The sequence below is a fragment of the Streptomyces sp. NPDC085946 genome (assembly GCF_044540485.1).
Taxonomy (GTDB): Bacteria; Actinomycetota; Actinomycetes; order Streptomycetales; family Streptomycetaceae; genus Streptomyces.
Genome location: NZ_JBITSF010000004.1, coordinates 230,596 through 455,593 on the forward strand (window position 1 = coordinate 230,596; position 224,998 = coordinate 455,593).

Annotated in this window: 204 protein-coding genes, 4 pseudogenes and 1 riboswitch (1 of these 209 cut by a window edge); of the genes and pseudogenes, 119 read left to right on the forward strand and 89 right to left on the reverse strand. The window is 74.8% G+C overall.

Going from position 1 to position 224,998, the window contains the following annotated elements:
- Nucleotides 1–318 precede the first annotated feature (318 nt).
- Nucleotides 319–924 carry a hypothetical protein gene (locus ACIF8T_RS11110; protein WP_400033505.1) on the forward strand — a complete coding sequence of 202 codons (606 nt, stop codon included), beginning with the start codon at nt 319–321 and terminating at the stop codon, nt 922–924.
- A 225-nt stretch (nt 925–1,149) separates the two neighbouring features.
- Nucleotides 1,150–3,594: a right-handed parallel beta-helix repeat-containing protein gene (locus ACIF8T_RS11115; RefSeq protein ID WP_400033507.1), complete on the forward strand. Its 2,445-nt coding sequence runs from the start codon at nt 1,150–1,152 to the stop codon at nt 3,592–3,594.
- Here the strand turns inward: ACIF8T_RS11115 and ACIF8T_RS11120 are convergent.
- On the reverse strand, nt 3,564–5,981 hold the full coding sequence (locus ACIF8T_RS11120; protein ID WP_400033509.1) for a hypothetical protein: 2,418 nt from the start codon (nt 5,979–5,981) through the stop codon (nt 3,564–3,566). The genes ACIF8T_RS11115 and ACIF8T_RS11120 overlap by 31 nt on opposite strands.
- Before the next feature lie 290 nt (nt 5,982–6,271).
- On the opposite strand from ACIF8T_RS11120, the gene ACIF8T_RS11125 reads away from it, so the two are divergent.
- Nucleotides 6,272–7,093 carry a DeoR/GlpR family DNA-binding transcription regulator gene (locus ACIF8T_RS11125; RefSeq protein WP_400033511.1) on the forward strand — a complete coding sequence of 274 codons (822 nt, stop codon included), beginning with the start codon at nt 6,272–6,274 and terminating at the stop codon, nt 7,091–7,093.
- 138 nt (nt 7,094–7,231) lie between these two features.
- Here the strand turns inward: ACIF8T_RS11125 and ACIF8T_RS11130 are convergent, their stop codons facing one another.
- On the reverse strand, nt 7,232–8,356 hold the full coding sequence (locus ACIF8T_RS11130; RefSeq protein ID WP_400033513.1) for a PLP-dependent cysteine synthase family protein: 1,125 nt from the start codon (nt 8,354–8,356) through the stop codon (nt 7,232–7,234).
- Nucleotides 8,357–8,700: 344 nt separating this feature from the next.
- Here ACIF8T_RS11130 and ACIF8T_RS11135 point away from each other — a divergent pair, with 344 nt between their 5' ends.
- From ACIF8T_RS11135 to ACIF8T_RS11155, 5 genes are all read left to right on the forward strand, one after another.
- Nucleotides 8,701–9,024, forward strand: coding sequence for a hypothetical protein (locus ACIF8T_RS11135; protein WP_400033515.1), 324 nt, complete (start codon nt 8,701–8,703; stop codon nt 9,022–9,024).
- 183 nt (nt 9,025–9,207) lie between these two features.
- Entirely contained in the window at nt 9,208–9,750 is a 543-nt protein-coding gene (locus ACIF8T_RS11140; protein WP_400033517.1) for an ATP-binding protein, read from the forward strand.
- A gap of 1,190 nt (nt 9,751–10,940) precedes the next feature.
- Nucleotides 10,941–11,513: a TetR/AcrR family transcriptional regulator gene (locus tag ACIF8T_RS11145; RefSeq protein ID WP_400033519.1), complete on the forward strand. Its 573-nt coding sequence runs from the start codon at nt 10,941–10,943 to the stop codon at nt 11,511–11,513.
- Between the two features lie 33 nt (nt 11,514–11,546).
- A complete protein-coding gene (locus ACIF8T_RS11150; protein ID WP_400033521.1) occupies nt 11,547–12,131 on the forward strand; it encodes a DUF4865 family protein in 585 nt (194 codons plus the stop codon).
- Nucleotides 12,128–13,036: a phosphotriesterase gene (locus tag ACIF8T_RS11155; RefSeq protein WP_400033925.1), complete on the forward strand. Its 909-nt coding sequence runs from the start codon at nt 12,128–12,130 to the stop codon at nt 13,034–13,036. Before ACIF8T_RS11150 ends, ACIF8T_RS11155 begins: the two co-directional genes overlap by 4 nt.
- 52 nt (nt 13,037–13,088) lie before the next feature.
- Here ACIF8T_RS11155 and ACIF8T_RS11160 read toward each other — a convergent pair whose 3' ends face one another.
- The 3 genes from ACIF8T_RS11160 to ACIF8T_RS11170 all read right to left on the reverse strand — a co-directional run bounded on the left by ACIF8T_RS11160 (nt 13,089) and on the right by ACIF8T_RS11170 (nt 15,516).
- Nucleotides 13,089–13,511 (reverse strand): PPOX class F420-dependent oxidoreductase, encoded by a 423-nt coding sequence (locus ACIF8T_RS11160; RefSeq protein WP_400033523.1) that lies wholly within the window; start codon nt 13,509–13,511, stop codon nt 13,089–13,091.
- A gap of 82 nt (nt 13,512–13,593) precedes the next feature.
- Nucleotides 13,594–14,832, reverse strand: a complete 1,239-nt coding sequence (locus tag ACIF8T_RS11165) for an ROK family protein (protein ID WP_400033525.1) — start codon at nt 14,830–14,832, stop codon at nt 13,594–13,596.
- Nucleotides 14,833–14,868: 36 nt separating this feature from the next.
- Nucleotides 14,869–15,516 (reverse strand): alpha-ketoglutarate-dependent dioxygenase AlkB family protein, encoded by a 648-nt coding sequence (locus tag ACIF8T_RS11170; RefSeq protein WP_400033527.1) that lies wholly within the window; start codon nt 15,514–15,516, stop codon nt 14,869–14,871.
- Between the two features lie 68 nt (nt 15,517–15,584).
- Between ACIF8T_RS11170 and ACIF8T_RS11175 the strand changes: the two genes are divergently transcribed.
- Nucleotides 15,585–16,760 (forward strand): methyltransferase, encoded by a 1,176-nt coding sequence (locus ACIF8T_RS11175; protein WP_400033927.1) that lies wholly within the window; start codon nt 15,585–15,587, stop codon nt 16,758–16,760.
- On the opposite strand, the gene ACIF8T_RS11180 is transcribed toward ACIF8T_RS11175, so the two are convergent.
- Together ACIF8T_RS11180 and ACIF8T_RS11185 are read right to left on the reverse strand one after the other, a co-directional pair.
- Nucleotides 16,750–17,634 (reverse strand): ketose-bisphosphate aldolase, encoded by an 885-nt coding sequence (locus ACIF8T_RS11180; protein WP_400033529.1) that lies wholly within the window; start codon nt 17,632–17,634, stop codon nt 16,750–16,752. The two genes, ACIF8T_RS11175 and ACIF8T_RS11180, sit on opposite strands and share 11 nt — an antisense overlap.
- Before the next feature lie 122 nt (nt 17,635–17,756).
- Nucleotides 17,757–18,638: an SIS domain-containing protein gene (locus ACIF8T_RS11185; protein WP_400033531.1), complete on the reverse strand. Its 882-nt coding sequence runs from the start codon at nt 18,636–18,638 to the stop codon at nt 17,757–17,759.
- A gap of 133 nt (nt 18,639–18,771) precedes the next feature.
- On the opposite strand from ACIF8T_RS11185, the gene ACIF8T_RS11190 reads away from it, so the two are divergent.
- Nucleotides 18,772–19,551, forward strand: a complete 780-nt coding sequence (locus tag ACIF8T_RS11190; RefSeq protein ID WP_400033533.1) for a DeoR/GlpR family DNA-binding transcription regulator — start codon at nt 18,772–18,774, stop codon at nt 19,549–19,551.
- A 112-nt stretch (nt 19,552–19,663) separates the two neighbouring features.
- Nucleotides 19,664–21,508 (forward strand): annotated as a pseudogene (locus tag ACIF8T_RS11195) (glycoside hydrolase family 15 protein).
- An 8-nt stretch (nt 21,509–21,516) separates the two neighbouring features.
- On the opposite strand, the gene ACIF8T_RS11200 reads toward ACIF8T_RS11195, so the two are convergent.
- Nucleotides 21,517–22,503: a hypothetical protein gene (locus ACIF8T_RS11200; protein ID WP_400033535.1), complete on the reverse strand. Its 987-nt coding sequence runs from the start codon at nt 22,501–22,503 to the stop codon at nt 21,517–21,519.
- A 200-nt stretch (nt 22,504–22,703) separates the two neighbouring features.
- Here ACIF8T_RS11200 and ACIF8T_RS11205 point away from each other — a divergent pair, with 200 nt between their 5' ends.
- Both ACIF8T_RS11205 and ACIF8T_RS11210 read left to right on the forward strand, forming a co-directional pair.
- A complete protein-coding gene (locus ACIF8T_RS11205; RefSeq protein ID WP_400033537.1) occupies nt 22,704–22,916 on the forward strand; it encodes a heavy-metal-associated domain-containing protein in 213 nt (70 codons plus the stop codon).
- A gap of 28 nt (nt 22,917–22,944) precedes the next feature.
- A complete protein-coding gene (locus tag ACIF8T_RS11210; protein WP_400033539.1) occupies nt 22,945–25,215 on the forward strand; it encodes a heavy metal translocating P-type ATPase in 2,271 nt (756 codons plus the stop codon).
- Between the two features lie 40 nt (nt 25,216–25,255).
- On the opposite strand, the gene ACIF8T_RS11215 is transcribed toward ACIF8T_RS11210, so the two are convergent.
- Nucleotides 25,256–25,912 carry a class I SAM-dependent methyltransferase gene (locus ACIF8T_RS11215; RefSeq protein ID WP_400033540.1) on the reverse strand — a complete coding sequence of 219 codons (657 nt, stop codon included), beginning with the start codon at nt 25,910–25,912 and terminating at the stop codon, nt 25,256–25,258.
- Between the two features lie 368 nt (nt 25,913–26,280).
- Here ACIF8T_RS11215 and ACIF8T_RS11220 point away from each other — a divergent pair, with 368 nt between their 5' ends.
- Complete coding sequence (locus ACIF8T_RS11220) at nt 26,281–26,976, forward strand: phosphatase PAP2 family protein (protein WP_400033541.1); 696 nt, start codon at nt 26,281–26,283, stop codon at nt 26,974–26,976.
- Between the two features lie 50 nt (nt 26,977–27,026).
- Here ACIF8T_RS11220 and ACIF8T_RS11225 read toward each other — a convergent pair whose 3' ends face one another.
- The 7 genes from ACIF8T_RS11225 to ACIF8T_RS11255 all read right to left on the reverse strand — a co-directional run bounded on the left by ACIF8T_RS11225 (nt 27,027) and on the right by ACIF8T_RS11255 (nt 35,352).
- Nucleotides 27,027–27,479, reverse strand: a complete 453-nt coding sequence (locus ACIF8T_RS11225) for a phospholipase (RefSeq protein WP_400033543.1) — start codon at nt 27,477–27,479, stop codon at nt 27,027–27,029.
- Nucleotides 27,480–27,763: 284 nt separating this feature from the next.
- Nucleotides 27,764–28,702 carry a PmoA family protein gene (locus tag ACIF8T_RS11230; RefSeq protein WP_400033545.1) on the reverse strand — a complete coding sequence of 313 codons (939 nt, stop codon included), beginning with the start codon at nt 28,700–28,702 and terminating at the stop codon, nt 27,764–27,766.
- A complete protein-coding gene (locus tag ACIF8T_RS11235) occupies nt 28,699–29,814 on the reverse strand; it encodes a Gfo/Idh/MocA family protein (protein ID WP_400033547.1) in 1,116 nt (371 codons plus the stop codon). Before ACIF8T_RS11235 ends, ACIF8T_RS11230 begins: the two co-directional genes overlap by 4 nt.
- Nucleotides 29,815–29,986: 172 nt before the next feature.
- Nucleotides 29,987–31,084 (reverse strand): hypothetical protein, encoded by a 1,098-nt coding sequence (locus ACIF8T_RS11240; RefSeq protein WP_400033929.1) that lies wholly within the window; start codon nt 31,082–31,084, stop codon nt 29,987–29,989.
- A 297-nt stretch (nt 31,085–31,381) separates the two neighbouring features.
- A complete protein-coding gene (htpG, locus tag ACIF8T_RS11245) occupies nt 31,382–33,289 on the reverse strand; it encodes a molecular chaperone HtpG (protein WP_400033549.1) in 1,908 nt (635 codons plus the stop codon).
- Between the two features lie 155 nt (nt 33,290–33,444).
- Nucleotides 33,445–34,176 (reverse strand): class F sortase, encoded by a 732-nt coding sequence (locus ACIF8T_RS11250; protein ID WP_400033551.1) that lies wholly within the window; start codon nt 34,174–34,176, stop codon nt 33,445–33,447.
- A gap of 120 nt (nt 34,177–34,296) precedes the next feature.
- Nucleotides 34,297–35,352, reverse strand: a complete 1,056-nt coding sequence (locus tag ACIF8T_RS11255) for a hypothetical protein (RefSeq protein ID WP_400033553.1) — start codon at nt 35,350–35,352, stop codon at nt 34,297–34,299.
- Nucleotides 35,353–35,628: 276 nt separating this feature from the next.
- On the opposite strand from ACIF8T_RS11255, the gene ACIF8T_RS11260 reads away from it, so the two are divergent.
- Nucleotides 35,629–36,135, forward strand: coding sequence for a hypothetical protein (locus ACIF8T_RS11260; RefSeq protein ID WP_400033555.1), 507 nt, complete (start codon nt 35,629–35,631; stop codon nt 36,133–36,135).
- Nucleotides 36,136–36,240: 105 nt separating this feature from the next.
- Nucleotides 36,241–37,686: a glyceraldehyde-3-phosphate dehydrogenase gene (locus tag ACIF8T_RS11265; protein ID WP_400033557.1), complete on the forward strand. Its 1,446-nt coding sequence runs from the start codon at nt 36,241–36,243 to the stop codon at nt 37,684–37,686.
- Between the two features lie 101 nt (nt 37,687–37,787).
- Here ACIF8T_RS11265 and ACIF8T_RS11270 read toward each other — a convergent pair whose 3' ends face one another.
- Genes ACIF8T_RS11270 through ACIF8T_RS11290 form a run of 5 tightly spaced genes read right to left on the reverse strand, consistent with a single transcriptional unit; the run spans nt 37,788 to nt 42,244 of the window.
- Nucleotides 37,788–38,771, reverse strand: coding sequence for an ABC transporter substrate-binding protein (locus ACIF8T_RS11270; protein ID WP_400033559.1), 984 nt, complete (start codon nt 38,769–38,771; stop codon nt 37,788–37,790).
- Nucleotides 38,772–38,811: 40 nt separating this feature from the next.
- Nucleotides 38,812–39,576 (reverse strand): amino acid ABC transporter ATP-binding protein, encoded by a 765-nt coding sequence (locus ACIF8T_RS11275; protein ID WP_400033561.1) that lies wholly within the window; start codon nt 39,574–39,576, stop codon nt 38,812–38,814.
- Nucleotides 39,573–40,592 carry an amino acid ABC transporter permease gene (locus ACIF8T_RS11280; RefSeq protein ID WP_400033563.1) on the reverse strand — a complete coding sequence of 340 codons (1,020 nt, stop codon included), beginning with the start codon at nt 40,590–40,592 and terminating at the stop codon, nt 39,573–39,575. Before ACIF8T_RS11280 ends, ACIF8T_RS11275 begins: the two co-directional genes overlap by 4 nt.
- A 12-nt stretch (nt 40,593–40,604) precedes the next feature.
- A complete protein-coding gene (locus tag ACIF8T_RS11285) occupies nt 40,605–41,126 on the reverse strand; it encodes a GNAT family N-acetyltransferase (protein WP_400033565.1) in 522 nt (173 codons plus the stop codon).
- Nucleotides 41,123–42,244, reverse strand: a complete 1,122-nt coding sequence (locus tag ACIF8T_RS11290) for an LLM class flavin-dependent oxidoreductase (RefSeq protein ID WP_400033567.1) — start codon at nt 42,242–42,244, stop codon at nt 41,123–41,125. The genes ACIF8T_RS11285 and ACIF8T_RS11290 overlap by 4 nt, the downstream gene beginning before the upstream one ends.
- A gap of 598 nt (nt 42,245–42,842) precedes the next feature.
- Here ACIF8T_RS11290 and ACIF8T_RS11295 point away from each other — a divergent pair.
- The 3 genes from ACIF8T_RS11295 (at nt 42,843) to ACIF8T_RS11305 (ending at nt 45,910) form a co-directional block, all read left to right on the forward strand.
- A complete protein-coding gene (locus tag ACIF8T_RS11295) occupies nt 42,843–44,015 on the forward strand; it encodes an MFS transporter (RefSeq protein ID WP_400033931.1) in 1,173 nt (390 codons plus the stop codon).
- Nucleotides 44,016–44,206: 191 nt separating this feature from the next.
- A complete protein-coding gene (locus tag ACIF8T_RS11300; RefSeq protein ID WP_400033569.1) occupies nt 44,207–45,088 on the forward strand; it encodes an SDR family oxidoreductase in 882 nt (293 codons plus the stop codon).
- A gap of 81 nt (nt 45,089–45,169) precedes the next feature.
- Nucleotides 45,170–45,910 carry a maleylpyruvate isomerase family mycothiol-dependent enzyme gene (locus tag ACIF8T_RS11305; protein ID WP_400033571.1) on the forward strand — a complete coding sequence of 247 codons (741 nt, stop codon included), beginning with the start codon at nt 45,170–45,172 and terminating at the stop codon, nt 45,908–45,910.
- A gap of 115 nt (nt 45,911–46,025) precedes the next feature.
- On the opposite strand, the gene ACIF8T_RS11310 is transcribed toward ACIF8T_RS11305, so the two are convergent.
- The gene (locus ACIF8T_RS11310) at nt 46,026–46,415 is read right to left on the reverse strand and encodes a MarR family transcriptional regulator (protein ID WP_400033573.1); all 390 of its coding nucleotides are present in this window, start codon (nt 46,413–46,415) and stop codon (nt 46,026–46,028) included.
- Nucleotides 46,416–46,500: 85 nt separating this feature from the next.
- Between ACIF8T_RS11310 and ACIF8T_RS11315 the strand changes: the two genes are divergently transcribed.
- On the forward strand, nt 46,501–47,991 hold the full coding sequence (locus ACIF8T_RS11315) for an MFS transporter (protein ID WP_400033575.1): 1,491 nt from the start codon (nt 46,501–46,503) through the stop codon (nt 47,989–47,991).
- A 71-nt stretch (nt 47,992–48,062) separates the two neighbouring features.
- Nucleotides 48,063–48,356 carry a DUF6332 family protein gene (locus ACIF8T_RS11320; protein WP_400033577.1) on the forward strand — a complete coding sequence of 98 codons (294 nt, stop codon included), beginning with the start codon at nt 48,063–48,065 and terminating at the stop codon, nt 48,354–48,356.
- Between the two features lie 239 nt (nt 48,357–48,595).
- On the opposite strand, the pseudogene ACIF8T_RS11325 reads toward ACIF8T_RS11320, so the two are convergent.
- Nucleotides 48,596–48,870: pseudogene (locus ACIF8T_RS11325) on the reverse strand (DNA-binding response regulator); the annotation flags it as partial.
- A gap of 173 nt (nt 48,871–49,043) precedes the next feature.
- On the opposite strand from ACIF8T_RS11325, the gene ACIF8T_RS11330 reads away from it, so the two are divergent.
- On the forward strand, nt 49,044–49,505 hold the full coding sequence (locus ACIF8T_RS11330) for a nitroreductase family deazaflavin-dependent oxidoreductase (protein WP_400033579.1): 462 nt from the start codon (nt 49,044–49,046) through the stop codon (nt 49,503–49,505).
- Nucleotides 49,506–49,516: 11 nt separating this feature from the next.
- On the opposite strand, the gene ACIF8T_RS11335 is transcribed toward ACIF8T_RS11330, so the two are convergent.
- The gene (locus ACIF8T_RS11335) at nt 49,517–50,749 is read right to left on the reverse strand and encodes a geranylgeranyl reductase family protein (RefSeq protein ID WP_400033581.1); all 1,233 of its coding nucleotides are present in this window, start codon (nt 50,747–50,749) and stop codon (nt 49,517–49,519) included.
- 191 nt (nt 50,750–50,940) lie between these two features.
- Between ACIF8T_RS11335 and ACIF8T_RS11340 the strand changes: the two genes are divergently transcribed.
- Together ACIF8T_RS11340 and ACIF8T_RS11345 are read left to right on the forward strand one after the other, a co-directional pair.
- A complete protein-coding gene (locus ACIF8T_RS11340; RefSeq protein WP_400033583.1) occupies nt 50,941–52,296 on the forward strand; it encodes a dipeptidase in 1,356 nt (451 codons plus the stop codon).
- A 233-nt stretch (nt 52,297–52,529) separates the two neighbouring features.
- A pseudogene (locus ACIF8T_RS11345) lies at nt 52,530–53,071 on the forward strand (MBL fold metallo-hydrolase).
- A gap of 30 nt (nt 53,072–53,101) precedes the next feature.
- On the opposite strand, the gene ACIF8T_RS11350 reads toward ACIF8T_RS11345, so the two are convergent.
- From ACIF8T_RS11350 to ACIF8T_RS11360, 3 genes are all read right to left on the reverse strand, one after another.
- The gene (locus ACIF8T_RS11350; protein WP_400033585.1) at nt 53,102–54,145 is read right to left on the reverse strand and encodes an NUDIX domain-containing protein; all 1,044 of its coding nucleotides are present in this window, start codon (nt 54,143–54,145) and stop codon (nt 53,102–53,104) included.
- A gap of 145 nt (nt 54,146–54,290) precedes the next feature.
- Entirely contained in the window at nt 54,291–54,515 is a 225-nt protein-coding gene (locus ACIF8T_RS11355) for a hypothetical protein (RefSeq protein WP_400033587.1), read from the reverse strand.
- A gap of 494 nt (nt 54,516–55,009) precedes the next feature.
- Nucleotides 55,010–55,957, reverse strand: coding sequence for an ROK family protein (locus tag ACIF8T_RS11360; RefSeq protein ID WP_400033589.1), 948 nt, complete (start codon nt 55,955–55,957; stop codon nt 55,010–55,012).
- A 283-nt stretch (nt 55,958–56,240) separates the two neighbouring features.
- Between ACIF8T_RS11360 and ACIF8T_RS11365 the strand changes: the two genes are divergently transcribed.
- Entirely contained in the window at nt 56,241–57,290 is a 1,050-nt protein-coding gene (locus tag ACIF8T_RS11365) for a LacI family DNA-binding transcriptional regulator (protein ID WP_400033591.1), read from the forward strand.
- 104 nt (nt 57,291–57,394) lie between these two features.
- On the opposite strand, the gene ACIF8T_RS11370 is transcribed toward ACIF8T_RS11365, so the two are convergent.
- Nucleotides 57,395–58,690: a DUF6986 family protein gene (locus tag ACIF8T_RS11370; protein ID WP_400033593.1), complete on the reverse strand. Its 1,296-nt coding sequence runs from the start codon at nt 58,688–58,690 to the stop codon at nt 57,395–57,397.
- A 495-nt stretch (nt 58,691–59,185) separates the two neighbouring features.
- Here ACIF8T_RS11370 and ACIF8T_RS11375 point away from each other — a divergent pair, with 495 nt between their 5' ends.
- Nucleotides 59,186–59,374: a hypothetical protein gene (locus tag ACIF8T_RS11375; RefSeq protein WP_400033595.1), complete on the forward strand. Its 189-nt coding sequence runs from the start codon at nt 59,186–59,188 to the stop codon at nt 59,372–59,374.
- Nucleotides 59,375–59,525: 151 nt separating this feature from the next.
- Here the strand turns inward: ACIF8T_RS11375 and ACIF8T_RS11380 are convergent, their stop codons facing one another.
- The 4 genes from ACIF8T_RS11380 to ACIF8T_RS11395 form a co-directional block, all read right to left on the reverse strand.
- The gene (locus ACIF8T_RS11380; protein WP_400033597.1) at nt 59,526–60,488 is read right to left on the reverse strand and encodes an electron transfer flavoprotein subunit alpha/FixB family protein; all 963 of its coding nucleotides are present in this window, start codon (nt 60,486–60,488) and stop codon (nt 59,526–59,528) included.
- A 75-nt stretch (nt 60,489–60,563) separates the two neighbouring features.
- Nucleotides 60,564–61,352 carry an electron transfer flavoprotein subunit beta/FixA family protein gene (locus ACIF8T_RS11385; protein ID WP_400033599.1) on the reverse strand — a complete coding sequence of 263 codons (789 nt, stop codon included), beginning with the start codon at nt 61,350–61,352 and terminating at the stop codon, nt 60,564–60,566.
- A 216-nt stretch (nt 61,353–61,568) separates the two neighbouring features.
- Nucleotides 61,569–62,078 (reverse strand): flavin reductase family protein, encoded by a 510-nt coding sequence (locus tag ACIF8T_RS11390; RefSeq protein WP_400033601.1) that lies wholly within the window; start codon nt 62,076–62,078, stop codon nt 61,569–61,571.
- A 121-nt stretch (nt 62,079–62,199) separates the two neighbouring features.
- Nucleotides 62,200–62,622, reverse strand: coding sequence for a thioredoxin family protein (locus ACIF8T_RS11395; RefSeq protein ID WP_400033603.1), 423 nt, complete (start codon nt 62,620–62,622; stop codon nt 62,200–62,202).
- Between the two features lie 541 nt (nt 62,623–63,163).
- On the opposite strand from ACIF8T_RS11395, the gene ACIF8T_RS11400 reads away from it, so the two are divergent.
- Entirely contained in the window at nt 63,164–63,892 is a 729-nt protein-coding gene (locus ACIF8T_RS11400; RefSeq protein ID WP_400033605.1) for a lysophospholipid acyltransferase family protein, read from the forward strand.
- Nucleotides 63,893–63,955: 63 nt separating this feature from the next.
- On the opposite strand, the gene ACIF8T_RS11405 is transcribed toward ACIF8T_RS11400, so the two are convergent.
- The 4 genes from ACIF8T_RS11405 to ACIF8T_RS11420 form a co-directional block, all read right to left on the reverse strand.
- Complete coding sequence (locus ACIF8T_RS11405; protein WP_400033607.1) at nt 63,956–64,528, reverse strand: transglutaminase domain-containing protein; 573 nt, start codon at nt 64,526–64,528, stop codon at nt 63,956–63,958.
- Between the two features lie 140 nt (nt 64,529–64,668).
- The gene (locus ACIF8T_RS11410; RefSeq protein WP_400033609.1) at nt 64,669–65,739 is read right to left on the reverse strand and encodes a threonine aldolase family protein; all 1,071 of its coding nucleotides are present in this window, start codon (nt 65,737–65,739) and stop codon (nt 64,669–64,671) included.
- A complete protein-coding gene (locus ACIF8T_RS11415; RefSeq protein ID WP_400033933.1) occupies nt 65,736–66,485 on the reverse strand; it encodes an SDR family NAD(P)-dependent oxidoreductase in 750 nt (249 codons plus the stop codon). Before ACIF8T_RS11415 ends, ACIF8T_RS11410 begins: the two co-directional genes overlap by 4 nt.
- Nucleotides 66,486–66,520: 35 nt before the next feature.
- Nucleotides 66,521–67,918 (reverse strand): DUF6421 family protein, encoded by a 1,398-nt coding sequence (locus ACIF8T_RS11420; protein ID WP_400033611.1) that lies wholly within the window; start codon nt 67,916–67,918, stop codon nt 66,521–66,523.
- 255 nt (nt 67,919–68,173) lie between these two features.
- Between ACIF8T_RS11420 and ACIF8T_RS11425 the strand changes: the two genes are divergently transcribed.
- Complete coding sequence (locus tag ACIF8T_RS11425; RefSeq protein WP_400033613.1) at nt 68,174–68,857, forward strand: glycerophosphodiester phosphodiesterase; 684 nt, start codon at nt 68,174–68,176, stop codon at nt 68,855–68,857.
- Between the two features lie 31 nt (nt 68,858–68,888).
- On the opposite strand, the gene ACIF8T_RS11430 is transcribed toward ACIF8T_RS11425, so the two are convergent.
- Complete coding sequence (locus ACIF8T_RS11430) at nt 68,889–69,437, reverse strand: GNAT family N-acetyltransferase (RefSeq protein ID WP_400033615.1); 549 nt, start codon at nt 69,435–69,437, stop codon at nt 68,889–68,891.
- A gap of 72 nt (nt 69,438–69,509) precedes the next feature.
- Between ACIF8T_RS11430 and ACIF8T_RS11435 the strand changes: the two genes are divergently transcribed.
- The 3 genes from ACIF8T_RS11435 to ACIF8T_RS11445 all read left to right on the forward strand — a co-directional run bounded on the left by ACIF8T_RS11435 (nt 69,510) and on the right by ACIF8T_RS11445 (nt 72,357).
- Nucleotides 69,510–69,902, forward strand: coding sequence for a VOC family protein (locus ACIF8T_RS11435; protein WP_400033617.1), 393 nt, complete (start codon nt 69,510–69,512; stop codon nt 69,900–69,902).
- A gap of 529 nt (nt 69,903–70,431) precedes the next feature.
- Nucleotides 70,432–71,196, forward strand: coding sequence for a VOC family protein (locus tag ACIF8T_RS11440; RefSeq protein WP_400033619.1), 765 nt, complete (start codon nt 70,432–70,434; stop codon nt 71,194–71,196).
- 114 nt (nt 71,197–71,310) lie between these two features.
- A complete protein-coding gene (locus ACIF8T_RS11445; protein WP_400033621.1) occupies nt 71,311–72,357 on the forward strand; it encodes an aldo/keto reductase in 1,047 nt (348 codons plus the stop codon).
- A gap of 21 nt (nt 72,358–72,378) precedes the next feature.
- Here the strand turns inward: ACIF8T_RS11445 and ACIF8T_RS11450 are convergent, their stop codons facing one another.
- On the reverse strand, nt 72,379–72,936 hold the full coding sequence (locus tag ACIF8T_RS11450) for a MarR family winged helix-turn-helix transcriptional regulator (protein WP_400033623.1): 558 nt from the start codon (nt 72,934–72,936) through the stop codon (nt 72,379–72,381).
- Nucleotides 72,933–74,666, reverse strand: coding sequence for an FUSC family protein (locus ACIF8T_RS11455; protein ID WP_400033625.1), 1,734 nt, complete (start codon nt 74,664–74,666; stop codon nt 72,933–72,935). Before ACIF8T_RS11455 ends, ACIF8T_RS11450 begins: the two co-directional genes overlap by 4 nt.
- A gap of 156 nt (nt 74,667–74,822) precedes the next feature.
- On the opposite strand from ACIF8T_RS11455, the gene ACIF8T_RS11460 reads away from it, so the two are divergent.
- From ACIF8T_RS11460 to ACIF8T_RS11480, 5 genes are all read left to right on the forward strand, one after another.
- A complete protein-coding gene (locus ACIF8T_RS11460; protein WP_400033627.1) occupies nt 74,823–75,389 on the forward strand; it encodes a DUF5134 domain-containing protein in 567 nt (188 codons plus the stop codon).
- A 289-nt stretch (nt 75,390–75,678) separates the two neighbouring features.
- A complete protein-coding gene (locus ACIF8T_RS11465) occupies nt 75,679–76,350 on the forward strand; it encodes a phosphatase PAP2 family protein (protein ID WP_400033629.1) in 672 nt (223 codons plus the stop codon).
- A complete protein-coding gene (locus ACIF8T_RS11470) occupies nt 76,347–76,898 on the forward strand; it encodes a hypothetical protein (RefSeq protein ID WP_400033631.1) in 552 nt (183 codons plus the stop codon). The genes ACIF8T_RS11465 and ACIF8T_RS11470 overlap by 4 nt, the downstream gene beginning before the upstream one ends.
- Before the next feature lie 10 nt (nt 76,899–76,908).
- Nucleotides 76,909–77,598, forward strand: coding sequence for an HAD family hydrolase (locus ACIF8T_RS11475; RefSeq protein WP_400033633.1), 690 nt, complete (start codon nt 76,909–76,911; stop codon nt 77,596–77,598).
- Between the two features lie 139 nt (nt 77,599–77,737).
- The gene (locus ACIF8T_RS11480; RefSeq protein WP_400033635.1) at nt 77,738–78,424 is read left to right on the forward strand and encodes a TetR/AcrR family transcriptional regulator; all 687 of its coding nucleotides are present in this window, start codon (nt 77,738–77,740) and stop codon (nt 78,422–78,424) included.
- On the opposite strand, the gene ACIF8T_RS11485 is transcribed toward ACIF8T_RS11480, so the two are convergent.
- Nucleotides 78,412–79,914, reverse strand: coding sequence for an LVIVD repeat-containing protein (locus tag ACIF8T_RS11485; RefSeq protein ID WP_400033637.1), 1,503 nt, complete (start codon nt 79,912–79,914; stop codon nt 78,412–78,414). The genes ACIF8T_RS11480 and ACIF8T_RS11485 overlap by 13 nt on opposite strands.
- Before the next feature lie 192 nt (nt 79,915–80,106).
- On the opposite strand from ACIF8T_RS11485, the gene ACIF8T_RS11490 reads away from it, so the two are divergent.
- A complete protein-coding gene (locus tag ACIF8T_RS11490; RefSeq protein WP_400033639.1) occupies nt 80,107–80,766 on the forward strand; it encodes a DUF305 domain-containing protein in 660 nt (219 codons plus the stop codon).
- Nucleotides 80,767–80,952: 186 nt separating this feature from the next.
- On the opposite strand, the gene ACIF8T_RS11495 is transcribed toward ACIF8T_RS11490, so the two are convergent.
- Nucleotides 80,953–81,411 (reverse strand): DUF6214 family protein, encoded by a 459-nt coding sequence (locus ACIF8T_RS11495; protein WP_400033935.1) that lies wholly within the window; start codon nt 81,409–81,411, stop codon nt 80,953–80,955.
- 211 nt (nt 81,412–81,622) lie between these two features.
- On the opposite strand from ACIF8T_RS11495, the gene ACIF8T_RS11500 reads away from it, so the two are divergent.
- On the forward strand, nt 81,623–83,005 hold the full coding sequence (locus ACIF8T_RS11500; RefSeq protein WP_400033641.1) for an FAD-dependent oxidoreductase: 1,383 nt from the start codon (nt 81,623–81,625) through the stop codon (nt 83,003–83,005).
- A gap of 125 nt (nt 83,006–83,130) precedes the next feature.
- Nucleotides 83,131–84,519 carry a nucleobase:cation symporter-2 family protein gene (locus tag ACIF8T_RS11505; protein ID WP_400033643.1) on the forward strand — a complete coding sequence of 463 codons (1,389 nt, stop codon included), beginning with the start codon at nt 83,131–83,133 and terminating at the stop codon, nt 84,517–84,519.
- On the opposite strand, the gene ACIF8T_RS11510 is transcribed toward ACIF8T_RS11505, so the two are convergent.
- Complete coding sequence (locus ACIF8T_RS11510; protein ID WP_400033645.1) at nt 84,439–84,795, reverse strand: ArsR/SmtB family transcription factor; 357 nt, start codon at nt 84,793–84,795, stop codon at nt 84,439–84,441. The genes ACIF8T_RS11505 and ACIF8T_RS11510 overlap by 81 nt on opposite strands.
- A 142-nt stretch (nt 84,796–84,937) precedes the next feature.
- Here ACIF8T_RS11510 and ACIF8T_RS11515 point away from each other — a divergent pair, with 142 nt between their 5' ends.
- On the forward strand, nt 84,938–86,017 hold the full coding sequence (locus ACIF8T_RS11515; protein ID WP_400033647.1) for an NADH:flavin oxidoreductase/NADH oxidase: 1,080 nt from the start codon (nt 84,938–84,940) through the stop codon (nt 86,015–86,017).
- 20 nt (nt 86,018–86,037) lie between these two features.
- On the opposite strand, the gene ACIF8T_RS11520 is transcribed toward ACIF8T_RS11515, so the two are convergent.
- Nucleotides 86,038–87,315: a PHB depolymerase family esterase gene (locus ACIF8T_RS11520; RefSeq protein WP_400033937.1), complete on the reverse strand. Its 1,278-nt coding sequence runs from the start codon at nt 87,313–87,315 to the stop codon at nt 86,038–86,040.
- A 382-nt stretch (nt 87,316–87,697) separates the two neighbouring features.
- On the opposite strand from ACIF8T_RS11520, the gene ACIF8T_RS11525 reads away from it, so the two are divergent.
- From ACIF8T_RS11525 to ACIF8T_RS11545, 5 genes are all read left to right on the forward strand, one after another.
- Nucleotides 87,698–88,501: a pectate lyase gene (locus ACIF8T_RS11525; RefSeq protein ID WP_400033649.1), complete on the forward strand. Its 804-nt coding sequence runs from the start codon at nt 87,698–87,700 to the stop codon at nt 88,499–88,501.
- Between the two features lie 1,294 nt (nt 88,502–89,795).
- The gene (locus tag ACIF8T_RS11530) at nt 89,796–90,953 is read left to right on the forward strand and encodes a WD40/YVTN/BNR-like repeat-containing protein (protein ID WP_400033651.1); all 1,158 of its coding nucleotides are present in this window, start codon (nt 89,796–89,798) and stop codon (nt 90,951–90,953) included.
- A gap of 109 nt (nt 90,954–91,062) precedes the next feature.
- Complete coding sequence (locus ACIF8T_RS11535) at nt 91,063–91,740, forward strand: uracil-DNA glycosylase (RefSeq protein ID WP_400033653.1); 678 nt, start codon at nt 91,063–91,065, stop codon at nt 91,738–91,740.
- Nucleotides 91,737–92,729 (forward strand): N-acetylglucosamine kinase, encoded by a 993-nt coding sequence (locus ACIF8T_RS11540; RefSeq protein ID WP_400033655.1) that lies wholly within the window; start codon nt 91,737–91,739, stop codon nt 92,727–92,729. Before ACIF8T_RS11535 ends, ACIF8T_RS11540 begins: the two co-directional genes overlap by 4 nt.
- Nucleotides 92,730–92,931: 202 nt before the next feature.
- Nucleotides 92,932–93,855 (forward strand): sirohydrochlorin chelatase, encoded by a 924-nt coding sequence (locus tag ACIF8T_RS11545; protein ID WP_400033657.1) that lies wholly within the window; start codon nt 92,932–92,934, stop codon nt 93,853–93,855.
- Between the two features lie 383 nt (nt 93,856–94,238).
- Here ACIF8T_RS11545 and ACIF8T_RS11550 read toward each other — a convergent pair whose 3' ends face one another.
- The gene (locus ACIF8T_RS11550) at nt 94,239–95,267 is read right to left on the reverse strand and encodes a lactonase family protein (RefSeq protein ID WP_400033659.1); all 1,029 of its coding nucleotides are present in this window, start codon (nt 95,265–95,267) and stop codon (nt 94,239–94,241) included.
- A gap of 100 nt (nt 95,268–95,367) precedes the next feature.
- Nucleotides 95,368–96,864, reverse strand: a complete 1,497-nt coding sequence (locus tag ACIF8T_RS11555; protein ID WP_400033661.1) for an FUSC family protein — start codon at nt 96,862–96,864, stop codon at nt 95,368–95,370.
- A 259-nt stretch (nt 96,865–97,123) separates the two neighbouring features.
- Here ACIF8T_RS11555 and ACIF8T_RS11560 point away from each other — a divergent pair, with 259 nt between their 5' ends.
- Together ACIF8T_RS11560 and ACIF8T_RS11565 are read left to right on the forward strand one after the other, a co-directional pair.
- Nucleotides 97,124–97,600, forward strand: coding sequence for an Lrp/AsnC family transcriptional regulator (locus ACIF8T_RS11560; protein ID WP_400033663.1), 477 nt, complete (start codon nt 97,124–97,126; stop codon nt 97,598–97,600).
- Between the two features lie 43 nt (nt 97,601–97,643).
- Nucleotides 97,644–98,342 (forward strand): HAD family hydrolase, encoded by a 699-nt coding sequence (locus ACIF8T_RS11565; RefSeq protein WP_400033665.1) that lies wholly within the window; start codon nt 97,644–97,646, stop codon nt 98,340–98,342.
- Nucleotides 98,343–98,538: 196 nt separating this feature from the next.
- Here the strand turns inward: ACIF8T_RS11565 and ACIF8T_RS11570 are convergent, their stop codons facing one another.
- The gene (locus ACIF8T_RS11570; protein ID WP_400033667.1) at nt 98,539–99,165 is read right to left on the reverse strand and encodes a TetR/AcrR family transcriptional regulator; all 627 of its coding nucleotides are present in this window, start codon (nt 99,163–99,165) and stop codon (nt 98,539–98,541) included.
- 74 nt (nt 99,166–99,239) lie between these two features.
- On the opposite strand from ACIF8T_RS11570, the gene ACIF8T_RS11575 reads away from it, so the two are divergent.
- The 3 genes from ACIF8T_RS11575 to ACIF8T_RS11585 all read left to right on the forward strand — a co-directional run bounded on the left by ACIF8T_RS11575 (nt 99,240) and on the right by ACIF8T_RS11585 (nt 106,290).
- Complete coding sequence (locus ACIF8T_RS11575; RefSeq protein WP_400033669.1) at nt 99,240–102,404, forward strand: carboxyl transferase domain-containing protein; 3,165 nt, start codon at nt 99,240–99,242, stop codon at nt 102,402–102,404.
- Nucleotides 102,405–102,609: 205 nt separating this feature from the next.
- Nucleotides 102,610–105,423, forward strand: coding sequence for a beta-L-arabinofuranosidase domain-containing protein (locus ACIF8T_RS11580; protein WP_400033671.1), 2,814 nt, complete (start codon nt 102,610–102,612; stop codon nt 105,421–105,423).
- Between the two features lie 105 nt (nt 105,424–105,528).
- Nucleotides 105,529–106,290, forward strand: a complete 762-nt coding sequence (locus tag ACIF8T_RS11585; RefSeq protein ID WP_400033673.1) for a DUF4142 domain-containing protein — start codon at nt 105,529–105,531, stop codon at nt 106,288–106,290.
- 46 nt (nt 106,291–106,336) lie between these two features.
- Here ACIF8T_RS11585 and ACIF8T_RS11590 read toward each other — a convergent pair whose 3' ends face one another.
- Nucleotides 106,337–107,083, reverse strand: a complete 747-nt coding sequence (locus ACIF8T_RS11590) for a LysR family substrate-binding domain-containing protein (RefSeq protein ID WP_400033675.1) — start codon at nt 107,081–107,083, stop codon at nt 106,337–106,339.
- A gap of 57 nt (nt 107,084–107,140) precedes the next feature.
- Between ACIF8T_RS11590 and ACIF8T_RS11595 the strand changes: the two genes are divergently transcribed.
- From ACIF8T_RS11595 to ACIF8T_RS11650, 12 genes are all read left to right on the forward strand, one after another.
- Nucleotides 107,141–107,533 (forward strand): DUF5997 family protein, encoded by a 393-nt coding sequence (locus ACIF8T_RS11595; RefSeq protein WP_400033677.1) that lies wholly within the window; start codon nt 107,141–107,143, stop codon nt 107,531–107,533.
- A gap of 105 nt (nt 107,534–107,638) precedes the next feature.
- The gene (locus ACIF8T_RS11600) at nt 107,639–107,941 is read left to right on the forward strand and encodes a hypothetical protein (RefSeq protein ID WP_400033679.1); all 303 of its coding nucleotides are present in this window, start codon (nt 107,639–107,641) and stop codon (nt 107,939–107,941) included.
- 204 nt (nt 107,942–108,145) lie between these two features.
- The gene (locus ACIF8T_RS11605) at nt 108,146–108,631 is read left to right on the forward strand and encodes a hypothetical protein (RefSeq protein WP_400033681.1); all 486 of its coding nucleotides are present in this window, start codon (nt 108,146–108,148) and stop codon (nt 108,629–108,631) included.
- Nucleotides 108,632–109,417: 786 nt separating this feature from the next.
- The gene (locus ACIF8T_RS11610) at nt 109,418–110,647 is read left to right on the forward strand and encodes a GAF domain-containing protein (protein ID WP_400033683.1); all 1,230 of its coding nucleotides are present in this window, start codon (nt 109,418–109,420) and stop codon (nt 110,645–110,647) included.
- A 110-nt stretch (nt 110,648–110,757) separates the two neighbouring features.
- Nucleotides 110,758–112,275 carry an aldehyde dehydrogenase gene (gene adh / locus ACIF8T_RS11615; protein WP_400033685.1) on the forward strand — a complete coding sequence of 506 codons (1,518 nt, stop codon included), beginning with the start codon at nt 110,758–110,760 and terminating at the stop codon, nt 112,273–112,275.
- The gene (locus ACIF8T_RS11620) at nt 112,275–112,679 is read left to right on the forward strand and encodes a DUF779 domain-containing protein (RefSeq protein ID WP_400033687.1); all 405 of its coding nucleotides are present in this window, start codon (nt 112,275–112,277) and stop codon (nt 112,677–112,679) included. The genes adh and ACIF8T_RS11620 overlap by 1 nt, the downstream gene beginning before the upstream one ends.
- A gap of 38 nt (nt 112,680–112,717) precedes the next feature.
- Entirely contained in the window at nt 112,718–113,191 is a 474-nt protein-coding gene (locus tag ACIF8T_RS11625) for an SRPBCC domain-containing protein (RefSeq protein ID WP_400033689.1), read from the forward strand.
- 309 nt (nt 113,192–113,500) lie between these two features.
- Nucleotides 113,501–114,907, forward strand: coding sequence for a cytochrome P450 (locus ACIF8T_RS11630; protein ID WP_400033691.1), 1,407 nt, complete (start codon nt 113,501–113,503; stop codon nt 114,905–114,907).
- A 27-nt stretch (nt 114,908–114,934) separates the two neighbouring features.
- Nucleotides 114,935–115,960, forward strand: a complete 1,026-nt coding sequence (locus tag ACIF8T_RS11635; protein ID WP_400033693.1) for a (-)-alpha-amorphene synthase — start codon at nt 114,935–114,937, stop codon at nt 115,958–115,960.
- 186 nt (nt 115,961–116,146) lie between these two features.
- Nucleotides 116,147–119,056, forward strand: a complete 2,910-nt coding sequence (locus ACIF8T_RS11640) for an ATP-binding protein (RefSeq protein WP_400033695.1) — start codon at nt 116,147–116,149, stop codon at nt 119,054–119,056.
- A 180-nt stretch (nt 119,057–119,236) separates the two neighbouring features.
- Nucleotides 119,237–120,322 (forward strand): GDSL-type esterase/lipase family protein, encoded by a 1,086-nt coding sequence (locus ACIF8T_RS11645; protein ID WP_400033697.1) that lies wholly within the window; start codon nt 119,237–119,239, stop codon nt 120,320–120,322.
- Nucleotides 120,323–120,345: 23 nt separating this feature from the next.
- Nucleotides 120,346–121,980, forward strand: coding sequence for a cellulase family glycosylhydrolase (locus tag ACIF8T_RS11650; RefSeq protein WP_400033699.1), 1,635 nt, complete (start codon nt 120,346–120,348; stop codon nt 121,978–121,980).
- A 53-nt stretch (nt 121,981–122,033) separates the two neighbouring features.
- On the opposite strand, the gene ACIF8T_RS11655 is transcribed toward ACIF8T_RS11650, so the two are convergent.
- The 3 genes from ACIF8T_RS11655 to ACIF8T_RS11665 form a co-directional block, all read right to left on the reverse strand.
- The gene (locus tag ACIF8T_RS11655) at nt 122,034–123,587 is read right to left on the reverse strand and encodes an MFS transporter (RefSeq protein ID WP_400033701.1); all 1,554 of its coding nucleotides are present in this window, start codon (nt 123,585–123,587) and stop codon (nt 122,034–122,036) included.
- A 121-nt stretch (nt 123,588–123,708) separates the two neighbouring features.
- A complete protein-coding gene (locus ACIF8T_RS11660; RefSeq protein WP_400033939.1) occupies nt 123,709–125,070 on the reverse strand; it encodes a cytochrome in 1,362 nt (453 codons plus the stop codon).
- Between the two features lie 211 nt (nt 125,071–125,281).
- Nucleotides 125,282–125,704 (reverse strand): YjbQ family protein, encoded by a 423-nt coding sequence (locus ACIF8T_RS11665; protein WP_400033703.1) that lies wholly within the window; start codon nt 125,702–125,704, stop codon nt 125,282–125,284.
- Between the two features lie 738 nt (nt 125,705–126,442).
- Between ACIF8T_RS11665 and ACIF8T_RS11670 the strand changes: the two genes are divergently transcribed.
- Nucleotides 126,443–127,519 (forward strand): NAD(P)-binding domain-containing protein, encoded by a 1,077-nt coding sequence (locus ACIF8T_RS11670; RefSeq protein WP_400033705.1) that lies wholly within the window; start codon nt 126,443–126,445, stop codon nt 127,517–127,519.
- Nucleotides 127,520–127,592: 73 nt separating this feature from the next.
- Here the strand turns inward: ACIF8T_RS11670 and mltG are convergent, their stop codons facing one another.
- The gene (gene mltG, locus ACIF8T_RS11675; protein WP_400033707.1) at nt 127,593–128,441 is read right to left on the reverse strand and encodes an endolytic transglycosylase MltG; all 849 of its coding nucleotides are present in this window, start codon (nt 128,439–128,441) and stop codon (nt 127,593–127,595) included.
- Between the two features lie 43 nt (nt 128,442–128,484).
- A complete protein-coding gene (locus ACIF8T_RS11680) occupies nt 128,485–130,362 on the reverse strand; it encodes an ABC transporter ATP-binding protein (RefSeq protein WP_400033709.1) in 1,878 nt (625 codons plus the stop codon).
- A gap of 115 nt (nt 130,363–130,477) precedes the next feature.
- Here ACIF8T_RS11680 and ACIF8T_RS11685 point away from each other — a divergent pair, with 115 nt between their 5' ends.
- Nucleotides 130,478–130,927 (forward strand): MarR family winged helix-turn-helix transcriptional regulator, encoded by a 450-nt coding sequence (locus ACIF8T_RS11685; RefSeq protein ID WP_400033711.1) that lies wholly within the window; start codon nt 130,478–130,480, stop codon nt 130,925–130,927.
- Between the two features lie 232 nt (nt 130,928–131,159).
- On the opposite strand, the gene ACIF8T_RS11690 is transcribed toward ACIF8T_RS11685, so the two are convergent.
- Nucleotides 131,160–131,507, reverse strand: a complete 348-nt coding sequence (locus tag ACIF8T_RS11690; protein WP_400033713.1) for a hypothetical protein — start codon at nt 131,505–131,507, stop codon at nt 131,160–131,162.
- A 322-nt stretch (nt 131,508–131,829) separates the two neighbouring features.
- Here ACIF8T_RS11690 and ACIF8T_RS11695 point away from each other — a divergent pair, with 322 nt between their 5' ends.
- From ACIF8T_RS11695 to ACIF8T_RS11710, 4 genes are all read left to right on the forward strand, one after another.
- The gene (locus tag ACIF8T_RS11695) at nt 131,830–133,635 is read left to right on the forward strand and encodes an ABC transporter ATP-binding protein (protein WP_400033715.1); all 1,806 of its coding nucleotides are present in this window, start codon (nt 131,830–131,832) and stop codon (nt 133,633–133,635) included.
- Nucleotides 133,632–135,419, forward strand: coding sequence for an ABC transporter ATP-binding protein (locus ACIF8T_RS11700; RefSeq protein ID WP_400033717.1), 1,788 nt, complete (start codon nt 133,632–133,634; stop codon nt 135,417–135,419). Before ACIF8T_RS11695 ends, ACIF8T_RS11700 begins: the two co-directional genes overlap by 4 nt.
- Before the next feature lie 266 nt (nt 135,420–135,685).
- Nucleotides 135,686–136,156 carry a DUF5709 domain-containing protein gene (locus ACIF8T_RS11705; protein WP_400033719.1) on the forward strand — a complete coding sequence of 157 codons (471 nt, stop codon included), beginning with the start codon at nt 135,686–135,688 and terminating at the stop codon, nt 136,154–136,156.
- Nucleotides 136,157–136,243: 87 nt separating this feature from the next.
- Nucleotides 136,244–136,510: a type B 50S ribosomal protein L31 gene (locus tag ACIF8T_RS11710; RefSeq protein ID WP_400033721.1), complete on the forward strand. Its 267-nt coding sequence runs from the start codon at nt 136,244–136,246 to the stop codon at nt 136,508–136,510.
- Between the two features lie 14 nt (nt 136,511–136,524).
- Here ACIF8T_RS11710 and ACIF8T_RS11715 read toward each other — a convergent pair whose 3' ends face one another.
- Nucleotides 136,525–137,319 carry a metal-dependent hydrolase gene (locus ACIF8T_RS11715; RefSeq protein ID WP_400033723.1) on the reverse strand — a complete coding sequence of 265 codons (795 nt, stop codon included), beginning with the start codon at nt 137,317–137,319 and terminating at the stop codon, nt 136,525–136,527.
- A gap of 145 nt (nt 137,320–137,464) precedes the next feature.
- On the opposite strand from ACIF8T_RS11715, the gene ACIF8T_RS11720 reads away from it, so the two are divergent.
- On the forward strand, nt 137,465–139,978 hold the full coding sequence (locus ACIF8T_RS11720) for a DEAD/DEAH box helicase (protein ID WP_400033725.1): 2,514 nt from the start codon (nt 137,465–137,467) through the stop codon (nt 139,976–139,978).
- A 37-nt stretch (nt 139,979–140,015) separates the two neighbouring features.
- Entirely contained in the window at nt 140,016–140,882 is an 867-nt protein-coding gene (locus ACIF8T_RS11725) for an acyl-CoA thioesterase (RefSeq protein WP_400033727.1), read from the forward strand.
- A gap of 37 nt (nt 140,883–140,919) precedes the next feature.
- Here ACIF8T_RS11725 and ACIF8T_RS11730 read toward each other — a convergent pair.
- Together ACIF8T_RS11730 and ACIF8T_RS11735 are read right to left on the reverse strand one after the other, a co-directional pair.
- A pseudogene (locus tag ACIF8T_RS11730) lies at nt 140,920–141,306 on the reverse strand (DUF6397 family protein); the annotation flags it as partial.
- A gap of 127 nt (nt 141,307–141,433) precedes the next feature.
- Nucleotides 141,434–141,847 (reverse strand): roadblock/LC7 domain-containing protein, encoded by a 414-nt coding sequence (locus ACIF8T_RS11735; RefSeq protein ID WP_400033729.1) that lies wholly within the window; start codon nt 141,845–141,847, stop codon nt 141,434–141,436.
- A 124-nt stretch (nt 141,848–141,971) separates the two neighbouring features.
- On the opposite strand from ACIF8T_RS11735, the gene ACIF8T_RS11740 reads away from it, so the two are divergent.
- Nucleotides 141,972–142,400 (forward strand): PPOX class F420-dependent oxidoreductase, encoded by a 429-nt coding sequence (locus ACIF8T_RS11740; RefSeq protein ID WP_400033731.1) that lies wholly within the window; start codon nt 141,972–141,974, stop codon nt 142,398–142,400.
- 349 nt (nt 142,401–142,749) lie between these two features.
- The gene (locus tag ACIF8T_RS11745; protein WP_400033733.1) at nt 142,750–143,349 is read left to right on the forward strand and encodes a class I SAM-dependent methyltransferase; all 600 of its coding nucleotides are present in this window, start codon (nt 142,750–142,752) and stop codon (nt 143,347–143,349) included.
- Between the two features lie 109 nt (nt 143,350–143,458).
- On the opposite strand, the gene ACIF8T_RS11750 is transcribed toward ACIF8T_RS11745, so the two are convergent.
- Nucleotides 143,459–144,355 carry an oxygenase MpaB family protein gene (locus tag ACIF8T_RS11750; RefSeq protein ID WP_400033735.1) on the reverse strand — a complete coding sequence of 299 codons (897 nt, stop codon included), beginning with the start codon at nt 144,353–144,355 and terminating at the stop codon, nt 143,459–143,461.
- A gap of 97 nt (nt 144,356–144,452) precedes the next feature.
- Between ACIF8T_RS11750 and ACIF8T_RS11755 the strand changes: the two genes are divergently transcribed.
- The 3 genes from ACIF8T_RS11755 to ACIF8T_RS11765 all read left to right on the forward strand — a co-directional run bounded on the left by ACIF8T_RS11755 (nt 144,453) and on the right by ACIF8T_RS11765 (nt 147,260).
- A complete protein-coding gene (locus ACIF8T_RS11755; RefSeq protein ID WP_400033737.1) occupies nt 144,453–144,749 on the forward strand; it encodes a hypothetical protein in 297 nt (98 codons plus the stop codon).
- A 136-nt stretch (nt 144,750–144,885) separates the two neighbouring features.
- On the forward strand, nt 144,886–145,704 hold the full coding sequence (locus ACIF8T_RS11760) for a hypothetical protein (RefSeq protein ID WP_400033739.1): 819 nt from the start codon (nt 144,886–144,888) through the stop codon (nt 145,702–145,704).
- 170 nt (nt 145,705–145,874) lie between these two features.
- Nucleotides 145,875–147,260 carry a tannase/feruloyl esterase family alpha/beta hydrolase gene (locus ACIF8T_RS11765; RefSeq protein ID WP_400033741.1) on the forward strand — a complete coding sequence of 462 codons (1,386 nt, stop codon included), beginning with the start codon at nt 145,875–145,877 and terminating at the stop codon, nt 147,258–147,260.
- Nucleotides 147,261–147,264: 4 nt separating this feature from the next.
- Here ACIF8T_RS11765 and ACIF8T_RS11770 read toward each other — a convergent pair whose 3' ends face one another.
- Nucleotides 147,265–147,447 carry a hypothetical protein gene (locus ACIF8T_RS11770; RefSeq protein WP_400033743.1) on the reverse strand — a complete coding sequence of 61 codons (183 nt, stop codon included), beginning with the start codon at nt 147,445–147,447 and terminating at the stop codon, nt 147,265–147,267.
- 372 nt (nt 147,448–147,819) lie between these two features.
- On the opposite strand from ACIF8T_RS11770, the gene ACIF8T_RS11775 reads away from it, so the two are divergent.
- Both ACIF8T_RS11775 and ACIF8T_RS11780 read left to right on the forward strand, forming a co-directional pair.
- Entirely contained in the window at nt 147,820–150,660 is a 2,841-nt protein-coding gene (locus ACIF8T_RS11775) for an SNF2-related protein (RefSeq protein WP_400033745.1), read from the forward strand.
- Nucleotides 150,660–151,934 carry an SWF or SNF family helicase gene (locus ACIF8T_RS11780; RefSeq protein ID WP_400033747.1) on the forward strand — a complete coding sequence of 425 codons (1,275 nt, stop codon included), beginning with the start codon at nt 150,660–150,662 and terminating at the stop codon, nt 151,932–151,934. The genes ACIF8T_RS11775 and ACIF8T_RS11780 overlap by 1 nt, the downstream gene beginning before the upstream one ends.
- A 627-nt stretch (nt 151,935–152,561) precedes the next feature.
- Here ACIF8T_RS11780 and xylA read toward each other — a convergent pair.
- Nucleotides 152,562–153,728 (reverse strand): xylose isomerase, encoded by a 1,167-nt coding sequence (gene xylA, locus ACIF8T_RS11785; RefSeq protein WP_400033749.1) that lies wholly within the window; start codon nt 153,726–153,728, stop codon nt 152,562–152,564.
- A 141-nt stretch (nt 153,729–153,869) separates the two neighbouring features.
- On the opposite strand from xylA, the gene xylB reads away from it, so the two are divergent.
- The 4 genes from xylB to ACIF8T_RS11805 all read left to right on the forward strand — a co-directional run bounded on the left by xylB (nt 153,870) and on the right by ACIF8T_RS11805 (nt 158,622).
- Nucleotides 153,870–155,318, forward strand: coding sequence for a xylulokinase (xylB, locus tag ACIF8T_RS11790; protein WP_400033751.1), 1,449 nt, complete (start codon nt 153,870–153,872; stop codon nt 155,316–155,318).
- A 99-nt stretch (nt 155,319–155,417) separates the two neighbouring features.
- Nucleotides 155,418–156,626 carry an ROK family protein gene (locus ACIF8T_RS11795; RefSeq protein ID WP_400033753.1) on the forward strand — a complete coding sequence of 403 codons (1,209 nt, stop codon included), beginning with the start codon at nt 155,418–155,420 and terminating at the stop codon, nt 156,624–156,626.
- Between the two features lie 175 nt (nt 156,627–156,801).
- Nucleotides 156,802–157,197: a luciferase family protein gene (locus ACIF8T_RS11800; RefSeq protein ID WP_400033755.1), complete on the forward strand. Its 396-nt coding sequence runs from the start codon at nt 156,802–156,804 to the stop codon at nt 157,195–157,197.
- Between the two features lie 243 nt (nt 157,198–157,440).
- Nucleotides 157,441–158,622, forward strand: a complete 1,182-nt coding sequence (locus ACIF8T_RS11805) for a phosphodiester glycosidase family protein (protein WP_400033757.1) — start codon at nt 157,441–157,443, stop codon at nt 158,620–158,622.
- Nucleotides 158,623–158,624: 2 nt separating this feature from the next.
- On the opposite strand, the gene ACIF8T_RS11810 is transcribed toward ACIF8T_RS11805, so the two are convergent.
- From ACIF8T_RS11810 to ACIF8T_RS11835, 6 genes are all read right to left on the reverse strand, one after another.
- Nucleotides 158,625–158,819 carry a hypothetical protein gene (locus ACIF8T_RS11810; RefSeq protein WP_400033759.1) on the reverse strand — a complete coding sequence of 65 codons (195 nt, stop codon included), beginning with the start codon at nt 158,817–158,819 and terminating at the stop codon, nt 158,625–158,627.
- 112 nt (nt 158,820–158,931) lie between these two features.
- The gene (locus ACIF8T_RS11815) at nt 158,932–159,795 is read right to left on the reverse strand and encodes a phosphatidylinositol-specific phospholipase C/glycerophosphodiester phosphodiesterase family protein (protein ID WP_400033761.1); all 864 of its coding nucleotides are present in this window, start codon (nt 159,793–159,795) and stop codon (nt 158,932–158,934) included.
- A gap of 178 nt (nt 159,796–159,973) precedes the next feature.
- Entirely contained in the window at nt 159,974–161,059 is a 1,086-nt protein-coding gene (locus tag ACIF8T_RS11820) for an acyl-CoA dehydrogenase family protein (RefSeq protein WP_400033763.1), read from the reverse strand.
- On the reverse strand, nt 161,056–162,237 hold the full coding sequence (locus ACIF8T_RS11825) for an acyl-CoA dehydrogenase (RefSeq protein WP_400033765.1): 1,182 nt from the start codon (nt 162,235–162,237) through the stop codon (nt 161,056–161,058). Before ACIF8T_RS11825 ends, ACIF8T_RS11820 begins: the two co-directional genes overlap by 4 nt.
- Complete coding sequence (locus ACIF8T_RS11830; RefSeq protein ID WP_400033767.1) at nt 162,234–163,199, reverse strand: NADPH:quinone oxidoreductase family protein; 966 nt, start codon at nt 163,197–163,199, stop codon at nt 162,234–162,236. Before ACIF8T_RS11830 ends, ACIF8T_RS11825 begins: the two co-directional genes overlap by 4 nt.
- A 103-nt stretch (nt 163,200–163,302) precedes the next feature.
- Nucleotides 163,303–163,875, reverse strand: coding sequence for a helix-turn-helix domain-containing protein (locus ACIF8T_RS11835; RefSeq protein ID WP_400033769.1), 573 nt, complete (start codon nt 163,873–163,875; stop codon nt 163,303–163,305).
- 92 nt (nt 163,876–163,967) lie between these two features.
- On the opposite strand from ACIF8T_RS11835, the gene ACIF8T_RS11840 reads away from it, so the two are divergent.
- The 5 genes from ACIF8T_RS11840 (at nt 163,968) to ACIF8T_RS11860 (ending at nt 168,687) form a co-directional block, all read left to right on the forward strand.
- Nucleotides 163,968–164,909: an NAD(P)/FAD-dependent oxidoreductase gene (locus tag ACIF8T_RS11840; RefSeq protein WP_400033771.1), complete on the forward strand. Its 942-nt coding sequence runs from the start codon at nt 163,968–163,970 to the stop codon at nt 164,907–164,909.
- Nucleotides 164,910–164,938: 29 nt separating this feature from the next.
- Nucleotides 164,939–166,477: an ATP-dependent DNA ligase gene (locus tag ACIF8T_RS11845; RefSeq protein ID WP_400033773.1), complete on the forward strand. Its 1,539-nt coding sequence runs from the start codon at nt 164,939–164,941 to the stop codon at nt 166,475–166,477.
- Between the two features lie 21 nt (nt 166,478–166,498).
- Nucleotides 166,499–166,963, forward strand: coding sequence for an NUDIX domain-containing protein (locus ACIF8T_RS11850; RefSeq protein WP_400033775.1), 465 nt, complete (start codon nt 166,499–166,501; stop codon nt 166,961–166,963).
- A gap of 76 nt (nt 166,964–167,039) precedes the next feature.
- The gene (locus tag ACIF8T_RS11855) at nt 167,040–168,425 is read left to right on the forward strand and encodes an NADP-dependent succinic semialdehyde dehydrogenase (RefSeq protein ID WP_400033777.1); all 1,386 of its coding nucleotides are present in this window, start codon (nt 167,040–167,042) and stop codon (nt 168,423–168,425) included.
- A gap of 25 nt (nt 168,426–168,450) precedes the next feature.
- The gene (locus ACIF8T_RS11860; RefSeq protein ID WP_400033779.1) at nt 168,451–168,687 is read left to right on the forward strand and encodes a DUF6213 family protein; all 237 of its coding nucleotides are present in this window, start codon (nt 168,451–168,453) and stop codon (nt 168,685–168,687) included.
- Between the two features lie 136 nt (nt 168,688–168,823).
- On the opposite strand, the gene ACIF8T_RS11865 is transcribed toward ACIF8T_RS11860, so the two are convergent.
- Both ACIF8T_RS11865 and ACIF8T_RS11870 read right to left on the reverse strand, forming a co-directional pair.
- Entirely contained in the window at nt 168,824–169,492 is a 669-nt protein-coding gene (locus ACIF8T_RS11865) for a transcriptional regulator (protein WP_400033781.1), read from the reverse strand.
- A gap of 42 nt (nt 169,493–169,534) precedes the next feature.
- Complete coding sequence (locus tag ACIF8T_RS11870) at nt 169,535–170,761, reverse strand: acyl-CoA dehydrogenase family protein (protein WP_400033783.1); 1,227 nt, start codon at nt 170,759–170,761, stop codon at nt 169,535–169,537.
- Nucleotides 170,762–170,934: 173 nt separating this feature from the next.
- Between ACIF8T_RS11870 and ACIF8T_RS11875 the strand changes: the two genes are divergently transcribed.
- Nucleotides 170,935–171,576 carry a TetR family transcriptional regulator gene (locus ACIF8T_RS11875; protein WP_400033785.1) on the forward strand — a complete coding sequence of 214 codons (642 nt, stop codon included), beginning with the start codon at nt 170,935–170,937 and terminating at the stop codon, nt 171,574–171,576.
- Nucleotides 171,577–171,664: 88 nt separating this feature from the next.
- Here the strand turns inward: ACIF8T_RS11875 and def are convergent, their stop codons facing one another.
- Complete coding sequence (def, locus tag ACIF8T_RS11880) at nt 171,665–172,210, reverse strand: peptide deformylase (RefSeq protein WP_400033787.1); 546 nt, start codon at nt 172,208–172,210, stop codon at nt 171,665–171,667.
- Nucleotides 172,211–172,363: 153 nt separating this feature from the next.
- Here def and ACIF8T_RS11885 point away from each other — a divergent pair, with 153 nt between their 5' ends.
- From ACIF8T_RS11885 to ACIF8T_RS11905, 5 genes are all read left to right on the forward strand, one after another.
- Nucleotides 172,364–173,602, forward strand: a complete 1,239-nt coding sequence (locus ACIF8T_RS11885; RefSeq protein ID WP_400033789.1) for a MurT ligase domain-containing protein — start codon at nt 172,364–172,366, stop codon at nt 173,600–173,602.
- 20 nt (nt 173,603–173,622) lie between these two features.
- Entirely contained in the window at nt 173,623–174,351 is a 729-nt protein-coding gene (locus ACIF8T_RS11890; protein ID WP_400033791.1) for a type 1 glutamine amidotransferase, read from the forward strand.
- Nucleotides 174,352–174,598: 247 nt separating this feature from the next.
- On the forward strand, nt 174,599–175,624 hold the full coding sequence (locus tag ACIF8T_RS11895) for a 6-phosphofructokinase (protein ID WP_400033793.1): 1,026 nt from the start codon (nt 174,599–174,601) through the stop codon (nt 175,622–175,624).
- A 189-nt stretch (nt 175,625–175,813) separates the two neighbouring features.
- Nucleotides 175,814–176,764 (forward strand): cytochrome c oxidase assembly protein, encoded by a 951-nt coding sequence (locus ACIF8T_RS11900; protein ID WP_400033795.1) that lies wholly within the window; start codon nt 175,814–175,816, stop codon nt 176,762–176,764.
- Between the two features lie 248 nt (nt 176,765–177,012).
- Nucleotides 177,013–177,180 carry a hypothetical protein gene (locus tag ACIF8T_RS11905; protein WP_400033797.1) on the forward strand — a complete coding sequence of 56 codons (168 nt, stop codon included), beginning with the start codon at nt 177,013–177,015 and terminating at the stop codon, nt 177,178–177,180.
- Nucleotides 177,181–177,183: 3 nt separating this feature from the next.
- On the opposite strand, the gene ACIF8T_RS11910 is transcribed toward ACIF8T_RS11905, so the two are convergent.
- Genes ACIF8T_RS11910 through ACIF8T_RS11925 form a run of 4 tightly spaced genes read right to left on the reverse strand, consistent with a single transcriptional unit; the run spans nt 177,184 to nt 181,312 of the window.
- Nucleotides 177,184–178,389 carry a sensor histidine kinase gene (locus tag ACIF8T_RS11910; protein WP_400033799.1) on the reverse strand — a complete coding sequence of 402 codons (1,206 nt, stop codon included), beginning with the start codon at nt 178,387–178,389 and terminating at the stop codon, nt 177,184–177,186.
- A complete protein-coding gene (locus ACIF8T_RS11915) occupies nt 178,386–180,098 on the reverse strand; it encodes a cation acetate symporter (RefSeq protein ID WP_400033801.1) in 1,713 nt (570 codons plus the stop codon). The genes ACIF8T_RS11910 and ACIF8T_RS11915 overlap by 4 nt, the downstream gene beginning before the upstream one ends.
- 28 nt (nt 180,099–180,126) lie before the next feature.
- Entirely contained in the window at nt 180,127–180,486 is a 360-nt protein-coding gene (locus ACIF8T_RS11920; protein ID WP_400033803.1) for a hypothetical protein, read from the reverse strand.
- Between the two features lie 49 nt (nt 180,487–180,535).
- Nucleotides 180,536–181,312 (reverse strand): LytR/AlgR family response regulator transcription factor, encoded by a 777-nt coding sequence (locus ACIF8T_RS11925; protein ID WP_400033805.1) that lies wholly within the window; start codon nt 181,310–181,312, stop codon nt 180,536–180,538.
- Between the two features lie 123 nt (nt 181,313–181,435).
- On the opposite strand from ACIF8T_RS11925, the gene ACIF8T_RS11930 reads away from it, so the two are divergent.
- The 5 genes from ACIF8T_RS11930 (at nt 181,436) to ACIF8T_RS11950 (ending at nt 188,008) form a co-directional block, all read left to right on the forward strand.
- Entirely contained in the window at nt 181,436–181,939 is a 504-nt protein-coding gene (locus ACIF8T_RS11930) for an Lrp/AsnC family transcriptional regulator (RefSeq protein WP_400033807.1), read from the forward strand.
- 84 nt (nt 181,940–182,023) lie between these two features.
- The gene (ddaH, locus tag ACIF8T_RS11935) at nt 182,024–182,905 is read left to right on the forward strand and encodes a dimethylargininase (RefSeq protein WP_400033941.1); all 882 of its coding nucleotides are present in this window, start codon (nt 182,024–182,026) and stop codon (nt 182,903–182,905) included.
- Complete coding sequence (rocD, locus tag ACIF8T_RS11940) at nt 182,902–184,128, forward strand: ornithine--oxo-acid transaminase (protein WP_400033809.1); 1,227 nt, start codon at nt 182,902–182,904, stop codon at nt 184,126–184,128. Before ddaH ends, rocD begins: the two co-directional genes overlap by 4 nt.
- A 177-nt stretch (nt 184,129–184,305) precedes the next feature.
- Nucleotides 184,306–186,768, forward strand: coding sequence for a SpoIIE family protein phosphatase (locus tag ACIF8T_RS11945; protein ID WP_400033811.1), 2,463 nt, complete (start codon nt 184,306–184,308; stop codon nt 186,766–186,768).
- Between the two features lie 10 nt (nt 186,769–186,778).
- On the forward strand, nt 186,779–188,008 hold the full coding sequence (locus tag ACIF8T_RS11950) for a PP2C family protein-serine/threonine phosphatase (protein WP_400033813.1): 1,230 nt from the start codon (nt 186,779–186,781) through the stop codon (nt 188,006–188,008).
- Between the two features lie 15 nt (nt 188,009–188,023).
- Here ACIF8T_RS11950 and ACIF8T_RS11955 read toward each other — a convergent pair whose 3' ends face one another.
- A complete protein-coding gene (locus tag ACIF8T_RS11955) occupies nt 188,024–188,467 on the reverse strand; it encodes an RpiB/LacA/LacB family sugar-phosphate isomerase (RefSeq protein WP_400033815.1) in 444 nt (147 codons plus the stop codon).
- 265 nt (nt 188,468–188,732) lie between these two features.
- On the opposite strand from ACIF8T_RS11955, the gene ACIF8T_RS11960 reads away from it, so the two are divergent.
- Nucleotides 188,733–189,458: a lysophospholipid acyltransferase family protein gene (locus ACIF8T_RS11960; RefSeq protein WP_400033817.1), complete on the forward strand. Its 726-nt coding sequence runs from the start codon at nt 188,733–188,735 to the stop codon at nt 189,456–189,458.
- Nucleotides 189,459–189,534: 76 nt separating this feature from the next.
- Nucleotides 189,535–190,557, forward strand: coding sequence for an NAD-dependent epimerase/dehydratase family protein (locus tag ACIF8T_RS11965; RefSeq protein ID WP_400033819.1), 1,023 nt, complete (start codon nt 189,535–189,537; stop codon nt 190,555–190,557).
- Nucleotides 190,558–190,600: 43 nt separating this feature from the next.
- On the opposite strand, the gene ACIF8T_RS11970 is transcribed toward ACIF8T_RS11965, so the two are convergent.
- From ACIF8T_RS11970 to ACIF8T_RS12005, 8 genes are all read right to left on the reverse strand, one after another.
- Nucleotides 190,601–192,202 (reverse strand): alpha/beta hydrolase, encoded by a 1,602-nt coding sequence (locus ACIF8T_RS11970; protein WP_400033821.1) that lies wholly within the window; start codon nt 192,200–192,202, stop codon nt 190,601–190,603.
- Nucleotides 192,203–192,546: 344 nt separating this feature from the next.
- On the reverse strand, nt 192,547–193,317 hold the full coding sequence (locus tag ACIF8T_RS11975; RefSeq protein WP_400033823.1) for an urease accessory protein UreD: 771 nt from the start codon (nt 193,315–193,317) through the stop codon (nt 192,547–192,549).
- On the reverse strand, nt 193,305–193,982 hold the full coding sequence (gene ureG / locus ACIF8T_RS11980) for an urease accessory protein UreG (RefSeq protein ID WP_400033825.1): 678 nt from the start codon (nt 193,980–193,982) through the stop codon (nt 193,305–193,307). Before ureG ends, ACIF8T_RS11975 begins: the two co-directional genes overlap by 13 nt.
- Nucleotides 193,983–194,009: 27 nt before the next feature.
- Nucleotides 194,010–194,684, reverse strand: a complete 675-nt coding sequence (locus tag ACIF8T_RS11985) for an urease accessory protein UreF (RefSeq protein ID WP_400033827.1) — start codon at nt 194,682–194,684, stop codon at nt 194,010–194,012.
- A gap of 10 nt (nt 194,685–194,694) precedes the next feature.
- Entirely contained in the window at nt 194,695–196,416 is a 1,722-nt protein-coding gene (locus tag ACIF8T_RS11990) for an urease subunit alpha (protein ID WP_400033829.1), read from the reverse strand.
- A complete protein-coding gene (locus ACIF8T_RS11995) occupies nt 196,409–196,720 on the reverse strand; it encodes an urease subunit beta (RefSeq protein ID WP_400033831.1) in 312 nt (103 codons plus the stop codon). The genes ACIF8T_RS11990 and ACIF8T_RS11995 overlap by 8 nt, the downstream gene beginning before the upstream one ends.
- Before the next feature lie 17 nt (nt 196,721–196,737).
- Nucleotides 196,738–197,040 carry an urease subunit gamma gene (locus tag ACIF8T_RS12000; RefSeq protein ID WP_400033833.1) on the reverse strand — a complete coding sequence of 101 codons (303 nt, stop codon included), beginning with the start codon at nt 197,038–197,040 and terminating at the stop codon, nt 196,738–196,740.
- A gap of 166 nt (nt 197,041–197,206) precedes the next feature.
- Entirely contained in the window at nt 197,207–197,485 is a 279-nt protein-coding gene (locus ACIF8T_RS12005; protein ID WP_400033835.1) for a type II toxin-antitoxin system Phd/YefM family antitoxin, read from the reverse strand.
- Nucleotides 197,486–197,575: 90 nt separating this feature from the next.
- On the opposite strand from ACIF8T_RS12005, the gene ACIF8T_RS12010 reads away from it, so the two are divergent.
- The 3 genes from ACIF8T_RS12010 to ACIF8T_RS12020 all read left to right on the forward strand — a co-directional run bounded on the left by ACIF8T_RS12010 (nt 197,576) and on the right by ACIF8T_RS12020 (nt 199,509).
- Nucleotides 197,576–198,178, forward strand: coding sequence for an ATP-dependent Clp protease proteolytic subunit (locus ACIF8T_RS12010; RefSeq protein ID WP_400033837.1), 603 nt, complete (start codon nt 197,576–197,578; stop codon nt 198,176–198,178).
- Between the two features lie 28 nt (nt 198,179–198,206).
- Nucleotides 198,207–198,491 (forward strand): hypothetical protein, encoded by a 285-nt coding sequence (locus tag ACIF8T_RS12015; RefSeq protein ID WP_400033943.1) that lies wholly within the window; start codon nt 198,207–198,209, stop codon nt 198,489–198,491.
- A 334-nt stretch (nt 198,492–198,825) separates the two neighbouring features.
- Nucleotides 198,826–199,032: riboswitch (cyclic di-AMP (ydaO/yuaA leader) on the forward strand.
- 3 nt (nt 199,033–199,035) lie between these two features.
- The gene (locus tag ACIF8T_RS12020; protein WP_400033839.1) at nt 199,036–199,509 is read left to right on the forward strand and encodes a C40 family peptidase; all 474 of its coding nucleotides are present in this window, start codon (nt 199,036–199,038) and stop codon (nt 199,507–199,509) included.
- A gap of 665 nt (nt 199,510–200,174) precedes the next feature.
- Here the strand turns inward: ACIF8T_RS12020 and ACIF8T_RS12025 are convergent.
- Nucleotides 200,175–200,633 (reverse strand): ATP-binding protein, encoded by a 459-nt coding sequence (locus tag ACIF8T_RS12025; RefSeq protein ID WP_400033840.1) that lies wholly within the window; start codon nt 200,631–200,633, stop codon nt 200,175–200,177.
- A gap of 213 nt (nt 200,634–200,846) precedes the next feature.
- Between ACIF8T_RS12025 and ACIF8T_RS12030 the strand changes: the two genes are divergently transcribed.
- Together ACIF8T_RS12030 and ACIF8T_RS12035 are read left to right on the forward strand one after the other, a co-directional pair.
- Nucleotides 200,847–201,707 carry a helix-turn-helix domain-containing protein gene (locus ACIF8T_RS12030; protein WP_400033842.1) on the forward strand — a complete coding sequence of 287 codons (861 nt, stop codon included), beginning with the start codon at nt 200,847–200,849 and terminating at the stop codon, nt 201,705–201,707.
- Nucleotides 201,708–201,716: 9 nt separating this feature from the next.
- A complete protein-coding gene (locus tag ACIF8T_RS12035) occupies nt 201,717–201,941 on the forward strand; it encodes a DUF397 domain-containing protein (RefSeq protein WP_400033844.1) in 225 nt (74 codons plus the stop codon).
- A 110-nt stretch (nt 201,942–202,051) separates the two neighbouring features.
- On the opposite strand, the gene ACIF8T_RS12040 is transcribed toward ACIF8T_RS12035, so the two are convergent.
- The gene (locus ACIF8T_RS12040; protein ID WP_400033846.1) at nt 202,052–203,179 is read right to left on the reverse strand and encodes an 8-amino-7-oxononanoate synthase; all 1,128 of its coding nucleotides are present in this window, start codon (nt 203,177–203,179) and stop codon (nt 202,052–202,054) included.
- Between the two features lie 146 nt (nt 203,180–203,325).
- Between ACIF8T_RS12040 and bioB the strand changes: the two genes are divergently transcribed.
- The 4 genes from bioB to ACIF8T_RS12060 all read left to right on the forward strand — a co-directional run bounded on the left by bioB (nt 203,326) and on the right by ACIF8T_RS12060 (nt 208,221).
- Entirely contained in the window at nt 203,326–204,549 is a 1,224-nt protein-coding gene (bioB, locus tag ACIF8T_RS12045) for a biotin synthase BioB (RefSeq protein ID WP_400033848.1), read from the forward strand.
- Nucleotides 204,542–205,822 (forward strand): adenosylmethionine--8-amino-7-oxononanoate transaminase, encoded by a 1,281-nt coding sequence (locus ACIF8T_RS12050; protein WP_400033850.1) that lies wholly within the window; start codon nt 204,542–204,544, stop codon nt 205,820–205,822. The genes bioB and ACIF8T_RS12050 overlap by 8 nt, the downstream gene beginning before the upstream one ends.
- A 1-nt stretch (nt 205,823) precedes the next feature.
- Nucleotides 205,824–206,540: a dethiobiotin synthase gene (gene bioD / locus ACIF8T_RS12055; RefSeq protein ID WP_400033852.1), complete on the forward strand. Its 717-nt coding sequence runs from the start codon at nt 205,824–205,826 to the stop codon at nt 206,538–206,540.
- A 952-nt stretch (nt 206,541–207,492) separates the two neighbouring features.
- The gene (locus tag ACIF8T_RS12060; RefSeq protein WP_400033854.1) at nt 207,493–208,221 is read left to right on the forward strand and encodes a class I SAM-dependent methyltransferase; all 729 of its coding nucleotides are present in this window, start codon (nt 207,493–207,495) and stop codon (nt 208,219–208,221) included.
- Here ACIF8T_RS12060 and ACIF8T_RS12065 read toward each other — a convergent pair.
- Nucleotides 208,190–208,564 (reverse strand): fic family toxin-antitoxin system, toxin component, encoded by a 375-nt coding sequence (locus tag ACIF8T_RS12065; RefSeq protein WP_400033856.1) that lies wholly within the window; start codon nt 208,562–208,564, stop codon nt 208,190–208,192. The genes ACIF8T_RS12060 and ACIF8T_RS12065 overlap by 32 nt on opposite strands.
- Before the next feature lie 4 nt (nt 208,565–208,568).
- On the reverse strand, nt 208,569–208,805 hold the full coding sequence (locus ACIF8T_RS12070; protein ID WP_400033858.1) for a toxin-antitoxin system HicB family antitoxin: 237 nt from the start codon (nt 208,803–208,805) through the stop codon (nt 208,569–208,571).
- 180 nt (nt 208,806–208,985) lie between these two features.
- On the opposite strand from ACIF8T_RS12070, the gene ACIF8T_RS12075 reads away from it, so the two are divergent.
- From ACIF8T_RS12075 to ACIF8T_RS12110, 8 genes are all read left to right on the forward strand, one after another.
- A complete protein-coding gene (locus tag ACIF8T_RS12075; protein WP_400033860.1) occupies nt 208,986–209,879 on the forward strand; it encodes an ABC transporter ATP-binding protein in 894 nt (297 codons plus the stop codon).
- Complete coding sequence (locus ACIF8T_RS12080) at nt 209,873–212,440, forward strand: ABC transporter permease (protein ID WP_400033862.1); 2,568 nt, start codon at nt 209,873–209,875, stop codon at nt 212,438–212,440. Before ACIF8T_RS12075 ends, ACIF8T_RS12080 begins: the two co-directional genes overlap by 7 nt.
- A 96-nt stretch (nt 212,441–212,536) precedes the next feature.
- Nucleotides 212,537–212,962, forward strand: a complete 426-nt coding sequence (locus tag ACIF8T_RS12085; protein WP_400033864.1) for a GNAT family N-acetyltransferase — start codon at nt 212,537–212,539, stop codon at nt 212,960–212,962.
- Between the two features lie 149 nt (nt 212,963–213,111).
- Entirely contained in the window at nt 213,112–214,452 is a 1,341-nt protein-coding gene (locus tag ACIF8T_RS12090; protein ID WP_400033866.1) for a hemolysin family protein, read from the forward strand.
- On the forward strand, nt 214,449–215,462 hold the full coding sequence (locus ACIF8T_RS12095) for a hemolysin family protein (RefSeq protein WP_400033868.1): 1,014 nt from the start codon (nt 214,449–214,451) through the stop codon (nt 215,460–215,462). The genes ACIF8T_RS12090 and ACIF8T_RS12095 overlap by 4 nt, the downstream gene beginning before the upstream one ends.
- A gap of 70 nt (nt 215,463–215,532) precedes the next feature.
- Nucleotides 215,533–216,306, forward strand: a complete 774-nt coding sequence (locus tag ACIF8T_RS12100) for an SGNH/GDSL hydrolase family protein (RefSeq protein ID WP_400033870.1) — start codon at nt 215,533–215,535, stop codon at nt 216,304–216,306.
- 120 nt (nt 216,307–216,426) lie between these two features.
- Nucleotides 216,427–217,491, forward strand: a complete 1,065-nt coding sequence (locus tag ACIF8T_RS12105; protein ID WP_400033871.1) for a nitrous oxide reductase family maturation protein NosD — start codon at nt 216,427–216,429, stop codon at nt 217,489–217,491.
- A 43-nt stretch (nt 217,492–217,534) separates the two neighbouring features.
- Complete coding sequence (locus ACIF8T_RS12110; protein WP_400033873.1) at nt 217,535–218,563, forward strand: methyltransferase; 1,029 nt, start codon at nt 217,535–217,537, stop codon at nt 218,561–218,563.
- Nucleotides 218,564–218,617: 54 nt separating this feature from the next.
- Here ACIF8T_RS12110 and ACIF8T_RS12115 read toward each other — a convergent pair whose 3' ends face one another.
- Complete coding sequence (locus ACIF8T_RS12115; protein WP_400033875.1) at nt 218,618–219,757, reverse strand: SchA/CurD-like domain-containing protein; 1,140 nt, start codon at nt 219,755–219,757, stop codon at nt 218,618–218,620.
- 227 nt (nt 219,758–219,984) lie between these two features.
- Between ACIF8T_RS12115 and purB the strand changes: the two genes are divergently transcribed.
- Complete coding sequence (gene purB, locus ACIF8T_RS12120; RefSeq protein ID WP_400033877.1) at nt 219,985–221,427, forward strand: adenylosuccinate lyase; 1,443 nt, start codon at nt 219,985–219,987, stop codon at nt 221,425–221,427.
- Nucleotides 221,428–221,440: 13 nt separating this feature from the next.
- Nucleotides 221,441–221,986, forward strand: coding sequence for a G/U mismatch-specific DNA glycosylase (gene mug / locus ACIF8T_RS12125; RefSeq protein ID WP_400033879.1), 546 nt, complete (start codon nt 221,441–221,443; stop codon nt 221,984–221,986).
- Between the two features lie 93 nt (nt 221,987–222,079).
- On the opposite strand, the gene ACIF8T_RS12130 is transcribed toward mug, so the two are convergent.
- Genes ACIF8T_RS12130 through ACIF8T_RS12140 form a run of 3 tightly spaced genes read right to left on the reverse strand, consistent with a single transcriptional unit; the run spans nt 222,080 to nt 224,210 of the window.
- Nucleotides 222,080–222,502: a hypothetical protein gene (locus ACIF8T_RS12130; protein ID WP_400033881.1), complete on the reverse strand. Its 423-nt coding sequence runs from the start codon at nt 222,500–222,502 to the stop codon at nt 222,080–222,082.
- 56 nt (nt 222,503–222,558) lie between these two features.
- Nucleotides 222,559–223,284, reverse strand: a complete 726-nt coding sequence (locus ACIF8T_RS12135) for an ABC transporter permease (RefSeq protein WP_400033882.1) — start codon at nt 223,282–223,284, stop codon at nt 222,559–222,561.
- A 2-nt stretch (nt 223,285–223,286) separates the two neighbouring features.
- Complete coding sequence (locus ACIF8T_RS12140) at nt 223,287–224,210, reverse strand: ATP-binding cassette domain-containing protein (protein WP_400033884.1); 924 nt, start codon at nt 224,208–224,210, stop codon at nt 223,287–223,289.
- A gap of 107 nt (nt 224,211–224,317) precedes the next feature.
- Here ACIF8T_RS12140 and ACIF8T_RS12145 point away from each other — a divergent pair, with 107 nt between their 5' ends.
- Nucleotides 224,318–224,998 carry the 5' portion of a sensor histidine kinase gene (locus tag ACIF8T_RS12145; RefSeq protein WP_400033886.1) on the forward strand. The gene runs 489 nt beyond the window's last position, so 681 of the gene's 1,170 nt are visible here — the first part of the coding sequence; it begins with the start codon at nt 224,318–224,320; its stop codon lies beyond the right edge, outside the window.

Below are 224,998 nucleotides of genomic sequence, written 5' to 3' on the forward strand. Positions count from 1 at the left end.
CGCGGGGAGTTGGTGGTGGGGGGGGGGGGGGGGGGGCGGCGGGGGGGGGGGGCGGGGGGGCGGGGGGGGGGGTGGGGTGGGGGGTGGGGGGGGGGGGGGGGGGGGGGGGGCGGGGGGGGGGGGGGGTGGGGGGGGGGGGGGGGGGGGGGGGGGGGGCGCGGGGCCCCCCCCCCCCCCCCGGCGCCGGGACGTTGGCCGTGTGCGAGATGTCCGCGGGAGGTCCCGGGACCGGAGGGTGATTTCCCTCTCTCCCGGCCGGAACCCCGCGTGGACGCCTCCGCGGGGGTTTATCACGGAGCGGGAAGGGGGGTGCGGACCGTGCGGGCGATCAGCGGGCTCTGGCGCTGGCGGCACAATCCGCTGTGCCGCGCGACCGACCTGGCCGAGGCCTGGCTGGCCCTGGCGGCGCTGCTCCTCGTCCTCCTGGCCTCCCCGGTGATCGGCCGGCTGGTCGGCGGTGCCGCCCAGGACGCCCTGCAGCGGTCCGTCCGCGACCAGCACCACGCCCGCCGTCTGGTGACCGCGACCGTGGTCCGCGAGCTGGCGGGCTCCCCGCTGGACGCCGACCCGGAGACCTCCACCGGGCCGGACCTGCGCAGTCGCGTCCTGGCCGACTGGACCGCGCCGGACGGCACCGCGCGCCGCGGCCCCGTCCTGGCGAGCCTGAAGGACCCCCGGCCGGGCGACCGCTTCCGGATATGGACCGACCCGCGCGGCCGTCCGGCGGCCCGCCCGCTGGACCCCGCGACGGCCACGACGCACGCGGTCCTCGCCGGCGTCGGCGCGGCCCTGGCGACCGCCGGTCTCGTCGAGGGCGGCAGACGGCTGGTCGTGTGGCGCATGGTCCTCCGCCGGTACGCCCGCTGGGACCAGGCCTGGGACAGGACCGGCCCGGACTGGGGCCGGACCGGCGCCGGCAGCTGACGGCCTTCCGGCTCTGGTCAACCCACCACCCGCGCGCACGCTACGGTGGACCGGCCGAACCGATCGGCGACAACCCGCGCGTGAGGGAACCTCAGGGACGCGCCGGTGCCAGGACCGCGAGCGCGAGGGCCCCAGGGCCCGAGCGCCCGGCGGGCCGGGGACCGGACCCGGCGCCCCGAAGGCGAACGAGCCATCAGTACGACGAGGTGGGGGCACAGCTACGCCATGGCACAGGGCACGGTCCAGGTGACGCACACCGGCACGTCGCGGTGGCGGCGCCGCACGGGTGAGTACGCATCGCTCGCCGCCGCCCTGGAGGCCGCGGCCGACGGGGACGTCCTCACCGTGGCTCCCGGCACCTACCGGGAGAACCTCGTCGTGGCGCGGGCGGTGACCCTGCGCGGTCCCGAGGGCGCCCCGGGCTCGGTGCGGATCGCGCCGCCGGACGGGGTGCCGCTGACCGTGCGCGCCTCGGCGGTGGTGCAGGACCTGCACGTGGAGGGGCAGGACGCGGCCGCTCCGGCGGTGCTCGTCGAGGACGGCACGCCGGAGCTGACGGACGTGCGGGTCGTCACCCGCTCCGCGGTCGGCATCGAGGTGCGCGGCGGCGCCCGCCCGACGGTCCGCCGCTGCACCGTCGACAACCCGGCGGGCATCGGCATCGCCGTCCTGGACGGCGGGGGCGGGGTGTTCGAGGAGTGCGAGGTCGTGGCGGCCGGCCAGGCCGGGGTCGCGGTGCGCGGCGGTGCCCACCCGCGGCTGGACCGCTGCCGCGTGCACCACGCCTCCGGCTCGGGCCTGTCGGCGACCGGGGAGAACTCCGCGCTGGAGGCGGTGGGCTGCGAGGTCTACGAGGTGCGGGGCAGCGGCGTCCAGGTGACCGGCCGGGCCACCGCGCACCTCACCGACTGCGACGTGCACCGCACCACGGCCGACGGGGTCACGCTCGACACCGACGCCGTGCTGACGCTCGCCGACTGCCGCATCCACGACATCCCGGAGAACGCGATCGACCTGCGCTCCCGCTCGGTGCTCACGCTGACCCGCACCACCGTGCGGCAGTTCGGGCGCAACGGGCTGTCGGTGTGGGACCCGGGCACGCGCGTGGACGCCAACCAGTGCGAGATCTTCGACAGCACGGGCGACTATCCGGCGGTGTGGGTCAGCGACGGCGCCACGGCGGTGCTCGACTCCTGCCGGGTGCACGACGTGCCGGACGCCCTGTTCGTCCTCGACCGCGGCTCGCGCGCGGACGTCGTCGACAGCGACCTGTCCCAGGTGCGCAACACGGCGGTGTCGGTGAGCGACGGGGCGACCGCGCAGCTGGACGACTGCCGGATCCGGGACGCGGCGACGGGCGCCTGGTTCCGCGACCACGGCAGCGGCGGCACCCTCAACAACTGCACGGTCGACGGTACCCAGACCGGCGTGATCGTCACCAAGGGCGCCGACCCCACCGTCGAGCGCTGCACGATCGAGTCCCCCGCGGAGGCCGGCGTCTACGTGTCGGCGGGGGGCCGCGGCAGCTTCCTGCACTGCCGGGTGACGGGCAGCGGCGGCTACGGCTTCCACGTCATCGACGGCAGCCGTACGACGCTGCGGAGGTGCCGGACCGAGCGGTGCGCGCGCGGCGGGTACGAGTTCGCGGACGGCGGCGCGGACGCGGCGTCCGAGGCGGGTCCCGTCGTCGAGGACTGCAGCAGCGACGAGAGCGGGGGCGTACGGCCCCCGGCGGCGCGGGAGCCTGCCGTGCAGGCCGCCGGCCACTCCCCCGGGCTGCTGGGCGCGGTCCCCGGGCAGCGCGCCGAGCAGGCGCCGCCCGCCCCGGTCGCCCCGCCCGCCGAGCCGGAGCAGCCGGCCCGTACCGCGAAGGACGTGCTCGGCGCACTCGACGCCCTGGTGGGCCTGGAGAGCGTCAAGCGCGAGGTGCGCGCCCTCACCGACATGATCGAGGTGGGCCGCCGCCGGCAGCAGGCGGGCCTGAAGGCGGCGTCGGTCAAGCGGCACCTGGTCTTCACGGGGTCCCCCGGCACCGGCAAGACGACGGTCGCCCGCCTGTACGGCGAGATCCTCGCCTCCCTCGGTGTGCTGGAGAAGGGCCATCTCGTGGAGGTGTCCCGGGTCGACCTGGTCGGCGAGCACATCGGCTCCACGGCGATCCGCACCCAGGAGGCCTTCGAGAAGGCGCGCGGCGGCGTGCTGTTCATCGACGAGGCGTACGCGCTGTCCCCCGAGGACGCGGGCCGCGACTTCGGCAAGGAGGCCATCGACACGCTGGTGAAGCTGATGGAGGACCACCGGGACGCGGTGGTGGTGATCGTGGCGGGCTACACGGCCGAGATGGAGCGGTTCCTGTCGGTCAACCCCGGGGTCGCCTCCCGTTTCTCACGGACCATCACCTTCGGCGACTACGGACCCGAGGAGCTGCTGCGGATCGTGGAGCAGCAGGCCGAGGAGCACGAGTACCGGCTGGCGCCGGGCGCGGCGGAGGCGCTGCTGAAGTACTTCACGGCGATCCCCAAGGGCCCGGCGTTCGGCAACGGCCGTACCGCGCGGCAGACGTTCGAGGCGATGGTGGAGCGGCACGCGAGCCGGGTCGCCCAGCTGGACGACCCGACCACCGACGATCTGACCCTCCTCTACGCCGACGACCTGCCCGAGCTGCCCTGAGGCGGCGGCCCGCCGTCCTGGTCCTCGCCGTCCGAAGGCCCGTCCGCCGGGCCGCAGTCCGGCCGCCGGGGGTGGCGCGGCGCCGGGACGCCCGGCCGCAGCCGGGCCAGCAGCCGCCGGCGCTCCTCGGCGAACGCCGGGTCCGCCTGGTAGTCGGAGTGGCCGAGGATCGGCGCGGGCAGCGGGTGCAGTTCGGTGCGGCCGTAGGCCAGCGGGTCCTTCAGGGGCTCGCGGTCCACCTCGGGGCCGCAGTCGCCGGGCAGCCGCACCGGGCCGCCGATGGGGTCGGTGAGCCGGTACAGGTTGCGCCAGCAGTCGACGTCGTGGTGCAGCGACAGGAGCGCGGCGGGCCCGAAGTGGGCCGGGAACCAGCGGCCGTACAGCCGCTCCAGCGGGGAGCCGTACGTCAGCAGCGCGACCCGCCTGCGGGCGGACGGCTGGAGCTGCCAGGCCGCCGCGGCCGCGAGCACGCTGCCCTGGGAGTGCCCGGAGATCACCAGCCGCCCGCCGGTGACGCGTGTCCAGGTCGCCATCCGCCAGGTCAGGTCGGGGACCGCGCGCTCGGCGTAGCAGGGCGGCGCGAAGGGGTGGGCGGCGCGCGGCCAGAAGGTGCCGACGTCCCACAGGATGCCGATGGTGCGGCGCGCGGAGGCGTCCTTGTAGGCGCGCCGGCCCCAGGTGACGAACAGGATGAAGCCGAAGCCGATCAGCCAGGAGCCGAGGGCCTCGGCGGTCTCGGCGGCGCCGTGCAGGATGCCGTAGGTGCCGTGCGCGGCCTCGCCGGGCGTCTCCTCGGTGACGAGGGCGCCCACGAGCGCGCCGGCGCCGAGCAGCAGGGTCGCGGCGGAGGTGACGCCCAGCAGGAGGGGCGCACGGTCGGTGAGCGCGGCCATCGCGCGCGCGGACGCGATCCGGCGGGTGCGTCCGGGGTCCCCGGCCTCGTCCGGGTAGTCGCGCTCCACGGCGGCGCGCTCGGCACGGGCCAGCCGCCAGCCGCGCCGGCCCAGCACCCCGACGAGGACGAGCAGGACGACCAGCAGCGGCGGGATCACCGACGCCTGCCAGGTCAGCAGGACCGGCGGTCCGGCCAGGTGGGACCCGGTGCCGTCCAGCCAGTCGGACACCCGCTGGGCCACGCCCCCGGACATCACGCCGCCCAGCGCGCAGGCCAGCAGGGCGACCGCGGGCCCGCCGAGCCCGCGCAGCGCGGCGCGCGGGTCGGGGTGCGCGCGGTGCAGGACGCGGGCGACCACCGCGAGGACGACGACGATGAGTCCCTGCACCAGGGTCAGCGCGCCGAAGGCCGCGTCGCCCGGCAGCCGGCCGGCCGACTCCCAGCCGGGGCGTTCCCACCCGGCGTACACGAGGGTGAGCGCGAGCAGGGCGAGGGCGGCGAGCGGGAGCCGTCGTACGAGGTGCGCGTCGAGGTCGCGGTCGAGGCGCTTCTCGGTGCGGCCCCGGCGGCAGACCACCCACACCACGGCGGCCGCTCCGGCGACCAGGGCCGCCGCCAGGAGCAGGCCCAGGGTCTCCAGCAGTGCCGGGCCGCCGGGTTCGCGGTCGTGGCGGACGGCGGCGGTGCCGGCCGCGGCAGCGATCGTCAGCAGGCCCGCGGCGGTGTGCGCGGCGCGCAGCCGGGCCACCAGGCGGCGCCCGTACCAGAAGCCGGGGCGGCCCAGGGCGGTGCCCGCGCCGTCCTCGTCGGCCTCGGGCGCGCGGGCGATCGGCTGCTGGGACTCGTACGCCCGCCAGGTGCGCAGCGACAGGTACCAGAGCAGGCCGGTCAACGCGGCCGGGACCAGGGCCGCGAGGGCGAGCCGGCGGCCGGGACGGCTCCACCAGCCGCCGTGGGAGACGGTGGGTGAGAGGAAGCCCAGCCAGGAGTTCCGCTCGGAGCACGCGCGGGTGCCCGCGCACTGCCACGCCGCGAGGTCGAGGGCGACCTCGCAGACCGCCGCGACGAGCAGCACCGTCAGGGTCAGCCCGGCGAGCCGCACCAGCAGCCCGTACAGACGGACCGTCCTCCTGCGGCCCCGGGCGGCGGGGCGCATCCAGTGGGCGAGGTTGACGACCATGAACGGCAGTAACAGCAGCCACAGGGCGCGCGTGCCGTTGCCGGAGGTCAGGTTGCACCACACGTAGGCCTCGGGCACCGGGCCGTCGCGGCGGCGGCCGTCGTCGGGCCGGTTCTCGGCGTCGACGTCGTCGGCGCGGCGGTAGACGGCCGCGATGCCGTCACCGGTGATCCGCTCGGTGCGCGGATCGTTCAGCATGTCCTGCGGTGTGGTGCCGCCGACTCCGTGGACCAGGAGTTCCAGGGCGGCTCCGGTGTCGTCGGCGGGGCGGTCGGATCCGCCGGCCGAGGCACGTTCCTGCGCACGTTCCACTGTTCGCACTTCCCCCGTGACGCGCCGTTCCGCTGTGTCTGCGCGGGCTCAGGATCTCCGCCGGGAGGGCGGCGCACACCTCCCGTCACGGAATCTCCCCGATCCGGGTGACGGACGGGTAACAAAGGAGACACGAGTGACATGCGCGCGTCCAGCGGGCGGTGGCGCGACCCGGGACACGGCGTGCGAGGATGAGGCGTCCGCGCACCGGGGGGCGGGGAAAATGTCCTTGTCGGAGCTGTTGCGCGGGCGTTGTCGGACGGCAGTGAGGCGAAAGGACCGGAGCGTACGTGAGCGAGAATCAGAACCTCCTCGCGGAGCAGCGGCGCGCCCTGATCCTCGACGAGGTCCGCCGCCGGGGCGGGGTCAGGGTCAACGAGCTGACCCGCAAGCTCGGCGTGTCGGACATGACGGTCCGCCGCGACCTGGACGCGCTGGCCCGGCAGGGCGTGCTGGAGAAGGTGCACGGCGGCGCGGTCCCGGTCGTCGAGGCGAGCACCCACGAGCCCGGTTTCGAGGCCAAGTCCGGTCTGGAGCTCAGCGCCAAGGAGGACATCGCGCGGGCCGCGGCGGGGCTGGTCGCGCCGGGCGCGGCCATCGCGCTGTCCGGCGGCACGACGACGTACGCGCTGGCGCACCGGCTGCTGGACGTGCCGGACCTGACGGTGGTCACCAACTCGGTGCGGGTCGCCGACGTCTTCCACGCGGCGCAGCGCACCTCGGGCCCCCGGCAGGGCGCGGCCACCGTGGTGCTGACCGGCGGGGTGCGCACCCCGTCCGACTCGCTGGTGGGGCCGGTGGCCGACCAGGCGATCGCGGCGCTCCACTTCGACCTGCTCTTCCTCGGCGTGCACGGGATATCGCCGGAGGCCGGCCTGTCGACGCCGAACCTGGCGGAGGCGGAGACCAACCGGCGGCTGGTGCAGTCGGCCCGGCGGGTGGTGGTGGTCGCCGACCACACCAAGTGGGGTGTGGTGGGCCTGAGTTCGTTCGCGAAGCTGGACCAGGTCGACACCCTGGTGACCGACGCCGGCCTGGAGCCCGGGGCGCGCGCGGAGATCGCGGAGCACCTGCGGGTGATCGTGGCGGGCGAGCCGGACGACGGGGAGTGACGGCAGGCGGGTGACCCGTCCCGGCGTCCCCCGCGCGGCGTGGCCCGCCTCTACATCCCCGGCACGGTGTGCCCCGCCCCGGTTCCTCCCGCGCGGCGTGCGCGGCCGCGGTGGTGCCGGCGGCCGGCGCCGCGGGCGTCAGTCCGGCCAGACGCCCGTCCGCAGCAGGGACTCGATCGCGGCCGTGTACGGCGCGATGTCCAGGCCCTGGTCCGCCAGCCAGGCGTCCGAGTAGTACCGGTCCAGGTAGCGGTCCCCGGGATCGCACAGCAGCGTCACCACGCTGCCCTGCCGTCCCTCGGCCACCATCTCGGCGACGATCTTCAGCGCGCTCCACAGCCCGGTGCCGGTCGAGCCGCCCGCCTTGCGTCCGACGGCCCGCTCCAGCGCCCGCACGGCGGCGACGCTGGCCGCGTCGGGCACCTTCATCATCCGGTCGACGGCGCCGGGGACGAAGCTCGGCTCCATCCGAGGGCGGCCGATGCCCTCGATGCGCGAGCCGCAGTCGCACGTGACGTCCGGATCGCCGGTGGTCCAGCCCTCGAAGAAGCACGAGTTCTCCGGATCGGCGACGCAGATGCGGGTGTCGGCCTGCACGTAGTGGACGTAGCGGGCGAGGGTCGCGGAGGTGCCGCCGGTGCCGGCCGTGGCCACGATCCACGCGGGCTCGGGAAACCGCTCCAGCATCAGCTGGCGGAAGATGGATTCGGCGATGTTGTTGTTCCCGCGCCAGTCCGTGGCGCGCTCGGCGTAGGTGAACTGGTCCATGTAGTGGCCGCCGGTCTGGGCCGCGAGGCGGGCGGACTCCTCGTACATCGTGCGCGGATCGTCCACGAAGTGGCACTGCCCGCCGTGGAACTCGATGAGGCGGATCTTCTCGGCGCTCGTCGTGCGCGGCATGACGGCGATGAAGGGCACACCGATCAGCTTCGCGAAGTACGCCTCGGAGACGGCCGTGGAGCCGCTGGAGGCCTCGATCACCGGGCGGTCCGGCCGGATCCAGCCATTGCACAGGCCGTAGAGGAAGAGGGAGCGGGCGAGCCGGTGCTTGAGGCTGCCGGTCGGGTGGGTGGACTCGTCCTTGAGGTAGAGGTCGATGCCCCACCGCTCGGGCAGCGGGAAGCGGAGCAGGTGCGTGTCGGCCGAGCGGTTGGCGTCGGCCTGGACCCTGCGGACGGCCTCTTTGAGCCAGGCGCGATAGGTGGTGTCGGTGCGGTCGACGTCGAGCGTCGCACCGGTCCGGGTCTGCTGGGGGGTGGTCACGACGGAGCTCCTTACGCTGCGCGCCGACGGCGCGTCGCGCGGCCGACGCTCCGATCATAGACACCTTCCACACGCTTCTCACCTGCATAAACGCATCTTTGAGCCCCCCAAAGCGCCCCCTGGTGCAAGGTGCGGTGCACGGGGCGCGCGGTCCCGGGGGCGCACTCGCCCGCGTGCTCCGGGCGCCCCTGGACGGGCCGCCGCCCGGGGTGGTGCCGGGCGACGGGGAGGGGCAGACTGCACCGGGCGGGACCGAGGTCCCGGCCGGGGCACACTGGTTCACGTACCGAGCCGGCCCGCGGAGAGTCCGGTCCGGCACAGCGACGCGCAAGGGGGCGGGTGACATGGCGGAGCCGGAGTTCACGGCCAGGGGTGTGCGGATCGGGAAGCGGCTGCGTTCGCTCACCCGGGCCGGACAGGTCCGGATCAGCGACGGCAGGCTGGAGCTGCTCACCAGCTACGGCAGCGAGATCGACAGCGCGCCGGTGCAGGCGGTGCGGGCGTCCAAGCCCTGGTTCGCGCCCGACGACACGGCCCTGGCGGACCTCAACGGCAACCGGTACCTGATCACCCTCGGCGACCACGACCCGGCGCCGGGCGAGCCGGGGCCGCCCGCGGCGCGCCGTTTCATCGAGGCCGTGCGCAAGGCGGCGGGGCACGGCGGCTGAGATGACCGCGAGTTGCGCACCCCCACCCCTTGCGTCACGCTGGTCTCACGTCACTCTGGGTTTACCGGCGATAACGCTGCGAACCAGCCCGCCGGCCACGACAGCAGGCGGCAGCGTCACGCAGGCGCCCTGCTGGTTCCGTACTCCGTGTTCTTCCGGACCTCACGTCGGGGAGTCGCAGCCGTGATCAGTCACCCAAGCAGGCACTGCACGGTGGAGCTCCAAGCCCTGCCGTCGCGGATCGGCCAGGTCCGCAGAATCGTATCTGCGCAGTTGCGCTACTGGCATCTCGATTCCCTGATCGACCGGGCGTCGCTCGGCGTGACGGAGCTGTTGTCCAACGTCCACCGGCACGCCCAGCCCGACAAGACGTGCACCGTCGAGATAGAGCTGCTGCTCGACCGGCTCACGGTCTCGGTGCGCGACCATGACCCGCGTCTGCCGGTCGTGGCGGACGTGGACGCCATCGCCCCGCTCTCGACCTGCGGGCGCGGGCTGGCGATGGTGGCCGCGGTGAGCGAGAGCTGGGGCGTGCGGCCGGACGGCGAGTCCGGCAAGGTCGTGTGGTTCACCCTGCCCACGCCCTCCGCGGCGCTCACGGCGCCGGCGCACCGGCCGCTGCGCGCGGCGCCGGAGAAGCCCGCGCGCCGGTTCGCGGAGGTCGCGCCGGCCGCGGACGTCCTGCGGCCGGAACATGCTCCCGCCCGGTCCGCCGTTGCCGGCTGACCGGGCGGTGACCCTCTCCCCGGCGGCGCTCCGCCGGGCGCGGCCCCTCGGGGCCGGGCCGTCGGGCGCGGCACCGGAACGGCGGCCGTGGTGGCGCCCCGCGTGACGGCACCGGGCGGGCGACCGGCGTGTTCGAAGACGCCGGGCCGACGGCCGATCCGCGCAAGGGTGTTGATCCGGCGGCCCGCTGTCCGCGAGGGGGCGGGCCAACGGCTCACCGTGCGCCAAGGGCCGCACCGGCAGCCCGCCAGGCGCCGGACCGCCGTGCGCCAAGGACCGGACCGACGGCCCGCCATACGCGAGGAGTCAGATCCGGCTGCCCGCCGTGCGCCAAGGGCCGCACTGGCAGTCCATCATGCACGGGGAGCCGGACCGGCGGACCTCCGTGTGCGAGGGCCGGACCGACAACCCGTCATGCACGGGAAGGCAGATCCGGCGGACCTCCGTGCGCCAAGGGCCGCACCGGCAGCCCGCCATGCACGGGGAATCGGACCGGCAGACCGCCGCGCGCGGGGGCCGACCGACAACCCGCCATGCGCCAGGTGCCGGGCCGGCGGCCCGCTGTCCGCGAAGGGCCCGACCAACGGCTCACCGGGCGCCAAGGGCCGGACCGGCGACAGCCCGCCGTGCGCGAAAGCGCCCGACCAACGGCCGCTCCGCGCAAGGGTGTTGATCCGACGGCTGCCTTGCCCCAGGGCACGCGGCCAGTGACGCTGCCCTGATGTCCGGGCCGACCTCCGGGGGTTCCGAGGCGCGGTGCGCCAAGAGCGCCCCGTCGGAACTTCTCCGCCGCGCCCGTCCGGACACCCTCGCCCCCTGCCGCCGCGCCCGGACTCCTCGTCGAGCACGGACAGCCGGCGCCGGTGCTCGTCCTCGTCGATCCCGCCGGAGGTGAAGCGGTGGCCGGGCCGGGCGGCGTCGACCGCGCCCCGCCGGAGGCCGCGGCGCCCGCGGCCAGCGCGCGGATCACCGGGAAAGCGGGATCCACGGGCCGGGCCCGCCGTCGCCGAAGTGCGCCGGGGTCTGCACGTCCGTTCGACTCCTCGGTGCGGTGTCCGCGGTGATCCGCCTTCGAGCGTGACCAGGCGAGGGGTCCGCGGACGTCGTCCCGCCGGCGGCCGTGCGCGTACCGCCCGAGGAGTACGCAGGAGCCTCCCCCTTCTGTAACTACTAGTATGTACACTGCCCGTATGAGCACCTCCGAGCGACTCATCGAGTCCACCCGTGCGCTGCTCTGGGAGCGCGGCTACGTGGGGACCAGTCCCAAGGCGATCCTGGAGCGGGCGGGCGCGGGGCAGGGCAGCATGTACCACCACTTCAAGGGCAAGCCGGACCTCGCCCTGGCCGCGATCCGGCGCACCGCCGAGGAGATGCGGGCCGCCGCCGAGACCGTGCTCGGCGGTCCGGGCACACCGTACGAGCGCATCGAGGCGTACCTGCGGCGCGAGCGGGACGTGCTGCGCGGGTGCCCGGTCGGGCGGCTGACCATGGACCCGGACGTGATCGCGGACGACGCGCTGCGCGCCCCGGTCGACGAGACGCTGGCCTGGCTGCGCGGGCGGCTCGCCGGGATCGTCGACGAGGGCCGGGAGCAGGGCCAGTTCGCACCGGACCTGGACGGCGAGGAGATCGCGGCCGCCGTCGTGGCGACCGTCCAGGGCGGCTACGTGCTCGCGCGCGCGTCCGGCTCCCCCGCCGCCTTCGAGGCGGGCGTGCGCGGACTGCTGGCGCTGCTCGCACCGGCCGGCCCCCGTACCGCGTAACCCATCCGTGCGATCCACCCGAGGAGGCCGTGCGTGCACGCCATGCAGTACGAGATCACCCTGCCCGCCGACTACGACATGACCGTCGTCCGTGACCGCGTCGCCCGGATCGGGCACCTGCTCGACGACTGGGACGGGCTCGGACTCAAGGCCTATCTGATGCGCGAGCGCGGCGCGCAGGGCTCACCGGTCAACCAGTACGCCCCGTTCTACCTCTGGAACACGACCGAGGGCATGAACGCGTTCCTGTGGGGCGCCGGTTTCCAGCGGCTCGGCGAGGACTTCGGGCGGCCGCGGGCGCGGCAGTGGACGGGCCTGGCGTACGAGGAGGGCGGTGCCGCCGGGTCCGGGGCGCGGTTCGCCGTACGGCGGCGGCGCCCGGTGCCGGAGGGTGTGCCGCCGGCCGAGGCGGCTCAGGACGCGGTGCGGGAGACCGGGCGGCTGGCGGCCGGGGACGGGGCGGTGCTGGCGGCGGCCGCCGTGGACACGAGCCGCTGGGAGGTCGTGCACTTCTCCCTGTGGGAGCACGACGCGCCCGAGGCGGAGGGCGAGGTGTTCCAGGTGCTGCGTCTGTCGGCGCCGGGACGGGACCGGCTGCCCCGGGGCCGTCAGTGGTGAGCGCGGTCCGCACCGTGCTCGGGGACGTGCCCCCGGAGCGGCTGGGGGTGTGCGACGCCCACGACCACCTGTTCTTCGGCAGTCCCCTGCTGCCCGGCCAGGAGCTGCGGGACGTGTCCGCGGCACGGGCGGAGCTGGCCGCCTTCCGGGCGCAGGGCGGCGGGACCGTGGTGCAGTGGACGCCGTACGGTCTGGGGCGGCGGGCCGCCGACCTGCCGCCGCTGTCCCGGGAGACCGGCGTGCACGTGGTGGCCGCGACCGGTCTGCACCAGGCCGGGCACTACGACGAGGCGACGCTCGGCGCCCTGCGCGGCCGGCTCGCCGGCGTCTTCGTCTCCGAACTGACCGACGGCATCGGGGCGTCGGGGGTGCGCGCGGGCCTCGTCAAGGTCGCCGGCGGGTTCCACGCCCTCGACGCGCACGCCCGCTGGACGATGGAGGCGGCGGCCGAGGCGCACCACGCCACGGACGCGCCGATCGCCGTCCACCTGGAGCTGGGGACCGGCGCGCTGGACGTGGTGGACCTGCTGTGCGGCCGGCTGGGGGTGCCGCCGCACCGGGTGGTGCTCGGGCACCTCAACCGCTCCCCGGACTCCGTGGTGCACCGGCTGGCCGCCGAGGCCGGCTGCTACCTGGCCTTCGACGGGCCGTCCCGCGCCAACCACGCCACCGACTGGCGGATGCCGGACGCCGTACGGGCGCTGGCCGACGCCGGTTTCGGGGACCGGCTGCTGCTGGGCGGGGACACCACGACGGCCGCGGCCCGGTCGGTGACCGGCGGCCCGGGGATGCCGTACCTGCTGCGCCGGGTGCGGCCCCGGCTCGCCCTCGCGGTGGGCGAGGAGCTGGTGCGGCGGATCCTGGTGGACAATCCCGGGCGGGCCTTCGCGGCGGAGTGGCGCTGACGGGCGGCCCCGGCGCCGGGCGGGCGCCGGGGCCGGCCGGTGCCGGCCGCCGTCAGCTCGACGCCTGGTCGTTGTCCTTCATCGCGCCCCAGCCGTGCCAGCGGTCGACCTCGATCCACGCGCTGACCCGGGGACGGCTCCGCTCCGGGTACGGCTTGCCGGTGTAGTGCCGGGAGAGGCGGTCGATGTCCCCCAGGTCCTCGTCGTCGTACGTCTCGACGACACGGCCGACGATGCTGACGTGGGTGTACCAGTCGTCGCCGGCGAGGACCGTGAGGGTCACGCGCGGGTCGCGGCGCAGGTGCTTCAGGCGGACCCGGCCCGCGTCCAGGTTGATCAGCACGCGGCCGTCCTCCCACAGGTACCAGGTGGCGGTGGAGACGGGCGTGCCGTCGGAGCGGAGGGTGGCCATCACGCACGGGTTGGGGCGGCGCAGCAGGTCCTCGGCCTCGGGGGGCAGCGGGGGCTTGGACACGGGGTGCTCCTTCCAGGGGGTTTCTCGGTCGTCGGGGGCCGGCCCGCGCCGGGGGGCGCGCGGCGGGGCCCGCCGCACAGCCCTAGGTGAGGGCGGCCAGCGGATCGTCCAGCACCGGCTGCCAGGCCAGCTCCGCGGCGCCCACCAGGCTGTTGTGGTCGAGCGTGCACGCCAGGATGGGTACCCCGCCGCTCTGGCCCCACAAGCTCCGTTCGGCGACGACCGCGCGCAGCCGCTCCGGGTCGGCGCCCAGCAGGGTGCGGTGCAGGCCGCCCAGGATGATCCGGTCGGGGTTGAGGATGTTCACCAGGCCCGCGAGGCCGAGGCCGAGGCGGTCGATGAGGGCCTCGGTGGCGGCGCGGACGGCCGGGTCGTCGTAGCGGTAGCGGATCAGGTCGACGGCCTGCTGGAGCAGGGACACCTCGGGGCCCGGCTCCAGTCCCGCCGCGGTGAGGAACGCCAGCGGGTCGGCCTCCACGTCCAGGCAGCCCCGGCTGCCGCAGTGGCAGGGGCGGCCCTCGGGGTTGACGGTGAGGTGGCCGACCTCCAGGGCGAGACCCGAACTGCCCGTGTGCAGCCGCCCGTCCAGCACCAGCGCGCCGCCGACGCCCCGGTGGCCGGTGGCCACGCACAGCAGGTGGCGGGCGCCGCGCCCGGCGCCGTGCCGGTGCTCGGCGAGCGCGGCGAGGTTGACGTCGTTGGCGGCGAAGGCGGGCCCGTCGATGCCGGCCGCGCGGACCTGCTCGGCGAAGATCTCCGCCACGGGCGCGCCCGCGGGCCAGGCCAGGTGCAGCGGGTTCAGCGCCAGCCCGGCAGGCCGGGCGACCGCGGACGGTACGGCGAGGCCCGCGCCGACGCACCGGCGCCCGGTCTGCCGCAGCAGCTCCGCGCCCGCCTCGACGACGGAGCCGAGCACCTTGGCCGGGTCGGCGTCGACGACCTCGCAGCCGGGCGCGGTGGCCACGATCCGGCCGCCCAGTCCGACCAGCGCGGCCCGGAAGCCGTCGGCGTGCACCTGCGCGGCGAGCGCGACGGGGCCCTCCTCGGCGACCGCGAGCCGGTGCGAGGGCCGCCCCTGGGAACCCGCCGCCGCGCCCGGCCGGGCGTCGACCCGGATCAGCCCGAGCGCCTCCAGTTCGGCGGCGACCGCGCCGGCCGTGGCACGGGTCACGCCGAGCTCGGCGGTGAGCACGGCGCGGGTCGGGGCCCGGCCGGTGTGCACGAGCTCCAGCGCGGGGCCGAGCGCGCCGCGCCCCCGGTCCAGCCGCGTCCTCGAGGTGGTCCCTTCCCCCGCCGGCCGGGGGTCCGCCTTCCCGCTCATGAGGGTGAGTCTCCCATGATCCGCAGGTACGGCGGCCTACCGGCCGCTGACCCGGAGCGTGATGTTCAGCCGCCCGGTCAGCCCCAACTCCCGGGGTGCCGTGCCCGCGTGCACCCGGGGCACGCCGTGGTGGGCGAGGCGGGACGGCCCGCCGAAGACGAACAGGTCGCCGCTGCGCAGCTCGACGTCCGTGTAGGGCCGGGTGCGCGTGGCGGTGTTGCCGAAGCGGAAGACGCAGGTGTCGCCGAGGCTCAGCGACACCACCGGCGCGTCCGCCTCCTCGTCGCTGTCGCGGTGCATGCCCATGCGGGCGTCGCCGTCGTAGAAGTTGATCAGGGCGATGTCGTACGCCGCGCCGGCCGCCGCGGGGCCGAGGGCGTCGGCCGCGGCCCGGCGGCCGAGGGCGCCGAGCCAGGCCGGGAAGGGCTTGACGGGGGCGCCGTCGCCGTCGACGACGGTGCGGGCGTAGCCGTACGGGTACCAGTGCCAGCCCAGGCAGACCTGCCGGGCGGTCATCGTGCCGCCGCCGGGGGTGCGGACCGTGCGCAGGCCCGCCGGCGGGCGGGCCCACTCCCGGCACGCCGCGAGGAGGTCGCGCTGCGCGGCGGCGTCCAGCCAGTCCGGCACGTGGACGGCGCCGGGCGCGACCTGCGCGCGGGGGCGGGGGAACAGCTCGGCGTCCATGGCTCCCATCCTGCCCGAACGGGCCTGAGCTGCGGCTCGGCTAGCCTGGACGCACGATGAACGACCGTATGACGACGCCCTGGGGCGAGCTCGCGCTGACCCGTTTCCCCGAGGACCCGCGTGAGAGGCTGCGCGCCTGGGACGCCTCCGACGAGTACCTGCTCCGGCACCTCGCCGAGGAGGACGTGCCGCTGTCGGGCACGGTCGTGATCCTCGGGGACCGCTGGGGCGCGCTGACCACCGCGCTGGCGGCGCACGGGCCGGTGCAGATCACCGACTCGCACCTGGCGCAGGAGGCGACCCGCGCGAACCTGGCGCGCGGCGGTGCCGGGCCGGACGCGGTCCGGTTGCTCACCACCCAGGACGAGCCGCCGGGCCGGGTCGACGTGCTGCTGGTCCGGGTGCCCAAGAGCCTGGCGCTCCTGGAGGACCAGCTGCTGCGGCTGGCGCCCTCGGTGCACGAGGGCACGGTGGTCGTCGGCACCGGGATGGTCAAGGAGATCCACACCTCGACGCTGGAGCTGTTCGAGCGGATCCTCGGGCCGACCCGGACCTCGCTCGCCGTGAAGAAGGCCCGGCTCGTCCTGTGCACGCCGGACCCGGCCCTGGAGCGGCCCGCCAATCCGTGGCCGTACCGCTACACGCTGCCCGACGGCATCGGCCCGGTCTCGGGCCGGACCGTCGTCAACCACGCGGGGGTGTTCTGCGCGGACCGGCTGGACATCGGCACCCGGTTCTTCCTGCGGCACCTGCCGGACACGCGCGCGCACGCGCCGGGGACGGGCGGCCGGGCGCCGGGGGCGGACGGTGCCCGGCGGGTGGTGGACCTGGGGTGCGGCAACGGGGTGGTCGGCACGGCGGTGGCGCTGGCCGATCCCGGGGCGGAGGTGCTGTTCGTCGACGAGTCGTTCCAGGCCGTGGCCTCGGCGGAGGCGACGTACCGGGCCGGCGGGGCGCCGGGGCGCGCGGAGTTCCGGGTCGGGGACGGCCTGGCGGGCGTGCCGTCGGGCAGCGTGGACCTCGTGCTCAACAACCCGCCGTTCCACTCGCACCAGGCGACGACCGACGCCACGGCGTGGCGGATGTTCACCGGGGCGCGGCGGGTGCTGCGGCCGGGCGGGGAGCTGTGGGTGGTCGGCAACCGGCACCTGGGCTACCACGTGAAGCTGCGGCGGCTGTTCGGCAACAGCCGGCTCGTCGCCAGTGACCCGAAGTTCGTGGTGCTCAAGGCCGTCAAGCGGTAGTCCGCCCGCTCCCGCCGACCACCCGGACGAGCGCCGCCACGGTGGCGGCCATGGCCTCCCGGCCCGCCGCGAGGTAGTGCCGCGGGTCGACGGCCCCGGGGTGCGCCGCCAGGTACGCCCTGATCCCGCCGGTCAGGGCGATGTTGAGGGCGGTGCCGATGTTGACCTTGGCGATGCCGCCCGCGACCGCCGCGGCCAGTTCGCGGTCCGGGACGCCGGAGGAGCCGTGCAGGACGAGCGGCACGTCCAGGGCGGCGGACAGGCGTGCCAGCAGGGCGTGGTCGAGGGCGGCGGTGCGGGTGGTCATGGCGTGGGCGCTGCCGATCGCCACGGCGAGGGCGTCCACGCCGGAGCCGGCGACGAAGGCGCGGGCCTCGTCGGGGTCGGTGCGGGCACCGGGGGCGTGGGGGTCCAGCGGGCGCCCGGCGGGCCCGTCCCGTCCGGCCTTGCCGCCGATCCGCCCCAGCTCGGCCTCGATCCACAGCCCTCGGGCGTGCGCCCGGGCGACGGCCGCCCGGGTCGCCGCGAGGTTCTCCGCGTAGGGCAGCCGGGCCGCGTCGTACATGACGGAGCTGAAGCCGGCGTCGGGCGCCTGGCGCAGCAGGGTGTCGCTCCGCACGTGGTCGAGGTGCAGGGCGACCGGTACGGCGGCGTGTTCGGCGGCGGCGACGGCCGCGCGGGCCAGCGGGAGCAGGCGGCCGTGGCGGAAGCGCACCGCGTTCTCGCTGACCTGGAGCACGACGGGCGCACCGGCCGACTCCGCGCCCGCGACGACGGCTTCGACGTGCTCCAGGGTGATGACGTTGAACGAGGCGACGGCCGAGCGGGCCGCGGCGGCGCGCCGGACGAGCTCGCCGGTGGTCGTGAGGGGCACGGCTTCTCCTCTGCTGGTGCCGGGGCCGGCCGGGCCGCGGGGGCAGGGCCGGCCGGGGTCGTGCCGGGGCGGTCCGGATCGTGCCGTCGCGCCGGGGTCTTCGCGGGGCGGTCCGGGCCGTCTCAGGCGTCGAGGATCACCGAGCGGGTGAGGTGGCGCGGCCGGTCCGGGTCGAGGCCGCGCGCCGCCGCGACGGCGACCGCGAGCCGCTGGGCGCGCACCAGTTCGGCGAGCGGGTCGAGGGTGCCCCCGATCCACAGCGCGCCGGTCTCCCGGACCTGGCGGGCCAGTCCCGGCGGGGCCTCGCCGAGCATCCAGGTGGCGGTGGTGCCGGTGGTGACGCTGATGGGGCCGTGCCGGTACTCCATCGCCGGGTAGGCCTCCGTCCAGCACTGCGCGGCCTCGCGCAGCTTCAGCGCGGCCTCGTGCGCCAGTCCCACGGTCCAGCCGCGCCCGAGGAAGGCGAACTGCGTGCGGTCGGCCAGGCCGTCGGGCAGCGGCGTGGTCAGGGCCGTGTGCGCGTCGGCGACGACCGCGTGCCGGTGCAGGCCGAGGTGGGCGCGGAGCAGGGTGAGGGCCGTGGTGGCGAACCGGGTCTGCACGACCGAGCGTTCGTCGGCGTAGTCGAGGACGACGGTGTCGTCGGCGGCCGCCGTGACGGGCGTGTCCGGGCCGGCGGTGACGGCGGTGGTCCGGATGCGTCCCCGTACCCGCGCCAGCAGGCCGAGGACCTCGGTGGTCGTGCCCGAGCGGGTCAGGGCCACCACACGGTCGTACGCCCGCGCGTACGGGAACTCCGAGGCGGCGAAGGCGTCCGTCTCGCCCTGTCCCGCGCCCTCGCGCAGTCCGGCGATCGCCTGGGCCATGAAGAAGGAGGTGCCGCAGCCGACCACCGCGACCCGCTCCCCGGGGGCCGGCAGCACCCGGCGCCAGGAGCCCGCGTCGGCCGCGGCGCGCGTCCAGCACGCGGGCTGGCTGGTGAGTTCGTCCTCGACATGCGTCATGCCCCACCCCCGAGATGACCGTTCCTGCAAGATAGCCGCCGCTTCCGAGCACCTTCAAGCATGCTGCGCGGGATCGGCCGGGCGCGTTAGGGTCGCCCGGACGTCGGGGAACGAGCGCGGACCGGAGGTGCGGATGTCGCGGGACGCCCGCTGGAAGGAGCTGCTGGAGCTGCTCGTCGAGCGCGGCCGGCTGGAGGTCGAGGAGGCGGCCGCCGAGCTGGGGGTGTCGGCCGCGACGATCCGGCGGGACCTCGACCGGCTCGCCGAGCAGCAGATGCTGGTGCGCACCCGGGGCGGCGCGGTCGTGCACGGGGTGTCCTACGAGCTGCCGCTGCGGTACAAGACGGCGCGCCGCGCGCCGGAGAAGCAGCGCATCGCCGAGGCGGTGGCCGCCCTCGTCGCGCCCGGCGAGGCGGTCGGGCTGACCGGGGGCACGACGACCACCGAGGTGGCCCGGGCGCTGGCCGTGCGCGGCGACCTGGCCTCCGGCTCGCCCGCCCTGACCGTGGTGACGAACGCGCTGAACATCGCCAACGAGCTGGCGGTGCGGCCGCAGTTCAAGATCGTGGTGACGGGCGGGGTGGCGCGGGCCCAGTCGTACGAGCTCGTCGGGCCGCTCGCGGACGGGGTGCTCGACCGGATCACGCTGGACGTGGCGGTGCTCGGCGTCGTCGCCTTCGACGTCACGGACGGGGCGGCCGCGCACGACGAGGCGGAGGCGGCGGTCGACCGGCTGCTGTGCGAGCGGGCCGCGCGGGTGGTCGTGGCCGCCGACTCCAGCAAGCTGGGCCGGCGGGCCTTCGCCCGGATCTGCGCGGCCGAGGCGGTGGACACCCTGGTCACGGACGCGGCCGCCGCGCCGGAGACGGTCCGGCGGTTCGAGGAGGCGGGGCTGCGGGTCGTGCTGGTCTGAGGTCCGGGCCCCCGCGGCGCGGCCGGGCCGGGGGTGCCACCGCGCCCGGCGCCCGCCCGCTCACCGCTCCCCCGCGCCCGGCTGCGCCTAAGCTGAGGCGAAGGAGGCTGCGATGAGCGGAACCAGTGGTACCGCATCCGGCGCGGACGGCTCCGGCGCCCCGCGCTACCTGCCGATCGCCGAGCACGGGCTGATCGGCGACCTGCGCACCGTGGCCCTGGTGGGCACCGACGGCACGATCGACTGGTACTGCTGCCCGGCCTTCGACTCCCCGAGCGTCTTCGCCGCCGTCCTGGACGCGGAGCGCGGCGGCCGCTTCGCGCTGGCGGCGGCCGTACCGGCCCGCACCAAGCAGTTCTACTTCCCCGACACCAACGTCCTGATCACCCGCTTCTTCACCGAGGACGGGGTCGGCGAGGTGCAGGACTTCATGCCGGTCGGCGGGACGGCGGCCGAGGCGGAGCGGCACCGGCTGATCCGGCGGGTGGTGTGCGTGCGCGGGGCGCTGCCGTTCCGGACCCGGGTGGCGCCCCGGTTCGACTACGGCCGGCAGCCGCACGAGGTGCGGCTCCGGGACGACGTGGCGGTGTTCGAGTCCGACGGGACGGCGCTCGCGCTGACCTCGACCGTGCCGCTGGACACCGACGGCCCGGACGTGCGGGCGGAGTTCAAGCTCGCCGAGGGCGAGTCGGCGGTCTTCGCGCTGGATCAGGTCGGCGGGCCGGTGTTCCCGCGGCGGTGCGCCCGGACCGAGGCCGAGGAGCAGTTCGCCGCGACGGTGGCGTACTGGCGGCACTGGCTGTCCGCCTCCCGGTACAAGGGCCGCTAGCGGGAGATGGTGCACCGCTCCGCCCTCACCCTGAAGCTGCTCACCCACGCGCCCACCGGGGCGATCGTGGCCGCGCCGACGACCAGCCTGCCCGAACGGCTCGGCGGCGAGCGCAACTGGGACTACCGGTACGTGTGGGTGCGGGACGCGGCCTTCTGCGTGTACGCGCTGCTCCGGCTGGGTTTCACCGGCGAGGCCTCGGCGTTCATGACGTTCCTGACCCGGCACATCAGCCCGGGCGCCGGCAAGTCCTCCGGACCGCTGCAGGTCATGTACGGCATCGACGGCCGCACCGAGCTGCCGGAGGAGGAGCTCGGCCACCTGGAGGGGCACCACGGCTCGGCCCCGGTGCGGATCGGCAACGCCGCCGCCGACCAGCTCCAGCTCGACATCTACGGCGCGCTCATCGACTCCGTCTACCTCTACGACAAGTGGGCCGAGCCCATCTCCAGCGGCCAGTGGGACGACGTGTGCGCGCTGGTGGACTGGGTGTGCGCGCACTGGGACCAGCCCGACGAGGGCGTCTGGGAGACCCGCGGCGGGCGCAAGAACTTCCTGTACTCCCGGCTGATGTGCTGGGTGGCCGTGGAACGGGCCATCCGGCTGGCGAACCGGCGCGGCCTGCCCGCCGACCTGCCGCGCTGGCGGGAGTGCCGCGACACGATCTACCGGCGGATCATGGCCCGCGGGTGGTGCGAGGCGCGCGGGGCCTTCGTCCAGCACGAGGACGGCGAGGTGCTGGACGCGGCGGTGCTGATGATGCCGCTGAGCAAGTTCATCGCCCCCACCGACCCCAAGTGGCTGTCGACCCTCGACGTCCTCACCGAGGAGCTGGTCTCCGACTCGCTGGTCTACCGGTACGACCCGGGGGCCAGCCCCGACGGGGTGCGCGGCGACGAGGGCACGTTCTCCATCTGCTCGTTCTGGTACGTCGAGGCGCTGACCCGGGCCGGCCGGCTCGACGACGCGCGGCTCGCCTTCGAGAAGATGCTGACGTACGCCAACCACCTCGGCCTGTACGCCGAGGAGATCAGCCGCACCGGGGAGCAGGAGGGCAACTTCCCGCAGGCGTTCACCCATCTGGCGCTCATCAGCGCGGCGTTCAACCTGGACCGGGCGCTGGGCTGACGGGCCCGTCAGTGGCCGTGGCCGCCGGAGGAGTGCCCCTCCGGGTGCCCGGAGGGCTGTGCGGACCCGGGGGTCTGCGAGGCCGTCGCCGCCTCCCCGGTCCGGACCGTGAACGCCGCCGTGCGGACGGCTCCGTCGTGCCGGAAGTCGAGGAACAGGCGGTAGGCGCCGGCGCTGGGGGCGGTGGCCGTGAAGGAGATGTCCGGGCCGGGCCGCGTGGTGCCGTCGCCGGGTTCGCCGTTGGGGTGGACGTGCAGGTAGGCGAGGTCGCCGGAGCGCAGCGCCACCAGGTGGCCGTAGGCGCCGAGGTAGGGCTGGAGGTCCGTGACGGGCCTGCCGTCGCGCAGGACGCGGAGCTTCAGTTCGCTCGCCGTGCCGGGGCGCAGCGTTCCGGTCAGCCGGACCTCGTAGCCGTCGACCCGGGCCGTGGTGTCGGGCGCGGGGAGGGGCTTGGGGTCGTAGCGGCCCGCCACGGCCAGGTCGGCGCCGAGCGTGAGGTTGCCGGCGCCCTCGCCGGCCGGGGTGAAGTCGGCGAAGACCCGGTAGCCGCCCGCGCGGGGCAGGTCGACCGGGGTGCTCCAGGTGCCGTCGGCGGCGCGGACGGGGTGCAGGTGGCGGTAGGTGGTCAGGTCGCGTGACGCCACGATGAGGTGCAGTTCCTTGTCGTGTGCGCGCTGGTAGGCGGTGACGGCGCGGCCGTCGGCGTCGCGGACGGTGAAGCGGAGGTCGGTGCGCTCCCCGGCCGTGACGCGCGGGGTGCCCAGGTCGAGGGTGTAGCCCCGCTCCGAGATCTGCAGGCCGCCGGCCGGGGGTGCCCCGTGCCCGGCGTGGCCGCCGCCTCCGCCCGCGGTGGGCGAGGACCCGCCGTGCTCCCGTGCGTGCCGCGGCGCGTCGTCGGCGACGACCGGGTCGAAGCCCTGCCCGACGCCGTACGCCGTGCCGAAGGCGGCGGCGAGTGCGGCGGCGAACGCGGTGATCTTCAGTCCGGTGTTCATGGCCGTCCCTCCTTGGGGGTCCAGGGCCTCGCCTCGTGAGGCCTCCCTACAGCTCACCATACCCCTGGGGGGTATGAAGTCAAGCAACGACACCGCTTGCGCCAGATACCCCCTGGGGGTATAAACGAGTCCGACGGGGCGGTACCCCTGCCCCGTATCCCTACCGACCTGCTCGCCCGGCCGAACCTCTGGAGGAACCCATGTCCGTCACCGCCTACGCCGTCTCCGGCATGTCCTGCGGCCACTGCGAGGCCACGCTCACCCGGGTCATAGCCGCGCTGGACGGCGTCACCGGCGTCTCGGTGGACCTCCCCGCCGGACGGGTCACCGTGACCAGCGCGGCCGAGCCCGACGACGCCCTGATCGCCAGGGTTGTCGACGAGGCCGGCTACCGGCTGACCGGCCGGGCCTGACCCGCCGACCACACCCCGAGGAGCAGCCATGACCACCGGCACGACCGGCGCCACCACGGAGGCAGAGCTCGCCATCGGCGGCATGACCTGCGCCTCGTGCGCGGCGCGCGTCGAGAAGAAGCTCAACCGGATGGACGGCGTCACCGCCACCGTCAACTACGCCACCGAGAAGGCCCGGGTGCGCTACGGCGCGGGCGTGTCCGTGCGCGACCTGATCGCCGTCGTCGAGGCGACCGGGTACACCGCGCGGGAACCCGGACCCCCCGAGCGGCCCGGCGGGCCGGCCGGGGACGCCGAGGACCCCGGCGGCACCGACGAACTCCGGCCGCTGCGGCAGCGGTTGGTCACGGCGGTGGCGCTGACCGTGCCCGTCGTCGCGATGGCGATGGTCCCGGCCCTGCAGTTCGACTTCTGGCAGTGGCTGTCCCTGACGCTGGCCGCGCCGGTCGTGACGTACGCCGCGTGGCCCTTCCACCGGGCGGCGTTCACCAACGCGCGGCACGGCGCGGCCACCATGGACACCCTGGTCTCGCTCGGCACCTCGGCGGCGTTCCTGTGGTCCGTCTGGGCGCTGTTCCTCGGCACGGCGGGCACGCCGGGCATGACGCACCCCTTCGAGCTGACCGTCGCCCGCGGCGACGGCACCGGGAACATCTACCTGGAGGCCGCCGCCGGGGTCACCGCCTTCCTGCTGGCCGGGCGGTACTTCGAGGCCCGGGCCAAGCGGCGGGCGGGCGCGGCGCTGCGGGCGCTGCTGGAGCTGGGCGCCAAGGACGTCACCCTGCTGCTCCCCGACGGCGGTGAACACACGGTCCCCATAAGCGAGTTGAAGCCCGGCGACCGCTTCCTGGTCCGGCCCGGCGAGAAGATCGCCACCGACGGGACGGTGGTCGAGGGGTCCTCCGCCGTGGACGCCGCCCTGCTCACCGGGGAGTCCGTGCCCGTGGAGGTGACGCCCGGGGACCCGGTCACCGGCGCCACGCTCAACGCCGGCGGCCGTCTGGTCGTCGAGGCCACCCGGGTCGGCGCGGACACGCAGCTGGCGCGGATGGCCCGGATGGTGGAGGACGCGCAGAACGGCAAGGCCGCGGCCCAGCGGCTCGCCGACCGGATCTCCGCCGTGTTCGTCCCGGTGGTCATCGCCCTGGCCTTCGCCACGCTGGGCTTCTGGATCGGCAACGGCGCCGGGCCGACCGCCGCGTTCACCGCCGCGGTCGCCGTGCTGATCATCGCCTGCCCCTGCGCCCTGGGGCTCGCCACGCCCACCGCGCTCATGGTCGGCACCGGGCGCGGCGCGCAGCTCGGCATCCTCATCAAGGGCCCGGAGGTCCTGGAGTCCACCCGCCGGGCCGACACCGTCGTCCTGGACAAGACCGGCACCGTCACCACCGGCCGGATGACGCTGCTGGCCGTGCACGCCGCCGAGGGCACCGACGAGGCCGAGGTGCTGCGCCTGGCGGGGGCGCTGGAGCACGCCTCCGAGCACCCGGTCGCGCGGGCCGTCGCCGACGGGGCGCTGGAGAAGCTGGGTGCGCTGCCCGTCCCGGAGGACTTCGCGAACGTGCCCGGTCTCGGCGTGCGGGGCGTGGTGGACGGCCACGCGGTGCTGGTGGGCCGGGAACGGCTGCTGGCCGACCGGTCGCTGGAACTGCCGGCCGGTCTGGCCCGGGCCGGGGCGGCGGCCGAGCAGGCCGGGCGCACCGCCGTCGCGGTCGCCTGGGACGGCGAGGCGCGGGCGGTCCTGGAGGTCGCCGACGCGGTGAAGGAGACCAGCGCCGAAGCCGTACGGCGGCTGCGCGCCCTCGGGCTGCGGCCGATCCTGCTGACCGGCGACAACGCGGCGGTGGCCCGGTCCGTCGCCCGCGAGGTGGGCATCGCGCCGGAGGACGTGGTCGCCGAGGTGCTCCCGCAGGACAAGGTCGACGTCGTCCGGCGGCTCCAGGCCGAGGGCCGCGTGGTCGCGATGGTCGGCGACGGCGTCAACGACGCCGCCGCGCTCGCCCGGGCCGACCTGGGGCTGGCCATGGGCACCGGCACGGACGCCGCGATCGAGGCCGGGGACCTGACGCTGGTCCGGGGCGACCTGCGGGCCGCGGCGGACGCGATCCGGCTGGCCCGCCGCACCCTCGGCACCATCCGCTCCAACCTCTTCTGGGCCTTCGCCTACAACGTCGCCGCCCTGCCGCTCGCGGCGGCCGGGCTGCTCAACCCGATGATCGCGGGGGCGGCCATGGCGTTCTCGTCGGTCTTCGTCGTCGCCAACTCGCTGCGGCTGCGCACCTTCCGGGCCGCGGACTGACCGGTCCGGCCGGACGTCCGTGCGGCACCGCCGGTGAGACTCACCGGCGGTGCCACACCAGCGTGTAGCGCCAGAACAGGCGGCGGCGCAGCCGCGCGCCGGGCAGCACGGCCCGCGCCGCGCGGGCGATGGCGGCGAAGTCCTCGTCGGCCTCCCGGACCGGCGCGGTCATCGAGAGGGGCCGGGGCGCCGGGCGGCCCCCGGTCCGGTACCAGGCGAGGACGAGGTTGAGCGGGACGGACACCGCGCCGAGCAGGTGGTCGACGGGGGTCCGTGCGCGGGCGACGCCGACGACGACCAGCGTCCCGCCGGGCGCCAGGTGGTCGCGCAGGACGGTCAGGGCACGGGTGAGCGGCAGGTGGTGCAGGACGGCGACGCAGGTGACGGCGTCGTACGTCCGGTCGGGCAGACCGGTCAGCGCGTCGGCGACCGTGTAGGTGACCGGGGCGTCCGCGGGTGTCAGCGCGCGTGCCGCGGCCGTGATCACCGGGTCGGAGTCGATGCCGTGCACCTCCCGGGCCCGGGTGGCCAGCAGCCGGACCAGGTCACCGCTGCCGCAGCCGACGTCCAGGGCGCTGCCGGGGCGCCGGGGCAGCCGGCGCAGGATCCAGCGGTGGAAGCGGGCGTTGTGGTCCCAGGGGTGGGCGGCGTGGAAGCGGTCCAGGGCGCGCAGGACACGGAGCGGCGAGGAGGGCATGCCCACCAGTACACCAAGGGGCGTGTCCGGGCCGACCGTCCGTCAGTTCCCGCGCGGGGCCCGGGACCGTCCGTCGCACGCCCCGGCCGCCCGCCGCCCCGCCCGCAGGCCGGACCGGCCCTCCCGCGGTCCTGCACCGCCGCCGCGCACCGGACCGGACGGCCGTACGGCCCCGCCGGAGCGCCCCTGCGGGCGGCGCGGGCCGGGTCCGTGGCGGCGGTGGCGCCGGTGATACGGGGGGCGTGAGGGGTCTCACCGGGTGGAACACCTTTAGGGTGGGCACTCATCGGGTCCCGGCCCGGCGAAGGCGCGCCCGGCACGCACCGCCGGCCGGACCGTGCTCCGCAACGCCACCGCAGGAGAAGGACATGACCGAACCCACCCCGGACGAGGCCGCCGTCCGCCCCCTCGTCACGGCGGAGGAGCCCGCCACCGGACCGGGCCGGGCCCTGTCCGCCGTGCTGCACGACCTGCGGGCGGTGGACGGCGCCCTCTACGCGGCGGTGGCCGCCACGCCCACGCCGACGCTGGACCGGGCGCTGCGCCGCCTGTCCCACGCGGCCGACCACTCGAAGATCTCGTTCGCCATCGCCGCCGCCCTCGCCCTCGGCGAGGGCCGGCCGCGCAGGGCGGCGCTCGCCGGGGTCGGCGCGATCGCCGTGGCCTCCGCCTCCGCCAACCTGCTCGGCAAGCGCCTGGTGCGCCGGGCGCGGCCGGACCGGGAGGCGGCGCGGGTGACCGTGGACCGGCACGTCCCCATGCCGGAGTCGGCGTCGTTCCCGTCGGGGCACACGGCGTCGGCGGTCGCCTTCGCCACCGCCGTCGGCGTGGTCCTGCCGCCGGCGGCGGTCCCGCTGGGGGCGCTGGCGGGTGCCGTGGGCTACTCCCGGGTGCACACGGGCGTGCACTACCCGGGCGACGTCGCCGCCGGGGCGGTCCTCGGCATCGCGAGCGCGGCGGCGTCGCTGGCGGCCGCCGCGGCGGCGACCGCCGAGTCGTCGCGGTGGCGGACGGCCGCCGCGGCGGGCCGCGCCCTGCTGCGGCGCGGCCGCGCGGGAGGCTGAGCCGTCGGCCGGGTGCGGCCCCGCCGGGGCCCCGCCCGGCCGGCGGTCCGTCAGCCGAAGGCCCTGACGGCCTGGTAGTACGTCCACGCCGTGCTGTCGCAGGCGGTCCTGGTGCCGCCGGCGTAGGCGGCGCAGACGCGCTTGAGGTCCTCGTGGAAGGCGCTGTCGAGGCGGGACTTGTTGGCGGTGAAGGTGCCCGCGGCCTTGTAGTTGCGGTAGCCGAAGTCGTGGCGGGCGCAGGACGCCGAGAAGGGGAAGCCGAACGGGTTGTCCGGCGAGGAGGAGCAGTAGTCGGTGGTCCAGTCGAAGCCGTACGCGGCCCAGGCCGTCCGGTTCGCGCGGGCGGCGGCCCAGAGGCTGTAGCTCGACGCGCTGGTCTGCGTCCAGCTCGCGAGGACCTGGGCCTTGTCCGCCGGTGCGGCCTCGGCGGCGGTGGCCGTGCCGACGGCGGTGGCCACCGCCAGGGCCGAAGCGGCGAGACCGGTGGCGAGTCTGCGGTGCATCCCACACCTCCACGAGACTGCGACCCGCCCTTCGGGTCGCAGGTTCATGACAAGAGGATCGCCGCCTCTCCCCCGTCCCCACACCTGCCGTGGCCTAAGTTCCCCTGAAATGCTGGTGGTTGAAGAAGATCGGAGGGTGAACCTCCGGATCGCCGGGCCGGCCGCCCGGTCGTCCCGCCCTCAGCGGGGCAGCGCGGCGCCCGGCAGCGCGGACCGGCGGGCCGACGGCGCCGGGCAGCGAGTGCGGCGGCGCGGACCGGGCCCCGGCCCGGCGGACGCCGCGTTCACCACGGCAGGCTCTTCAGACGGGCGGCGACCCGGTCGTGGTCCCAGCGGCCGTCGGCGACCACCACCCGGTACCGGTAGGCGAAGGACGCGCCGGGCGGCAGCTCGAACTCCTCGAAGAACGCCCAGGAGAACGCGACCGTCGGGACCGGCTCGGAGCGCACGAACCAGTGCGACGGGTGGATCGCGGACGTACCGTCGAGGTTCTCGGGCGCGTGCGCGAAGACGAGCGTGGAGTGGCCGTCGACCTCGTCGTGTTCGGCGGTGAAGGCGAGCCAGGGGCCCTGGGTGCCCATCAGCCCGCCCGCGTCGGCGCCCTCCGCGGGGACGGTGTCCGGGGCGAGGACCGTGCCGCCGGTGAAGTCCCGCGGACCGCGCCACTGCAGGCCGGTGTAGCCGGCCATCTCCCGGCCGGCCGTGGTCGGGGACCCGAAGGCCAGCGGCGCGTCGCGCACGTTGGTGAGCCGGATCGACCAGTCCAGCACCCAGGAGCCGGTCTCCTCGTCGACCGCGTGCACGGCGATCCCCCGCGCCTCCCGCGCCCACGCGGCACCGTCGTTCGCCACCCAGGTGAGGTCCTCGGTGAAGGCCAGCCGGTCGTCCCCGACCGTGAACGCGGAGAAGCCGTCGTGCCGCATCGACCCGATCCGGTCGGGCAGGGGCAGGTACCCCCGGCCGCGCACGTAGGAGTTGCCGCCCCAGAAGTTCTGCCCGGACAGGTGACTGGCCGTCATCTGCAGGCCCTTGTGCCAGCGGTGGTCGTTCGGGCGGTACCCGGTCACCGTGCGCCCGGCCAGCGTGCGCACCGGGTGGGCGTACGGCTTGCGGGACTCGAAGGGGTCCGGGTCGGGCCGGTAGACGTAGCGCAGGATCTCCGTGCCGTTCGCCGCCGTGACCGTGATGTGCTCGCCGTGGGTGTGGCTGACGCGGATGCTCACGCGTCCTCCCGGGGGGCCCAGTCGGGGTGGCCGCCGTGCATGGCCGCGTAGTAGGGGTCGCCGGGGCCGATCTCGCCGGCGCGCACGGGCCGCCCGGTGAACGCCGCCTTGTACAGGGCGGCGGCGAACTCCAGGGTGCCGCGGGCGTCCCGGCCGCTGCCCGGCGGCCGCGTCCCGCTGTCGTAGGCGTCGAGCAGGGTGCCGAGCTGGGCCGTGTGGGAGCTGGGCACGTCCTGCGCGGGGGTGCGCCAGGCGGCGGCGCGCGCGGGGTCCACGTGCCGGGCCGGGGTGTAGGTCCAGTCGTCGTTGCGGTGTCCGTACAGGTGGGTCAGTTCGACGGTGGCGTCCGCGCAGTCGACGCGGACGCGGCTCACCTCGTCCGGGGAGAGCACGCTGTTGACGACGGTGGCGAGGGCCCCGTTCCGGAAGCGCACCAGCGCCGTCGACACGTCCTCGCTCTCCGTGTCGTGCACCAGCCGCGCGGCCATCGCCCGCACCTCCTCCCACTCGCCGAGCAGGTGGAGCAGCAGGTCGTACTGGTGGATGCCGTGTCCCATGGTCGGCCCGCCGCCCTCGGTGGCCCACCGCCCGCGCCACGGCACCGCGTAGTAGGCGGCGTCGCGGTGCCAGGTGGTCTGGCAGTGCGCGACCAGCGGGGCGCCCAGCTCGCCGCCGGCGATCAGCGCGCGGGCGTGCTCGGCCCCGGAGCCGTAGCGGTGCTGGAAGACGACGGAGGCGTACGCCCCGGACGCCTCCTCCGCCGCGGCGATGTCGTCGTACTCGGCGAGCGACAGGCACAGCGGCTTCTCGCACAGCACCCAGGCACCCGCCTTGAGCGCGGCCACCGTCTGCTCCCGGTGCAGCGCCGGCGGCGTGCCGATCAGCACCAGGTCGGGGCGTACGGCGTCCAGCATGCCGCTCATCGACGTGTACCCGGCGACCTCCTCCCCCGCCAGCGCGCGGAAGGCGTCCAGCCGGCCCTGGTCCACGTCGACGGCGGCGACCAGCTCGGTCCGGTCGGCGTGGGCCCGGAGCGCGGACAGGTGGCTGCCGCTGACGATGGCACCGGTGCCGACCACGGCGACACGGCGGCGGACAGGGGGCAGGGACATGCGGCGCTCCTCGGACGGCCGGCGGACACACGCTCTAGAAAGCGCTTTCACCATTCGGAGGCGACCCTAGGCGGAGGGCCGTGACGGGACAAGCCCTCCGCCCGTAACGGATCATCCGGCAGGGGCCGCGAGGACCGGCGCGCGCGTCCGCGCGCGGGGGGCAGGACGCGGCTCAGGTCCGCGTGGCGGTCCCGCAGTCCGCCCCGCCCGACGCCTCGAGGCGCTGGTCCATCGAGGTGCTCCGGTCGTACGGGTCGACCTCGGAGCCGCCGGCCGGCCCGCCGGCCGCGCGTTCGGCGCCGAACGCGGGGGTGAGGTAGCCGGTGGGGGTGCCGCAGCCGCCGTTGGCGATGTCCGCCTTGTAGGACAGGAGCGAGAACGTGCCCGGCTCGGTGATCACCTTCGCCGGGTCGTCCCAGCTCAGGACGGTCTCGCGGCGCACGATGGTGCGGGCCACCTCGTCGCTCCCGCCGGCGGCGCGCACGACCGGGTAGACGTAGGTGACGTCGGCGGTCACCTCGACCGCGCCGCGCTCGCCCTCCCGGTACGAGACGCGCCCGCGGGTCTTGACCACGTCCCCGGCGAGCCGCACCGACGGGTCGAGACGGCTGAACAGCAGCAGGGGGTCGGCGTCCCGGCCCGGCTCGTCGAACGCGGTCGCCAGGTACTTCCTGACGTCGGCCTGGTGCGGATTGATGAGCGCGATCGCCTTCTGCGGCCGCTCCCCGCGCAGCACACCGGGGTCCAGGCCGGACGCCGCGAGGAAGTCCCGGGTCCGCTCCAGCGCCCGCGCGACCCGCTCCTCGTCCATCCAGCCGGTCGCCCGCGCCGCGGGCACGTGGATGCCCGCCGTCCCGTCGGCCCAGCGCTCCGCCGGCGAGCCGCGGAACGGCCGCTCCGGCGTGGGCAGCCGGGCCGCCGCCTCGGTCGCGGGCGCCTCGCCGGGCCGCTCGGACTCCGCGGCGAGCGGCGTACCGCCGCCCTCCCCTCCGCCGCCGAACCAGTCGACGACCCGCCCCGGGGCCAGGGCCACGAGCAGCAGGGCGACCGCGAGCAGCGGTCCGACCACGTACCGGCCCTTGCCGCGGCGCCGCGGGGCCGGTTCGTGGGTCCGCCACCCCCGGGGCGGGGCGGGCTCCTCCCGCAGCCGCCGCGCCACCGTCCGGGCCCGCGCCGACGGCTCCTCGGGCGCCCCCGGCGTCCCGGCCTCGGCCTCCCGGAGGAAGCGCTCCCACTCCTCGTCCGGTATGGACGCCCCGCCCTTGCCCATGATGCGTTCCCGCCCCTTCCCACGCACCCGGCCCCCCACGGGCCGTTCGATCCATGCGTCGACGACCCGCATCATCACACAGCCCACCGACACCAACGGCCGCACCTGGGCGCTGGTATGACCGACCGTCAGGCACGGACGGCGGGGGGCTTCCGGCGCCACCGGGCGATCCCGGCGGCGGGCGGGCGGGCGGCGCGGACGCCTGCGTCACCGGGAACGGCGGCCGGTGCGGCCCGTGCGGCTCGATCGCCGCGCGGGCCGCACCGGCCGGGTGTCCGCGGGGTGCGCCACGGGTGTCTAGAGGGTGCGCTCCAGGCGGTCCGCCACCAGCTTCACGAACCGCGCGGGCTCCTTCGGCTGGCCGCCCTCGGCGAGCACCGCCAGCGCGTGGAGCAGCTCCGCGGTCTCGGCGAGATCCGCCCGGTCCTCCTGGTCCCCGCGCTCCCGGAACGCCTGGTTCAGGCCCTTCACCAGCAGGTGGTCGGGGTTGAGCTCCAGGATCCGCCGGGTGCGCGGGACCTCCTGGCCCATCGCCCGGTACATGTTCTCCAGGGCCGGGGTGAGGTCGTGCGCGTCGGAGACCAGGCAGGCGGGCGAGGTGGTCAGGCGCGAGGACAGGCGCACCTCCTTGACGTCCTCCTCCAGCCGCTCCGTCATCCAGCCGAGCAGACCGCCGTACTCCTCGGCCTGCTTCTCCCGCTCGCCCTCGGTCTTCTCCTCCCCCGCCGCGTCGAGGTCGATCTCGCCCTTGGCGACGGACCGCAGCCGCTTGCCCTCGAACTCGCCGACGGCGTCCACCCACACCTCGTCGACGGGGTCGGTGAGCAGCAGCACCTCGATGCCCCGGGCGCGGAACGCCTCCATGTGCGGGGAGTTCTCCAGGCTCTGCCGGGAGTCGCCGGTCAGGTAGTAGATGTCCTCCTGGCCGTCCTTCATCCGCTCCACGTAGCTCTTCAGCGTGGTCGGCTCGTCGCCGCGGGTGGTGGCGAAGGACGCGACGGCGAGGAGGGCGTCGCGGTTCTCGGCGTCGGTCACCAGGCCCTCCTTCAGGACGGCCCCGAACTCCCGCCAGAACGTGGCGTACTTGTCGGCGTCCTTGGCCATCAGGTCCTTGACCGTGGACAGGACCTTCTTGGTCAGCCGGCGCTGCATCATCCGGATGTGCCGGTCCTGCTGGAGGATCTCGCGCGACACGTTCAGCGAGAGGTCCTGGGCGTCGACGACGCCCTTGACGAAGCGCAGGTAGGGCGGCAGCAGCGCCTCGCAGTCGTCCATGATGAAGACGCGCTTGACGTACAGCTGCACACCGCGCTGGTAGCCCTGCGTGAACAGGTCGTGCGGGGCGTGGGCGGGGATGAACAGCAGGGACTGGTACTCGAAGGTGCCCTCCGCCTGGAGGCGGATGGTCTCCAGGGGGTCGCGCCAGTCGTGGCTGATGTGCTTGTACAGCTCGTGGTACTCGTCGTCGGAGACCTCGTCGCGCGAGCGCGCCCACAGGGCCTTCTGCGAGTTGAGCGTCTCGGGCCCGGCCGCCTCGCCGTCCTCGCCCGGCCGCGCGGGCAGGAGCCGGACCGGCCAGGTGATGAAGTCCGAGTACCGCTTGACGATCTCCCGGATCTTCCAGGCGGCCGTGTAGTCGTGGAGCTGGTTGTCGGGGTCGGCCGGCTTGAGGTGCAGGGTGACGGCGGTGCCCTGCGGGGCGTCGTCGACGGTCTCCAGGGTGTAGGTGCCCTCGCCGCGGGACGACCAGCGGGTGCCCTCGCCCTCCCCGGCGCGCCGGGTCAGCAGGGTCACCTCGTCGGCCACCATGAAGGCGGAGTAGAAGCCGACGCCGAACTGCCCGATGAGCCCTTCGGCACCGCCCGCGTCCTTGGCCTCCTCGAGCTCCTTCAGGAACTTGGCCGTCCCCGAGTTCGCGATGGTGCCGATGAGCTGCCCGACCTCGTCGTACGACATCCCGATGCCGTTGTCACGGACGGTGAGGGTACGGGCGTCCTGGTCGATCTCGATCTCGATGCGCGGGTCGGACACATCGGCGTCGAGCGTGTCGTCCCGCAGCTTCGCCAGGCGCAGCTTGTCCAGCGCGTCGGAGGCGTTGGAGACGAGCTCGCGCAGGAACACGTCCTTGTTCGAGTAGACCGAGTGGATCATCAGCTGGAGCAGCTGACGTGCCTCTACCTGGAACTCAAACGTTTCGGTCGGCATGGCTGGCGCTTACCTCACAGGTCACAAGTCGCCGGAACTGGTGCCTGTCACTGTAAAACACCATGTCAGTCCGGGTCTCGCGGACGCCCGCGGAGAGGTGGACGACATGTGCCGCGACCGGTCCGCACACCGGTCGCGGCACGACTGCGCCGGACTCAGACCAGATGGGCGAAGACCACCAGGTTCTCCGTGTAGTCCTTGGCCTCGTGGTCGTAGTCGCCGGCGCAGGTGATGAGGCGGACCTGGGCCTGCGGGGTGTCCGCGTACACGCGCTCGTCGGGGAAGTCGTCCTTGGCGAACGACTCCGCGTCGTCGACCACGAAGGTCGCCCGGCTGCCGTCGGCCCTCAGCACGTGGAACCGGTCGCCCTTGTCCAGTTCGCTGAGGCCCGCGAACACGGCGGGGGACGTCGCCGTGTCCACGTGCCCGGCGATGATCGACGTGCCCGCCTCACCGGGCGAGGCGCCCTTGGCGTACCAGCCGACGAGGTTGGTGTCGTCCGCCGGCGGGGGTTCGAGCTGGCCCGACGAGTCGAGGGCGAGGTCGGTGAACGGCGCGTCGACGGAGATCGCGGGGATGAGCAGCCGGGTGGGCCGGGACCGCGGCAGGTGCTTGCCCGCCGGGCCTTTGGACGCGGCCCGGCCGGCCGCCTCCCCCGCGTCGTCGTCCCCCGACCGCGAGGCGCGCGCGGGGAGCTCCGACGCGGCGGCGGCCGGCGGGGCGTGCGGCGCGGGATCGGCGTCCGACGACGCGCGGTGACCGCCGATGAGGCTCACCACCAGCCACAGGGCAGCCAGGCCCCAGAACATCGCCGTCACGCCTCGGCGGGGACTGCGCTGCGGCGGCACCGGGTCGGGGGCGGGAGCGGTAGGAGGGTTGGCTGCCATCGGAAGACCACCTCACTCGGGCACGGCAGCGGACACGACACGCGGAAGGGCGGGCCGGGCCGCCGCCGCACGAGGGGCACGTGCTGCGGCGGCCGCGGCTGCTACGACACCGGGCACGGATCAGGCAACGCCTGCGGCGGCCTTCTTCCGGCGCAGCACGTAGACGCCGGTACCGGCGGCGGCCAGGACGGCGAGTCCGCCCGTGGTGACACCCGGAGCGGCGAGCGCGCCGCCACCCGTGTGCACGCCACCGTGCGGCTTCTCGTGCTTCCAGGAGGAGTCGTCCTTCTTCTCCTCCTCCTTGCTCCAGGACTCGGAGCTGTCGCTGTCCTTCTCCTTGTAGGTCTCCGGGTCGTACTTCGGGTCCTTCGAGGAGCCCCAGTCGTCGCTGTTCAGCAGGGCCAGCGCGCCGCCACCCGTGTGCACGCCGCCGTGCGGCTTGTCCTTGTACTCGTCCTTCTTGTACTCGTCCTTGTCCTCCTCCTTGTACTCGTCGTCCTTGTACTCGTCGTCCTTGTACTCGTCCTTCTTGTCCTCGTCCTTGTACTCGTCGTCCTTGTACTCGTCCTTCTTGTACTCGTCCTTCGACTCCTTCTCGGAGTCGTAGTCCTCCCCGGTCACGGCCGTCAGCGCGCCGCCACCCGTGTGGACACCGCCGTGCGGCTTGTCCTTGTACTCGTCCTTCTTGTCCTCGTCCTTGTACTCGTCGTCCTTGTACTCGTCCTTCTTGTCCTCGTCCTTGTACTCGTCGTCCTTGTACTCGTCCTTCTTGTCCTCGTCCTTGTACTCGTCCTTCTTGTACTCGTCCTTCGACTCCTTCTCGGAGTCGTAGTCCTCCCCGGTCACGGCCGTGAGCGCTCCGCCACCCGTGTGCACACCGCCGTGCGGCTTGTCGTGCTTGCTGTCCTTGTCCTCGTCCTTGCTGTACGAAGAGTCCGAGTGGTCCTCGTCCTTGCTGTAGGAGGAGTCCTTCGAGTGGTCCTCTTCCTTCTTGTAGGAGGAGTCCTTCGAGTGGTCGTCCTCCTTGCCGTAGGAGGAGTCCTTCGAGTGGTCGTCCTCCTTGCTGTAGGAGGAGTCCGAGTGGTCCTGCTCGGCGACGAAGGCGTAGGCGGGAGCGCCGATCGCGAGCGCGGCCGTGGCCGTCGCGGTGGCGAGCAGCATGCGGGCAGAGCGCATTTGAAAGTCCTTCCGTCGCGGCCGCGTCGCTGACGCTTCATCAGCTCGTGTGGGCACGGCCTCGACGTGATCCAACGTCCGTGCTTCCGGCGCTCCGCACCATCCGGGGCGTTCACTCGGGTTACGACACCACTCCTACGGCGGTATCCGGCGCCTCCCGGCGGCGTCGCGGCCGGGGCCCCGCCAGAGGCGAAACCGCCTGGTCGTCCCCGTCGTCTCACAGTCCGGCACGGGGTGAGGACGATCTTCCCCCGGCGACGTGCGCGGGAGGCACCCATGGCGATGGTCGGACTGTTCTGGATCACCGGGGACGCGGTGTACGTGGGCGCGGAGCCCGTCGGGGCGGGTTCCGGGGTCCGGCTGACGAAGGACGGCGTCGAGGTGCTGGAGGCCGGCCGCGGCACCTTCTGGACCTGGGACGACGTGTGCGACATCGAGCCGCTCGACGTCGCGGTGCGGTCCGCCGGGCGGCGGCTCGTCTCGCTGGCCGTCGACGCGCTGACCGCCGCGGTGACCGGGGACGGCGAGTTGCCGCCCGCCTTCACCGTGCGGGTCACCACGGCCGACGCGTCCGTCGAGGCCGCCGTGGCGGCGGCGGTCACCGGCGGGATCTACGGGCCCGTCGAGTACGAGCTGTCCCGCACGCTGCTGAAGCGGCTCGCCCGCGGCACGGCGCGCCTCGGCGACCTGCTCGCCTGGGGCCGCGACCACGCGGCCGACGGCACGCCGGCCCGGGAGGAGCGCGAGACGCTGCTGCTCGCGTGGACCGGCCACACCGGCTGAAATCGCCGCATTCCGGCCGTCGGGGTGCGGCGGTCACCCCCCGGTCGGGGTCCGGAACGGGGGATGGTTAGCATATGAGCGCCACCTAGCTCGAAAGATGGACCTGTGACTGTCAACGACGACTCGTTCACCAACTGGAAGAACCGCGAGGAGATCGCGGAATCGATGATCCCGATCATCGGGAGGCTGCACCGGGAGCGGGACGTCACCGTCCTCCTCCACAGCCGCTCCCTGGTGAACAAGTCGGTGGTCAGCATCCTCAAGACCCACCGGTTCGCCCGGCAGATCGCCGGTGAGGAGCTGTCCGTCACCGAGACGATGCCGTTCCTCCAGGCGCTCACGGCGCTCGACCTGGGTCCGTCCCAGATCGACATCGGCATGCTGGCCGCGACGTACCGCGGCGACGACCGCGGCCTGACGGTGCACGAGTTCACCGCCGAGGCCGTCGCGGGCGCCACCGGCGCCAACAAGATCGAGCGCCGCGAGCCGCGCGACGTCGTCCTGTACGGCTTCGGCCGCATCGGCCGGCTCGTGGCCCGCCTGCTCATCGAGAAGGCCGGTTCCGGCAACGGCCTGCGGCTGCGCGCCATCGTGGTGCGCGGCGGCGGGGAGCAGGACATCGTCAAGCGCGCCTCGCTGCTGCGCCGCGACTCCATCCACGGCCAGTTCCAGGGCACGATCACCGTCGACGAGGCGACCAGCACGATCCTCGCCAACGGCAACGAGATCAAGGTGATCTACGCGAACGACCCGTCCGAGGTCGACTACACCGCGTACGGCATCACCGACGCGATCCTCATCGACAACACCGGCAAGTGGCGCGACCGCGAGGGCCTTTCGCAGCACCTGCGCCCCGGGATCGACAAGGTCGTCCTGACCGCGCCGGGCAAGGGCGACGTCCCGAACATCGTGCACGGCGTCAACCACGCCACCATCAAGCCGGACGAGCGGATCCTGTCCTGCGCGTCCTGCACCACGAACGCGATCGTCCCGCCGCTGAAGGCGATGGAGGACGAGTTCGGCGTGCTGCGCGGTCACGTGGAGACCGTCCACTCGTTCACCAACGACCAGAACCTGCTGGACAATTACCACAAGTCCGAGCGCCGCGGCCGCAGTGCGCCGCTGAACATGGTCATCACCGAGACGGGTGCCGCCTCGGCCGTCGCCAAGGCGCTGCCCGACCTGAAGGCGAAGATCACCGGCAGCTCGATCCGCGTTCCGGTGCCGGACGTGTCGATCGCGATCCTCAACCTCCAACTGGCCCGCGAGACCACCCGCGAGGAGGTCCTCGACTACCTGCGGGGCGTCTCGCTGACCTCGCCGCTCAAGCGTCAGATCGACTTCATCAGCGCTCCCGACGCGGTCTCCAGCGACTTCATCGGCTCGCGCCACGCCTCGATCGTCGACGCCGGCGCGACCAAGGTCGAGGGCGACAACGCGATCCTGTACCTCTGGTACGACAACGAGTTCGGCTACTCCTGCCAGGTGATCCGGGTCGTCCAGCACGTCTCGGGCGTGGAGTACCCGACGTACCCGGCGCCCGCGGTCTGATCCCCCGGCTGCCCGTCCGCCGTCGAGGCGGGCGGGCGGCGGTGGGGGGCGGCCGATCCGGATGAGGGGTCCGGCCGCCCTCCCGCCGCCCTCGCGGGCCGCTACGCGCCCGTCTTCGGCAGGCCCGGCGGGTTGATCTCCGACTCGGTCACGGCCTCGTCCGACAGGCCCCAGCGCTCCAGCACCTTCGCGTACGTGCCGTTGTCGACGACCTCGTCGAGCGCGCCGGCGAGCGCCTTCACCAGGCCGTTGTCCTTCTTGGTCGTGGCGGCGATGAGGCCCTGCAGTTCGGCCCCGGCGCCGGAGTAGGTGCCGACGACCTCCGTCTTCCCGGTGGCGGCCGCGTGGTAGGCCGCGGTCGGGTTGGGGCCGAGGTAGAGGTCGATGCGGCCGGACTGCAGGGCGAGGTAGGTGTCGCTGTCGTTCTGGTAGTACTTGATGTCGACCGGCTTCCGGCCGGCCTTCTCGTTCGCCTTGCTCCACTCGATGAGCAGCTTCTCCTGGTTGGTGCCGCTGGAGACGGCGACCGTCCGGCCCGCCACGTCCTCCGGCCCGTCGATCGTCAGGCCGCTGCCCTTCTTCGCCTCGAAGCCGAGGTTGTCCTCGCGGTAGGTGGCGAAGTCGTACTTCTCCTTGCGCTCCTCGGTGACGGTGATGTTGCTGAAGCCGACGTCGTACTTGCCGCTGTCCAGGCCGACGAAGATGTTCTCCCAGGACACCGTGTTGAGACGTACCTTCAGGCCGAGGACGTCGCCGACCAGGTGGGCGATGTCGGGTTCGACGCCGATCACGGTCCGGTCGTCGGTGGCGTGGAAGGTCAGCGGCGCGGCGGAGCCGGAGGAGGCCACCACCTCCAGGGTCCCTCTCTTGCGGATCCTCTCGGGGACCTGGGCGGCTATGGAGTCGACCTTCTCGGTTCTGACGCGGTCCTGGTCCGGGGTGAGGTTGAGCTTGGCCCGGGTGCCCTTGCCGTCCTTGACCTCGGCGGTGCCGCCGTCGGAGGGGTCGGCGCAGGCGCCGAGCAGGAGGGCGGTGGCGAGTCCGAGGGCGGCTGCGGCGCCGCGGCGGCGGTTGAGGGTGGGCACGGTCGTTCTCCTTGCGTACGGGGTGGGAGGGAGCGGTCGGTCAGAGGACCTTGGAGAGGAAGGCGCGGGTGCGTTCGTGCCGCGGGGCGTCCAGGACGGCCGCGGGCGGCCCCTGCTCCACGACGACTCCGCCGTCCATGAACACCACGGTGTCGGCGACCTCGCGGGCGAAGCCGATCTCGTGGGTCACGACGATCATGGTGGTGCCGGCGCGGGCGAGGTCCTTGATGACGTCGAGGACCTCGCCGACCAGCTCCGGGTCGAGCGCCGAGGTGGGCTCGTCGAAGAGCAGCACCTTCGGTTCCAGGGCGAGCGCGCGGGCGATGGCCACCCGCTGCTGCTGGCCGCCGGAGAGCTGCCGCGGGTAGGCGTCCGCCTTGCCGGCGAGACCGACCCGGGCCAGGAGCCGGCGGGCCGTCTCCTGCGCCTGCCGGCGCGGGCGGCGCAGCGCGGAGACGGGGGCCTCCATGAGGTTCTCCAGCACGGTCAGGTGCGGGAAGAGGTGGAAGTCCTGGAAGACGAACCCGATGTGGGTGCGCTGCTTGAGGACGTCCTTCTCCCTCAGCTCGTGCAGCCTGCCGCCGGAGCGGCGGTAGCCGATGAGCTCGCCGTCGATGCCGATCCAGCCGCGGTCCACCTTCTCCAGGTGGTTGATGGTGCGAAGCAGCGTGGACTTGCCCGAACCGGAGGGGCCGAGGACGACGGTGACCTCGCCGGCGTGCACCGTGAGGTCGACGCCGCGCAGCACGGGGAGCGGACCGAAGCTCTTGTGGACGCCGCGGACGTCCACCATCACCTGGCTCATCGGCTGCCTCCGAGGGGCTCGGCGGGGACGGCGGGCCGGTCGTCGCGGTCGGCCGCGGCGCGCAGCCGCGCGGCGAGATTCCGTGCCCGCCGCAGCGGGCCGGGCGGCGGGGTGCGGTCGGTGCCGCGGGCGAAGCGGCGTTCCACGTAGTACTGGGCGACCGACAGCACGGAGGTGAGCACCACGTACCAGAAGGTGGCGACGAGCAGCAGCGGGATCACCCGGCCGTTGCGGCCGTAGATCACCTGCACCTGGTAGAACAGCTCGCCGATGGACATCACGTAGACCACCGAGGTGCCCTTGAGCAGGCCGATGATCTCGTTGCCGGCCGTGGGCAGGATGGCGCGCATGGCCTGCGGCAGCACGATCCGGCGGATCTGCCGCAGCCGGGGGATGCCCAGCGCGGCGGCGGCCTCCAGCTGGCCCGGGTCGACGGAGAGGACACCGCCGCGCACGATCTCGGCGGCGTAGGCGGCCTGATGCAGCGTCAGGCCGATGACGGCGGCGCCGATGGTCCCGATGAGGCTGTTGCTGTCGACGGACCAGAACACCGGTCCGAAGGGGATGCCGACGCCCAACTCCCGGTACAGCGCGCTCAGGTTGAACCAGAACACCAGCTGGACGATCATCGGGATGGACCGGAAGACCCAGACGTAGGCCCAGGCGACGGTCCGCAGCACCGGGCTGCGCGACAGCCGCATGAACGCGAGCACGGTGCCGAGGAGGAAGCCGAGCACCGTGGCGTAGGCGGTGAGCTGGAGCGTCACCCACACCGCCTGGACGATCGTCTCGGACAGCACGTAGTCGGCGAAGACGCCCCATTCCCAGACCGGGTTGGTGGCCAGGCCGTGCACGAACTGGGCGATCAGTACGGCCACGGCGACCGCCGCGGCCCACCGGGCGTAGTGGCGGACGGGCACGACCTTCAGCGCGGCCGGGTCCTGGCCGGCCGGCGGGGCCGTCGCGGGGAGGGCCCCGCCCGGTGGCGCGGCGGCGGGGTCGGTGGTGAGTCCCATGGGGGTTCCTGCTTACGTGGTGGTGCCGGGGTCGGCGGACGGCGTGGCCGGGGCGGTCAGGTGCTTCTCGAAGGGCAGCGGGCCGATGGTCTCCGGGTCGGCCTCGGTGTCGAACAGGGGCGTGTAGCCGGTGGCCAGGTACAGGGCGCGGGCCTCGGGCTGGCGCGGGCCGGTGGTGAGGTAGGCCCGCCGGTAGCCGCGGGCGCGTGCCTCGCGCTCCAGTTCGGCGACGACGCGGCGGGCGAGGCCGCGCCGGCGGTGGGCGGAGTGCGTCCAGATCCGCTTCAGCTCGGCGGTGCGGGCGTCGTACCGGCGGAAGGCGCCGCCCGCGACGGGCTCGCCGTGCTCCAGGAGCAGGAGCAGCACGCCGCCGTGCGGTGCGGTGAACTCCTCGTCGGGGTAGCGGGCGAGTTCGGCGTGGGCGTCCCTGCCGTAGCGGCGGGAGTACTCGTCGCCGAGTTCGCGCAGCAGGGGCCGCACCCGGGGGTCGGCGACCGGGACGCGGACGACCGTCAGCTCGGGGGCGGACGTCATGCGGGGACCTCCGCCGGGGTGGTGCGGGCCGCGCGCTCGGCGTCGCGCCTGGCGACCTCCTCGCGGACCAGCGGGATGACGTACCGGCCGAAGTCGATCGCGTCGTCCAGCAGGTCGTAGCCGCGGGCGGAGATGATGTCGACGCCGAGGTCGTAGTAGTCGAGCAGTGCCGCGGCGACCGTCTCCGGGGTGCCGACCAGGGCGTTGGAGTTGCCCGCGCCGCCGGTCGCGGCGGCGGTCGGGGTCCACAGGGCCCGGTCGTAGCGCTCCCCTTCCTCGGCGATGGCGAGCAGCCGACGGGAGCCGGTGTTCTCGGGGGCTCCGGTGCGGTGGCGCCGCGTGAGTCCGGTGCCGGCCCGCTCCCGGATGGCGCCGACCGTGCGGTGGGCCTTCTCCCAGGCCAGCTCCTCGGTCGGGGCGATGATCGGGCGGAACGCGACCTGGATGCGCGGCACGTCGGTGCGGCCCGCGGCCCGGGCGGCGGCCTTCACGGCCTCGATCTGCTCGGCGGTCCTCGCCAGCGGCTCGCCCCACAGGCAGTAGATGTCGGCCTCCGCGCCGCCGGCGGCGTACGCGGCGGGCGAGGAGCCGCCGAACGACACGTCCGGGCGGGGCTGCTGGACGGGGAAGACGTCGCTGACGAAGTCGTGGAAGCGGTAGTGCTCGCCCTCGTGGTCGAAGGGCTCGCGGGTCGTCCAGATCTTCTTGACGATGCCGATGTACTCGCGGGTGCGGGCGTAGCGCTCGTCCTTGGTGAGGGTGTCGCCCTCGCGGCGCTGCTCGTGGTCGCTGCCGCCGGTGATGAAGTGCACGGTCAGCCGGCCGTCGCTGATCCGGTCGAGGGTGGCGAAGGTCTTGGCGGCGAAGGTGGGGTACGAGACGTTGGGCCGGTGGGCGAGCAGGATCTGGAGGCGTTCCAGCCGGCTCGCGAGGAACGCGGCGGCCGGTGCGGGGTCCGGCGACCCGGAGCCGTAGGCGAACAGCACCCGGTCCCAGCCGTGGTCCTCGTGCGCCCGGGCGAGCCGGAGCGTGTACTCCTTGTCGAAGGCGGCGCCGGAGCGCGGGGTGGTCTCGGAGCCGTCGTGGGTGGCGGCGATGCCGAGGAATTCCACGGGCATGGGGACATCTCCTGGCGTGTGGTCGGGGGACGGCCGGGGCGCGGGCTCAGCCGGGACGGAAGGAGGCGGGCGCCTTCGGGCGGCCGGGGCCGGATGCCGGCCGGGTGCGCCCGGCGGGCCGGCCCGCGGGTCCCTGCGGGTGAGGAGCCGCTCCGCGGGCCGGAGCCGCCGGACAGCCGGGCGTCTGCGGACGCCGGCCGGGGCGGGGCACGGGGGCGGGAGGGGTGCGGCGAGGGGCGGGTCCGCGGCGGCGCGGCGGGGTCCGGCTCCGCACCGCGACGGCGCCGGGCCCCGGGGCCGCGGCGGGGCTCAGCTACACACGGCGGTGGCGACGCGCATCAGGTCGATGGCCCGCCGCCGGTGAAAACGCTGGAAGATCCGCATACGGGGGAACCTAATCAGGGGCCACAGGGCGGTCAAGGCGGGCGGGGAGCGTCCGCCCGCACTGCAATGACACGTTCGCGGGCTCGCCATGTGCGTGTTACAAGGCGGGCCCGGCGCGGCGGTGAATCGAGTCACCCCCTCCCTTGCCCGGCCTCCGGGTCCCCCGTAGCCTGCATTTGTGCCGCAAATAAACAAAACCCGATCGCACAGCGTCGTGCCGGGCCACGGCAGCGACCTCACCCGTCTCCGCATCGCCCTGACCGTCTTCTTCGCCCTGGACGGCTTCGTCTTCGCCGGCTGGGTCGTGCGCATCCCCGCCGTCAAGGAGCAGACCGGCGCCTCCGCCAGCGCCCTCGGGCTCGCCCTCCTCGGCGTCTCCGCCGGAGCGGTCGTCACCATGACGCTCACCGGACGCCTGTGCCGCCGCTTCGGCAACCACCGGGTCACCGTCGTCTGCGCCGTCCTCCTCTCCCTCAGCGTCACGCTGCCCCCGCTCACCCACTCCGTCCTCGCCCTCGGTGCCGTCCTGCTGCTCTTCGGCGCCGCGTACGGCGGCATCAACGTCGCCTTCAACAGCGCCGCCGTCGACCTGGTGGCCGCCCTGCGGCGGCCGGTCATGCCCAGCTTCCACGCCGCCTTCAGCCTGGGCGGCATGATCGGCGCCGGGCTCGGCGCGCTGGTCGCGGGCTCCCTCTCCCCCGCCCGGCACCTGCTGGGCCTCGCCGTCGTCGGGCTGCTGGTAACCGCCGTCGCGGGACGCACGCTGCTGCGCCACGAGCCGCCCGTGCCGCCGGACCGGACCCGGTCGCGGGCCGCCGGCGCCCCGCGCCGCACGGACCGCCGCACCCGCGCCCTCGTGATCGTCTTCGGCCTGATCGCCCTGTGCACCGCCTACGGCGAGGGCGCCCTGGCCGACTGGGGCGTCCTGCACCTCGAACAGGACCTGGGCGCCTCACCGGGTGCCGCGGCCGTCGGCTACTCCTGCTTCGCGCTGGCCATGACGGTGGGGCGGCTGACCGGGACGACCCTGCTCGAACGGCTCGGCCGGACCCGGACCGTGGTCGCGGGCGGCGCCACCGCGGCGGCCGGGATGCTGCTCGGCTCGCTCGCCCCGTCCCTCTGGGCGGCCCTGCTCGGGTACGCCGTCACGGGGATCGGCCTGGCCAACCTCTTCCCGGTGGCCGTCGAACGGGCCGGCACGCTCGCCGGTCCCAGCGGGGTCGCGGTCGCCTCCACGCTCGGCTACGGCGGCATGCTGCTCGGGCCGCCCGCGATCGGGTTCATGGCGGACTGGTTCACCCTGCCGGCCGCGCTCACCAGCGTGGCGGTGCTCGCGGGCGTCGCCGCGGTCATCGGCTTCACGACGCGGCGGGCGGCCGGGGGCTGACGGGCGCGGGGCGGCCGGGGCGGCCCCTCCCGGACCCGCGCCGGCCGGCGTCCGACGCGCGGACCGGCCCGGACTCCGTCCGCCCGGCTCGTGAACCACCTGATCGACACCGCTCCGACGTGGGTACCCGGTCTCCGGCCGTGGCCCCCCGGCCCCACATCGGGGGCACGCACCACGAAGGAGGCTGACCCGTGACCGAGCAGCAGCAGGACCCCACCGAGCAGCACCCGCAGCCCGAGTTCCCCTCCCAGGACCAGCCGCACCCGGGCTGGACCGGGCCCATGGACCCGCCCCCGGACCACGGCGAGGAGTCCTACCGGGGCACCGGTCGGCTGGCGGACCGCAAGGCCGTGATCACCGGCGGCGACTCGGGGATCGGACGGGCGGTGGCCCTGGCGTTCGCCCGTGAGGGGGCCGACGTCCTCTTCACCTACCTGGAGGACGAGAAGGACGACGCCGCCGAGACGGTCCGGCTGGTCGAGGAGGCCGGACGGCGCGCCGTGGCCGTCTCGTGCGACATCCGCGAGGAGGAGAACTGCCGGGCGCTGATCGAGCGCGCCGTGGACGAGTTCGGCCGGATCGACGTCCTGGTGAACAACGCGGCGTACCAGATGTCGCAGCCGGACGGCATCGAGGCGATCTCCACCGAGCAGTTCGACCGGGTGATGCGCACCAACCTGTACGGCATGTTCTGGCTGTGCAAGTTCGCCCTGGCGCACATGCCGGAGGGCGGCAGCATCATCAACTCGACCTCGGTGCAGGCGTACAAGCCGAGCCCGCACCTGCTGGACTACGCGACGACCAAGGGCGCGATCGTCACCTTCACGCAGGGGCTGGCGCAGATGGTGATCGACCGGGGCATCCGGGTGAACGCCGTGGCGCCCGGCCCGGTGTGGACGCCGCTGATCCCGGCGACCATGCCGGACACGCAGGAGTTCGGCAAGCAGGCGCCCATCGGCCGGCCCGCCCAGCCCGCCGAGATGGCCCCGGCGTACGTCTTCCTCGCCTCGCAGGAGGCGTCGTACATCACCGCGGAGATCCTCAACGCGACGGGCGGTACGCCGCTGCCGTAGCGGGGCGCACCCCGGCCGTGGGCCGGCCCGGCCCCGAAACCCCTTGTTCCGGAGCGTGCTCCATGCGGCAGACTCGGCCGCATGGACACCTCCCAGTACCTGGAGATCCTGGACCGCGAGGGCCGGTTGCTGGCCTCGGCCGCCGAGCGGGCCGGGGTGGACGCCGCCGTGCCGGCGTGCCCCGGCTGGCGGGTGCGCGACCTGCTGCGGCACACCGGCGTGGTGCACCACTGGGCCGCCGCGTTCGTCGCCGACCGGCACACCGGGGGCCGCCCGATGGGCGAGCCCCCGGAGCTGGACGGCGCCGGCCTCGTGGCGTGGTACCGGGCCGCCCACCGGCACCTGATGGACACGCTGACCGGCGCGCCGTCCGACGTGGAGTGCTTCACCTTCCTGCCCGCGCCCTCGCCGCTGGCCTTCTGGGCCCGCCGCCAGGCGCACGAGACGGCCGTGCACCGGTACGACGCGGAGGGCGCGCGGGGCGGCGAACCCACCCCCTTGGCAACGGACTTCGCGGTGGACGGCATCGACGAGCTGCTGCGCGGCTTCCACGCCCGCCCCAAGAGCCGGGTGCGCACCGCGACCCCGCGCGTGCTGCGGGTCCGCGCCGAGGACGCGGACGCGGCGTGGACCGTACGGCTGTCCCAGGAACCGCCCGTGGCCACCCGGGACGACGGGGCGGACGCCGGGCCCGCCGAGTGCGAACTGGCCGGTCCCGCAGCGCGGTTGTACCTCGCCCTGTGGAACCGGACCCCGGTGCCGACCGTGACGGGGGATCCCGCACTCGCCGCCCTGTGGCGGGAGACATCCGGCATCGTCTAGCCGTCCGGCCGCCGGGAGCGACGTCCCGGGCGACGCCCCGCGTCGGCCGTCCCCGGCCGGGCGGAGGCGGCACGCCGGAGCGGGCAGGCCGGGCCGCGTGGAGGCGACGCCCGCGTCAGCCGTCCGCCAGCATCCGCGCCAGCACCGCGCGTTGCGCCGGGAGCACCTCGTCGTGCAGCGCACGCCCCTTCGGCGTCAGGGCGACACGGACGCCGCGCCGGTCCTCCGGGCACGCGCAGCGCCGGACGAGCCCGTCCTTCTCCAGGCGGGCGATCAGCCGGGACAGCGCGCTCTGGCTCAGATGGACGCGCTCGGAGATCTCCTGGACGCGGTAGGCGGGACCGCCCGCCGCGCACTCGGCCAGGACGTCGAGGACCTCGAAGTCGCTGGCGCACAGACCGTGGCCGCCGAGGACACGGTCGAGTTCGCACTGGGTCCGCGCGTGCAGCGTCAGGATGTCCCGCCACTGCTCCACGAGCGCCTGCTCGGCCCGGTTCGCCGCCATGGCCGCACCGTAGCAGAGGAACGATTTTGTTGCACCGGAATTAAATGCGCTTGCATCTCATGCGCGTGCATGTAACCTCTCGGCCATGACCTCTCCGCTCACCACCCCCGCGTCCGACGGACGCTGGACCCCCCGGCTGTGGGGCACCTTGCTGGTGCTCTGCGCCGCGATGTTCCTCGACGCCCTGGACGTGTCGATGGTCGGCATGGCCCTGCCGTCCATCGGCGCCGACCTGGGCCTGTCCACCTCGACGCTGCAGTGGATCGTCAGCGGCTACATCCTGGGCTACGGCGGGCTGCTGCTGCTCGGCGGACGGGCGGCCGACCTGCTGGGGCGGCGTCAGGTCTTCCTGGTGGCCCTCGCGGTCTTCGCGGTCGCCTCCCTGCTCGGCGGGCTCGTCGACTCCGGCCCGCTGCTGATCGCCAGCCGCTTCGTCAAGGGCCTCAGCGCGGCCTTCACCGCCCCCGCCGGCCTGTCCATCATCACCACGACGTTCCCCGAGGGCCCGCTGCGCAACCGCGCCCTGTCCATCTACACGACCTGCGGCGCCACGGGCTACTCGATGGGCCTGGTCTTCTCCGGCCTGCTGACGGAGGCCAGTTGGCGGTTCACGATGCTGCTGCCCGCACCCGTCGCCCTGATCGCCCTGTTCTTCGGCCTCAGGCTGCTGCCGCGCACCGAGCGCGAGCGCACCGGCGGCGGCTACGACATCCCCGGCGCCGTGCTCGGCACCACCTCGATGCTGCTGCTCGTCTTCACCGTCGTCCAGGCGCCCGAGGCCGGCTGGGGTTCGGCCCGCACGGTGCTGTCCTTCGCCGCGGTCGTCGCCCTGCTGGTCGCCTTCGTGGCCGTCGAGCGGCGCAGCCCCAGCCCGCTCGTGCGGCTCGGGGTGCTGCGCTCCGGTCCCCAAGTGCGGGCTCAGCTCGGTGCGTTGACGTTCGTGGGCAGCTACATCGGCTTCCAGTTCTTGGTGACCCTGTACATGCAGCAGCTGCTCGGCTGGTCGGCGCTGCACACCGCGCTGGCCTTCCTGCCGGCGGGCGCGCTGGTGGCGCTGTCCGCGACGAAGGTCGGGTCCGTCATCGACCGGTTCGGCACGGCCCGGCTGATCGTGCTCGGCTTCGCCCTGATGGTCGCCGGCTACGTGCTGTTCCTGCGCATCGACCTCGACCCGGTCTACGCGGCGGTGATCCTGCCGACCATGCTGCTGGTCGGCGCGGGCTTCGCGCTGACCTTCCCTTCGCTCAACGTCCAGGCCACCAACGGCGTGGACGAGCACGAGCAGGGCATGGTCTCCGGCCTGCTGAACACCTCCGTGCAGGTGGGCGGCGCGATCTTCCTGGCCGTGGTGACGGCCGTGGTGACCGCCCACTCCCCCGCCGACGCCTCGAACGCCACCCCGCAGGCCGTCCTCGACAGCTACCGGCCCGGGCTGGTGGTGGTGACGCTGATCGCCGCCGCCGGTCTGCTGCTCAGCCTCTCCGGACTGCGGGCCCGCCGGCCGCGGCCGTCCGTGGTCGTCGCCAAGTCCACCGCCCCGGAGGCGGAAGCGGAACGGGTGCCCGTCCGCGACTAGGGGGACCGCCTCCCCACCCGGTGCGCCCGGCGGGCCTTGCCCGCCGGGCGCACCCCTGTTTCACTCACGGCATGACGATTCAGCACGGGGGACGGCGGACGCAGGCGCAGCGGGACGCGATCACCGTCGAGACCGGCTACGCGCTGTGCAGCGCGGCCTTCCTCGCCGCGGTCGCCTTCGGGGCGGTCGCCGGTCCGGCCCTGCTCTTCCGGCTCCCGGCCGGCGCGGAGGACGTCCTGTTCGGCGCCGGGACCGGGCTCGCGGCCGTACTGTTCGCCGCCCGGGTCGTCAGCGTGCTGGTCCGCTTCGGGCGCTCGGGGGCGGCGGGCGGCGCGGGCCACGACCGCACCGGCCCGCGACCGTGAGGCAGTCCGACAGCGACAACGGCCCGTGACCGTGAGGCAGCCGGGCGGCGACGCGGCGACACCGCCACGTGACCGTGAGACGGCCCGACAGCACTACTACGCCACCTTGACGCGGCCCGACGGCAACACCACCACGCCACCGTGACGCGGCCCGACGGCAACACCGCCACGCCACCGTGACGCGACCCGGCGGCGACGGCCGGTGGCCCTTGCCCCACCCGGCCGGCCCGGCCGCGCCAGCCCGACTCGTGAGCGGGAAAGACCAGTTGGGCCCGGCCCCGGACGTCCGGTCGCCATGGCCCGGCTGACGTGCGTCTTCGCGGTGAGCGGGCTGACGACCGGGCGGCGCGCGATTCCTCGTCGGACAGGCCGGTGCCGGCCAGAGCCCTCACCTCCCGTTCTCCCGTTCCCGTTCGGTGAGCCCGGCGAGGGCGCCGGCGGCCGCGGGTCCCTCGGACCGGGCCGCGGCCTCGGCGACCGGACGCCGCGTCACGCCGGGTGGGAGCAGCGCGTCCCGGCCGTGGACGCGGCCACCCCGGCCGTGGACGAGGACGCCCGGGCGGGAGGCGGAGGCAGCGGCCGGGACCGTTCTGCGGAGCGCGCCCGCCGCCGTGCGGGCAGACTGGCCCTGAGCGGGGCCGAGGCCCTCGGAGAAGGGCTCCGCTCCCACGACTTGAGGGGGAACCCATGTCCGCGTACGTCCAGAAGCCGGGCCGGCTGACCGTCAACGTGCTCAACCGTTCCGTCGCCTGGCTGACCCGCCGCGGCGTCAGCGTCCGGGGCTCACGCGTCCTGGCCGTCCGCGGCCGCACGAGCGGCCGGTGGCGGACGACGCCGGTCAACCTGCTGACCGTCGACGGCCGGCAGTACCTGGTCGCACCGCGCGGCCACGTCCAGTGGACGCACAACATGCGGGCGGCGGGCGGCGGCGAGCTCCGCCTCGGCCGGCGCGTCGACGTCTTCACCGCGACCGAGGTCACCGACGACGGCAAGCCGCCGCTCCTGCGCGCCTACCTCGCGCGCTGGAAGGCCGAGGCCGGGAGCTTCTTCCGGGGCGTCGGCCCCGGCTCGTCCGACGACGAGCTGCGCCGGATCGCCCCCGACCACCCGGTCTTCCTGCTCACCGTCACAGAGACCGCGGCGCGCTGACCGTCAGGGCCTCACGCACCGGTCTCCTCGTCCGCCGGCCGGCGGTCCAGCGCGGTCAGGGCGCGCTGGGCCATCGGATGGGTGCGGACCAGCTCGCCGAGCGACGACGAGCCGCGGGTGATGTCCCGGAACACCCGCCACGCCGGGCGGAAGCCGGTCAGGGCCGCGTGGAACAGCCCGGGACGGCGCTCGAACACCGCCAGCATCCGCTTGCCGACGCTCATCTCGACGCCGAGCCCGGCCTTGACGGCGAACGCGTAGTTCAGGGCCTGCCGGCGCGCGTCCACGGCGTCGTGCGCCTCGGCGATCCGGACCGCCCACTCCCCCGCGAGCCGCCCCGACCGCAGGGCGAAGGAGATGCCCTCGCGGGTCCACGGCTCCAGCAGCCCCGCCGCGTCCCCGCACACCAGCACCCGTCCGCGCGACAGCGGCGAGTCGTCGGCCCGGCAGCGGGTCAAGTGCCCGGAGGAGATGCTCGGTTCGAAGCCGGCGAGGCCGAGCCGCCCGATGAACTCCTCCAGGTACCGCTTGGTGGCGGCGCCCTCGCCGCGCGCCGAGATCACGCCGACGGTCAGCGTGTCGCCCTTGGGGAAGACCCAGCCGTAACTGCCGGGCATCGGGCCCCAGTCGATGAGCACCCGCCCCTGCCAGTCCTCGGCGACCGTGTCCGGCACCGGGATCTCCGCCTCCAGGCCGAGGTCGACCTGGTCGACCTTGACCCCGACGTGCGCTCCTATCCGGCTGGCGCTGCCGTCCGCGCCGACGACCGCGCGGGCGAGCACGACCTCGCCGCCCTGCAGCACGACGGCGACCGTGCGGCGGTCCGGCACGGCCGAGCCGTGCTGCTCGACGCGCTGCACGGTGGCGCCGGTGCGCAGCTCGGCACCCGCCTTCTGGGCGTGCTCGACGAGCCGCTGGTCGAACTCGGGCCGGTTGATCAGCCCGAACAGCATCTGCTTGGAGCGGCGGGTACGGGTGAAGCGGCCGTTGTTCGAGAAGGTCACCGCGTGCACGCGGTCCTTCAGCGGCAGTTCGAACCCCGGTGGGAGCGCGTCGCGCGAGGGGCCGATGATGCCGCCGCCGCACGTCTTGTACCGGGGCAGCTCGGCCTTCTCCAGCAACAGCACGCGCCGTCCCGCGACCGCCGCCGCGTAGGCGGCCGAAGCGCCCGCGGGTCCCGCGCCCACCACGACGACGTCCCACACCTGCCGCACGTCGTCCGCCGAAGAGTTCTCGCTGCTCACGATGGTCTACTGCTCCCGATCAAGCCGCCTGCCGCTGTCTCCCGCATCCTACGGCGGCGGTCACCGCAGGCCGCTGTGGGAGGATCGGCGGCGTGGGGGCCCCGCATGTCGGAGCGCACCCGCGCCCGCACGATCATCTCGTACACAGAAGTACGCGGAAGTACAACGTCGCACCCACAAGGAGCGTGCCCATGTCGTCGCATCCGGTCGCCGCGACCGTCGCCTCTCTCATGCCCAGGGCGAAGGCGGAGCTCACCGAACTGGTGGCCTTCAAGTCGGTCGCGGACTTCGGCCAGTTCCCGCGCGGCGAGAGCGAGGGCGCGGCGCGGTGGATCGCGGACGCGCTGACCGCCGAGGGTTTCGAGGACGTGGCCCTGCTGGACACGCCCGACGGCACCCAGTCGGTGTACGGCTACCTGCCCGGCCCCGAGGGCGCGAAGACGGTCCTGCTGTACGCCCACTACGACGTGCAGCCGCCGCTGGACGAGGCCGGCTGGACCACCCCGCCCTTCGAGCTGACCGAGCGGGACGGCCGCTGGTACGGGCGCGGCGCCGCCGACTGCAAGGGCGGCGTGATCATGCACCTGCTGGCGCTGCGCGCGCTGAAGGCGAACGGCGGCGTGCCCGTGCACGTGAAGGTGATCGTCGAGGGCTCCGAGGAGCAGGGCACGGGCGGTCTGGAGCGCTACGCCGAGGAGCACCCGGAGCTGCTGGCCGCCGACACCGTCGTCATCGGCGACGCGGGCAACTTCCGGGCCGGCCTGCCGACGGTCACCACCACCCTGCGGGGCATGACCACCGTCCGCGTCCAGGTCGACACCCTCGCGGGCAACCTGCACTCGGGCCAGTTCGGCGGTGCCGCGCCCGACGCGCTGGCCGCGCTGATCCGCGCCCTGGACTCGCTGCGCGCCGAGGACGGCTCGACGACCGTCGACGGTCTCGCCCCGGACGCCGCGTGGGAGGGGCTCCAGTACGACGAGGAGCAGTTCCGGCAGGACGCCAAGGTGCTCGACGGCGTGGAACTGATCGGCTCGGGCACGGTCGCCGACCGCATCTGGGCGCGCCCGGCCGTCACGGTCCTCGGCATCGACTGCCCGCCGGTCGTGGGCGCCACCCCGTCCGTGCAGGCGAGCGCCCGCGCCCTGGTCAGCCTGCGGGTGCCGCCGGGCGTGGACGCGGCCGAGGCGACCAAGCTGCTCCAGGCCCACCTGGAGACGCACACGCCGTGGGGTGCCCGGGTGAGCACCGAGCAGACCGGCCAGGGCCAGCCGTTCCGCGCCGACACCGGCAGCCCGGCGTACCAGGCCATGGCGGACGCGATGGCCGCGGCGTACCCGGGCCGGCAGATGCAGTACGCCGGTCAGGGCGGCTCCATCCCGCTGTGCAACACCCTCGCCGCCCTCTACCCGAACGCGGAGATCCTGCTGATAGGCCTGAGCGAGCCGGAGGCGCAGATCCACGCGGTGAACGAGAGCGTGTCCCCCGACGAGCTGGAGCGGCTGTCGGTGGCGGAGGCGCTGTTCCTGCGCAACTACGCGGCGGGCTGAGCCCCGGCTCCGCCCGCGGCAGAGGCCCCCGTCCCCGGACGGGGGCCTCGCCTACGGTCGTGCCATGGGCGTCGTCGCACTCCTCCCCCGGCTGCACCCGCTGCGCTTCCCCGTCGGCCAGGCCTGTCCCTGGCGCGACGGCGACGCGTCGACGCTGATCGACGCGGGGGCACGCGGGCTCCGGCGCGCCGATCGCCGAGGCGGTGTCCGCGCTCGGCCACGACCCCCGTGACGTGCGGCGGATCGTGCTCACCCACGTCCACGAGGGCCACGCGGGCGGAGCGGCGGAGTTCGCCGCGCTCAGCGGCGCCGCGGTGCCGGCCCACCGCCTGGAGGCGCCCCTCGTCCGGGGCGGGGTCCCGGGCCCTCAGCCGGTGTTCGAGGACCGGGAGCGTCCCCTGCACGAGGCGGCGCGCCGGCTGCTGCCGAGGGCGGCTTCGCCCGTCCGCGGTCGGTCACCGGGCTGTCCGACGGGGACGTCCTCGACGTGGGCGGCGGAGCACGCGTCGTCCACGTCCCCGGGCACACGGACGGCAGCATCGCGCTCCATCTCCCGGAGCACGGCGTGCTGTTCACCGGCGACACGGTCGCCGCGTCGCCCGTCGACGGCGCGGTGACGCCGGGGGTCTTCGACCTCGACCGCTCCGCGGTCCTGGCCGCGTGCCGCCGGCCGGCGGCGCTCGACACGGACGTGGCCTGCTTCGGCCACGGCGATCCGGTGGTGGGACGGGCCTCGGCCGCCCTGCGGACGGCGCTGGACCGGGCCCCCGCCTGACACGCGCGCCGCGCTCCCGCGGCACCGGCGTCAGCCGACCGGCACGCCGGCCTCCAGGTAGAGCGCCGCGCCGCGTTCCCGGGCCCGCAGTGCCCAGCGCAGCCGCTCGTAGCGCACCGGGGGCAGCAGACCGGCGGCCTCCTCCTCGGTGACGAAGCGCCAGTCGCGCAGCTCCGGCCCGGGCAGCAGCATCCGGGCGGCCTCGGCGGCGTCGAGGCGGCCGCCGTCGAAGAGGAGGCGCAGTCCGCCGTAGCCGGGCGGTGCGGGCGGTTCCCAGTCGACGACGAGCAGGGTGGGCGCGTCGTCCAGATGGATGCCGGTCTCCTCGGCGACCTCGCGCACCCCGGCCCGGGCGGGGGCCTCGCCGGGCTCGACGACGCCGCCGGGGAACTCCCAGCCGGCCTTGTAGGTGGGGTCGACGAGCAGCACGCGGTCGTGCTCGTCGAAGAGGAGGACACCGGCGGCGAGCGTCTCGGCGGTGGGCTCGGGCGTCTGCACGATGTCGCAGGCGGGCGCGGAGCCGTCGCCGACGGCCTCGGCGATCCGCTGGGCCGTCTCGTACGGGGTGAGCGCGCTGGTGTCGATCGGGTGGGCGTCGGCGGTGAGCCAGGACGCGAGGGCGGTGCGGTACGGCTCGATGTGGTCGTGGGCCCACTGCCGTACGCGTATCTCCCCGTCGGGGAGGCCGGGTGGGACCTCGCGGCCCGCCATGCGCTCCCGCAGGATCGTTTCGGCCGGGGCCAGGAGCACATGGCGGACCGGGATCCGGCGCGCGGCGAGACCGCCGAAGATCTCGTCGCGGTACTCCTGGCGCAGCAGGGTCATGGGGACCACGAGCGTCCCGCCGAGCTCGGCGAGCATCGCGGCCGCCGTGTCGATCACGAGACGTCGCCAGATCGGCAGGTCCTGGAAGTCGCCGGCCTCGGCCAGGCGCTTGGCCGGCAGCAGGTGCTGGAGTGCTCCGCCGATGACCTCGGGGTCGAAGAGCGTGCTGTTCGGGATCAGGTCGACCAGTTCCCGTGCGGTGGTGGTCTTCCCCGCACCGAACGCACCGTTGATCCAGACGACGGTCACAGGTCCCCCTCTGCTGTTGGCCCCCTGTGGCTTGCCCGCTCCACCCTGCCACGGAAACCAGCCCCAGTTGAGGGCGCACGACGACGGCACCAACACCCCCTGCGGACGGGGGTGCCGGCGCCGTGCGGTCCGGCCGCTCGAACCGTCAGCCGTTGTCCCTCCCGGCGCCCTTCTTCCCGGCGCCCCGGTCGTCGGCGTCGTCCTCCAGGGACAGGCTGTCCTGGGCGACGACCGCCCCGTCGAGGGTGCTGAGGGTGTCGTCGACGGTGAGGCCGCCGAGGCCCTCGCCGAGGGCGTGCGACGGGGTGACCGCCGCGACGACGAAGCCGGTGGCGAGGGAGGCGATGGCGAGCATGCTGCGCTTCTTCATGCCTCACACAACGCGGGACCGGCCCCGGGGTCACGCACCCGCCCGTGACGCCCCCGTCCCCACGGCCATGCCGTCCTCGCACCCCGCACCCGTCCGCCTGGCGTGCTCGGGGAGTCACGGCCCGGAGGAGACCCGTGCGCGACGCGGACGGCCGCATCCCCGCCGACGCGGACGGGCGCCCGCCCACGGAGGCGTCCGCAGCGTCCTGACGGCCGCGTTCGGCCCGGCCGGCGGCGCGCCCGCCGCGGTCACCACGGGCCGCGGCCTGCGGGTGCCGTACGCGATGACCTCCGGGCGTCCGGGGAGCGTCACCCGCCCGCCCTGCCGCGGCCACGCCCGCCGGGCCCACCTGCGCCGCGCCGGGCAAGCTGGGCAGCCGAACGGCCGGGCGCCCCGCCCGGCGCGACCGTGTCCCCGGCGCAGGCGGGCCTCCGGGCACCGGCCGTGCCGGGACCGGCGGGAAACGTTCCTGCACTCGGTCGCCGGCCCGCTGCTCACACTCCCGCGGCGGCCGCCCTCGCGCCGAGCGCGGCCGCCGCCGCGCCCACCAGACCGGCGTCGGTGCCCGTCCGGGCCGGGGCCACGGTCAGGCGCCGGACGAAGGACAGGGTCGCGTAGTCGGCGAGCGCCTCGCGCAGGGGCGCGAACAGGACGTCGCCCGCCTTGGCCACTCCCCCGCCGACGACCGCGATGTCGATCTCGACGAGCGTGGCGGTGGCCGCGATGCCGGCCGCCAGGGCCTGGGCGGCGCGTTCGAACGAGGCGACGGCGACCGGGTCGCCGAGCCGGGCCGCGGCGGCCACGGCGGCGGCGGAGGTGTCGCCGTCCGGGCCGGGGCGCCAGCCGTCGGCCAGGGCCCGGCGGGCGATGTTCGGGCCGCTCGCCAGGCGCTCCACACAGCCGCGCGCGCCGCACGGGCAGGGCTCGCCGTCGAGGTCCACGCTGATGTGGCCGATGTGACCGGCGTTGCCGGTGGGTCCCGGGTGCAGCCGGCCGCCGAGGACCAGGCCGCCGCCGACGCCCGTCGAGACGACCATGCACAGCGCGTTGTCGTGGCCGCGCGCGGCGCCCTGCCAGTGCTCGGCCGCCGTGATCGCCACGCCGTCGCCGATCAGCTCGACGGGCAGGTCCCCGGCGGCGGCCCGGACCCGCGCGACGAGCGGGTAGTCGCGCCAGCCGGGCACGTTGACCGGGGAGACCGTCCCGGTGGTGGCGTCCACGGGGCCGGCGCTGCCGATGCCGACGGCCGTAACCCGGGGCCACCGCGGCGAGGCGGTCAGCTCGCCGAGGACCTCCTCGACGGCCCGCATCACCCGCTCGCCGTCCTCCTGTGCGGGCGTCGGGCGCTGCGCGCGCACCAGGATCGTGCCGTGGCCGTCGACCAGCGCTCCGGCGATCTTGGTGCCGCCGATGTCGAGCGCGGCCACGAGGTCGGTGTGCATGAGTGTCGGATCTCCCCGTCAACCGTGGAAAAGGGCTGGCCGGTCCAGCGGTGGGGACGTGGGCCGGAGATGGTGGTGGACAGTCTCTCCCGGGCGTGACAACGTTGTCCAGGCTCTATGCTCGACGCCACATCCTCATACAAGACCTTGGACCGCGCATCCCCGGGGACGCGACGACCCGCGGGCGCCGGCTCCGCGCGCGAGCCCCGCGGGTGCGAGCGCCGCGGGACGCGCGCCGCCGGACACGCTCCCCGGGGCCGACGACCAGACAGGACACCGCATCGTGCCCGAGACCGCCAGACGAGCAGACCGCCACACCGGAACGCGTTACGGCAACCGTCCCACCATGAAGGACGTCGCGGCCCGCGCCGGTGTCGGACTGAAGACCGTCTCCCGTGTCGTCAACGGGGAGCCCGGGGTCACGCCCGAGACGGAGCGCCGCGTCCGGGAGGCCATCGAGGCCCTCGGCTTCCGCCGCAACGACAGCGCCCGGGTGCTGCGCAAGGGCCGGACGGCGAGCATCGGGCTGGTGCTGGAGGACCTCGCCGACCCGTTCTACGGGCCGCTCAGCCGCTCGGTGGAGGAGGTGGCCCGGGCGCACGGCGCCCTGCTGATCAACGGTTCCAGCGCCGAGGACCCGGACCGCGAGCAGGAACTGGTGCTGGCGCTGTGCGCGCGGCGCGTGGACGGGCTGGTGGTGATCCCGGCCGGGGACGACCACCGGTACCTGGAGCCGGAGCTGAAGGCGGGGGTGGCCACGGTGTTCGTGGACCGGCCGGCCGGCCGGATCGACGCCGACGTGGTCCTGTCGGACAACTTCGGGGGCGCCCGCGACGGGGTCGCCCACCTCATCGCCCACGGGCACCGCCGGATCGGCTTCATCGGCGACATGCCCCGCATCCACACCGCCGCTGAGCGGCTGCGCGGCTACCGGGCCGCCATGGCGGACGCGGGGATACCGGTGGAGGGCGCCTGGATGTCGCTGGGCATCACGGACCCGGAGCGGGTGCGCCGGGCGGCCGAGGAGATGCTCTCCGGCCCGCGGCCCGTCACCGCGATCTTCACCGGCAACAACCGGGTGACGGTCACCGTCATCCGCGTGCTCGCCGAGCAGTCCCGCCGCGTCGCCCTGGTCGGCTTCGACGACATCGAGCTCGCCGACCTGCTCCAGCCCGGGGTCACGGTCGTCGCCCAGGACGCGGCCGCGCTCGGCCGCACCGCCGCGGAACGCCTCTTCCGCCAGCTGGACGGCGACCTCCTCGTCCCCGAGCGCGTCGAACTCCCGACCCGGCTGATCACCCGGGGCTCGGGGGAGGTGCCGCCGGCGGAGTGAGGGGGCCGCGACGGCACCGCCGCCCCGTTCCCGTGCGCCCCGGCGCCCCGGCGGTCCGGCGGTCAGGCGGTCCGTGCGGGCGCACGGAGCGCGGCCGGCGGGCGTCAGGCGGACGCGGTCAGGTCGCCGCGCCGGGGTGCGGCGAAGCCCTCCAGGTCGGCGCGGGTCAGGCCGGTCGGACGGGTGACCTCGGCGATGTCGAGGGCGCCGCAGTCCAGGCCGCGCAGCAGGTAGCCGCTGAGGGCCTTGGCGGTGGCGGGCTCGTCCATGACGTCGCCGGCGGTGCGGCCGGCGTAGCGGGCGAGGCGGTCGGCGGCCCGCTCGAAGCCCTCGCGGTAGAAGGCGAAGACGGCCGCGTAGCGGGTGGGGAGGTGGCCGGGGTGCATGTCCCAGCCCTGGTAGTACGCGCGGGCCAGGGCGCGGCGGGTGAGGCCGTAGTGCAGGCGCCAGGCGTCGTGGACCTGCCCGGTGGGGCCGACGGGCAGGACGTTGGTGGAGCCGTCGCAGACGCGGACGCCGGTGCCCGCGGCGGCGACCTGCATGACCGCCTTGGCGTGGTCGGCGGCCGGGTGGTCGCTCGCCTGGTGGGCGGCGGAGACGCCGAGGCAGGCGCTGTAGTCGAAGGTGCCGTAGTGCAGGCCGGTGGCGCGGCCCCCGGCGGCCTGGATCATGCGGGCGACGGTGGCGGTGCCGTCGGCGCCGAGGACGGCCTGGCTGGTCTCGATCTGGATCTCGAAGCCGATCCGGCCGGGCTCCAGGCCGTGCGTCTTCTCGAACGCCTCCAGCAGCCGGGCCATGGCGGTGACCTGCTCGGCGTAGGTGACCTTGGGGAGGGTGAGGACGAGCCCGCCGGGCAGGCCGCCGGCCGCCATCAGGCCGGTGAGGAAGATGTCGAGGGTGCGGATGCCCCGGTCGCGGACCGGCGCCTCCATGCACTTCGCGCGGATGCCCATGTACGGGGCAGCGGTGCCGTGGGCGTACGCCTCGGAGATCAGCCGGGCGGCGCGGGCGGCGGCCTCGTCCTCCTCGGCGCCGGGGCGGTTGCCGTAGCCGTCCTCGAAGTCGACGCGCAGGTCCTCGACCGGCTCGCGTTCCAGCTTGGCCCGCACGCGCGCGTACACGGGACCGGCGAGGTCGTCGGGCAGGCCGAGGACGGCGGCGAACGAGGCGGCGTCCGGGGCGTGCGCGTCGAGGAGGGCGAGGGCCTGGTCGCCCCAGGAGCGGATCGTGCCGGCGGCGAAGGCGTCGCCGGGGACGTAGACGGTGTGGACGGGCTGCCGGGTGCCGGGGTCGCCGGGGTAGCGGCGCTCCAGTTCGGCGTCGACCGGGGCGAGGGAGGCGCTGATCTCCTCGCTGACGGCGCCAGCGAGGCTCGTCGCCACCTTCTCCTGCTGACCCATCCCACACCCTCCGTTTTCCGCTTTACGGAATCAACAATCCGTAGAGTGAAGTTATCGGGCGCCCTTCCCGCCGGTCAACACCGTCTTGCCCCTCGATCTCCGCCCGCATCTCGGCACGTTCCCGCCCGTCCGGCACCGTTTCCCACGAAGGAGCCCCGTGCCGGACCGCCGCCGCGTCACGCGCCGCCCGGCCCTCAGGACCGCGATGGCCGCCGCCGTCGCCCTGCCGCTCTCCAGTACAGCACCCCCCTCCGGGCCCGCCGCGGCGAAGCAGCGCCGCGGCCGCCCGCTGGAGGCGGTGCCGCTCGGCCCGCGGTTCGCGAGCACGACCGGGTCCCGCAACCGGGCCGCCCGCGGACCCGTGGTGCGGGAGCTGCCGCGCGGGAGGTCTGCGTCCTGGACACCCGCCTCGGCAACGCGGGCCCGCTCGCCCGCGCGCGTGGCGCGGGCCTGGCCGGCCGGCGGACCGCGGCGCTCGGCCGGTCCCTGCCGGTGGTGGTGACCGGCGACTTCTACGCCGCGGCGCACGGCGACCCGGTGCACGGCACCCTGCTGGGTGCCGGGCCCGCCGGCACCCGGGACGCGGCGGCCGAGCGCGGCGAGCGGTACGGGACGCTCCACCGGCACCGGCCGCCGGTGCCGGGCGGCACCCGCATCGACTGGATCCGGCCACGCCGGACGTGACGGCGCACCGGGTGTCGGTCGACACCTTCGCGGTGGACGGGCGGTTCCCGGGCGACCACCTGCCGGCGGGGGCGGCACCGGGCCCGTGGGACGCGCGAGGCCCCCGTGACCGGTGCCGGTCACGGGGGCCTCGCGGCGCTCGGGGAGCGGGTCAGCCCTTGCGGGCCTTGATCTCCTCGGTCAGCTGCGGGACGACGTCGAACAGGTCGCCGACGACGCCGTAGTCGACCAGGTCGAAGATCGGGGCCTCGGGGTCCTTGTTGATGGCCACGATGGTCTTCGAGGTCTGCATGCCGGCGCGGTGCTGGATCGCGCCGGAGATGCCGGAGGCGATGTACAGCTGCGGCGAGACCGACTTGCCGGTCTGGCCGACCTGGTTGGTGTGCGGGTACCAGCCGGCGTCGACGGCGGCGCGCGAGGCGCCGACGGCCGCGCCGAGCGAGTCGGCCAGGGCCTCGATGACCGCGAAGTTCTCGGCGCCGTTGACGCCGCGGCCGCCGGAGACCACGATCGCGGCCTCGGTCAGCTCGGGGCGGCCCGTCGACTCGCGCGGCGTACGGCCGGTGACCTTGGTGCCGGTCGCCTGGGCGGAGAAGGTCACCGACAGGGCCTCGACCGCGCCGGCGGCCGGGGCGGCCTCGACCGCGGCCGAGTTCGGCTTGACGGTGATGACCGGGGTGCCCTTGGAGACACGGGACTTGGTGGTGAAGGACGCGGCGAACACCGACTGGGTGGCCACCGGGCCCTCGTCGCCGGCCTCCAGGTCGACGGCGTCGGTGATGATGCCGGAGCCGATGCGCAGCGCCAGGCGCGCGGCGATCTCCTTGCCCTCGGCGGAGGACGGCACCAGCACGGCGGCCGGGGAGACGGCCTCGTGGGCGGCCTGGAGGGCGTCGACCTTCGGCACCACCAGGTAGTCGGCGTACTCGGACGCCTCGTGGGTGAGGACCTTGACGGCGCCGTGCTCGGCGAGCGTGGCGGCGGTGTCGCCGGCCCCGTTGCCGAGGGCGACGGCGACGGGCTCGCCGATGCGGCGGGCCAGGGTCAGCAGCTCCAGGGTCGGCTTGCGGACGGCGCCGTCCACGTGGTCGACGTAGACGAGAACTTCAGCCATGGGATTGCACTCCTGCTTGCGGAAGATGAGGGACGGTCAGCGGATGCGCGCTCGGGAAGACGTCTGGCCCGCTGCTCAGACGAACTTCTGGCTCGCGAGGAACTCAGCGAGCTGCTTGCCGCCCTCGCCCTCGTCCTTGACGATCGTGCCGGCCGTGCGGGCCGGGCGCTCGGTCGCGGAGTCGACCGTGGTGTAGGCGCCCTCGAGGCCGACCTCCTCGGCGTCGATCTCCAGGTCCTCCAGATCCCAGGACTCCACCGGCTTCTTCTTGGCCGCCATGATGCCCTTGAAGGACGGGTACCGGGCCTCGCCGGACTGGTCGGTGACGGACACGACCGCCGGGAGGGACGCCTCCAGCTGCTCGCTGGCGGCGTCGCCGTCGCGGCGGCCCTTGACCGTGCCGTCCTCGACGGAGACCTCGGAGAGCAGGGTGACCTGCGGGACGCCGAGGCGCTCGGCGAGCAGCGCGGGGACGACGCCCATGGTGCCGTCGGTGGAGGCCATGCCGGAGATGACAAGGTCGTAGCCGGCCTTCTCGATGGCCTTGGCCAGGACCAGGGAGGTGCCGAGGGCGTCGGTGCCGTGCAGGTCGTCGTCCTCGACGTGGATGGCCTTGTCGGCGCCCATGGACAGCGCCTTGCGCAGCGCGTCCTTGGCGTCCTCGGGACCGACCGTCAGGACGGTGATCTCCACGTCGTCGTCGGAGTTCTCGGAGATCTGCAGCGCCTGCTCGACCGCGTACTCGTCGAGCTCGGAGAGCAGACCGTCCACGTCGTCCCGGTCGACGGTCAGGTCATCGGCGAAGTGCCGGTCGCCAGTGGCGTCGGGCACGTACTTCACAGTGACAACGATCCTCAAGCTCACGCCGGCTCTCCTACTGCATCGTCATTTCTCGGCTGCCTGCCTGCAGGCAGCATAGGCGCCACAAGCGGCCGATCCCGGTCGGGGCCACCCACGCTCCGAGCGAATATTACTCGCCAGTACACCCAGTTCATTCCCGCTAAGCAAGCGCTTTGAACTGTGACCTTCGCAACGCAGCGTAACCGGAACTCGACGGGTGCGCAGCAGGAGGAGGCGGGGTCAGTCGCGCAGGCCGTGGAAGCGGCCCTGGTGGTACAGCAGGGGCCGGCCGGTGCCCGTGGGGTCGCCGAGGAGGACCTCGGCCAGGACGATGCGGTGGTCCCCGGCCGGGACGCGCGCGGCGACGCGGCAGACCAGCCAGGCGAGGACGCCGTCGAGCACCGGGACGCCCTCGGGGCCCTCCCGCCAGCGCGTGGCCGCGCCGAAGCGGTCGGCGCCGCTGCGCGCGAAGGTGGCGGCCAGGTCCTGCTGGTGCTCGCCGAGGATGTGGACCCCGACGTGGTCGGTCGCCGCCACGGCCGGCCAGCTGGAGCCGCCCGTGCCGATGCCGAAGGAGATCATCGGGGGCTCGGCGGAGACCGAGGTGAGGGAGGTGGCCGTGAAGCCGACGGGGCCGGCCTCGCCGCGGGCGGTGATCACCGCGACACCCGCCGCGTGCCGCCGGAAGACGGAGCGCAGCAGGTCGGGGGAGGCGAGCCGGGGAGTACCGAGGCCGGAGGCGGCCGTCATCGAGTGCTCCTCGGTGCGCGCCCGGGCAGGGAGGGGTCCGAAGGCATGACGTCAGGCTGACGATAGGTGCTGGGTGCAGTCAAGTCGGTCCCGGGATGTGGGAGAAGGCTCGCGGCCCGTGTCACGGCGTCCCCACCGCCTTCCCGAGCGCGGCGATCACGTCGGCCTTGCGCGGCTGGCCGGCGGCGCGCCGCACGACCCGGCCGTCGCCGTCCAGGACGAGGACGGTGGGGGTCTTCAGGATCTCCAGCCTCCGTACGAGGCCGAGGTGGGCCTCGGCGTCGATCTCCACGTGGGCCACGCCGGGGACGATGCCCGCGACCTCGCCGAGGATCCGCCGGGTGGCCCGGCAGGGCGCGCAGAACGCGCTGGAGAACTGCACGAGCGTGGCGCGCTCCCCCAGCTCCGCGCCGAGGTCGGCCGCGCCCAGCCGCTTTCCGTCGTCCTGCCCGCGCACCCGCGCCCTCCCGCTCCGCCGCCGTCGCGGCGCCCCGCGGGCGCCCGCCGCCGCGAGCACCGGGACGCGCGCCACCAGTCCGGTCATCACCTGGCTGCAGCGTTCACGGGACCGCAAAGATTCCCGGCCCCCGGCGGGGTCCCACCGGGAGATCCTCGTCCCGTGGACATCGGCGCGAGGGGGCCGCGCCTCGGGGCGGTCGTGACGGCCGTGGTGCCGGCGGCGTCCCGATCGCCTCCGGCGCGTGGCCGCCGGCCCGGTGGACGCCGGCGCTCGCGCCGGGCGGCGCGGGCCGTTCGCCGTGCGGCGCGCCGTTCCGCCGGGCGATGCGGCCCCGGCCGGGGCCGCGCTCGCGGCCGCCTTCCCGGGCGCGGCGTCCGGCCACCGCCCGGGCCGCGGGACGCACCTGGCGACACGCCGGGTGACGGCGCGCACGGAGTAACGGATGGGCAAAACACCGAGGTGATCATTGGTACGACGTGACGAGAATCTCGCCGTGTGCGGGCACCAGGGCTGGTACCCCGGCCGTTCTTGGGGCACGATCTGCGACGAGCCGTAAACCTACGGCTGCGTAACTTTCCGCCGGGAGTCCTTCCCAGGCAGGGAGAAGGAAGGGTCCGACCCGCCCATGGCAGAACTCGTCTACCGTCCCGTCGTCGGTCTCGCCCGCACCTTGTTCAAGGTGTGGGACCTCAAGATCGATTGCAGGGGGTCGGAGAACATCCCGCGCTCGGGCGGCGCCGTGCTGGTGAGCAACCACATCAGTTACCTGGACTTCGTCTTCAACGGTCTCGCGGCGCTGCCGCAGAAACGCCTCGTGCGCTTCATGGCGAAGGAGTCGGTCTTCCGGCACAAGGTCTCCGGTCCGCTCATGCGCGGGATGAAGCACATCCCCGTGGACCGCAAGCAGGGCGAGGCCGCCTACGCGCACGCCCTGGACTCGCTGCGCTCCGGCGAGATCGTGGGCGTGTTCCCGGAGGCCACCATCTCCCCCTCGTTCACGCTGAAGAGCTTCAAGTCGGGTGCCGCGCGCCTGGCGCAGGAAGCGGGCGTGCCGCTGATCCCGATGGCGGTGTGGGGCACGCAGCGGCTGTGGACCAAGGGCCACCCGCGCAACTTCAAGCGCAGCCACATCCCGGTCACCATCCGGGTCGGCGAGCCGGTCGAGGCGCCCCGCGACCAGTACGCGGGGGCGATCACGCGCCGGCTGCGGGAGCGGGTGCAGGAGCTGCTGGAGGCGGCGCAGCGCGCCTATCCGGTGCGCCCCCAGGGGGCGGACGACACCTGGTGGATGCCGGCGCACCTCGGGGGGACGGCACCGACCCCGGAGCAGGTCCGGGCCGCCGAGGCCCACTGAGACCACCGCCCGGGCCGCCGCGCCCGGGCGTTTCCGTGTCCCCCCGCGTGCCGCCGGCCCGCCTCAGAGTGCGGTGGGGAGCGTCCGCCACAGGTGCGGCCGGTCGGTGGCGGCCCTGAGGGCGCTCAGCACGGCCGGGTGGGGTGCCGCGTACAGGACCGGGTGGTCCCGTTCGCCCGCCTCCGGGTCGGGGACGAAGGCCAGCCGTTCGCCGTCCAGCGAGAAGCGGGCGTCCACGCCGGGCTTGTTGCCCCGCGGGTCCTGCCGGTGCCAGGCGCCGTGGAACCGCACGGCGACCAGTCCGTGCACCACGTCGAACTCCTGGTAGCACAGCGCGGTCGGGATGTCCTCGGCCCGCAGCAGGGCGGCCAGCGCGTGTGCCTTGGCGTAGCAGATGCCGGTGCGCTGCTCCAGGACGTCGGAGGCGCGCCAGGTGACACGGAGATCGCCGGAGTCCTGCGCGTGCGGGATGGTGTCGCGCATGAACTCGAAGGCCGCCCGCGCATATTCATACGAGTCGGCCACCCCCTGGGCCAGTCGCGCCGCCGTCTCGCGCACGAGCGGGTGATGGTGGTCGATCACCTCGTCGGCCGCGAGGTAGGCCGACAGGTCAGGGGTCTCTTGGATCAGCTGCATGCCCGCAGAGCATAGGGACGCGATCGGCCCAAGGTCAATATTTTTTCGATACATGGAATATTTATGCATCACCTGCCATCGTCGGTCTGCCACCGGCCGCGTCCGGGGGCCTGGGCCCCCGGACGCGCGGACGGAACGGTCTAGCGGGCCATCTCCTCCTTGAGGGCCGCCACGAAGAGGTCGACGTCCTCCTCGGTCGTGTCGAAGCCGCACATCCACCGGACGTCGCCCGCGGCCTCGTCCCAGAAGTAGAAGCGGAACCGCTTCTGCAGCCGCTCGCTCACGTCGTGCGGCAGCCGCGCGAAGACCGCGTTGGCCTGCACCGGGTGGAGGATCTCCACCCCGTGCACGGCCCGTACGCCCTCGGCGAGGCGCTGGGCCATCTCGTTGGCGTGCCGGGCGTTGCGCAGCCACAGGTCCCGGGCGAACAGGGCCTCCAGCTGCACCGACACGAAGCGCATCTTGGAGGCGAGCTGCATGGACAGCTTGCGCAGGTGCTTCATGCGGCGGACGGCGTCCGGGTCGAGGACGACGACCGCCTCGCCGAACAGGGCGCCGTTCTTGGTGCCGCCCAGGGAGAGGATGTCGACGCCGGCCGCGTTGGTGAGAGTCCGCATCGGGACGTCCAGGGCGGCGGCCGCGTTGGCCAGCCGGGAGCCGTCGAGGTGCACCTTCATGCCGTGCGCGTGGGCGTGCTCGCAGACGGCGCGGATCTCGTCCGGGGTGTAGACGGTGCCCAGCTCGGTGGTCTGGGTGATCGAGACGACCTGCGGCATCGCGCGGTGCTCGTCCTCCCAGCCGTACGCCTGCCGGTCGATCAGCTCGGGGGTGAGCTTGCCGTCGGGCGTGGGGACGGTGAGCAGCTTCAGGCCGCCGACCCGTTCGGGCGCGCCGCACTCGTCGACGTTGATGTGCGCGCTCTCGGCGCAGATCACCGCGCCCCAGCGGTCGGTGACCGCCTGGAGCGCGACGACGTTCGCGCCGGTGCCGTTGAAGACCGGGAACGCCTCGGCGGTCGCGCCGAAGTGGCTGCGTATGACCTGCTGGAGGTGGTCGGTGTACGCGTCCTCGCCGTAGGCGACCTGGTGCCCGCCGTTGGCCAGGGCCAGGGCGGCGAGCACCTCCGGGTGGGCCCCGGCGTAGTTGTCGCTGGCGAAACCGCGGACGTCCGGGTCGTGGTGGCGACGGGCGTCGGTCTTCGGTGGGTTCACGGCTTCTCGGTCAGCCACAGACGGTTTCCGTTCACTTCCGCGGCGGGCTTCTCCCAGACTCCGGTGACCGCCTCGGCGAGGTCCTTGACGTCCGTGAAGCCCGCGAACTTCGCGTTGGGGCGGTCGGCGCGCATCGCGTCGTGCACCAACGCCTTCACGACCAGGATGACAGCCGCGGACGTCGGCCCCTCGTCGCCCCCGGCCTTGCGGAAGTAGTCGGCCAGGGCCAGCGTCCACGCCTCGGCCGCGGCCTTGGCGGCGGCGTACGAGGCGTTGCCCGCGGTGGGCCTGGTCGCCCCGGCGGCGCTGATCAGCACGTACCGGCCGCGGTCGCTGCGCTGGAGGGCCTCGTGGAAGGCGAGGGAGGTGTGCTGCACGGTGCGCACCAGCAGCAGCTCCAGGAGGTCCCAGTCGTCCAGGCTCGTCTTGGTGAAGGTCTCCGAGCCGCGCCAGCCGCCGACGAGGTGGACCAGGCCGTCGATCCGGCCGAACTCCTTCTCGGTGCGCGTGGCCCAGTCGCGGGTGGCATCCAGGTTGAGCAGGTCGACCGTCTCGCCGGTGACGGTCGCGCCGCCGGACGCGTAGCGCGCCGCGTCGACGGCCTCCGCGAGCCGTTCCGGGTCGTTGTCGGCGCCGACGACGGTCGCGCCCGCCTCGGCGAGGCGGAGCAGCGCCGCCCGCCCGGCGGGACCGCCCGCTCCGGCCACCGCGATCACCGCGCCGCTGAGCGCCCCGTTCCCCGCCATGGTCCTCGCCTCCTGAGCCTGGTTGTCGCGGTCGCTCACGCGGCGACCCGCCCGGCGCCGTCCCTCGTGATGCCCTTGGTCGCCGCGATGACGTTCTTCAGCTTCTTCGACAGCGCCTCATAGAACATGCTCAGCGGAAACTCGTCGGGAAGCACGTCGTCGACGAGCTTGCGCGGCGGCTGCGTCAGGTCGAGGGCGTCGGGGCCCTTCGCCCACTTCGAGCCGGGGTGCGGGGCGAGGTAGGCGGAGACGAGCTCGTAGCCGGCGAACCAGTGGACGAGCTTGGGGCGGTCGATGCCGTCGCGGTAGAGCTGCTCGATCTCGCCGCACAGCTGGTTGGTGACCTGCGGGGCGCGCTCCCAGTCGATGGAGAGCCGGTTGTCGGTCCAGCGGACCACGTCGTGCTTGTGCAGGTAGGCGAAGAGCAGCTGGCCGCCGAGGCCGTCGTAGTTGCGGACGCGCTCGCCGGTGACCGGGAAGCGGAACATGCGGTCGAAGAGCACCGCGACCTGCACGTCACGGGCCTGCGGGACGCCTTCCCCGGCCAGCTTCACGGCCTCCTTGAAGGCGGTGAGGTCGCAGCGCAGCTCCTCCAGGCCGTACATCCAGAACGGCTGGCGCTGCTTGATCATGAACGGGTCGAACGGCAGGTCGCCGTGGCTGTGGGTGCGGTCGTGGACCATGTCCCACAGCACGAAGGCCTCCTCGCAGCGCCTCTGGTCGTGGACCATGGCGGCGACGTCCTCGGGCAGTTCCAGGCCGAGGATGTCGACGGCGGCCTCGGTCACGCGGCGGAAGCGGGCGGCCTCGCGGTCGCAGAAGATGCCGCCCCAGGTGAACCGCTCCGGCGCCTCGCGCACGGCAATGGTCTCGGGGAAGAGGACGGCGGAGTTCGTGTCGTAGCCGGAGGTGAAGTCCTCGAACGTGATGCCGCAGAACAGCGGGTTGTCGTAGCGGGTGCGCTCCAGCTCGGCCAGCCAGTCCGGCCAGACCATGCGCAGCACGACCGCCTCCAGGTTGCGGTCCGGGTTGCCGTTCTGCGTGTACATCGGGAAGACGACCAGGTGCTGCAGGCCGTCCCGGCGGTTGCGCGCCGGCTGGAAGGCGAGCAGCGAGTCGAGGAAGTCGGGCACCTCGAAGCCGCCGTCGGCCCACCGGTGCAGGTCCTTCACCAGGGCCTCGTGGTAGGCGCGGTCGTGCGGCAGCAGCGGGGACAGCTCGCGGACGGCGTCCGTGACCCGCCGGACGGCCCGCTCGGCGGCGGCGCGGTCCGGGGCGCCCTCGGCGCCGAAGTCGATCGAGCCGTCCTTGGACTGCCAGGGCCGGATCCGCTCCACGGCATCCTTGAGCACGGGCCACGCCGGGTGCTCCACCACCCTCGTCGCCGGAGGATTCTTCTCCTCCGCACCCACCTGCACAAGAATTTCCGTCATGTCCCATCCTCCACTGGAGAACCTAGCGTAAGAAGACCGTATACATACGAGGTTCCTCCCAGCAAGGGGAGCCTCGGGAAATTATCCTGCGCAACCCCGGCATTCACCGCTCTTTTTCCTGCCGGACGCGGTTTCTGCGGTGACTACGCCATACGGGTCACGCCCGCGGAAGCGGCCGGCGACGCGAGCGGTACCGTCCATGGGGGCCGCCGGGCCGGGGCCCGCCGGCACCACCGTCGACGGAAGCGAGTCGTCTTGAACTTCCTCACCATCGGACACCGCGGAGTGATGGGTGTCGAACCGGAGAACACCCTGCGGTCCTTCGTCGCCGCCGAGGAGGCGGGGCTCGACGCGATCGAGCTCGACCTGCACCTGAGCAAGGACGGTGCCCTGGTCGTCATGCACGACACCGACGTGGACCGCACGACCGACGGCACCGGACCGATCGCCGGGAAGACCCTGGAGGAGCTGCGCGCCCTGGACGCGGGCCGCGGCGAGCGGGTGCCGGTCTTCGAGGAGGTGCTGGACGCCGTCCGGGCGCCGCTGCAGGCCGAGATCAAGGACGTGGCCGCGGCGCGGGCGCTGGCCGCGGTGCTGCGGGAGCGCGACCTGGTCGGCCGGGTCGAGGTGTCCTCGTTCCACGACGAGGCGATCGCCGAGACGGCCCGGCTGGTGCCGGGCGTGCGCACCGCGCTCATCGCGAGCCGGTACGGCACCGACATCGTGGACCGCGCCGTCGCGGCCGGCGCCGGGACCGTGTGCCTCAACATCCGCCGGCTGACCCTGGAGGTCGTGGAGCGGGCGCGGGCGGCGGAGCTGAGGATCATCGGCTGGGTGGTGAACACGCAGGAGCACCTGCGTCTCGCCCGGGCCCTGGGACTGGACGGCGCCACCACTGACTACCCGGAGGTCGGGCGCCCGGGCCGGCCGGCGGCGTGACCCCGGGTGCGCCGCGCACCCGGCCGCGCGTTCAGACGAGCGGCTTGACCAGCAGTTCGAACCGCAGGTCGTCGCGGAGCGGGATGCCGAACCGCTCGTCGCCGTACGGGAAGGGGCTCGTGCGTCCCGTGCGGCGGTAGCCGCGGCGCTCGTACCAGGCGATGAGGTCGTCGCGGACGGAGATCACCGTCATGTGCATCTCCGTCACGCCCCACGTCGTGCGGGCCTCGCGCTCGGCCCGCGCGAGGACGACCTTGCCGAGGCCCTCGCCCTGGAGCGCGGGGCTGACCGCGAACATCCCGAAGTACGCGTGCTCGCCGCGGTGTTCGAGCTGGCAGCAGGCGACGATCCGGCCTTCGCGCTCCGCGGTCAGCAGGCGGCTGCCGGGGGACTCGACCACGGCCAGCACGCCCGCCGGATCGGTGCGCTGTCCCGCCAGGATGTCCGCCTCGGTGGTCCACCCGGCCCGGCTGGCCTCCCCCCGGTACGCCGACTCCACCAGCGCGACCAGTTCGGCCACGTCGGCGGCGGTGGCGTCGCGGAAGGCGAGGGCGGGGGCGGCGGTGGCGGCGGGTTCCATGGGGGTGCGTCTCCGTTTCCTGGCGCGGCTCGGGCTGGGACGAGGGTATCCGTGCCGCTAGGCTCCGGGCGCATGGTGCATGTACTCAGCAGCCGGATCCTGCTCCGCCCCACCGACCCCGAGCGGTCCCGCGCCTTCTACGGCGAGCAGCTGGGCCTCGCCGTCCACCGCGAGTTCGGCACGGGCCCGGAGCGCGGCACCGTCTACTTCCTCGGCGGGGGCTTCCTGGAGGTCTCGGGCCGCTCCGAGACGCCGCCCGACCCGGCCGTACGGCTGTGGGTGCAGGTCGCGGACGCGGCCGGGGCGCAGGAGGAGCTGCGGGCGAAGGGCGTGGAGATCGTCCGGCCGCCGGTGAAGGAGCCCTGGGGGCTGATCGAGATGTGGATCGCGGACCCGGACGGGGTCCCGATCGTGCTGGTGGAGATCCCGGCGGACCACCCGCTGCGCTACCGCCCGGGCATCTGACCGCCCGGACCGGCCCCGCCCACCGTGCCGGGCGGGAGGGTGCGGCCCGGGCGGGCAGCCGGTGCCCCGGCCCTGTGCCCCGGTGCGCGGGGCCGGTGTGCGGGCCGCCGGCCTCGGCGGGGCCCGGCGTCCGTCCGCCCGGACACCGGGGAGGCCGCCGGCCGCTGATGCCCGCCTGCCCGGACCGGCCGGTCCGCTGGACCGGCCGTCGGCACGGTGGCGCAGCAGTGGGACCCGACGGCGGACCCGCGCCGCTCGGCGGCGAGCGCGGCCCGCTCGGCCGCCCGGGGGCCGGTACCGATCGCCGGGCCGCCGCTCCAGCCGGCCGAGGACGGTTCCGCGGGGACGCGCACGGCGGAAGGGCCGCACCGGGGCGCGGACGCGGCGGGCCTCCGGGACGGGCGGTACGCGCCGCGGGTGCGCCCGGGCCGGCGCCGCCCACCGGCGGGGCGCGCCCGATGGCCGGGACCCGGGCCGCGGCTTAGCGTGCTGGAGGGGTGCCCGTGCCGCTCTCCCCGGGAGGAACGCCATGAAGCTCGACGCGCCGGTGACCGGCGGGCCCTGCTGGGCCGAGCTGGGGACGCCCGACCTGGCGGCGGCCCGGCGGTTCTACACCCGGCTGTTCGGCTGGCGTCCGGAGACCGATCCGCGCCGGGAGGCGGGCGGTCGCACGATCGCCCGCCTCGGGGACGCCGCCGTCGCCGCGCTGACCCCGCTGCACCGGCCGTCGCAGCCGGTCGCGTGGCACGTGTCGTTCGCGGTCGCCGACGCGGACACCACCGGGCGGGAGGTCACGGCGGCGGGCGGAGTCCTGCTGGCCGGGCCGGCGGACGTGTCCGACGCGGGCCGTCTCGCGGTGGCCGAGGACCCGACGGGCGCGGTCTTCCAGGTGTGGCAGGCGGGGACCTTCCCGGGCGCGGGCCTGTTCAACGCGCCGGGCTCGCTGGGCTGGGTGGAGTTGCTGACCCGCGGCCCCGAGCGGGCCGCGGCCTTCTACACCGGGGTGTTCGGCTGGAGCGCCGGCGGCTCGCGGCCCTACACCCGGTGGAGCGTCGGCGGGGCCGACTTCGGCGGCATGGTCGCCATGGACGAGAAGTTCCCGCACGAGGTGCCCGCGCACTGGCTGCCGTACTTCGCGGTGCGGGACGTGGAGGACGCCGCGGCGGTGGCGACCCGGGCGGGCGGCACGGTGCTGATGGAGCCGGTCTCGGTGCCCGACGGTCCGCGCATCGCGGTGCTGCGGGACCCGCAGGGGGCGATGTTCGGCGTGCACCGGGCGGACGGCTGGACCTGACCGCGGCGCGGCGCGCCCCGGAGCACGGCCCACCGCCGGGCACGGCGCGCTTGCCCTGGAGTGCGCTCCACCTCCTAGCGTCGTCGGCAACGACCCGCCCGGAGGGAAGACACCGTGCGTTACACACTGTTCGGCAAGACCGGCCTGCGCGTCAGCGAGCTGAGCCTGGGGGCCATGACCATGGGCGGCGACCCCGGCTGGGGCGCGCCGAAGGAGACCTGCGCGAAGATCCTCGACGCCTACGCGGACGCGGGCGGCAACTTCGTCGACACCGCCGACATCTACACCGGCGGCGAGTCGGAGCAGTTCCTCGGCGAGCTGCTCGCCGGGCGGCGCGACACCTTCGTGCTGGCCAGCAAGTACACCTGCAACACCCGCGACGGCGACGTCAACGCCGCGGGCAACCACCGCAAGAACCTCGTGCAGTCGGTGGAGGCGAGCCTGGCGCGGCTGCGGACGGACCGGCTGGACGTGCTGTGGGTGCACGCCCGGGACAACTTCACCCCGGTGGAGGAGGTCATGCGGGCCCTGGACGACCTGGTGCGCACCGGCAAGGTGCTGTACGTCGGCGTCTCGGACTGGCCCGCCTGGGAGATCGCGCGGGCCAGCACCCTGGCGGAGCTGCGGGGCTGGACCGCGTTCGCCGGTTCGCAGCTGCGGTACAACCTGCTGGAGCGCACCCCGGAGCGCGAACTGCTGCCGCAGGCGCGGGCGTTCGACCAGGCCGTGCTGGCGTGGGCGCCGCTCGCGGCCGGCCGGCTGACCGGGAAGTACCGCACCGGCGCATCCGGGCGGCTCGGCTCGGCGGCGGAGGACCCGCGCGAGGCGGCGGTGGTCGACGCCGTCCTGGAGGTCGCCGAGCAGGGCGGCTGGAGCCCGGCGCAGGTCGCGCTCGCCTGGCTGCTGGGCCGGCCCGGCAACGTCGTGCCGATCGTCGCCGCCACCCGGGAGAGCCAGCTCGCCGACAACCTCGGCGCCGTCGACGTGCGGCTCGACGCGGACGCGGTCGCCCGGCTCGACGAGGTCAGCGCGGTCCCGCTGGGCTTCCCGCACGACTTCCTGCGCGAGCCGGCCGTCACGCGCACCGTCTACGGCGACCGCTGGCAGGACATCGACGACCGCCGCTCCACCCACCGCCGCACGGCGCACGACGTGCTCTGAGCGGCTGCCGGGCGGCCGGGGTCAGCTCCGCACCGCCCCCAGCCGCCCCTCCAGCTGCTCCAGCAGCCCGCCGAGCAGCGACGCCAGTTCGCCCTGCTCCGGCGCGCCGAGACCGGACAGGACGGCCGTCTCGTAGGCGAGCTGCTCGGGCAGGATGCCGTCGACGAGGTCGCGTCCGGCGTCGGTGAGGCGCAGGTGGGCGACGCGCCGGTCGCGGGTGTCGCCGCGCCGCTCGACCAGCCCGCGCTCGGTCAGCTGCTTGAGGCGCTTGGTCACGGCGGCGCCGGAGGCGAACGTCTCGCGGGCGAGGTCGCCCGGGGTGAGCTCGTGCCCGGTGCGGCGCAGCGCGCCCAGCAGGTCGAACTCGGGGCGGGTCAGGCCGGCCCGGCGCAGCGGCGCGTCCTCGGCCTGCTGGAGGAGGGCGGCGCAGCGGTTGATGCGGCCGATGATCTCCATGGGCCCGGTGTCGAGGCCGGGGTGGACGGCCCGCCACTGCCGCACGACGGCGGCGACGGTGTCCCCTCTCACCGTGTCCGCCGTGCCGTCGCCGGTCGCCGACCGACCGTCGCTTGCCGTCATGGCCGTACGTCCTCCGTTCTCCTGGCCGCGCCCCGGTCCGGGAGCAGTCCCTGGCGTCGTACCGTCGCCGCGAGCGTACGGTGTCCGGACCGCTCGGCGAGCACGACCCTCTCCTGGGGCAGGCCGCGCTGCCGCCATTCGCCGGCCGCGGCGTCGGCGGTGGTGCGCAGCTCCACCAGTGCGGCGGCGAGGCCGCGGCGGGCGCTCTCCAGGGCGGCCGGGGCCGGCGCCGGTCCGGCCAGGAGGCGGGCGGCGTGCTCGCGGGCGCGGTCCACGGCGGCCAGGGCCCGCTCCACGCGGTCGCCGGCGCGCCGGTCGGTGACGGCGACGGCGGCCGCGAAGCCGACCAGGACGCCGACGAGGGTGTCCGCGACGCGCTCGGTGATCAGCGCGCCGGGCTCCTGGTATCCGGCGAACTCGGTGATGAGCAGCGCCATCGGGGTGACGCAGACGCTGCCGAGCCAGTAGTTGCGGCTGATGAGCGCCTCGGCGCCGAAGTTGAAGGCGAGGCAGCACAGCACGAGGGCGGCCTGCCCGAGGTGGGCCAGCGGGACGACGGCGGCGAACAGCAGCACCCCGGCGAGGTTGCCGACGGCGCGCTGGACGGCCCGGCTCCAGGTGAGCGTGAGGTTGGCCTGGTAGAGCGAGGCCGCGGTGACCAGGGCCCAGTACGGGCGGCCGATGCCGAGGGCGAGCGAGGCGTACCCGGCGAGGGCGCAGCCCAGCGCGGTGCGCACGGCGAGGGGCGTCAGCGGGCCGAGCCGCGACCACAGCGGGCGGCGCGGCGCGTCGAGCTCGGCGTCCGCGCCCAGCAGCTCGTCGGCGCCCGGGCCGGCGGCCCGGTCGTCCGCTCCCGGGGCGCCGGTCCCGCCGCCCCGGGGATCGTCGGGGTCCGGCACGGGGCCGGTGCCGCGCAGGGCGCGGGCCCAGGCGCGCAGCCGCTCCGGTTCGGCGTCCGCGGGGGCGGCGAGCGCGACCTCCGCGCGCACGAGGAGCCGTTCGAGGGCGCGCCGGGTGGCGGAGCGGGCGGCGCGCGGCGGCGGTGACAGCAGGGCCTGCCAGGCGGCGTGCACGGCGGCGTGGGCGGCGGCGCGGGCCCCGGCACGGCCGTCGTCGGTGCCGGCCGTCCCGGCGTACGCGGCGGCGGCGTTCAGGGCGTGCGCGGTGGCGCGGCGCTCCGGGCCGTGGGGGCGCAGCAGGCCGGGCGCCATGCCGACCAGCCAGGCCCAGGCGCCCGCCGCGGCGCCGAGCGCCAGGTGCCCGGGGATCTGGCCGGGGGTCTGCGGGACGAACAGGGCGGCGGAGCTGACGAAGGTGAAGATCACGTTGCCGGGCGGGCCGATGCGGGTGGCGTCGCACAGCGCCTTCTGCGCGGCGGCGAGCACGGCACCGACCGCGACCAGGACGAGGGCGCTGCCGGTGAGCGCGGCCGCGGCCAGCGCGACGGCGAGCCCGCCCAGCATGCCGAGGACCACCCACGCGAGGACGCGGGCCCGGGCGGCGTAGGGACGGTTGTGGGCGTACAGCGCGCACAGGGATCCGGCCATCGTGTACATCGCCAGGTCGAGCCGGCCGAGCGCCAGCAGGGTCAGGTTGGGCGGGGCGACCGCGGCGACCACGCTGAGGGCGGGCTTGAACCAGATGTCGGAGGGCTGCCCGACACGCAGCGCGCCGGCCAGCGGGAGACGCCGGACCGGCGGGGTGGCGGGGGTGGGGGGCGCGCTGCTCATGGAACAAGCTTAACAGGTGTTTTACTCGTGAATCATTTTCACGGGCGTGCCGCGCTCCGTCCAGTGCTCCCCGTGTACATCCCTGCGCTCGCGTGCGCGCCGCCGGGCCCGGGCATGGCTTGACCGACCGGGGAGCGGGTCGACGGGGAGGTGCGTGTGCACGGATCGGCGTCATCCGGCTGGCTGCTGGTCGCGCTGTGCGCGGCGACCGGCGCCTACTGCCTGCTGCGGATGCGCAGCAGCGTCGAGGCGCAGCGCCGCACCGCGGCCGACGAGGCGCTCATGGGCTTCGGCATGGCTCTGATGGCCGTGCCCGCGGCGGCCTTCACCCCGCCGCCGTGGGCCTGGCCCGCCTACGCGGCGGTGTTCGGCGCGGCGGCGGTGCGCGCCCTGTGGACGGCCCGCACGAGCACCCACCACCTGCACCACCTGGTGGGGGCCGGGGCCATGGTCTACATGGCCCTGGCGATGGGCGGCTCCCCCGCGCACGGGCACGGCGGCTCCGGCGTCCCGCTGCTGACCGGGGCGCTGCTGCTCTACTTCGCCGGGTACGTGCTGCTGACGGGGGTGCGGCTGGTGCCCGTCCCGGCGGTGGCCGCGAGCGGCGGGAGCGAGACCGGGACCGGGGGCGGGAGCGACGGGTGGGGCGACCGGCCCGAGCTGGCCCGGGCCTGCCGGCTGTCCATGGGCATCGCGATGGTCGCGATGCTGCTGACGATGTGAGCCGCACCGGCCGGCCGGGCCGGCCGCCGGCGCGGGTCCTGCCGCCGCCTGACCGGCCGCCGGCCCACGCTCCGCCGCCGTCCGGCCGGCCGCCGACGCGCGTCCGGCCCCCGTTCCGGCCGGCCGGCCGCCGTATTCGGCCTGATCCGGCGACGTTCGAACCCGGGTTGCGGGCACACGGATGACCGGGACACCGGTCGCGCGGCACACGAGCACCAGGACGCGGGGGCGCGGCCGAGGTACGCCCAGGAAGTGGAACCCCGCCCCCCGCGTCCGCGAGGATCGCCCCATGCACACCCCGCCCGTCGAGTCCCCGCCCCGCCCGCCCGCCCCGCGCACCGCCGTCCGCTCCGCCGGGATCCTGGGCGTCTGCTCCGCGCTGCTGCTGCTGTTGGTGGCCGTCGAGTGGCGCCCGCTGCTCACCGTGGACGGCGACATCTCGCGCACCACCCACCGCTGGGCGGTCGACGAGCCCGGCCTGACGCAGGTCTGCCGCATCCTGACGGACTGGGTGTGGGACCCCTGGACGATGCGTCTGCTGTGCGGGGCGGTGGCGTTGTGGCTGGCGTGGCGGTGCGCGGCCCGGTGGACGGCGCTGTGGCTGGTGGCGGCCTGCGCGGTGGGCACGGTCGTGCAGCAGGGCCTCAAGGCGGCGGTGGGCCGTTCGCGCCCGGTCTTCCCCGACCCCGTCGACTCCGCGCACTACGCGGCGTTCCCGTCCGGCCACGCCATGACCGCCATGGTCGTCTGCGGCCTGCTGCTGTGGCTCCTGCACCGGCACGGCGCCGGCCGCGTCCTGTGGCGCACGGCCCTGGCCCTCGCCGCGCTCTCCGTGGTCGGCGTCGGCCTGACCCGCGTGTGGCTCGGCGTGCACTGGCCGACGGACGTCCTCGGCGGCTGGCTCCTGGGCGCCCTGGTGGTGGCCGTGGCGGTCCTGGTCCACCGCAGCCGCCGGCCGTGAGCACCCGAGGGCGCCTTCACCCCCGCACCGGCCCCGAGGAACTGCGCCCGCCGCCCGGTCCGGCCGCCGGGGGCCGCGCCGTCCGCTGCCCGGCCGGCCTCGGCGCCCGGCCGGCGGAGTGCGGCGCGGCGGAGCGCGGCGCGGCGGAGCGCGGCGCGGCGGAGCGCGCGGAGCCGCTCGCCCTCCTCGTCGCGGCGGACGGCCTGCCGCGGCCGGCTCCGCGGCGGAGCGGACACGTGGCGCGCGCGGGCGGCCGCACGGTCCCGGCCGCGGGCCGGACGGTCTTCCGCCGCACCGGCGTGGGCCGGACGGCCCACGCGGCCGGCAACCACCCCCCGGGCCACTGCCCGGACCCGGCCCCGGACTCGTGGCACGCGGTCGCGCGGGCGCCGGCCCGGGCCGGCGCCGGCCGCCCCCGCGGCTCCGCGCACGCGGTGGCCCCCCGGCGCCGCACGCGGTGCCGGGAGCGCGGCGACGTCCGCGGCGGCGGCCCCGTCCGCGTCCTGCGCGGCAGCGATCTTCCCCCGGAGCGGAACGCCACCCCCTAGGATCGCGCCCATGACGGCCGTGCTGTTCGACTTCTCCGGGACCCTCTTCCGCATCGAGTCCGCCGAGTCGTGGCTGCGCGGCGCGCTGGCCGAGACCGGCGCCCGTCTGCCGGAGGCGGAACTGACCGCGGCGGCGCGGGCGCTGGAGGAGGCCGGGGCGCTGCCGGGCGGCGCCCATCCGGTGGAGGTGCCGGAGGAACTCGCCGGACTGTGGCGGCAGCGGGACCGCAGCGCCGCACTGCACCGGGCCGCCTACACCGGCGCCGCCCGCCGGGTCCCGCTGCCCGACCCCGCGCTGTACGACGTCCTGTACGACCGCCACATGGACCCGGCCGCCTGGAACGCCTACCCCGACGCCGCCGAGGTCCTGCGCGGCCTGCGGGAGCGCGGCGTCCCCGTCGGGGTGGTCAGCAACATCGGCTGGGACCTGCGCCCGGTCTTCCGCGAGCACGGCCTCGACCCGTACGTCGACGCGTACGTGCTGTCGTACGAGCACGGCGTGCAGAAGCCCGATCCGCGGCTGTTCGCGACCGCGTGCGAGGTGCTCGGGGCCGATCCGCGCCGCACCCTGATGGTCGGCGACGACCGGCGCGCGGACGGCGGCGCGGCCGCGCTGGGCTGCGGGGTGCACTTCGTGGACCACCTGCCGGTGGCCGACCGGCCCGACGGGCTGCGGCCCGTGCTGGACCTGGTCGGCTGAGGCCGGGCAGAAGCCTGCCCGCCTCGGACGATCCCCCGTGTCGCCCGAGGCGGACGGCAGCCCGGGCCGGACCGGCACAGGCCTGACCGGACGTCATGAGTATAGTTGGCTGGCAGCCAGCCAACGCAGGAGTTACAGCATGTCCCCGCGCAGCGCCTCGGTCAACGAAGAGTTGCGGAGGCGTTCCCAGGAGCGGCTTCTGCAGGCCGCGGTCGAGTTGGTGGGCGAGCACGGGTACGAGGCGACGACGCTCGGCGACATCGCCGACCGGGCGGGCTCCGCGCGCGGCCTGGTGTCGTACTACTTCCCCGGCAAGCGCCAGCTCGTGCAGTCCGCCGTGCACCGGCTGATGCACCGCACGCTGGAGGAGGCCCTGGAGCGCGAGCCGCGCACCGAGGACGGGCGGGAGCGGATGGCACGGGCCATCGACGCGGTCCTCGGACTGGTCCTGGACCGGCCGGTCCTGATGCGCCAGCACATGGCCGGGCTGCTGCAGGCGGAGGGCTTCGTGCCCTGCCCGGAGCAGCGGCGGCTGGCCGAGCTGCTGCGGGACACCGTCGCCCGGCACGGTTCGTGCGACGTCGACCGGGACTACCCGATGCTGCGCGCGCTGCTGATGGGCGCCGTGTACGCGGCGCTGGTGCCGGGGGCGCCGATGTCCGTGCCGGTGCTGCGCGCCGAGTTGTTCAAGCGCTACCGGCTGGAGTGGGAGATGGGCGTCCCGCCGGACGCCGGGGCGCCCGGCGGGACGCCCGGCACGGATCTGTCCCGCTTCTTCGCGACCGGGACCGCACCGGAGTGCGGTCCCGGTGGTCAGTCGAAGTAGTCCGGCTGCGTCTGCACGTTGAGCTCGCGCAGGCGGACCCGCTCGGCCGGGTCCGTGCGCCGGTCGTTGATCTTCAGGACGTCGAGGCCCTTGGCGATGTCGTTGGAGTAGATGTAGCCGTTGTAGTAGTACGCCGACCAGGAACCGGCGGTGGTGACCCGGTCCGTGGTGAGCGGGCCGCGCTCGAAGTAGGCGATCTCCTTCGGGCGGGAGGAGTCGGTGAAGTCCCAGACGGAGACGCCGCCCTGGTACCAGGCCTGGACCATCAGGTCCTTGCCCTTGACCGGGATCAGCGAGCTGTTGTGGGCGACGCACACCTCGGTGTCCGCCTGGTGGCGGGGGATCTTGAAGTAGCTGCGGAAGACCAGCTTGCGGTGGTCGCCCTTGCCGGTGATGTCGTAGATGCCGTTGGCGCCGCGGTTCGGGCCGATCTCCGCGTTGCAGGTGGCCGCGCCGCCGCCGCCCAGCTCGTCGGTGAAGACGACCTTGTTCACCTTCTGGTTGAAGGTCGCCGAGTGCCAGAACGCGAAGTTGACGTTGTCCTGCACGCGGTCGATGACCTTCGGGTTCTCCGGGTCCTCGATGGAGAACAGGATGCCGTCGCCCATGCAGGCGCCGGCGGCCAGGTCCTCGGAGGGCAGCACGGTGATGTCGTGGCAGCCGGTGGTCTTGGAGACGCCCGGGTTGGTGGGCGCGCCCGGGTTGCCGCCGCCGTCCGGGCCCTCACCGGGGAACAGCACGGGGAAGCCGACGAGCGCCGCCTTCTCGGGGGCCTTGCGCGGCACCTTGATGACGGAGATGCCGTCGTGCGGCGGCTGGCAGTCGGGGTAGGCGGCGTTCGGCGCGTAGGAGGAGACGTAGACGTAGACGTTCCGGCGCTCGGGCACCAGCGTGTGGGTGTGCGAGCCGCAGGCGGTCTCCACGGCGGCGACGTACTTCGGGTTGGCCTTGTCGGTGATGTCGAAGACCTTCATGCCCTCCCACGAGGACTTCTCCGTCGCCGGTTGCGTGGTGCTGTTGCAACTGCTGTCGCTGCGCGAGGAGTCGGTGGAGAGGAAGAGCAGGTTCCCGGAGACGGAGATGTCGTTCTGCGAGCCGGGGCACAGGACCTGCGCGACCGTCTTCGGCGCCTTCGGGTCGCTGATGTCGAAGATGCGGAAGCCGTCGTAGTTGCCCGCGAAGGCGTACCTGCCCTGGAAGGCCAGGTCCGAATTGGTGCCGCGGAGCAGGTCCTTGGGGACGTTGGCGACGTGCTCGATGTTGGCGGTGTGGACGATCTCGTCCTGGCCGGGTATCTCTCCGGCGGCGATGGCCGCCCTGGCCTCCGCCTGGGCGCTTTCGGAGATCTTCCGGGGAGCGGCCGGAGCGTCCCCGGGGTCGGGGGTCGCGGCTGCCGGGGCTGCGGTGAGGAGCGCGGCCAGCAGCCCGGTGGCGGCAGCGGTGACACCCAGGCGTCTGCGCCGTGGTCGGGGCTCGTTCAACAGGATCACTGTTTTCCTCCCTTGTGCCGTTCGCCTCGGAACGGACAACGCACCCCGCAGTATCGTCTTCACCATGCACATATCAACAGTGGGCAACACACTTGCAACGAAGTTTTTCGATCAACGGCCCCCGAAAGCGTGCTAGGACGGTCGTCAGCACCCACGAGGTGTCCGTGAACGCGCCTGCCACAGGAGGTCGTTGTGCTCTTCCGCCGTACGTCCCGCGCGCCCCTCGCCGTGACCGGTCTGACCGCCCTGGCCCTGCTGGGGCTCGGCGCCTGTGACGCGGACACGGACGCCAAGTCGGCGCCGGACGGCGGGCCTTCGGTCATCGCCCCCGGCAGGCCCGGCGAGGACAATCGCACGCTGTCCGCCCGAGAGGCGGCCCAGCAGCGGGCGGAGGACGACTCCCCCAACTCGGCCGACGTCGCCTACGCGCGGATGATGATCGTGCACCACGCCCAGGCACTGGAGATGACCCGGCTGGCCCCGGAGCGCGCCGGCTCCGCCGCGGTCGAGCGGCTGGCCGAGCGGATCGCCGCCGCGCAGGGCCCGGAGATCGAGGGCATGAGGGGCTGGCTGAAGGAGCACGGCAAGCCGGAGGAGGCCGAGGGGCACGGGCACGACCACACCGCGATGGCCGGGATGGCGACCGAGGCCCAGCTGAAGAAGCTGCGCGCGGCCCGGGGCAAGGCCTTCGACCAGCTCTTCCTGACCCTGATGATCACCCACCACCAGGGGGCGGTCACCATGGCCACGGACGTGAAGGGGCAGGGCAACAACATCCGGATCGAGGAGATGGCCGACGACGTGATCGCCCAGCAGACGAGCGAGATCACGCGGATGCGGGGGATGCTCTGACCGCCCCGCGCGGCGGACGGACCGGGAGCGGCGCCCGGCGCCGGGCGCGGTGCCGGGCACTCGACGTGCCGTGCCCGGCGCGGGCGCGGCGCCGGGAGCCCGGCGTGCTCCGCGCCCGGCGCCGTGGTGTGTCGTGCCGTGCCCGGCACCGGACGCCCCGGAGCGGCGGACCGCTCCGCGCCGTGCTCAGCGCCGGGCCCGCCGCGGCGTGAGGAAGCCCGCGTCGCGGGCCTGGCCGATCAGCCGGAGGCACGTGCGGCGGCTGTGGCCGGTCGCGTGCATCACGGCGAGGACCGGGTCCGTGCCCCGCTCCTGGGCCGCGCGGTACTCCTCGGCCACCAGCCGCCGCCCCGCCACGCCGCGCGGCCAGGCCGGCCGGGCCCGGTGCGACCCGCCGCCCTCGCCGTCCGGCCCGGGGCCCAGTCCGCACGCCGCGAAGAGGGGGCCCTCGAACCAGTCGGCGAGCACCGCCAGGTCGTCCAGCGACAGGGCCGGCTCGGCGCGGACGTCCTCGACGGAGACGGAGTCCCCGCGGGCCACGGCGAGCGCGTCGACCCGGGCGCCGTCGGGGAACGCCAGGCGCACCTCGTACCAGCGCGCCACGCTCCCGTCCGCCCGCACCTCCCACGCGGGCCGCACGGACACCGCGCCGTCCGCCGGGGAGCGGTCGGACAGATGGAGAACCGATGCTTCCAGCACCCGCGCAACGTAACCCCATGATCACATTCCATACGAATGGACACGCACGACCGTTCGGCCCACGGCACCCTGTCAGCGCAGCCCCGGCGGTGCGATGCTGGAGGCGTCAGCGACCTCCTGACGATCCTTCGGGATCCCCGGAGCAAGGAGTTCCGCCGTGCTGCGAGTCGCCGTCGTAGGCTCCGGACCGAGCGGGTGCTACACCGCCCAGAGCCTCGTCCAGCTGGACTCCGAGGTGTACGTCGACGTCCTGGACCGGCTGCCGTGCCCGTACGGCCTGGTCCGGTACGGCGTGGCGCCCGACCACGAGAAGATCAAGTCGCTGCAGGGCAGTCTGCGGGCGGTCCTGGAGCACGACCGGGTGCGGTTCCTCGGCGGCGTCCAGGTCGGGCCCGGCGGGGTGCCGGCCGCCCGGCTGCGGGAGCTGTACCACGCGGTGGTGTACTGCGTGGGCGCCGCCACCGACCGGCATCTCGGGATCCCCGGCGAGGACCTGCCGGGGAGCTGGTCGGCGACCGAGTTCGTCTCCTGGTACAGCGCGCACCCGGACTCCCCCCGGTTCGCGGCCCCGTCCGGCCCCGGAGAGGCCGCCGCCGTCGACGGCTTCCTGCGCGGCGCGCGGTCGGCCGTGGTCATCGGGGTGGGCAACGTCGCCGTGGACGTCGCCCGCATGCTGGCCCGGGGCGCGGCGGAGCTGGCCCCCACCGACATGCCGCAGGCGGCCCTGACGGCCCTGGCCGCGAGCGGGGTGACCGACATCCACGTGGTGGGCCGGCGCGGCCCGTCCCAGGCCCGCTTCACCACCAAGGAGCTGCGCGAGCTGGGCACCCTGCCGGGCACCGACGTGACGCTGGACCCCGGGGAGCTGGCGCTGGACCCGGGGTACACCGATCCCGCCGCGCTGCCCGCCGCGCAGCGCCGCAACGTGGAGGTGCTGCGCGGCTGGGCCGGGACGTCCCCGGCGGGCGCTCCCCGGCGGATCCGGCTGCGGTTCTTCCTGCGCCCGGTGGAGCTGCTCGCCGAGCGGGGCCGGGTGGGCGCGGTGCGCTTCGAGCGGACGGTGCCGGACGGTCGCGGCGGGGTGACCGGCACGGGGCGCTGCGAGGACGTCGAGGCCCAGCTGGTGCTGCGCTCGGTGGGCTACCGCGGGGTGGCGCTGGAGGGGCTGCCGTTCGACCCGGACAGCGGCACCGTGCCGAACCTGGCCGGGCGGGTGCTGCGCGAGGGCGTCGTCGTGCCCGGCGCGTACGTGGCGGGCTGGATCAAGCGGGGGCCGACGGGCGTCATCGGCACCAACCGGCCGTGCGCCAAGGAGACGGTGCTGTCGCTGCTGGAGGACGCCCCCGTCCTCGCGCGCCAGGACGTGCCCGGCGATCCCCTGGCGGTGCTGCGTGCCGAGGGCGCCGAACCGGTCGAGTGGTCCGGGTGGCAGGCGATCGAGCGGGCCGAGGCCGAGCTAGGGGCCTCGCTCGGGCGCGGCGTGGTCAAGCTGCCCGACTGGGAGGCGCTCCTGACGGCGGCCCGGGCGGCGACCGCGTGACGGGGCCGGCCTCCTCCACAGGGGCATGACACGTACCGGCAACGCACCGGAAATCAACAAACTGTTCAAGGCGCCTACGGTCTCCTGCAGTCCGGATGTTCCCCACCCGCCGCCCAGGAGCGCCCATGGCAACGACCGCACCCGTGCACCCCGTCGACGAGGTCCCACCGGTCAGGCACCTGGCCGCCTTCGGTCTCCAGCACGTGCTCGCGATGTACGCGGGCGCGGTCGCGGTGCCGCTGATCGTCGGCGGCGCGATGAAGCTGCCGCCCGCGGACCTGGCGTACCTGATCACCGCGGACCTGCTGGTGTGCGGGATCGCCACGCTCCTCCAGTGCGTCGGGTTCTGGCGCTTCGGGGTGCGGCTGCCGGTCATGCAGGGCTGCACGTTCGCGGCCGTGTCCCCGATGGTGCTCATCGGGACGACGGGCGGCGGGCTGCCCGCGATCTACGGGGCGGTGATCGTCGCGGGACTGGCGATCGTGCTGCTGGCGCCGGTCTTCGGCCGGCTGCTGCGGTTCTTCCCGCCGCTGGTGACGGGCACGGTCATCCTGATCATCGGCGTCTCGCTGCTGCCGGTGGCCGGCAACTGGGCCGCCGGCGGCGCCGGGGCGGAGGACTTCGGCGAGCCGCGGAACCTGGCGCTGGCCGCCTTCGTGCTGGTGGTGGTGCTGGGCGTGCAGCGCTTCGCGCCGCCGTTCCTGAGCCGGACCGCCGTGCTGGCCGGCATGGCCGCCGGGCTGGCGGTCGCGGTGCCGTTCGGGTTCACCGACTTCGGCGGGGTCGGCGACGCCGACTGGGTCGGCGTCAGCACGCCGTTCCACTTCGGCGCGCCGGTCTTCGAGGCGTCGGCGATCGTCTCGATGCTGGTCGTGGCACTGGTGTGCATGACCGAGACGACCGGTGACCTCATCGCGGTCGGCGAGCTGACCGGGCGGAAGACCGAGCCGCGCCCGCTCGCGGACGGCCTGCGCGCCGACGGGCTGTCGACGGTCCTCGGCGGTGTCTTCAACACCTTCCCGTACACGGCGTACGCGCAGAACGTGGGCCTGGTCGGCATGACCCGGGTGCGCAGCCGCTGGGTGGTGGCCGCGGCGGGCGGGATGCTGGTGCTGCTCGGCCTGCTGCCCAAGCTGGGCGCGGTGGTGGCGGCGATCCCGGCGCCGGTGCTGGGCGGCGCGGGCCTGGTGATGTTCGGGACGGTGGCCGCGAGCGGGCTGCGCACGCTGGCGCAGGTGGACTTCCGGGGCAACCACAACCTCACGGTGGTGGCCGTCCCGGTGGCGGTCGGCATGCTGCCGGTGGGGGTGCCGACGGTCTACGACCGGTTCCCCGACTGGTTCCAGACGGTGATGCACAGCGGGATCAGCGCGGGCTGCCTCACGGCCGTCGCGCTGAACCTGCTCTTCAACCACCTTCCCGCGCGGGCGGGTTCAGTCGGTGCCGAGGCGGGCGGCCTGCCGGACGGCGGCGGCGAGCAGCGCGTCGAGAAGCCCCGGGAAGAGGTCGTCTAGGTCGTCCCGGCGCAGGCCGTTCAGCTTGGCCGTGCCCCGGTAGGCCTGCCGGATCACCCCGCTCTCCCGCAGCACCCGGAAGTGGTGCGTGGTGGTGGACTTGGTGACCGGCAGGTCGAAGTGCGAACAGGCCAGCTCGTCGCTGCCGGCGGCGAGCTCGCGCACGATCCGCAGCCGTACCGGGTCGGAGAGGGCGTGCAGCACGCCCTCCAGCCGGATCTCGTCGCGCGCCGGATGCGGCAGGTCACGCGCGCTGGGGGCGGGGGCGGTCGTCACGGCGGCTCCACATCGGTCCGGGAGCTCTCATTGTACGAGAGTTCTCGGATTTTTAGTACGAGGATCTTCGTAGTTTGACAAGCACCGTACTACGATGCCTACCGTACTCCTCGACACCGGTCCCGTGACGAATGGAGTCCCCGTGAGCGCGCTCTTCGAGCCCTTCACCCTGCGCGACGTGACGATCCCCAACCGGGTGTGGATGCCTCCGATGTGCCAGTACTCGGCCGCGCCCGAGGGTCCGGAGGCCGGTGCCCCCACCGACTGGCACTTCGCGCACTACGCCGCTCGCGCCACCGGCGGCACGGGGCTGATCGTCGTCGAGGCCACCGCCGTGTCCCCGGAGGGCCGGATCTCCCCGTACGACCTCGGCCTCTGGAACGACACCCAGGTCGAGGCGTTCCGCCGGATCACGCGCTTCCTGGCCTCCCAGGGCACGGTTCCCGCGATCCAGCTGGCCCACGCCGGCCGCAAGGCCTCGACCGACCGCCCCTGGACGGGCGGCGCGCCGGTCGGACCGGAGGCGCACGGCTGGCAGCCGGTGGCGCCGAGCCCGCTGGCGTTCGACGAGGGCCACCCGGTGCCGGACGAGCTGACGGTGGACCGGATCGAGGAGGTCGTCGGGCAGTTCGCGGCCGCCGCCCGCCGCGCGCTCGACGCCGGCTTCGAGATCGCCGAGATCCACGGCGCCCACGGCTACCTGATCGGCGAGTTCCTCTCCCCGCACTCCAACCGCCGCACCGACGCGTACGGCGGCTCGTACGAGAACCGCACGCGCTTCGCCCTGGAGGTCGTCGACGCCGTGCGGGAGGTGTGGCCGCAGGACAAGCCGCTGTTCTTCCGCATCTCGGCGACCGACTGGCTGGCGGACGGCGGCTGGACCCCGGACGACACCGTCCGCTTCGCCGCCGACCTGCAGGCCCACGGCATCGACCTGCTCGACGTCTCCTCGGGGGGCAACGCCGCCGGGGTGCGCATCCCGACCGGCCCCGGCTACCAGGTGCCCTTCGCCGCCCGGGTGAAGGCGGAGACGACGCTGCCGGTCGCCGCGGTCGGGCTGATCACGGAGACCGGGCAGGCCGCCAAGATCCTCGCCAACGGCGAGGCGGACGCCGTCCTGCTCGGCCGCGAGCTGCTGCGCAACCCTTCGTGGGCCCGGCTCGCGGCGCGCGAGCTCGGCGCCGAGGTGCGGGTGCCGGAGCAGTACCACCGGTCGGTCTGACCGGCCCCCGCACCCCGGTCTCAACCGGTCGCGCAGGCCGTGCCGTTGAGCGTGAACGCGGCCGGCGCGGCGCTGTTCCCGCCGTGGGCCGCCTGGTACCCGAGGCTCACGCTCGCCCCCGGCGCGATCGTGCCGTTGTACGCGGCGTTGGTCGCGGTCACCGCGCCGGAGGAGGGCGTGTACGTGGCGCCCCAGCCGCCGGTGAGGGTCTGGCCGGCCGGCAGGGTGAAGCCGAGCTTCCAGCCGCCGACCGCGGTCGTGCCGGTGTTGGTGACCGTCACCGAGGCGGTCAGCCCGGTGTTCCAGGCGTTGACGGCGACGGCCACCTTGCAGGCGCCCGGCTGCGGCTGGGGCGCCGGGCCCGAGGCGTCGAGGCCGAAGAACCTGATCACCCGGGCGGCCATGCCGGAGGTGTACAGGTTGTGGCCGACGCCCTGGAGGCTGACGGCCTCCACGGGGGCCTGGTCACCGGTGCCGCCGTAGCGGGTGCGGGTCCAGCCGGACTGGGGGGTGTCGGTGGCGGCCGGGGTCTGGCTCACCCCGTGCACGTTCGTCCACTGCTTGATCTCCTCCCCGAAGTTGGGGTAGCGCAGCACGTCGTCCTCGGTGCCGTGCCACAGCTGCATGCGCGGCCGGGGGCCGGTGTGGCCGGGGTGGGCGCCGCGGACCAGGTCGCCCCACTGCTGCGGGGTGCGGATCACCGTGCCGTTCGCGCAGGCGCTGTTCCACTCGGAGCCGTCGGTGGTGGCGAAGCAGCCGAAGGGGACGCCGGCGAAGGCGGACCCCGCCGCGAACACGTCGGGGTAGTCGCCGAGCAGGACGTTGGTCATCATCGCGCCGGAGGAGATCCCGGTGGCGAAGATCCTCCCGGTGTCGGCGCCGTGGGTGCGCACCACCCAGTCGACCATGGACTTGATGCCGACCGGGTCGCTGCCCCCGTCACGGCGCAGCGCCTGCGGCGAGGCGACGTCGAAGCACTTGCTGGCACGGGTGACGGACGGGTACACGACGATGAACCCGTACCGGTCGGCCAGCGAGGCGTACTCCGTGCCGCTGTACATCGCCGGGCCGGAGCCCGTGCAGTAGTGCACGGCCACCACGACCGCCGGCTTCGGCGTGACGCTCTCCGGCACGTACAGGTACATCTGCAGGTTGCTGGGGTTGGGCCCGAAGCCGGTGACCTCGGTGAGCGTGGCGGCCGGGGCGGCGGGGGCGGTCTCGCCGGCCGCGGCCGCGGGTGCGGTGAGCAGGCCGGTCGCCAGCAGCGGCACCAGCGCGGCGAGGAGCGTCAGGAGCACCGTCCGCAGCGGTCTCCTGGCTTGGGGGGTGGGCACGTCCTTGGTCCCTTCGATCGGGAAGCGGCTCGCCGGACGCAGGCATGGTGACATGGACATGGCTTCCATGGAAGCGCTCCCACAGCCGCCTTCCGCGACCTCTCTTGACCGAATTCCCCCTGCGCGAGGCGTTGACTAGAAAGCGCTTGCCGCCTACGTTCCGTTCAGCAGCGTGACCGGCTCGCACCCCACAGGGCGCGAACGGCCCCACTGCCACCGCATCACGTTCACGCCTGCATGCCGTGTTCAGGTATGCGAACGCCGCAGTGATCCCGGCGGAGCCGCCGCCGGGAAGAGCCGAATCCCCCACTCACAGCACCCCCCACCCCACAGAAGGACTCGGGACATGACTTCTGCGACACGACCGCGCGCCCGGGGGCGCGCGCTGACCGGAGCGCTGGCCACCCTCGGCCTGTCGGTTGGCATGATCATGACTACCGGTGCCTCCTCGGCGAGCGCCGCCACCTGGCCGACCGCCAACGGCAGCCAGGGCGTCTCCTCCACCATCTCGGTCTCCGGCACCAAGGACTACGGGATGAAGCGCCTCTACGGCACCGGGGACCTCGGCTCCGGCAGCCAGGACGAGGACCAGGGACCGCTCCTGGAGCTCGCCGACGGCGCGGTGCTGAAGAACGTCATCCTCGGCGCCCCGGCGGCCGACGGTGTCCACTGCAAGGGCAGCTGCACGCTGCAGAACGTCTGGTGGGAGGACGTCGGCGAGGACGCCGCGACCTTCAAGGGCACGTCCTCCTCCAGCGTCTACACCGTCTCCGGCGGCGGCGCGAAGGAGGCCAGCGACAAGGTGTTCCAGTTCAACGGCGCTGGGACGCTGAACGTCTCGAACTTCGCCGTGCAGAACTTCGGCACCTTCATCCGCTCCTGCGGCAACTGCAAGACGCAGTACAAGCGCACGATCAACCTCAACACCGTCGAGGTGACCTGGAAGGGCAGCAGGATCGTCGGCATCAACACCAACTACGGCGACTCCGCGACCCTGCGCAACATCACCATCGTCGGCGACACCAGCAAGAAGATCGTCCCGTGCCAGAAGTACATCGGCAACAACACGGGCGCGGAGCCGACCACCAACGGCAGCGGCCCCGACGGGACCTACTGCAAGTACACGAGCTCCGACATCACGTACAAGTAACCCCCCCCACGGCGGACCGCGGCCGTACGAGGCGCCCCGCACGGCGCCTCGTACGGCCGCGGCGTCCTGTGCGTCCGCGTGCGTGCGCGCGGGCGCCTCCTCTGTCGGCTCCCTCTGGTGCTCCGTGTACGCGGCGCGCAGGTTCGGGCCCGGCCGCGCGCCGGGGAGCGGGTCCGCGGGCGGCACGGGACCGGCGAGCAGACGCCGGACGACGGCCGCGAGCGCCGTGCGGCGGGCGGTGGGCGGCGGGGCGTTCGGCACGCTCGACGCGGGCGAGCGGCGCCGGGGCCGTGGCCGGCCTGGCGCCGAGCGGCCACCGGTGCGCGGCCGGCTCGGGCGCGGGACCGGCGGAGCGGGCCGTGCGGTGCCGGGTGGCCCGGCCGAGGCCGTCCGGGAGCGCGCGGCGTGGGTCGGTGGGCCGCAGCAGACCCCTTCGCGGAGTCCGGCGAGCCGCGGGGCGGCCGGGCGGGCGCGCAGGCCGGCGCGTACGGGGGGGCCGCGCCCGGTGGTGGTGAGCACGGCCGTCTCCCGATCGCCACGCCACAAGCGCATGCGCGGCCGCACCCCCTCGTCCTGGCGGCGCCGGCGCTCCGACAACCGGACGCCGCAGGCCGCAGGCGGCCGCCCTCCGGCTGGACGCCGCCCGCAGGGCAGATCCGCGGCCGGCGGCGCTCGCGACACCGGGCGACGTCGGCGCCGACCCGGCGAACCCGCGGCTGCCGGACGGCATGCCGGGCGAGTGCGCAGGCCGGCGCATACCGCAGGACCACGCCCGGTAGCAGTGATCACGGCCGTCTCCCGATCGCCCCGCCATAGGCGCGTGTGCGGCCACATCCCCTCGCCCTGGCGGCGCCGGCGCTCCGGCAACCGGACGCCGCAGGCCGCAGGCGGCCGCCCTCCGGCTGGACGCCGCCCGCAGGGCAGATCCGCGGCCGGCAGTGCTCGCGACACCGGGCAACGCCGGCGCCGCCCCGGCGAACCCGCGGCTGCCGCACGGCGTGCCGGGCGGCCCCCGGACGGGCCTCCGCCGCCGCGTCGACGGCACGGACGCCCGGCCCGTCCGGCGCCGCCGCACGGGACGCCTCGCCGAGGCCGCCGGGACCGCCGGTCACCGAGTGCGCCGTCGCGGCCGTGGCCGTGCCGCGAGCGGCCGAGGGCGCCGACGTGGTCCCGCCTCGACGGCGGCTGCCGCGGGTGTGCCGGGGAAGGCCGGGCGGGAGGGGTCCGGAGGGCGGCCGGCAGGCGACATCCCCGTCCCGACCTGCGGTGCGGCCGGTTCCGGAGGTGACTGTCAGTGGTGGGGTGCAGACTGGCCGGTGTCCGAGACGAGGGCGTCGACGAAGACGTCGCGGAGGTGGTCGGCATGACCGAGGTACTGCTCGCCGTGGGGACCCGCAAGGGTCTGTTCATCGGGCGCCGGCGGGACGGCGGCCCCTGGGAGTTCGACGAGAGCCCCTACTTCAACGCGCAGGCCGTGTACTCGGTGGCCCTCGACACCCGGGGCGGCACCCCGCGGCTGCTGGCCGGCGGCGACAGCTCCCACTGGGGTCCGTCCGTGTTCCACTCCGACGACCTGGGCCGCACCTGGACCGAACCGGCCCGGCCCGCCGTCAGGTTCCCCCAGGACACGGGCGCCTCGCTGGAGCGGGTGTGGCAGCTGCACCCTGCGGCGGCGGAGCCGGACGTGGTCTACGCGGGCACCGAACCGGCCGCGCTGTACCGCTCGGAGGACCGCGGGGAGACCTTCGACCTGGTCCGGCCGCTGTGGGAGCACCCCACGCGCGCGCGGTGGGTGCCGGGCGGCGGCGGCGAGGGCCTGCACACCGTGCTCACGGACCGGCGGGACCCGCGGGCCGTGACGGTCGCCGTCTCGACCGCGGGCGTGTTCCGCACCACCGACGGCGGCGCGAGCTGGACCCCCTCCAACTCCGGTGTCTCCGCGGTGTTCCTGCCCGATCCCCACCCGGAGTTCGGCCAGTGCGTGCACAAGATCGCGCGGGACGCGGTCGACCCGGACCGGCTGTACCTGCAGAACCACTGGGGTGTCTACCGCAGCGACGACGCGGGCGCGCACTGGACCGACATCGGCGAGGGCCTGCCGTCCACGTTCGGCTTCGCGGTGGCCACCCATCCGCGGCGCGGGGACACCGCGTACGTGTTCCCCGTCAACGCCGACTCCGACCGGGTGCCGGCCGGCCGGCGCTGCCGGGTGTTCCGCACGGCGGACGCGGGCAAGAGCTGGGAGCCGCTGACGGCGGGACTGCCGCGGGAGGACCACTACGGCACGGTGCTGCGCGACGCGCTGTGCACCGACGACGCCGACCCGGCGGGCGTGTACTTCGGCAACCGCAACGGCGAGGTGTTCGCCTCGGCCGACGACGGCGACAGCTGGCGGCAGCTCGCCGCGCACCTGCCGGACGTGCTGTGCGTGCGCGCCGCGGTCGTCGGATGAGCGGGACGGGCCGGGCGGACGGGGCCGGCCGGACGGGACGCCGGGGGCCGCGCCCCGCCTCGCGCCACCGGTTGATCAGCGCTGCCCGTACGGCAGTAGGGTGACGCCCGTGGCACCACGACCCTTGCATGAAATCGTCGAAGCGGGCTGGGCGAAGGCCCTGGAACCGGTGGCCGGGCGGATCGCGGCGATGGGTGACTTCCTGCGCGCGGAGATCGCCGCGGGACGCACCTACCTCCCCGCGGGCCCCAACGTCCTGCGGGCCTTCCAGCAACCCTTCGACGACGTACGCGTCCTGATCGTCGGTCAGGATCCGTACCCGACACCGGGGCACGCGGTGGGACTGTCGTTCTCGGTCGCGCCGGACGTGCGGCCGCTGCCCGGCAGCCTCGTCAACATCTACCGGGAGCTCGGCGCCGACCTCGGCCTGCCCCAGCCGTCCAACGGCGATCTGACGCCGTGGACCGAGCAGGGCGTGCTCCTGCTCAACAGGGCGCTCACCACGGCCCCGCGCAAACCCGGCGCGCACCGCGGCAAGGGCTGGGAAGAGGTGACCGAGCAGGCGATCCGGGCCCTGGCGGCGCGCGGCAAGCCCCTGGTGTCCATCCTGTGGGGCCGCGACGCCCGCAACTGCCGTCCGCTGCTCGGCGACCTGCCCGCGGTGGAGTCGGCCCACCCCTCCCCCATGTCCGCGGACCGGGGCTTCTTCGGTTCCCGCCCGTTCAGCCGCGCCAACGACCTCCTGATCCGTCAGGGCGGCCAACCGGTGGACTGGCGCCTGCCGTGACCGGACCGGCGGCCGGAGACGGGCCCGGGTTCGTCGCCGTCGACTCGGGCGGCTCCGGGCTGCGCGTCGCCGTCGGAACCGCCGGACGCGGCCCGCTGGCCCGCGGCGCCTCCACCGAGCCCGTGCGCACCGGTGCGCGGGGCATCGACCCCGGGCACCTGATGGAGCAACTGGTGCCCCTGGTCCGGGCGTTGGCGGCGGAGGCCGGGGCGTGGCGACCGGAGACGGCGGTCGTCGGGGCGGCCGGGCTGGCCGGCCTGGGCGACGCCCTGCGCGCCGAGCTGCCCGGCGCCCTGGCCCGGGAGCTGGGTGTGCGGCGCGTGGTCCTCGCCGCCGACGCCGTCACCGCGTACGTCGGCGCGCTCGGACCGCGGCCCGGTGCGGTGATCGCCGCCGGCACCGGACTGATCGCGGTCGGCACCGACCTGGCCGGGTGGCGGCGCGCGGACGGCTGGGGGCATCTGCTCGGCGACTGCGGCAGCGGTGCCTGGATCGGGCGGGCCGGGCTGGAGGCGGCACTGCGCGCGCACGACGGACGGGAGGGCGGCTCGGCGCGGCTGCTGGCGTGCGCCGAGGAGGTGTTCGGTCCCGTGGCGGGGCTGCCCGGGCGGCTGTATCCGCGGCCGGACCGGCCCGCGGTGCTCGCCTCGTTCGCGCCCCGCGTGGCGGCCTGCGCGGACGGGGACCCGGTCGCCGCGGGCATCCTGCGCGCGGCCGCCCGCCACATGGCCGACTCCGCGGCGGCCGTGTGCCCGGCGGCGGGAGAGCCGCGGATCGCGCTCACCGGCGGCCTGGCCAGGCTCGGCGGCCCCCTGCTCGGACCCCTGGACGAGCAGCTGGCCCGGCGGCTGCCGCACGCGCGGCGGGTGACCGCCGAGGGCGACCCCCTGCACGGAGCGGTACGCGTCGCGACCGACCTGGCGGCGGGCACGTTCACCCTTCCGGGTGACGAGAGGCTGCTCACCGTCACCACCGTGGCGGGTGAGTGACCCCGGCACCCCGGACGCCCGGCGTACCGAGGCCGCCGCACGTCTCGACCCCGTTCACCATCGCGAAGCGATCCCGGGCGGACGGGGAGGGCACCGGCCGTTCCCCGTACGTAGGCGACTCATCAGACAAAACCGGACGGATACCGCTCACCTGCACCCTCCCCGAACAGGGGAGCCCAGGAAACCACTAACATGCGGCACCATGAGTTCCCCTACTGGGCCCGCGTCCGGCCTGCCCGTACGAATGCCGCGCCCCCGCCAGCCCGGACGCCACCGCCGTCCCGAACCCCTGGTGGCTCCCGAGGGTGCGCCCGCGCTCGTCCTCGCCGTGCCGGGTACGCCCAGTAGCGCCACACGCGGCCTCGCCGAGGAGGTCGTGAGCATCGCACGTTCCGAGCTGCCCGGCCTCGACGCCCGCATCGGATACCTCGACGGGGACGACACCGCGTACCTCTCGCTGCGGTCCGTCCTCGCGCACGCCGCCGAGGAGCGCACCGCCCGCTTCGAGCAGGCGCGCGCCGCAGGCATGGACGTGAAGGAGCCCGAGGGCCCCGTCGCCGTCGTCGTGCCGCTGCTCGCCGGCCCGGACAGCGCGCTGCTGCGCCAGGTCCGCCAGGCCGTGATGGACAGCCGGGTCGCCGCCGAGCTGACCGACGTGCTCGGCCCGCACCCGCTGCTCGCCGAGGCGCTGCACGTGCGGCTGTCGGAGGCCGGTCTGGCCCGCGCGGACCGGGCCCGCCTGTTCACGGTCGCGACGGCCGCGGACGGCATCATCCTGGCCTCCGTGGGCGGCGACGAGGCCGTGCAGGCCGCCGGGATCACCGGCATGCTGCTCGCCGCCCGCCTGGCCGTGCCGGTGATGGCGGCGGCCCTGGACCAGGAGGGCTCGATCGCGTCCGTCGCCGAGCAGCTGCGGTCCGCGGGCTCGCAGCAGCTGGCACTCGCGCCGTACCTGATCGGTCCCGAGATCGACGCCGCCCTGGTGGAGGAGGCGGCCAAGGAGGCGGGCTGCCCCGCCTCGGAGGCGCTCGGCCCCTACCCGGCGATCGGCAAGCTGGCCCTGGCCAGGTACACGACCGCGCTGGGCATCGCGCCGCAGCAGCCGCAGGGCGCGCCGGTACGCTGAGGCGCGGCGACGCGCGGACGCACGGACGACCGACGGGCCCGCTCCCTCCCGGGGAGCGGGCCCGTCGTCCTGTCACGGTCCCGCCGGGCCCCGGCCGCCGCCACCGCGACGCCTCGGACAAACGCCCGCCCGGCGGACGTCACACACCGCGCGGTCGAGCAGCCCGGGTCGGCCACCGCGCACCGGGCCGCGGCCACCCCGAGCGAACCGGCCCACCCCGAGCGAACCGGCCCACCGCGCCACACCGGACGCACGGCCACCCGGCGAGCGCCACCGCCGCACTCAGCCGACCACCCACACACGACCCGGCAGGCCACCCCGAGCAAGCCGACCCGCCGCGCCACACCGGACGCACGGCCACCCGGCGAGCGCCACCGCCGCACTCAGCCGACCACCACGCACGACGCCGCGGCCACCCGGAGCGAGCCGGATCGCCGGGGCACACCCGTGTGCGGGTCGACGGCGAACCAGGTGACGTCCCCCGAGCGCTCGTTGGCCACGTAGAGGAAGCCGCCGGACTCGGTGAGCGCGCGCGGCCAGTGGCCGCCGCACGGCACGGTCGCCGTCAGGCGCAGGCCGTCGCCCTCGACGGCGAGCACCGACAGCACGTCCTCGCCGCGCGTGGCGGTCCACACGAACCGGCCGTCGGGCGAGGCGACGACGCCGGACGGGTAGGCGTCACCGGCCGGGGCGCCGGGCAGGACCGGTGTCTCGGTGAGTGGGGCCAGCGTGCCGTCGGCGGGGTCCCAGCGGCAGACGGTGACGGTGGGGGTCAGCTCGTTGACCACGTACGCGAGCGAGCCGCCGGGGTGGAAGGCGAGGTGGCGCGGGCCCGAGCCGGGGCGCAGCGCGGTCTCCCGGTGCGGGCGCAGGCCGTCCCCGGCCAGGGTGCAGACCCGCACCGAGTCGGTGCCGAGGTCGACACTGACGGCCCAGCGGCCGGTCGGGTCCGGCTGCACCTGGTGGGCGTGCGGGCCCCGCTGGCGCTGGGTGTGCGGCCCGGAGCCGGTGTGCCGGAGCACCCCGGACGGGGAGGGGGCGAGGGTGCCGTCGGCCCGGACGGGGACGGCGGTGACGCTGCCGGACCCGTAGTTGGCGGTCAGGACGTGGCCGGCGAACACGCTGAGGTGGGTCGGCCCGCTGCCGCCGACCGGCACCGGCGGCCCGGCCGGCTCGGGCCGTTCCCCGGTCACCCGGTAGGCGGCCACCGCGCCCTGCGGGGTCTCGCTGACCGCGTAGAGGGTGTCGCCGGCGGGTGACAGGGCCAGGTAGGACGGGTCGGGCAGGCCGTTCACGGCGCCCAGGGCGGTCAGCGCGCCGGTGTCCGGGTCGACCGCCGCGGCCACGATCCCGGGGCCGCCGGCCGCCGTGAACGAGCCGATGTACGCCCGTCGCCCCTCGCCCTGTGCCATCGCTGTCCCCTCTCCGCCGGTGCCGGTCGGGGCGACGGTAGCAGAAAGGTCTAGACCAGGAGGGGGTAGCGAGGAGAACGGCGTGTGTCCGGGGCGCGGGTCAGGCGCCGACCAGCGGGGAGCCGGACGGCGTGCGCAGCGGCTGGGCGAGTTCCGCCAGGGCGCGCTCCAGGCCGTGCAGGTGGGCGAGGACCGGTTCGGTCACCGGGTGCTCGGCCGGTGCGGGGGCGAGCTCGCCCGTCCCGGCACCGGTCAGCGCCTCGACCGCGTCCTGCACGCGCCGGCAGGCGGCGGCCAGGCGCGCGTCGTGGGAGGCCTCCGGGTCGGCGGCGACGGCGACCAGGCCGCGGATCTCGCGGGCGCAGTCGTCGAGGAGGCCGAGCACCCGGCGGGCCCGGCGCTTGCGGCCGAGCATCGGGTTGAGCGGGTGGACCAGCGGGGCGACGGAGAGCCGCACCCGGCCGAGCAGCTGCTCCAGTTCGGCCACCCGCGGGGCCGGGTCGGCGTCCGGGACGCCCGCCAGCCGCGCGGCGGTCTCGGCGGTGCACGCGTGGACGCAGCGCAGGGCGCGCTGGATCCACGCGTCGGTGACGCTGTGCGTGGTCACCGGCAGGACGAGGATCACGGCCAGCGCGGCGCCGAGCGCGCCGACGCCGGTCTCGGCGAGCCGCAGGGCGAGCAGGGCGGGGCTGAGGACGCCGAGCAGGCCGTAGAGCAGTCCGGCCAGCAGCGTCACCCAGAGCATCATCCAGGTGTAGGAGACGGCGGCCGTGTAGAAGATGCCGAAGACGCAGAGGGCGACGAGCGCGGCCGTGGGGGCCGGGGCGCCGTGCACGGGGACGGCGACGAGCAGGCCGAGTCCGATGCCGAGGACGGTGCCGAGCACCCGCCGGAAGCCGCGCACCAGGGTCTCGCCGCGCGAGGTGGTATTGACGAAGATCCACCAGGTGGCGCCGACGGCCCAGTACCAGCGCTGCCCGGACAGCAGCTGGCCCACGACCAGGGCGAAGCCCGCGCCGGCGGTCGCCTGGATCGCCTGGCGGGTGGTCACGCGGGCCAGTCCGGTGCCGCCGGGCGGGGCCGGCACGGGGGCCGGGGGAAGGCGGCGCTCGTAGCACCACAGGCCGAACCGCACCACGGCCGCGGCGAGCACGGAGAGCAGGACGGAGGCGAACAGCTCGGGCAGCTGGCCGGTGGTGGCGTGCAGGAACTGGGCCACGAAGAACGTCATGAACGCGAACACGCCGAGGCTGTGCCCGCGCGGCCCCCAGCGACGCGCGTACACGCCCGCGCCGACCACGGCGAGGAAGGTGAGGTCGCGGGCGACGGGCTGGTCGTGCAGCCCGGCCGCCGCGGCCAGCACCGGCAGGCCGACCGCCGGCAGCAGCGCGGTGGTGACCGCCTGGCCGCGCACGGTCGCGTCGGTCACGGTGAACAGGGCGAGCAGCGCCGCGAGGCCGCCGGTGACGGCGCCCGCGAGGGAGTGGCCGGCGAGACCGCACACGACGACCGCGAGCCCGATGCCGAGCACGGCCCGCGCGGCGAAGCGCAGCCGGACCCGCCCCGGGTCCGGAGCCACGAACACCCTCTTCAGCACTGCTTACCGCCTCCTTCGTACGCCTGCACGCAAAAGGCGCCGCGGAGTCCGCAGCGCCATCGACACACCCATATCAGCACCCTTTCCGCCACTGGCTCAACAGGCGTTCCCGGTACTGGTCCATTGGCCCAGCAAACCTCGCTCCGTCCCCTCCTCCGGTAAGCCAACGGCCGACGATCGCTGGTCCACCGGTCCGGCACCCCACCGGGCCATTGGTACAGTCGCGGACGATCACCACCGCACGAGGAGGCCGGGCACGATGGCCGTGGACGAGCTCGACACCCGCATCCTGCGGCTGCTCCTGGAACAGCCGCGCACCAGCGTCCGCGAGTACGCCCGGATCCTCGGGATCGCCCGCGGCACCCTCCAGGCCCGCCTGGACCGGCTGGAACGCGACGGCGTGATCACCGGCACGGGCCCCACCCTCTCCCCCGCCGCGCTCGGCCACCCGGTCCAGGCGTTCGTGCACATCGAGGTCACCCAGGGGCACCTGAACGAGGTGGGCGACGGCCTCGCCGAGGTGCCGGAGATCGTCGAGGCGTTCTCCATCGCCGGCGGCGGCGATCTGCTCACCCGGGTCGTGGCGCGCGACAACGCCCACCTGGAGGACGTGATCCAGAAGCTGATCAGCCTGCCCGGAGTGGTCCGCACCCGGACCGAGGTGGCGCTGCGCGAGCGCGTCCCGTACCGGCTGCTGCCGCTGGTGGAGTCGATCGGGCGGTCGGCGGGGAAGTGAGGCCCCGGGGGGCCGGGCGCCCCTCCTTGGCATCCTGGACGCCATGAGCACACTCGGCGGCCTCTCGGTCATCTTCGATCTCGACGGAACGCTCGTGGACAGCGAGCCGAACTACTACGAAGCGGGCCGCCGGACGCTCGCCGAGCACGGCGTCACGGACTTCACCTGGGCGGACCACGAGCGGTACGTCGGCATCAGCACCCAGGAGACGGTCGCGGACTGGAAGCGGCGGTACGGCCTGCGGGCGTCCGTGGCGGAGCTGCTCGCCGTGAAGAACGACCACTACCTGGAGCTCGCCCGCGCCGCCACGCGCGCGTACCCGGAGATGTCCGCGTTCGTCGGGCTGCTGGCGGCCGAGGGCGTGCCCATGGCCGTGGCCTCGGGGTCCTCGCCCGCGGCCATCGCGGCGGTGCTGGCCGGCACGGGCCTGGACGCGCACCTGCACACCGTGGTGTCCGCCGACGAGGTCCCGCACGGCAAGCCCGCGCCCGACGTGTTCCTGGAGGCGGCCCGGCGGCTCGGCGCGGCCCCGCACGACTGCGTGGTGCTGGAGGACGCCGCCCCCGGCGCCGCGGCGGCCCACGCGGCCGGGATGCGCTGCATCGCCCTGCCGTACGTGGCCGCGCAGGCCGACGCCCCGGAGTTCGCCACCGCCGACCTGCTGCTGCGGGGCGGTCAGCGGGAGTTCACCGCGCGGGCGGCGTACGCGTGGCTGGCGGAGGCGGGCCGCGCGTCCGCGTGAGACCTCGGGGCACCACCGGAGACGCCTCCGCATGAGGCCTCGGGCACCACCGGAGACGCCTCCGCGTGAGAGCTCGGGCACTACCGGAGACGCCTCCCCGTGACGTCCCGGGGTGCCGCCGGAAACGCGGGCCGGGCGGGGCCCTCGCCCCGTCGGACCCCGGGGCCCCGTCGGACCCCGGGATCCCGCCGGCCCCTCAGGACGGCTCCCCGCCGCCCAGCAGCCGCAGGTACAGCGCGGTGACGTCCCGCACGGCGGTCCCGTACGCCTGCGGGCGCTCGGCGGCGTGGCGGGCGAACTCCACGCACATGCCGCCGACCGCACGCGCCAGGGCCAGCGGCGCGACGACCGGGCGGGCCCGGCCCTCGGCGACCAGCCGGCGGATGTAGCGGGCGTGGCGGCGCACGGGCCGTTCGCGGATCTCCCGCCACAGCTCCGCGACGTCCGGGTCGGTGCGGGCCTGCTGCTCCAGGAGGCCGAGCAGCGGCAGGTGCCGGGCGTAGGCGGCGATGAACGCGCCGACCGACGCCTCGGCGACCGCGCCGAGGTCGTCGGTGTCGACGCCCGGCACCTCCTGCGCGGCGAGGAACGCGTCGCGCACCCGGACCGCGAGGACGCGGAAGACCTCCTCCTTGGAGGCGAAGTACACGTAGAAGCCCGCCCGGGACACCCCGGCCTCGGCGGTGATGTCGGCGACCGTGGCCGGGCCGTAGCCGAGCCGGGCGAAGACGGTCTCGGCCGCGTCCAGGAGGCGGGCGCGGGCCGGGGCGTCGGTGCGGTCCCGGGCGGTGCGCACCGCCCAGGCCTTGTGCTCGTGTGCCACGCGGTCCAGCGTATTGACGTTGACGTCAATGTCAATGAGCATGTCGGACGGCCCGCCGAAGGGGCCGTGCTCCGATGACCTCCTGGAGGCTCGTGATGGGTTCCGCCGCCGTGCTCGTCGCCAACCGCGGGGAGATCGCCGTCCGGGTGCTGCGGGCCGCGGCGGAGGCCGGCCTGCGCACGGTCGCCGTGTACGCCGACGGCGACGACGCCCACGTGCGGCAGGCCGACGAGGCCGTGCCGGTGAGCGGCTACCTCGACGCGGAGGCGGTGCTGGCCGCCGCGCGGCGCACGGGCTGCGGCTTCCTGCACCCGGGGTACGGCTTCCTGAGCGAGGACGCGGATTTCGCGCGGCGGTGCGCCGACGCGGGGATCACCTTCGTCGGGCCGCCGGCGGCGGTGCTGGAGGTCCTCGGGGACAAGGCGCGCGCCCGCGCCCTGGCCGTCGAGGCGGGCGTGCCGGTCCTCGACGGGACCCCGGGGGCGACGGGCCCGGACAAGGCGCGGGAGTTCCTCGCGGGCGGGCCGTTGATGATCAAGGCGGTCGGCGGGGGCGGCGGGCGCGGGCTGCGGGTCGTCCGGCGGGCCGAGGAGCTGGAGGAGGCCTGGGAGCGGTGCCGTTCGGAGGCCGAGGCGGGCTTCGGACGGGGCGAGCTGTACGTGGAGCGGCTGCTGGAGGGCGCCCGGCACGTCGAGGTGCAGGTCGTCGGGGACGCCACCGGGGCCGTCACCCACCTGTGGGACCGGGACTGCAGCGCGCAGCGCCGCCACCAGAAGCTGATCGAGATCGCCCCGGCGCCCGGTCTCGCGGACGCGCTGCGGAAGGAGATCGTCGACAGCGCGCTGCGCCTGGCCCGCGCCGCCCGCTGCACGAACCTGGTCACCGTCGAGTTCCTGGTCCGGGGCGACGCGTTCCACTTCATCGAGGCCAACCCGCGGCTCCAGGTGGAGCACACCGTCACCGAGGAGGTGACCGGGGTCGACCTGGTCGCCGCGCAGCTGCGGCTGGCCGCCGGGGAGACGCTGGAGGAGCTGGGGCTCTCGGGTCCGCCGGCTCCGCCGCGCGGGTGGGCCGTGCAGGCGCGGGTCTACGCCGAGGTGCCGGGCGCCGACGGGAGCGTCCGCCCGTCGGCGGGCCGGATCACCCGCTTCGACGTGCCCACCGGCCCCGGCATCCGCGTGGAGACGGCCCTGCGGGCCGGTGACGAGGTCGGGGTCCGCTACGACCCGCTGCTCGCGAAGGTCGTCGCGCACCTGCCGCACGGCGGGGTCGAGGGGGCCTGCGCGCGGGCCCACCGGGCGCTCGGCGACTTCGCCGTGGAGGGGGTGCGGACCGGGATCCCGCTGCTGCGCGAGGTGCTCGCCGCGCCGCGCTTCTGGGCGCACACGGGCGTGGTGGCGGAGCACGTGCGGGCGCTGCCGCCGCCGGCCGCCGAAGCCGGCGAGCCGGGCACGGTGGCCGCGCCCCTGAGCGGGACCGTCGTCTCCGTCGACGTCTCCCCGGGCGAGGCGGTCGGCGCGGGGCGGCCGTTGGCGGTGATCGAGGCCATGAAGATGGAGCACGTGGTGCGGGCGCCCGGCTCCGGTGTGGTCGGCGCGGTGCACGCGCGCGTGGGCGCGACGGTCGGTGAGGGGCAGCCGCTCGTGACGCTGACGGAGGTGTCCGGCGGGCCCGCCGAGGACGGGCCGGGCGAGGCGGCCGACCCGGACCTGGTGCGCGCGGACCTCGCCGAGGTGCGGCACCGGCACGCCTTCGGGCTGGACGAGAACCGGCCCGAGGCGGTGGCGCAGCGCCACGCACTCGGCCGGCGCACCGCCCGCGAGAACATCGCGGACCTGTGCGATCCGGGCTCCTTCACCGAGTTCGGCGCCCTGGCCGTCGCCGCCCAGCGCCGGCGCCGCTCCCTGGACGACCTGATCCGGTCCACCCCGGCCGACGGCATGGTCACCGGCACCGGGCGGGTGGCCGGAGAGCCGTGCGTGGTGATGTCGTACGACTACACCGTCCTGGCGGGGACGCAGGGACTGAACAACCACCGCAAGACCGACCGGATGCTGGAGCTCGCCGAGCGGCGGCGGCTGCCGGTGGTGCTGTTCGCGGAGGGCGGCGGCGGGCGGCCCGGCGACACGGACAGCACGTCCGTGGCGGGTCTGCACGTGACCACGTTCGCGCGGATGGGGCGGCTGAGCGGGCTGGTCCCGCTGGTCGGGATCGCCTCCGGCCGGTGCTTCGCGGGGAACGCGGCGCTGCTCGGCTGCTGCGACGTGGTGATCGCCACGCCCGGGGCCACCATCGGCATGGGCGGGCCCGCGATGATCGAGGGCGGCGGGCTCGGCGTGTACCGGCCGGAGGAGGTCGGGCCGCTGTCGGTGCAGGTGCCGAACGGGGTGGTGGACCTCGCGGTCGCCGACGAGGCGGAGGCCGTGCGGGCGGCGCGGCGGTACCTGTCGTACTTCACCGGTGCGCGGGCGGACTGGCGGGCGCCGGACCGGCGGCTGCTGCGGCACGTCGTCCCGGAGAACCGGCGGCGGGCCTACGACGTCCGCGCGGCGGTCACCGGGCTCGCGGACACCGACTCGGTGCTGGAGCTCCGGCCGGCCTTCGGCGCGGGCGTGCTGACCTGCCTGATCCGCGTCGAGGGGCGTCCGATGGGGCTGATCGCCAGCAACCCGGCCCACCTGGGCGGCGCGATCGACCGCGACGCGGCCGACAAGACGGCCCGCTTCCTCCAGCTCTGCGACGCCTTCGGGCTGCCGGTCGTCTCCCTGTGCGACACCCCGGGCTTCCTGGTGGGCCCGGACGCCGAACGGACCGCCACCGTACGGCACTTCGCCCGGCTGTTCGTGACGGGGGCCAACCTGCGGGTGCCACTGGTGAGCCTGGTGCTGCGCAAGGCGTACGGGCTCGGCGCCATGGCCATGATGGGCGGGTCCACCCGGGCGTCGCTGGCCACCGCCACCTGGCCGAGCGGGGAGTTCGGCGGCATGGGCCTGGAGGGCGCGGTCCGCCTCGGCTACCGCCGGGAGCTGGCGGCGATCGAGGACCCCGGCGAGCGCGCCCGCGCCTTCGAGGCCCGGGTCGCGGAGCTGTACGAGCACGGCAAGGCGGTCAACGCGGCGGCCGCGCTGGAGATCGACGCGGTGATCGACCCGGCCGAGTCGCGGGCGTGGATCCTGGCGGCGCTGGAGGGGGCGCCGCATATGCGCGCCGAGCGGCGGTCGTTCGTGGACACCTGGTAGGCCCGGCGGCGGGCGGCACCGCCGGGCGCTCCGGCTCCGTCCGGCGCCGCGCACCCCGGCCGGCCCCTCCGCGCGCCCTACTCCCGCCGCCTCCCCGAACGGCCGGAACCCGCCCCTCCCGACCCGTTGACGCTCCCCCGCCCCCTCCCTATCGTCTGCTCGATCTTTCGTACAGCGTTCGCTATATCGAACACGAGGAGCATCCATGGCACCGCCCCTCCCCCGCCGCGCCGTACTCCGGGCCGCCGCGCTGGCCGCCGCCGCGCCCTCCCTCTCCCCGGCGGCGGGCGGGCGCGCCCACGCCGCCGCGCCCGCCGGTCCCGCCGTCCCCTCCGCCTGGACCGTGCGGCCGTTCGCACCGGAGGACGTGACGCTCGGGCGGGGCGTCTTCGCCGACAAGCGGGAGCTGATGCTCGACCACGCCCGCGGCTACGACGTGAACCGGCTGCTCCAGGTCTTCCGCGCCAACGCCGGCCTGGCCACGGGCGGCGCGGTGGCGCCCGGCGGCTGGGAGGGGCTGGACGGCGAGGCCAACGGCAACCTGCGCGGGCACTACACCGGCCACTTCCTGACCATGCTCGCGCAGGCCTACCGCGGCACCGGGGAGCAGGTGTTCGCGGACCGGATCCGCACCATGGTCGGGGCGCTGACCGAGGTCCGGGCCGCGCTGCGCGCCGATCCGGCCGTGCTGGGCACCGACGGACGGTTCGGCACCGCCGTGGAGAACGTGCGCGGGTCGTACCGGTACGTCGACCTTCCGGCCGGGGTGCTCGGCGGTGCCTCCGCGCTCACCCTCTCCGCCTGGGTGCGGCCCGCCCACGACGCCGCCTGGGCGCGGGTCCTCGACTGCGGCAACGACACCACCCGCTACCTGTACCTGGCCGCCCGCACCGCGGCCGGTGTCCCCCGCTTCGCCGTCACCACCTCGGGACCGGGCGGCGAGCAGGGCCTCGACGGCACCGCGCCGCTGCCGCTACACGCGTGGAGCCACCTGGCCGTGACGCTCGCCGACGGCACCGGCACCCTCTACGTCGACGGCACGCCGGTGGCCCGCAACGACGCCATGACCCTGACCCCGGCGGCCCTGGGCACGCTCGCCGACCACTGGCTGGGACGCTCCCACTTCGCCTCCGACCCGGTCTTCGCGGGCGCCGTCGAGGAGGTCGATGTCTACGGGCGCGCCCTGACCGCCGGCGAGATCCGGGCGCTGTCGGGCGCCCGCGCCGCCGACACCCCGGCGGGACGCGGCGACCTCGCGTCGTACGCGTTCGACGAGACGAGCGGGGGGACGTTCGCGGACGCCTCCGGACGCGGCCTGACCGCCACCCTGCGCCGCACCTGGGGCGGGCCGAGCCACCCCGGGTTCCTCGCGGCGTACCCCGAGACGCAGTTCATCGAGCTGGAGTCGATGACCGGCCCCGACTACCTCCGGGTGTGGGCGCCGTACTACACCGCGCACAAGATCCTGCGGGGCCTGCTGGACGCCCACCTCGCCCTCGGCGACGACCGGGCGCTGGACCTGGCGTCGGGGATGTGCGACTGGATGCACGCCCGGCTGTCGAAGCTGTCCGCCGCCACCCGGCAGCGCATGTGGGGCATCTTCTCCAGCGGCGAGTTCGGCGGCATCGCCGAGGCGGTCTGCGACCTGCACGCGGTCACCGGCAGGCCCGAACACCTCGCGCTGGCCCGGCTGTTCGACCTCGACCGGCTGATCGACGCGTGCGCCGCGGACACCGACGTGCTGGACGGCCTGCACGCCAACCAGCACATCCCGGTCCTCACCGGCTGCCTGCGGCTGTACGACGCGACGGGCGAGGAGCGCTACCTGGCGGCCGCCCGGAACTTCTGGCACATGGTCGTGCCCCACCGCATGTACGGGATCGGCGGCACCAGCACCGGCGAGTTCTGGAAGGCCCGCGACGTCATCGCGGGCACCATCGGGGCCACGACCGCCGAGACCTGCTGCGCGTACAACCTGCTCAAGCTCAGCCGGGCCCTGTTCTTCCACGACCAGGACCCGGCGTACATGGACTACTACGAACGGGCCCTGTACAACCAGGTGCTCGGCTCCAAGCAGGACCGGCCGGACGCCGAGAAGCCGCTCGTCACGTATTTCATCGGGCTGACGCCCGGTCACGTGCGGGACTACACGCCCAAGCAGGGCACCACCTGCTGCGAGGGCACCGGCATGGAGAGCGCCACCAAGTACCAGGACTCGGTGTACTTCGCGCGGGCCGACGGCAGCGCCCTGTACGTCAACCTCTACAGCCCGTCCACGCTGACCTGGGCGGAGAAGGGCGTCACCGTCACGCAGACCACCGGCTACCCGCGCGAGCAGGGCAGCACGCTCGTGATCGGCGGCGGCAGCGCCTCCTTCACCCTGTGGCTGCGGGTGCCGGCGTGGGCGACGGCGGGGTTCCGGGTGACGGTCAACGGGCGCGCCGCACCCGGCACTCCCGAGCCGGGGACCTGCTTCGCGGTGTCCCGGACCTGGCGGGCCGGGGACACCGTGCGGGTGTCGATGCCGTTCCGGGCGCGGGTGGAGAAGACACCGGACGACCCGTCCCTGCAGACCCTGTTCTACGGGCCGGTGAACCTGGTCGCCCGGGACCCGTCCACCGCGTACCTGGAGGTCGGGCTGTACCGCAACGCCGGTCTCTCCGGGGATCTGCTGCCTTCCCTCACCCCCGTGCCCGGTGATCCGCTGCGCTTCACGCTGGACGGGACCGTGTGGGCGCCGTTCGCCGAGGGCACCGAGGACCCGACGCACGTCTACTTCCGGCGCGCGGAGCCCCGGGTCATCCTCGGCGGCCGGGACACGGGCGTCGCCAACCCGGCCCGGGCGGACGGCACCACGCTGCTGGACGAGATCTGGGCCGCGGCACCGTTCGGCGGCAAGGGGGCGCTGGTGGCGCGGGTGCGGTCGGTGACCGACGCCTGGGTGGCGGCCGGGCTGCTGAGCCGGGCCGACGGGGACACGGTGGTGAGCACGGCCCGGGCGGCCTCGTACGCGCGCTGAGCCGGGGCCGCGGACGGCATTCGCAGAAACTCGCGGTTCCGGTGATTGTTTCGCCTCCCGCATCCGTACCTCCTGGCGTTGGGCCGTTCATATCCAGGAGGCACGATGCGCATCTCGCGCCGTACGGTCGGAACCGCGTTCGTGGGCGGAGCCATGATCATCACCCTCACGGCGCTCGCCTATCCCACGATGCTGGGCGTGCAGAACACAGCGACAGGCCAGGACCGCATCATCGCCAACACCAAGTACGGTCCGCTGACCGAGGCGGACCGCGACTTCGTCGTCCGGGTGCGCGCGGCCGGGCTGTGGGAGTACCCGCTGGGGATGCTGGTGCTCCAGCGGGGCACCACGCCGGCGATGAAGGAGGCGGGCGAGCACCTGCTCGTCGGGCACGGCCGGCTCGACGCGACCTGCCGCAGGGTCTCCCAGGAGCTGGGCATCACCCTGCCGAACGAACCGTCGCCGCAGCAGCAGCAGTTCGTGGCGACGGCGGAGGGCACCAGCGGCCAGGAGTTCAACTCCACGGCGGTGACCATCATGCGCGTCGCGCACGGCTCGATCTTCCCGACGGTCGCCAAGATCCGGGCGAACACCCGCAACAGCCTGGTGCGGGAACTGGCCGACCAGACCAACGACACCGTGCTCGACCACATCACGGTCCTGGAGAAGACCGGCCTGGTCAACCACGAGCAGGTCACCTTCCAGCAGACCAACCCGCCCAAGCTGCCCCAGGACCAGACGACCCCGCCGCCTCCGCAGCCGGGCGCGCCGGTCCGGGTGCTGGAAGTCCCCGAGGACCTGAAGGACCTGGAGACGGTCGCCCCGAACCCCTCCTACGCGCCGTCCCCGCAGCCGCAGGTCGGCTGAGCCGGGCGGGGGGCCGGAACGCGCGGACTCCGGCCCCCCGCGAGGGCTACGAGGAGCGGCGGGGCCCGCCGCGCCGGCCGCGCCGGGGCGCCGCCGGCCGCCCCGCGCCCTGGCCGCCCCGCCCGCGACGCGCGCCGTCCGTCCCGGCGTGCTTCTTCTCCTTCGGCTGCGGCGGTGCGGCCTTGCGGCCCCGGGTGCTGTTGACGGTGCGGCCGCGGACGATGCCGATGAAGTCCTCCACCTGGTCCGTCGTCGCGTCCTGCGGCCACGCCAGCGCCACGCTCGACCCGGGCGCGTCCGTGAGGGGCCGGTACGTGAGGTCCTTGCGGTGGTGCAGGCGGGCCAGGGACAGCGGGACGGCGAGCACGCCGATGCCGGCCGCGACGAGCTCCACGGCGTCGGCGGTGGTGGCGGGGCGTTCGAGGGCGGGCCGGCCCGGCAGTTCCTCCCAGGCGAGGACGTCGTCGAGGGGGTGCAGCACGATGTCGTCGGCCAGGTCCCCGGGCGACACCTCGTCGACCGCCGTGACGAGGTGGTCCTTGGGCACCACGACGACCGTCTGCTCGGTGTAGAGGGGGATCGCGCTGAGGACCGTCCTGTCGACGGGCAGCCGTACGAGGCCCGCGTCGGCGCCGCCGCCCAGCAGGAGGTCGCCGGCCTCGGCGGCGGGCACCTGCGCCAGGGTCAGCGGGACGTCGGGCAGCCGCTCGTTCCAGATGCGCACCCACTTGTCGGGCGTCACCCCGGGGACGTACGCGAGGCGGAACGGGAGGGGTACTTCCGAGCCTGTCACCTGGCCAGGTTACCGGCCGTGGTCGGCGCTCGCGCACATGCTCGATACCCTGGAGGCATGACGTCGCACCAGAGCACCCAGACCATGAAGCCCGCGACCGCGGCGAAGAAGCTGGGTGTGTACCTCGAGGCCACCCCCGCGGAGTTCCGGGAGGGTGTCGTCTCGCGCGCGGAACTGAACGCGCTCCAGGCGGACCCGCCCCCGTGGCTGCGCGACCTGCGGAACAACGGCCCGCACCCCCGCCCGGTGGTCGCGGCGAAGCTCGGCGTCTCCATCGCGGGCCTCGCGCGCGGCGGCGTCACCGAGCCCCTCACCACGGAGCAGATCGAGGCCCTGAAGCGGGAACGGCCCGAGTGGCTGGAGCGGGAGCGCGCCACGCAGGCCGAGGTCCGCAAGGAGGCGGCCCGCATCAAGCAGCGGAACGCGGAGCGCGCCGCACGCGACGCCTGACCTGCGCGGACGGCGGCCCGCCCGCCGGCTCGCCGACGGCCTCCCGGTGCGGACAATGGGAGGAGAGGCCCGGGCCGCCCCACCCGAGACGCACAGGGAGGCGCCATGACCACCACCGCCGGCCACCGCACCCACGAGGACCACACCCACAGCCACGGCGAGGGCTGCGGCCACGTCGCCTTCCCGCACGCCGACCACGTCGACTACGCCCATGACGGGCACATCCACCGCTCCCACGAGGGACACGTCGACGAGTGCGCGAGCGGCGGTCACGCCGTCCACGAGGGCCACGCCCACCAGCACGGCGAGGGCTGCGGCCACGTCGCCGTGCCGCACGGCGACCACACCGACTTCGTGCACGACGGCCACCGGCACGCCGCCCACGACGGGCACTGGGACGACCACTGACGGTCCCGGCCCGGCGGCGCGGCGCCGTCGCCGTTCGTCACCCTTCGGGCACCCGCCGTAAACGCCACACCGCGCCACCCCTTCCGGCGGATAGAAATATCTACCAGCATGGCTGCGCCGGGTCGGCGCGCGTCGTCCCGCCGGGCCGTCGGCCCGTGCCCAGGCGCGCCCGTCGCGGCGCAACCGACTGCGCCTGGGGTGGACATGCCGAACGTGATGTGGAAGCAAGCCGTCGAGTGGCTCGCCGCGGCCGCTTCGGACCCCCAGGAGTGCAAGCGCGCGTGGGACCACGGCACGGGGACGGTCCTGCTGGAGGCCGGGCGCTTCTGGGACGTCCTCACGGTTCCCGAGCGCCTGGGCCTGCTCGCCCTGGACCTCCTGTGGCGCGACCCGCTGAAGGTGCCCGGCCCCACGCTGGTGGACTCCGCGGCGGGCCGGGTCGGCTTCTTCCTGCCGCCCGACCCGGCCACCGAGTGGGTGGGGTACGGGGTGCGGCGCGTCGGCCGGGGGGCCTGGGTCGCCGTGCCCCCGCCGTACCGGCCCGCCGGACGCCTGGAGTGGCTCGTCCCGCCCGACGGCGCCGGCACCCTGCACGCCCCCGGCAGGCTGGAGGAGGCCCTGCGGGAGGCGACCGGCACGCTGGCCGTGCTGGCGCCGGTCAGCGCGGAGCAGCGGGAGCAGCGGTGGTGAGGGGGCGGTGACCGGCGGGCTAGCGCGCTCGCCCGGGGCGGTGGCGGAGGCCCGCCGGCCGTCGCGGTGGCCGGGCACCGCGTGCCCCCGGGGCCGCCGCTCCGCCACCGGTGCCGCGTGGACCGGCGGGTGGTCCCCGGGTCCGCCGGTGCGTGCGCGTGCGGCGGCTGCCCGGGGCCGGCGCCGAGCAGCGACCGCGTCGTCCCGGCGCTGTCCACGCCGGGGCGACGCGGAGGCACGCACCGGTGGTACGCGCGGCCGTCCGCGTCCCCCGGGCCGAGCGAACCCGTCCCCCGTACGGAGCCGCGCCGCCAACTCCCGAGGGCCCGCGCGTCCACCCGCCCCACGGAAACGCGCGGCCACCCACACGCGGAAACGCACGGCCACACCTCAAGGGACCACACGGCCGTCCACCTCACGGAAACGCCCGGCCACCCGCCCCACGGAAACGCACAGCCACACCTCAAGGAACCACACGGCCGTCCACCTCACGGAAACGCCCGGCCACCCGCCCCACGAAAACGCACAGCCGCGCGCTCCGCGGCCGGGCGTCTCCCTGGGACGGGTGGCCGGGCGCAGCACCGCCTGCGACGCGGCTGTGGTGGTCCGGTGCCGCGTCGGCCACACTGACGTCATCCGGACGGAAGCCGGCGCCCGCCCCACCGGCGTCACCCGGGCGGGAGCCGCTGTCGGCCCACCGGCGTCACCCGGCGGGAGCCGGCGGCGTCGGCACCGGCGTCGGCCGGACCGGAGCCGGTTGTCCCCGTTCGACGACAGGGGAGGCACATGACACAGCGCACCGACCTGCGGCGGCGCCGGGCCGTGCTGGAGCACGAATGGTCCCGCTGGGTACCGCGGTTGAGCACCGCGGGCGGGCGGCCCGCCGGCGGCACGGCGCTGCGCCGCGAGGTGACCGAGTCGTGGGCGCGCTCGCTGGGCAGCGTGGACCCCGGCCGGGACAGCGCCCCGGTCACCGACGGGGGCGCGGTGCACCACCGTTGGTCGTGCTCGCCGCTGCGCGGCCCCGTCGCCGACCTCGCCGGCGAACTGCACAGCATCGCCGACGACGCCGGCTTCGTCACCGCGGTCACCGACGAGTCCGGCACGATCCTGTGGACGTGCGGCGGCCCGGCCATGCGCCGCCGGGCCGAGCGCGTCAACTTCGCCCCGGGCGGCCGCTGGGACGAACCGGCCATGGGCACCAACGCCCTCTCCCTCGCCCTGCGCACCGGCCGCCCCGCCTGCGTCTTCTCCGCCGAACACCTGGTGACGGCGCTGCACGGCTGGGTCTGCTACTGCGCCCCGATCCACGGCCCGGACGGCCGGGTGCTCGGCGTCCTGGACCTGTCCACCACCTGGGACCGTTCGCACCCCCTGGCCATGGCGACGGTGCGCAGCCTGGTGACCGCCGTCGAGACCCGCCTGGCCGCGCAGCCGCCCCGCCCGGGCCCGCCCCACCTGCGGCTGACCTGCCTCGGTGCCGAACAGGTCGTCCGGGACGGGCAGTCGGTCCCCCTGCGCCCCCGGCAGGTCGAGATCCTCACGCTCCTCGCCCTCGAACCGGACGGTTTCGCGCCGGACCGCCTGCGCGACGCCCTGTACGGCGACCGGCCGGTCACCGCCTCCACGTTCAAGGCGGAGATCTCCCACCTGCGCCGCGCGCTCGGCGGCGGTGTCGCACCCCGCCGTTACGCCCTGACCGTCCCGGTGTCCTGCGACGCCGCGGAGGTGCTGCGCGCGCTGGAGGACGGCGACGCGCGGACCGCGCTGCGCCTGTACCGCGGCCCGCTGCTGCCCCGGTCCCAGGCGCCGGGCATCGAGGAGTGGCGCACCCGTCTCGAAGTGGCCGTACGGGAGGCGGTGCTGGCGAGCGACCGCCCGGAGCACGCGCTGCGCTACGGCGAACGCGCGCCGTACGACGCGGAGGTGCACGCGCACGCGCTGCGGCTGCTCGGGCCGGGCGACACCCGCCGCGCGATCGCGGCCGGCCGGCTCACCACGGCCCTGCGCGACTGACCCGGCGCGGCGCGCGCGACCGGCGCCAACCTCCCGCCAACCTCCCGCCTCCACAGTGAACGGCGTCACGACGGCCGAGGCCGTCACCCGCCACACCGAGGAGAGCCGCCATGGTGTACGCGCAGCCCGGAACGGACGGCAGCATCGTCACCTTCGCCCGCCGCTACGACAACTTCATCGGCGGGGACTGGGTCGCCCCCGTGGAGGGCCGCTACTTCGAGAACCCGACCCCGGTGACGGGCGAGGTCTTCTGCGAGGTCGCCCGTTCCTCCGCCGCCGACGTCGACCTGGCCCTGGACGCCGCGCACCGGGCGGCCGAGCGGTGGGGCCGCACCTCCACCACCGAGCGCGCGGGCGTCCTGAACCGGATCGCGGACCGCATCGAGGAGCACCTGGAGAAGATCGCCGTCGCGGAGACCTGGGAGAACGGCAAGCCGGTCCGCGAGACCCTCGCGGCCGACATCCCGCTGGCCGTGGACCACTTCCGCTACTTCGCCGGGGTGGTGCGCGCCCAGGAGGGCAGCATCGCGGAGATCGACGCCGACACCGTCGCGTACCACTTCCACGAACCGCTGGGCGTCGTCGGGCAGATCATCCCGTGGAACTTCCCGGTCCTGATGGCCGCCTGGAAGCTGGCGCCCGCGCTGGCCGCCGGGAACTGCGTGGTCATCAAACCGGCCGAGCAGACGCCGGTGAGCCTGCTGTACGTCATCGAGCTGATCGCCGACCTGCTGCCGCCGGGCGTGGTCAACGTCGTCAACGGCTTCGGCGTCGAGGCGGGCAAGCCGCTCGCCTCCAGCCCGCGCGTGGCCAAGGTGGCGTTCACCGGCGAGACGACGACCGGCCGCCTGATCATGCAGTACGCGAGCGAGAACATCATCCCCGTCACGCTGGAACTGGGCGGCAAGAGCCCGAACATCTTCCTGCCCGACGTGACGGCCGCCGACGACGACTTCCTGGACAAGGCCGTCGAGGGGTTCGTGATGTTCGCGCTGAACCAGGGCGAGGTGTGCACCTGCCCGTCCCGCGCGCTGATCCCCTCGTCGATCTACGACGAGTTCATGGCCCGTTGCGTGCGGCGCACGGAGGCCATCGTCAGCGGCGACCCGCTGGACCCGGCCACCATGATCGGCGCGCAGGCCGGCAACGACCAGTACGAGAAGATCCTCTCCTACCTCGACATCGGCCGGAAGGAGGGCGCCGAGGTCGTCACCGGCGGCAACCCCCGCACGGTGCCCGGCCTGGAGGGCGGCTACTACGTCGAGCCGACCGTCTTCCGCGGCACCAACGACATGCGGATCTTCCAGGAGGAGATCTTCGGCCCGGTGGTGTCGGTGACGACGTACGACTCCGTCGACGAGGCCCTGAAGATCGCCAACGACACGCTGTACGGCCTGGGGGCCGGGGTGTGGACCCGGGACGGCAACACCGCCTACCGGCTGGGCCGGGAGATCAAGGCGGGCCGGGTCTGGACGAACTGCTACCACGCCTATCCGGCGCACGCGGCCTTCGGCGGCTACAAGAAGTCCGGCATCGGCCGCGAGACGCACAAGATGATGCTCGACCACTACCAGCAGACGAAGAACCTGCTGGTGAGCTACTCGGCGAAGAAGCTCGGGTTCTTCTGATGGGCGCCCGGGTGCCGCGGGTGGCGCTGACGCCGGCCGCCGGGGACCTGCTGCGGCGGCTGGTGCGGGCGCACGGGCCGGTGATGTTCCACCAGTCCGGCGGCTGCTGCGACGGCAGCGCCCCGATGTGCTACCCGCGCGGCGAGTTCCGGGTCGGCGGCTCGGACGTGCTGCTCGGGCACGTGGCCGGTGACACGCCGTTCTGGATGAGCGCGGACCAGTACGCGTACTGGTCGCACACCCACCTCACGGTCGACGTGGTCCCCGGCCGGGGCGGCGGCTTCTCCCTGGAGGCCCCGGAGGGCGTCCGCTTCCTGCTCCGCTCCCGGCTGCTCACCGGGGAGGAACTGCGGCGCTGCGCGGCGGAACCGCCCCTGCCGACCGGCGCGGACCCGACCGATTGACCCGACGGCCGGAGCGCCCGCGTCCTAGGGTGGGTTGCATGTACACGACGCAGGTCTCCGGTCATGTCAACGCCCCTCGCTCGGCCGTCTACCAGGTGCTCGTGAGCCCGGAGGCGATCTCCCAGTGGCGGGTGCCGCCCGGGATGAGCAGCCGGGTGCACGAGTTCGACGTGCGCGAAGGGGGCAGGTTCCGCATCTCGCTCACGTACGACACGCCGGCCGGGACGGGCAAGTCGGCCGCGCGCACCGACACCTACCGCGGGCACTTCGCGAAGCTGGTGCCGGACGAACAGGTGGTGGAGGTGCTGGAGTTCGAGACCGACGACCCCGCGCTGCGCGGCACGATGACGATGACGACCACCCTCGCCGACGCCGAGGACGGCGGCACCCGCGTCACGGTCGTCCACGAGGGCGTCCCCGACGCGGTGCCCGCCGCGGACAACGAGACGGGCACGCGCCTGGCCCTGACGAACCTGGCCATGTACGTCGAGGCGAAGGAACGTTCCTCGTAACCGGAATACCGCGCGCCGGGCTTTTCGCGTCGGCGCGCTTTTCTCCACCGCTTTTCATCGGGTCCGACCGGGGAGCGGGGAATGCGGAGAAAAGGAACACGGAAGTCCCTGGAGTGACACCGGGGAAGGACCGTCGGTCGTGCACCGCCGCGGCGATTCCCTTGCTGCCCCTCCGTGCTCCCGTGCGCCCCCGCGAAGAAAGGGTTCGTCGCAACGGCCGCGGGTTCGACTTGGGCAGGAGATGGTGCGAGCGCCAAGTCGGTGGCATTCCGCCGCATTCCCTGTGACGACCGAGGCAGGTGGTATTCGATGAACGGCTCCGTTTACGGACCGGACCGAAATTGGACCGTGGGCACTGCTCCAGGCATATTCCCGTTCTTCGGTCACGGTATCGCCTTGTTCCGTCACCCGCTCGCGTTTCTGAAGTCTTTGCCCGCGCGCGGCGATCTGGTCGAGATACGCCTGGGCCCCCAGCGCGCCTGGATGGTGTGCCACCCCGACCTGGTCCAGCGGATGCTGCGGGACACGCGCACCTTCGACAAGGGGGGCCCGCAGTACGAACGGCTCCGGGCGCTCATGGGCGACGGCGTCGTCACGTGCCCGCACGCCCGGCACCGGCGGCAGCGCAGGATGCTGCAACCCCCCTTCCGCCCCGCCGGCGTCGCCGGTCACACGGACCTGATGGCCGAGGAGGCCGCGTCGGCGTGCCGCGACTGGCGGGCCGGGCAGCGGGTCGACGTCAGCGCGGCCATGCTGGGCTTCACGACACGGGTGGTCAGCCGCGTCCTGCTCTCCGACTCGCTCGACGCGGCGACCGCCGCCGAGGTGCGGCACTGTCTCGCCGCCATCGTCCGCGGGCTGTTCGTGCGCACGGTCGTGCCGGTCGACGCCCTGTTCCGGCTCCCCACGCCCGCCAACCACCGCTACCGGCACGCCGTCGGCCGCGTCCACACGATCATCGACGCGGTGATCGCCGAGCGCCGCCGGGGCCCCGGCCGGGACGACCTGCTCGGCACCCTGCTGGAGGCCACCCGCGGGGACGGCACCGAACCGGCGGTCACCGAGCGGGAGGTGCACGACCAGCTCGTCTCGCTCCTGCTCACCGGGTCCGAGAGCCCCTCCATGTGCCTGGCCTCCGCCTTCAGCCTGCTGGCCCGGCATCCGGAGGCGGAGCGCCGCCTGCACGCGGAGGTCGACGCCGTCCTCGCCGGCGGCCGGCGGCCCGGCCCCGAGGACCTGCCCCGCCTCGTCTACACCCGGTGCGTCGTCAACGAGACGCTGCGCCACTCGCCGCCCGGCTGGCTCTTCACCCGCGTCACCACGACGGACACCGAGTTCGCCGGACGCCGTCTGCCCCGGGGCACCACCGTCCTGTACAGCCCCTACCTGCTGCACCACGACGAGGCGTCGTTCCCCGACGCCGACCGCTTCCGGCCCGAACGCTGGCTGTCGGAGGACGCCGCCGGGCCGCAGGGCGCGATGATCCCGTTCTCCGCGGGCGGCCGGAAGTGCATCGGGGACGCGTTCTCCATGGTGGAGACCACGGTGGCCCTCGCGACGGTCGCCTCCCGCTGGCGGCTGCGCCACCTTCCCGGCCGCGTCCCGCGGGAACGCCCCGGCGCCACCCTGGGCCCCAGGTCACTGGTGATGGCCTGCGAACCGCGTCCAGGCGTGCCGGCCGGCGGGAGCCGCGCGGGCTCGCTCGCATCCCCATGACCGCGATCTCCGGAGCACGACCGGCGAATGGCAGGTGACACGGTGCCGACGACGACGCACGCGGACCGCGCGACCAGCGCCCCGCACCCCGGCGCGGCCTCCAGCCTCAAGGAGCTGATCGAGGCCACGCTCCACGTGCCCTTCCCCTTCCGCTGCAGTCCCCACCTGGCCGAGGTCGCGACGGGCGTCGACGCGTGGCTGCGCCGGTGGGGGCTGACCGACGACCCCGCCGTGGCGGAGATGATCGCCCGCACCCGGCCGGCCGAGCTCGCCGCGTACAACAGCCCGGCGATGCCGGCCGACCTGCTGCAGATCGTCGCCCACCAGATCGCGTACCAGTTCGTCTTCGACGACCGGGCGGAGGAGACCGGCCGCCGCTGCCCGGGCGCGCTGCTGCCCATGCTGTCCGAGAGCATCGGCATCCTGCGGGACGGCGCACCGCCCGCCACCCCGCTCGGGGCGGCGCTGGCCGACCTGCAGCGGCAGGTCCGGCAGCGGTGCACCCCCGCCCAGGCGGCGCGGTGGGCGTGGTACGGCCGCGAGTACGTGCACGGCCTGCTCCACGAGGCGGTGGTCCAGGCCCACTCCCCCGACGTGGGCATCGAGATGTGCGCCTCGGTACGCGCCCTGATCGCGGGGGTCGAGCCCTTCTACCCGCTGTGCGAGGCCGCGCAGTCCCGGGAACTGACGCCCGAGGAGCTGTATCACCCGGTCATGCGGCGCCTGACCCGGCTGTCCGCCGACGCGGCGGTGTGGATCCCCGACCTCTTCTCCGCGGTGAAGGAGCAGCGCGCGGGCGGTCTGATCAACCTGGCCCTCGCCCATCAGCGCGCCCACGGCTGCTCCCTGCCCGAGGCCGTGGTCCTCGCCGTCCGGCGGATCAACGCCACGATCGCCGAGTTCGAGCAACTGCGGAGGGAGGCCGGACCCGGGATGAGCGAAGCGGCCGCCGGCTACGTGGAGGGCATGGCCGGCTGGATCCGCGGCTGCTACCACTGGTCGCGCACCGTCCCCCGCTACGCGGACGCGGCGGCCCCGTCGTCACCGGACTGACGGTCGCCACCGGGCCGACGGAGAAGGGACATTCGAACGACGCTACCCGGAAGGCGGGCGCGCTAAGCCGCCCCAGCGGGTGGTTCACTCATCCTTGCCGTACTCGCTGTCGATTCCGGCCCCCGCCCGCCCGGCGGGCGTACGCTCGGCGCTGCCTCCCGCCGGCCGAGCGACAGGACACGGTACATGGCCACCGAGCTGCGGCAATCGCCCACCGAGCACCGGCCGTTGATCGAGCGGCAACGGGAACTGCGCGCGCTCGACGCCGCGATGGCCCGGCTGCGCCGTACCGCCGGCGGCGCTCCGCAGGCCGCGCGCGGCGGGCTGCTCGCCTTCACCGGCCCCGCGGGCATGGGCAAGACGGCCCTGCTCACGGAGGCCCGCGCCCGCGCCGCCTCGCAGGGCTTCACGGTCCTGTCGGGCCGGGGCGGCGAGAAGGAGCGGGAACTGGCGTTCCGCGTGGTGCGCCAGCTCGTCCAGCCGCCCCTGGCGACGATGGACGGCGAGCGGCTGCGCGGCTTCCTCGGCAGCTGGTACGACATCGTCGCCGCCGCGCTCGGCCTGGAGGCGATGGACACCGCCCACACCCCGGACCCCACCGGGGTCCGCGACGGCCTGGACTGGGTGGTGACCCGCCTCGCGCTGAAGAAGGCGCCGGTCGTGCTGCTCGTGGACGACCTGCACTGGGCCGACGTCGAGTCGCTCGGCTGGCTCGCCTCCTTCGCTCCCCGGGTCGCGGACCTGCCCCTGCTCGTGGTGGTGGCGTACCGGCCGGACGAACTGCCGCAGGAGGCCGCCGGGTTCGGGGCGCTGGTGTCGGGTCTCGGGGCCCGCCCCTACAGGCTCGCGCCGCTCAGCGCCGAGGGCGTGGCGCGCATCGTCCGGGACGAAGTGGGCGAGGACGCCGAGGACGGGTTCTGCGACGAGTGCTGGACGGTCACCGGGGGAAGCCCGTTCGAGGCGGTCGAACTCGCCATCCGGCTCGGCGAACGCCGGCTCAAGGGCACCCGGGAGGAGCTGCCCGCGATGCGGAACCTGGCCGCGGCGGTCAAGGGCCCCGGGCTGATCGAGCGGCTGCACGGATTCGGCCCGGCCACCGTCCGCTTCGCCTACGCCGCGGCCGTCCTCGGCGAGTCCGTCTCGCCGGACCTCGCCGCGGCCATCGCGGTGATCGGCAGCGAGACGGCCGCCGAGGCGGCCGAGAGGCTGCGGGCCGCCCGGATCCTGGCCGACGGCGACGGCCCGGGCCGCGCCCTCCGGTTCGTCCATCCGCTGATCGCCACCACGATCTACCGGTCCATTCCCACGGGCCTGCGGGAAGGCATGCACGGCCGGGCCGCGGACGCCGTCCGCGCGGCCGGGCTCGGCGCCACGGCCGCCGCCCGGCACCTGCTGGAGGTGCCCTGCGAGGGCCGGTCCGAGGCGGTGGCGTGCCTGCGGGAGGCCGCGCGGGAGTACCTGCGCGCCGGTGCGCCGGAGGCGGCCCGGCGCCTGCTGGGCCGGGCGCTGCAGGAGCCGCCCCTGCCCGAGGAACGCGCCGAGCTCCTGCACGAACTGGCCTGTTCGACGTTCCTCATCGACCCCAGGGCCACCGTCACCCACCTCGAGGAGGCTCTGACGGAACCCGGGATCGAGCCGGAGCTGCGCGCCTCCCTGGTGTACCGGCTGACCCAGGCGCTGGCGCACACCGACCGGATGGCCGAGGCCGCGCGGGTGGCCGCCGACGAGGCGCAGCGGACCCCCAACGCCCGGATCAAGCTGCGCATGCAGGCCGACCACTTCGTGTGGAGCTCGTTCCGCACCGACGAGCCCGACTCGCCCGGCCGCTCGCGCGCGCTGGCGCGGCTGGCCGGGCGCCTGAGCGGCCGCAGCCTGGAGGAGCGCCACATCCTGGGGCTGCGGGCCTGGGACGCCATGATGTGCGGCGAGCCGCGCCGGACGGCCCTCGGGTACGCCGCGCGGGCCCTGCGCGGCGGGCTGAGCTGGACCCACGAGAACCGGGGCTTCGAGGTGCCGGTCTCGGTCGCGCTGGTGTTCATGTACGGCGACCGGCCGCGCCGCGCCGAGGAGCTGTTCTCGGCCGGACTGGCCGAGTGCGAGAGCAAGGGGTGGCGCGGCTCCCACCTGGCGTTCGGACAGACCCTGGCCGGGTACATCCGCTACCGCCGCGGATGCCTGGCGGAGGCCGAGGAGCTGGTCCGGGAGGGGCTGCGCATCGCCGACCGGGTGGAGGGGGCGGTGCCCGCCCAGTGGTACGCCGTCGGCATCCTCGTCCAGACCCTGCTGGCCCGGGGGCGCACGGCCGAGGCGCGGGAGCTCGCCGACGCCTACCGGTACGGGCGGACGGTGCCCAACGCCGTCGTCTATCCCGACCCCCGCACCGTGTACGCCGAGCTGCTGCTGGCCGAGGAGCGGTACGAGGAGGCGGCCACGCTGCTGTCCGAGGTCGGGCAGTGGCTGGAGGGACGGGCCTGGCGCAATCCGGCCTGGTGCCCCTGGCAGCTGAAGCTGGCCGACGCGCTCGCCCGCACCGCTCCGGACCTGGCGGCGCGTCACGCGCGGGAGGCCGTCGAACGGGCCCGGGGCTTCGGCGCGCCCTCCGCGATCGGCCAGGCGCTGCACACCCTGGCCGAGGTGACCGGCGGACCGGCGGCGCTCGCCCTGCACGCGGAGGCCGTCGAGCACCTGGAGCGGTCGCCGGCCTCGTACGAGCTGGCCCGCGCGCTGGTCGGGCACGGCGCCGCGCTGTCCCGCCACAGCCGGCTGGCGGAGGCCGCCGACCGGCTCTACCAGGGGCTGGAGGGCGCGGTGCACTGCGGCGCCGAGGCCCTGGCGGCGCGGGCCAGGTGCGAGCTGTCGGCGGCGGGGCTGCGTCCGCTGCCGCTGCGCTACGGGCAGACGGACACGCTCACCGCGCACGAGCGGCGGGCCGCCGAGATGAGCGCCCAGGGGCACGCGGCGTCGGTGGTCGCGAAGGACCTGCACCTCACCGAGCAGGGCGTGCGCCAGTTGCTCTCCTCCGTCTACCGCAAGATCGGCACGGACGCCGCCGGTCTGGCGGACGCCCTGGAGACCTTCCCGCGGCCGCGGGGGTGAGACCCGGCGGGCGCCTCCGCTCCGACGGGGAGCCGGGGCGCCCCGCCTCCCCCGCGCCTCTGCGCCCCTCCCACCTGGGCCGGACCGAACAGCCCGTTCCAACGTCTTGACGCGTAAATGACAACGGTGGCTTGATGTCTCCATGGGAGCGCTCCCACGTCCTCCAGGGAAGGGAACACCATGCGCGGCACCCGTCACTCACCGCCCTTACGGCTTCTCCCGCTCCTCGGCCTGCTGGCCGCCCTGCTCGTGCCCCTCGGCCTGACCGGCGCCCCGCGCGCCTCGGCCGCGTCCGCGGCGGACCCGGTACGGGTCATGCCGCTCGGCGACTCGATCACCGGCTCGCCGGGCTGCTGGCGGGCGCTGCTCTGGGAGCGGCTGCAGAGCGCCGGGTACACCGGCGCCGACTTCGTGGGCACGCTCAGCCACCAGGGCTGCGGCCGCCCGCACGACGGCGACAACGAGGGCCACGGCGGCGAACTGGTCACGGACGTGGCCGACCGGAACCTGCTGCCCGCCCGGCTGGCCGCGACCCGCCCGGACATCGTTGTCATGCACTTCGGCACGAACGACGTCTGGAGCGCGCTGCCCCCCGACCGCATCCTCGCCGCCTACACCAAACTGGTCGGGCAGATGCGGGACAGCAACCCGGACATGAGGATCCTGGTCGCCCAGCTGATCCCGATGAACCCGGGCACCTGCGCGGCCTGCGCGCAACGGGTCGTCGACCTCAACGCGCGGATCCCCGGCTGGGCCCGGGCGACGAGCACCGACCGTTCGCCCGTGACCGTGGTCGACCAGTGGACGGGCTTCAGCACGGCCGCCGACACCTACGACGGCGTCCACCCCGACGCCTCCGGCGACGAGAAGATCGCCGCCCGCTGGTTCCCGGCCCTCACCGCGCTCCTCGACGCGACCGAGCCCGGCGGTCCCGGTGACCCGGGCGGCGGCGACCCCGCCTGCACCGCCTCCTTCCGGGCCGTCTCCGCCTGGCAGGGCGGCTACCAGGGCGAGGTGACGGTGACCAACACGTCCGCCTCCCCGGTCACCCGCTGGACCGCGACCGTCGTACCGGCCGGCGGCGCGCGCCTCACCCAGGTCTGGAACGGCTCGCACACCACCGCCGCCGACGGCACGGTCACCGTCGCCAGCGCGGCGTGGAACGGCGCCCTGGCGCCCGGTGCCGGCGCCGTCTTCGGCTTCCTCGCCGACGCCCCGGCCGGGACCGGGACCCCGTCGGCGACCGTCACCTGCACGGCCTCCTGAACCCCTCACCCACTGGAGCCGCCATGAAATCCCGTACCGCCGTCCCCCGCGCGGCCGCCGTCGCGGCCGCCCTGCTGGGTCTCCTCCTGCCGCTGTTCGCGTTCGGCACCCCGGCCCACGCGGCGCCCGTCGGCTTCCGCGTCGAGAACGGCCGGCTGCTGGAGGCGTCCGGCAACGACTTCGTGATGCGCGGCGTCAACCACGCGCACACCTGGTACCCGGACCGCATCAGCTCCCTCGCCCACATCAAGGCCAAGGGCGCCAACACCGTCCGCGTGGTCCTCTCCAGCGGTGACCGCTGGACCCGCAACGACACCGCCGACGTGGCGAACGTCGTCGCGCAGTGCAAGCAGAACCGGCTGATCTGCGTCCTGGAGGTGCACGACACCACGGGCTACGGCGAGCAGAGCGGCGCCGCGACCCTCTCCCGGGCCGCCGACTACTGGATCGGCGTGCAGAGCGCCCTGACGGGCCAGGAGGACTACGTCATCGTCAACATCGGCAACGAGCCGTACGGCAACACGAACTACACGGCCTGGACCGCCGACACCAAGGCGGCGATCCAGAAGCTGCGGGGCGCCGGGTTCGACCACACGATCATGGTGGACGCCCCCAACTGGGGCCAGGACTGGGCGTTCACCATGCGCGACAACGCGGCCTCGGTGTTCGCGGCCGACCCGGACCGCAACACGGTCTTCTCCATCCACATGTACGGGGTCTTCGACACCGCCGCCGAGGTCAGCGACTACCTGAACCGCTTCGTCACCGCGAAGCTGCCGATCGTGGTAGGCGAGTTCGGCCACGACCACTCGGACGGCAACCCGGACGAGGACGCCATCCTGGCCGTCACCCAGCAGCTCGGCCTCGGCTACCTCGGCTGGTCCTGGAGCGGCAACGGCGGCGGGGTCGAGTACCTCGACATGGTCACGAACTTCGACCCGAACCGGCTCACCTCCTGGGGTCAGCGGCTCTTCAACGGGGCGAACGGCATCGCGGCGACCTCCGAGGAGGCCGACGTCTACTCCTCCGGGGGCGGCGGCGACACCACCGCCCCGACCGCGCCCGGCGCCCCGGCCGCCTCGGGCGTGACCTCCTCGTCCGTCACCCTGGCCTGGGCCGCCTCCACCGACGCGGTCGGCGTCACCGGCTACGACGTCGTGCGGGTCGCCGGCGGCACGGAGACCGCCGTCACCACCACGACCGGCACCTCCGCCACCCTCACCGGCCTCGCCCCGGCCACCTCGTACACCTTCGCCGTGTACGCCCGCGACGCCGCCGGCAACCGCTCGCCGCGCTCCGGCACGGTGGCGGTCACGACCGCGTCCGGCGGGACGTCGGCCGCCTGCGCGGTCGGCTACCGGGTGACCGGCGAGTGGCCCGGCGGGTTCCAGGGCGAGATCGTGCTGCGCAACACCGGCGGCTCGGCGATCAACGGCTGGACGCTGCGCTGGACCTTCCCGGACTCCCAGCGCGTCAGCAACCTGTGGGGCGGCACGGCCACGCAGAGCGGCGCCGACGTCACCGTCACCTCCGCGCCGTACACCGCGGCGATCCCCGCGGCGGGCTCCGTCACGCTCGGCTTCACGGCCACCAAGGGCGCGGCGAACCCCCACCCGGGCGCGTTCACGCTCAACGGCTCGGCCTGCACGGCGGGATGAGCGCACGCCGGCCGGCCGGGGGACCGCCGTTCCCCGGGCTGGCCGGCACCGCGTCACCCTGGGCCGGGTGCCGTCCCGCCCCGCAGGCGCCGGAGGTCGGAGGGGCGCACCTGGATGGCGACCACGGCGATCAGCGCGGCGACGATCGTGAAGATCGCGGCCGTGATGAAGGCGGCGGACACCCCGGCGGTCAGGACCTCGTCGCCCCAGCGCCCCGGCAGCTCCCCGGTCCGCCGGAAGCTCAGCCGCTCGGCCGGGGTCGCCTGCGCCAGGAAGCGCGGGATCTGTTTCCCGGCCTCGTTGGCGCTGGCCGTGCCGAACGTCGTGACCAGGATGGACAGGCCGAGGGAGCCGCCGACCTGCTGCATGGCGTTGAGGAGCCCGGAGGCCGCGCCGGTCTCCTCCGTGGAGACGTTCGAGAGCGCCATCAGGGTCAGCGAGACGAACTCCATGCCCATGCCGAGGCTGAAGACGAGCATCGGGCCGAGGACGCTGCCCGCGTAGGTGGAGTGGACGTCGGTCAGGGTCAGCCAGGCCAGGCCCGCCGCCGCGAGGATCGCGCCCAGCACCATGAAGGGCTTGGGCCCGTGGACGGGCAGGAACCGGGAGGCCAGTCCGGCGCCGATCGCGATGACCACGCTGACCGGCAGGAAGGCGAGCCCGGCCTGCAACGGGCTGAAGTCCAGCACGTTCTGCACGAAGAGCGTGAGGAAGAAGAACATGCCGAAGATCGCGGCGGACAGGCACAGCATGATGCCGTACGTGCCCGCGCGGTTGCGGTCGGCGAACATGTGCAGCGGGGTGATCGGCTGCCGGGAGCGCCGCTCGATCAGCACGAAGGCCGCGAGGACGACGACGGCCGCGGCGAACGAGGTCAGGGTCAGCGGGTCCCGCCAGCCGTCCTGGGCGGCCCGGATGAAGCCGTACACCAGCAGCACCATGCCGATGGTCGAGGTCAGCGCGCCGGCGATGTCGAAGCGGCCCGGGTGGCGTTCGGACTCCTTGATCCAGCGGGGGGTGGCCACGGCGATGAGCAGCCCGATCGGGACGTTGACGAACAGCACCCAGCGCCAGTTCAGCCACTCGACGAGCATCCCGCCCGCGAGCAGCCCGATCGCGCCGCCGCCGGCGGAGACGGCCGCGAAGACCCCGAAGGCCCGGTTGCGTTCCGGGCCCTCGGGGAAGGTCGTGCTGATCAGCGCCAGGGCCGTCGGTGAGGCGATGGCGCCGCCGACGCCCTGCAGGGCGCGGGCGGCCAGCAGTTGCCCTTCGTCCTGGGCGAGGCCGCCGAGCAGGGAGGCGAGCACGAACAGCAGCACGCCGAAGACGAACACCCGCCGTCTGCCGAGGATGTCGCCGGCCCGGCCGCCGAGCAGCAGCAGGCCGCCGAAGGTCAGGGTGTAGGCGTTGACCACCCAGGACAGGCCGGTGGTGGAGAAGTCCAGGGACCGCTGGATGTCCGGCAGCGCGATGTTCACGATGGTGATGTCGAGGACCACCATCAGCTGGCAGGAGGCGATGACCAGCAGGGCCATCGCGCTCCCCCCTCCGCCGGCTTCCCGGGTGGCGGTCCGCGCTGCGGAGGTCGGCCGCGGGCTGCTGCTCATGCGGTATCACCCTTTCGGGGGAACACCGTTCGACCGTACGCCCGCCGTCCGGGGCCCACCACTCGGGCGGCGGTGCCGCACGGCACGCTGCCGATGCCGGCTCCCGGGGCCGCGGCGCGGGTCAGCGGCCGGTGCGGATCAGCCCCGTGAGGTAGCGCCACAGCGACGAGCGCTGCCGGGCGGACGGGTCCGGCACCGCCGGCCCGGCCGGCTCCGGCGCGGACTGCGCCTGCGCGGCGGCGGTCCCGTCCTCCGCCGGCCGCGCGGGCGCCGGGGCGAGCGCGTACCGCACGGGCAGCGAGCGCAGACCGCGCATGAACGGCGAGGACCGCCAGGGCAGTTGGTCGGCGGGGAGGGCGAGTTCCAGGTGGGCGAACCGCTCGGACAGGCGGCTCACCCCGACCGCCGCGACCGTGGACGCCAGTTCGCGCGCCGGGCACTGGCGGCCGCCCGCGCCCCAGGACAGGTGCGCCCGGGTGCTGATGGTGGTGCCCGACGCCGCGTGCCCGGCGAACAGCGGGTCGGCGTGCGCGGCGGCGGCGGAGACCCACACCGGGTCGCCCTCCCGGATCACGTAGTTCCCGAGCGGGGTGTCCTTCGCCGCGAAGCGCGGCACGAAGTTCACCAGCGGCGGCTTGCGCATCACGACCCGGTTCATCGTCTCCCTGACCATGCCGGCGGAGAGGCTGGCGCGCACGCCGCCGTCCCCCGTGACGACCTCGACCACGGTGTTGGAGATGAGGATGCCGACGTGGTCGGAGGTCATGCCGAGCAGCATGAAGAGCTCACGGGCGAGTTCGTCGAGCGAGAGGTCCGGGTGCGCGGCGAGCAGGTGGGAGGGGAAGTCGTCGCCCGGCGTCCGCAGTTTCACCGCGGCGAGTTCCGCGAGGGCGGCCAGCAGCCGCTCCAGGGCGGGCTCGGCGTCCGGGCCCGCGTCCAGCACCCGCCACATGTCCATCAGGGCGTCGTCGCCCTGCGAACCGGGGAAGCCGAGCAGGTGACTGGCGACCATCAGGGGCAGCGGCCGGGAGAACTGGGCCGAGAGGTCCGCCACCCCGGTGGTGCCGCCTTCCTCCAGCAGCGTGATCAGTTCGTCGGCGTAGGCGGTGACGGCCGTCCTCAGCCGCTTGGCCTGGGGGTGGCGCGGGTCCTGGAAGGGCTTGAGGGCCGCGTCCCACGCCTGCCGCAGCGGCCGGTATCCGGGACCGCCCTGGATCAGCACGTGGTTGACCTCCAGGGACGGCCCCAGCGGCCAGTCCGCCGGGATTCGGCCCTCCGTGCGGGCCCGCCAGTTCTCCAGGCCCTTGGGCCAGGCGTCGTCGTCCTGGAGCACCTCCAGGGCCTCGCGGTAGCCGAGCACCAGCCAGGCGGGCACGCCCAGCAGGTCGACCGGCGCGACCGGACCGTGCCGCTCCCTGAGCCGCTCGTACACCAGCGCGGGGCGCGCCTCGTAGTCCCGGGTCAGCAGCGGTTCGGGAGTCATCGTCTCCAACCGGATGTCGTCCAGGTCCACGGATCCGCCGTCACCCCTCTGGAATCGCCTCGTCTGGCCGCCGTCCGGCACCGCCCGTACCGGTGCGGCTCCGGTCGGTGGCCGGGAACGGTGGGGACCTTACCCCAGGGGGTGATCTTGGGTGAACGACGGGTGGATCGCGGGCCGGCCGCGGGGGTCGGGGCGGTGCCCGCCCGGTGGGTCAGCCCAGGAAGCTGAGGCGCACCGTGCGGTCGGGGTTGTCCTTGTTGGTGTCCACCAGGCACACCGACTGCCAGGTCCCGAGCTCCAGCCGGCCGCCGATCACCGGGAGCGTGGCGTGCGGCGGGACGAAGGCGGGCAGGACGTGGTCGCGGCCGTGGCCGGGGCTGCCGTGGCGGTGCTGCCAGCGGTCGTCGGCGGGCAGCAGGGTGTGCAGGGCGGCGAGGAGGTCGTCGTCGCTGCCGGCGCCCGTCTCGATGACGGCGATGCCGGCGGTGGCGTGCGGGACGAAGACGTTGAGCAGGCCGTCGCGGCCGGCCGCCACCTCCCGCAGGAAGGACTCGCAGTCCCGCGTGAGGTCGACGACCCGCTCGGCGGAACCGGTGGTGACGTTCAGGACGCGTGTGGTGAAGGCATCGGACATGCCTCCATCCTGACGCACGCGCGCGCCGCGCCGGCCGCGCCGCACCATCGGGCCGGTCCCGCCGCCGGCGGCGCGGCAACTCCTCGGCGGCACCGGCGTACCGGCCCCGGACGTGCCCGGCCCGGCCGCCGGCACCGGATCCGCCCTGCGGGCCGTGCCGTTCGCGGGGCCCGTCCCGCCGTTCGTCATCCGGTCCGGCGTGGGCGGGACGCCGCAGGCTCCTCGTCACGCTCGGTGTGACGTTCCCGCTCCGCGTCGGCGTCCACGCCGGAATCCGCGGCGTGGACGCCCGGTTGACCGAGGCCGGGGAGTCGCTCGGGTTCTCGCGGTGGGGCCGGTGCGGCACGTCGCGCCGCCGGGCGCGCTCGGCGGTGGAGCGGCTCCAACCGGGTAGCCGGCCGGGCGAGTTCGTCGCGCCGCTCGGGAACGGCGGGTGCGGGAAGCCGATGCCGCCGCGCATCCCGGCCGGCTCGGCCGCGGCATCGGGGCACGGTGCCCGTGCCGCCGCGGGGCCGTCGCCTTCCGGGCGCCGGGGCCGCCGCCGTGGAAGAAGGTGCGGCGCGCCGTGCCGCTCGGGCTGCCCCGAAAGGACGTGGAGGGTGCACCCGGGCGCGCTCGACGCGCTCGCCCGGATCAGGACCTCGGAGGGGAGCGTGACGGGACCGTGCGTCTCCGCGGGCCGCTGGAGGGGTGCCGCCCGGCGGGAAGTTCCGCGCCGCCCGCGGGGTTGGGAGAGGCGTGAACGTCATCCGTGAGGTCGAGGCGGTCGTCATCGGCGCGGGCCAGGCCGGACTGGCCGCCGCCTACCACCTGCGGCGCGCCGGCTTCGAGCCGGACCGCGACTTCGTGGTGCTGGACCACTCCCCCGGACCGGGCGGCGCCTGGCAGTTCCGGTGGCCGTCGCTGACCTACGGCAAGGTGCACGGCATGCACGCGCTGCCCGGCATGGAGCTGACCGGCGCCGATCCCGGGCGGCCGTCCGCCGAGGTGATCTCCGAGTACTTCGCCGCGTACGAGCGGACCTTCGGCCTGCGGGTCCGGCGGCCCGTCGACGTGCGGGCCGTGCGCGAGGGGGACGGCGGGCGGCTGCTGGTCGAGACCTCGGCCGGGACCTGGGCGACGCGGGCGCTGATCAACGCGACGGGCACGTGGGACCGGCCGTTCTGGCCGCGCTACCCCGGGCAGGAGACCTTCCGGGGGCGGCAGCTGCACACCGCGCAGTACGCCGGGCCCGAGGAGTTCGCGGGGCTGCGGGTCGTGGTGGTGGGCGGCGGTGCCTCGGGCACGCAGCACCTGCTGGAGCTCGCTCCGTACGCCGCGGCCACGACGTGGGTGACCCGGCGGCCGCCGGTCTTCCGTGAGGGGCCCTTCGACGAGGACGCGGGCCGGGCGGCCGTCGCGCTCGTGGCGGAGCGGGTGCGGCGGGGCCTGCCGCCGAGGAGTGTCGTCTCGGTCACGGGACTGCCGCTGAACGACGCCGTCCGGCAGGGCATCGCGGACGGAGTGCTGGACCGCCTGCCGGTGTTCGACCGGATCACGCCCGACGGGGTGGAGTGGGCGGACGGACGGCGTGTGGCGGCCGACGTCATCCTGTGGGCGACCGGGTTCCGGGCCGCCCTCGACCACCTCGCCCCGCTGCGGCTGCGCGGGCCGGGCGGCGGCATCCGCGTCGAGGGGACGCGGGTGGTCGCCGACCCGCGGATCCACCTCGTCGGCTACGGGCCGTCGGCCAGCACCGTCGGCGCCAACCGGGCCGGCCGCGCGGCCGTACGGGACATCAGGCGGCTGCTGGACGGGGAGGCGGTCGCCGCGTGACGGCGGCCGGTCCCGGCCCGGGTCCCGGCCGCGGCTTCCGTCGCGGCTCGGGCCGCGGGGCGGCCCCGCCCGGTCACTTCGGTGTGCCCGCGCTCTTCTGCTGGGCGTTGAATTCGGTGACGTTGCGCTGGTGCTCCGCGTAGTCGGCGGTGAAGCGGGTGTCCCCCGGCTTGACCGTGACGAAGTACAGCCAGTCGCCCGGGGTGGGGTTGATCGCGGCCCGCACCGCGTCCTCGCCGGGGTTGGCGATGGGCGTGGGCGGCAGGCCCATGCGCTGGTAGGAGTTGTAGGGGCTGTCGACGCGCGTGTCGGCGTCGGTGGTGGTGAGGGTGGTGCGGTCGAGCGCGTAGTTGAGGGTCGAGTCCATCTGGAGCGGCATGCCGCGTTCGAGCCGGTTGAAGATCACCCGGGCGACCTTGCCCATGTCGGCCTTGGTGGCCGCCTCCGCCTGGACGATGCTGGCGATGGTGACCGCCTGGTAGACGTTCATGGCGTTGCGCTGCGCGCCCGCGGCGATCGGCGCCCCGTTGAACCGCTTGGTGGCGGTGTCGACCATGAGCGACAGCAGGCGCTCCGGCGTCGCCTTCTCGTCCAGCGGGTAGGTCGCCGGGAAGAGGTAGCCCTCGGGGTTGCCCTCCGCGTCGTTCGGCAGCTTCAGGTCCGCCTTGGCCAGGGACTTCTTCGTGGTGCCCGGGGGCAGGGCGAGCGCCTTGTCGACGGCGCCGTACACCTGGCTCGCGCGCCAGCCCTCGGGGACGGTCAGCCGGGTGGGTCTGGCCGGTCCGTCGTCCCGGAGGGTCAGCAGCGGCACCGCCACGGCGGTGCCGGCCACGACGGCGCCGGTCGCGATGAGGGTGATGCGGCCCCGGCGCGTCAGTCGGATCGTGCTCCTCGAGCTCCGTGGCGGAGTGTTCGTCTGCATGCGGGCACGGTAACCCGTATAAGCTGACAAACCCGGCATATCTTCATCTTGTCGGCTCCAGTTGAGCGTCTCGGCGTACCAGCGCCGCGTAGCGCCCGTTCCGTTCCAACAGCTCCTCGTGGCTGCCCCGTTCGACCGCGCGCCCGGAGTCGAGGACCACGATCTGGTCGGCGCCGCGGACGGTGGACAGCCGGTGCGCGATGGTGAGGGTGGTGCGGTCGGCCGACAGGGCGTCGATGGCCTCCTGGACCGCGGCCTCCGTACGGGTGTCCAGCGCGCTGGTGGCCTCGTCGAGGATGAGGACCGGCGGGTCGCGCAGGATGGTGCGGGCGATGGCCAGGCGCTGCTTCTCGCCGCCGGAGAAGCGGTGGCCGCGCTCGCCGACGACGGTGTCGTAGCCGTCGGGCAGCGACGCGATGTGGTCGTGGATCTGGGCCGCCCGGGCCGCCGCCCGGAGCTCCTCGTCGGTGGCGTCGGGCTTGGCGAAGCGCAGGTTGTCGGCGACCGAGGCGTGAAAGAGGTACGTCTCCTGCGAGACGACGCCGACCGCGCGGGCCAGGGTGTCGAAGTCCAGGTCGCGGACGTCGACCCCGTCGAGCGTCACGCGGCCGCCGGTCACGTCGTACAGCCGGGGCACGAGGTAGCCGAGCGTGGACTTGCCGGCGCCGGTCGGGCCGACGACGGCGAGGCTGCCGCCGGCGGGGACGGTGAGGTCGATGCCGTCGAGGACGGGAGCGGCCCTGCCGTCGCCACCCCGGTCGCCGGCCTTGCCGGCCGCTTCCCCGGCGCTCGCGTCGCCGGCCGGGGCATGGTCCGCCGGGTCGTAGTGGAAGGTGACGTTCTCGAAGCGGATCTCGCCCTTGACGCGGTCGAGGCGGACCGGGTCCTCACGCTCGGTGATGTCGATCGGCAGGTCCAGGTACTCGAAGATGCGCTGGAAGAGCGCCAGCGAGGCCTGGATCTGGACGCCGGTCGACAGCAGGCTCACGGCAGGGCGGAACAGGCCCTGCTGGAGCGAGACGAAGGCGACGAGGGTGCCGATGGACACCTGCGGGCCGCCGAGCTGGAGGGCCATGCCGGCGGTCCAGTAGATGACGGCGGGCAGCGCGGCCATGACGATCGTGATGACGGCCATGCGCCAGCGGCCGGCCATGCTCGACCGCACCTCCAGGTCCACCAGCCGCTCGGACTCCTCGGCGAAGGACCGGGTCAGCGAGTCGGAGCGGCCCATCGTGCGGCCGAGCAGGATGCCGCTGACGGACAGCGACTCGGTGACGGTGGCGGCCATCACGGCCATCTGCTTCTGGCGCCGCGTGGTGATCTTCTTGCGCTCGTCGCCGACCCGGCGGCTGATCCACACGAACACCGGCAGCAGGACGAGCGAGACCACGGTCAGCCGCCAGTCGAGGGCGATCATCGCGACGATCGTGGCGATCACGCTGGTGGCGTTGGAGACGAGCGAGGTCGCGGTGGAGGTGACGGTGGCCTGCATGCCGCCGATGTCGTTGGCGATGCGGGACTGCACCTCGCCGGTGCGCGTGCGCGTGAAGAAGGCGAGGGACATGCGCTGCAGCCGGCCGTAGACGGCGGTGCGCAGGTCGTGCATGACGCGCTGGCCGACCGTCGTGGAGATCAGCGTCTGGAGCACACCGAAGACGCTGGTCAGGACGGCGCTGACGATCATGCCCGCGGCGAGCAGGGTCAGCAGGCCCGTGCGGCCCTCGGGGATCGCGACGTCGAGGATCGCCTTCAGCAGGAAGGGCGTGGCGACCGAGACCAGCGACGAGGCGGCGACGAGCAGGCCGACGATCGCGAGCCGGCCCCGGTAGGGGCGGAAGAGCCGCAGGATGCGGCGCACCTGCCGGGGCTGCTCGGGCGCGTCGGCGGGTGGTGTCCAGGCGGGTGGCTGGTCGGGATGCATGGGCTCCTACGGAGGTGAGCGGGCGCCGGCCGGGGCGCCGGCCGGCGAGGACTGACGGAGCTTAGCTCATTGTTACCTATACTCACAATGAACGACATCCTGATATTGTTCCCGCATGACCAGCCCCGACTCCGACGGCCTGCTCGCCGAGCAGTTGCTGCGGCTCACCCGCCGGGTGCACCGCATCCAGAAGCGCCATCTCCACCAGCGCGACCTCGGCATCACCCCGGCCCAGTCCCGGCTGCTGCGCACCCTCGCGCACTACGGTTCGCCACCGCGCATGGCCGATCTGGCCGAGCGGCTGGAGGTGGTGCCGCGGGCCGTGACGACGCTGGTCGACGGGCTGGAGGCGCACGGCGCGGTCCGCCGGGTCCCCGACCCGGCCAACCGCCGGGTGATCCGGATCGAACTCACGGACGACGGCCACAAGGTGCTGCGCGAGCTGCACGACGCGCGCCGCTCCGCCGCCGAGGAGATCCTCGCCCCGCTGACGGACGCGCAGCGCGAGGTCCTCGGGGGCTTGCTGGACACGCTGATCGACGGGGCGCCGGTCCGCTCCTGCTGACCTGGCCGACGAGCGCGGGTCCGCCCCTGCCGAGCTGACCGGCGGGGCGCCGGTCCTCTCCCGCTGACGCTGGTCCGGCGGTCGGCGGCCGGCGGTCGGCGGCCGGTGGTCGGCGGCCGGTGGTCGGCGGCCGGTGGTCGGTGGTCGGTGGTCGGCGGCGGCCCTCGGACGCGGCAGGGGCGCGTCGGCGGCGCACCGGGCGGGGTCAATGACGCACCAGGCAGAACGGGTGTCACGCCGGATCGGCATAGACCCGCCGGCCGCGCCCGTCCGTACCGCCGTCCGGCGGACGGGCGCCCCGGGCGAGGACTTGGTCGTGCGGGCGGTCCGGGTCCGCGACGTCGAAGCCGAAGCCGAAGCCGAAGCCGAAGCCGAAGCCGAGGTGGAACTGCCGCGGACGGGCCGGGTGCGGCCACCGCGGCGGCCGGAAGTCCGTGACCCGCCGGAACGCCGGCACCAGGCCGGACGGCGTGTGCGGCGTCGACCGGTCCTCGCCGAGGACCCCGGGGGTCGGGGGCGGGGGCGGCGGCGCAGGGGTGCGGCGGTCTGGGGCGACCGGTGCGGGGATCGGTGTCCGCAAAGGGCGGTGTCCATAAAGGCCGGTGTCCGCGGGGGTCGGTGTCGGCGGGGGTCGGCCCACGAAGTCGGCATCGGCATCGGCATCGGCATCGGCGATGCCCCTAGCCGGTTCTGTGCGGTCGTGGGGAAAACCGTTTGCGCCCGGACACGCTGCGACGCGAACCTGTCACGGCCTGTCGCTCCGCTCCGCGGTCCCCGCCGCCTCCGTTCCGCACCGCTCGACCACTTCTCGCCCCCTCCCCCGCACCGTCCCTCGCACCGCTCCGGCCCGCCTCCACCGTTCTTTCTCCCCACCGATCCCTGACACGAGCCACTGGGACCTCATGCGTATTCAAGACCTCCCGTATCCCGACCCGGGTGTGCCGGACGCACGCTCGGGCCCCCGACTGCTGTGGTGGCTCTTCCGGAAGCAGCTGGGCGGACAGCTCAAGTCGCTGGCCTGGGGACTGCTGCACTTCACCGCCGTCTCCGCGCTGCCGTTCTGCGTCGGCCTCGCCGTGCAGGCCGTGGTGGACCGCTCCGGCACCCGGCTGGCCCAGGCGGGCGGCCTGCTGGCGCTGGTCTGCGCCGCGAACGCGGTCGGCGACACCTTCCTGCACCGCACCGCCGTCACCAACTGGATCACGGCGGCCGCCCGCGTCCAGCAGCTGCTCGCCCGCAAGGCCGCCCGGCTGGGCTCCGCGCTGACCCGGCGGGTCGCCGCCGGTGAGGTCGTGGCCGTCTCGACGGGCGACGTCGAGAGGATCGGCTGGTTCGTGGAGGCGCTGTCCCGGTTCACCGCGGCGGCCGTCACCCTCGTGCTGGTCTGCGCGGGCCTGGTCGTCTACCAGCCGGCGCTCGGCGTGGTCGTCGCCGTGGGCCTGCCCGTCCTCGCCCTCGCCGTGCTGCCCCTGCTGCCCCGCGCCACCCGGCGCGCCGACGTCCAGCGCGAGAAGGCGGGCCGCGCCACCGAGCTCGCCTCCGACACCGTCGCGGGACTGCGCGTGCTGCGCGGCATCGGCGGCGAGGAGCTGTTCCTGGACCGCTACCGCCGCGCCTCTCAGGAGGTCCGCCACGCGGCCGTGCGCAGCGCCCGGATGTGGTCCCTGATCTCCGCCGTCCAGGTCCTGCTGCCGGGGCTGCTGCTGATCGCGGTGGTCTGGTACGGCGTGCACCTGTCCCGGCAGGGCCGCGTCACCGTCGGCGAACTGGTCACCGTCTACAGCTCGGTCATGATCCTCACCTACCCGCTGCGGCACTTCGAGGAGATCGCCATGGCGTACTCCTTCTCCCGGCCCTCCGCCAGGCGGGCCGCGGGCGTGCTGGCGCTGGAACGGGCCACGGACAGCACCGGGACCCGCGCCGCCGACCCGCCCTCCGGAGACCTGTACGACCCGGCCACCGGTCTGCTCGCCCCCGCCGGCCGGTTCACCGCCGTGGTGTGCGGCGACCCGGACGCCGCCGGGCGGCTGGCGGAGCGGCTCGGCGGACACCCCTCGGAGGAGGGCCCCTCCGCCCTGCTGGGCGGCGTACCGCTCGACGAGCTGCCCCTGCACACCGCCCGCACGGCCGTCCTGGTCCAGGACAAGGACCCGGTCCTGCTGTCCGGCTCCCTGCGCGAACTGCTCGACGTGCCCGCCTCGGGCGCCGTCGGGACGGACGCGGCCCTGGCGGCCGCGCAGTGCGACGACGTGCTGGCGGCGCTCGCGCAGAACTCGCTCGACGCCGGCGATCCGCTCGACGCCCGGATCACCGAACGCGGCCGGTCGCTGTCCGGCGGCCAGCGCCAGCGCCTCGCCCTGGCCCGGTCGCTGGTCACCGACCCGGAGGTGCTCGTCCTGGACGAGCCGACCTCGGCGGTCGACTCGCACACCGAGGCGCGCATCGCCCAGGGCGTCCGGGACCTGCGCGCCGGGCGCACGACCGTGGTGTTCACCTCCTCGCCGCTGCTGCTGGACCGCGCGGACCGGGTCGTGTTCCTGCACGACGGGTCCGTCGTCGCGGCCGGCGGGCACCGCGAGCTGCTGGGCACCGAGCCCCGGTACCGGGCGGTGGTGACCCGCGAGACCGACGACGAGGCCGTCCCCGGCGACGTCCTGGACCGGAACCACGTCCCGCACCGACGGGAAGAGATCGAGGAGACAGCATGATCGGCGTGGCGCCACCGGCCTACGACCCGGCGGCCCCGACGACGGCGAGCACCCTGCCCGTCGGGGCGCCCGCGACCGTCCGCGCGTACGTGACCGAGCTGCTGCGCCGGCACCGCCGGGCCTTCCTCCTGCTCGTCGCCGTCAACACGGTGGCCGTCGTCGCCTCGATGGCCGGCCCCTACCTGCTCGGCGGGCTGGTGGAGCGCGTCTCGGACGGCTCCGCGGCCCGGGAGCTCCGTCTGGAGCTGACCGCCGGCCTGTTCGTGCTCGCACTGGTCGTGCAGGCCCTGTTCGTACGGCAGGTGCGGCTGCGCGGCGCGATGCTCGGCGAGCGGATGCTGGCCGACCTGCGCGAGGACTTCCTCGTCCGGTCGGTCGGACTGCCGCCGGGGGTGCTGGAGCGGGCCGGGACGGGCGACCTGCTGTCCCGGATCACCACGGACATCGACCGGCTCGCCAACGCGATGCGCGAGGCCGTGCCCCAGCTGGCGATCGGCGTGGTGTGGGCGGCGCTGCTGCTGGGCGGGCTGGTCGTCACGGCACCTCCGCTGGCGCCCGCCGTCCTGCTCGCCGTCCCGCTGCTGGTGGCCGGCTGCCGCTGGTACTTCCGGCGGGCGCCCTCGGCGTACCGCGCGGAGTCCGCCGGGTACGCCTCCGTGGCCGCCGCGCTCGCCGAGACCGTGGACGCCGGGCGCACCGTCGAGGCCCACCGCCTCGGCGACCGCCGCATCGCGCTGTCGGAGCGGCGGATCGCGCAGTGGACGGCCTGGGAGCGCTACACCCTGTGGCTGCGCTCCGTGCTCTTCCCGGTCGTCAACGTCACCCACGTGACGGTGCTCGGCTCGGTCCTCATGATCGGCGGCGTGTTCGTCCTGCAGGGCTGGATCGGTGTCGGCCAGTTGACCACGGGCGCGCTGCTCGCCCAGATGCTCGTCGACCCCGTGGGCCTCGTCCTGCGCTGGTACGACGAACTCCAGGTGGCCCACGTGTCGCTCGCACGGCTGGTCGGCGTCCGGGACATCGAGCCCGGCGCCGGCGATCCCGCCCTCGCCCCCGACGGACGCCACCTGCACGCGGACCGGGTGCGCTTCGGCTACCTCGACGGCGTGGACGTGCTGCGCCGGGTGTCCCTGGAGGTCGCGCCCGGCACCAGGCTGGCGCTGGTCGGGCCCTCCGGCGCGGGCAAGTCCACCCTGGGCCGGCTGCTCGCCGGGATCTACGCGCCCCGGGACGGCCGGATCACCCTGGGCAGCGCCGAACTGTCCCGGATGACCGCGGAACGGGTCCGCGCCCACGTGGCCCTCGTCAACCAGGAGCACCACGTCTTCGTGGGGTCCCTGCGCGACAACCTCCGGCTCGCCCGCGCCGACGCCACCGACGCCGAGCTGTGGGCGGCGCTCGGCGCGGTCGACGCGGACGGCTGGGCCCGCGCGCTCGACGACGGCCTGGACGCCGAGGTCGGCTCGGGCGGCCAGGCCCTCACCCCGGCCCAGGCCCAGCAGGTCGCGCTGGCCCGGCTGGTGCTGGCCGACCCGCACACACTGGTCCTGGACGAGGCGACCTCCCTGCTCGACCCGCGGGCGGCCCGCCACCTGGAGCGGTCCCTGGCCCGCGTCCTGGACGGCCGCACGGTCGTCGCCATCGCCCACCGGCTGCACACCGCCCACGACGCGGACGTCATCGCCGTCGTCGAGAACGGCCGGATCAGCGAGCTGGGCAGCCACGACGACCTGGTCGCGGCGGACGGGGCGTACGCGGCCCTGTGGCGCTCCTGGCACGGGTAGGGCGGAGCCGGGCGCCGGGCCGGGACCCCCGGCGCCCGGCTCCGCGGTCGTGGACGCCCCGCCCCGCGCCGCCGGCCGCGTACCCGGGCCGGGTCCGTGCCGTTGCGCGGTTGCGAACCGGGGTGGAAGGCTGGACTCGGGCACCGGCTCGGGGAACGCCCGGAGACCACACGATCCGGCGACGGGCGGCGCCAGTGCCCCGTGCAGCGGCGGCCCCCGGCGGGCCGCGGTGACAACGGGTTCGTCCCCACCCCCTGGAGGTATCCGTGAACAGCTCCGACGGATGGGGAGACGACGTCTACCAGCCCCAGCAGGACGGGCAGCTCGAGGACACGGGCGTGCTCGACACCGAGGACACCCTGGCGTTCGAGGGCACCGACGATCCCCTCGACCCGGGCTGGTCCCCTCCCGAGCGGCCCTGGGCCGTGGAACACGTCGGTGTGACGGCCGCGGAGCGCCTGCGCGGGGAGACGCTGGACCAGCGGCTCGCCGAAGAACTGCCGGACGTCGGCGTGCCCGACGGCGACGGCCTCGGCGACACCCAGGACACCGACGGCGAACTGCTGGACAACGAGGTCGGCGCCCGTCGCTCCGGCCGTCTCGTGGCACCCGACGAGGGGGTGCACGAGGACGACGAGCCCGCGCTGGTCGCCCGGGACGTCGGCATCGACGGCGCGGCCGCCTCCGCCGAGGAGGCCGCCGTGCACATCGTCGACGAGGACACCCTGCCCGGCTGACCCGCCCGCCGCCCCCGGCCCGGCCACGTCCCACCGGCCGCGCCCTTTCCCTGCCCCGCCTCGATCCCAGTCGCCCGAGGAGCCTTCATGCAGCAGGACAAGCACCCCGACTACCACCCCGTCGTCTTCCGCGACCGCGCCGCCGGGTACGCCTTCCTCACCCGGTCCACCGCGTCCAGCCACGAGACCATCGAGTGGGACGACGGCGAGACCTACCCGGTCGTGGACGTGGAGATCTCCTCGGAGAGCCACCCCTTCTACACGGGCAAGGCCCGGACGGTGGACACGGAGGGCCGCGTCGCCCGCTTCGAACGGCGCTACGGCGGCTCCGGCCAGGACGCCGCGGGCGGCTGAGCCCCGCGCGGTGCTCAGATGACGTTGAGCGCCGCCGCGCAGCCCACTCCGCCGAGCAGCATGAACGCCGGCATCAGCACCTTCAGCTCGACCCAGCTGCCCGCCCGGAACCGCATGGCCTTCGGCGGGCCCACCGGGTACCAGCGCTTGCGTCCCACCGGGATGGGCCACAGGACCGGGCAGCCGGAGACGGTCAGCGCGTCGCCGAGGTCGTGCACCAGCGCCCCCAGCACCACGGGCAGCCCCAGCCACAGGTACTCCTGGCCCGGCTCCGTGAAGAGCCAGTCGGCGCCGTTGCCCGGCTGGTCCAGGATCCCCGCGATGATCCACGCGGTGGCCGCCGCCAGCAGCCACACCAGGACGTCGCTGCTGGAGCCGCGGGTCGCCCGCCACAGCAGCCCTTCTATCGCCAGCACCAGGTGCGCGAAGAGGATAGCCAGCACCGCCCAGCGACCGCCCGTGATCGCCAGGGTCGAGGTGCCCAGGCCGATCAGGACGGCCCACAGCCAGGTGTGCGTGAGCGTGCGGTGCCCGCCGGAGCGGCGCGGGTCGCCCTGCTTCTTCGTCGCCTTGTAGACGGCGTACGACAGCTTGTCGACGATCTCGCACAGCCAGCGCGACAGGGGTCCGAAGGCCCGCGAGATGGTGGCGGCCTTGTGGTCGAGGTCCGGGGCGAGTGCGGCGCCCGCGCAGATCAGGGCACCGCACAGCAGGACCGGCCAGGGCATCGGACGCCCGGCCGCGGCGACCGCCGCACCGACGCCGAGCCAGGCCGCGGCGCCCGACAGTGAGTGTGCTGGTCCCATCATCGCCGCTGCCCGCCCCATTCCTCGTGTGCCGCCGACCGGTTGACCGGGGGCGTGGACGCTCCGCCGGCGGGACAGCGTACCGTTCGCGATCTTCGGACCGGCATCCGATTGCCGCATCGGGCGGGAGGCCAGGCAAGATGGGTCCGTGACCCTCATCGATCAGCTGCCGCCGACCGCCGACCCCGACGCCCTGTACGAAGCCTTCGAGTCGTGGGCGCAGGAGCGCGGGCTCACCCTCTATCCCCACCAGGAGGAGGCGCTGATCGAGGTGGTCTCCGGGGCGAACGTGATCGTGTCCACGCCCACGGGGTCCGGCAAGAGCATGATCGCCGCGGGTGCGCACTTCGCCGCGCTGGCCCGGGACGAGGTCACCTTCTACACCGCGCCGATCAAGGCGCTGGTGTCGGAGAAGTTCTTCGAGTTGTGCAAGCTCTTCGGCACCGAGAACGTCGGCATGCTGACCGGCGACGCGTCCGTCAACGCCGACGCCCCGGTCATCTGCTGCACCGCCGAGGTGCTGGCGTCGATCGCGCTGCGGGACGGCAGGCACGCGGACGTCGGCCAGGTCGTCATGGACGAGTTCCACTTCTACGCGGAGCCGGACCGGGGCTGGGCCTGGCAGATCCCGCTGCTGGAGCTGCCGCAGGCGCAGTTCGTCCTCATGTCGGCGACCCTCGGTGACGTGTCCTTCTTCGAGAAGGACCTCTCCCGCCGCACGGGCCGCCCGACGACGGTGGTCCGCTCGGCGACCCGCCCCGTGCCCCTCTCCTACGAGTACCGCTACACCCCGCTGACGGAGACGCTCACCGACCTGCTGGCCGCCCGGCAGGCGCCGGTCTACATCGTGCACTTCACGCAGGCGCAGGCCGTGGAGCGGGCGCAGGCGCTGATGAGCATCAACATGTGCACGCGCGAGGAGAAGGACCGGATCGCCGAGCTGATCGGCAACTTCCGCTTCACCACGAAGTTCGGCCGCAACCTCTCCCGTTACGTGCGGCACGGCATCGGAGTGCACCACGCCGGCATGCTGCCCAAGTACCGGCGGCTGGTGGAGAAACTCGCCCAGGCCGGCCTGCTGAAGGTCATCTGCGGCACGGACACCCTCGGCGTGGGCGTCAACGTGCCCATCCGCACGGTGCTGTTCACGGCGCTGACGAAGTACGACGGCAACCGGGTGCGGACCCTGCGCGCGCGTGAGTTCCACCAGATCGCGGGCCGCGCCGGCCGCGCGGGCTTCGACACCGAGGGCTTCGTCGTCGCCCAGGCGCCCGAGCACGTCATCGAGAACGAGAAGGCGCTCGCCAAGGCCGGCGACGACCCGAAGAAGCGCCGGAAGGTGGTGCGCAAGAAGGCGCCCGAGGGCTTCGTCGGCTGGACGGAGCAGACCTTCGAGAAGCTCATCGAGTCCGAGCCGGAGCCCCTGACGTCCCGTTTCCGGGTGACGCACACGATGCTGCTGTCGGTGATCGCCCGGCCCGGCAACGCCTTCGAGGCGATGCGCCGCCTGCTGGAGGACAACCACGAGCCGCGCAAGCAGCAGCTGCGGCACATCCGGCGGGCGATCGCCATCTACCGCTCGCTGCTGGACGGCGGCATCGTCGAGAAGCTCGACGCGCCGGACGCCGAGGGCCGCATCGTCCGTCTCACCGTGGACCTCCAGCAGGACTTCGCGCTCAACCAGCCGCTGTCGACCTTCGCGCTCGCCGCGTTCGAGCTCCTCGACCCGGAGTCCCCGTCGTACGCGCTGGACATGGTGTCCGTGGTGGAGTCGACGCTGGACGACCCCCGGCAGATCCTCGCCGCCCAGCAGAACAAGGCGCGCGGCGAGGCCGTGGCCGCGATGAAGGCGGACGGCGTCGAGTACGAGGAGCGCATGGAGCGCCTCCAGGACATCACCTACCCCAAGCCCCTGGAAGAGCTGCTCTTCCACGCGTACAACACCTACCGCAAGAGCCACCCGTGGGTCGGCGACCATCCGCTGTCGCCGAAGTCCGTGGTGCGGGACATGTACGAACGGGCGCTGTCGTTCACGGAGTTGGTGTCCTTCTACGAGCTGGCCCGCACCGAGGGCATCGTGCTGCGCTACCTCGCCGGCGCCTACAAGGCCCTCGACCACACCATCCCCGACGACCTGAAGTCCGAGGACCTCCAGGACCTGATCGAGTGGCTCGGCGAGATGGTGCGCCAGGTCGACTCCAGCCTGCTGGACGAGTGGGAGCAGCTCGCCAACCCGGAGGAGATGACCGCCGAGGAGGCCCAGGAGAAGGCCGACGAGGTCAAGCCGGTCACCACGAACGCGCGTGCCTTCCGCGTCCTGGTCCGCAACGCCCTGTTCCGCCGCGTCGAGCTCGCGGCCCTCGACCAGGTCGGGGAACTGGGCGAGATGGACGCCGAGTCCGGCTGGGACGCCGAGGCGTGGGGCGAGGCGATGGACAAGTACTGGGACGAGTACGACGACCTGGGCACCGGGCCCGACGCGCGCGGCCCCAAGCTGCTCGTGATCCAGGAGGAGCCGCAGAACGGTCTGTGGCGCGTCCGCCAGATCTTCGACGACCCGAACGACGACCACGACTGGGGCATCAGCGCGGAGGTCGACCTGGCCGCCTCCGACGCGGAGGGCCGCGCGGTCGTCCGCGTCACCGACGTCGGCCAGCTGTGAGCAGCCGGCCGCCCGTGAGCTCAGGAGAATCCCACCCATGACGAATCCGGCCGAGAGCCTGGTCGCCCTGCTCGACCTGGAGCAGATCGAGGTCAACATCTTCCGTGGCCGCAGCCCGCAGGAGTCCCTGCAGCGGGTCTTCGGCGGCCAGGTGGCGGGCCAGGCGCTGGTCGCCGCCGGCCGCACCACGGAGGGCGACCGCCCGGTGCACTCGCTGCACGCGTACTTCCTGCGGCCGGGCCGGCCGGGGGTGCCGATCGTGTACCAGGTGGAGCGGGTGCGGGACGGCCGGTCGTTCACCACGCGCCGGGTCACCGCCGTGCAGCAGGGCCGCACGATCTTCAATCTCACCGCCTCCTTCCACCAGCCCGAACAGGGGAGCTTCGAGCACCAGCTGCCGCCGGCCCGCGAGGTCCCGGACCCCGAGTCGCTGCCGACGGTGACGGACGAGATCCGGGAGCACCTGGGCGCGCTGCCCGAGCAGCTGGAGCGGATGGCCCGCCGCCAGCCGTTCGACATCCGCTACGTGGACCGGCTGCGCTGGAGTGCCGAGGAGGTCAAGGACGCCGAGCCCCGCAGCGCCGTGTGGATGCGCGCGGTCGGGCCGCTGGGCGACGACCCGCTCGTGCACACCTGCGCGCTGACCTACGCCAGCGACATGACGCTCCTGGACGCCGTCCGCATCCCGGTCGAACCGCTGTGGGGTCCGCGGGGCTTCGACATGGCGTCGCTGGACCACGCCATGTGGTTCCACCGGCCGTTCCGCGCGGACGAGTGGTTCCTGTACGACCAGGAGTCGCCGATCGCCACGGGCGGACGGGGACTGGCCCGCGGCCGCATCTACGACCTGCAGGGCCGGCTGCTCGTCTCGGTCGTCCAGGAAGGGCTCTTCCGGGCCCTGTAGGGACCCGCCCGGTCGGCAGCGGCTCGTGGCCCGCTCCGGACGCGACCTGCCGCGGTTCCTCCGCCGGGTACGGCCGGACCACGGCCCCGCGGTGCTTCGGACGGAACGGCCCGGGCACGATCCGGCCCGGGCGCGCGAGGCGGGCGGACCGGGTCGGCGTCGCCCCGGCGAGCACCGCGCCCGCCCGCGTGCTGATGGTCCTGACGCGCTCGCGCGGCGCCCCGCACAGGCCCTCCCCGGCCCGCGGCCGCCCGGTCCCGGCGCGGTCGGCGCGTCGGCCCCCGCCCCCTTCGCCGGGCACCGTCCGGATCGGTCCCGGGCCCACGGCGAGGACCGGCTCGCTGTGCTTCACGCCCGGTGCGCGGACGGCGCGGCCGGGCTCCCGGGAAGGCCGGCCGGGTCGTGTGACGACGGTGTGGGACATGGTCGGTCTCCCCCGTGGAGTCAGTGGCCCGCGCCGCCCGCACCGGCCCCGGAGAAAACCGTAGCCGCTGCGGAGCGTCTCGCGGCGGGCCTGTGGACAACTCCACGAGGACCGACGGATCCGCAGGTCAGAGCCCTTCGGCCGGGTTGCTCCCGGGGTGCCGGGCGTCCACGTCGAGGTGCTCGCCGACCCGGTTGACCAGCAGGGTCATCTCGTACGCGATCTGCCCGATGTCGGCCTCGGCGCCGCTGAGGACGCACAGGCAGCTGCCGGTGCCCGCGGCGGTGACGAAGAGCACCGCGTCGTCGAACTCGACCATCGTCTGGCGCACCCGGCCCGCGCCGAAGTGGCGTCCCGATCCCTTGGCCAGGCTGTGCAGCCCGGAGGACACGGCCGCCAGGTGCTCCGCGTCCTCGCGCCGCAGTCCGGTGCTGGCCCCCGTCACCAGGCCGTCGTTGGACAGCACCAGGGCGTGCCGTACGTGGTCGACGCGCTCGGTCAGATCGTCCAGCAGCCAGCCCAGTCCCCGGTTCTGCGTCATGTCCCGGTCTCCCCGTGTCGTCCCCGTGCGATCCCCGTGCGATCCCCGTGCGGGGTCTCCCCCGGCGGCGGATCTCCACGCCAGCCTTCCCCAGGACCGCACCGTGGGCAAGCAGGACGGGGGCATGGCACAGAAGATGACCGACACCGAATGGCGGGACTTCGTCTCGCACGGCACCCGCACCGGGAAGCTCGCCACCGTGCGCTCCGACGGCGGTCCGCACGTGACGCCGGTGTGGTTCCTGCTCGACGGGGACGAGGTGGTGTTCACCACCGGCGGGCGGACCGTGAAGGGCCGCAACCTCGTCCGCGACGGCCGGGTGGCCCTGTGCGTGGACGACGACCGGCCGCCCTTCGGCTTCGTGGTGCTGCGGGGCCGTGCCGGGATCTCGGAGGACCTCGGCGAACTCCGGCACCGGGCGGCCCGGATCGCGGCCCGGTACATGGGCGCGGACCGCGCCGAGGAGTTCGGTGCCCGCAACGGCGTCCCCGGGGAACTCCTCGTCCGCGTCACGGTCGACCAGGTCGTCTCGGAGAAGGGCGTGGCGGGCTGAGGCCGGGTCCGCGGTGCGTCCCGCCGGGCCGGGCGGTGTGCGTCCGGCCCGGCGTACGCCACGAGCCGGACGAGCGCCTCCTTCCCGGAGCCGCGGTCGCGGGCGCCGCACGGCGCGACGGTCCCCGGGGCCGGGCCCGGGGCGCGGCGGACGTCCCCGGCCCCGTACCGGTGTGCGCCGGAGGGACGCCGGTCCCGCCCGGGCGCACGTCAGGGGCGCATGCCGGTAGGTGTCGCGCCCTGCCCCGGAGAGGCGCCGCGACGACCGCGTCGCGCTCGGACGTGCGCACCGGGAGGTCCGCCGGACGTGTGCTGCGCGTCCGCCGTACCGGTGAGGGATCATGCGGGGCATGAGCGACGACCACACACACGTGCAGGAGTTCTTCGCCGCCCGCGCGGCCGGCTGGGACAGCCGGTTCCCCGACGACGGCCCCGCCTACGCGGCGGCGGTGGCCGGGCTCGGTCTGCGCGCGGGTGACCGGGTCCTCGACGCGGGCTGCGGCACCGGGCGCGCCCTGCCGCCGCTGCGGGCGGCCGTGGGCCCGTCGGGAGTGGTCCTCGGGGCCGACCTGACCCCGGCCATGCTGGAGGCCGCCGTACGGGCCGGGCGGGACCGGGACGGGCGGTTGCTGCTGGCGGACGTCGCCGCGCTGCCGCTGCGCTCCGGGTCGCTGGACGCGGTGTTCGCGGCCGGGCTGATCGCGCACCTGCCGCAACCGTCGGAGAACCTGCGGGAGCTGGCACGCGTGGTCCGGCCCGGCGGGGTCCTCGCGCTGTTCCACCCGATCGGCCGCGCGGCGCTCGCCGCCCGCCAGGGCCGCGAGATCACCCCGGAGGACCTGCGCGCCGAGCCCAACCTGCGCCCCCTGCTGGCCGGTTCGGGCTGGCGCATGACGTCGTACGTGGACGAGGACAGCCGCTTCCTGGCGCTGGCGGTGCGGGAGGGCTAGCCCTTCCGGGGCTCCCGCGGGAGCCGCCGGGTCGGGGGCGGTGCCCCGGCCGGGCGTGCGGAGGGGCCGGACCCCGGTCCGTGCCGCGCCCCGGCGGCCCCCGCCGCTCTCACTGCGTCTCCGGCATGTCCAGGTGCCGCACCGGGCAGCCGCCGACGCCCGGGACCGGGTGCGTGCCCAGGTCCGCCAGCCGGTAGCCGTCCGGATAGCTCTTGATCTCCCAGTTCTGGCGTGCGAAGTGCGGGGCCCGCCGCGGTGGCAGCAGCCGGACGGCCCGGCCGCGCAGCCGCACCGCGCGGCGCACCCACGCGCGGGTGGCGGGGCTCGGCGGGGTGTAGCGGAAGGCCCGCAGGAGGGGCTCGTCGAGCAGGGCGAGCGTCGCGGTCCGCAGCAGCGGCGCGAGCGGGCGCGGGTACCAGGAGGCCATCAGGCCGAGCGTGGCGTCCGAGACCCGGCGGGCGTCCTCGTCCCAGGCGAAATGGGCCTCCTCGTAGGCGTCGAGGCAGTCCGCGAACTCCTCGTACGTCTCGGGGAGGTCCTTGATGCCCAGGTGCCGGCCGAGGGTGCGGTAGTGGACCGTGGCGGCGATCGTCTCGTGGCGGGACAGCCGGCGCCAGCCGTAGGCGTCGATCCACCGCTTGGGCATCACGACGAACGTGCAGAGCACGTACCGCATGTCGTCGTTGCCGATGTCGTAGCTGCGGTGCATCTGGTTGACGCGGCGGATCGCGGTGCGGCCCTGGTCGCTGCCGAAGCCGTGCTCGACCACGGCGTCCAGGAGCAGCGAGGTGTCGTCGTACCGCTTCTGCGTCCGGTCCGTGAGCTCCGCCGTCTCGGCGAGGAGCCGGCCGATGCTCGGGACGGCGTACGTGCGGTACAGGGCCAGTTCCAGGGCTCGGGTGAAGTCCCAGGGGAACTCGTACGCCGAGCTGAGCCGGTAGATCTCCGTGGCCTGCCGGTACGGGTCCATCCGCCGGATCTCCTCCAGCCGTGCGAAGCGCTTCACCGCGCTCTCCCCCTTCTGCCGCCGGACTCCCAACTCTACGTTGGACAGGAGGGGATGAACGGTCGGCCAGGGCGACACCCAGGGGAAGGCGGTCATCATGTGGGGCATGGTCCGCAGGTCCGGCGTCAGGCTCCGGGACGCCTTGCGCACGGAGACGCGCACCCGCCGGGACGAGCCTCCGCACAACCTCTTCGAGGCCGCCGCGGCCTACGTCGCGGCGTGCGCGGAGGACGACCAGGACGCGATCGACGAGGCGGCCGGCTGGGTGTCGCCGGAGGCCCTGTCGTTCGGGGTGAACGAACTGGCCTGCCGGGCCGTCCCCGCGCTCGCGCGGGAGCGCGACGAGTCGCCGCGGGCCGTCGCCCGCGCGCTGCTGGGCCTGCCGGCGGCCTGACGCGTCCGCCGGCGGGCGGCCGGTGCGCCCCACCGGGCCGGAGAGCCGCAGCTCCCGGCCGCCTCGCCGGGTCGTGACAAGCGGCTGCGGGGCGCATAGGGTGCGCGCCGTTGGACGAACCTGTGGGGAGGCTGGGATGGCCGGCACGGACGAGGGCGCCGTGGCCGCCGCGGACGATGCGCTCTATGTGCTCACGGCGGTGCTGCTGACGCCCGCGAAGTTCCCGAGTGTCCTCGGCGACGACTATCCGGAGGCGTGCGCGGCGCTCGGGCTGGCGCCGCTGGCCGACGGGTACGGGCTGGTGCTGGGCCAGGACGGCGGCGGCGCCCGCTGGACCGTCGTCATCGACGACGTCTCCCTGGTGGCCGTCGCGATCGCGTCCTGGGACTGCGGCATGGAGTACGACCTGTCGCCCGACGAGCGCACGGTCGTCGCCGCCCTGCCCGGCTGGCCCCTCGCGGTCGCCGTGGCGGCGCCGGGCGTGCCCGCACCGCACGACCCCGGCCCCGGGGAGGCCGACCGGCCCGCGCTGACGCCGCCGGACACCAGCACCTGGGGACCCGCCCAGCGGCGGCTGGGGGCGGACGAGATCGCCCTGCAGTGGGGGGCGTGGCGCGAGCAGGTCGACGACGCCGCGTTCGTACGGCCGGAGGCCGGGGACGGGGCGGCGGAGGGCGCGGCGCCGGGCCACGGCGGTGTCCGGCGGGTCCTCGCCGAGGCCCGGACCTACCTCGACACCCCGCCGCCCCTGGGCCGGGTCCGGTCGTCCTTCGCGCCGGGCGACGCGCGCATCCTGCGGGCCGACGGCCCCGGCTGGTCGCTCGTCGCCAGGACCGACGACATCGCCTTCGTGCTGCTCGACGAGGAACCGGGCGAGGTGCTGCCGGTGGGGCGGGGCCCGGAACTGCCGGGTCTCCTGGAGGCCCTCGACAAGATGGCCGTGCGGCCCAGCTGAGCCCCGGCCGCAGCCGGCGGGGCGGCTCGCGCACCGCCGCGACTGTCTTCGGGCCCTACACCGAGACGCCACTCCATGTGGCGTCGACCCATGGATGACGCGCGGGCGGCCCCCCACGATGGGGCAGCCCCTGGCACACCACCCGTTCGTCGTCCACCCGGAGGCCGCCCATGCGTCCGTCCCGTGTCCTTCCGCTGCTCGCCGCCGCCCTCACGGCCGGTGCCCTCACCGCCCCCGCCCGTGCCACGGCGGACGGGGACGGCCCCTGCGCACGCCTCGACCAGGTGCGCGTGCCCGGGGCGGCCCGTCAGCGCACCGCCTGTCTCGACGATCTGACCACCGCGGGACTCGCCGGCACCCCCTACACGGACCTGGCCGACCAGGCCGGACTGACCGCCCGGGGCACGCGCACCCCGTCCGGGGTCCCCGGCGCGCAGATCGACGGCTACTTCCCGGACTCCTCCCGCTTCAACACCACGCACGGCTGGCGGCACGACGCGCAGTTCGTCATCCGGCTGCCGGACCGCTGGAACGGCGGTCTCGTCGTCACGGGCGCGCCCGGCACGCGCAGGCAGTACGCGACGGACAAGGCGATCTCCGACCAGGTGCTCGCCCGGGGCTACGCCTACGCCGCGACCGACAAGGGCAACAACGGCGCCGACTTCTACCGCGACGGGAGACGGCCCGGCGACGCGGTCGCCGAGTGGAACACGCGGACCACCCAGCTGACCCGGGCGGCCCGGCGCGCGGTGGCCCAGCGCTACGGGCACGCCCCGCGCCGCACGTACATCACCGGCATCTCCAACGGCGGCTACCTCACCCGCTGGCAGCTGGAGAACCACCCCGAGCTGTACGACGGCGGCGTGGACTGGGAGGGCGCCCTGTGGACCGCGGGCGGCCCGAACCTGCTCACCTTCCTGCCGCCGGCGGTGGCGCGGACGACCGGTGCGGCACGCGACGAGGACCTGTACGCGGCGGGGTTCGCACGCGGCTCCGAGTTCCTGTGGCCCTACCACGAGAAGGTGTACTGGGGGCTGACGCAGAAGATCTACCGCGCCGAGTTCGACCCGGCGTACGACCCCGCGTGCCCCGGTCCCTCCGCCGGGAGCACCACCGAGCAGATCCTCGCGCCGTGCCCCTCCGACGCGGCCTACGACTACGCCTCCCGGCCGGCGTCCGTGCACCGCGCGGTGGCCCGGGTGGCGCTGACCGGGCGCATCGGCCGGCCGCTGCTCACCCTGCACGGCGACCTGGACGCGCTGCTGCCCAAGGCGGCGGACTCCGACGTGTACGCGGAGATGGTCGACGCGAGCGGGCGGGGGCCGCTGCACCGCTACTACACGGTCGAGGGCGGCACCCACGTCGACGGTCTCCACGACACCCATCCGGACCGGCTGCGCCCGGTCCTGCCCTGCTACCGGGCGGCGTTCGACGCCCTGACGGCGTGGGTGGAGCGGGGGGTGCGGCCGCCCGCGGACCGGACCGTGGACAGGCCCGCGGACGGCGATGTGGTCGACTCCTGCGCGCTGGACGGCGGGACCGCGCCGGGACGCTAGCGCCTCAGCGGCCGAGCTCCCTGCGGCGGGCCCGGCGCAGCCTGCGCCGCTGCGAGGGGTCCAGGGCGAGGTACGCGGCGGCCGGGACTCCCAGGACGATCAGGAGCGCGGCCCACCAGGGCAGCCAGATCAGCAGGAGCAGTCCGACCGCCACACCCCCCGCGGCGATCTTGGCATTGTTCGACATGTGCGTCGCCTCCTTCGCGGCCACTGCCGCTCTCTGTCCTGAAAACGGGCCCGTGCTCCGGGCGGTTCCTCACCGCGCCCCTGAGACGACCCTGAGTACGACCCCGAGACGCCCCGGAGAGTCCGCTGCCGGTTCCGCCCCGGCAGCGCCTCACCCCTCACGTGCCGCACCCCGATGGTGACCCGGATCACAGCGAAGTCATAGCCGGAGGGCTCGCCCGGTGGTGTACCCTCGGCGACTCCGGCTCAACTAGTCAAATTTGAGGAATACGCCATTCCCGCTCAGCCGCCTTCCCCGTCGCTCCCCGTCCCGCCGCCGTCCGCCCGGCTCCCCACGCTCCCGGATGTCCCCGAACCGGCCGACTGCTGCTCGGTGTTCGTGCCCGGCACCCCGGCCCGCCTCGGCAGTGTCGCCTTCTGGCGGCCGGACGGAGCCGCTGTGCCGGCCGTCGGGTCCGCGTCCGCCGCGGAGCTGACCGTCGTCGTACCGGGCGACGCGGGGGTCGAGGCAGTGCGCGTGCCCGCCGTCCTGGTGCCGCTGCGGACGGCCCTGCCGCTGCTCACGCGCGCGCGTGCCGCCGGACGCGGGCACCGGGCCACCGTGTTCTGGGGCGCCGCCGCCGTGCACGCCCTGCACCTGGTGGCGCGCGGTCTGCTGCTGCCCGGCCTCGCCCCCGGCGACCTGGACGCCTGGCGGGCGGGCCCGCTGCGGGCGGAGGACGTCGAGGCGGTGCGCCGGCTCGCCGCCGCGATGCCGCCCGAGGCCCACGCCGTGCCGGTGGACGACGCCCTCCCGCTGCGGCTGCCCGACCCGGAGCGGCTGCTGCGCGCCTTCCTGGACGCGGTCGCCGACACCCTGCCCCGCTCCCCCGCCGCACCGTCGGCGACGGGCGGCCCGGCCTACGCGGCGCCGGAGCCGGTGCACCTGCCGGAGCAGCGCGCCTGGGCCGCCGCCGTCGCGGCGGGCCACGACGCCGGCGTGCGGCTGTCGCTGCGGATCGAGGCGCGCGGCCTGACCGACGGGGCGGGCGACGGGGCGGACGTGACCCTGCGGGCCGTGCCGCAGGTGCACAGCGTGAGCGATCCGGCGCTCGTCGCGGACGCCGCCGACGTGTGGACCGGGGAGCCGGAAGCGGTGTTCGGGCCGCACGCGCGCGGGGACGCCCTGCTCGCGCTGCGCCGCGCGGTCCGGGCGTGGCCCCCGCTCGCGCCCCTGCTGGCGTCGGCCGTGCCGGACGCGGTGGAACTCGCCGACGAGGAGGTGGCCGAGCTCCTCGGACGGGGCGCCCGGGCGCTGGCCGGCGCGGGGATCGACGTGCACTGGCCGAAGGAGCTGGTGCGCGGCCTGACCACGGGCGCGGAGGTCGGCCCCTCCGGCGGCGGGCCCGAGCCCGGTCCCGCGGCCTCACGGAAGGCCGGTTCCGGGACCGGCGCCCCGCAGGCCGGTTTCCCGGGTGGGCCGTCGTTCCTGTCCGCCGACGCGCTGCTCGCGTTCTCCTGGCGGTTCGCGCTCGGCGACCGGCGGCTCACGCGGGAGGAGCTGGACCGGCTCGCCGAGGCCGGGCGGCCCGTGGTGCGGCTGCGCGACCGGTGGGTCCTGATCGACCCCGAGGAGGTGCGCGGGGCCCGCGCCCGGCAGGACCGCGGGCTGGCGCCCGTGGACGCCCTGGGCGCCGCCCTGACGGGCTCGGTGGAGGTCGACGGCCGCCGGGTCGAGGTACGGCCCACCGGGTGGCTGGCGGAGCTGCGGGAGCGGCTCGCGGACCCCGAGGCGCAGGAACCGGTCGCCCCGCCGGCGGCCCTGCGGGCCACGCTGCGGGACTACCAGCGGCGCGGCCTGACCTGGCTGGCCCGGACGACCTCCCTGGGCCTCGGCTGCTGCCTCGCGGACGACATGGGACTCGGCAAGACCGTCACGCTGATCGCCCTGCATCTGCACCGGCAGACCGATCCGGCGTCCGCGGGCCCCACCCTCGTCGTGTGCCCGACCTCCCTGATGGGCAACTGGCAGCGGGAGATCGAGCGGTTCGCGCCGGGCACGCGCGTGCGGCGCTTCCACGGCACCCGGCGCGACCTGGACGCCCTGGCCGACGGCGAGTTCGTGCTCACCACGTACGGCACCATGCGCCTGGACGCGGCCCGGCTCGCCGGGGTGCCGTGGGGGCTGGTCGTGGCGGACGAGGCGCAGCACGTCAAGAACCCGTACTCCTCAACGGCCCGGCAGCTGCGGTCCCTCGGGGGACGGGCACGCGTGGCGCTCACCGGCACCCCGGTGGAGAACAACCTGTCGGAGCTGTGGGCGATCCTCGACTGGACGACCCCCGGCCTGCTGGGCCGGCTCGGCACCTTCCGCCGGTGCTACGCCGAGGCCGTGGAGGCCGGCCGGGACCCGGTCGCCGCGGAGCGCCTCGCCCGGCTCGTGCGGCCGTTCCTGCTGCGGCGCCGCAAGTCCGACCCGGGGATCGCGCCGGAGCTGCCGCCGAAGACGGAGACCGACCACGTCGTGTCGCTCACCCCGGAGCAGACGGCGCTGTACGAGGCCGTGGTCCGGGAGGCGCTCGCGGAGATCGCCGGCGCGGACGGCACGGCGCGGCGCGGGCTGATCGTGAGACTGCTGACCGGGCTGAAGCAGATCTGCAACCACCCGGCGCAGTTCCTGAAGGAGGAGCGGCCGGTGATCGCCGGGCGGTCCGGGAAGCTGGAGCTGCTGGACGAACTCCTCGACACCGTCCTCGCCGAGCGGACGGCCGTCCTGGTCTTCACGCAGTACGTGGCGATGGCCCGGCTGCTGGAACGGCACCTGGCGGCCCGCGGGGTGCCCTCCCTGTTCCTGCACGGCGGAACGCCGGCCGCCGGGCGCGAGGCCATGGTGCGGCGTTTCCAGGACGGCGACGTCCCCGTCTTCCTGCTGTCGCTGAAGGCGGCGGGCACGGGCCTGAACCTCACCCGGGCCGAGCACGTCGTGCACTACGACCGCTGGTGGAACCCGGCCGTCGAGGCACAGGCCACGGACCGCGCGTACCGCATCGGCCAGACCCGGCCGGTGCAGGTGCACCGGATCGTCGCCGAGGGCACCGTCGAGGACCGCATCGCCGACCTGCTGGCCCGCAAGCGGGAACTGGCCGACGCGGTGCTGGGCTCCGGCGAGGCGGCGCTGACGGAGCTCACCGACGCGGAGCTGGCGGACCTGGTCGAACTGCGGGGGAGTCTGTGATGCGGGGAGACACGAGTGACGTGGAGCGGACCTTCGCCGCGCTGCCGCCCGCACGCGGGAGGGGCTTCGCGGGGTCGTGGTGGGGCCGGGCCTGGCTGAGGGCGCTGGAGGAGGCGGCGCTGGACGGGGAGCAGGTGCGGACGGGACGGCGGCTGGCCCGTGCGGGGGCGGTCGGGGCGGTCACGGTCCGCCCGGGGCGCATCACGGCCGTGGTCACGGACCGCGACGGTACGGCGTACCGCGCCGACGTGCTGCTGGAGGAGTTGTCCGGCGCGCAGTGGGACCGCTTCGTCGCCGTGGCCGCCGAGCGGGCCGGGCACGTGGCGGCCCTGCTGGACCGCGAGATGCCGCCGCACCTGGTCGAGGACGCGGCGGACGCCGGTGCGGACCTGCTGCCGGGCCCGGGCGAGCTGGAACCGGAGTGCGACTGCGGCGCCTGGGACCACTGCGGGCACACGGCGGCGCTCTGCTACCGGATGGCGCGGCTGCTGGACCAGGACCCGTTCGTGCTGTTCCTGCTGCGGGGCCGGGACGAGGACGCCCTGCTGGAGGCCCTGCGCGCCCGCCGGGGCCCGTCCGGGGAGGCGTCCCGGCCGCAGGGCGTCGACGCGGCGGAGGCGTACGCGGCGGGCGCGGTCCTGCCGCCGCTGCCCGCCCCGCCCGGGCTGCCCGAGGAGCCCGGCGTGCCGCCGTCCCTGGACGCGGAGACCGGGCCGGCCGCCGGACTCGACCCGGAGGCGCTGGAGTTCCTGGCGGCCCGGACGGCCGCCGAGGCCCGCCGCCTGCTCGCGCGGGCGCTCTCGCAGGGCCACGCCCACCACCCGCCGGAGCCGGAGCCCACGGTCGCCCAGGACGCGGTGCGGCTCGCCGCGGGCTCTCCCGGCCCTGCCGTGGCGGACCGGCTCGCCCGCGCGACGGGGCGCGGCCGGGACGGGCTGGCCGTGGCCGTACGCGCCTGGCACCACGGCGGGCCGGCCGCGCTGGCCGTGCTCGACGAGGAGTGGACGGTCACCGGCGAGGCGCTGGCACGCGCGCGTGCCGCCCTGGAGACGGCCTGGGATCCCGACGAGCGTCCGGTGCTGCGGGCCGGGGGCAACCGCTGGACCGCCGTGGGCACCGGGCGGCAGCTGCGCCTGGGCCGGGACGGCCGCTGGTGGCCGTACCGCGAGGAGGACGGCCGCTGGGTGCCCGCCGGAGGGGCGGCACAGGACCCGGCGACGGCGCTGGCCGCGGCGCGGCGGACCGGCGAGGAGGGAACGGACACCGGCGTCTGACGCCGGCGGCGGTGGACGGCCCGCCGGGGCCGTCGGGGCGGCCCGTCACCGGGCACGGGGGGGGACGGCCGCGGTGGGTTGCTGATGCCACTCGCCGCAGTGGTGACGACGGCGGCCGTCACCGTGCCGCCGGTGGCCGGCCGCCTCGGGGGCGACGACTTCCTGACGGAGGCGCCGGACGGGAGCGGCTCGGGTCCGGAAGGAGGTACCCCAACCGTCCCCGGCCCTGCCGGGCGGGCTCCCGCCGGGTTGCCGTCCCGGCATCCCCTCACCGCTGCCCCTCGCGGGCACCGGGCGGCCGCGGAGGAGGCCGGACGGCTCCGGGCCGCCGTACGGGGACGACGGCGGCCCGGAGCCGTTTCGCAGGCAGTGGCGCAGCGGCGAGGGCGGCCCGGACCCACCGGCCGGCGTCACCCCGGCCGCCCCTCCGGGGCGCGCCCTCCGCGCGGGGGTCCGTGCGGAGCCGGGGCAGGCAGCCCGTGCTTCCGGCGCGGCCCGCGCGGAACGCCCCGGCGGGCCGCCTCACCGGCGCCCGTGCCGACGGGCACGCGCGTGGACCGCCTCGACGGCCCTCGCGCCCCCGCGGGTCCGGCACGGCCGCCGGGCCCGGCGGCCCGCTCCGCCGGTTCAGCCCCGCGCCCCCAGCAGGTGGTCCATGGCCAGCTGGTCGAGGCGCTCGAAGGCCATGCCGCGCGCCGCCGCGGCCTCGACGTCGAACTCCTCGAACGCCGACCGGTCGGCCAGCAGCGCCTGGAGGCCGTCCCCGGCCGTCGGCTCGGCCAGCTCGTCCAGACGCGCCGCCCGCAGCGCCTCCTGCACCTCGGGGTCGGCGCGGAAGGCCGTCGCCCGCTCCTTGAGGATCAGGTAGTTGCGCATGCAGCCCGCGGCCGAGGCCCACACGCCGTCCAGGTCCTCGGTGCGCGGCGGCTTGAAGTCGAAGTGCCGCGGACCGGCGTACCCGGCCGACTCCAGCAGGTCGACCAGCCAGAACGCGGCGCGCAGGTCGCCGGCGCCGAACCGCAGGTCCTGGTCGTACTTGATGCCGGACTGGCCGTTGAGGTCGATGTGGAACAGCTTGCCCGCCCACAGCGCCTGCGCGATGCCGTGCGGGAAGTTCAGGCCCGCCATCTGCTCGTGCCCGACCTCGGGGTTCACGCCGTACAGTTCCGGGCGCTCCAGGCGCTCGATGAAGGCCAGCGCGTGGCCGACGGTGGGCAGGAGGATGTCGCCGCGCGGCTCGTTCGGCTTCGGCTCGATGGCGAAGCGCAGGTCGTACCCCTGGGAGGTGACGTACTCGCCGAGCAGGTCGAAGGCCTCCTTCATGCGGTCCAGGGCCACCCGGACGTCCTTGGCGGCGCCGGACTCGGCACCTTCCCGGCCGCCCCAGGCCACGTACACCTCGGCGCCCAGCTCGGCGGCGAGGTCGATGTTGCGGATCGTCTTGCGCAGGGCGTAGCGGCGCACGTCGCGGTCGTTGGCGGTGAACGCGCCGTCCTTGAACACCGGGTGGGTGAACAGGTTGGTGGTGGCCATCGGCACCTTCATGCCGGTGGCGTCCAGGGCCTCCCGGAACCGCTTGATGTGCGCCTCGCGCTCGCTGTCGCCCGAGCCGAAGGGGATCAGGTCGTCGTCGTGGAAGGTGACCCCGTGGGCGCCCAGCTCGGCCAGGCGCTGCACCGTCTCCACCGGGTCCAGGGCACGCCGGGTGGCGTCGCCGAAGGGATCCCGGCCCTGCCAGCCGACGGTCCACAGTCCGAAGGTGAACTTGTCCTCGGGGGTGGGCTGGTAGTTCATGCTGCGGCTCCTTGCTCGCTGAGACTATTTCGTCATGGCGATTTACAAATTAGTATGCGACCGCACTCCTGGGAAGACGCAACCTGTCCGAAAAACGCCCGGGACCACATCCCGCTGAGCCGCGGAAGAGGGAGAAGCCCGATGTCAGCAGCCGAGGGTCCGCTCGTCGTCGGCGTGGACTCGTCCACGCAGTCCACCAAGGCACTGGTCGTCGACGCGGCCACCGGCCGGGTCGTCGCGAGCGGCCAGGCGCCGCACACCGTGACCACTGGCGCCGGCCGCGAGAGCGACCCGCGCCAGTGGTGGGAGGCCCTGTGCGAGGCGCTGCGCCAGTGCGGCGACGCGGCGCACGAGGCCGCCGCGGTCGCGGTCGGCGGACAGCAGCACGGCCTGGTCACCCTGGACGGGCGCGGCGAGCCGGTCCGCCCGGCCCTGCTGTGGAACGACGTGCGCTCGGCGCCGCAGGCCCGCCGCCTGACCGAGGAGCTGGGCGGTGCGAAGGTCTGGGCCGAGCGCACCGGGCTCGTCCCCGCCGCCTCCTTCACCGTCACCAAGTGGGCCTGGCTGGCCGAGCACGAGCCGGAGGCGGTCCGCGCCACCCGGGCCGTGCGCCTCCCCCACGACTACCTCACCGAGCGGCTCACCGGGGAGGGCACGACCGACCGCGGCGACGCCTCCGGCACCGGCTGGTGGGCGTCCGGGACGGAGTCGTACGACGAGGGGATCCTCGCGCACGTAGGCCTCGACCCGGCCCTGCTGCCGCGCGTGGTGCGGCCCGGCGAGGTCGCCGGCACCGTGCGCGACGGCCACGGCCTGCCGTTCTCCAAGGGCACCCTGGTGGCACCGGGCACCGGCGACAACGCCGCCGCCGCGCTGGGCCTCGGGCTGCGCCCGGGCATGCCGGTGATGAGCCTCGGCACCTCGGGCACGGTGTACGCGGTCTCCCGGCGGCGGCCCACCGACCCGACCGGCACGGTGGCGGGCTTCGCCGACGCGCACGGCGACTGGCTGCCGCTGGCCTGCACCCTGAACTGCACGCTCGCCGTCGACCGCGTGGCGGCCCTGCTCGGCCTGGACCGCGAGGCCGTCGAACCGGGCGGCACCGCCACCCTGCTGCCCTACCTGGACGGCGAGCGCACCCCCGACCTGCCGCACGCCTCCGGCCTGCTGCACGGCCTGCGCCACGACACGACCGCCGGCCAGCTGCTCCAGGCCGCCTACGACGGCGCCGTCCACGCGCTGCTCGGCGCCCTCGACCTGGTCCTGGACGAGGACGCCGACCCCGCGGCGCCCCTGCTGCTGATCGGCGGCGGCGCCCGGGGCACCGCCTGGCAGCAGACGGTACGGCGGCTGTCGGGGCGGCCGGTCCAGGTGCCGGAGGCCCGGGAGCTGGTCGCGCTCGGCGCCGCCGCCCAGGCCGCCGGACTGCTGACCGGGGAGGACCCGGGGGCGGTGGCCCGGCGCTGGAACACGGCCGCCGGACCGGTGCTGGAGGCCGGTGAGCGGGACCGGGAGACGCTGGAGAGGATCTCCGGGGTACTCTCCGACGCGGCCCCGCTGCTCCAGCGGCAGCACACCGTCACCGGGTGACACCCGTGCGGGGGCCTCGGACCCGCACGGACGGGCCGGCACCCGCGGGCCCCGGCCCGCGGACAGCACCGAGCACCGACTGCGAGGACTGAGGGAGGCATGACCGCACCGCCGCACACGCCCCACCCGGCCGGTCCCGGGCGCGCCACGCCCGACACCCAGCAGGGCATGCGCCGCCGCAACCTGGCCCGGGTGATGCACGCCGTCAGCGCCGGGGGGCCGCTGTCCCGCGCGGCCGTCGCCTCGCGCATCGGGCTGACCCGCGCGGCGGTGTCCACCCTGGTCGACGAGCTGATCCGCTCGGGCCTGCTGGAGGAGCTGGGACCCGAGCGGCCGGGGCGGGTGGGCCGTCCGGGCTCGGCGCTCGCCGTGAGCGGACGCGGTCCGGCCGGGATCGGCGCGGAGGTCGGCGTCGACCACCTCGCGGTCTGCGCGGTCGACCTGCGCGGCGAGGTGCGGGCCCGGGCCGTGCGGCACGCCGCCAACCGGGGCCGCCCGCCCGGACCGGTGATCGAGGACCTGAACCGGCTGATACGCCGGGTCGTCGCCGAGGCGGAGGGCGAGGGCCTGTGGCCGGCGGGACTGGCCGTGGCCGTGCCGGGTCTGGTGGCGCGCGACGCCCGGACCGTCGTCCGCGCCCCGAACCTCGCCTGGGACGACACCGACCTCGGGGAGCTGCTCCCCGCGGAGTTCCCGCTGACCGTCGGGAACGAGGCCAACTTCGGCGCGCTCGCCGAACTCTGGCTCGGGGAGGGCGCACCGCGCGACTTCCTGCACGTGTCGGCGGAGATCGGCATCGGCGCGGCGGTGGTCGTGGACGGGCGGCTGCTGTACGGAACGCGCGGTTTCGCGGGCGAGTTGGGCCACGTGCCGGTGCGGCCCGACGGCCCGGAGTGCGGCTGCGGCGGACGCGGGTGCCTGGAGCAGTACGCCGGCGAGGAGGCGGTCCTGCGCGCGGCCGGGCTGGAACCGGACGAGGACCGCGTCGGGTTGCTGGCCGGGCGCGCCGAGCAGGGCGACGAGGCCGTGCGCCGCGCCCTGCGCGACGCGGGCGAGGCGCTCGGCATCGCCCTGACCGGGGCGGTCAACCTGCTGGACCCGCAGAGCGTCGTGCTGGGCGGCGCGCTGGCCGGCCTGGCCCCGTGGCTGCTGCCGTCGCTGCGGGCCGAGTTGACCCGGCGTACGGCGGGACCCGTCTGTCCCGTGACCGTGTCCCGGTTCGGGTCGCAGGGTCCGCTGCTGGGCGCGGCGCACGCGGTGGTGCGCGGCGTGCTGGACGATCCCGCGGCGGTGGCGGAACGGGCCTGAGCCCGGCGCGCCCGGCGTGCCGCGGAGGCGGCCGGCGGCACCCCGGCCGCGTGCGCGAGCTGTTTTCAGGCCACTTCGCCGCGCCGCGTGTCCGACCTGTCGGACAATACTCACGTCCCGGTTACAAATCGTTCAACCTCTGGTTGCGACGCGGTGAGCGCGCGACGATGGGCACATGACTCTGGCCCAGCGCGCCTTGGACCGACTCACGGGCTGGCCCGACCTGACGGCGGCCCCGGCCAGTTGCGGGGCCGGGCGGGCCCTGCGCTCCGTCCGTGCCGAGATCGCCCACTTCCACTCGGGGCGGGACGTGGACCTCCACCTCACCCGCCGGGCCATCCAGCGCTTCCACTACGACCTCGGCGGTTCGAGCGCCATCCATCTGGTGCCCGGTTCCTGCTGGGTGACGGTCCATCTGGACTGCGACGCGGACGTCGACCTGCTGCTCAGCCTGATGAGCATCGCCCTCAAGGCCCACCAGACCTCGCCCTCCCCGGCGGCCTCGGCGTCCAACGGGTGCAACTTCCACCGGGTGACGGTCCTTCCGGGCAACGCCGCCGCCGAGGGCTGAGCCACCGGCGCCCCGGGCGCCGCCGGGTCACCGGTGGCTCCTTCCGTACGTCCCTGATCGGCCGACGGGGTGTGTTCTCCGACCGGTTCGCCCCCGGTCGGCGCACCGGCGCCCCCGTGCCCGTGGACATCTGGTGCACTTCCCCTGAGTCCGGCAAGAGTTGACGAGACATCAGGGGACACGGTGACGCGTCGTAGACCACGGTCGACAGCGGGAGCGGGCAGGGCGGTTCTGACGGTCCTCGTGGCGTTGGGCACGCTGACCGGTGCGGTTCTGACGGGGGCGGCACCGGCCGGTGCCGCGCAGGAGGCCGTCACCCTCGCACCGGGTGTCACGTACGAGGAGTTCGACATCGAGGGGGCCCAGGGGACGGCGCACGCGCACGTGGTGAGCGTCGACCTGGGCGAACCGCGGGTCAGCGTGGGGCTGTTGCATCCGGGGGCGGTGGCCGCGCGGGCGGCCGTCTCGCGCATGGCCGACACGCTGGGGGCCGTCGCGGGGATCAACGGGGACTTCTTCAACCTCAGCGAGACCCAGCACCCGGGCGTCGCGGCGACCGGCGCGAGCGTCGGACCGGCGGTCGCGGGCGGCCGGGCGCTGAAGGCGGCCGTGCCGACGGGCCAGCGCTTCGGTCCGGCGCTGCCGCCCGGCACGACCACCGAGGAGGTGCTCGGCGTGGGCACCGACCGGCTGGCCCGGCTGGACCGGCTCGCCCTCGACGGCTCGGTCCGCACACCGCGGGAGCGGCTGCCGCTCGGCGGGTTCAACCAGTACGCCCTGCCGGTGGGTTCGGTCGGCGCGTTCACCGCCGACTGGGGCAGCGCCTCGCGGGTGCGCGCCACCTGCGGCACGGACACCGACCGGGCCGCCCCGTGCAGCGCGGACACCTACGAGGTGACCGTCCGCGGCGGCCGGGTCGTGTCCGCCGCGCGGACGCCGGGCAGCGGGGCGATCCCCCCGGACACCACCGTGCTGGTCGGACGGGAGGCGGGCGCCCAGCGGCTGCGGACCCTGGCCACGGGTGACGAGGTCACGGTGGCGCACCGGCTGGTCGCCGCGTCGGGGACGTCGTACAGCTTCGCCCTGGGCGGCTATCCGGTGCTCGGCGGCGGGCAGCCGCTGCCGGGGCTGGACGACAGGACGTCGGCGGTGCGCACCGCGGCCGGCATCGCCGACGGCGGGCGGCGCCTGCTGTTGTTCGCGCTGGACGGCGCGCCCGCCTACCGCGGCGGCCTGACCGTCGCCGAAGTCGCCGACGCGCTGCGCCGGCTGGGCGCGGTCGACGGCTTCAACCTGGACGGCGGCGGGTCGACGACCCTCGTCTCCCGCGCACCGGGCGCGTCCGCCGTCACCGTGCGCAACCACCCCTCGGGGGGCGCCGAACGCGCCGTCCCGAACGGCATCGGCGTGTTCTCGGCGGCGTGACCTCAGGGCCGCAGACTGCCGACGATGTCCGCGGTGGCGGTGAGGCCGCTGTGGATGGTCGGGGCGATGCTGGTGCTCGCCAGGTAGAAGCCGAGCAGCAGGCAGACCAGCGCGTGGGAGAGCTTCAGTCCCCCGTTGCGCACGAAGATCACCGCCAGGACCGCCAGCAACAGCACCACAGAGATGGAAATGGCCATCGTCAACCTCCTCCGCCACGCCGCCACGTCCGGTTCGCGGCGTTCGGCCGCAAGTGTGGCGTAGCGGAGGGTTCGTCCGGGCGGCTGGGCTGTCCGCCGAACGTGTGGTGTCTCACCTCACCGGGTGTGCGTCCAGGAAGTCCCGCAGACCGGCGAGGTCGTCGGTGTTGAGGTGGTCGACGTCCGCGGCGAGCAGCGCGGACCACAGCGCGTCGCGGGCCGGCCCGGGGACGTCGGGCGTGGCCCAGAAGCGCACCCGCTGCCCGCGGGTGTGCGCCGCCGTCACGATGCCCCGCAGCTTCTCCCGTTCGGCGTCCGGGAACGCCCCCACGCCCTGCCAGGTGAAGTTCAGCGACCAGTTATCGCTGATGAGGGGGATGAGGGAGGCGGGCGCCGGACCGCCGAGGTCGGCGAGCCGGCCGTCGTAGAAGGCGCGGCGGACGGTCTGGGCCGCCAGGGGGGCGCGGGCCGCCCGGTCCCCGGAGACGACGACGGTGACCGGTCCGGGGAAGACGCGGCCGTGGGCGTACGTCGTGAACAGGTGACGGTACCGCCCGAGCCGGCGGTGGAGTTCGAGGTAGGTCGAGGCGCCCTCGGTCTTGAGGTCGACGAGCAGTTGGAGCGGCCTGCGCTGCCCGCGGTGGACCCGGCCGCCGTTGGCCTTCACCCGGGCGGCGAGCGGGGCGAGGTAGAGGGACTCCAGGGTGCGGGCCGGATCGAGGTCCTCCGGGTCGTGCGCGACGAGGAGTTGGCCGCCGACGAGGAAGACGTCCGCCTCGACGCTGCCGAAGCGGTGGTCGAGGGCGTCCAGGAGGGGACGCGGGTGCTCGTAGTCGTTGTGGGCGTGCGCGCGCCACAACGGCCGCGGGCCGTGCGGGTGTTCGCCGGCCAGCGCGCGGGTCGCGGGCAGGGCGGCGGTGCCCGCGAGGGCGGCGCCGAGGGTCGTGAGGGCTCTGCGACGAGTGGTGAGGGCCATGCGCTGCCTCCCTGGGGTGCGGTGGGGAACCCCAGCGAGTATGTGGTGCGCGACCCCCGGAAGACGCTGTACGGGAAAGGAGTTGGCCGGACTGCCGTCGGGTGTTCACCCCCGCGCGCGAGGCGCACGGGAAGGCCCGCCCCGGGCGGGGCGGGCCTTCCGGGTGACGGGGTGGGCGTCAGGGAGTGGGCAGGTCGACCAGTCCGGCGAGCGCCGCACGGTGCGCGCCCGCCGTGCCGTACGCGAGCGAGTCGGCCTTGGCCCGCTTCAGGTACAGGTGCGCGGGGTGCTCCCAGGTCATGCCGATGCCGCCGTGCAGTTGCAGCGCCTCCTCGGCGGCGCGGACCGCGACGGGTGCCGCGCAGGCCTGGGCGACGGCGGCCGCCACGTCCGCGTCCTGTCCGGTGGCCAGCGCGTCGGCCGCGTTGCGGGCCGCCGCGCGCAGGCCGACCACCTCCAGCCACAGCTGGGCGAGCCGGTGCTTGAGCGACTGGAAGCCGCCGACGGGCCGGTTGAACTGCTTGCGCTCCTTCAGGTAGCGCACCGTCTCGGTCAGCGCCCACTCGGCGACGCCGAGCTGCTCGGAGGCGAGCAGGGCGGCGCCGGCCCGCAGGGCACGGCGTACGGCGGGCTCGGCGGCCCCGAGCCGCACGCCCCGCGCCCCGCGCAGGAGGACGGTGGCGACCGGCCGGGTCAGGTCCAGGGACACCTGCGGGGTGACGGTCACGGCGTCGGCCCGCACCGCGTACAGCCCGCCGTCGTCCGCCGGCACGAGCAGCACGTCGGCGACGGCCGCGTCCGCGATGCCGGTCAGTTCGCCGTGCAGGGTGCCGTCCTGGAGACGTGCGGTCTTGAAGGGGGCCTCCGGGGCGGTGTGCAGGCCGACGGCGAGGGCGCCGATCGTGCGCCCGGCGGCCAGCCCGGCGAGCAGACCGCCGTCGTCCTCGCAGGCCAGCAGCGCCTCGGTGGCGACGACGGCGCTGGTCAGGTAGGGCACGGGAGCGACCGCGCGGCCCAGTTCCTCCAGGACGACGGCCGCCTCGCGGTGGGTGGCGCCCTGGCCGCCCCGCTCCTCGGGCACCAGCAGGCCCGCCAGGCCCATGCCGTCGCCGAGCGCCTTCCACAGGGACCGGTCGTGGGGGGCGTCCGACTCGACGCGGGCGATCACGGCGGCCGCGTCGCAGTGGTCGGTGAGCAGGTCCCGGACGGCGGCGCGCAGCGCCTCTTCCTCCTCCGAGTAGAGCAGGTCGGGCTGTGTGCTCATCGGGCCAGGTCCTTCCATGCGACGTCCTTGTCGGTGCGCGGCTCGGCGGGCAGGCCGAGGACCCGCTCGGCGACGATGTTGAGCAGGACCTCGCTGGTCCCGCCCTCGATGCTGTTGCCCTTGGAGCGCAGGTAGCGGTAGCCCGCCTCGCGGCCGGTGAAGTCGACGAGCTCCGGGCGCCGCATGGTCCAGTCGTCGTAGAGCAGGCCCTCCTCGCCGAGGAGTTCGACCTCCAGGCCGCTGATCTGCTGGTTGAGGCGGGCGAAGGCGAGCTTCATGCCGGCGCCCTCGGGGCCGGGCTGGCCGGCGACGAGCTGCTGGCGCAGCCGCTCGCCGGTCAGGCGGGCGACCTCGGCCTCCACCCACAGGGTCAGCAGCCGCTGGTGCAGGTCGTGGGTGCGCAGCTCGGGGCGTTCCCGCCAGGTCTTCGCGACCGGGCCGATCATGCCGCCCTCGCGGGGCAGCCGCATGCCGCCGATGGCGACGCGCTCGTTGTTCAGCGTGGTCTGCGCGACCCGCCAGCCGTCGCCGACCTCGCCGAGGCGGTGCGCGTCGGGGATGCGGACGTCGGTGAGGAAGACCTCGTTGAACTCGGCCTCGCCGGTGATCTGGCGCAGCGGCCGCACCTCGACGCCCGGGTCGGTCATGTCGCACAGGAAGTACGTGATGCCCCGGTGCTTGGGCACGTCCGGGTCGGTGCGGGCGATGAGGATGGCCCAGCGGGCCAGGTGGGCGCTGGACGTCCACACCTTCTGCCCGTTGACGACCCAGTCGTCGCCCTCACGCACCGCCCGCGTGCGCAGCGCGGCGAGGTCGGAGCCGGCGCCGGGCTCGCTGAAGAGCTGGCACCACACCTCCTCGCCGGTCCACAGCGGCTTCAGGAAGCGGCGCTTCTGCTCCTCCGTGCCGTACTGGAGGATCGTCGGCGCGGCCATCCCGAGGCCGATGCCGATGCGGCGCGGGTCGTTGTCCGGCGCCCCGGCGGCGGTCAGCTCGGCGTCCACGACGGCCTGGAGGGAGCGCGGGGCCCCGAGCCCGCCGAGTCCCTCCGGGAAGTGCACCCAGGCCAGTCCGGCGTCGAAGCGGGCCCGCAGGAAGTCCAGGCGGTCGGTGCCCGCCGGCGGGTGCGCCTCCAGGAACTCCCGGGTGCGGCGGCGCAGTGCGTCGGCGTCGGTCATGCTGCCTCCTCCATCACGACGGCGATCCGGCCGGTGCTGGTGCCGTCGGCGACCTTCTGCACGGCCGCCGCGGCCCCGCCCAGCGGCACCCGCTCGCTCACCAGGGGCTTGATCGCGCCCCGGGCGGCCAGTTCGGTGAGCTGCTCGTGGCAGTGCCGGACCAGCTTCGGGTCCTTGGTGTTGTACAGGCCCCAGTGCAGGCCGAGGATCGAGTAGTTCTTCACCAGGGCGTGGTTGAGCGCCGGGCTGGGGATCGTGCCGCTGGCGAAGCCGACGACCACGATCCGGCCCTCGAAGGCGACGACCTTGGCGGACTGGGCGTAGGCCTGGCCGCCGACCGGGTCGTAGACCACGTCGGCGCCCCGGCCGCCGGTCGCCTCCTTCACGGCGGCGACGACGTCCTCGCCGCGCCGGTCGACGACCACGTCGCAGCCCAGCTCCCGGGCGACGGCGGCCTTGTCGGCGCCGCCCACGACCCCGATGACGGTGGCGCCCGCGGCCTTGCCGAGCTGCACGGCCGCGCTGCCGACCCCTCCGGCGGCGGCGTGGACGAGCAGCGTCTCCCCGGCGCGGAGCCCGGCCCGGCGGTGCAGGCCGAACCAGCCCGTCTGGTAGCCGATGTGCAGCGCGGCGGCCTCCGCGTCGTCCAGCGCGTCGGGCGCGGGCAGCAGCGCGGCGGCGTCGGCGACGGTGTACTCGGCGAAGCCGCCGTGCGGCAGCGCGGGGTTGGCGATCACCCGGCGGCCGTCCTCGGTCTCGCCGCAGACCTCCACGCCCGGCGTGAACGGCAGCGGCGGCCTGACCTGGTACTGGCCCCGGCACAGCAGCGCGTCCGGGAAGTTGACGTTCGCGGCCCGCACCCTCAGCAGGACCTGGCCGTCGCCGGGCGTGGGCGGCTCCACGTCGCCGAGCCGCATCACCTCGCTCGGCTCGCCGTTCTCGTGCACCTGCCATGCCTGCATGCGGAGCCTCCACGGGACTGCGTCGTCGGACCGGGGTCCTCCGCATACTAAGCGGTCGCTTGCCGATCAGGGAACAGTCGTCGGCGGATCCGTCGGGGGCACGTCACGACCGCTTGGGCCGCGCCCGTACGTGCATCCGCTCGCCCTGCGGCCCGAACAGGCTCAGGAACTCCACGGGCCCCTCCCCCGTCGACCCGAACCAGTGCGGCACGCGCGTGTCGAACTCGGCGGCCTCCCCGGCGGCGAGCACCACGTCGTGCTCGCCGAGCACCACGCGCAGCCTCCCGGAGAGCACGTACAGCCACTCGTAGCCCTCGTGGGTCCGGGGCTCCGGCGCCTCCGTCCCCCGCGGGACGACCACCTTGTAGGCCTGGAGCCCGCCGGGCTGGCGGGTGAGCGGCCAGTAGGTGCGCCCGTGCCGCACGATCGGCTTGGCCCGCACCCGCGGGTCGCCGGCCGCCGGCGCGCCCACCAGCTCGTCCAGCGGCACCTGGTGGGCCTGCGCGATCGGCAGCAGCAGTTCCAGGCTGGGCTTGCGCAGGCCGGACTCCAGCCGCGACAGGGTGCTGACGGAGATGCCGGTCGCCTCGGCGAGCGCGGCGAGCGTGACCTCCCGTTCCTTGCGTATCCGGCGCAGCCGGGGGCCGACGCCCGCGAGAACCTCGTCCGTGGTCATGGGCACAGTGTCGCCGACTTCTTGCCGAACCGGCAAAGCCGTTTGTCGGAACGGCAGTGCCCGGGCCACCGTCGACGGCGGAGGTGGTCACCATGACCGAGCAGTACGACCACGAGGTCGTCGTCATCGGGGGCGGTGCGGCCGGACTGTCCGCCGCACTGGTCCTCGGCCGGGCCCGGCGCCGCACGCTGGTCGTCGACGCGGGCGAGCCGCGCAACGCGCCCTCGGGGCACATGCAGGGCTATCTGTCGCGGGACGGGATGCCGCCCGCGGAGTTCCTGGCCGTGGGGCGGGAGGAGATCGCCCGGTACGGCGTGGAGCTGGTCCGGGACCGGGTGGTGGACGTCACCGGGGGCTTCGCCGTGACGCTGGCGGGCGGACGGACCGTGCGCGCCCGGCGGCTGGTCGTCGCGACCGGGCTGCGGGACGAGCTGCCCGCCGTTCCCGGGGTCGCCGAGCGGTTCGGGCGGGACGTGCTGCACTGCCCGTTCTGCCACGGCTGGGAGGTGCGCGACGAGCCGTTCGGCGTACTGGCGGCGAGCGCGGCGAGCGTGCACCAGGCCCTGATGGTGTCGCAGTGGTCCAAGGACGTGCGGTTCTTCCTGCACGAGGTCGCCGAGGAGGAGCTCACCGACCAGGACCTGCGGCGGCTCGCCGCGGCCGGGGTGGAGGTGGTGCCGGGGAGGGTCGCCGGGCTGGTGGTCGAGGACGACCGGCTCACCGGGGTGCGGCTCGCCGACGGCACGGTCCACGCCCGCTCGGTGGTGTACGTCGCGCCGCGCCCCGTGCCGCGGACCGGTCTGCTGGAGCGGCTGGGCGCCGAGCTGCGCGAGACCCCGTTCGGCGCCTACCCCGTGGTCGACCCGACCGGGCTGACCACCGTGCCCGGTGTGTGGGCCGCGGGCAACGCGATCGGGTTCGCCGAGCAGGTCGTGCACGCGGCGAGCGGCGGGTACCGGGCGGCGGCCGCGATCGTCGGGGACCTGCTGATGGCCGACCTCGACGCGGCGGTGCCGGACGCCTCGGAGGTGTAGGGCCGCCGTTCCCGGTGCACCCTGACGGCATGCTGCTGCACCGGCTGGCCCGTGTGTCCCGGGAGGTCGCCGCCACCTCGGCGCGGTCCCGGAAGATCGCCCTGCTCGCCGGGCTGTTCCGGGAGGCGGAGGCGGACGACGTGCCGGTCGTCATCCCGTACCTGGCGGGCCGGCTGCCGCAGGGGCGGCTCGGCGTCGGCTGGAAGGTGCTGGGCCGTCCCGTGGCGCCGGCCGCCGAGCCGGGCCTGACCGTGCGCGAGGTCGACGCGCGCCTGAGCGAGCTCGGCAAGGTCTCCGGCCCCGGCTCCCAGGCCGAACGGGCCCGCCTGGTCGGGGAGTTGATGGGCGCGGCCACCGAGGACGAACAGCGCTTCCTGCTCGGGCTGCTCACCGGCGAGGTCCGGCAGGGCGCCCTGGACGCCGTCGCGGCCGAAGGGCTGGCCGAGGCGACCGGGGCGCCGCCGGCGGACGTCCAGCGGGCGGTGATGCTCGCCGGTTCCCTCCAGGCCGTGGCCGGGGCCCTGCTCGCGGACGGGCCCGCCGCGCTGGACCGCTTCCGGCTCACCGTCGGGCGTCCGGTGCTGCCGATGCTGGCGCACAGCGCCTCCTCGGTGGCCGAGGCGGTCGAGAAGCTCGGCGACTGCGCGGTCGAGGAGAAGCTGGACGGCATCCGCGTCCAGGTCCACCGGGACGGCGACACGGTCCGGATCCACACCCGCACGCTCGACGACATCACCGACCGGCTGCCCGAAGTGACCGCGGCCGCCCTGGAGTTGCGGGGCGAGCGGTTCATCCTGGACGGCGAGGTGATCTCCTTCGGCGCGGACGGGCGCCCCCGCTCGTTCCAGGAGACCGCCGGCCGCGTCGGCTCCCGCGTGGACGTGGCCACCGCCGCGAGGGCCGTCCCCGTCTCCCCCGTCTTCTTCGACGCGCTCTCCGTCGACGGCCGCGACCTGCTCGACCTGCCCTTCGCCGAGCGGCACGAGGAGCTGGCCCGGCTGGTCCCCGAACCGATGCGGATGCGGCGCACGGTCGTGCACGGCCCGCGGGACACCGGCGCGGCGGAGGCGTTCCTCGCCCGGACCCTGGAACGCGGTCACGAGGGCGTCGTCGTCAAGGCGCTCGACGCCCCCTACAGCGCGGGCCGGCGCGGCGCGTCCTGGCTGAAGGTGAAGCCGGTGCACACCCTCGACCTGGTGGTCCTGGCCGCCGAGTGGGGTCACGGCCGCCGCACCGGCCGGCTCTCCAACCTCCACCTCGGCGCCCGCACCGCCGACGGCGGCTTCGCCATGCTCGGCAAGACCTTCAAGGGCATGACCGACGCGATGCTGGCCTGGCAGACCGAGCGCCTGCGGGAGCTGGCCGTGCGGGAGCACGGCTGGGGGGTGACCGTGCGCCCCGAACTCGTCGTCGAGATCGCCTACGACGGCCTCCAGCGGTCCACCCGCTACCCGGCCGGCGTGACCCTGCGCTTCGCCCGGGTGGTCCGCTACCGCGAGGACAAGCCCCCGGAGGAGGCCGACACGGTCGAGACGGTACTGGCGGCGCACCCGCGGGTGACCCCGTAGGAGAGGACCGAGGGAGACGTCGTGAAGGTGATCCGCAGTGCCGGCCTGCTGCTGTTCCGGCGGTCCGACGGCGGCCCGGAGGTGCTGCTCGGCCACATGGGCGGCCCGTACTTCGCCCGGCGCGACGCCGGGGCGTGGACGGTGCCCAAGGGCGAGTACGACGCCGGCGAGCCCGCCTGGGACGCGGCCCGCCGCGAGTTCCGGGAGGAACTGGGGCTGCCGCCGCCCGACGGGGAGGCCGTACCGCTCGGCGAGGCACGGCAGGCCAACGGCAAGATCGTGACGGCCTGGGCGATCGAGGCCGACCTCGACCCGGCGTCGATCGACCCGGGCACCTTCCGCATGGAGTGGCCGCCGGGGTCGGGCCGCGTCCAGGAGTTCCCCGAGCTGGACCGGGTGGCCTGGTTCGGCCTGGACCGGGCCCGCGAGGTGATCGTCAAGGGCCAGACGGCGTTTCTCGACCGCCTGGCGGAGCACTCGCCCTGAGGAGACGCCCTCGCGTTGCGCGCCCCCGGACCGCGCGCGAAGGTCGAAGCACAGCCCGTCCCCAGGGAGGCCAGCCATGCCCATCGCAACGGTGAACCCGGCCAGCGGCGAGACCCTCAAGACGTACGAGGCCATGGACGAGGAGGAGGTCGAGCGCCGGCTCCGGCTCGCCGAGGCCACGTTCCGCACCTACCGGACGACGGGCTTCGACGAGCGCGCCCGGCTGCTGCGCCGGGCCGCCGACCTGCTGGAGGAGGACCAGCGGGAGATCGGCCGCGTCATCACCACCGAGATGGGCAAGCCGATCAAACAGGCCCGCGCCGAGGCCGTGAAGTGCGCCAGGGCGATGCGCTGGTACGCCGACCACGCCGCGGAACTGCTCGCCGACGAGGAACCCGCCGGCTCCGACGTGAAGGACTCCGGCGCCTCCCGCGTCCGGGTCCGCTACCGGCCGCTCGGCCCGGTCCTCGCGGTGATGCCGTGGAACTTCCCGCTCTGGCAGGTGGTCCGCTTCGCCGCGCCCGCGCTGATGGCCGGCAACGTGGGTCTGCTCAAGCACGCCTCGAACGTGCCGCAGACCGCGCTGTACCTGGAGGACCTCTTCCACCGGGCGGGCTTCCCCGAGGGCTGCTTCCAGACCCTGCTCATCGGCTCCGCGAAGGTCGACGACGTCCTGCGCGACGAGCGGGTCAGGGCCGCCACCCTCACCGGCAGCGAGCCCGCGGGCCGCGCGGTCGCCTCCACCGCCGGGGAGATGATCAAGAAGACGGTGCTGGAGCTGGGCGGCAGCGACCCGTTCGTCGTCATGCCGTCGGCCGACCTGGACCGGGCCGCCGAGGTCGCGGTGAACGCCCGGTGCCAGAACACCGGGCAGTCCTGCATCGCCGCCAAGCGCTTCATCGTGCACACGGACGTGTACGACGCCTTCGCCGAGCGGTTCGTGCGGGGCATGCGGGCGCTGCGGGTCGGCGACCCGATGGACGAGGAGACCGAGGTCGGGCCGCTCTCCAGCGAACGCGGGCGCGCCGATCTGGAGGAGCTGGTCGACGACGCGGTGCGCGGCGGCGCGACGGTGCTGTGCGGCGGCGAACGCCCCGACGGGCCGGGCTGGTACTACCCGCCGACCGTGCTGGCCGGCATCACCCGCCGGATGCGCATCCACCGCGAGGAGGCCTTCGGCCCGGTCGCCACGTTGTACCGCGCGGGCGACCTGGACGAGGCCGTCCTCATCGCCAACGACTCGCCGTTCGGGCTGAGTTCCAACGTCTGGACGCGCGACGAGACCGACGTCGACCGCTTCGTCCGCGACCTGGAGGCGGGCGGGGTGTACGTCAACGGCATGACGGCGTCCCATCCGGCGTTCCCGTTCGGCGGTGTGAAGCGCTCCGGATACGGGCGTGAGCTGTCCGGGCACGGAATCCGCGAGTTCTGCAACATCACGACGGTTTGGCACGGTGCGTGACGCTTCCACGGCTACGATCCCGTCTGTGAACCGCGAAGTGACTCTCCCCCTGATCGTCGACGACCGCGGTACCTTGCAGGTGGCTGCCGCCGATGTGAGCAAGCTGCTCCGCACGGTGGGCGGGCGGTGGCTGCGTCTGGTGGAGGCCGGGGAGGAGGGCCTCGACGAGGACACCGTGGCCGCGTTGACCATCGAGTTGGCGAAGCTGGCCGACCGGATCGACGTGGCGTGCATCGCGCACAGCAGCGGCGGGACGCCGTAGGGATGCCCGTCGGATGCCGGGTGCGGGTCGCGCGCGGCCGGTCGCGCAGGTCCCCGCGCCCCTGGGGGCTGTCGTTCGGATCACGCCGCGGACGACCCGCAGTCGATTCCCCGCGACCTGATCCGAACGACAGCCCCTAGGCCTGCCGCTCCAACGCCGTCCAGAACATCGCCTCGTAGGTCTGGAGCAGGCTGCCGTACCGGTGTGACAGGTGCTCGTCGAGACGTCCGGTGTCCAGGCCCTCCTGTACCGCCGCCTCCGCCTTCCCCTCCAGGTCGGGGGACGGCTCGGCGAAGAGGTCGAAGAAGGCGCGGGACGCGTCCGGGAAGCCGTAGCGGGTGCGCAGGGCCTCGGAGATCGTCGCGCAATACCCGCCCCACGCCGAGAAGTTGGCGGTCAGGGCCAGGACGGCGTCGGACGGCCCGGCGTTGAGGGCGAGCCAGGCGACGTAGGCGGGGTAGGCCTGGCAGCCCGGGAGCGGGGTGTACGCGGCCGCCCGCTCCCGGTCCACGCCGCAGGCCCGGGCGAAGGCCGTCAGCCGCTCCCCCGCCACCTCCTCCCCCTCCGCGAGCGTGCGGAAGAAGGCGGCGCAGGCGGGGGCGTCCTCGGCGGAGGCGCGCTGTGCCAGGTGCAGGAACGAGCGGCGGTCCGCGGCGATGACCCCGTGCTGTTCGAGCGCGAGCGCGGCGAGCGTGTCACGGCTCGCCGCGCCCCGCGCGATCAGGGGGACCAGGCGGTTGGCCCGGGGGTCGGGTGCCAGGTCGGCGGTGGTCGTCTCCAGCAGTTCCCGGGCCGTCCGCGTCATCGCGTCCTCCGTCGGTTCCCCCGGGGGCCGCTCCTCCGGGTGCTACCGGATCGGCATACCCGAAAGCGTCCGGGCGATCACCAGGCGCTGGATCTCGCTGGTGCCCTCGAAGATGGTGTAGATCGCGGCGTCGCGGTGCATGCGCTCCACGGGGTACTCCCGGGTGTAGCCGTTGCCGCCGAGGATCTGGACGGCCTGGGCGGTGACCTTCTTGGCCGTCTCGCTCGCGAACAGCTTGGACATCGAGCCCTCGGCGGCCGTGAACGGCTTGCCGTTGATCGCCATCCAGGAGGCGCGCCACACCAGCAGGCGGGCCGCGTCGATCTGGGTGCGCATGTCGGCGAGCTGGAAGGCGACGCCCTGGTTGTCGATGATCGGGCGGCCGAACTGCTCGCGGGTCTGGGCGTACTCCAGGGCGACCTCGTAGGCGGCCCGGGCGGTGCCGACCGCCATGGCGCCGACCGCGGGGCGGCTGGCCTCGAAGGTGGCCATCGCGGCGTTCTTCACGCGCTCGCCGCCCTTCCTCGCCTTCTCGCGGGCGCGGGCGAGGCGCTCGTCCAGCTTCTCCTTGCCGCCGAGCAGGCAGGAGCCGGGCACCCGCACGTTGTCGAGAATCACCTCGGCGGTGTGCGAGGCGCGGATACCGTGCTTCTTGAACTTCTGGCCCTGGGACAGCCCGGGCGTGTTCGGCGGGACGATGAAGGAGGCGTGGCCCTTGGAACCGAGGTCGGGGTCGACGACCGCGACGACCACGTGGACGTTGGCGATGCCGCCGTTGGTCGCCCAGGTCTTGGTGCCGTTGATCACCCACTCGTCCTTGGCCTCGTCGTACACGGCACGCGTGCGCATGGAGGCCACGTCCGAGCCGGCGTCGGGCTCGGAGGAGCAGAAGGCCGCCACCTTGACGTCGTCGGCGTCGCCGTACATCTGCGGGATCCAGGTGCCGATCTGCTCCTCGGTGCCGTTGGCGAGGACGCCGACGGCGGCGAGGCCGGTGCCGACGATGGACAGGGCGATGCCCGCGTCGCCCCAGAACAGCTCCTCCATCGCCATGGGGATGCCGAGACCGGTGGCGTCGAAGTACTGCTGGGCGTAGAAGTCGAGGGAGTAGATGCCGACCTTGGCGGCCTCCTGGATGACCGGCCAGGGAGTCTCCTCACGCTCGTCCCATTCGGCGGCCGCGGGGCGGATCACGTCGGCGGCGAAACCGTGGAGCCAGTCCCGGACCTCCTTCTGTTCGTCGTTGAGCTCCATGGTGAACTCGGCCATGTCCCCTCCAGCGGCGACGCACGTGCGTGTTACTTGCGGTAACACGCAGTGTGTTACCCGTGGGTAGGAAAAGTCAACTCCCGAGGACTCCTCGACATCCCGTTCGAGCCCGGGAGCCGGCCGGGTGTTAGTTTGCGCAGGCGTCACCGAATCAGCACGGGTGGGGAGAGCTCATGGACACCACGCAGCGGACCGATCAGCAGCGGTCCGCCGACCGCCGACGGCGCGAGCTGCTGGAGGCCGCCGACCGGGTGGTGCTGCGCGACGGACCGCAGGCCTCGATGAACGCCATCGCGGCGGAGGCCGGCATCACCAAGCCGATCCTCTACCGGCACTTCGGCGACAAGGGCGGACTGTACGCGGCCCTCGCCAAGCGCCACACGGACGCCCTGCTCGACTCCCTGCGGGCGGCGCTGGACGCGCCCGCGGACCGGCGCGAGCGCGTCGAGGCCACCCTGGACACCTACCTCGCCGCCATCGAGGCGCGGCCGCAGGTGTACCGCTTCCTGATGCACCCGGCGGAGGGCTCGCAGGGCGACCAGGGCTTCGACGTCGGCAAGCACTCCGCGCCGCTGCTGCGCCGGATGGGCGAGGAACTGGCGCAGGTCATCGAAGAGCGGCTGGACCTCGGGCCGGAGAGCCAGCGGCTGGCCCGGGTGTGGGGGCACGGGATCGTCGGCATGATGCACGCCGCCGGGGACTGGTGGCTGGGCGAACGGCCGTGCTCCCGGGCCGAGTTGGTGCGCAGCCTCGCCGATCTGCTGTGGGGGCGCCTGGCCGCCGCCGGGGACCGGGTGGGGGGTCCGGGGTTCTGACCGCCGCGCGCCGTGCGCGGGCCGGCCGGAGCCGGCCGCGCCCGCCCTGCGAGGCCGCGGGCCGGCGCGGCCCCGCCCCCTCGAGGCGTCACACCGCCCGGTGCCAGGAGGCCCGGGCCACCTGCCGCATGAGCCTGCGGTGACGCCTGCCCGTCAGGCGGTCGGCGTAGACCGTGCCGTCGAGGTGGTCGCACTCGTGCTGCAGGCACCGGGCGAAGAAGCCGGTGCCGTGGACGGTGACCGGCTCGCCCGTCGCCGTGACGCCCTCGACCACGGCGTGGTCGTGGCGCTCGGTGCCCGCCTCCAGGCCCGGCAGGGACAGGCAGCCCTCCGGCCCGCGGATCACCACGCCGTCCGTCTCGACCAGCCGCGGGTTCACGACATGTCCGAGATGCCGGACATCCTCGTCGTCCGGGCAGTCGTAGACGAACACGCGCAGGGGCACGCCGATCTGGTTCGCGGCGAGGCCCACCCCCTGCGCGGCGTACATGGTCGCGAACAAGTCCTCCACGAGGCCGGACAGTTCGGGGCCGAAGTCGGTGACCTCCGCGCACGGGGCGTGCAGAACGGGGTCGCCGAGCAGGGTGAGGGGCCGGACGCGCCCGCGGGCGCCCGGGATCGAGCCGTGTCGCATGGCCGCAAGGGTACGGTTCCCCTGGGTCCCCGCCCGCCGCGCAGGCGTGGACCGCGGTTCGGGAGTGCGAATGGATCTCGATAGGCTGAGGTTCACACCACGTGGCCGTCAGGCTTCAAGGCGCGGCGCGTACGCAAGGAGGATCGAGAACTGATGGCAGGCAACTCGGACCCGCTCACGCCGCGGGCCAAGCTGGCCGTGACCGCGGGCAAGGCGGTCGCAGCAGCATCCCGTGCCGCGGGACGCGGCAGCGGTTCGGTGATCGGTGGCCGGGTGGCCCTCAAACTCGACCCCGACCTTCTCGCCCGGCTCGCCCAGAACCTGGACGTCATCCTGGTCTCGGCGACCAACGGCAAGACCACGACCACCCGGCTCATCGCCGAGGCCCTGCGGGCGGCGGGGCCGGTCGTGTCCAACGCGCTCGGCGCCAACATGCCCGCCGGCATCACCTCGGCGCTCGCGGGCGGCTCGGACGCGAAGTTCGGCGTCATCGAGGTCGACGAGAAGTACCTCGCCGGCGTGGCCCGGGACACCGACCCCAAGTGCATCGCGCTGCTGAACCTCTCGCGCGACCAGCTGGACCGTGCCGCCGAGACCCGCATGCTCGCCGAGAACTGGCGCGAGGGCCTGGCCGGCTCCAAGGCCGTGATCGTCGCCAACGCCGACGACCCGCTGGTGGTGTGGGCCGCGTCCTCCTCCCCCAATGTGATCTGGGTCGCCGCCGGCCAGATGTGGAAGGACGACGCCTGGTCCTGCCCGTCGTGCGGCGGCGTGATGCAGCGCCCCGGCGACGACTGGTTCTGCGGCGAGTGCGGCTTCCGCCGGCCCACGCCGAGCTGGGCGCTCTCCGGCGACCACGTCCTGGACCCGCACGGCTCGGCCTGGCCGATCCACCTCCAGCTGCCGGGCCGCGCCAACAAGGCCAACGCCGCCTCCTCGGCGGCCGTCGCCGCCGTCTTCGGGGTGCCGCCGCAGGTCGCCCTGGAGCGCATGTACCAGGTGCAGGCGGTGGCCGGGCGCTACGACGTCGTGCAGTTCGAGGGCCGCGACCTGCGGCTGCTGCTGGCGAAGAACCCGGCCGGCTGGCTGGAGACCTTCTCCCTGATCGACCCGCCGCCGACCCCGGTGATCCTGTCGGTGAACGCGCGCTCCGCCGACGGCACCGACACCTCCTGGCTGTGGGACGTCGACTACACGCGTCTGACCGGCCACCCGATCTGCGTGATCGGCGACCGCAGGCTCGACCTGGCGGTCCGCCTGGAGGTCGCGAACCAGCAGTTCCAGGTGTGCGAGAACCTCGACCAGGCCGTGCAGCTGTGCCCGCCGGGCCGCATCGAGGTCATCGCCAACTACACCGCGTTCCAGGACCTGCGCCGCCGCGTCGGCAACTGACAAGCACCCAGGGGATTTTTGTGAGCGACAACCAGCTGCGGATCGTCTGGATCTACCCGGACCTGCTCAGCACGTACGGCGACCAGGGCAACGTCCTGGTCGTGGAGCGCCGGGCCCGGCAGCGCGGCCTGGACGTGGCGCGGCTCGACGTGCGCAGCGACCAGCCGATCCCGACCTCCGGCGACATCTACCTGATCGGCGGCGGCGAGGACCGGCCGCAGCGCCTGGCGGCCGAGCGGCTGCGCCGGGACGGCGGTCTGCACCGGGCGGTGGACAACGGCGCCATCGTGCTGTCGGTGTGCGCCGGCTACCAGATCCTCGGCCACGAGTTCGTCAACGACCTCGGCCAGCGCGAGCCCGGCCTCGGACTGATCGACGTGGTGTCCGTGCGCGGCGAGGGCGCCCGGTGCGTCGGCGACGTGCTCGCCGACATCGACCCGCGGCTCGGCCTGCCGCCGCTGACCGGGTTCGAGAACCACCAGGGCGTGACCCACCTCGGCCCGACCGCCCGCCCCTTCGCCCAGGTCCGCTTCGGCAACGGCAACGGCACGGGCGACGGCACGGAGGGCGCGTACAACGGCACCGTCTTCGGCACGTACATGCACGGCCCGGTGCTCGCCCGCAACCCGCTGATCGCGGACCTGCTGCTGAAGCTGGCGCTGGACGTCAACGCGCTGCCGCCGGTCGACGACCGCTGGTACGAGGCGCTGCGCGACGAGCGCATCGCGGCCGCGCAGCAGCCCGCCTAGGCGGCGGCCCCAACCCGGCGGACGCCGCGCACCTGCACGGACGCGGGTGCGCGGCGCCGTCCGCCGGAGCCGCCGGCCGGCGCGATGGTCAACAGCCCGTCTGACGAGACATCCGCACAGGTGAGCGGGGTCGTCCAGTAGGCGGACGCACGGTTCGGGACGGCCCCCCGGTGCCGCTAGGGTGGCGGGGATCGAGCCGGACAGCGCGGTCCGGTCCCGTGCCCATGTGGAGAAGGTTGTTCGGGCTATGCGCATTGGTGTCCTCACGTCCGGCGGCGACTGCCCCGGCCTGAACGCCGTCATCCGGTCCGTCGTGCACCGCGCCGTCGTCGACCACGGCGACGAGGTCATCGGCTTCCGGGACGGCTGGAAGGGTCTCCTGGAGTGCGACTACCTCAAGCTCGACCTCGACGCGGTGGGCGGCATCCTCGCTCGCGGCGGCACCATCCTCGGCTCCTCCCGGGTCCGCCCCGAGCACCTCAGGGACGGCGTGGCCCGGGCCAAGGGCCACGTCAAGGAACTCGGACTCGACGCGATCATCCCGATCGGCGGTGAGGGCACGCTGAAGGCGGCCCGGCTGCTGTCGGACAACGGCCTGCCGATCGTCGGCGTGCCGAAGACCATCGACAACGACATCGCCGTCACGGACGTGACCTTCGGCTTCGACACGGCCGTCGGGGTCGCGACCGAGGCGCTGGACCGCCTGAAGACCACCGCCGAGTCGCACCAGCGCGTGCTGATCGTGGAGGTCATGGGCCGGCACACCGGCTGGATCGCGCTGCACTCCGGCATGGCGGCCGGCGCCCACGCCGTCGTCGTCCCGGAGCGGCCCTTCGACATCGAGGAGCTGACCGCGAAGGTCGGCGCGCGGTTCGAGGCGGGCAAGCGGTTCGCCATAGTCGTCGCCGCGGAGGGCGCCAAGCCCAAGCCCGGGACCATGGAGTTCGACGAGGGCGGCAAGGACGTCTACGGCCACGAGCGGTTCGCCGGGATCGCCCGCCAGCTCTCCGTCGAGCTGGAGCGCCGGCTGGGCAAGGAGGCCCGGCCGGTGATCCTCGGGCACGTGCAGCGGGGCGGCACGCCGACCGCGTACGACCGGGTGCTGGCGACGCGTTTCGGGTGGCACGCCGTGGAGGCGGCGCACCGCGGGGAGTTCGGCAGGATGACCGCGCTGCGCGGGACGGACATCGTGACGGTGTCGCTCGCGGAGGCGGTGGAGACGCTGAAGACGGTGCCCGAGGACCGGTACGCCGAAGCGGAGTGCGTCCTCTAGCCGTCAGCCGTCCGGCGGGTGCGGGTGGCGGGCGGCCGCTCGCGCCGCTCCCCGCGCGTTCGTGGCGGACATCCGCGCCCCCGGTCGAGAGCTCGGCCGGGGGCGGTTCTACTCTGGTGCGGACAAACAGCTGTCGGCAGGCAGCTGTGGACACAAGGACGCACACCCCCACGAAACAGGAGCCGGCGGATGGATCACAGCGGGCACGGCACGACCATGGATCTGCCGCCGTTCACGCTGGGACGAGGCCTGGAGTGGTCCGCGGACCCGTTCTTCCTCGTCGCCTGCCTGCTGGGGCTCGCGCTCTACGGCTGGGGGGTCGCCCGGCTGGTGCGGCGCGGTGACGCCTGGCCGACGGGGCGCACGGTCGCCTTCGCCGTCGGCGTGCTGACCATCGCGCTGGTGATGTGCACCCGGCTGAACGACTACGGCATGGTCATGTTCAGCGTGCACATGGTGCAGCACATGGTGATCAGCATGGTGTCGCCGATCCTGATCCTGCTGGGCGCCCCGATCACCCTGGCGCTGCGGGCGCTGCCCACGGCGGGCCGCGGCCGCAAGGGGCCGCGCGAGGTGCTGCTGATGCTGCTGCACAGCCGGTACATGCGGATCGTCACGCACCCCGCGTTCACCATCCCGCTGTTCATCGCCAGCCTGTACGCGCTCTACTTCACGCCGCTGTTCGACTTCCTCATGGGCTCCAGGCCCGGGCACATCGCGATGATGGTGCACTTCCTCGCCGTCGGCCTGGTCTTCTTCTGGCCGATCATGGGCGTGGACCCGGGGCCGCACCGGCCGGGTCACCTGATGCGGATGCTGGAGCTGTTCGCGGGCATGCCGTTCCACGCGTTCTTCGGCATCGCGCTGATGATGGCGACCGCGCCGATGGTCGAGACGTTCAAGAACCCGCCGGCCTCGCTCGGCATCGACGCGCTGTCCGACCAGAACGCGGCCGGCGGCATCGCCTGGGCCTTCAGCGAGGTCCCCTCCGTGCTGGTGCTGCTCGCGCTGCTGTTCCAGTGGTACGCCTCGGACCAGCGGCAGGCCAAGCGCACGGACCGGGCCGCCGACCGCGACGGCGACAAGGAGCTGGAGGCGTACAACGCCTACCTCGCCTCCCTGAACGCGCGCGGCCGCTGACGCGGGTCTCCCCCCTACCGGCCTTTCCCACCGGCCCGGGCGCACGGGACGTTCCTCCCGCGCCCGGGCCGCGGTGCGCCCGCCGCACGCGCCCGGCGGGGAGCCGCGTCCGCGCGGGAGCGGGGCCCGGACGGGGCCGTGGACCGGCGGGGGTCCGGGGAGATCCGGCCCACATGTCGTCGTGTACACCGTAAGACGGCGGAACGGGGGCACCATGGAGGGAGCCGAACCATGAGGAGGGTGTCGCGATGCCCGGTTCCACGGACGGTTCCACGAAGACCATGGGGGTGCTCACGCTCGGCGGACTCGTCGTGGTGAGCGCCTACACGGTGGCGCTCGGCAGCAACGGCTGGCTGTGGTTCGGGTGGGTGGTCCTGGGGCTGATCACCCTGGGCATGGTCGCCAGCCGCGGCTGAGGCTCACTCCCGGGCCAGCCGCCCCGCCGAGTGCACGCCCGGCTGGTACTTCGGCAGCCGGACGGTGATCTTCATGCCCGCACCGACGGCGGTCTCGATGACGAGGCCGTGGTCGTCACCGTAGAGCTGGCGGAGCCGGTCGTCGACGTTGGACAGGCCGATGCCGCCGGACGGGCTGACCTCCCGGGCCAGGATGCGGCGCAGCAGGCCGGGGTCCATGCCGGCGCCGTCGTCCTCGATGACGACCAGCGCCTCGGCGCCGGTGTCCTGCGCGGTGATCTGGATGTGGCACGTGCCGGTCTTGCCCTCCAGACCGTGCTTGACGGCGTTCTCGACGAGCGGCTGCAGGCACAGGAAGGGCAGGGCGACCGGCAGGACCTCCGGGGCGATCTGGAGGGTGACGGCGAGGCGGTCGCCGAAGCGTGCCCGCACGAGCGCCAGGTAGTGGTCGATGGCGTGCAGCTCGTCGGCGAGGGTGGTGAAGTCGCCGTGCCGGCGGAACGAGTAGCGGGTGAAGTCGGCGAACTCCAGGAGCAGCTCCCGGGCCCGTTCGGGGTCGGTGCGCACGAACGAGGCGATCACCGCGAGCGAGTTGAAGATGAAGTGCGGGGAGATCTGGGCGCGCAGGGCCTTGATCTCGGCCTCGATGAGCCGGGTGCGGGACTGGTCGAGGTCGGCCAGCTCCAGCTGGACGGAGATCCAGCGGGCCACCTCCCCGGCCGCCCTGACCAGGACGGCGGACTCGCGGGGCGCGCAGGCGACGAGGGCGCCGTGCACCCGGTCGTCGACGGTGAGCGGGGTGACGACCGCCCAGCGCACCGAGCAGTCGGGCAGGTCGCAGGTGAGGCGGAAGGCCTCGCCGCGGCCGGTGTCCAGGGGCCCGGCGAGGCGGGCCATGACCTCGGTGCGGTGGTGGGCGCCCACGCCGTCCCAGACCAGGACCTGCTTGCGGTCGGTCAGGCACAGGGCGTCCGTGCCGAGCAGGGACCGCAGCTTGCGGGCCGACTTGCGGGCGGTCTCCTCGGTCAGGCCCGCCCGCAGCGGGGGCGCGGCCAGGGAGGCGGTGTGCAGGGTCTCGAAGGTGGCGTGCTCGACGGGGGTGCCGAGCCCGGCGAGGCTGGCGGGCCGGGCGGTGCGGCGGCCCAGCCAGAAACCGGCGGCCAGCAGCGGCAGCGCGGCGACGCACAGGCCCGCCAGGAATCCGCTCACGCCGGCACCTCCGTGCGCAGTTCCTCCGGCAGGTGGAAGCGGGCCAGCACCGCCGCCGTCGCGGGCGGCACCCGGTGCGGGGTGGCCAGGGAGACCAGGATCATGGTGAGGAAGCCCAGCGGCACCGACCACAGCGCGGGCCAGGCGAGCAGGGCGTGCGGCGCGCCGCCGCCGGGGAAGCCGGCCATGGTCGCGGCGACGGCGAGCAGGGCGGAGCCGCCGCCCACCAGCATCCCGGCGGCCGCGCCGGGCGGCGTCAGCCGCCGCCACCAGATGCCGAGCACCAGCAGCGGGCAGAACGACGAGGCCGACACGGCGAAGGCGAGTCCGACGGCGTCGGCGACCGGCAGCCCGCCCACCAGGACGCTCGCGGCGAGCGGGACGGCCATCGCGAGGACCGTGCCGAGCCGGAAGTGCCGTACGCCGCGCGAGGGCAGGACGTCCTGGGTGAGGACGCCCGCGACGGCCATGGTCAGCCCGGAGGCCGTGGACAGGAACGCGGCGAAGGCGCCCCCGGCGACCAGCGCGCCCAGCAGGTCGCCGCCCACTCCCCCGATCATCCGCTCCGGCAGCAGCAGCACGGCGGCGTCCGCGTCGCCGGTGAGGGTGAGCTCGGGCGCGTACAGGCGGCCGAGGGCGCCGTACAGCGGGGGCAGCAGGTAGAAGGCGCCGATCAGGCCCAGGACGGCGACGGTGGTGCGGCGGGCGGCGACGCCGTGCGGGCTGGTGTAGAAGCGGACCACGACGTGCGGCAGGCCCATGGTGCCGAGGAAGGTGGCGAGGATCAGCCCGTAGGTGGCGTACAGGGGGCGTTCCTCCCGGCTCTCGGCGCGGGACGGCGACAGGGCGCCGCCGCCGGTCCGCTCCGCCTCGGGGACGGGGGCGCCCGCGGCGAAGACGAGGCGGGTGCCGCGTTCGACGCGGTGGGTGCCCGCGGGCAGGTCGAGGCGGGTGCCGGTGTGCGCGCGGCCGTCGACGGTGCCGTGCACGGTGACGGTCAGCGGCCGGTCCAGCGTCAGGTCGACGCTGTCCTCGACGCGGACCACCCGCTGCTCGCGGAAGGCGGCCGGTTCGTCGAAGGCGCGGCGCGGCGCGCCGTCGCCCTGCCAGGCCAGCACCAGGAACAGGGCGGGGACCAGCAGGGCGGTGAGTTTGAGCCAGTACTGGAAGGCCTGCACGAAGGTGATGCTGCGCATGCCGCCCGCGGCGACGATCGCGGTGACCACGACGGCGACGATCACCCCGCCGAGCCAGTCGGGCGCCCCGGTGAGCACGGTCAGGGTCAGTCCCGCGCCCTGGAGCTGGGGCAGCAGGTACAGCCAGCCGACGCCGACGACGAAGGCGCCCGCCAGCCGGCGTACCGCCGGGGAGGCCAGGCGGGCCTCGGCGAAGTCGGGGAGGGTGTAGGCGCCGGAGCGGCGCAGCGGTGCGGCGACGAACAGCAGCAGGACCAGGTAGCCGGCGGTGTAGCCGACCGGGTACCAGAGCATGTCGGGACCCTGCACCAGGACCAGGCCGGCGATGCCGAGGAAGGAGGCGGCGGAGAGGTACTCGCCGCTGATGGCGGCCGCGTTGAGGCGGGGGCCGACGGTGCGGGAGGCGACGTAGAAGTCGGAGGTGGTGCGGGAGATGCGCAGGCCGAACGCGCCGACCAGGACGGTCGCGACGACGACGAGGGCGACGGCGGGGACGGCGTAGCCGGAGTTCATCGGTCTCCCCCGGTCGTCCGCCCCGCGGTCACCGGTCCTCCACGAGGCGCACGAAGTCGCGTTCGTTGCGCTCGGCGCGCCGGACGAACCAGCGGGCGAGCAGGACCAGCGGGACGTACAGGCCGAAGCCGAGCACCGCCCATTCCAGGCGGCGGGAGTGCGCGGTCGCCGCGAAGAGCAGCGGCAGGGGGCCGACGAGCAGGACGAGGACCGCGCACACGGCGAGCGCGGCGCGCAGTTGCGAGCGCATCAGGGAGCGGACGTAGGTGTGGCCGAGCGTGGTCTGCTCGTCGATCTCGGTGCGCGGGCGGTAGTAGCCGGAGGTGCGGCGGACGCGGCGGGGCGGTCCGGTGACGACGACTCGGCGTTCGGCCGGGTCCTGGGGCATGGGTGCTCCCCTGGTTCGTGGTGCGGGTACGTGGCGCGGGGTCCGGCGGTCACGGCTGTCCGGTCGTCCGGCGCATCAGCAGGTCCCGCAGTTCGCGGGCGTGGCGCCTGCTGACCTGGAGTTCCTCGGCGCCGACCAGGACGCTCACCGTGCCGGCGTCCAGCCGCAGCTCGCCGATGTGGCGCAGGGCGACCAGGTGGCGGCGGTGGATGCGGACGAAGCCGCGGGAGCGCCAGCGCTCCTCCAGGGTGGACAGCGGGATCCGGACGAGGTGGCTGCCCCGGTCGGTGTGCAGGCGGGCGTAGTCGCCCTGGGCCTCGACGTGCGTGATGTCGTCGACGGCGACGAAGCGGGTGACGCCGCCCAGCTCGACGGGGATGTGGTCGGGGTCGGGCTCGTGCACGGGGATGCGCGGGGCGGTGGCGCGCGGCTCGGGGGCGTGCAGCTCGACGACGCGGCGGACCGCCTCGGCGAGCCGTTCCCGGCGGACCGGCTTGAGGACGTAGTCGACGGCCTTGAGGTCGAAGGCCTGCACGGCGAAGTCCTCGTGGGCGGTGACGAACACGACGAGCGGCGGCTGGGCGAAGCCGGTCAGCAGCCGGGCGAGGTCGAGGCCGTCGAGGCCGGGCATCTGGATGTCGAGGAAGACGACGTCGATCGCCTCGGGTCCGTCCGGTCCGGACTCCAGCGCGCGGTTGATGCGGCGCAGCGCCTCGGTCGCGTCGCCGGCGCCCTCCGCGCTGCCGACGCGGGGGTCCGCGTGCAGCAGGTAGAGCAGCTCCTCCAGCGAGGGGCGTTCGTCGTCGACGGCGAGGGCGCGCAGCATGAACGTGGAGTGTAGGTGGAATTCGCACGGGTGGACACGTGCGAGTCGCGGTCGTCACCCGGCGTGCGGCGGTCCCTCCCGCCGGGCCCGCGGCGCGCGGACCGGCTGTCCTACAGTGCCCGCATGAACAGCAGGCCCGCACCGTTCGACGAGCTCGACCGGAAGATCATCACCGCGCTGATGGCGAACGCCAGGACGTCCTTCGCCGAGATCGGCGCGGCCGTCGGGCTGTCGTCGACGGCGGTCAAGCGCCGGGTGGACCGGCTGCGGGAGACGGGCGTGATCACCGGGTTCACGGCCACGGTGAAGCCGTCGGCGCTGGGCTGGCGCACCGAGGCGTACGTCGAGGTGTACTGCGAGGGCGCGGCCCCGCCACGGCGGCTGGCGGAGGTGGTGCGCAACCATCCGGAGATCGCCGCGGCGATGACGGTGACCGGCGGCGCGGACGCCCTGCTGCACGTGCGGGCCCGGGACGTGGAGCACTTCGAGGAGGTGCTGGAGCGGATCCGCGCGGAGCCGTTCATCCGGAAGACGATCAGCGTGATGGTGCTGTCGCACCTCCTGCCGGACAGTCCGGAGGCGGGAGCGAGCCAGCCCGCCCCGGAGGACGCAGCAGACCTGCGCTGAGCCGGCGCACGACGCAGGATTCCTGCGCCGACACGCAGCCTTCGTCGCTTGTCGGCCGTCCGGATCGCTTCCTACCGTGGTGTCATCCCTCAGTCACGCACCGTCAGGAAGCGGAGGAACCCCTCTGTGCCCGACTCCCGTGTGCCGCGCCGGCGGCGCTTCCTCGTCTGCGAACCCAGACACTTTGCCGTGCAGTACGCGATCAACCCCTGGATGCACCCCGGCGAACCCGTCGACGTCATCCGGGCCCTGGACCAGTGGCAGGCGCTGGTCGACACCTACCGCGCCCACGGCCATACCGTGGACACCGTGAAACCGGTGCCCGGGCTGCCCGACATGGTCTTCGCCGCCAACGCGGCGGTGGTCGTGGCGGGCCGCGTCTTCGGCTCCCTCTTCCACGCGCCCGAGCGCCGTCCCGAGTCCGTGCCGTACGAGGCGTGGTTCAAGGCGCAGGGCTTCGAGGTCCACCACCCGGAGGCGGTGTGCGAGGGCGAGGGCGACCTGGTCCCGGCCGGCCGCTGGATCCTGGCCGGGACGGGGTTCCGCACCACCGTCGAGGCCCACCGCGAGGTGCAGGAGTTCTTCGGCGTCCCGGTGATCGGCCTGACGCTGGTGGACCCGTACTTCTACCACCTGGACACGGCGCTGTTCGTCCTCGACGACGGGGCGGACGGCGGCGCGGGGAACGTCGCGTACTACCCGGAGGCGTTCTCGCCGGGCAGTCGCGAGGTGCTCGCGCGGCTGTACCCGGACGCGGTGCTCGCCACCCGCGAGGACGCGGCGGCGTTCGGTCTGAACTCCGTGTGCGACGGCCGCCACGTCTTCATCTCGCCGCGGGCGACCGCCCTGGCCGGCCGGCTCGCCGACCGCGGCTACGTCCCCGTCCCCGTCGACCTGTCCGAGTTCCACAAGGCCGGCGGCGGCATCAAGTGCTGCACCCAGGAGATCCGGGAGACCCGCTCATGACCGCACCCGCCCGCACCCGTGGTTCCGAGGAACTGATCCGCGCGGAGGAACCGGTCCTCGCGCACAACTACCACCCGCTGCCCGTGGTGGTGGCCCGCGCCGAGGGCGCCTGGGTGGAGGACGTGGAGGGCCGCCGCTACCTCGACATGCTGGCCGGCTACTCGGCCCTCAACTTCGGCCACCGCCATCCCGCGCTGATCGAGGCGGCCCACCGGCAGCTGGACCGGCTCACCCTCACCTCGCGGGCCTTCCACAACGACCGGCTGGCCTCCTTCGCCGAGCGGCTGGCCGCGCTGACCGGCATGGACATGGTCCTGCCGATGAACACCGGCGCGGAGGCGGTGGAGAGCGGCATCAAGGTGGCCCGCAAGTGGGCGTACGACGTCAAGGGCGTCCCGGCCGACCGGGCGACCATCGTGGTCGCGGCGGACAACTTCCACGGCCGTACGACGACCATCGTCGGCTTCTCCACCGACGAGACGGCGCGCTCGGGGTTCGGCCCGTTCACCCCGGGCTTCCGGATCGTGCCGTACAACGACCTGGCGGCGCTGGAGGAGGCCGTCGACGAGACCACGGCGGCCGTGCTCATCGAGCCGATCCAGGGCGAGGCGGGGGTCAACATCCCGGACGACGGCTACCTGGCCGGCGTGCGGGAGCTGACCGACCGGGCGGGCTGCCTGTTCGTCGCGGACGAGATCCAGTCGGGGCTCGGCCGTACGGGCCACACGCTCGCGGTCCAGCACGAGTCGGTCGTCCCGGACGTGGTGCTGCTCGGCAAGGCGCTGGGCGGGGGCATCGTCCCGGTGTCCGCGGTCGTCGCCCGCCGCGAGGTCCTCTCGGTGCTGCACCCGGGCGAGCACGGCTCCACGTTCGGCGGCAACCCGCTGGCCGCCGCGGTCGGCACGGCGGTGGTCGAACTGCTGGAGACCGGCGAGTTCCAGCGCCGGGCGGCCGAGCTGGGCGTGCTGCTGCGCGAGGGCCTGGAGCGGCTGGTCGGCCGGGGTGTCGTCGGCTTCCGCTCGCGGGGGCTGTGGGCGGGCGTCGACGTCGACCCGGCCCTCGGCACGGGGCGCGGGATCAGCGAGCGCCTGATGCGCGAGGGCATCCTCGTCAAGGACACCCACGGCTCGACGATCCGCATCGCCCCGCCGCTGACCGTCACCGCGGAGGAGCTCCAGGGGGCGCTCGGGACGCTGGAGAAGGTGCTGGCGCAAGGAGCGTGACCGGCCCCGCGGGACCCGGCCGGGGCGGCCTGCGCGGGCCGCCCCGGCCGGGCCGTGTCCGGACGCCCCGACCCGCCCGGACCAGCCCGGCCCCTTTCGGCCCGCCCTCTCGCGGCCGGAAGGGCGAAGATTGAGGCAGGTGGTGGTAGACCACTCTCAGCGACAGAGAGGTCGACCGTGGGCACACACGAGGAGCGAGACGTCGCCCGGCAGCGGTTCGACGTGGCCGACGCCGTGCCCCTGTTGCTCGACGCGCGGGGTGTGGTGACGGGCTGGACCGGGGACGCCCGGCGGCTGCTGGCGTACCCGGCCGCGGAGGCGGTGGGCAGGAAGCTGGGCGACCTGCTGACCGACGAGGACGCGGCACGGGTGCCGGACCTGGTCGAGCGGTGCCGCCGGGACGGCGGATGGGCGGGTCTGCTGACGGCCCGGCGCCGGGACGGCCGGCCGGTCCGGGTCATGACGCGGATCACCCCGGCCGAGGAGCCGGGCGGCCACGCGCGGTGGCTGGTGCTGATGTCGGAGCTGGGCGACGCCCCCGGCTGGGACATGAGCCGCACCATGCTGCAGCAGATGGTCGCCGGTTCGCCGATCGGCATCGCGATCGTCGACACCGACCTGCGCTTCGTGTGGTCGAACGCCGCCCTGGAGGAGTTCGGCGGCGGACCGGCGCAGCGGCGGCTGGGGATGCGCCTGGCGGACATCCAGCCCGGCCTGGACGCCGCGGCCATCGAGGCGCAGATGCGGCACGTGCTGGAGACGGGCGAGACGGTGTTCGGCTACGAGCACGTGGGCCGGACGAGGGCGGCGCCGCTGCGGGAGACCGCGCACATGATGACGTTCACCCGGCTGGAGGACGACCACGGCCGGCCCACGGGCGTGTACTACACCGTCGTCGACATCACCGAGCGGCACCGCGCCCGGCAGCGGCTGGCCCTGCTCGACCGGGCCGGCGCGCACATCGGCCGCAGCCTGGACATCATGCGCACCGCGCAGGAGCTGGCCGAGGCGGCCGTGCCGGGGCTCGCCGACTTCGTCGCCGTGGACCTGCTGGAGACGGTCCTGCGCGGCGGGGAACTCCCGCCGGGGCCGCTCGCCGGCACGGCCCCGGTCGCGCTGCGCCGGGCCGGTCAGCGGTCGTCGCCGGAGACCCTCCCGCGGTCCACCGTCAGGATCGGCGAGACCGCCGCCTACCCGGCCGAGGCGCCGCCGGTCCGCTGCCTGGTCACGGGCACGTCCTGGCTGGAGGAGCGGGTCGACCCGCTGGCCCCGGAGTGGGCCACGGCGACACCGGACGGCCGGGCGGCGACCTTCCTGGAGCTCGGCCTGCACAGCGTGATGATCGTGCCGGTCCGGGCCCGCGGCACCACCCTGGGCGTCACCACGTTCTTCCGCCGCCGCCGCCAGGAGCCCTTCGACCGGGAGGACCTGAGCCTGGCCGAGGACCTCGTGTCGCGCGCGGCCGTCTGCGTGGACAACGCCCGCCGCTACACCCGCGAACGCGACGCCGCGCTCGTCCTGCAGCGCAGTCTGCTCCCGCACCGGCTGCCCGAGCAGGACGCGGTGGAGGTGGCCGCCTGCTACCGGCCGGCCGACGAGCTGACCGGCCTGGGCGGCGACTGGTACGACCTCATCCCGCTGTCCGGGGCGCGCGTCGCGCTCGTCGTGGGCGAGGTGCCCGGGCACGGCATCGGCGCCGCCGCGGCGATGGGCCGGCTGCGGACCGCCGTGCGCACCCTCGCCGCGCTGGACCTGCCGCCGCAGGAGGTGCTCGCCCACCTCGACGACCTGGTGGCCCGGCCGTCCGGGGAGGACGGACCGCAGGCGGGCGCGGGCGTCACCTGTGCCCAGGCCGTGGGCTCGACCTGCCTGTACGTCGTCTACGACCCCGTCGAGGGACGGTGCACGATGGCCGCCGCGGACCATCCCGCGCCCGCCGTGGTCGGCCCCGACGGCACGGTGACGTTCGTGGAGCTCCCGCAGGGGCCCGCACTGGGGGTGGGCGGGCCGCCCTTCGAGGCGGTGGAGCTGACCCTGGTGGAGGGCAGCACGCTGGCCCTGCACACCGACGGACTGCTGGCCTCAGGGCGGAGCGGGGCCGTCCCGCCGGACCGGGAGCGGCTGCGCCGGGCGCTGGAGGCGGCGGCCTCCCCGCTCGACCTGCGCTGCCGGGCCGTGGTCGACGCGCTCGCCCCGGACCGCCCGTCGGACGACGTGGCCCTGCTGATGGCGCACACCCGGCGTCTCGGCGCGGACCGGGTCGCCGCCTGGGACCTGCCCGCCGAGCCGGCCGTCGTCGCCGAGGCCCGCAGGGCGGCCGCCCGGCAGCTGGAGCGGTGGGAGCTGGAGGAGCTGACCTGCACCACCGAGCTGGTGGTCAGCGAGCTCGTCACCAACGCCGTCCGGTACGCCTCCGGTCCCGTCCGGCTCCGCCTCATCCGGGGACGCACGCTGGTCTGCGAGGTCTTCGACGGCAGCGCCACCGCGCCCCACCTGCGCCACCCCCGGACGACGGACGAGGGCGGGCGCGGGCTGCTGCTGGTCTCCCAGCTCACCCAGCGGTGGGGCACCCGGTTCACCACCGACGGCAAGATCATCTGGGCTGAGCAGTCGCTGTCCGGGCCCGGGGAGCGGCAGTGAGGCGGCGGTCATGACGGATCCGGCGATCGACTACGCGGCGGTGTTCCGCCGCCTGCCCGGCATGCTGGCGCTGCTCACGCCGGAGCTGGTGTACGCGGACGTGAACGACGAGTTCGCCGAGGGCGCCGGGCGCACCCGGGAGGAGCTGATCGGCCGGTACGTGTTCGACGTCTTCCCGGCCAACCCGAACGACACGGAGGCGTCCGGCGCGCGCAACCTGAAGGCCTCGCTGGACCGGGTCCTCGCCACCGGCGAGCGCGACGCGATGGCCCTGCAGCGCTACGACGTGGAGGTCCCGGGGCGGCCCGGGGAGTGGGAGGAGCGGTACTGGAGCCCGGTGAACACGCCGCTGCCGGGTCCCGACGGCACGGTCCGGCTGATCGTGCACCGGATGGAGGAGGTCACCGACCTGGTCCGGGCGCGCGGCCGTCCCGACGGGGACCGGACCCGGGTGCTGGAGGCGGAGCTGTACGCCCACGCCCGCGAGCTGCAGGAGCTCAACGAGCGGCTGCGCCAGGCGCACGCCCGGGAACGCGCGGTGGCGCTGGCCCTCCAGGAGGCGATGCTGCCGGCGCCCCGGCAGGTCGGCCGCCACTCGGCCGCCGTGCGCTACCGGCCCGCCGCGGGCGCGCTGAACGTGTGCGGCGACTGGTACGACCTGGTCGACCTGGTGGGCGGCGACCGCGTCGGCGTCTCCGTGGGGGACGTGGTCGGGCACGGGCTGGCGGCCGCCTGCGTGATGGGCCAGCTGCGCAGCGCGCTCAGCGCCGCCTCCCGCGTCGCCGCGGGGCCGGCCCAGGCCCTGAACGTGCTGGGGCGCTACGCCCACGTCGTCGACGGGGCGGAGTCGGCGACCGCCGTCACGACCTTCATCGACTGCGACGGCCACACCGTCACGTACAGCAGCGCCGGGCACCCCCCGCCGCTGCTGGTCCATCCCGACGGCCGGGTGGAGTTCCTCGACCGGGCCACCGATCCGCCGCTGGACGCCCACCCCGACCCCCGGCCCCGGCCGCAGGCCGCCACCACGTACGCCGACGGGGCGATCCTGGTGCTGTACACCGACGGCCTGGTCGAGCGGCGCCGCGAGGACATCGACGCCGGGCTGGCCCGCCTGGCCGCCTCGGTGCGCCGCCACCGGGACGAGGACCCGGAGACCCTGGCCGACAGCGTCCTGGCGGACCTGCTGCCGCCCGGCGACGCCACCGACGACACGGCGCTGATCGTCGTACGGCTGTGAGGGGGTACGGCGCCGTCAGGACCCGTCGAGCCGCCCGATCCGCGCCACGTTCTCCCGGTCCTCGGCGTCCTGGCTGGGCTCGCCGGCGAACCAGGCGTCGAGGATCTCCCTGAGCAGCGGCTCCGAGGTCAGCCGCAGGCTGAGCGCGAGCACGTTGGCGTCGTTCCAGCGCCGGGCCCCGTCCGCCGTGTAGGCGTCGGTGCACAGGGCGGCCCGCACCCCGGGCACCTTGTTCGCGGCGATCGAGGCGCCGGTGCCGGTCCAGCAGCACACCACGGCCTGGTCGGCCGTCCCGGCGGCGACCTCGCGGGCCGCCGCCTCCGAGCACACCGCCCACTGCGGGTCGTCCCCGGCGCGCAGGGCGCCGTGCGGCCGCACCTCGTGGCCGCGGGCGCGCAGCTCGGCGACGAGGGAGCGGGCCACGGGTTCGTCCATGTCCGAGGAAACAGAGATCCGCATGGTTCGAGCCTACTCGGCGCCGCCCCGCGGCCGCCCGGACGGCCGGACCGGCCGGGGCCGGCGACCGCCTGACGCCCCGTCACGGCGGGGCGCCGGACCGGTGCCGCGGGGCGAACCGCCCCCGGGCACGGGGGGAAAGGATCGGCCGGGCCGGCTCCGACCCGGTGCCGGGCGACCGCGCTGCTCCTAGACTGGGCCCACGACATGCCGGTCGACCTGCTGGAACGCGGCGACCCCGCCCACCCGCCGGAGTCGAGGAGCGCCTTTGTTCTACCACCTGCTCAAATACGTGCTGCTGGGCCCGCTGCTGCGGCTGGTGTTCCGGCCGCGCATCGAGGGGCTGGAGCACGTACCGGAGTCGGGCCCCGCCATCGTCGCGGGCAACCACCTGTCGTTCTCGGACCACTTCCTGATGCCCGCGGTCCTCAAGCGGCGCATCACCTTCCTGGCGAAGGCCGAGTACTTCACCGGGCCCGGCGTCAAGGGGCGGCTGACGGCCGCCTTCTTCCGCAGCGCCGGGCAGATCCCGGTCGACCGGTCCGGCAAGGAGGCGGGGCAGGCGGCGATCCGCGAGGGGCTCGGCGTGCTGCGCGGGGGCGAGCTGCTCGGCGTCTACCCGGAGGGCACGCGCTCGCACGACGGCCGGCTGTACAAGGGCAAGGTCGGCGTGGCCGTGATGGCGCTCAAGGCGGGCGTGCCGGTCGTGCCCTGCGCGATGATCGGCACGTTCGAGGCCCAGCCGCCGGGCAAGGTCGTCCCCCGCCTCCACCCCGTGGTGATCCGCTTCGGCGAGCCGCTGGACTTCTCCCGCTACGCCGGCATGGAGAACGAGAAGGCCGTGCTGCGCGCCGTCACCGACGAGATCATGTACGCGATCCTGACCCTGTCCGGGCAGGAGTACGTCGACGCGTACGCGGCCGACGTCAAGGCCGCCGAGGCGGCGCGGAAGGCGGAGCGGGAACGCCGGTTCCCGCGCATGCCGCTCAGCTGAGGCCGGCGCCCCCGCGCCGGTCTGCCGGCGGCAGAAACACCGCCGGTCCCCGGCCGGGCGGCCGTAGGGTCCCGGCATGAGACGTGCTGTGGTGATCGGAGCGACGGGACAGATCGGCCGCCCGGTGGTGCGGGCCCTGGCGCGGGACGGCTGGACGGTGACGGCCGCGTCGCGCGGCGGAGGGCGGGACGACGGCTGGCCGCGGGAGGTCCGGGCGGTGCGGCTCGACCGCGAGGACGACGCGGCGCTGGCCGCGGCGGCCGACGGCTGCGACACCGTCGTCGACGTCGTCGCCCACGGGGCCCGCCACGCACGGCAGTTGACGTCCCTGGCCGGCCGCGTCGGCTCGGCCGTGGTGATCTCCACGGTGTCGGTGTACGAGGACGGCCGGGGGCGCGGCTTCGACACGCTGGGCGAACCGGACGGTGTCCCCGAGTTCCCGGTGCCCATCCCGGAGGACCAGCCGACGGTGCCGCCGGGGGACGCCACCTACAGCACCCGCAAGGCGGCCCTGGAGCGGGAACTGCTCGCGGCGGGCGACCGGTTGCCGGTCACGCTGCTGCGGGCGGGCGCGGTCCACGGGCCGTACAGCCCGATCCCGCGCGAGCTGTACTTCGTGAAGCGCAACCTCGACGGGCGGCGCCGGAGGGTGCTCGCCTTCCGCGGCGCGAGCCGGTTCCACCCGGCGGCGGCCCGGAACATCGCCGAGCTGGTCCGGCTGGCGGCGGCCCGCCCCGGCTCGCGGGCGCTGAACGCCTGCGACGACGAGGCGCCGACGGTGGCGGAGATCGGGGCGGCGATCGACGCGGTCATGGGGGCGGAGACCGAGACGGTGACGGTCGACGGGCCGCCCCCGGCCCCTCGGGTGGGCGAGACGCCCTGGTCGGCCCGGCTGCCGGTGGTGTGCGACATGGCGGCGGCCCGGCGCGAGCTGGGCTACCGGCCGGTGGTGTCGTACGCCGGGAGCCTGCCGGAGACCGTCGAGTGGCTCACCGGCCGGCTCGCCGGACGGGACTGGCGGGAGGCGTTCCCGGCCCTCGCCGGGTTCTACCCCGGCCTGTTCGACTACGCGGCGGAGGACGCCTGGTTCGCGGCGTGAGGAAGGGGCGGCCGGAGTCCCGGCCGCCCCTCGCCCGGGTGCCTTACGGCTTCGGCGTGGCGTGCGGGGCGCAGGTCACGTCCGCGCCGTCCAGCTCGCCGCTGAGCAGGTAGCTGTCGACCCGGGTGTTGATGCACGGGTTGACCAGGCCGGTGACGCCGTGCGAGCCCGCGTCCTTCTCGGTGATCAGGCGGGAGCCCTTGAACCGCTGGTGCAGCTCGACGGCGCCGCCATACGGGGTGGCCGCGTCCCGCTCGGCCTGCACGATCAGCACCGGCGGGAGCCCCTTGCCGGTCCTGACGTCCAGCGGCGTCCGCTGCTTGACGGGCCAGGTGGCGCACGGCAGGTTCATCCAGGCGTTGGACCAGGTCATGAACGGGTGGTCCTGGTGCAGCCGGGTGTTGTCGCGGTCCCACTTCTGCCAGCTGGTGGGCCACTTGGCGTCGGCGCACTCGACGGCCGTGTAGACGGCGTTGCCGTTCTCGGCGGAGGCGTTGCCCGCGGTGTCCGTCAGGTCGGGGGCGGCGGCGTCGACGAGCGCCTGGGTGTCGCCGGCGACGTACTTGCTGAAGACGGTCGCGACCGGCACCCACGAGGAGTCGTAGTACGGGGCGCTCTGGAAGAAGGAGATCAGCTCGGCCGGGCCGACGACCCCGCCGATGGGGTTCTTCTTGGCGGTGGCGCGCAGTTCGAGCCACTTGGCCTGGACGGCGTCGCGGGTCGTGCCGAGGTGGAAGACGGCGTCGTTCCGCGCGACCCAGTCCTGCCAGTCCTTCCAGCGGGACTCGAAGGCGACGTCCTGGTCGAGGTTGGCCTCGTACCAGATCTTCTCGCGGGACGGGTTGACGACGCTGTCGACGATCATGCGGCGCACGTGGCCCGGGAAGAGGGTGCCGTAGACGGCGCCGAGGTAGGTGCCGTAGGAGACGCCGAGGAAGTTGAGCTTCTTCTCGCCGAGCGCGGCGCGGATGACGTCGAGGTCGCGCGCGGTGTTCGGGGTGGTCATGTGCGGCAGCATCGCGCCGCTGCGCTCGTGGCAGCCCTCGGCGTACTCGCGGGCCAGCTTGCGCTGGGCGAGCTTGTCGGCCTCGGAGTCGGGCACCGGGTCCGCCTTGGGCGCCTTGACGAACTCCTGCGGGTCCACGCAGGAGATGGGCGCGGACTTGCCGACGCCGCGCGGGTCGAAGCCGACGAAGTCGTACGCCTTGGCCACGTTCGCCCAGACCGGGGCCTTGGTGGTGACCCGGCGCGGGAAGCGCAGGCCGGAGCCGCCCGGGCCGCCCGGGTTGTAGAGGAGGGCGCCCTGGCGCTCCGCCTTGGTGCCGGTGTTGCCGACACGGTCGACGGCCAGCTCGATCTGCTTGCCGTACGGCTTGGCGTAGTCGAGCGGCACGCTGACCCAGCCGCACTGGATCGGCTTCTCCAGCCCCCAGTCGGCGGGGCAGTCCTGCCAGTCGATGCCGGTCTTCGCGGCCCGGGCGGCCGCGATCGCGACACCCCGGGCCTCGCGGTCCTGGCCGTGGCGGGTGTCCGCGGTCGCGCTCGCCGCGGGCGCGGATATCGCGCCCGCCACCAGCGTCGCCGTGACCAGCACACCGGCCGAACCGAGCGCCGCCGCACGCCTCTTCGGTCCTGAAAACCTCAAGTGGGGCCTCCCCCTGCACTGTTGCGATGGGTACCGGGGGATCCTTGCTGCTGCGGGGCACCCGGGAACAGGGGTGGCCGCCCTTCTTTGCCAATCCGATAAACGGACCGGTGTGTTCGCTCGCCGGCGGTCCGGCCGGGTCCGGGCCGGTGCGGCCCCACGGGCTGTCGTTCGGATCAGGTCGCGGGGAATCGGCTGCAGGTCGTCGGCGCCGGTGAGCGGGGCCCGGTGCGTACGGCCGCAAGGCGGAGGAGGGCGGCGGTGCGGAGCATCGGCGACCGACGACAACGCCGCGGACGCGCGTGCCGGGCCCCGCGTCCGCGGCGTGATCCGAACGACAGCCCTCAGTCCAGCGAGGCGAGGGCCTCGTCCAGCAGGCGGCGCAGCCGCAGGGCGTCCGGGGCCACGGCGGTGACCAGCGCGGCGGGCCCGGCGAGCGGCACCACCGCCGCCCCCTCACCCAGCATCCGCGCGGCCACCGGCTCCGCCGCGAACTCCGGCCGCGCGACGACGAGCTGGCCGACGGCGCGGTGCCCCGCGAGGACGGCCGGCCCGTCCCAGCCGCCGGGTGCTCCGGGGCCGCACGCCAGCTCCTGGTCGAGGACGGCCCGGCCGGCGACGCGCACGGTCAGCCTGCTGGTGAGCCGCCCGGGCGGCTCACCGGTCCGCCCCAGCACCTGTTCCTCGCGCAGCACGAGCCGGGCCGTGGCCGCGAGGTCGACGCGGGTCGTGACGGACAGGCAGCTTCCGGCGACGGAGATCAACTGCTCGGGCAGCCAGTGCAGTTCGGCCCCGTCGGCGGCGGCGAGCCGGACGTCGTAGCGGGCCGCGCCGCCGGCCTGGCCGGGCAGGGCGAGGGTGGCGGCGGCCGACCCGACGCGCAGCCGGGCCCCTTGCGCCGCCTCCGCCTCGACGGCGAAGCGGTCCCCGCCGAGCGGGCCGCTCATGGCGCCGACCAGCATCACCCGGGCCTCGGCGCCACTGCCCCGGGTCCGCCGCAGCGCCAGCGGGCCGTCGCTCTCCAGCACGGGCAGGGCCGTGCCGCCCCGGCCGTCGGCACGGGCGAGGATCCGCGCGACGGCCCGTACGCCGGTGGTGGCCGTCACGCGGTCCACGCGGCGAGCCGCCCGCGCACCCAGTCGGCGACGTCCCGCACCCCGGCCTCGCTCCTGAGCGACTGGAGGACGACCGGCAGTCCGGCGCGCTGGGCCCTGGCGTCGGCGGCCATCCGCGCGAGGTCGGAGCCGACGTACGGCGCGAGGTCGGTCTTGTTGACGACGAGCAGGTCGGCGGTGGTGACGCCGGGTCCGCCCTTGCGCGGGACGTCGTCCCCGCCGGCGACGTCGATGACGAAGACCTGCGCGTCCACGAGCCCCTTGGAGAAGGTCGCGGTCAGGTTGTCCCCGCCGGACTCCACCAGGATCAGGTCCAGCGGCCCGACCGTGTCCTCCAGGTCCTCCACCGCCTCCAGGTTGGCGGAGATGTCGTCCCGGATCGCGGTGTGCGGGCAGGCGCCGGTCTCCACGGCGGTGATCCGCTCGGGCGGCAGCACGGCCTCGCGGAGCAGGAACTCCGCGTCCTCGCGGGTGTAGATGTCGTTGGTGACGACGGCCAGCGACAGTTCGTCGCGCAGGGCGCGGCAGAGCGCGGCGACGGTGGCGGTCTTGCCGGAGCCGACCGGTCCGCCGAGCCCGACGCGCAGGGCGCGGCGCCTGCCGTCGGGGCGGTGCGCGTCGGCGCCGACGGCGGCCGGCCCGTCGTGGGTGTGGTCGAGGTGCATGGGGCGGCTCCTACGTTCTCCGTGCGGTCATGAGGCGAACAGCCGGACGGGCCAGGCGGCGTGCGCCTCCGCGCCGATCTCCAGCAGCGGCGCCGAGGCCGCCGGCAGCGCCTCGGGTCCGTCGGCGGCGGCCCGGCGCGCCGCCTCCACCGCCCGGTCCGCGACCCGGTCCATCTCCGGCGCCAGCCGGGCCAGGACCGCGGTCGCCTCGAACGGGTCGAGGCTGAGCAGCCGCACCGTCGCCGTCGCGGGCCCGCTGACACTCTCGTAGACGGCGCAGTACGCCGCGTCGGCGGGTCCCAGCCCGGCCGCCCGGGCCGTGAGGCCCAGCACCACCGGCTGGTGCGCGCCCTTGGGGAACGCCCGTGCCAGCGCGTCGAGTTCCGGGGAGGGCCAGGTGGCGCGGGCGGCCCGCGTCAGCTGCCGTCCCAGCCGGCGCGCGGCGGTGCGCAGGGCCGGGGACGGCGTACGGGCGTCCGCGGCCGCGTCCAGGGCGACCGGGTCGGCGCCGAGCGCGGCCGACGCGGCGAGCGCGGCGGAGACCAGCCCGGCCGTGTGCAGCCGGCCCCGGCAGAAGGCGGCGAGGCTCTCCGCGCCGGTGACGCGGCCGGCCTTGACAGCCGCCTCGGCCCCGCCGGAGTGCGCGTGGCCTCCGGCGGGGAAGCGGCCGTCGGCCAGGACGAGAAGGGCGGCCCGTGACATCGCGGCGCCCTCAGAAGAGGAAGTAGCGCTGGGCCATGGGCAGTTCGGCCGCCGCCGTCGCCTCGACCAGTTCGCCGTCGATGTGCACGGCGAAGCTGTCGGGGTCGACCCGCACCTCGGGGCGCGCGTCGTTCTCCCGCATGTCGGCCTTGGTGACGGCGCGCGTCGACTCGATCGCCACGAACCGCTTGCCGAGCCCCAGCCGGTCCGGCAGACCGTCCTCCAGGGCGAGCGGCGCCACGAAGTTGAACGAGTTGGCCGCGGGTGCCCGGCCGATCGCCCCGAACATGGGGCGCGGCAGGACGGGCTGCGGGGTCGGGATGGAGGCGTTGGCGTCGCCCATCTGCGCGTAGGCGATCTGGCCGCCCTTGAGGACGAGCTGCGGCTTGACGCCGAAGAAGGCCGGTTCCCACAGCACCAGGTCGGCCAGCTTGCCGCTCTCGACGGAGCCGATCTCGCGGGCGAGGCCCTGCGCGAGGGCCGGGTTGATCGTGTACTTGGCGACGTAGCGGCGGACCCGGTGGTTGTCCGCGCGGCCGTCGCCGGGCAGGGCGCCGCGGCGCCGCTTCATCACGTGGGCGGTCTGCCAGGTCCGCAGGACGACCTCGCCGACCCGGCCCATGGCCTGGGAGTCGGAGGAGATGATCGAGATGGCGCCCAGGTCGTGCAGGACGTCCTCCGCCCCGATGGTGGAGGGCCGGATCCGGGACTCGGCGAAGGCGAGGTCCTCGGGCACCGCCGGGTTCAGGTGGTGGCAGACCATCAGCATGTCGAGGTGTTCCTCGGCGGTGTTGACGGTGAAGGGCCGGGTCGGGTTCGTCGAGCTCGGCAGCACGTGCGGCTCGGACACCACGGTCATGATGTCCGGCGCGTGCCCGCCGCCGGCCCCCTCGGTGTGGTACGCGTGGATGCCGCGCCCGGCGATCGCGGCGAGCGTGTCGCCCACGAAACCGGCCTCGTTGAGGGTGTCCGTGTGGATGGCGACCTGGATGCCCGTCCGGTCGGCGACCGTCAGCGCGGCGTCGATCACGGCCGGGGTCGAACCCCAGTCCTCGTGCAGCTTCAGGCCGAGCGCGCCGCTGCGGATCTGCGACAGCATCGCCTCGTGGGAGACGGTGTTGCCCTTGCCGAGCAGGCCGATGTTGAGCGGGTGGGCCTCCATCGCCTCCAGCATCCGCGCCAGGTGCCAGGGGCCGGGGGTGACGGTGGTGGCCTTGGAGCCCTCGGCGGGGCCGGTGCCGCCGCCGACGAGGGTGGTGATGCCCGAGGCCAGCGCCTCGTCGGCGATCTGCGGGCAGATGAAGTGGACGTGGGCGTCGATGGCGCCGGCCGTCAGGATCCGCCCGTTGCCGGCGATGATCTCGGTCTCCGGGCCGATGACCAGCTCCGGGTGGACGCCGTCCATGGTGTCGGGGTTGCCGGCCTTGCCGATGCCGGTGATCCGGCCGTCGCGGATGCCGACGTCGGCCTTGACGATCCCCCAGTGGTCGATGATCACCGCGCCGGTGACGACGGTGTCGGGGGTGCCGTCCGCGCGCGTGGCGCGCGCCTGGCCCATGGACTCGCGGATGACCTTGCCGCCGCCGAACACGGCCTCGTCGCCGGCGCGCCCGGGCCCGCCGGAGCGGTCCTCCTCGATCTCGACGAGCAGGTCGGTGTCGGCGAGCCGGATGCGGTCGCCGGTCGTCGGGCCGAACAGGTCGGCGTACGCGGCACGCGAGATCTCAGGCATCCAGGGCACCTCCGGTCTCGCCGCGCAGTCCCGGCACGATCCGGGCGCCGGCCAGCGGGACGAGTTCGACGTCGACGGGGATCCCGGGTTCGAAGCGCACGGCGGTGCCGGCGGCGACGTTCAGCCGCTTGCCGCGCGCGGCGGCGCGGTCGAACTCCAGTCCGGGGTTGGCCTCGGCGAAGTGGTAGTGGGAGCCGACCTGCACGGGCCGGTCGGCGGCGTTGAGCACGGTCAGCCGGGTGACCTCGCGGCCCTCGTTACAGGCGATCGGGTCGTCGGCGAAGAGGATCTCTCCGGGGATCACGGCGGCCTCCTGCCCCGTCAGACGATCGGGTCGTGGACGGTGACGAGCTTGGTGCCGTCCGGGAAGGTGGCCTCCACCTGCACGTCGTGGATCATCTCCGGGACGCCCTCCATGACGTCGTCCCGGGTGAGCAGCCCGCGCCCGGAGGCCATGAGCTCGGCGACGCCACGGCCGTCCCGCGCGCCTTCGAGGATGTGCGAGGTGATGAGGGCGACCGCCTCGGGGTGGTTCAGCTTCACACCGCGGGCCCGGCGCTTCTCGGCGACGTCGGCCGCCACGTGGATCAGCAGCCTCTCTTGCTCGTGCGGGGTCAGTTGCACGTCCCACCTCACAGTCCTCGCTCCGGACCGTGCGGGGCCCGGTTGCCGCGGCCACGGGGCAAAGTGCCTGGTGGCGTGGAGCGGCAGGCTAGTTGGGCCGCGTTTCGGGAACGTTAACCGAAGGGCCGGCCGCGGGGCGGCGGGCAGCCGGCGCGTCAGGGGCGGGTCAGGAGGGCGCGGCCCCCCGGTGCTCGGCCGTGATGCCGAACCGCCGGTGTTCGCGCGGGGCGGACGCGGCCTCGCGGACGGCGGACACCGCGCTGATCGCCGGCTCCTCCGCGCCGTCCCGGAGTTCTTCGAGTCGCCGCAGGTCGTCGGCGGAGACGAGGGCGACGAGGGGCTTGCCGTGCCGGGTCACGACCACGCGCTCGCCGCCGTACACCACCTGGTTGATCAGGTCGGCGAGCTCAGCCCTGGCTTGCGTCACCGGAATCTCGTAGGCCATGACCCCATCCTACCGTTCTGTACGTCCTGTACATTTTTTACAGAGACTGGTCCGCCGCACACGGCACCGCGCCGCGAGGAGGGGTCCGCCATGATCCGCCCGCCCACCCGTCACGCCCTGCCGGAGTCCACCGAAGGCGCCGCCGCCGGACACCGGGCGGCGGATCCGTACGCGAAGCCGCCGCAGGAGCGCGTCGTCCTCCTCGGGACGCGGCCCGGCGGGACCGCGGCGCACGACGCGACGGCCCGTTTCCCCGACCTCGCGCACGCGGACCCCGGCCGGGACGTCTCGCCGTACGTCACCTCCCCCGGCGGCTCGTTCCACGCGATGGCGGCCGTGTACGACACGGTCCGGTCCGTGGGCTGCGGCGCGGAGCCGGTCCGCCCGGGCCGGGGAGGCGCGACGGCCGCGGCGCCGCCGGCGGCGGGCACGCCGGGCAAGCGGCCGGTCCCGCCGGGCGCAGGCGTGGTGCTCCGTCAGCCCGGCCCGGCCGACCGGGCCGGGGAGGCGCGCCGCGTGCGGGCGTGCCCGCAGGAGATGCCCGCGCGGCACACGGACCGCGCCCGGGAGCGGGGGACCGCGGACACCGGGCGGGAGAAGGCCCTCGACGCCCGGGAGGCGGCGGCCCGCGGGCCGGCCGCCCGGGTCGTCCCCGACCGCGCGGGCGCGCGTCCCGCGCCCGGCGGGAGGTGAGCCGCCGGTGCAGCCGGACCAGCCGCCGATGCCCGCGCTGACGAGCGCCGAGGCCGAGTTGATCGACCGTTACCTCGACGTCGTGGACCTGCTCGGGCGCATCAACCCGGCCGTGCCGGGCGACACCTACCGCGGGCTGCGCGCGGCGCAGGCCCTCGTCGGCAAGGCGACCGCCCTGCGCGACGCCCTCACCCTGATGCACCGGCGCGGCGAGACCGAGGTGCACGCCGCGACACTGGCCCGGGCGCTGCGGGTCCTGGACGGCGAACGGCGCACCGCGCGGGTCACCGTGCCTCCGGAGACCGGCGCCTGACGCTCCCCCACCGGCCGGGGCGCCGCCTCGACGGCCGGACATCCCGCGCCACGCCGAACCGGCCGAACGACGTACCCCCTTCCGAGGTATTTACAGCTACTGCTTTCGACCCTCTGAGCTTGCGCAACATGCCTGGCCGCCAGGCGGAATGGGACATTCCGCCGCTGGTCCGGGGCTCCTCGGGTGCCGGGACGGTGACCCGAACGCAGGGGTGTCCACCCGAACGGGTGAGTGGTGAGTAACAACACAAATCCCTGGTTCCGTTGGGATATTCGCACATCCATGAAGGAAGATCCCTGTCTGACGACAAGCCCCCGCCACCGCGGCGGGGCGATCCGGGCGGACGCCGAGTCCTGCCGCCGCCCGGATGACCGGTCGACAGGAGTGGATCGGCAGGAGTGGAGGACCCAAGCACGACGGGTCGCCGGAGCGCCAGTTCCGAGCAGCCCTTGGGGTGAAGCCGCAAGCTCGCTTGCGGCCGGGCAACTTCGCCAGCCCGAATCCGACAGGTCATCCTTCACAGGCGGCTGACGAAGGGTTGCGCATGACTGCGCTCAATCGTGTCCCGTCGCTCATGGCCCGGGCCGGTACGGCCTCGGCCCTGACCATCGCCGCCGTGGGCGGCTCGATCGTGGCGCCCGGCTTCGCGTCGGAGGCGGAAGCCGCCTCGCCGGCGACCAAGGCACTCCAGGTCGCGGCCTCCAAGAAGGGGTCGCCCTACAAGTGGGGGGCTACGGGTCCGAGCAGGTTCGACTGCTCGGGACTGACGCTGTACTCGTTCAAGAAGGCGGGCAAGAAGCTGCCCCGCACGGCTGCCCAGCAGTACAACAAGACGCGCCACATCTCCGCCTCGAGCCGCAAGGCGGGCGACCTGGTGTTCTTCCACTCGGGGAGCAACGTCTACCACGTCGGCATCTACGCCGGTTCGGGCAAGATCTGGCACGCCCCCAAGACCGGGGACGTCGTGCGACTGCAGAAGATCTGGACGAAGAGCGTGTGGTACGGCCGGGTGAAGTAAGCCTTGCGGAGGCGGCGGCGCGTGCCCGGCGCGCCGCCGCCCCCTCCAGAACGGGATCCGGGCACGAGCGGGCACCCGTGCTCCCCCGCGGTCCGGCGCGGCACCTCGCCGCCCCGGTCCGGTCGTGCCGGTGTCCTCCTTCAGCGGGTCGGTCGCACCGGTCGTGCTCGCGGACGTGGCGACCGGCCGGGCCGGCGGTGCCGCCGCCGCTACGGAGGCCTTCCTGGTCCGCGGGGGCCGGGGCCGGGCCGTCAGGGCTGCTCCCCCGGGGCGCGCGGGCTCCGGCACCGAGACGGAGCCGGCCCGCACCGGCCCCGAACCGTCACGCCTGAGCGCCACGCCGCCGCGCCCCGAGGCCCGGGAGCCGTCGGTCCGCCGCCGGCGGCGGGGTGCGGGGCGGCGGCGTCCGCCCGGCTCCCCGGCCGGCACGCGGTGGCGACGACGGTCCTCGGCCGCCGTCCCGCCGTCGCCGACGGCCCGGGCTCCGCTCGCGTCGGCGGCGGGACGGCGGCCGCCGCAGGGCCCGTACCCCGGCCGGCACACCCGGACCCGGCCGCCCGGGCGACCGGCCGCCGCAGCACCGGCCCGGCCGGGCGCCGCGCGTCACCCCGCTGCCGCGCCGGCCGTCGCCGCCGGCCGGTCGCCCGGGCGGCCCACCCCTCGTCCTACGGTTCCTGCGGGACCGCCGCCGGTACCGGCTGGGCCGGGACGGTCCACGGCAGTTCGACGGAGACGGTCTTGCCGCCCTCCCGGGTGGGGCGGATGCGGAGTCTGCCGCCGCACTCGGCGGTCAGACAGCGGATGATCACCAGGCCGCGGCCGTTGTCCTGCTGGACGGCCGCCGGCAGCCGCCGGGGGAAGCGCGGATGGCTGTCGGTGACGCCGATCCGCAGCTGCTCGTCCCGGTCCAGCCGGACGTCCACCGTGAAGGTCGGCGACTGTCCGAAGGTGTGCTGGACGGCGTTGGTGGCGAGTTCGGAGACGATGAGCCGGACGCTGTCGGACACCTCCGCGTCCTCCGGCAGCCCCCACTCCGCCAGCGTGCCCACCACGTAGGCGCGCGCGGCGGAGACCGAGGCGGGATCGCTCGGCAGAGTGACGGATGCTTCCAGGTGGTCTGCCATGGCGACGTCGTCCCTTTCCCACGGGACCGCAGTCCGACACGGAGCGGATGGTTCGAGTACGGTCCCGGACTGGTGCTTCGTCGCCAGACTGCCATCACCACACGGGCGAAGGACGGCGATCCACCTGGATATGCATATATCTGTCGCTCGATGCGGTGAACTCTGCGACGCGAGACCGTATTGCGGCGGCACGGAAGGAGTAAGGAGGAGTGCATGCAGCACGGTCCCGCGGTGCGCCGCCGGAAACTGGGCGCCGAACTGCGCGCGCTGCGCACCTCGGCGGGGCTCACCAGCGGTGAGGCGGCCCGGATGGTGGGCTGGCACCAGTCGAAAGTAAGCCGGATCGAGACCGGTACGAGTGGGGTGAAACCGGGTGACGTGCGGTTACTGCTCGACGCGTACGGGGTGCGTGACACCCAACTCCGGGAGCTGCTGCTGGTGTTGGCGGGGTCGGAGGACACCGGCGGGCGGCACCACTGGTGGCACGCCTACCGCGGGGTGCTGCCGCCGACCTACCGGGACTTCATCAGTCTGGAGTCCCAGGCGGGCGCGATGCGCACCCTGGAGACCGCCGTCGTCCCGGGGCTGCTCCAGACGTCCGAGTACGCAAGGGCCGTGACCAGGGCCGCCGTCGAGAACCTGCCGGAGGAACGGCTCGACACGCTGGTGGAGGTACGGCTGGCCCGGCAGGTCGTGCTGCGCGCCGATCCGCCGCTGAGGCTGAGCGCCGTCCTGGACGAGGCCGTGCTGCGCCGGGAGGTCGGCGGCCCCGAGGTCATGTCCCGGCAGCTGACCCGGCTGGTCGAGGCGGCCCGGCTGCCTCAAGTGCGGCTCCAGGTGCTGCCGTTCACCGCCGGAGCGCACATCGGCGTCACCGGCCCTTTCGTTATTTTCTCATTTTCGAGCACTTCTGATCTGGATGTGGTTGTTCTCGACCACTTGACGAGTAGCCTCTACCTCGAACGGAAAGAAGACCTCCAGGCCTACACGGAGGCCTTCGACGCCCTTCAGGTCCACGCCCTTTCCCCCGAGGACTCGTTGGATTTCATCGCCGGGATTGCCGCCGGCGCGTAAGGAGGCACCATGCCCGCATTGCCTCGGCCCCTTCCCTCCAGCTCCGATCTGCACGGCGTGCGATGGCTGCGCAGCAGCTACAGCACCGGCGCGAACAACTGCGTCGAGACGGCCCGGCCAGGCCCGGGTCCGTGGGCCGGACTGCTCGCCGTGCGCGACTCCAAGGACCCGGCCGGGCCCGCGCTGTTCTTCTCGCCCGGGAGCTGGACGCGGTTCACGGCCGCGCTCCGGTGATCACCGACCGGTGCCGTCCGCCGGCCACCTGAACCGTCCGCCGACCATGACACCCGTCCGCCGTCCGTCCCCCCGTCCGACGCGCGACGCACACGGCCGTGCACGCCGACTCACGGCCGCGTCTCGCCGATCACCCGGACGGCGTGGGCGATCTGCTCACCGGTGAGGTCCGCACGGGCGGTCAGCCGCAGCCGGGAGATGCCGTCGGGCACGGAAGGAGGCCGGAAGCAGCCCACGGCCAGCCCGGCCGCGCGGCACTCCGCAGCCCAGCGCACGGCCGCCTCCGGGGAGGGGGCGCGCACCGAGACGACCGCGGCGTCCGGACGCACCGCGTCCAGACCCGCGGCCGTCAGACGGGCGTGCAACTCCCCGGCCACCTCGCGCGCACGCGCCGCGCGCTCCGGCTCGCGGCGCAGCAACCGCAGGGCCGCCAGGGCCGCTCCCGCCGCGGCGGGGGCGAGACCCGTGTCGAAGATGAACGTACGGGCCGCGTTGACCAGGTGGTCGACGACCCGGGCGGGGCCGAGGACGGCTCCGCCCTGGCTGCCGAGCGACTTGGACAGCGTGACCGTCGCGACGACGTCGTCGGCGCCCGCGAGCCCCGCCGCGTGCGGGGCGCCGCGGCCGCCGGCGCCGAGCACGCCCAGTCCGTGGGCGTCGTCGACCACCAGTCCCGCGCCGTGCTCCCGGCACGCCTCGGCCAGGGCGGCGAGCGGGGCCGCGTCGCCGTCGACCGAGAAGACCGTGTCGGACACGGCGATCGCGGCGCCCTCGTGGGTCCGGAGCGCCTTGCGCACGGCGTCCGGGTCGGCGTGCGCCGCCACCTGGGTGGTGCCGCGGGCCAGCCGGCAGCCGTCGATGAGCGAGGCGTGGTTGCCCGCGTCGGAGACGATCAGCGAGCCGTGCGGGGCCAGGGCGGTGACCGCCGCGAGGTTGGCGGCGTAGCCGGAGGAGAAGACCAGCGCCGCCTCGAAGCCGCAGAAGGCGGCCAGTTCGCGTTCAAGGTCGCCGTGCAGTTCGGTCGTGCCGGTGACGAGCCGGGAGCCGGTCGCGCCGCCGCCCCAGGTCCGCGCGGCCCGCGCGGCGCCCTCGGTGACCTCCGGATGGCGGGCCAGCCCCAGGTAGTCGTTGCTCGCGAGGTCCAGGAGCGGCGAGTCCGCCGGGCGCGGGCGCAGGGTCCGTACGAGGCCCGCGCGGCGGCGCAGTTCCGCCTGCTCGTCGATCCAGCCGAACGCCATGGGTCCTCCGGGCTTTTGTAGGCAGTGCACAGACATTAGCGGTCCGGTCCTCCGCCCAGGATGTGGCAATACCCACACACGGAAGTGTTGGCGTTGTGCAAAGTCTCCTTGGCCCGGGGCGGCTCCGTAGGACAGGATCTGCTCCCATGGACCTGCTGAACACGCTGGTGGACAAGGGGCTTCGGCGCGAGACGCCGACCCGCGCGGAGGCGCTCGCCGTCCTCGCGACTTCCGACGACGACCTGCTCGACGTGGTGGCCGCGGCCGGCAAGGTGCGCCGCCACTGGTTCGGCCGACGGGTGAAACTCAACTACCTCGTCAACCTCAAGTCCGGCCTGTGTCCCGAGGACTGCTCCTACTGCTCCCAGCGGCTCGGCTCCAAGGCGGACATCCTCAAGTACACCTGGCTCAAGCCCGACGAGGCCTCGCGGGCCGCGGCTGCCGGGGTGGCCGGCGGGGCCAAGCGGGTGTGCCTGGTGGCCAGCGGCCGGGGCCCGACCGACCGCGACGTGGCCCGGGTCTCCGACACCATCCGGACCATCAAGGAGCAGAACGAGGGCGTCGAGGTGTGCGCCTGCCTCGGGCTGCTCTCCGACGGCCAGGCGGAGCGGCTGCGCGAGGCGGGCGCGGACGCCTACAACCACAACCTCAACACGTCCGAGGGGACGTACGGGGAGATCACCACCACGCACACCTACGCCGACCGGGTGGACACGGTGAACAAGGCGCACGCGGCGGGCCTGTCCGCGTGCTCGGGTCTGATCGCGGGCATGGGCGAGAGCGACGAGGACCTGGTCGACGTGGTGTTCGCGCTGCGCGAGCTGGACCCCGACTCGGTCCCGGTCAACTTCCTGATCCCGTTCGAGGGCACGCCGCTCGCCAAGGAGTGGAACCTGACCCCGCAGCGCTGCCTGCGGATCCTGGCGATGGTGCGGTTCGTCTGCCCGGACGTCGAGGTGCGCATCGCGGGCGGCCGCGAGGTCCACCTGCGCAGCATGCAGCCGCTCGCGCTGCACCTGGCCAACTCGATCTTCCTCGGCGACTACCTGACCAGCGAGGGCCAGGCCGGCAAGGCCGACCTGGAGATGATCGCGGACGCCGGGTTCGAGGTCGAGGGCACCGACCGGGTGACGCTGCCGGAGCACCGGGCGGCGGCCGGGGGCGGCTGCGGCTCCCACGAGCCCGCCGCCGGGTGCGGCTCCCACGAGGGCGCCGCCGGGTGCGGTGCGCACGAGGGCGGTGGGTGCGGTGCGCACGAGGGTGGCGGAGTGTGTGGTTCCGCTCCGGTCCCCCGGGTGGACGAGCCCCGCACCGACCTGGTCGCCGTCCGCCGCCGGGGCGCCGGAACGGACCTCGCGCCCAATGCCTGAACTGAGCGTGCCGGAGCTGCTGGAGCTCGACCGCCGGCACGTGTGGCATCCGTACGGCCCCATGCCCGGCCGTCAGGAACCGCTCGTCGTGGAGTCGGCGAGCGGGGTGCGGCTGCGGCCGGCCGACGGGTCGGGCGAGCTGGTGGACGGCATGTCGTCCTGGTGGTCGGCGATCCACGGCTACAACCACCCGGTGCTGAACGAGGCGCTGCGCGAGCAGGCGGGGCGGATGAGCCACGTGATGTTCGGCGGGCTCACCCACGAGCCCGCCGTGCGGCTCGCGAAGCTGCTGGTGGACCTGACGCCGGACGGCCTGGAGCACGTGTTCCTCGCCGACTCCGGGTCGGTGTCGGTCGAGGTCGCGGTCAAGATGTGCCTGCAGTACTGGCGTTCGCTGGGCCGTCCGGGCAAGCAGCGGCTGATGACCTGGCGGGGCGGCTACCACGGCGACACCTGGCAGCCGATGTCGGTGTGCGACCCGCAGGGCGGGATGCACGAGCTGTGGAGCGGGGTGCTCCCGCGGCAGGTGTTCGCCGACCCGCCGCCCGCCGGGTACGAGGAGGCGTACGCCGACCACCTGCGCGAGCTGGTCGCGCGGCACGCCGACGAGCTGGCGGCGGTGATCGTCGAGCCGGTGGTGCAGGGCGCGGGCGGGATGCGGTTCCACTCCCCCGTGTATCTGCGCGTGCTGCGCGAGGCCTGCGACGCGCACGACGTGCTGCTGGTGTTCGACGAGATCGCGACCGGTTTCGGGCGCACGGGCGCGCTGTTCGCGGCGGAGCACGCGGCGGTGACGCCGGACGTGATGTGCGTGGGCAAGGCGCTGACCGGCGGCTACCTCACCATGGCCGCCACGCTGTGCACGCCGCGGGTGGCCGACGGCATCTCGCGGGGCGAGGTGCCGGTGCTCGCGCACGGCCCGACCTTCATGGGCAACCCGCTGGCGGCGGCCGTGGCCTGCGCCTCGATCGGGCTGCTGCTCGGCCAGGACTGGCTCGCGGAGGTCAAGCGGATCGAGGCGGGCCTGCGGGACGGGCTGGCACCCGCCGCGGAGCTGCCCGGTGTGGCGGACGTGCGGGTGCTCGGCGCCATCGGGGTGGTGCAGCTCGACCACCCCGTGGACATGCGGGCGGCCACCGAGGCGGCGGTGCGCGAGGGCGTGTGGCTGCGGCCGTTCCGCGACCTGGTCTACACGATGCCGCCGTACGTCACGGGTGACGCGGACGTGGCGCGGATCGCGCGCGCGGTGTGCGCGGCCGCACGGGAGGGATGACATGCCGGTACTGGTGATCACGGGCACGGGCACGGAGGTCGGCAAGACGGTCGTCACGGCCGCCGTCGCCGCGACGGCGCTGGCGGCCGGCCGGTCGGTGGCCGTGCTGAAGGCCGCGCAGACGGGCGTGGCGCCCGGCGAGGCCGGGGACGCCGCCGAGGTGGCACGGCTCGCGGGAGCCGTCACCACGGCCGAACTCGCGCGGTACCCCGAGCCGTTGGCACCGGCCACGGCGGCCCGCCGGGCCGGCCGCGCCCCGGTGCACCCGCACGAGGTCGCGGAGGCCGCCGCCAAGCTGGCCACCGAGCACGACCTGGTGCTGGTGGAGGGGGCGGGCGGACTGCTCGTCCGGTTCGACGCGGCGGGCGGGACGCTGGCGGACGCGGCCGCGCTGCTGTCGGCGCCGGTCCTGGTCGTGGTGTCGGCGGGTCTCGGCACGCTGAACACCACCGAGCTCACGGCCCGTGAGCTGCGCGGCCGGGGCATCGAGCCGGCGGGGATCGTCATCGGCAGCTGGCCCGCGGCACCGGACCTCGCCTCGCGCTGCAACCTGGCGGACCTGCCGGACGTGGCCGCGGCTCCCCTGCTCGGCGCGGTGCCCGCCGGGGCGGCGGCCCGCACACCCGCCGACTTCCGCGCGGCGGCTCCGCACTGGCTGGCGCCGCGCCTGGACGGCACGTGGGACGTCGAGGCGTTCCGGAGGCGGGAGGCGCCCTGAAGCCAGGAAGTGCCCTGAGGCGCAGGGGCGCCAGGCGCGGTCGCTCACGGGACGCGCGGTGCGGCCGGAGGTTCCGCCTCATGAGGGGTGCGCGGTGCGGCCGGCGCGTACCGGACGGGCGGTTGCCGCCGGGAGTCCCGGCTGCGGGCGGCATGTGAGGTACGGCCGACGTACCGCCGACGCATGCGGGACGGGCGGTCCCGTGGCGTGCTCACGGCCGAGCCCGGCCCGCGCCGGGCCGCCGCGCGCTCCCAGCCGCGCGCAGTCTGCGGCGTCCGGCCGCAGGTGGCGGGGGTGCGGCGCGGTCGACGCGCAGGCCGACACCTGCGGGACCGGCGGTCCCATGGCGTGCCCCAGGCCCGGCCCGGCCTGCGCCGATCCGCCGCGCGCTCCCGACCGCGCGCAGTCCGTGACGTCCGGCCGCAGGCGGCGGTGGTGCGGCGCGGCCGACACGCAGGCCGACACCTGCGGAACGAGCGGTCCCATGGCGTGCCCCCGGCCGAGCCCGGCCCGCGCCGATCCGCCGCACGCTCCCGACCGCGCGCAGTCCGTGACGTCCGGCCGCGGACAGCGGTGGTGCGGCGCGGCCGACACGCAGGCCGACACCTGCGGAACGGGCAGTCCCATGGCGTGCCCCCGGCCGGACCCGGCCCGCGCCGGGACACCGCACGCTCCCGGCCACGCGCAGTCTGCGGCGTCCGGCCACGGACGGCGGGGATGCGGCGCGGCCGATACGCAGGCCGACACCTGCGGAACGAGCGGTCCCATGGCGTGCCCCAGGCCCGGCCCGCGCCGAGCCGCCGCGCGCTCCCAGCCGCGCGCCGTCCGTGGTGTCCGGCGGCGGGGGTGCGGTGCGGGCGGTACGGGGGACAATCGCGGTAACGCCCGTCCGGGGGAGGTCCCGGGGCCTCCCCCGGGCTGCCGGCCGTGCTCGCAGCAGGGAGGTGCCGCCATGTCCGCCGGTTCCGCCAGGGGTGCGCGGGATCCTGTGCACCACCCGCTGTTCGCCCGTTGCTACGCACGGTTCAGCGTCACCGCCGAGTCCCGGATGGGCCTGGCGGGGATCCGCGAGCGGCTGCTCGCCGGGCTGTCCGGGCGGGTCCTCGAGGTCGGGGCGGGCAACGGTCTGAACTTCGCGCACTATCCGGACGCCGTCTCCGAGGTCGTCGCCGTCGAACCGGAGCGCGTGCTGCGGCGGTGGGCGGTGGAGTCCGCCCGGCGCGCGGAGGTGCCGGTGGACGTCGTGCCGGGGACGGCGGAGGCGCTGCCGGTCGAGAGCGGGGCCTTCGACGCGGCGGTGCTCTCGCTGGTGCTGTGCAGCGTGCGGGAGGTGCCGCGGGCGCTCGGGGAGCTGCGGCGCGTGCTGCGGCCGGGCGGCGAGGTGCGGTTCTTCGAGCACGGCCGGGGCGGCGGCCGGGTGATGACCTTCACCCAGCGCGCGCTGGACCGGACGTTGTGGCCCCGCCTGAGCGGCGGCTGCCACCTGGCCCGGGACCCGGTCGGGGCGCTGCGCGACGCCGGGTTCGGGCTGGGCCCCTACCGGCGGCTGACGCTGCCGGAGAAGGGACCGGCGCTGCCGGCGTCGTACTGCGTGCTGGGCGTCGCCTGGCGGCCGTCCGGCCCCTGGTCACCGGCTCCACCGGCCCGCGTCACAGGCTCCACTGGCGCAGCTCGCGGGTGAGGTCGTGCACCGACGCCTCGCCGCTCTTGGCCAGCCGGGCCAGGTCGCGGACCTGTTCCGGGGAGGTGACGACCTTCTCTCCGCTGGCGACGAGGTACGCGTAGGCGACGGCGGAGGCGAACAGCGCGTTGGAGCGCTCCAGGGCGGGGACGTGGATCAGCTGCTGGAGGAGGGCGGCGGCGCGGGCGTGCGGGCTGTCGTAGACGGGGGTGCCGAATATGTCGGCCTGGTGGCGGGCCACGGCGGCGACGAGGGCGCCCCAGTCGGTGACCTGGGGGTCCCCGGGGGTCTTGTGCTCGGCGAGCATCAGCAGCCAGGCGAGGTCGATGCGGAGGCCGTTCAACGGATCAGCGGCGGCCTTCGCGCGCGCCCTCGCGCTCGCCGGCCCCGCCGGCGAAGACGGCCTCGTACTGCTTCATGAAGTCGGCGGCGGCCTCCACGAAGGTGTGGCCGGCCTCCCCGGTGTCCTGCCTGACCAGCTCCTCGATGTAGCGGTTGACGCTCATGCCGCGGGCCAGGGCGCGTTCGCGGGCCGCGCGGGCGGTGTCCTCGTCCACGCGGACGTTCAGCTGGGTCTTCGCCATGCCTCGACGCTAGCGCCGGGGCGCTAGCACCGGCAAGGGGCCGGGCCGCGCGGACGTCCCGTTCCGCCGGCGTCCGGCGCGGGGCCGCGGCCGGGCCCACCGGAATACCGGATGTGGGGTGAGTCACATTACGCTCGATCGGTACTGGGCAGTACGGACGTCCACCCCGAGGAGGCGGCCTTGTCCCCACCCTCTGCGGAACACACGCCGGGCCTGTCCCCGGGCGACGGGACCGCCGCCCGCGCCCGCGCCCTGACCAAGGCGTACGGCTCCGGCGAGACGGCGGTGCTCGCCCTGGACTCGGTGGACGTCGACATCGCGCGGGGCCGTTTCACCGCGGTGATGGGCCCGTCGGGTTCGGGGAAGTCGACGCTGATGCACTGCCTGGCGGGGCTCGACACGGTCTCCTCCGGGCAGGCCTGGATCGGCGACACCGAGATCACGGGCCTGAGGGAGCGGGAGCTGACCCGGCTGCGGCGCGACCGCGTCGGGTTCATGTTCCAGTCGTTCAACCTCGTCCCGACGCTCGACGCGCTGGAGAACATCACCCTGCCCCTGGACATCGCGGGCCGCAGACCCGACGCGGCGTGGCTGGAGGAGGTCGTGGCCACGCTGGGGCTCGGGGACCGCCTGCGGCACCGGCCGTCCCAGCTCTCCGGCGGTCAGCAGCAGCGCGTGGCGTGCGCCCGGGCGCTGGTCTCCCGGCCCGATCTGATCTTCGCGGACGAGCCGACCGGCAACCTCGACTCGCGCGCCGGGCTGGAGGTGCTCGGCATCCTGCGCGAGGCCGTGGACCGGCTCGGTCAGACCGTCGTCATGGTCACCCACGACCCGGGCGCCGCCGCCCACTCGGACCTGGTGCTGTTCCTCGCGGACGGCCGGATCGTGGACGAGACGCGCGAGCCGACGGCGGAGTCGGTCCTGGAGCGGATGAAACGGTTCGACACGGTCCGCGTCCCGACCGGCGCGGCCGGTCCCGCCCGTGCCGCGGTGGCCGGGCCGGCTTCCGGTTCGGGCCGGGGGGCCGTCGGTCCCGTCGGCGGCCCGCAGTCCGAGGGACAGATCCCGTGCTGAAGGCGACGCTCCGGAGCTTCCTCGCGCACAAGGGACGGCTGCTGCTCTCCGCCCTGGCCGTCGTCCTGTCGGTGGCGTTCGTGGCGGGCAGCCTGATCTTCTCCGACACGGTCGGCCGCACCTTCGACCGGCTGTTCGCCTCGACCGCCGCCGACGTCACCGTCCGCCCGAAGCAGACGCTCGACTCGGCCGTGCCCTCGGGGAGGACGGCCACGCTGCCGGCCGCGCTCGCGGACCGCGTGCGCCGGGTCGAGGGGGTGGCGGCCGCGCGGGCGGAGGCGGAGACGCGGAACGTCACGCTCGTCGACGACCGGAACCGGCCCGTCAGCCCGACCACCGGTGCCCCCACGCGGGGCACCGTCTGGGACCCGGGCGGCCGCCGCCCGGTCGAGCTCACCTCCGGACGCGCCCCGCGCGGCCCGGCCGAGGCCCTGCTCGACGCGCAGACCGCCGACCGGGCGGACGTGCGCGTCGGCGACACCCTCACCGTGGTCGCGGCGCCCGGGTCCTTCCGGGTGCGGGTCGTCGGCATCGCGACCCTCACCACCACCAACCCGGGCACGGCGCTGCTCTTCCTGGACGCCCCGGCCGCGCGGACCCTGCTGCTGGGCGACCCCGACGCGGCCACCGCCGTCTCCGTGGACGCGGCGGAGGGCGTGCCGGACGACCTGCTCAAGCGGCGGGTGGCCGCCGCGCTCGGCACCGGCGCCTACGAGTACCGGACCGCCGCCGAGCAGGCCCGGTCGGACGTGGAACGGCTCGGCGGGATCCTCGACGTCATCAAGTACGTGATGCTCGGCTTCGCCGCGGTCGCCTGCCTCGTCGGGGTGTTCCTGATCGTCAACACCTTCTCGATGCTGATCGCCCAGCGCACCCGCGAGCTGGGGCTGCTGCGCGCGCTGGGAGCCGACCGGCGCCAGGTGCGCCGCTCGGTCCTCACCGAGGCGCTGCTGCTCGGCCTGGCCGGGTCCACCCTGGGCCTGGTGGCCGGCATCGGGCTCGCCGCCGGGCTGATCCAGCTCATGGGCCTGGTCGGCATGAACCTGGGGTCGGCCGAGATGGTGATCAAACGGGGCACGCCGGTCGTGGCGTACGCCGTCGGGATGGGCGTCACCTTCGTGGCGGCCTACCTCCCGGCCCGGCGGGCGGCGGGCGTCTCGCCGATGGCGGCCCTGGCCGACGCCGAGGTGGCGGGGGTCGGGCGGCCGCTGCGGCTGCGCGCGGTGGCGGGCGCGGTCGTCGGGGCGGTGGGGGCGGCGGCGCTCGCCGGCTGTGCGGCGGCCTCGCGGACGGCGACGGCGGCGTCGCTGCTGGGCGCCGGCGTGGTGCTGACCCTGATCGCGGCCGTGGTGGCGGGCCCGCTGCTGGTCCGGCCGGTGATCCGGGTGCTGGGCGCGGGCTTCCCGGCGCTGTTCGGCGTGGTCGGCCGGATGGGCCGGCGCAACGCCCTGCGCAATCCGCGCCGGACCGGTGCCACCGCCGCCGCGCTGATGGTGGGCCTCGCCCTGGTCGGCGGGATGTCGGTGGCGAGCGCCTCGGTCACCGCGTCGTTCGACCGGCAGATCGACCGGACGCTGGGCGCCGACTTCGTGGTGCAGAGCAGCAACTTCGCGCCCTTCCCCCAGGAGGTCACGGACGCGGTGCGCCGCACCGAGGGCGTCGGTCTCGTCGTGCGGTCGCGGTTCACTCCGGTGGGGGTGCGGCTGCCGGACGGCGACCGGGTGGAGACGACCGCGGCGGGCTACGGCCCCCGGCTCGACGACGTCGCCCACATCCCCTACGCGCACGGCGACACCGCGGCGGCGCTCGCCGACGGGCACCTCGCGATGGACCGGGACTTCGCCCGGGACCACGGGGTGCGGCCCGGCTCGGTGCTCCCGGTGGAGTTCCCGGGCGGCCGCCGGACCGAGCTGACGGTGGGGGCGCTCACCGACCTGGAGTCCGCCGAGGGCCTCGGGACGCGGGGCGGCCTGTACTTCGGCCTCGCCACGCTGGAGCGGTACGCGCCGGGCGGGCAGGACTCCGCGCTGTACGTCAACGCCGCGTCCGGCACGGGCGAGGACGGGCTGCGCGCCGCCCTGGACCGGAGCCTCGACCCGTATCCGCAGGTCCAGGTCCGCGACCTCGCCGACTACAAGGAGCTGGTGCGCGACCAGATAGCGGTGCTGCTGTACCTGGTCTACGCCCTGCTCGGGCTGGCGATCGTCATCGCGGTGCTCGGCGTGGTCAACACCCTGGCGCTGTCGGTGGTGGAGCGCACCCGCGAGATCGGGCTGCTGCGCGCCATCGGGCTGGCCCGGCGCCAGCTGCGCCGGATGATCCGGCTGGAGTCGGTGGTCATCGCGGTGTTCGGCGCGGTGCTGGGCCTGGCGCTGGGGCTGGTGTGGGGCGTGTGCACCCAGCAGGTGCTGGCGCTCCAGGGCATGACGGTGCTCGCGATCCCGTGGGGCACGGTCGTCGCGGTGGTCGTCGGGTCGGCGGTGGTGGGCGTCGTGGCGGCGCTGCTGCCCGCGCTGCGCGCCTCCCGCATGAACGTGCTGGCGGCGATCGCCCACGAATGAGCCGCCCCGCACCCGTCACCCGGCGCCCCGCGCCCCGCACCTGTCCGCATTCTGGAACGCCGTGTCGCGGGCGGCCGCGCGTGCTGTGATCACCGGATGACCGACCTGCGCATACGGGCCGCGGCGCCCGAGGACCTGGACACCGTGCTGGCCTTCTGGAGGACGGCCGCCGAGGGGACGAGCATCAGCGACGACCGGGACGGGGTGGAGCGGCTGGTGGCCCGCGACCCCGAGGCGCTGATCCTGGCGGAGCGCGACGGCGCGCTGGTGGGCACCGTGATCGCGGGGTTCGACGGCTGGCGCTGCCACCTGTACCGGCTGGCCGTGCACCCGGACCACCGCCGCCGGGGGATCGGCGCGGCGCTGCTCGCCGCGGCGGAGGAGAGGTTCGCCGCGCTGGGCGGGCGCCGCGCGGACGCCATGGTGCTCCGGCGCAACACGACCGCCCAGCACGCGTGGGACGCCGCCGGGTACGCGCCCGAGGAGCAGTGGCGGCGCTGGGTGAAGCCCCTCCGGGGATGATCTCTTCACTTCTTTGCCGATCCTTTACCCCCGAAGGGCACTCGGTCCCGCATGAAAGGTTGTGAGCGTCCGCCCAGGGGCGAGCCTCCCCGTGCGCGACACCGCGCACGCCTCCCCGTCCTGTCCGACCATGGGACGGAGGTGACCAGATGACCGAAGTGCTCCTCCTCCTGGTGGCGATCCTGCTGTCGCTGGCCTGCGGCGCGTTCGTGGCGGCGGAGTTCTCGCTGACCACGGTCGAGCGCGGCGAGCTGGAGCGGGCCGCCGAGCGCGGTGAACGGGGCGCGGCGGGCGCCCTCGGAGCCGTCCGGAACCTGACCTTCCAGCTCTCCGGCGCGCAGCTCGGCATCACGGTCACCAACCTGGTGGTCGGCATGCTCGCCGAGCCGTCGATCGCCGCGCTGCTCGCGGGCCCGCTGGAGTCGGCCGGCGTCTCGCGCGCGGCGGCGGGCTCCATCGCCCTGGTCGTCGGCACGGCCCTGTCGACCGTGTTCCTGATGGTCGTCGGCGAGCTCGTGCCGAAGAACTGGGCGATCTCCTCGCCCCTGAAGGTCGCCAAGACCGTCGGCAACGCGCAGCGCTGGTTCAGCGCCGCGTTCCGGCCGTTCATCACCCACCTCAACAACACGGCGAACCGCGTGGTGCGCCGCCTCGGCCTGGAGCCCGCCGAGGAGCTGGCCTCCGCGCGCGGCCCGCAGGAGCTCGCGGCGCTGGCCCGGCACTCCGCCAAGGAGGGCGCGCTGGAGGCGGACACCGCCGAGCTGTTCGTGCGGACGCTGAACCTCGCCGACCTGACCGCGGAGAACGTGATGACGCCGCGCGTGCAGGTCATCGCCCTGGAGGCCCAGGCGACCTGCGAGGACGTGGCGAACGCGACCCGGGCGACCGGCCTGTCCCGGTTCCCGGTCTACCGCGGGAACCTCGACACGGTCGTCGGCACCGCGCACGTCAAGGACGTCCTGGCGGTGCCCGCGGAGCGCCGGCGCCTGGTCCCCGTCGCCGAGCTGATGCGCGAGCCGCTGCTGGTCCCGGAGTCGCTCACGGTCGACCGGCTCCTGGACCGGCTCTCCGGCAAGCGGACCATGGCCGTCGTCATCGACGAGTACGGCGGCACCGCGGGCGTGGCCACGCTGGAGGACATCGTCGAGGAGGTGGTCGGCGAGGTCCGCGACGAGCACGACCCGCACGAGACGCCCGACCTGGTCCCGGCCGGCACGGACGAGGACGGCCACGCGCTGTTCTCGGCCGACGGCGCGGCGCGCGTCGACCAGCTCGCGCGCGTCGGACTGCGCCCGCCGGAGGGCCCGTACGAGACGCTGGCCGGGATCGTGGCCACGGAGCTCGGCCGGATCCCGGCCGTCGGTGACACCCTCCAGGTGGCCGGCTGGCACATGGAGGTGCTGGACGCCACCGGCCGCCGGGCGGCGCGCGTCCTGCTGCACGCGCCCCTGACGGCGGAGAAGGACGACGAGAGGGAGGCGCGCCGGTGACCGCCGTACAGCTGCTGATCGGTCTGGCGACGCTGGTCGTCAACGCCTTCTTCGTCGGCGCCGAGTTCGCCCTGATCTCCGTGCGCCGCAGCCAGATCGAGCCCTACGCCGAGCAGGACGACCGGCGCGCCAAGAGCGTGCTGTGGGGGCTGGAGCACGTGTCCGCGCTGATGGCGGCCGCGCAGCTCGGCATCACGCTGTGCACGCTGGTCCTCGGCGTGGTCGCCGAGCCGGCCATCGCGCACCTGCTGGAGCCGGCGTTCCACGCGGCGGGCGTGCCGTCGGGCGCCGGGCACGCGGTGTCGTTCGTCATCGCGCTGACCCTGGCCACGTACCTGCACATGCTGCTCGGCGAGATGGTGCCGAAGAACATCGCGCTCGCCGAGCCGGTGCGCAGCGCGCTGGCGCTCGGTCCGCCCCTGGTGGCGCTGTCCCGCGCGCTGCGCCCGGTGATCTTCACGGTCAACGCGTTCGCCAACGCGCTGCTGAGACTGCTGCGGGTCCAGGCCCGGGAGGAGGTCGTCGCCTCCTACTCGGACGCCGAGATCGCGCAGATCGTGAAGGACTCCGGCGAGGCCGGGCTCATCGACGACCGCGCCCGGGAGCGGCTGCACGACGCGCTGGAGCTGGGCCGCAGGCCGGTGCGCGACGTGGTGCTGCCGCTGGAGGGCGTGGTGTACGCGCGCGTGGGCGTCACGCCGGAGCAACTGGAGCAGCTGTCGGCCCGGTCCGGGTTCTCCCGCTTCCCGGTGGTGGACGAGGGACGGCGCATCGTCGGCTACCTGCACGTCAAGGACGCCCTGGACGCCTCGCCGCGGGACCTGCCGTTCCGGCTGCGCGACATGCGCCCCATCGCGCGGGTACGCGAGAGCACGCCGCTGGACGACGTCCTGACGGCGCTGCGCGGCAGCCGGACGCACCTGGCGGCCGTGATCGGGTCCGACGGGCGGCTGGCGGGCCTGGTGACCATGGAGGACGTGCTGCGGGAGCTGTTCGGGCAGCGGGCGTGACCGGGTCGGTCCGGGTCCCGGGACCCGGACCGACCGCCGGGTATGTGCACGGGATACCATCTCTGTCGCCATGCAGACGAATCCCACGTACACCAGCCTGGTCGCCGTCGGCGACTCCTTCACCGAGGGCATGTCGGACCTGCTGCCGGACGGCACCTACCGCGGCTGGGCCGACCTCCTGGCCGCGCGGATGGCCGCCCGCACCCCCGGGTTCCGGTACGCCAACCTGGCGGTGCGCGGCAAGCTGATCCGGCAGATCGTCGAGGAGCAGGTCGACGTGGCGGCCTCCATGCAGGCGGACGTGGTCACGCTGGTCGGCGGCCTCAACGACACCCTGCGCCCCAAGTGCGACATGGCCCAGGTGCGCGGTCTGCTGGAGGAGGCCGTCGAGAAGCTGGCCCCCTCCTGCAAGCAGCTGGTGCTGATGCGCAGCCCCGGCCGCCAGGGACCGGTCCTGGAGCGCTTCCGGCCGCGCATGGAGGCGCTGTTCGCCGCGGTCGACGAGCTGGCCGAGCGGCACGGCGCGCTCGTGGTCGACCTGTACTCGGCGCCCTCGCTCGCCGATCCGCGGCTGTGGGACGTGGACCGGCTGCACCTGACGGCGGACGGGCACCGCCGGGTCGCGGAGGCCGTCTGGCAGGCGCTCGGCCACGAGCCCGAGGACCCCGAGTGGCACGCCCCGCCGCCGGTGTCCGCCCCGCCCCACTGGGTCGCGCGGCGCGTGGCGGACGCCCGGTTCGCCCGGCAGCACCTGCTGCCCTGGATCGCCCGGCGGCTGACCGGCCGGTCCTCCGGCGACGGCCTTCCCCCGAAACGGCCGGAGCTGCTGCCGTACGAGGGGTGAGCGGGGGCCGGCGGGAGCCCGCGGCGGCCTCCCCGCCCGCCCCGGCCCCGGACCGGGGACACGCCGCCGGATGGCCGATGACCGGCATTTCGCCGCCTTTCCGGTCATAACGTGCCGCTCATGACCAAACGCCATCTTGCCTATCTGGCATGCACCGCGGCACTCGTCGCCTCGGCGGTCGGGGCCGCCCCGCCGGCGGACGGGACGCGGACCCACCTCGTGCGCCCCGGGCAGTCGATCCAGCAGGCGGTGGACGCCGCGAAGCCCGGCGACACCGTGCTGCTGCTGCCCGGCACCCACCGCGGGAGCGTCCGGGTGACGACGTCCGGGCTGACCCTGCGCGGCATGGGCGGCGGACGCACCGTCCTGCGGCCGAGCCCCACCGGGGCCGCGGCCGGCAGCTGCGCGAAGGCCGGCCACGGCATCTGCGTGGAGGGCACCACCGGCCGTCCGGTCGAGGGCACCACCATCGCCTCCCTGACCCTGTCCGGCTACGCCAGGAACGGCGTGTGGGCGACGGACACGGACCGGCTGACGGTCCGGCGGGTGGTCGCCGAGGAGAACGGGCAGTGGGGCATCGCCCAGCAGCGCTCCGTGCGCGGCACGTTCACGTACAACGTGGCCCGGCGCAACGGCGACGCGGGCGTGTTCCTCGCCAACACGGTCACCGAGGAGGGCGGCGCCACCGACTCCCTCGGCGCGGTGGTCGCGCGCAACCGCCTGGAGGGCAACCGGATCGGCCTCACCGTCCGGCGGCTGCGCAACCTCACCGTCGCGTACAACGACGCCACCGCCAACTGCGCGGCCGTCTTCGTCGTCGGCGACGAGACTCCCCCGCGGGCCGGCGCCCTGACCGTGCGCGACAACCGGATCGTGGCGAACAACAAGTACTGCCCGAAGACGGCCCGGCTGCCGTTCCTCCAGGGCTCGGGGATCGTGCTGACCGGCGCCGAGGACACGCTGGTGACCCGGAACCTGGTCGCGGACCACAAGGGCACCTCGCCGCTGTCGGGCGGTGTGGTGATCTTCAAGAGCATGGTGGGCGCCAAGAGCGAGCGGAACCGGATCACCGGCAACACGCTGCGCGACAACCACCCGGCGGACCTGGTCGACTCCGACACCGCGACGAACAACGCGTTCCAGGGCAACACCTGCACCCTGTCCAAGCCCGCCGGACTGTGCTGAACCGCCGTACCCGCCCGTGCACCCAAGAATGGAGAGGCGGCACATGACGACCGCAAACTCTGCCCCGCCGCCGCCCATGCGGCTGAGGGAGCTCGTGTTCGGGGCGGCGTGTGCCGCCGCCCTGCGCGCGGCCGCCCGGCTGGGCGTCGCCGACGCCCTCGGGGACGCCCCCGCCGCCGTGGAGGACCTCGCGGCCGCGGTGAAGGCCGAGCCGAAGCCGCTGCGGCGGCTGCTGCGCGCGCTGACCTGCTACGGCGTCTTCACCGAGCGGCCGGACGGCACCTTCGCGCACACCGGCATGTCCCGGCTGCTGCGCGAGGACGACCCGAACAGCCTGCGCGACATCTGCCTGTGGTGCACCGAGCCGTGGACCTGGGACGCCTGGCCGCTCCTCGACGAGGCGGTGCGCACCGGCCACAACGTCGTGGAGGACCTGTACGGCAAGGAGTTCTTCACCTACCTCAACGAGGACGCCCCGGAGTCGGCCGACGTCTTCAACCGGGCCATGACCACCTCCAGCCGGCAGTCCGCGCAGGACGTCGCCGACCTCCTCGACCTGTCGGGGTGCGCGTCGGTGGCCGACATCGGCGGCGGCCAGGGGCACGTGGTGGCGAGCCTGCTGGAGAAGTACCCCGCCCTGCACGGCACCCTGCTCGACCTGCCGCGCGTGGTCGAGCGCGCCGACCCGCGGCTGCGGCCCGGCGGCCCGCTCGCGGACCGGGTGCGGATCGTGCCCGGCGACTGCCGCGCCGCCGTCCCGGTGAAGGCGGACGCCTACGTCATCAAGAACGTCCTGGAGTGGGACGACGACAGCACCACCCGGCTGCTGCGCAACGTCGTCGAGGCGGGCGGGCCCGGGACCCGGGTCGTGGTCATCGAGAACCTCGTCGACGACAGCCCGTCGATGCGGTTCAGCACCGCCATGGACCTGCTGCTGCTGCTGAACGTCGGCGGTGCCAAGCACACCACCGACAGCATGGTCGGCCGGCTGACCGCGGCGGGCCTGATCATCGACGACATCAGCCCGGTCAACGCCTATCTGCACGCGTTCGACTGCACCGTCGTCGGCTGACCCGGCGGGCCGGACCGACGGCGCCGGGACCGGATCCGGTCCCGGCGCCGGACGTCAGGCGCCCGGTGACCGGCGGTGGGTGAGGGGCTCCATGCGGGCGAGCGCCAGCAGACGCCCGGGGTCGCCGTCCCCGGCGGGCGTCCCGTGCCCGCCGTCGAGGAGGGTCGTCAGCTCCGCCACCCGCCCGGCGTCGGCGAGCCCGAGCAGACCGGCGGGGTCGGCGTCCGGCCCGCCCCGCACGTCGATCATCCGGACCACGACGTCGCCGCGCTGGAAGATCGTGCTGCGCAGCACGGGGCTGCCGGGGTCGTCCGCCGCCGTCTCGTCCCGCTGGGCGAGCGCCTCGGCCAGCCGCATCCCGCCGCCCGGCCGGGCCGGGTAGTACAGGGCGTGCCGCTCGCCCTCCGCGCCCGCCTCGGTGTCCCGCGCCACGTGGTGCACGGCCGGCAGTGCCGCGCGGGTGAAGAAGACCCGGGCGCTGTCCGGGTCGTCGAGGTCCCGGTGCTGCTCCAGGTACGGGTTGAGGGCCTCCTCCACGGCCCGCACCTGCGGCTGCTGCGCCACGTGGCGCAGCGCCGCGAGCAGGTCGCCGCGCACCTCGATGGCCCGTACGACCCGGTTGCCGTGCAGGAACAGGGACGTGCGCAGCAGCCGGGTGGTGTCGTCGACCCGGGCCTCGGGGGCGGCGTGGCGGGACAGGATCCGGGCGACGGTGCGTTCGCTGCCGGGCTTGACGGTGAAGGTGAGGGCGTGTCGGATCACGCCGTCGCCGGTGCGCGGGAACGGCTGGGGCCGGTGCTGCGCGGCCTCGGCGGCGGGCCGGCCGGCGCCGACCTCGCGCAGCACGTTGAAGCGCAGCGACCGGGTGTCGCGGACGCAGTGGTGCAGCGGCCGGACCATCCGCACGTGGTCCTCGCTGTTCACCCAGTCCAGGAACGGCGGGGCGCTCTCCCACTCGCTGGTGATGAGCCACTGGGAGGGGTTCTCGATGGACTGGCACAGCTGCTCGCCGACGTGTCCGGGCACGGCCGCCACATGGGCGCACAGACGCTCGTACGCCTCCAGGAACTGCTGCTGGGCACCGTCGTGGACATCCACCAGCAGGACGACGCGCAGGCGCGAGCCGTCGAACACGGACTGGGAGACACGCTGCGACACCTGCCGCGGCATGGTTCGTTCGGGAGTGGTGGTCATCCTGCGCACGTCTCCTTCGCGGGACATCGGTGAACGCCGGACGCGAACACGCTCCGTGCCGGCCTGTGTCGATCTTGTGCCGGGCGGCAGGCGGACGCGACTCGTACGCACCGCGCGGGTGAGTGCCCGGAGCCGTGCGGCGGGCCGCGGCCGCGCCCCTGGCCTGGGCTCTCGCCGCCGCACGGGCGTTCCGGGGGCGGTCCGGGCGGCGGGTAGACTCCGTACCCGTGACTTCTGCGCCCGCCAAGCCCCGCATCCCGAACGTCCTCGCCGGACGCTACGCCTCCGCCGAGCTCGCCACGCTCTGGTCGCCCGAGCAGAAGGTGAAGCTGGAGCGGCAGCTCTGGCTCGCCGTGCTGCGGGCCCAGAAGGACCTCGGGATCGAGGTGCCGGACGCGGCGCTCGCCGACTACGAGCGCGTCCTCGACCAGGTCGACCTGGCCTCCGTCGCCGAGCGCGAGAAGGTCACCCGGCACGACGTGAAGGCGCGGATCGAGGAGTTCAACGACCTCGCCGGGCACGAGCACGTGCACAAGGGCATGACCTCCCGCGACCTCACGGAGAACGTCGAGCAGCTGCAGATCCGGCTGTCGCTGGAGCTGATGCGCGACCGCACGGTGGCGGTGCTGGCGCGGCTGGGCAGGCTGGCGGGCGAGTACGGCGAGCTGGTCATGGCCGGCCGCTCGCACAACGTGGCCGCGCAGGCCACCACCCTCGGCAAGCGCTTCGCGACCGCCGCCGACGAACTGCTCGTCGCGTACGGCCGCCTCGAGGAGCTGCTGGGCCGCTACCCGCTGCGCGGCATCAAGGGCCCGGTGGGCACGGCGCAGGACATGCTGGACCTGCTGGGCGGGGACGCCGCCAAGCTGGCCGAGCTGGAGCGGCGGATCGCCGGTCACCTGGGCTTCGCGCAGGCCTTCACCTCGGTCGGCCAGGTCTACCCGCGGTCGCTGGACTACGAGGTGGTCACCGCGCTGGTGCAGCTGGCGTCGGCGCCGTCGTCGCTGGCCAAGACGATCCGGCTGATGGCCGGGCACGAGCTGGTCACCGAGGGCTTCAAGCCGGGCCAGGTCGGCTCCTCGGCGATGCCGCACAAGATGAACACCCGCTCCTGCGAGCGCGTCAACGGCCTGATGGTGATCCTGCGCGGCTACGCCTCGATGACCGGCGAGCTGGCGGGCGACCAGTGGAACGAGGGCGACGTGTCCTGCTCGGTGGTGCGCCGGGTCGCGCTGCCGGACGCGTTCTTCGCGCTGGACGGCCTGCTGGAGACGTTCCTGACGGTGCTCGACGAGTTCGGCGCCTTCCCGGCCGTCGTCGCCCGCGAGCTGGACCGCTACCTGCCGTTCCTCGCCACCACCAAGGTGCTGATGGGCGCGGTCCGCGCCGGTGTCGGCCGTGAGGTGGCGCACGAGGCGATCAAGGAGAACGCGGTCGCCACCGCGCTCGCGATGCGCGAGCAGGGCGCCGAGCGCAACGACCTCCTCGACAAGCTCGCCGCCGACGAGCGCCTGCCGCTCGACCGTGCGCGGCTCCAGGAGCTGATGGCGGACAAGCTGTCCTTCACCGGCGCCGCGGCCGACCAGGTGGCCGCCGTCGTGGGCCGGATCGAGGAGATCGTCAAGCAGCACCCGGATGCGGCGGGCTACGCGCCCGGCGCGATCCTCTGACCCGCCGCACGGCATGCCGCGTTTCACCCCCGAGGAGCTGGAGGCCGCCCGCGACCGGCTGGTGCCGGACGTGGTCGCGGACGGCCTGCGCGTGCTGTTCTGCGGGATCAACCCGGGGCTGATGACGGCCGCGACGGGCCACCACTTCGCCCGTCCCGGGAACCGCTTCTGGCCCGCCCTGCACCGCTCCGGGTTCACGCCGAGGCTGCTGAAGCCGTCCGAGCAGGGCGAGCTGCTGTCGTACGGGCTCGGCATCACCAACGTCGTGGCGCGGGCGACCGCGCGGGCGGACGAGCTGAGCGCCGAGGAGTACCGCGAGGGCGGGCGGCAGCTCACTCTGAAGGTGGCGCGGCTGCGGCCGCGGTGGCTCGCCGTGGTGGGGGTGACCGCGTACCGGGCCGCGTTCGACGACCGCAAGGCGCGGGTGGGGCCGCAGGCGCGGACGATCGGCGACACGCGGGTGTGGGTGCTGCCCAACCCGAGCGGGCTGAACGCGCACTGGACGCTGGAGACGATGGCCGAGGAGTTCGCGCGGCTGCGCGAGGCCGCGCAGGACTGACCGGGCCGAGGAGGCGTCCCGGGCCGACCGCCGCGGTCGTCCCGTCCTCGCGCCCCTGTCGGCGCCGGCTTCCCGGAGCGCCACGGCGGCCGCTCACGGCGGGTCCGTCTCCGTGACCACGGCCGGCAGGCGCACCGCGTCCCGGCCGGCCACGGCGACCCGGCGGCCGGTCCCCACCGGCGCCCGCAGGCGGGCCGCACGCGCGCGGGCTCGGCCGGGCCCACGGCTCGGGTGCCTCCGCCCGCCCGGTGCGCGGCCCGGCGGTCCGCAGGGCGTACGGGTGGCGTCGCCGCAACGGGAGGCGGGCAGCTCGGACAGGGCGTCCCGGTCCTTCTCGAACCGGCCGGCCGTCACCGTCCACCGCGCCGGGCCGCCGTCGCCGGGAGCCGGGTCGCTCCGCAGCACGGCCCCGTGGCAGCCGGGTCCGGAGACGCCCACGTCCGCCGGGCCGTGCTCCGCCGGGAAGGGGCGGAGGCCCGGCTCGTCGACGAGGGCGAGCTGCCGCGCGAGGTTCATGGGTTCAATGAACCGGCTTTCAAGGGAACTTGACGGTGTGTCGGCAGGCCGCCCCCTCAGGCGTCGCGGCGGCGCAGGCTCCACGTGCCCGCCAGCAGTGCCGCGGCCGTCCACAGGGCGGTCACGCCGAGTCCCGTCCAGGGGCCGGGTGTTCTGCCGTACGTCTCGTGGAGGACCACCTGTCCGGCCCGGTCCGGCAGGAAGTCCGCCACGGTGCCCGCCGCGTCGCCGATCACGAACGCGACCACCAGGACGAACGGGATCAGCAGGGCCAGGGTGGCCGTGCCGCTGCGCAGCAGGAGGGTGAGGCCGGCCGCGAACAGGGCCATCAGCGTCAGGTAGACGCCGCAGCCGACGACGCCGCGGACCTGCTCGCCCGCGGTCAGGCCGCTCGCGGCCGCGCCCAGCCCCGCCCGGGCCGCCAGGAGGGCGGTGGCGGCGGTCAGCAGCCCCACCGGGAAGGTCGCCGCCGCGACGACGGCCGCCTTGGCGGCGAACCACCGTCCGCGCCGCGGCACCGCGGCCAGGGAGAGCCGGAGCCCGCCTCCGGGGAACTCCGACGACACGGCCAGGGTGCCGAAGGCGATGGCCGCGATCTGGCCGGGGACGACGCCGGACAACGCCGTGAACAGCGCGTCGGACTCCGGGCCGGTGGTGCCGGAGGCACCGGCCAGCGCGGAGAAGCCGGTGGTCGCCGCGAAGAGCCCCAGCAGGGTGCCGGGCAGGGAGCGCAGGGAGCGGACCTTCAGCCACTCGGCGCGCAGTACGGGTGCGAACTCCACGGTCAGACCTCCGGGGACGGGACGGCGGCGAACTCGGTCCCGGAGGCCGTCAGGTCGAGGTAGGCCTGTTCCAGCGTGGCCTCCTGCGCCGCCAGTTCCAGGACCGGCACGCCTGCGGCGGAGACGAGCCGCCCGATGTCCGCCACGCGCGCGTGGTGCACGGTCCAGTGCCCGTCCTCGTGTTCCTCGGCGTGGTGGCCGTGCCGGGCGAGGACGCTTCCGAGGGCGGTGGGGTCCGTCGTCCGGATCCGCACCCGGGGCCGCACGCGCGCGTCGATGAACTCCCGCACCGGGGTGTCGGCCAGCAGGCGGCCCCGCCCGAGGACGACGAGGTGGTCGGCGAAGGACGCGGTCTCGTTCATCAGGTGGCTGGAGACCAGCACCGTGCGGCCCTCCCCCGCCAGCCGGCGCAGCAACGTCCGGATCCAGACGATGCCTTCGGGGTCGAGGCCGTTGGACGGCTCGTCGAGCACGACCACCTCGGGGTCGCCGAGCAGCGCGGCGGCGATGCCGAGGCGCTGGCGCATGCCCAGGGAGTACGTCCCGACCCGGCGGCGCGCCACCGCGGCCAGCCCCGTCTCCGCCAGCACCTCGTCCACGCGGCGGTCCGGGACGCGGTTGCTCGCCGCCAGGACGCGCAGGTGGTCGCGGCCCGTGCGGGAGCCGTGCGCGGCCCGTGCGTCGAGCAACGCGCCCACCCGGCGCAGGGGTTCGCGCAGGGCCGCGTAGGGCCGGCCGCCGATCGTGGCGGTGCCGGAGGTCGGCCGGTCCAGGCCGAGCACCAGTCGCAGGGTGGTGGACTTGCCGGCGCCGTTGGGGCCGAGGAAGCCGGTGACGCGGCCGGGCAGGACGCGGAAGGTGAGGCGGTCCACGGCCCGGCGGGTGCCGTACTCCTTGGTGAGGTGGTGTACGTCGATGCTGGTCATGACAGCAGCGTGGCCCCGTGGCCGGGGCGCGGCCTCCCCCGCCGGTGGAGTCCGTCTCCCCCGTGCGGGGGAGGCCCGTCGTCGGGGGCGGCTGGCACGATGGCGGCATGATCCGCCGGCTGCGCCCGTTCACGCGGGCCGTGACGTACACGCGGTGGCTGCATCTGTTCATGGCCTTGGTGTGGCCGGCCCTGTGGCTGTTCATCGAGGAGGCGTGGTGGACGCAGGCCCTGGCGGCCGTGGTGCTCGGCCTCGCCGGGCTCGTCCCCGGCATGCGGACGGTGGAGGGGCTGCAGGCCAGACTGCTGCTGACCGGTCAGCGGCAGGACGGTGCGGGGACGGGGATCGTCACGGCGCCGTCGGCGACCTGGGGCGACCGGGGCCGGACCGTCGTGTGGCTGGAGGCGCGGCTGTTCCTGGGCTGTGCCGTCTCCCTGCTCTCCGTGCAGCTCCTGCTCACGGGCGTGGACCTGGTGGCGACGGGCCTCGGCGCGGGCGCGGTCGGCGGCGGACGGCTCCCCGTCGGAGACCCCCACTGGGGGAAGGCGCTGCTGGCACCGCTGCCGCTGGTCGCGCTGGCGGCGCTGGTGCTCGGCTCGGGGCACCTGGTGACCGGGCTCGCCCTGCGCCTGCTCGGCCCCTCCCCCGCCGCACGCCTCGCCGCCCTGGAGGAGCGCACCGAGCAACTGCTGGAGCGCAGCCGCATCGCGCGGGAGCTGCACGACTCCATCGGGCACGCCCTGACGGTGGCGGTCGTGCAGGCGGGCGCGGCCCGGACCGCGGGCGAT

Coding starts and splice junctions, on each gene's coding strand:
- ACIF8T_RS11115 (WP_400033507.1), top strand. CDS start 1,150: ATGGCACAGGGCACGGTCCAGGTGACGCACACCGGCACGTCGCGGTGG.
- ACIF8T_RS11135 (WP_400033515.1), top strand. CDS start 8,701: ATGGCGGAGCCGGAGTTCACGGCCAGGGGTGTGCGGATCGGGAAGCGG.
- ACIF8T_RS11145 (WP_400033519.1), top strand. CDS start 10,941: ATGAGCACCTCCGAGCGACTCATCGAGTCCACCCGTGCGCTGCTCTGG.
- ACIF8T_RS11165 (WP_400033525.1), bottom strand. CDS start 14,832: ATGAGCGGGAAGGCGGACCCCCGGCCGGCGGGGGAAGGGACCACCTCG.
- ACIF8T_RS11170 (WP_400033527.1), bottom strand. CDS start 15,516: ATGGACGCCGAGCTGTTCCCCCGCCCCCGCGCGCAGGTCGCGCCCGGC.
- ACIF8T_RS11175 (WP_400033927.1), top strand. CDS start 15,585: ATGACGACGCCCTGGGGCGAGCTCGCGCTGACCCGTTTCCCCGAGGAC.
- ACIF8T_RS11185 (WP_400033531.1), bottom strand. CDS start 18,638: ATGACGCATGTCGAGGACGAACTCACCAGCCAGCCCGCGTGCTGGACG.
- ACIF8T_RS11190 (WP_400033533.1), top strand. CDS start 18,772: ATGTCGCGGGACGCCCGCTGGAAGGAGCTGCTGGAGCTGCTCGTCGAG.
- ACIF8T_RS11200 (WP_400033535.1), bottom strand. CDS start 22,503: ATGAACACCGGACTGAAGATCACCGCGTTCGCCGCCGCACTCGCCGCC.
- ACIF8T_RS11205 (WP_400033537.1), top strand. CDS start 22,704: ATGTCCGTCACCGCCTACGCCGTCTCCGGCATGTCCTGCGGCCACTGC.
- ACIF8T_RS11210 (WP_400033539.1), top strand. CDS start 22,945: ATGACCACCGGCACGACCGGCGCCACCACGGAGGCAGAGCTCGCCATC.
- ACIF8T_RS11215 (WP_400033540.1), bottom strand. CDS start 25,912: ATGCCCTCCTCGCCGCTCCGTGTCCTGCGCGCCCTGGACCGCTTCCAC.
- ACIF8T_RS11220 (WP_400033541.1), top strand. CDS start 26,281: ATGACCGAACCCACCCCGGACGAGGCCGCCGTCCGCCCCCTCGTCACG.
- ACIF8T_RS11225 (WP_400033543.1), bottom strand. CDS start 27,479: ATGCACCGCAGACTCGCCACCGGTCTCGCCGCTTCGGCCCTGGCGGTG.
- ACIF8T_RS11235 (WP_400033547.1), bottom strand. CDS start 29,814: ATGTCCCTGCCCCCTGTCCGCCGCCGTGTCGCCGTGGTCGGCACCGGT.
- ACIF8T_RS11240 (WP_400033929.1), bottom strand. CDS start 31,084: ATGGGCAAGGGCGGGGCGTCCATACCGGACGAGGAGTGGGAGCGCTTC.
- htpG (WP_400033549.1), bottom strand. CDS start 33,289: ATGCCGACCGAAACGTTTGAGTTCCAGGTAGAGGCACGTCAGCTGCTC.
- ACIF8T_RS11250 (WP_400033551.1), bottom strand. CDS start 34,176: ATGGCAGCCAACCCTCCTACCGCTCCCGCCCCCGACCCGGTGCCGCCG.
- ACIF8T_RS11255 (WP_400033553.1), bottom strand. CDS start 35,352: ATGCGCTCTGCCCGCATGCTGCTCGCCACCGCGACGGCCACGGCCGCG.
- ACIF8T_RS11260 (WP_400033555.1), top strand. CDS start 35,629: ATGGCGATGGTCGGACTGTTCTGGATCACCGGGGACGCGGTGTACGTG.
- ACIF8T_RS11275 (WP_400033561.1), bottom strand. CDS start 39,576: ATGAGCCAGGTGATGGTGGACGTCCGCGGCGTCCACAAGAGCTTCGGT.
- ACIF8T_RS11280 (WP_400033563.1), bottom strand. CDS start 40,592: ATGGGACTCACCACCGACCCCGCCGCCGCGCCACCGGGCGGGGCCCTC.
- ACIF8T_RS11285 (WP_400033565.1), bottom strand. CDS start 41,126: ATGACGTCCGCCCCCGAGCTGACGGTCGTCCGCGTCCCGGTCGCCGAC.
- ACIF8T_RS11290 (WP_400033567.1), bottom strand. CDS start 42,244: ATGCCCGTGGAATTCCTCGGCATCGCCGCCACCCACGACGGCTCCGAG.
- ACIF8T_RS11305 (WP_400033571.1), top strand. CDS start 45,170: ATGGACACCTCCCAGTACCTGGAGATCCTGGACCGCGAGGGCCGGTTG.
- ACIF8T_RS11310 (WP_400033573.1), bottom strand. CDS start 46,415: ATGGCGGCGAACCGGGCCGAGCAGGCGCTCGTGGAGCAGTGGCGGGAC.
- ACIF8T_RS11315 (WP_400033575.1), top strand. CDS start 46,501: ATGACCTCTCCGCTCACCACCCCCGCGTCCGACGGACGCTGGACCCCC.
- ACIF8T_RS11320 (WP_400033577.1), top strand. CDS start 48,063: ATGACGATTCAGCACGGGGGACGGCGGACGCAGGCGCAGCGGGACGCG.
- ACIF8T_RS11330 (WP_400033579.1), top strand. CDS start 49,044: ATGTCCGCGTACGTCCAGAAGCCGGGCCGGCTGACCGTCAACGTGCTC.
- ACIF8T_RS11340 (WP_400033583.1), top strand. CDS start 50,941: ATGTCGTCGCATCCGGTCGCCGCGACCGTCGCCTCTCTCATGCCCAGG.
- ACIF8T_RS11355 (WP_400033587.1), bottom strand. CDS start 54,515: ATGAAGAAGCGCAGCATGCTCGCCATCGCCTCCCTCGCCACCGGCTTC.
- ACIF8T_RS11360 (WP_400033589.1), bottom strand. CDS start 55,957: ATGCACACCGACCTCGTGGCCGCGCTCGACATCGGCGGCACCAAGATC.
- ACIF8T_RS11370 (WP_400033593.1), bottom strand. CDS start 58,690: ATGGGTCAGCAGGAGAAGGTGGCGACGAGCCTCGCTGGCGCCGTCAGC.
- ACIF8T_RS11380 (WP_400033597.1), bottom strand. CDS start 60,488: ATGGCTGAAGTTCTCGTCTACGTCGACCACGTGGACGGCGCCGTCCGC.
- ACIF8T_RS11390 (WP_400033601.1), bottom strand. CDS start 62,078: ATGACGGCCGCCTCCGGCCTCGGTACTCCCCGGCTCGCCTCCCCCGAC.
- ACIF8T_RS11395 (WP_400033603.1), bottom strand. CDS start 62,622: ATGACCGGACTGGTGGCGCGCGTCCCGGTGCTCGCGGCGGCGGGCGCC.
- ACIF8T_RS11400 (WP_400033605.1), top strand. CDS start 63,164: ATGGCAGAACTCGTCTACCGTCCCGTCGTCGGTCTCGCCCGCACCTTG.
- ACIF8T_RS11405 (WP_400033607.1), bottom strand. CDS start 64,528: ATGCAGCTGATCCAAGAGACCCCTGACCTGTCGGCCTACCTCGCGGCC.
- ACIF8T_RS11415 (WP_400033933.1), bottom strand. CDS start 66,485: ATGGCGGGGAACGGGGCGCTCAGCGGCGCGGTGATCGCGGTGGCCGGA.
- ACIF8T_RS11420 (WP_400033611.1), bottom strand. CDS start 67,918: ATGACGGAAATTCTTGTGCAGGTGGGTGCGGAGGAGAAGAATCCTCCG.
- ACIF8T_RS11430 (WP_400033615.1), bottom strand. CDS start 69,437: ATGGAACCCGCCGCCACCGCCGCCCCCGCCCTCGCCTTCCGCGACGCC.
- ACIF8T_RS11435 (WP_400033617.1), top strand. CDS start 69,510: ATGGTGCATGTACTCAGCAGCCGGATCCTGCTCCGCCCCACCGACCCC.
- ACIF8T_RS11440 (WP_400033619.1), top strand. CDS start 70,432: ATGAAGCTCGACGCGCCGGTGACCGGCGGGCCCTGCTGGGCCGAGCTG.
- ACIF8T_RS11450 (WP_400033623.1), bottom strand. CDS start 72,936: ATGACGGCAAGCGACGGTCGGTCGGCGACCGGCGACGGCACGGCGGAC.
- ACIF8T_RS11455 (WP_400033625.1), bottom strand. CDS start 74,666: ATGAGCAGCGCGCCCCCCACCCCCGCCACCCCGCCGGTCCGGCGTCTC.
- ACIF8T_RS11465 (WP_400033629.1), top strand. CDS start 75,679: ATGCACACCCCGCCCGTCGAGTCCCCGCCCCGCCCGCCCGCCCCGCGC.
- ACIF8T_RS11475 (WP_400033633.1), top strand. CDS start 76,909: ATGACGGCCGTGCTGTTCGACTTCTCCGGGACCCTCTTCCGCATCGAG.
- ACIF8T_RS11480 (WP_400033635.1), top strand. CDS start 77,738: ATGTCCCCGCGCAGCGCCTCGGTCAACGAAGAGTTGCGGAGGCGTTCC.
- ACIF8T_RS11505 (WP_400033643.1), top strand. CDS start 83,131: ATGGCAACGACCGCACCCGTGCACCCCGTCGACGAGGTCCCACCGGTC.
- ACIF8T_RS11525 (WP_400033649.1), top strand. CDS start 87,698: ATGACTTCTGCGACACGACCGCGCGCCCGGGGGCGCGCGCTGACCGGA.
- ACIF8T_RS11545 (WP_400033657.1), top strand. CDS start 92,932: ATGAGTTCCCCTACTGGGCCCGCGTCCGGCCTGCCCGTACGAATGCCG.
- ACIF8T_RS11550 (WP_400033659.1), bottom strand. CDS start 95,267: ATGGCACAGGGCGAGGGGCGACGGGCGTACATCGGCTCGTTCACGGCG.
- ACIF8T_RS11560 (WP_400033663.1), top strand. CDS start 97,124: ATGGCCGTGGACGAGCTCGACACCCGCATCCTGCGGCTGCTCCTGGAA.
- ACIF8T_RS11565 (WP_400033665.1), top strand. CDS start 97,644: ATGAGCACACTCGGCGGCCTCTCGGTCATCTTCGATCTCGACGGAACG.
- ACIF8T_RS11575 (WP_400033669.1), top strand. CDS start 99,240: ATGACCTCCTGGAGGCTCGTGATGGGTTCCGCCGCCGTGCTCGTCGCC.
- ACIF8T_RS11580 (WP_400033671.1), top strand. CDS start 102,610: ATGGCACCGCCCCTCCCCCGCCGCGCCGTACTCCGGGCCGCCGCGCTG.
- ACIF8T_RS11585 (WP_400033673.1), top strand. CDS start 105,529: ATGCGCATCTCGCGCCGTACGGTCGGAACCGCGTTCGTGGGCGGAGCC.
- ACIF8T_RS11595 (WP_400033677.1), top strand. CDS start 107,141: ATGACGTCGCACCAGAGCACCCAGACCATGAAGCCCGCGACCGCGGCG.
- ACIF8T_RS11600 (WP_400033679.1), top strand. CDS start 107,639: ATGACCACCACCGCCGGCCACCGCACCCACGAGGACCACACCCACAGC.
- ACIF8T_RS11605 (WP_400033681.1), top strand. CDS start 108,146: ATGCCGAACGTGATGTGGAAGCAAGCCGTCGAGTGGCTCGCCGCGGCC.
- ACIF8T_RS11610 (WP_400033683.1), top strand. CDS start 109,418: ATGACACAGCGCACCGACCTGCGGCGGCGCCGGGCCGTGCTGGAGCAC.
- adh (WP_400033685.1), top strand. CDS start 110,758: ATGGTGTACGCGCAGCCCGGAACGGACGGCAGCATCGTCACCTTCGCC.
- ACIF8T_RS11620 (WP_400033687.1), top strand. CDS start 112,275: ATGGGCGCCCGGGTGCCGCGGGTGGCGCTGACGCCGGCCGCCGGGGAC.
- ACIF8T_RS11625 (WP_400033689.1), top strand. CDS start 112,718: ATGTACACGACGCAGGTCTCCGGTCATGTCAACGCCCCTCGCTCGGCC.
- ACIF8T_RS11630 (WP_400033691.1), top strand. CDS start 113,501: ATGAACGGCTCCGTTTACGGACCGGACCGAAATTGGACCGTGGGCACT.
- ACIF8T_RS11635 (WP_400033693.1), top strand. CDS start 114,935: ATGGCAGGTGACACGGTGCCGACGACGACGCACGCGGACCGCGCGACC.
- ACIF8T_RS11640 (WP_400033695.1), top strand. CDS start 116,147: ATGGCCACCGAGCTGCGGCAATCGCCCACCGAGCACCGGCCGTTGATC.
- ACIF8T_RS11645 (WP_400033697.1), top strand. CDS start 119,237: ATGCGCGGCACCCGTCACTCACCGCCCTTACGGCTTCTCCCGCTCCTC.
- ACIF8T_RS11650 (WP_400033699.1), top strand. CDS start 120,346: ATGAAATCCCGTACCGCCGTCCCCCGCGCGGCCGCCGTCGCGGCCGCC.
- ACIF8T_RS11655 (WP_400033701.1), bottom strand. CDS start 123,587: ATGAGCAGCAGCCCGCGGCCGACCTCCGCAGCGCGGACCGCCACCCGG.
- ACIF8T_RS11660 (WP_400033939.1), bottom strand. CDS start 125,070: ATGACTCCCGAACCGCTGCTGACCCGGGACTACGAGGCGCGCCCCGCG.
- ACIF8T_RS11665 (WP_400033703.1), bottom strand. CDS start 125,704: ATGTCCGATGCCTTCACCACACGCGTCCTGAACGTCACCACCGGTTCC.
- mltG (WP_400033707.1), bottom strand. CDS start 128,441: ATGCAGACGAACACTCCGCCACGGAGCTCGAGGAGCACGATCCGACTG.
- ACIF8T_RS11680 (WP_400033709.1), bottom strand. CDS start 130,362: ATGCATCCCGACCAGCCACCCGCCTGGACACCACCCGCCGACGCGCCC.
- ACIF8T_RS11685 (WP_400033711.1), top strand. CDS start 130,478: ATGACCAGCCCCGACTCCGACGGCCTGCTCGCCGAGCAGTTGCTGCGG.
- ACIF8T_RS11695 (WP_400033715.1), top strand. CDS start 131,830: ATGCGTATTCAAGACCTCCCGTATCCCGACCCGGGTGTGCCGGACGCA.
- ACIF8T_RS11700 (WP_400033717.1), top strand. CDS start 133,632: ATGATCGGCGTGGCGCCACCGGCCTACGACCCGGCGGCCCCGACGACG.
- ACIF8T_RS11710 (WP_400033721.1), top strand. CDS start 136,244: ATGCAGCAGGACAAGCACCCCGACTACCACCCCGTCGTCTTCCGCGAC.
- ACIF8T_RS11715 (WP_400033723.1), bottom strand. CDS start 137,319: ATGATGGGACCAGCACACTCACTGTCGGGCGCCGCGGCCTGGCTCGGC.
- ACIF8T_RS11725 (WP_400033727.1), top strand. CDS start 140,016: ATGACGAATCCGGCCGAGAGCCTGGTCGCCCTGCTCGACCTGGAGCAG.
- ACIF8T_RS11735 (WP_400033729.1), bottom strand. CDS start 141,847: ATGACGCAGAACCGGGGACTGGGCTGGCTGCTGGACGATCTGACCGAG.
- ACIF8T_RS11740 (WP_400033731.1), top strand. CDS start 141,972: ATGGCACAGAAGATGACCGACACCGAATGGCGGGACTTCGTCTCGCAC.
- ACIF8T_RS11745 (WP_400033733.1), top strand. CDS start 142,750: ATGAGCGACGACCACACACACGTGCAGGAGTTCTTCGCCGCCCGCGCG.
- ACIF8T_RS11755 (WP_400033737.1), top strand. CDS start 144,453: ATGTGGGGCATGGTCCGCAGGTCCGGCGTCAGGCTCCGGGACGCCTTG.
- ACIF8T_RS11760 (WP_400033739.1), top strand. CDS start 144,886: ATGGCCGGCACGGACGAGGGCGCCGTGGCCGCCGCGGACGATGCGCTC.
- ACIF8T_RS11765 (WP_400033741.1), top strand. CDS start 145,875: ATGCGTCCGTCCCGTGTCCTTCCGCTGCTCGCCGCCGCCCTCACGGCC.
- ACIF8T_RS11770 (WP_400033743.1), bottom strand. CDS start 147,447: ATGTCGAACAATGCCAAGATCGCCGCGGGGGGTGTGGCGGTCGGACTG.
- ACIF8T_RS11780 (WP_400033747.1), top strand. CDS start 150,660: ATGCGGGGAGACACGAGTGACGTGGAGCGGACCTTCGCCGCGCTGCCG.
- xylA (WP_400033749.1), bottom strand. CDS start 153,728: ATGAACTACCAGCCCACCCCCGAGGACAAGTTCACCTTCGGACTGTGG.
- xylB (WP_400033751.1), top strand. CDS start 153,870: ATGTCAGCAGCCGAGGGTCCGCTCGTCGTCGGCGTGGACTCGTCCACG.
- ACIF8T_RS11795 (WP_400033753.1), top strand. CDS start 155,418: ATGACCGCACCGCCGCACACGCCCCACCCGGCCGGTCCCGGGCGCGCC.
- ACIF8T_RS11800 (WP_400033755.1), top strand. CDS start 156,802: ATGACTCTGGCCCAGCGCGCCTTGGACCGACTCACGGGCTGGCCCGAC.
- ACIF8T_RS11810 (WP_400033759.1), bottom strand. CDS start 158,819: ATGGCCATTTCCATCTCTGTGGTGCTGTTGCTGGCGGTCCTGGCGGTG.
- ACIF8T_RS11815 (WP_400033761.1), bottom strand. CDS start 159,795: ATGGCCCTCACCACTCGTCGCAGAGCCCTCACGACCCTCGGCGCCGCC.
- ACIF8T_RS11820 (WP_400033763.1), bottom strand. CDS start 161,059: ATGAGCACACAGCCCGACCTGCTCTACTCGGAGGAGGAAGAGGCGCTG.
- ACIF8T_RS11825 (WP_400033765.1), bottom strand. CDS start 162,237: ATGACCGACGCCGACGCACTGCGCCGCCGCACCCGGGAGTTCCTGGAG.
- ACIF8T_RS11830 (WP_400033767.1), bottom strand. CDS start 163,199: ATGCAGGCATGGCAGGTGCACGAGAACGGCGAGCCGAGCGAGGTGATG.
- ACIF8T_RS11835 (WP_400033769.1), bottom strand. CDS start 163,875: ATGACCACGGACGAGGTTCTCGCGGGCGTCGGCCCCCGGCTGCGCCGG.
- ACIF8T_RS11840 (WP_400033771.1), top strand. CDS start 163,968: ATGACCGAGCAGTACGACCACGAGGTCGTCGTCATCGGGGGCGGTGCG.
- ACIF8T_RS11845 (WP_400033773.1), top strand. CDS start 164,939: ATGCTGCTGCACCGGCTGGCCCGTGTGTCCCGGGAGGTCGCCGCCACC.
- ACIF8T_RS11855 (WP_400033777.1), top strand. CDS start 167,040: ATGCCCATCGCAACGGTGAACCCGGCCAGCGGCGAGACCCTCAAGACG.
- ACIF8T_RS11865 (WP_400033781.1), bottom strand. CDS start 169,492: ATGACGCGGACGGCCCGGGAACTGCTGGAGACGACCACCGCCGACCTG.
- ACIF8T_RS11870 (WP_400033783.1), bottom strand. CDS start 170,761: ATGGCCGAGTTCACCATGGAGCTCAACGACGAACAGAAGGAGGTCCGG.
- ACIF8T_RS11875 (WP_400033785.1), top strand. CDS start 170,935: ATGGACACCACGCAGCGGACCGATCAGCAGCGGTCCGCCGACCGCCGA.
- def (WP_400033787.1), bottom strand. CDS start 172,210: ATGCGACACGGCTCGATCCCGGGCGCCCGCGGGCGCGTCCGGCCCCTC.
- ACIF8T_RS11885 (WP_400033789.1), top strand. CDS start 172,364: ATGGCAGGCAACTCGGACCCGCTCACGCCGCGGGCCAAGCTGGCCGTG.
- ACIF8T_RS11895 (WP_400033793.1), top strand. CDS start 174,599: ATGCGCATTGGTGTCCTCACGTCCGGCGGCGACTGCCCCGGCCTGAAC.
- ACIF8T_RS11900 (WP_400033795.1), top strand. CDS start 175,814: ATGGATCACAGCGGGCACGGCACGACCATGGATCTGCCGCCGTTCACG.
- ACIF8T_RS11905 (WP_400033797.1), top strand. CDS start 177,013: ATGCCCGGTTCCACGGACGGTTCCACGAAGACCATGGGGGTGCTCACG.
- ACIF8T_RS11915 (WP_400033801.1), bottom strand. CDS start 180,098: ATGAACTCCGGCTACGCCGTCCCCGCCGTCGCCCTCGTCGTCGTCGCG.
- ACIF8T_RS11920 (WP_400033803.1), bottom strand. CDS start 180,486: ATGCCCCAGGACCCGGCCGAACGCCGAGTCGTCGTCACCGGACCGCCC.
- ACIF8T_RS11925 (WP_400033805.1), bottom strand. CDS start 181,312: ATGCTGCGCGCCCTCGCCGTCGACGACGAACGCCCCTCGCTGGAGGAG.
- ACIF8T_RS11930 (WP_400033807.1), top strand. CDS start 181,436: ATGAACAGCAGGCCCGCACCGTTCGACGAGCTCGACCGGAAGATCATC.
- rocD (WP_400033809.1), top strand. CDS start 182,902: ATGACCGCACCCGCCCGCACCCGTGGTTCCGAGGAACTGATCCGCGCG.
- ACIF8T_RS11950 (WP_400033813.1), top strand. CDS start 186,779: ATGACGGATCCGGCGATCGACTACGCGGCGGTGTTCCGCCGCCTGCCC.
- ACIF8T_RS11955 (WP_400033815.1), bottom strand. CDS start 188,467: ATGCGGATCTCTGTTTCCTCGGACATGGACGAACCCGTGGCCCGCTCC.
- ACIF8T_RS11965 (WP_400033819.1), top strand. CDS start 189,535: ATGAGACGTGCTGTGGTGATCGGAGCGACGGGACAGATCGGCCGCCCG.
- ureG (WP_400033825.1), bottom strand. CDS start 193,982: ATGCACCTCGACCACACCCACGACGGGCCGGCCGCCGTCGGCGCCGAC.
- ACIF8T_RS11985 (WP_400033827.1), bottom strand. CDS start 194,684: ATGTCACGGGCCGCCCTTCTCGTCCTGGCCGACGGCCGCTTCCCCGCC.
- ACIF8T_RS11990 (WP_400033829.1), bottom strand. CDS start 196,416: ATGCCTGAGATCTCGCGTGCCGCGTACGCCGACCTGTTCGGCCCGACG.
- ACIF8T_RS12005 (WP_400033835.1), bottom strand. CDS start 197,485: ATGGCCTACGAGATTCCGGTGACGCAAGCCAGGGCTGAGCTCGCCGAC.
- ACIF8T_RS12010 (WP_400033837.1), top strand. CDS start 197,576: ATGATCCGCCCGCCCACCCGTCACGCCCTGCCGGAGTCCACCGAAGGC.
- ACIF8T_RS12015 (WP_400033943.1), top strand. CDS start 198,207: ATGCCCGCGCTGACGAGCGCCGAGGCCGAGTTGATCGACCGTTACCTC.
- ACIF8T_RS12020 (WP_400033839.1), top strand. CDS start 199,036: ATGACTGCGCTCAATCGTGTCCCGTCGCTCATGGCCCGGGCCGGTACG.
- ACIF8T_RS12025 (WP_400033840.1), bottom strand. CDS start 200,633: ATGGCAGACCACCTGGAAGCATCCGTCACTCTGCCGAGCGATCCCGCC.
- ACIF8T_RS12030 (WP_400033842.1), top strand. CDS start 200,847: ATGCAGCACGGTCCCGCGGTGCGCCGCCGGAAACTGGGCGCCGAACTG.
- ACIF8T_RS12035 (WP_400033844.1), top strand. CDS start 201,717: ATGCCCGCATTGCCTCGGCCCCTTCCCTCCAGCTCCGATCTGCACGGC.
- ACIF8T_RS12040 (WP_400033846.1), bottom strand. CDS start 203,179: ATGGCGTTCGGCTGGATCGACGAGCAGGCGGAACTGCGCCGCCGCGCG.
- bioB (WP_400033848.1), top strand. CDS start 203,326: ATGGACCTGCTGAACACGCTGGTGGACAAGGGGCTTCGGCGCGAGACG.
- ACIF8T_RS12050 (WP_400033850.1), top strand. CDS start 204,542: ATGCCTGAACTGAGCGTGCCGGAGCTGCTGGAGCTCGACCGCCGGCAC.
- bioD (WP_400033852.1), top strand. CDS start 205,824: ATGCCGGTACTGGTGATCACGGGCACGGGCACGGAGGTCGGCAAGACG.
- ACIF8T_RS12060 (WP_400033854.1), top strand. CDS start 207,493: ATGTCCGCCGGTTCCGCCAGGGGTGCGCGGGATCCTGTGCACCACCCG.
- ACIF8T_RS12070 (WP_400033858.1), bottom strand. CDS start 208,805: ATGGCGAAGACCCAGCTGAACGTCCGCGTGGACGAGGACACCGCCCGC.
- ACIF8T_RS12085 (WP_400033864.1), top strand. CDS start 212,537: ATGACCGACCTGCGCATACGGGCCGCGGCGCCCGAGGACCTGGACACC.
- ACIF8T_RS12090 (WP_400033866.1), top strand. CDS start 213,112: ATGACCGAAGTGCTCCTCCTCCTGGTGGCGATCCTGCTGTCGCTGGCC.
- ACIF8T_RS12100 (WP_400033870.1), top strand. CDS start 215,533: ATGCAGACGAATCCCACGTACACCAGCCTGGTCGCCGTCGGCGACTCC.
- ACIF8T_RS12105 (WP_400033871.1), top strand. CDS start 216,427: ATGACCAAACGCCATCTTGCCTATCTGGCATGCACCGCGGCACTCGTC.
- ACIF8T_RS12110 (WP_400033873.1), top strand. CDS start 217,535: ATGACGACCGCAAACTCTGCCCCGCCGCCGCCCATGCGGCTGAGGGAG.
- ACIF8T_RS12115 (WP_400033875.1), bottom strand. CDS start 219,757: ATGACCACCACTCCCGAACGAACCATGCCGCGGCAGGTGTCGCAGCGT.
- mug (WP_400033879.1), top strand. CDS start 221,441: ATGCCGCGTTTCACCCCCGAGGAGCTGGAGGCCGCCCGCGACCGGCTG.
- ACIF8T_RS12130 (WP_400033881.1), bottom strand. CDS start 222,502: ATGAACCTCGCGCGGCAGCTCGCCCTCGTCGACGAGCCGGGCCTCCGC.
- ACIF8T_RS12140 (WP_400033884.1), bottom strand. CDS start 224,210: ATGACCAGCATCGACGTACACCACCTCACCAAGGAGTACGGCACCCGC.